This window comes from Campylobacter australis (genome assembly GCF_050586305.1).
In the GTDB taxonomy this organism is placed as follows: domain Bacteria; phylum Campylobacterota; class Campylobacteria; order Campylobacterales; family Campylobacteraceae; genus Campylobacter_A.
Genome location: NZ_JAXUAA010000003.1, coordinates 1 through 208,151 on the forward strand (window position 1 = coordinate 1; position 208,151 = coordinate 208,151).

The 208,151-nt window shown below is 37.2% G+C and carries 231 protein-coding genes, 12 tRNA genes, 2 other RNA genes and 5 pseudogenes; 121 read left to right on the top strand and 129 right to left on the bottom strand.

Going from position 1 to position 208,151, the window contains the following annotated elements:
- Positions 1-560 (top strand): glycoside hydrolase family 108 protein (locus U5B17_RS05000; protein WP_430804277.1); only part of this gene is annotated, 560 nt, incomplete at its 5' end.
- 179 nt (positions 561-739) lie between these two features.
- Here U5B17_RS05000 and U5B17_RS05005 read toward each other — a convergent pair.
- A tRNA-Met gene (locus U5B17_RS05005) sits at positions 740-816 on the bottom strand.
- A 165-nt stretch (positions 817-981) separates the two neighbouring features.
- Here U5B17_RS05005 and U5B17_RS05010 point away from each other — a divergent pair.
- Positions 982-1,881: a bile acid:sodium symporter family protein gene (locus U5B17_RS05010; protein ID WP_430804278.1), complete on the top strand. Its 900-nt coding sequence runs from the start codon at positions 982-984 to the stop codon at positions 1,879-1,881.
- On the opposite strand, the gene ruvC is transcribed toward U5B17_RS05010, so the two are convergent.
- Positions 1,878-2,351, bottom strand: a complete 474-nt coding sequence (gene ruvC, locus U5B17_RS05015) for a crossover junction endodeoxyribonuclease RuvC (protein WP_430804279.1) — start codon at positions 2,349-2,351, stop codon at positions 1,878-1,880. The two genes, U5B17_RS05010 and ruvC, sit on opposite strands and share 4 nt — an antisense overlap.
- A gap of 132 nt (positions 2,352-2,483) precedes the next feature.
- Here ruvC and dnaA point away from each other — a divergent pair, with 132 nt between their 5' ends.
- The 7 genes from dnaA to U5B17_RS05050 all read left to right on the top strand — a co-directional run bounded on the left by dnaA (position 2,484) and on the right by U5B17_RS05050 (position 10,731).
- Positions 2,484-3,791 (top strand): chromosomal replication initiator protein DnaA, encoded by a 1,308-nt coding sequence (gene dnaA / locus U5B17_RS05020; protein WP_430804280.1) that lies wholly within the window; start codon positions 2,484-2,486, stop codon positions 3,789-3,791.
- Positions 3,792-3,799: 8 nt separating this feature from the next.
- Positions 3,800-3,949: a hypothetical protein gene (locus U5B17_RS05025; RefSeq protein WP_430804281.1), complete on the top strand. Its 150-nt coding sequence runs from the start codon at positions 3,800-3,802 to the stop codon at positions 3,947-3,949.
- Positions 3,946-5,016 (top strand): DNA polymerase III subunit beta, encoded by a 1,071-nt coding sequence (dnaN, locus tag U5B17_RS05030; RefSeq protein WP_430804282.1) that lies wholly within the window; start codon positions 3,946-3,948, stop codon positions 5,014-5,016. Before U5B17_RS05025 ends, dnaN begins: the two co-directional genes overlap by 4 nt.
- 12 nt (positions 5,017-5,028) lie before the next feature.
- The gene (gene gyrB / locus U5B17_RS05035) at positions 5,029-7,350 is read left to right on the top strand and encodes a DNA topoisomerase (ATP-hydrolyzing) subunit B (RefSeq protein ID WP_430804283.1); all 2,322 of its coding nucleotides are present in this window, start codon (positions 5,029-5,031) and stop codon (positions 7,348-7,350) included.
- Positions 7,350-8,708: an EAL domain-containing protein gene (locus U5B17_RS05040; RefSeq protein ID WP_430804284.1), complete on the top strand. Its 1,359-nt coding sequence runs from the start codon at positions 7,350-7,352 to the stop codon at positions 8,706-8,708. Before gyrB ends, U5B17_RS05040 begins: the two co-directional genes overlap by 1 nt.
- A gap of 71 nt (positions 8,709-8,779) precedes the next feature.
- Complete coding sequence (gene queF / locus U5B17_RS05045) at positions 8,780-9,502, top strand: preQ(1) synthase (protein WP_430804285.1); 723 nt, start codon at positions 8,780-8,782, stop codon at positions 9,500-9,502.
- A complete protein-coding gene (locus U5B17_RS05050) occupies positions 9,499-10,731 on the top strand; it encodes an HD domain-containing protein (RefSeq protein ID WP_430804286.1) in 1,233 nt (410 codons plus the stop codon). Before queF ends, U5B17_RS05050 begins: the two co-directional genes overlap by 4 nt.
- Before the next feature lie 6 nt (positions 10,732-10,737).
- Here the strand turns inward: U5B17_RS05050 and ffs are convergent.
- Positions 10,738-10,835: signal recognition particle sRNA small type (ffs, locus tag U5B17_RS05055), an RNA gene on the bottom strand.
- A 54-nt stretch (positions 10,836-10,889) separates the two neighbouring features.
- On the opposite strand from ffs, the gene U5B17_RS05060 reads away from it, so the two are divergent.
- The 3 genes from U5B17_RS05060 to U5B17_RS05070 all read left to right on the top strand — a co-directional run bounded on the left by U5B17_RS05060 (position 10,890) and on the right by U5B17_RS05070 (position 12,261).
- Positions 10,890-11,312, top strand: a complete 423-nt coding sequence (locus U5B17_RS05060) for a hypothetical protein (protein ID WP_430804287.1) — start codon at positions 10,890-10,892, stop codon at positions 11,310-11,312.
- 14 nt (positions 11,313-11,326) lie between these two features.
- A complete protein-coding gene (locus U5B17_RS05065) occupies positions 11,327-11,746 on the top strand; it encodes a hypothetical protein (protein ID WP_430804288.1) in 420 nt (139 codons plus the stop codon).
- 71 nt (positions 11,747-11,817) lie between these two features.
- Positions 11,818-12,261 (top strand): copper resistance protein CopD, encoded by a 444-nt coding sequence (locus tag U5B17_RS05070; RefSeq protein WP_430804289.1) that lies wholly within the window; start codon positions 11,818-11,820, stop codon positions 12,259-12,261.
- Here the strand turns inward: U5B17_RS05070 and U5B17_RS05075 are convergent.
- From U5B17_RS05075 to U5B17_RS05090, 4 genes are all read right to left on the bottom strand, one after another.
- A complete protein-coding gene (locus U5B17_RS05075; protein ID WP_430804290.1) occupies positions 12,251-12,736 on the bottom strand; it encodes a low molecular weight protein-tyrosine-phosphatase in 486 nt (161 codons plus the stop codon). The two genes, U5B17_RS05070 and U5B17_RS05075, sit on opposite strands and share 11 nt — an antisense overlap.
- 22 nt (positions 12,737-12,758) lie before the next feature.
- A complete protein-coding gene (locus tag U5B17_RS05080; RefSeq protein WP_430804291.1) occupies positions 12,759-13,487 on the bottom strand; it encodes an anaerobic ribonucleoside-triphosphate reductase activating protein in 729 nt (242 codons plus the stop codon).
- Positions 13,488-13,694: 207 nt separating this feature from the next.
- The gene (gene nrdD / locus U5B17_RS05085; protein ID WP_430804292.1) at positions 13,695-13,850 is read right to left on the bottom strand and encodes an anaerobic ribonucleoside-triphosphate reductase; all 156 of its coding nucleotides are present in this window, start codon (positions 13,848-13,850) and stop codon (positions 13,695-13,697) included.
- Positions 13,843-15,945, bottom strand: coding sequence for a ribonucleoside triphosphate reductase (locus tag U5B17_RS05090; RefSeq protein WP_430804293.1), 2,103 nt, complete (start codon positions 15,943-15,945; stop codon positions 13,843-13,845). Before U5B17_RS05090 ends, nrdD begins: the two co-directional genes overlap by 8 nt.
- 426 nt (positions 15,946-16,371) lie before the next feature.
- Here U5B17_RS05090 and U5B17_RS05095 point away from each other — a divergent pair, with 426 nt between their 5' ends.
- Complete coding sequence (locus U5B17_RS05095; protein ID WP_430804294.1) at positions 16,372-17,781, top strand: carbon starvation CstA family protein; 1,410 nt, start codon at positions 16,372-16,374, stop codon at positions 17,779-17,781.
- A gap of 323 nt (positions 17,782-18,104) precedes the next feature.
- On the opposite strand, the gene purM is transcribed toward U5B17_RS05095, so the two are convergent.
- Complete coding sequence (purM, locus tag U5B17_RS05100; RefSeq protein WP_430804295.1) at positions 18,105-19,088, bottom strand: phosphoribosylformylglycinamidine cyclo-ligase; 984 nt, start codon at positions 19,086-19,088, stop codon at positions 18,105-18,107.
- A 73-nt stretch (positions 19,089-19,161) separates the two neighbouring features.
- On the opposite strand from purM, the gene coaE reads away from it, so the two are divergent.
- Entirely contained in the window at positions 19,162-19,752 is a 591-nt protein-coding gene (coaE, locus tag U5B17_RS05105) for a dephospho-CoA kinase (RefSeq protein WP_430804296.1), read from the top strand.
- Between the two features lie 30 nt (positions 19,753-19,782).
- Here the strand turns inward: coaE and rplT are convergent, their stop codons facing one another.
- Together rplT and rpmI are read right to left on the bottom strand one after the other, a co-directional pair.
- Entirely contained in the window at positions 19,783-20,139 is a 357-nt protein-coding gene (gene rplT / locus U5B17_RS05110) for a 50S ribosomal protein L20 (protein ID WP_430804297.1), read from the bottom strand.
- A gap of 97 nt (positions 20,140-20,236) precedes the next feature.
- The gene (rpmI, locus tag U5B17_RS05115; RefSeq protein WP_230056921.1) at positions 20,237-20,428 is read right to left on the bottom strand and encodes a 50S ribosomal protein L35; all 192 of its coding nucleotides are present in this window, start codon (positions 20,426-20,428) and stop codon (positions 20,237-20,239) included.
- A 133-nt stretch (positions 20,429-20,561) separates the two neighbouring features.
- On the opposite strand from rpmI, the gene rnhB reads away from it, so the two are divergent.
- The 6 genes from rnhB (at position 20,562) to U5B17_RS05145 (ending at position 24,759) form a co-directional block, all read left to right on the top strand.
- Complete coding sequence (gene rnhB, locus U5B17_RS05120) at positions 20,562-21,107, top strand: ribonuclease HII (RefSeq protein ID WP_430804298.1); 546 nt, start codon at positions 20,562-20,564, stop codon at positions 21,105-21,107.
- A 158-nt stretch (positions 21,108-21,265) separates the two neighbouring features.
- Positions 21,266-22,288, top strand: a complete 1,023-nt coding sequence (locus tag U5B17_RS05125) for a ribonucleotide-diphosphate reductase subunit beta (protein WP_430804299.1) — start codon at positions 21,266-21,268, stop codon at positions 22,286-22,288.
- Positions 22,275-22,841, top strand: a complete 567-nt coding sequence (locus U5B17_RS05130) for a gamma-glutamylcyclotransferase family protein (RefSeq protein WP_430804300.1) — start codon at positions 22,275-22,277, stop codon at positions 22,839-22,841. Before U5B17_RS05125 ends, U5B17_RS05130 begins: the two co-directional genes overlap by 14 nt.
- Positions 22,838-23,416 carry a hypothetical protein gene (locus U5B17_RS05135; RefSeq protein ID WP_430804301.1) on the top strand — a complete coding sequence of 193 codons (579 nt, stop codon included), beginning with the start codon at positions 22,838-22,840 and terminating at the stop codon, positions 23,414-23,416. Before U5B17_RS05130 ends, U5B17_RS05135 begins: the two co-directional genes overlap by 4 nt.
- Entirely contained in the window at positions 23,413-24,126 is a 714-nt protein-coding gene (locus tag U5B17_RS05140; RefSeq protein WP_430804302.1) for a carbon-nitrogen hydrolase family protein, read from the top strand. The genes U5B17_RS05135 and U5B17_RS05140 overlap by 4 nt, the downstream gene beginning before the upstream one ends.
- The gene (locus U5B17_RS05145) at positions 24,127-24,759 is read left to right on the top strand and encodes a protein-L-isoaspartate(D-aspartate) O-methyltransferase (RefSeq protein ID WP_430804303.1); all 633 of its coding nucleotides are present in this window, start codon (positions 24,127-24,129) and stop codon (positions 24,757-24,759) included. It abuts the gene before it with no gap.
- Positions 24,760-25,005: 246 nt separating this feature from the next.
- Here the strand turns inward: U5B17_RS05145 and U5B17_RS05150 are convergent, their stop codons facing one another.
- From U5B17_RS05150 to thrS, 7 genes are all read right to left on the bottom strand, one after another.
- Positions 25,006-25,167 (bottom strand): hypothetical protein, encoded by a 162-nt coding sequence (locus U5B17_RS05150; protein ID WP_430804304.1) that lies wholly within the window; start codon positions 25,165-25,167, stop codon positions 25,006-25,008.
- A gap of 61 nt (positions 25,168-25,228) precedes the next feature.
- Positions 25,229-27,691, bottom strand: coding sequence for a flagellar hook protein FlgE (flgE, locus tag U5B17_RS05155; RefSeq protein ID WP_430804305.1), 2,463 nt, complete (start codon positions 27,689-27,691; stop codon positions 25,229-25,231).
- Between the two features lie 186 nt (positions 27,692-27,877).
- Positions 27,878-29,482: a flagellar hook-basal body complex protein gene (locus tag U5B17_RS05160; protein WP_430804306.1), complete on the bottom strand. Its 1,605-nt coding sequence runs from the start codon at positions 29,480-29,482 to the stop codon at positions 27,878-27,880.
- Between the two features lie 8 nt (positions 29,483-29,490).
- Positions 29,491-30,354, bottom strand: a complete 864-nt coding sequence (locus U5B17_RS05165) for a flagellar basal body rod modification protein (protein WP_430804307.1) — start codon at positions 30,352-30,354, stop codon at positions 29,491-29,493.
- Between the two features lie 18 nt (positions 30,355-30,372).
- Positions 30,373-31,764, bottom strand: a complete 1,392-nt coding sequence (locus U5B17_RS05170) for a flagellar hook-length control protein FliK (protein WP_430804308.1) — start codon at positions 31,762-31,764, stop codon at positions 30,373-30,375.
- 205 nt (positions 31,765-31,969) lie between these two features.
- The gene (gene infC / locus U5B17_RS05175) at positions 31,970-32,488 is read right to left on the bottom strand and encodes a translation initiation factor IF-3 (protein WP_430804309.1); all 519 of its coding nucleotides are present in this window, start codon (positions 32,486-32,488) and stop codon (positions 31,970-31,972) included.
- Positions 32,489-32,665: 177 nt separating this feature from the next.
- On the bottom strand, positions 32,666-34,486 hold the full coding sequence (gene thrS / locus U5B17_RS05180; RefSeq protein WP_430804310.1) for a threonine--tRNA ligase: 1,821 nt from the start codon (positions 34,484-34,486) through the stop codon (positions 32,666-32,668).
- Between the two features lie 375 nt (positions 34,487-34,861).
- Between thrS and U5B17_RS05185 the strand changes: the two genes are divergently transcribed.
- From U5B17_RS05185 to U5B17_RS05200, 4 genes are read left to right on the top strand one after another with little or no spacing between them, the layout of a single operon-like run.
- Positions 34,862-35,533, top strand: coding sequence for a hypothetical protein (locus U5B17_RS05185; RefSeq protein ID WP_430804311.1), 672 nt, complete (start codon positions 34,862-34,864; stop codon positions 35,531-35,533).
- Positions 35,517-35,942 (top strand): hypothetical protein, encoded by a 426-nt coding sequence (locus tag U5B17_RS05190; RefSeq protein ID WP_430804312.1) that lies wholly within the window; start codon positions 35,517-35,519, stop codon positions 35,940-35,942. Before U5B17_RS05185 ends, U5B17_RS05190 begins: the two co-directional genes overlap by 17 nt.
- A gap of 24 nt (positions 35,943-35,966) precedes the next feature.
- A complete protein-coding gene (locus U5B17_RS05195; protein ID WP_430804313.1) occupies positions 35,967-37,055 on the top strand; it encodes an SPM autocatalytic domain-containing protein in 1,089 nt (362 codons plus the stop codon).
- Positions 37,049-37,192, top strand: a complete 144-nt coding sequence (locus U5B17_RS05200) for a hypothetical protein (RefSeq protein WP_430804314.1) — start codon at positions 37,049-37,051, stop codon at positions 37,190-37,192. Before U5B17_RS05195 ends, U5B17_RS05200 begins: the two co-directional genes overlap by 7 nt.
- 76 nt (positions 37,193-37,268) lie before the next feature.
- Here U5B17_RS05200 and U5B17_RS05205 read toward each other — a convergent pair whose 3' ends face one another.
- From U5B17_RS05205 to purB, 5 genes are all read right to left on the bottom strand, one after another.
- Positions 37,269-39,641, bottom strand: coding sequence for a ribonucleoside-diphosphate reductase subunit alpha (locus tag U5B17_RS05205; RefSeq protein ID WP_430804315.1), 2,373 nt, complete (start codon positions 39,639-39,641; stop codon positions 37,269-37,271).
- A 183-nt stretch (positions 39,642-39,824) separates the two neighbouring features.
- A complete protein-coding gene (locus U5B17_RS05210; protein ID WP_430804316.1) occupies positions 39,825-40,061 on the bottom strand; it encodes a DMT family protein in 237 nt (78 codons plus the stop codon).
- Between the two features lie 241 nt (positions 40,062-40,302).
- Positions 40,303-41,109 carry a hypothetical protein gene (locus U5B17_RS05215; RefSeq protein WP_430804317.1) on the bottom strand — a complete coding sequence of 269 codons (807 nt, stop codon included), beginning with the start codon at positions 41,107-41,109 and terminating at the stop codon, positions 40,303-40,305.
- A 1-nt stretch (position 41,110) separates the two neighbouring features.
- Complete coding sequence (locus U5B17_RS05220; RefSeq protein ID WP_430804318.1) at positions 41,111-41,647, bottom strand: KwaA family protein; 537 nt, start codon at positions 41,645-41,647, stop codon at positions 41,111-41,113.
- Positions 41,648-41,665: 18 nt separating this feature from the next.
- On the bottom strand, positions 41,666-42,997 hold the full coding sequence (purB, locus tag U5B17_RS05225) for an adenylosuccinate lyase (protein ID WP_430804319.1): 1,332 nt from the start codon (positions 42,995-42,997) through the stop codon (positions 41,666-41,668).
- 99 nt (positions 42,998-43,096) lie between these two features.
- On the opposite strand from purB, the gene U5B17_RS05230 reads away from it, so the two are divergent.
- Complete coding sequence (locus tag U5B17_RS05230; protein WP_430804320.1) at positions 43,097-44,224, top strand: RluA family pseudouridine synthase; 1,128 nt, start codon at positions 43,097-43,099, stop codon at positions 44,222-44,224.
- A gap of 40 nt (positions 44,225-44,264) precedes the next feature.
- Complete coding sequence (locus U5B17_RS05235) at positions 44,265-44,843, top strand: DUF6037 family protein (protein ID WP_430804321.1); 579 nt, start codon at positions 44,265-44,267, stop codon at positions 44,841-44,843.
- 236 nt (positions 44,844-45,079) lie between these two features.
- On the opposite strand, the gene U5B17_RS05240 is transcribed toward U5B17_RS05235, so the two are convergent.
- The 4 genes and pseudogenes from U5B17_RS05240 to U5B17_RS05255 all read right to left on the bottom strand — a co-directional run bounded on the left by U5B17_RS05240 (position 45,080) and on the right by U5B17_RS05255 (position 48,425).
- Positions 45,080-45,988 carry a DUF6985 domain-containing protein gene (locus U5B17_RS05240; protein ID WP_430804322.1) on the bottom strand — a complete coding sequence of 303 codons (909 nt, stop codon included), beginning with the start codon at positions 45,986-45,988 and terminating at the stop codon, positions 45,080-45,082.
- A complete protein-coding gene (locus tag U5B17_RS05245) occupies positions 45,985-46,308 on the bottom strand; it encodes a hypothetical protein (protein ID WP_430804323.1) in 324 nt (107 codons plus the stop codon). Before U5B17_RS05245 ends, U5B17_RS05240 begins: the two co-directional genes overlap by 4 nt.
- A 330-nt stretch (positions 46,309-46,638) precedes the next feature.
- A pseudogene (gene rlmN, locus U5B17_RS05250) lies at positions 46,639-47,751 on the bottom strand (dual-specificity RNA methyltransferase RlmN); the annotation flags it as partial.
- Positions 47,748-48,425: a purine-nucleoside phosphorylase gene (locus U5B17_RS05255; RefSeq protein WP_430804324.1), complete on the bottom strand. Its 678-nt coding sequence runs from the start codon at positions 48,423-48,425 to the stop codon at positions 47,748-47,750. The gene U5B17_RS05255 and the pseudogene rlmN, both read right to left, overlap by 4 nt.
- A 159-nt stretch (positions 48,426-48,584) precedes the next feature.
- On the opposite strand from U5B17_RS05255, the gene U5B17_RS05260 reads away from it, so the two are divergent.
- The gene (locus tag U5B17_RS05260) at positions 48,585-49,190 is read left to right on the top strand and encodes a tetratricopeptide repeat protein (protein WP_430804325.1); all 606 of its coding nucleotides are present in this window, start codon (positions 48,585-48,587) and stop codon (positions 49,188-49,190) included.
- A gap of 49 nt (positions 49,191-49,239) precedes the next feature.
- Here the strand turns inward: U5B17_RS05260 and U5B17_RS05265 are convergent.
- Positions 49,240-49,923: pseudogene (locus U5B17_RS05265) on the bottom strand (aspartate/glutamate racemase family protein).
- 76 nt (positions 49,924-49,999) lie between these two features.
- Positions 50,000-50,758: an imidazole glycerol phosphate synthase subunit HisF gene (hisF, locus tag U5B17_RS05270; protein WP_430804326.1), complete on the bottom strand. Its 759-nt coding sequence runs from the start codon at positions 50,756-50,758 to the stop codon at positions 50,000-50,002.
- 125 nt (positions 50,759-50,883) lie between these two features.
- Here hisF and rsmA point away from each other — a divergent pair, with 125 nt between their 5' ends.
- Genes rsmA through U5B17_RS05290 form a run of 4 tightly spaced genes read left to right on the top strand, consistent with a single transcriptional unit; the run spans position 50,884 to position 55,538 of the window.
- Complete coding sequence (gene rsmA, locus U5B17_RS05275; RefSeq protein WP_430804327.1) at positions 50,884-51,726, top strand: 16S rRNA (adenine(1518)-N(6)/adenine(1519)-N(6))-dimethyltransferase RsmA; 843 nt, start codon at positions 50,884-50,886, stop codon at positions 51,724-51,726.
- Positions 51,710-53,794 carry a ribonuclease J gene (locus tag U5B17_RS05280; RefSeq protein ID WP_430804328.1) on the top strand — a complete coding sequence of 695 codons (2,085 nt, stop codon included), beginning with the start codon at positions 51,710-51,712 and terminating at the stop codon, positions 53,792-53,794. The genes rsmA and U5B17_RS05280 overlap by 17 nt, the downstream gene beginning before the upstream one ends.
- Positions 53,795-53,802: 8 nt before the next feature.
- Positions 53,803-54,765: a KpsF/GutQ family sugar-phosphate isomerase gene (locus U5B17_RS05285; RefSeq protein WP_430804329.1), complete on the top strand. Its 963-nt coding sequence runs from the start codon at positions 53,803-53,805 to the stop codon at positions 54,763-54,765.
- Between the two features lie 8 nt (positions 54,766-54,773).
- Positions 54,774-55,538: a pseudouridine synthase gene (locus U5B17_RS05290; protein WP_430804492.1), complete on the top strand. Its 765-nt coding sequence runs from the start codon at positions 54,774-54,776 to the stop codon at positions 55,536-55,538.
- A gap of 54 nt (positions 55,539-55,592) precedes the next feature.
- On the opposite strand, the gene U5B17_RS05295 is transcribed toward U5B17_RS05290, so the two are convergent.
- A complete protein-coding gene (locus U5B17_RS05295; RefSeq protein ID WP_430804330.1) occupies positions 55,593-56,939 on the bottom strand; it encodes an FAD-dependent oxidoreductase in 1,347 nt (448 codons plus the stop codon).
- Between the two features lie 400 nt (positions 56,940-57,339).
- On the opposite strand from U5B17_RS05295, the gene metE reads away from it, so the two are divergent.
- The 3 genes from metE to U5B17_RS05310 are packed head-to-tail and all read left to right on the top strand — an operon-like array spanning position 57,340 to position 61,056.
- Complete coding sequence (gene metE, locus U5B17_RS05300) at positions 57,340-59,610, top strand: 5-methyltetrahydropteroyltriglutamate--homocysteine S-methyltransferase (RefSeq protein WP_430804331.1); 2,271 nt, start codon at positions 57,340-57,342, stop codon at positions 59,608-59,610.
- Between the two features lie 28 nt (positions 59,611-59,638).
- Positions 59,639-60,106 (top strand): hypothetical protein, encoded by a 468-nt coding sequence (locus tag U5B17_RS05305; RefSeq protein WP_430804332.1) that lies wholly within the window; start codon positions 59,639-59,641, stop codon positions 60,104-60,106.
- 56 nt (positions 60,107-60,162) lie between these two features.
- Positions 60,163-61,056 carry a methylenetetrahydrofolate reductase gene (locus U5B17_RS05310; RefSeq protein WP_430804333.1) on the top strand — a complete coding sequence of 298 codons (894 nt, stop codon included), beginning with the start codon at positions 60,163-60,165 and terminating at the stop codon, positions 61,054-61,056.
- 448 nt (positions 61,057-61,504) lie between these two features.
- On the opposite strand, the gene U5B17_RS05315 is transcribed toward U5B17_RS05310, so the two are convergent.
- Together U5B17_RS05315 and ung are read right to left on the bottom strand one after the other, a co-directional pair.
- The gene (locus U5B17_RS05315; RefSeq protein ID WP_430804334.1) at positions 61,505-61,837 is read right to left on the bottom strand and encodes a YnfA family protein; all 333 of its coding nucleotides are present in this window, start codon (positions 61,835-61,837) and stop codon (positions 61,505-61,507) included.
- Positions 61,837-62,535 (bottom strand): uracil-DNA glycosylase, encoded by a 699-nt coding sequence (gene ung, locus U5B17_RS05320; protein ID WP_430804335.1) that lies wholly within the window; start codon positions 62,533-62,535, stop codon positions 61,837-61,839. The genes U5B17_RS05315 and ung overlap by 1 nt, the downstream gene beginning before the upstream one ends.
- Before the next feature lie 204 nt (positions 62,536-62,739).
- Between ung and U5B17_RS05325 the strand changes: the two genes are divergently transcribed.
- From U5B17_RS05325 to cuyB, 3 genes are all read left to right on the top strand, one after another.
- A complete protein-coding gene (locus tag U5B17_RS05325) occupies positions 62,740-64,140 on the top strand; it encodes an aspartate ammonia-lyase (RefSeq protein WP_430804336.1) in 1,401 nt (466 codons plus the stop codon).
- Between the two features lie 84 nt (positions 64,141-64,224).
- Positions 64,225-65,568 carry an anaerobic C4-dicarboxylate transporter gene (locus tag U5B17_RS05330; RefSeq protein ID WP_430804337.1) on the top strand — a complete coding sequence of 448 codons (1,344 nt, stop codon included), beginning with the start codon at positions 64,225-64,227 and terminating at the stop codon, positions 65,566-65,568.
- Positions 65,569-65,618: 50 nt separating this feature from the next.
- Complete coding sequence (gene cuyB, locus U5B17_RS05335) at positions 65,619-66,299, top strand: cysteate racemase (RefSeq protein WP_430804338.1); 681 nt, start codon at positions 65,619-65,621, stop codon at positions 66,297-66,299.
- A gap of 41 nt (positions 66,300-66,340) precedes the next feature.
- Here the strand turns inward: cuyB and U5B17_RS05340 are convergent, their stop codons facing one another.
- Complete coding sequence (locus tag U5B17_RS05340; RefSeq protein WP_430804339.1) at positions 66,341-67,351, bottom strand: AI-2E family transporter; 1,011 nt, start codon at positions 67,349-67,351, stop codon at positions 66,341-66,343.
- 188 nt (positions 67,352-67,539) lie between these two features.
- On the opposite strand from U5B17_RS05340, the pseudogene U5B17_RS05345 reads away from it, so the two are divergent.
- Both U5B17_RS05345 and U5B17_RS05350 read left to right on the top strand, forming a co-directional pair.
- Positions 67,540-68,180, top strand: a pseudogene (locus U5B17_RS05345) (ferritin family protein).
- A 65-nt stretch (positions 68,181-68,245) separates the two neighbouring features.
- The gene (locus tag U5B17_RS05350) at positions 68,246-68,800 is read left to right on the top strand and encodes a YbaK/EbsC family protein (protein ID WP_430804340.1); all 555 of its coding nucleotides are present in this window, start codon (positions 68,246-68,248) and stop codon (positions 68,798-68,800) included.
- A gap of 81 nt (positions 68,801-68,881) precedes the next feature.
- Here the strand turns inward: U5B17_RS05350 and U5B17_RS05355 are convergent, their stop codons facing one another.
- A complete protein-coding gene (locus U5B17_RS05355) occupies positions 68,882-69,973 on the bottom strand; it encodes an ATP-binding protein (RefSeq protein WP_430804341.1) in 1,092 nt (363 codons plus the stop codon).
- A 295-nt stretch (positions 69,974-70,268) separates the two neighbouring features.
- On the opposite strand from U5B17_RS05355, the gene U5B17_RS05360 reads away from it, so the two are divergent.
- From U5B17_RS05360 to U5B17_RS05490, 27 genes are all read left to right on the top strand, one after another.
- A complete protein-coding gene (locus tag U5B17_RS05360; RefSeq protein ID WP_430804342.1) occupies positions 70,269-71,579 on the top strand; it encodes a radical SAM protein in 1,311 nt (436 codons plus the stop codon).
- Positions 71,576-73,735 carry an ATP-binding cassette domain-containing protein gene (locus U5B17_RS05365; RefSeq protein ID WP_430804343.1) on the top strand — a complete coding sequence of 720 codons (2,160 nt, stop codon included), beginning with the start codon at positions 71,576-71,578 and terminating at the stop codon, positions 73,733-73,735. The genes U5B17_RS05360 and U5B17_RS05365 overlap by 4 nt, the downstream gene beginning before the upstream one ends.
- A gap of 221 nt (positions 73,736-73,956) precedes the next feature.
- Positions 73,957-74,265, top strand: coding sequence for a 30S ribosomal protein S10 (rpsJ, locus tag U5B17_RS05370; protein WP_430804344.1), 309 nt, complete (start codon positions 73,957-73,959; stop codon positions 74,263-74,265).
- A 20-nt stretch (positions 74,266-74,285) separates the two neighbouring features.
- Positions 74,286-74,864, top strand: coding sequence for a 50S ribosomal protein L3 (gene rplC, locus U5B17_RS05375; RefSeq protein ID WP_430804345.1), 579 nt, complete (start codon positions 74,286-74,288; stop codon positions 74,862-74,864).
- On the top strand, positions 74,861-75,475 hold the full coding sequence (gene rplD / locus U5B17_RS05380) for a 50S ribosomal protein L4 (RefSeq protein WP_430804346.1): 615 nt from the start codon (positions 74,861-74,863) through the stop codon (positions 75,473-75,475). The genes rplC and rplD overlap by 4 nt, the downstream gene beginning before the upstream one ends.
- 1 nt (position 75,476) lies before the next feature.
- Positions 75,477-75,758: a 50S ribosomal protein L23 gene (locus U5B17_RS05385; RefSeq protein WP_430804347.1), complete on the top strand. Its 282-nt coding sequence runs from the start codon at positions 75,477-75,479 to the stop codon at positions 75,756-75,758.
- 1 nt (position 75,759) lies between these two features.
- On the top strand, positions 75,760-76,593 hold the full coding sequence (gene rplB / locus U5B17_RS05390) for a 50S ribosomal protein L2 (protein ID WP_430804348.1): 834 nt from the start codon (positions 75,760-75,762) through the stop codon (positions 76,591-76,593).
- 2 nt (positions 76,594-76,595) lie between these two features.
- On the top strand, positions 76,596-76,877 hold the full coding sequence (gene rpsS, locus U5B17_RS05395; protein ID WP_229932812.1) for a 30S ribosomal protein S19: 282 nt from the start codon (positions 76,596-76,598) through the stop codon (positions 76,875-76,877).
- An 11-nt stretch (positions 76,878-76,888) separates the two neighbouring features.
- Complete coding sequence (rplV, locus tag U5B17_RS05400) at positions 76,889-77,221, top strand: 50S ribosomal protein L22 (protein WP_430804349.1); 333 nt, start codon at positions 76,889-76,891, stop codon at positions 77,219-77,221.
- A gap of 1 nt (position 77,222) precedes the next feature.
- A complete protein-coding gene (gene rpsC / locus U5B17_RS05405; protein ID WP_430804350.1) occupies positions 77,223-77,924 on the top strand; it encodes a 30S ribosomal protein S3 in 702 nt (233 codons plus the stop codon).
- A gap of 2 nt (positions 77,925-77,926) precedes the next feature.
- A complete protein-coding gene (gene rplP, locus U5B17_RS05410; RefSeq protein ID WP_430804351.1) occupies positions 77,927-78,352 on the top strand; it encodes a 50S ribosomal protein L16 in 426 nt (141 codons plus the stop codon).
- Entirely contained in the window at positions 78,339-78,524 is a 186-nt protein-coding gene (rpmC, locus tag U5B17_RS05415; protein WP_430804352.1) for a 50S ribosomal protein L29, read from the top strand. The genes rplP and rpmC overlap by 14 nt, the downstream gene beginning before the upstream one ends.
- A gap of 10 nt (positions 78,525-78,534) precedes the next feature.
- On the top strand, positions 78,535-78,786 hold the full coding sequence (rpsQ, locus tag U5B17_RS05420; protein ID WP_430804353.1) for a 30S ribosomal protein S17: 252 nt from the start codon (positions 78,535-78,537) through the stop codon (positions 78,784-78,786).
- A complete protein-coding gene (gene rplN, locus U5B17_RS05425; RefSeq protein ID WP_229932806.1) occupies positions 78,786-79,154 on the top strand; it encodes a 50S ribosomal protein L14 in 369 nt (122 codons plus the stop codon). The genes rpsQ and rplN overlap by 1 nt, the downstream gene beginning before the upstream one ends.
- Complete coding sequence (rplX, locus tag U5B17_RS05430) at positions 79,154-79,390, top strand: 50S ribosomal protein L24 (protein ID WP_230056870.1); 237 nt, start codon at positions 79,154-79,156, stop codon at positions 79,388-79,390. Before rplN ends, rplX begins: the two co-directional genes overlap by 1 nt.
- A gap of 4 nt (positions 79,391-79,394) precedes the next feature.
- Positions 79,395-79,940 (top strand): 50S ribosomal protein L5, encoded by a 546-nt coding sequence (rplE, locus tag U5B17_RS05435; protein WP_430804354.1) that lies wholly within the window; start codon positions 79,395-79,397, stop codon positions 79,938-79,940.
- Position 79,941: 1 nt separating this feature from the next.
- Entirely contained in the window at positions 79,942-80,127 is a 186-nt protein-coding gene (locus U5B17_RS05440) for a type Z 30S ribosomal protein S14 (RefSeq protein ID WP_221254057.1), read from the top strand.
- 9 nt (positions 80,128-80,136) lie between these two features.
- Positions 80,137-80,532 carry a 30S ribosomal protein S8 gene (rpsH, locus tag U5B17_RS05445; protein WP_430804355.1) on the top strand — a complete coding sequence of 132 codons (396 nt, stop codon included), beginning with the start codon at positions 80,137-80,139 and terminating at the stop codon, positions 80,530-80,532.
- A gap of 130 nt (positions 80,533-80,662) precedes the next feature.
- Positions 80,663-81,199 carry a 50S ribosomal protein L6 gene (rplF, locus tag U5B17_RS05450; protein ID WP_430804356.1) on the top strand — a complete coding sequence of 179 codons (537 nt, stop codon included), beginning with the start codon at positions 80,663-80,665 and terminating at the stop codon, positions 81,197-81,199.
- Between the two features lie 9 nt (positions 81,200-81,208).
- Complete coding sequence (rplR, locus tag U5B17_RS05455) at positions 81,209-81,565, top strand: 50S ribosomal protein L18 (RefSeq protein WP_430804357.1); 357 nt, start codon at positions 81,209-81,211, stop codon at positions 81,563-81,565.
- Positions 81,566-81,580: 15 nt separating this feature from the next.
- Complete coding sequence (gene rpsE / locus U5B17_RS05460; RefSeq protein WP_430804358.1) at positions 81,581-82,024, top strand: 30S ribosomal protein S5; 444 nt, start codon at positions 81,581-81,583, stop codon at positions 82,022-82,024.
- A gap of 15 nt (positions 82,025-82,039) precedes the next feature.
- The gene (gene rplO, locus U5B17_RS05465) at positions 82,040-82,441 is read left to right on the top strand and encodes a 50S ribosomal protein L15 (protein WP_430804359.1); all 402 of its coding nucleotides are present in this window, start codon (positions 82,040-82,042) and stop codon (positions 82,439-82,441) included.
- Positions 82,441-83,703 (top strand): preprotein translocase subunit SecY, encoded by a 1,263-nt coding sequence (gene secY, locus U5B17_RS05470; RefSeq protein WP_430804360.1) that lies wholly within the window; start codon positions 82,441-82,443, stop codon positions 83,701-83,703. The genes rplO and secY overlap by 1 nt, the downstream gene beginning before the upstream one ends.
- 104 nt (positions 83,704-83,807) lie before the next feature.
- Positions 83,808-84,569 carry a type I methionyl aminopeptidase gene (gene map / locus U5B17_RS05475; RefSeq protein ID WP_430804361.1) on the top strand — a complete coding sequence of 254 codons (762 nt, stop codon included), beginning with the start codon at positions 83,808-83,810 and terminating at the stop codon, positions 84,567-84,569.
- 142 nt (positions 84,570-84,711) lie between these two features.
- Positions 84,712-85,716, top strand: coding sequence for a Fe(3+) ABC transporter substrate-binding protein (locus tag U5B17_RS05480; RefSeq protein ID WP_230056861.1), 1,005 nt, complete (start codon positions 84,712-84,714; stop codon positions 85,714-85,716).
- Positions 85,717-87,273: an ABC transporter permease gene (locus U5B17_RS05485; RefSeq protein WP_430804362.1), complete on the top strand. Its 1,557-nt coding sequence runs from the start codon at positions 85,717-85,719 to the stop codon at positions 87,271-87,273. It begins immediately after the preceding gene.
- Between the two features lies 1 nt (position 87,274).
- Positions 87,275-88,192 (top strand): ABC transporter ATP-binding protein, encoded by a 918-nt coding sequence (locus U5B17_RS05490; protein ID WP_430804493.1) that lies wholly within the window; start codon positions 87,275-87,277, stop codon positions 88,190-88,192.
- Positions 88,193-88,243: 51 nt separating this feature from the next.
- On the opposite strand, the gene ilvD is transcribed toward U5B17_RS05490, so the two are convergent.
- From ilvD to U5B17_RS05555, 13 genes and pseudogenes are all read right to left on the bottom strand, one after another.
- A complete protein-coding gene (gene ilvD / locus U5B17_RS05495) occupies positions 88,244-89,917 on the bottom strand; it encodes a dihydroxy-acid dehydratase (protein WP_430804363.1) in 1,674 nt (557 codons plus the stop codon).
- 196 nt (positions 89,918-90,113) lie between these two features.
- Positions 90,114-91,286, bottom strand: coding sequence for a hypothetical protein (locus tag U5B17_RS05500; protein WP_430804364.1), 1,173 nt, complete (start codon positions 91,284-91,286; stop codon positions 90,114-90,116).
- 8 nt (positions 91,287-91,294) lie between these two features.
- A complete protein-coding gene (locus U5B17_RS05505) occupies positions 91,295-91,564 on the bottom strand; it encodes an HP0495 family protein (protein WP_430804365.1) in 270 nt (89 codons plus the stop codon).
- Positions 91,539-92,012, bottom strand: coding sequence for a cyclic pyranopterin monophosphate synthase MoaC (moaC, locus tag U5B17_RS05510; RefSeq protein ID WP_430804366.1), 474 nt, complete (start codon positions 92,010-92,012; stop codon positions 91,539-91,541). Before moaC ends, U5B17_RS05505 begins: the two co-directional genes overlap by 26 nt.
- 288 nt (positions 92,013-92,300) lie before the next feature.
- Positions 92,301-93,593: a Na+/H+ antiporter NhaC family protein gene (locus tag U5B17_RS05515; RefSeq protein ID WP_430804367.1), complete on the bottom strand. Its 1,293-nt coding sequence runs from the start codon at positions 93,591-93,593 to the stop codon at positions 92,301-92,303.
- A gap of 163 nt (positions 93,594-93,756) precedes the next feature.
- Positions 93,757-94,182, bottom strand: a pseudogene (locus tag U5B17_RS05520) (RDD family protein); the annotation flags it as partial.
- A 296-nt stretch (positions 94,183-94,478) separates the two neighbouring features.
- Positions 94,479-95,087: an orotate phosphoribosyltransferase gene (gene pyrE / locus U5B17_RS05525; protein WP_430804368.1), complete on the bottom strand. Its 609-nt coding sequence runs from the start codon at positions 95,085-95,087 to the stop codon at positions 94,479-94,481.
- Positions 95,088-95,127: 40 nt separating this feature from the next.
- Positions 95,128-96,711: a DUF4153 domain-containing protein gene (locus tag U5B17_RS05530; protein WP_430804369.1), complete on the bottom strand. Its 1,584-nt coding sequence runs from the start codon at positions 96,709-96,711 to the stop codon at positions 95,128-95,130.
- A gap of 298 nt (positions 96,712-97,009) precedes the next feature.
- Complete coding sequence (gene frr / locus U5B17_RS05535; protein WP_430804370.1) at positions 97,010-97,567, bottom strand: ribosome recycling factor; 558 nt, start codon at positions 97,565-97,567, stop codon at positions 97,010-97,012.
- Positions 97,557-98,528 (bottom strand): polysaccharide deacetylase family protein, encoded by a 972-nt coding sequence (locus U5B17_RS05540; RefSeq protein WP_430804371.1) that lies wholly within the window; start codon positions 98,526-98,528, stop codon positions 97,557-97,559. Before U5B17_RS05540 ends, frr begins: the two co-directional genes overlap by 11 nt.
- Positions 98,525-98,854 carry a preprotein translocase subunit SecG gene (gene secG, locus U5B17_RS05545; RefSeq protein ID WP_430804372.1) on the bottom strand — a complete coding sequence of 110 codons (330 nt, stop codon included), beginning with the start codon at positions 98,852-98,854 and terminating at the stop codon, positions 98,525-98,527. Before secG ends, U5B17_RS05540 begins: the two co-directional genes overlap by 4 nt.
- A gap of 59 nt (positions 98,855-98,913) precedes the next feature.
- A complete protein-coding gene (locus U5B17_RS05550) occupies positions 98,914-99,297 on the bottom strand; it encodes a thiamine-phosphate pyrophosphorylase (RefSeq protein WP_430804373.1) in 384 nt (127 codons plus the stop codon).
- Positions 99,290-99,994, bottom strand: coding sequence for a Bax inhibitor-1/YccA family protein (locus U5B17_RS05555; RefSeq protein ID WP_430804374.1), 705 nt, complete (start codon positions 99,992-99,994; stop codon positions 99,290-99,292). The genes U5B17_RS05550 and U5B17_RS05555 overlap by 8 nt, the downstream gene beginning before the upstream one ends.
- Before the next feature lie 138 nt (positions 99,995-100,132).
- Between U5B17_RS05555 and U5B17_RS05560 the strand changes: the two genes are divergently transcribed.
- The 5 genes from U5B17_RS05560 to U5B17_RS05580 are packed head-to-tail and all read left to right on the top strand — an operon-like array spanning position 100,133 to position 104,921.
- A complete protein-coding gene (locus U5B17_RS05560) occupies positions 100,133-100,756 on the top strand; it encodes a carbonic anhydrase (protein WP_430804375.1) in 624 nt (207 codons plus the stop codon).
- Positions 100,757-100,758: 2 nt separating this feature from the next.
- Positions 100,759-102,666: a mechanosensitive ion channel family protein gene (locus U5B17_RS05565; protein ID WP_430804376.1), complete on the top strand. Its 1,908-nt coding sequence runs from the start codon at positions 100,759-100,761 to the stop codon at positions 102,664-102,666.
- A gap of 10 nt (positions 102,667-102,676) precedes the next feature.
- The gene (locus U5B17_RS05570) at positions 102,677-102,826 is read left to right on the top strand and encodes a hypothetical protein (RefSeq protein WP_230056844.1); all 150 of its coding nucleotides are present in this window, start codon (positions 102,677-102,679) and stop codon (positions 102,824-102,826) included.
- Positions 102,826-103,875 carry a GGDEF domain-containing protein gene (locus tag U5B17_RS05575; RefSeq protein ID WP_430804377.1) on the top strand — a complete coding sequence of 350 codons (1,050 nt, stop codon included), beginning with the start codon at positions 102,826-102,828 and terminating at the stop codon, positions 103,873-103,875. Before U5B17_RS05570 ends, U5B17_RS05575 begins: the two co-directional genes overlap by 1 nt.
- Positions 103,872-104,921, top strand: a complete 1,050-nt coding sequence (locus U5B17_RS05580; protein ID WP_430804378.1) for a GGDEF domain-containing protein — start codon at positions 103,872-103,874, stop codon at positions 104,919-104,921. The genes U5B17_RS05575 and U5B17_RS05580 overlap by 4 nt, the downstream gene beginning before the upstream one ends.
- A 26-nt stretch (positions 104,922-104,947) precedes the next feature.
- Here the strand turns inward: U5B17_RS05580 and sodB are convergent, their stop codons facing one another.
- Together sodB and U5B17_RS05590 are read right to left on the bottom strand one after the other, a co-directional pair.
- Positions 104,948-105,565 (bottom strand): superoxide dismutase [Fe], encoded by a 618-nt coding sequence (gene sodB, locus U5B17_RS05585; protein ID WP_430804379.1) that lies wholly within the window; start codon positions 105,563-105,565, stop codon positions 104,948-104,950.
- Positions 105,566-105,655: 90 nt separating this feature from the next.
- On the bottom strand, positions 105,656-106,699 hold the full coding sequence (locus U5B17_RS05590; protein WP_430804380.1) for an AI-2E family transporter: 1,044 nt from the start codon (positions 106,697-106,699) through the stop codon (positions 105,656-105,658).
- Between the two features lie 128 nt (positions 106,700-106,827).
- On the opposite strand from U5B17_RS05590, the gene U5B17_RS05595 reads away from it, so the two are divergent.
- From U5B17_RS05595 to U5B17_RS05605, 3 genes are all read left to right on the top strand, one after another.
- Complete coding sequence (locus U5B17_RS05595; RefSeq protein ID WP_430804381.1) at positions 106,828-107,184, top strand: hypothetical protein; 357 nt, start codon at positions 106,828-106,830, stop codon at positions 107,182-107,184.
- Between the two features lie 187 nt (positions 107,185-107,371).
- A complete protein-coding gene (locus U5B17_RS05600; RefSeq protein ID WP_430804382.1) occupies positions 107,372-107,515 on the top strand; it encodes a hypothetical protein in 144 nt (47 codons plus the stop codon).
- A gap of 156 nt (positions 107,516-107,671) precedes the next feature.
- Entirely contained in the window at positions 107,672-107,857 is a 186-nt protein-coding gene (locus U5B17_RS05605; RefSeq protein WP_430804383.1) for a hypothetical protein, read from the top strand.
- A 100-nt stretch (positions 107,858-107,957) separates the two neighbouring features.
- On the opposite strand, the gene ruvB is transcribed toward U5B17_RS05605, so the two are convergent.
- Positions 107,958-108,986: a Holliday junction branch migration DNA helicase RuvB gene (gene ruvB, locus U5B17_RS05610; RefSeq protein WP_430804384.1), complete on the bottom strand. Its 1,029-nt coding sequence runs from the start codon at positions 108,984-108,986 to the stop codon at positions 107,958-107,960.
- A 78-nt stretch (positions 108,987-109,064) separates the two neighbouring features.
- Between ruvB and U5B17_RS05615 the strand changes: the two genes are divergently transcribed.
- On the top strand, positions 109,065-109,469 hold the full coding sequence (locus U5B17_RS05615; RefSeq protein WP_430804385.1) for a phosphorelay protein: 405 nt from the start codon (positions 109,065-109,067) through the stop codon (positions 109,467-109,469).
- Between the two features lie 38 nt (positions 109,470-109,507).
- Positions 109,508-109,866: a transfer-messenger RNA gene (ssrA, locus tag U5B17_RS05620) on the top strand.
- A gap of 330 nt (positions 109,867-110,196) precedes the next feature.
- Here the strand turns inward: ssrA and U5B17_RS05625 are convergent.
- The 14 genes from U5B17_RS05625 to mraY all read right to left on the bottom strand — a co-directional run bounded on the left by U5B17_RS05625 (position 110,197) and on the right by mraY (position 122,511).
- On the bottom strand, positions 110,197-111,012 hold the full coding sequence (locus U5B17_RS05625; RefSeq protein ID WP_430804386.1) for a Cj0814-related protein: 816 nt from the start codon (positions 111,010-111,012) through the stop codon (positions 110,197-110,199).
- Positions 111,013-111,132: 120 nt separating this feature from the next.
- Positions 111,133-112,272: a Cj0814 family flagellar-dependent secreted protein gene (locus tag U5B17_RS05630; RefSeq protein WP_430804387.1), complete on the bottom strand. Its 1,140-nt coding sequence runs from the start codon at positions 112,270-112,272 to the stop codon at positions 111,133-111,135.
- A 906-nt stretch (positions 112,273-113,178) separates the two neighbouring features.
- Complete coding sequence (locus U5B17_RS05635) at positions 113,179-113,385, bottom strand: helix-turn-helix domain-containing protein (RefSeq protein WP_430804388.1); 207 nt, start codon at positions 113,383-113,385, stop codon at positions 113,179-113,181.
- A gap of 266 nt (positions 113,386-113,651) precedes the next feature.
- The gene (locus tag U5B17_RS05640; protein ID WP_430804389.1) at positions 113,652-113,846 is read right to left on the bottom strand and encodes a hypothetical protein; all 195 of its coding nucleotides are present in this window, start codon (positions 113,844-113,846) and stop codon (positions 113,652-113,654) included.
- Between the two features lie 360 nt (positions 113,847-114,206).
- The gene (locus U5B17_RS05645) at positions 114,207-114,557 is read right to left on the bottom strand and encodes a plasmid mobilization relaxosome protein MobC (RefSeq protein ID WP_430804390.1); all 351 of its coding nucleotides are present in this window, start codon (positions 114,555-114,557) and stop codon (positions 114,207-114,209) included.
- A 76-nt stretch (positions 114,558-114,633) separates the two neighbouring features.
- Complete coding sequence (locus tag U5B17_RS05650) at positions 114,634-114,840, bottom strand: BrnA antitoxin family protein (RefSeq protein ID WP_430804391.1); 207 nt, start codon at positions 114,838-114,840, stop codon at positions 114,634-114,636.
- Positions 114,824-115,120 (bottom strand): BrnT family toxin, encoded by a 297-nt coding sequence (locus U5B17_RS05655; protein ID WP_430804392.1) that lies wholly within the window; start codon positions 115,118-115,120, stop codon positions 114,824-114,826. Before U5B17_RS05655 ends, U5B17_RS05650 begins: the two co-directional genes overlap by 17 nt.
- A 341-nt stretch (positions 115,121-115,461) precedes the next feature.
- Positions 115,462-116,457, bottom strand: a complete 996-nt coding sequence (locus tag U5B17_RS05660; protein WP_430804393.1) for an AAA family ATPase — start codon at positions 116,455-116,457, stop codon at positions 115,462-115,464.
- A gap of 13 nt (positions 116,458-116,470) precedes the next feature.
- Positions 116,471-117,736, bottom strand: coding sequence for a tyrosine-type recombinase/integrase (locus U5B17_RS05665; protein WP_430804394.1), 1,266 nt, complete (start codon positions 117,734-117,736; stop codon positions 116,471-116,473).
- Positions 117,737-117,953: 217 nt separating this feature from the next.
- A tRNA-Phe gene (locus U5B17_RS05670) sits at positions 117,954-118,029 on the bottom strand.
- Between the two features lie 59 nt (positions 118,030-118,088).
- A complete protein-coding gene (locus U5B17_RS05675) occupies positions 118,089-119,618 on the bottom strand; it encodes a phosphoethanolamine transferase (RefSeq protein ID WP_430804395.1) in 1,530 nt (509 codons plus the stop codon).
- Entirely contained in the window at positions 119,615-120,832 is a 1,218-nt protein-coding gene (gene murD / locus U5B17_RS05680; protein ID WP_430804396.1) for a UDP-N-acetylmuramoyl-L-alanine--D-glutamate ligase, read from the bottom strand. Before murD ends, U5B17_RS05675 begins: the two co-directional genes overlap by 4 nt.
- 105 nt (positions 120,833-120,937) lie before the next feature.
- On the bottom strand, positions 120,938-121,447 hold the full coding sequence (locus tag U5B17_RS05685) for a hypothetical protein (RefSeq protein WP_430804397.1): 510 nt from the start codon (positions 121,445-121,447) through the stop codon (positions 120,938-120,940).
- Positions 121,444-122,511: a phospho-N-acetylmuramoyl-pentapeptide-transferase gene (mraY, locus tag U5B17_RS05690; protein WP_430804398.1), complete on the bottom strand. Its 1,068-nt coding sequence runs from the start codon at positions 122,509-122,511 to the stop codon at positions 121,444-121,446. The genes U5B17_RS05685 and mraY overlap by 4 nt, the downstream gene beginning before the upstream one ends.
- A gap of 73 nt (positions 122,512-122,584) precedes the next feature.
- On the opposite strand from mraY, the gene gpmI reads away from it, so the two are divergent.
- The 8 genes from gpmI to U5B17_RS05730 all read left to right on the top strand — a co-directional run bounded on the left by gpmI (position 122,585) and on the right by U5B17_RS05730 (position 128,781).
- Positions 122,585-124,051 carry a 2,3-bisphosphoglycerate-independent phosphoglycerate mutase gene (gene gpmI / locus U5B17_RS05695; protein ID WP_430804399.1) on the top strand — a complete coding sequence of 489 codons (1,467 nt, stop codon included), beginning with the start codon at positions 122,585-122,587 and terminating at the stop codon, positions 124,049-124,051.
- Between the two features lie 24 nt (positions 124,052-124,075).
- Positions 124,076-124,627: a cysteine hydrolase family protein gene (locus U5B17_RS05700; RefSeq protein WP_430804400.1), complete on the top strand. Its 552-nt coding sequence runs from the start codon at positions 124,076-124,078 to the stop codon at positions 124,625-124,627.
- 60 nt (positions 124,628-124,687) lie between these two features.
- Positions 124,688-125,134, top strand: coding sequence for a hypothetical protein (locus tag U5B17_RS05705; protein WP_430804401.1), 447 nt, complete (start codon positions 124,688-124,690; stop codon positions 125,132-125,134).
- Positions 125,135-125,147: 13 nt separating this feature from the next.
- Entirely contained in the window at positions 125,148-125,891 is a 744-nt protein-coding gene (gene fabG / locus U5B17_RS05710; protein ID WP_430804402.1) for a 3-oxoacyl-ACP reductase FabG, read from the top strand.
- A gap of 58 nt (positions 125,892-125,949) precedes the next feature.
- Positions 125,950-126,183 carry an acyl carrier protein gene (acpP, locus tag U5B17_RS05715; protein WP_230056826.1) on the top strand — a complete coding sequence of 78 codons (234 nt, stop codon included), beginning with the start codon at positions 125,950-125,952 and terminating at the stop codon, positions 126,181-126,183.
- Positions 126,184-126,221: 38 nt separating this feature from the next.
- Positions 126,222-127,433 (top strand): beta-ketoacyl-ACP synthase II, encoded by a 1,212-nt coding sequence (locus U5B17_RS05720; protein ID WP_430804403.1) that lies wholly within the window; start codon positions 126,222-126,224, stop codon positions 127,431-127,433.
- On the top strand, positions 127,433-128,374 hold the full coding sequence (accA, locus tag U5B17_RS05725) for an acetyl-CoA carboxylase carboxyl transferase subunit alpha (RefSeq protein WP_430804404.1): 942 nt from the start codon (positions 127,433-127,435) through the stop codon (positions 128,372-128,374). Before U5B17_RS05720 ends, accA begins: the two co-directional genes overlap by 1 nt.
- A gap of 197 nt (positions 128,375-128,571) precedes the next feature.
- Positions 128,572-128,781: a hypothetical protein gene (locus U5B17_RS05730; RefSeq protein ID WP_430804405.1), complete on the top strand. Its 210-nt coding sequence runs from the start codon at positions 128,572-128,574 to the stop codon at positions 128,779-128,781.
- 47 nt (positions 128,782-128,828) lie between these two features.
- On the opposite strand, the gene panD is transcribed toward U5B17_RS05730, so the two are convergent.
- The 13 genes from panD to infA form a co-directional block, all read right to left on the bottom strand.
- Positions 128,829-129,182 (bottom strand): aspartate 1-decarboxylase, encoded by a 354-nt coding sequence (gene panD / locus U5B17_RS05735; protein WP_430804406.1) that lies wholly within the window; start codon positions 129,180-129,182, stop codon positions 128,829-128,831.
- Positions 129,179-130,468, bottom strand: coding sequence for a UDP-N-acetylmuramoyl-L-alanyl-D-glutamate--2,6-diaminopimelate ligase (locus U5B17_RS05740; protein WP_430804407.1), 1,290 nt, complete (start codon positions 130,466-130,468; stop codon positions 129,179-129,181). Before U5B17_RS05740 ends, panD begins: the two co-directional genes overlap by 4 nt.
- Entirely contained in the window at positions 130,449-130,997 is a 549-nt protein-coding gene (locus tag U5B17_RS05745) for a histidine kinase (protein WP_430804408.1), read from the bottom strand. The genes U5B17_RS05740 and U5B17_RS05745 overlap by 20 nt, the downstream gene beginning before the upstream one ends.
- Positions 130,984-131,259 (bottom strand): NifU family protein, encoded by a 276-nt coding sequence (locus tag U5B17_RS05750; RefSeq protein WP_430804409.1) that lies wholly within the window; start codon positions 131,257-131,259, stop codon positions 130,984-130,986. Before U5B17_RS05750 ends, U5B17_RS05745 begins: the two co-directional genes overlap by 14 nt.
- Positions 131,260-131,306: 47 nt before the next feature.
- On the bottom strand, positions 131,307-132,881 hold the full coding sequence (gene recJ / locus U5B17_RS05755) for a single-stranded-DNA-specific exonuclease RecJ (protein ID WP_430804410.1): 1,575 nt from the start codon (positions 132,879-132,881) through the stop codon (positions 131,307-131,309).
- Positions 132,871-134,502 carry a CTP synthase gene (pyrG, locus tag U5B17_RS05760; RefSeq protein WP_430804411.1) on the bottom strand — a complete coding sequence of 544 codons (1,632 nt, stop codon included), beginning with the start codon at positions 134,500-134,502 and terminating at the stop codon, positions 132,871-132,873. Before pyrG ends, recJ begins: the two co-directional genes overlap by 11 nt.
- 191 nt (positions 134,503-134,693) lie before the next feature.
- The gene (gene rplQ / locus U5B17_RS05765) at positions 134,694-135,050 is read right to left on the bottom strand and encodes a 50S ribosomal protein L17 (RefSeq protein ID WP_230056816.1); all 357 of its coding nucleotides are present in this window, start codon (positions 135,048-135,050) and stop codon (positions 134,694-134,696) included.
- Between the two features lie 12 nt (positions 135,051-135,062).
- Entirely contained in the window at positions 135,063-136,073 is a 1,011-nt protein-coding gene (locus tag U5B17_RS05770; RefSeq protein ID WP_430804412.1) for a DNA-directed RNA polymerase subunit alpha, read from the bottom strand.
- A gap of 14 nt (positions 136,074-136,087) precedes the next feature.
- Positions 136,088-136,714, bottom strand: coding sequence for a 30S ribosomal protein S4 (gene rpsD / locus U5B17_RS05775; protein WP_430804413.1), 627 nt, complete (start codon positions 136,712-136,714; stop codon positions 136,088-136,090).
- 27 nt (positions 136,715-136,741) lie between these two features.
- Positions 136,742-137,134: a 30S ribosomal protein S11 gene (gene rpsK / locus U5B17_RS05780; RefSeq protein ID WP_430804414.1), complete on the bottom strand. Its 393-nt coding sequence runs from the start codon at positions 137,132-137,134 to the stop codon at positions 136,742-136,744.
- A 13-nt stretch (positions 137,135-137,147) separates the two neighbouring features.
- A complete protein-coding gene (gene rpsM / locus U5B17_RS05785) occupies positions 137,148-137,516 on the bottom strand; it encodes a 30S ribosomal protein S13 (RefSeq protein ID WP_430804415.1) in 369 nt (122 codons plus the stop codon).
- Positions 137,517-137,519: 3 nt separating this feature from the next.
- Complete coding sequence (gene rpmJ / locus U5B17_RS05790; RefSeq protein ID WP_169938237.1) at positions 137,520-137,633, bottom strand: 50S ribosomal protein L36; 114 nt, start codon at positions 137,631-137,633, stop codon at positions 137,520-137,522.
- Between the two features lie 304 nt (positions 137,634-137,937).
- Positions 137,938-138,156 carry a translation initiation factor IF-1 gene (infA, locus tag U5B17_RS05795; protein WP_009649712.1) on the bottom strand — a complete coding sequence of 73 codons (219 nt, stop codon included), beginning with the start codon at positions 138,154-138,156 and terminating at the stop codon, positions 137,938-137,940.
- Positions 138,157-138,292: 136 nt separating this feature from the next.
- Here infA and U5B17_RS05800 point away from each other — a divergent pair, with 136 nt between their 5' ends.
- The 5 genes from U5B17_RS05800 to U5B17_RS05820 all read left to right on the top strand — a co-directional run bounded on the left by U5B17_RS05800 (position 138,293) and on the right by U5B17_RS05820 (position 143,354).
- The gene (locus U5B17_RS05800) at positions 138,293-138,595 is read left to right on the top strand and encodes a YbaB/EbfC family nucleoid-associated protein (protein WP_430804416.1); all 303 of its coding nucleotides are present in this window, start codon (positions 138,293-138,295) and stop codon (positions 138,593-138,595) included.
- Positions 138,592-139,737: a DUF7488 domain-containing protein gene (locus U5B17_RS05805; RefSeq protein WP_430804417.1), complete on the top strand. Its 1,146-nt coding sequence runs from the start codon at positions 138,592-138,594 to the stop codon at positions 139,735-139,737. Before U5B17_RS05800 ends, U5B17_RS05805 begins: the two co-directional genes overlap by 4 nt.
- A complete protein-coding gene (locus U5B17_RS05810; protein ID WP_430804418.1) occupies positions 139,734-140,579 on the top strand; it encodes a polyprenyl synthetase family protein in 846 nt (281 codons plus the stop codon). Before U5B17_RS05805 ends, U5B17_RS05810 begins: the two co-directional genes overlap by 4 nt.
- 2 nt (positions 140,580-140,581) lie before the next feature.
- Positions 140,582-142,492, top strand: a complete 1,911-nt coding sequence (gene tkt / locus U5B17_RS05815; protein ID WP_430804419.1) for a transketolase — start codon at positions 140,582-140,584, stop codon at positions 142,490-142,492.
- 64 nt (positions 142,493-142,556) lie between these two features.
- Positions 142,557-143,354, top strand: coding sequence for an undecaprenyl-diphosphate phosphatase (locus tag U5B17_RS05820; protein ID WP_430804420.1), 798 nt, complete (start codon positions 142,557-142,559; stop codon positions 143,352-143,354).
- A gap of 29 nt (positions 143,355-143,383) precedes the next feature.
- Here U5B17_RS05820 and purN read toward each other — a convergent pair whose 3' ends face one another.
- The 7 genes from purN to tig are packed head-to-tail and all read right to left on the bottom strand — an operon-like array spanning position 143,384 to position 150,359.
- The gene (purN, locus tag U5B17_RS05825) at positions 143,384-143,968 is read right to left on the bottom strand and encodes a phosphoribosylglycinamide formyltransferase (protein WP_430804421.1); all 585 of its coding nucleotides are present in this window, start codon (positions 143,966-143,968) and stop codon (positions 143,384-143,386) included.
- Positions 143,950-145,350 carry an NAD(P)H-hydrate dehydratase gene (locus U5B17_RS05830; RefSeq protein WP_430804422.1) on the bottom strand — a complete coding sequence of 467 codons (1,401 nt, stop codon included), beginning with the start codon at positions 145,348-145,350 and terminating at the stop codon, positions 143,950-143,952. Before U5B17_RS05830 ends, purN begins: the two co-directional genes overlap by 19 nt.
- Positions 145,347-146,867, bottom strand: coding sequence for a YifB family Mg chelatase-like AAA ATPase (locus U5B17_RS05835; RefSeq protein ID WP_430804423.1), 1,521 nt, complete (start codon positions 146,865-146,867; stop codon positions 145,347-145,349). Before U5B17_RS05835 ends, U5B17_RS05830 begins: the two co-directional genes overlap by 4 nt.
- Positions 146,864-147,379 (bottom strand): peptide deformylase, encoded by a 516-nt coding sequence (gene def / locus U5B17_RS05840; protein WP_430804424.1) that lies wholly within the window; start codon positions 147,377-147,379, stop codon positions 146,864-146,866. Before def ends, U5B17_RS05835 begins: the two co-directional genes overlap by 4 nt.
- Positions 147,376-148,419 carry a GGDEF domain-containing protein gene (locus U5B17_RS05845; RefSeq protein WP_430804425.1) on the bottom strand — a complete coding sequence of 348 codons (1,044 nt, stop codon included), beginning with the start codon at positions 148,417-148,419 and terminating at the stop codon, positions 147,376-147,378. Before U5B17_RS05845 ends, def begins: the two co-directional genes overlap by 4 nt.
- 9 nt (positions 148,420-148,428) lie before the next feature.
- Positions 148,429-149,019 carry an ATP-dependent Clp endopeptidase proteolytic subunit ClpP gene (gene clpP, locus U5B17_RS05850; RefSeq protein ID WP_430804426.1) on the bottom strand — a complete coding sequence of 197 codons (591 nt, stop codon included), beginning with the start codon at positions 149,017-149,019 and terminating at the stop codon, positions 148,429-148,431.
- Positions 149,019-150,359 (bottom strand): trigger factor, encoded by a 1,341-nt coding sequence (tig, locus tag U5B17_RS05855; protein WP_430804427.1) that lies wholly within the window; start codon positions 150,357-150,359, stop codon positions 149,019-149,021. Before tig ends, clpP begins: the two co-directional genes overlap by 1 nt.
- 120 nt (positions 150,360-150,479) lie before the next feature.
- Between tig and folE the strand changes: the two genes are divergently transcribed.
- Complete coding sequence (gene folE, locus U5B17_RS05860) at positions 150,480-151,052, top strand: GTP cyclohydrolase I FolE (RefSeq protein ID WP_430804428.1); 573 nt, start codon at positions 150,480-150,482, stop codon at positions 151,050-151,052.
- Positions 151,049-152,359, top strand: coding sequence for a flagellar protein export ATPase FliI (gene fliI / locus U5B17_RS05865; protein ID WP_430804429.1), 1,311 nt, complete (start codon positions 151,049-151,051; stop codon positions 152,357-152,359). The genes folE and fliI overlap by 4 nt, the downstream gene beginning before the upstream one ends.
- Here fliI and U5B17_RS05870 read toward each other — a convergent pair.
- Together U5B17_RS05870 and U5B17_RS05875 are read right to left on the bottom strand one after the other, a co-directional pair.
- Entirely contained in the window at positions 152,356-152,553 is a 198-nt protein-coding gene (locus U5B17_RS05870) for a hypothetical protein (protein WP_430804430.1), read from the bottom strand. The genes fliI and U5B17_RS05870 overlap by 4 nt on opposite strands.
- Positions 152,554-152,599: 46 nt before the next feature.
- Positions 152,600-153,061 carry a redoxin domain-containing protein gene (locus tag U5B17_RS05875; RefSeq protein WP_430804431.1) on the bottom strand — a complete coding sequence of 154 codons (462 nt, stop codon included), beginning with the start codon at positions 153,059-153,061 and terminating at the stop codon, positions 152,600-152,602.
- 114 nt (positions 153,062-153,175) lie between these two features.
- Between U5B17_RS05875 and fabZ the strand changes: the two genes are divergently transcribed.
- From fabZ to U5B17_RS05915, 8 genes are all read left to right on the top strand, one after another.
- Positions 153,176-153,622 (top strand): 3-hydroxyacyl-ACP dehydratase FabZ, encoded by a 447-nt coding sequence (gene fabZ / locus U5B17_RS05880; RefSeq protein ID WP_430804432.1) that lies wholly within the window; start codon positions 153,176-153,178, stop codon positions 153,620-153,622.
- A 9-nt stretch (positions 153,623-153,631) separates the two neighbouring features.
- Positions 153,632-154,420: an acyl-ACP--UDP-N-acetylglucosamine O-acyltransferase gene (lpxA, locus tag U5B17_RS05885; RefSeq protein WP_430804433.1), complete on the top strand. Its 789-nt coding sequence runs from the start codon at positions 153,632-153,634 to the stop codon at positions 154,418-154,420.
- Positions 154,420-155,622 carry an ATP-dependent Clp protease ATP-binding subunit ClpX gene (clpX, locus tag U5B17_RS05890; RefSeq protein ID WP_430804434.1) on the top strand — a complete coding sequence of 401 codons (1,203 nt, stop codon included), beginning with the start codon at positions 154,420-154,422 and terminating at the stop codon, positions 155,620-155,622. The genes lpxA and clpX overlap by 1 nt, the downstream gene beginning before the upstream one ends.
- 19 nt (positions 155,623-155,641) lie before the next feature.
- On the top strand, positions 155,642-156,679 hold the full coding sequence (locus U5B17_RS05895; RefSeq protein ID WP_230056792.1) for a rod shape-determining protein: 1,038 nt from the start codon (positions 155,642-155,644) through the stop codon (positions 156,677-156,679).
- On the top strand, positions 156,669-157,424 hold the full coding sequence (mreC, locus tag U5B17_RS05900) for a rod shape-determining protein MreC (protein ID WP_430804435.1): 756 nt from the start codon (positions 156,669-156,671) through the stop codon (positions 157,422-157,424). The genes U5B17_RS05895 and mreC overlap by 11 nt, the downstream gene beginning before the upstream one ends.
- Positions 157,424-160,681 carry a carbamoyl-phosphate synthase large subunit gene (carB, locus tag U5B17_RS05905; protein ID WP_430804436.1) on the top strand — a complete coding sequence of 1,086 codons (3,258 nt, stop codon included), beginning with the start codon at positions 157,424-157,426 and terminating at the stop codon, positions 160,679-160,681. Before mreC ends, carB begins: the two co-directional genes overlap by 1 nt.
- 114 nt (positions 160,682-160,795) lie before the next feature.
- A complete protein-coding gene (locus U5B17_RS05910) occupies positions 160,796-160,966 on the top strand; it encodes a DpnD/PcfM family protein (protein WP_430804437.1) in 171 nt (56 codons plus the stop codon).
- 20 nt (positions 160,967-160,986) lie between these two features.
- The gene (locus U5B17_RS05915) at positions 160,987-161,181 is read left to right on the top strand and encodes a DpnII family type II restriction endonuclease (protein ID WP_430804438.1); all 195 of its coding nucleotides are present in this window, start codon (positions 160,987-160,989) and stop codon (positions 161,179-161,181) included.
- Here U5B17_RS05915 and U5B17_RS05920 read toward each other — a convergent pair.
- Positions 161,119-161,433, bottom strand: a complete 315-nt coding sequence (locus U5B17_RS05920; protein WP_430804439.1) for a DpnII family type II restriction endonuclease — start codon at positions 161,431-161,433, stop codon at positions 161,119-161,121. The two genes, U5B17_RS05915 and U5B17_RS05920, sit on opposite strands and share 63 nt — an antisense overlap.
- A 39-nt stretch (positions 161,434-161,472) precedes the next feature.
- On the opposite strand from U5B17_RS05920, the gene U5B17_RS05925 reads away from it, so the two are divergent.
- Positions 161,473-161,814 carry a DpnII family type II restriction endonuclease gene (locus tag U5B17_RS05925; RefSeq protein WP_430804494.1) on the top strand — a complete coding sequence of 114 codons (342 nt, stop codon included), beginning with the start codon at positions 161,473-161,475 and terminating at the stop codon, positions 161,812-161,814.
- On the top strand, positions 161,802-162,626 hold the full coding sequence (locus U5B17_RS05930; protein WP_430804440.1) for a DNA-methyltransferase: 825 nt from the start codon (positions 161,802-161,804) through the stop codon (positions 162,624-162,626). The genes U5B17_RS05925 and U5B17_RS05930 overlap by 13 nt, the downstream gene beginning before the upstream one ends.
- Positions 162,627-162,794: 168 nt before the next feature.
- Here U5B17_RS05930 and U5B17_RS05935 read toward each other — a convergent pair whose 3' ends face one another.
- Entirely contained in the window at positions 162,795-163,400 is a 606-nt protein-coding gene (locus U5B17_RS05935) for a GNAT family N-acetyltransferase (protein ID WP_430804441.1), read from the bottom strand.
- Between the two features lie 146 nt (positions 163,401-163,546).
- On the opposite strand from U5B17_RS05935, the pseudogene U5B17_RS05940 reads away from it, so the two are divergent.
- The 7 genes and pseudogenes from U5B17_RS05940 (at position 163,547) to U5B17_RS05970 (ending at position 169,898) form a co-directional block, all read left to right on the top strand.
- Positions 163,547-164,477, top strand: a pseudogene (locus tag U5B17_RS05940) (DMT family transporter).
- On the top strand, positions 164,437-164,562 hold the full coding sequence (locus U5B17_RS05945) for a hypothetical protein (RefSeq protein WP_430804442.1): 126 nt from the start codon (positions 164,437-164,439) through the stop codon (positions 164,560-164,562). The pseudogene U5B17_RS05940 and the gene U5B17_RS05945 overlap by 41 nt, the downstream one beginning before the upstream one ends.
- 16 nt (positions 164,563-164,578) lie before the next feature.
- Positions 164,579-165,001, top strand: a complete 423-nt coding sequence (locus U5B17_RS05950) for a Sua5 YciO YrdC YwlC family protein (protein WP_430804443.1) — start codon at positions 164,579-164,581, stop codon at positions 164,999-165,001.
- A 197-nt stretch (positions 165,002-165,198) separates the two neighbouring features.
- A complete protein-coding gene (gdhA, locus tag U5B17_RS05955) occupies positions 165,199-166,563 on the top strand; it encodes an NADP-specific glutamate dehydrogenase (protein WP_430804444.1) in 1,365 nt (454 codons plus the stop codon).
- A 279-nt stretch (positions 166,564-166,842) separates the two neighbouring features.
- Positions 166,843-168,033, top strand: a complete 1,191-nt coding sequence (locus tag U5B17_RS05960) for a NifS family cysteine desulfurase (protein WP_430804445.1) — start codon at positions 166,843-166,845, stop codon at positions 168,031-168,033.
- Between the two features lie 59 nt (positions 168,034-168,092).
- Complete coding sequence (locus U5B17_RS05965; RefSeq protein ID WP_430804446.1) at positions 168,093-169,079, top strand: iron-sulfur cluster assembly scaffold protein; 987 nt, start codon at positions 168,093-168,095, stop codon at positions 169,077-169,079.
- 96 nt (positions 169,080-169,175) lie between these two features.
- Complete coding sequence (locus U5B17_RS05970) at positions 169,176-169,898, top strand: TerC family protein (protein ID WP_430804447.1); 723 nt, start codon at positions 169,176-169,178, stop codon at positions 169,896-169,898.
- Positions 169,899-170,372: 474 nt separating this feature from the next.
- Here U5B17_RS05970 and U5B17_RS05975 read toward each other — a convergent pair whose 3' ends face one another.
- The 6 genes from U5B17_RS05975 to U5B17_RS06000 form a co-directional block, all read right to left on the bottom strand.
- Positions 170,373-170,657: a type II toxin-antitoxin system RelE/ParE family toxin gene (locus tag U5B17_RS05975; RefSeq protein WP_430804448.1), complete on the bottom strand. Its 285-nt coding sequence runs from the start codon at positions 170,655-170,657 to the stop codon at positions 170,373-170,375.
- Positions 170,641-170,877: a hypothetical protein gene (locus U5B17_RS05980; protein WP_430804449.1), complete on the bottom strand. Its 237-nt coding sequence runs from the start codon at positions 170,875-170,877 to the stop codon at positions 170,641-170,643. The genes U5B17_RS05975 and U5B17_RS05980 overlap by 17 nt, the downstream gene beginning before the upstream one ends.
- Before the next feature lie 9 nt (positions 170,878-170,886).
- Positions 170,887-171,168, bottom strand: coding sequence for a type II toxin-antitoxin system RelE/ParE family toxin (locus U5B17_RS05985; RefSeq protein ID WP_430804450.1), 282 nt, complete (start codon positions 171,166-171,168; stop codon positions 170,887-170,889).
- Entirely contained in the window at positions 171,162-171,404 is a 243-nt protein-coding gene (locus tag U5B17_RS05990) for a hypothetical protein (protein ID WP_430804451.1), read from the bottom strand. Before U5B17_RS05990 ends, U5B17_RS05985 begins: the two co-directional genes overlap by 7 nt.
- Positions 171,405-171,532: 128 nt before the next feature.
- On the bottom strand, positions 171,533-171,748 hold the full coding sequence (locus U5B17_RS05995; protein WP_430804452.1) for a hypothetical protein: 216 nt from the start codon (positions 171,746-171,748) through the stop codon (positions 171,533-171,535).
- Positions 171,749-171,823: 75 nt separating this feature from the next.
- The gene (locus tag U5B17_RS06000) at positions 171,824-172,051 is read right to left on the bottom strand and encodes a hypothetical protein (protein ID WP_430804453.1); all 228 of its coding nucleotides are present in this window, start codon (positions 172,049-172,051) and stop codon (positions 171,824-171,826) included.
- Between the two features lie 142 nt (positions 172,052-172,193).
- On the opposite strand from U5B17_RS06000, the gene U5B17_RS06005 reads away from it, so the two are divergent.
- Both U5B17_RS06005 and U5B17_RS06010 read left to right on the top strand, forming a co-directional pair.
- On the top strand, positions 172,194-172,397 hold the full coding sequence (locus U5B17_RS06005) for a helix-turn-helix domain-containing protein (RefSeq protein WP_430804454.1): 204 nt from the start codon (positions 172,194-172,196) through the stop codon (positions 172,395-172,397).
- A gap of 204 nt (positions 172,398-172,601) precedes the next feature.
- Complete coding sequence (locus U5B17_RS06010) at positions 172,602-172,850, top strand: hypothetical protein (RefSeq protein ID WP_430804455.1); 249 nt, start codon at positions 172,602-172,604, stop codon at positions 172,848-172,850.
- A 506-nt stretch (positions 172,851-173,356) separates the two neighbouring features.
- Here U5B17_RS06010 and U5B17_RS06015 read toward each other — a convergent pair.
- The 10 genes from U5B17_RS06015 to U5B17_RS06060 all read right to left on the bottom strand — a co-directional run bounded on the left by U5B17_RS06015 (position 173,357) and on the right by U5B17_RS06060 (position 179,200).
- Positions 173,357-173,569: a hypothetical protein gene (locus tag U5B17_RS06015; RefSeq protein WP_430804456.1), complete on the bottom strand. Its 213-nt coding sequence runs from the start codon at positions 173,567-173,569 to the stop codon at positions 173,357-173,359.
- A gap of 442 nt (positions 173,570-174,011) precedes the next feature.
- Positions 174,012-174,797, bottom strand: coding sequence for an aspartate carbamoyltransferase (locus tag U5B17_RS06020; RefSeq protein ID WP_430804457.1), 786 nt, complete (start codon positions 174,795-174,797; stop codon positions 174,012-174,014).
- Positions 174,798-174,875: 78 nt separating this feature from the next.
- Positions 174,876-175,109: a hypothetical protein gene (locus tag U5B17_RS06025; protein ID WP_430804458.1), complete on the bottom strand. Its 234-nt coding sequence runs from the start codon at positions 175,107-175,109 to the stop codon at positions 174,876-174,878.
- An 11-nt stretch (positions 175,110-175,120) separates the two neighbouring features.
- Entirely contained in the window at positions 175,121-175,852 is a 732-nt protein-coding gene (locus U5B17_RS06030; protein WP_430804459.1) for a Rha family transcriptional regulator, read from the bottom strand.
- Entirely contained in the window at positions 175,849-176,088 is a 240-nt protein-coding gene (locus U5B17_RS06035) for a hypothetical protein (protein WP_430804460.1), read from the bottom strand. The genes U5B17_RS06030 and U5B17_RS06035 overlap by 4 nt, the downstream gene beginning before the upstream one ends.
- A gap of 1 nt (position 176,089) precedes the next feature.
- On the bottom strand, positions 176,090-176,383 hold the full coding sequence (locus U5B17_RS06040) for a hypothetical protein (RefSeq protein WP_430804461.1): 294 nt from the start codon (positions 176,381-176,383) through the stop codon (positions 176,090-176,092).
- 2 nt (positions 176,384-176,385) lie between these two features.
- A complete protein-coding gene (locus U5B17_RS06045; RefSeq protein WP_430804462.1) occupies positions 176,386-176,577 on the bottom strand; it encodes a helix-turn-helix transcriptional regulator in 192 nt (63 codons plus the stop codon).
- Between the two features lie 221 nt (positions 176,578-176,798).
- The gene (locus U5B17_RS06050) at positions 176,799-177,491 is read right to left on the bottom strand and encodes a hypothetical protein (protein WP_430804463.1); all 693 of its coding nucleotides are present in this window, start codon (positions 177,489-177,491) and stop codon (positions 176,799-176,801) included.
- Between the two features lie 16 nt (positions 177,492-177,507).
- A complete protein-coding gene (locus tag U5B17_RS06055) occupies positions 177,508-178,740 on the bottom strand; it encodes a tyrosine-type recombinase/integrase (protein WP_430804464.1) in 1,233 nt (410 codons plus the stop codon).
- Between the two features lie 384 nt (positions 178,741-179,124).
- Positions 179,125-179,200 (bottom strand) — tRNA-Ala (locus tag U5B17_RS06060).
- Between the two features lie 117 nt (positions 179,201-179,317).
- On the opposite strand from U5B17_RS06060, the gene U5B17_RS06065 reads away from it, so the two are divergent.
- The 7 genes from U5B17_RS06065 to U5B17_RS06095 all read left to right on the top strand — a co-directional run bounded on the left by U5B17_RS06065 (position 179,318) and on the right by U5B17_RS06095 (position 182,941).
- Positions 179,318-179,392: transfer RNA gene (locus U5B17_RS06065), tRNA-Gly, on the top strand.
- 11 nt (positions 179,393-179,403) lie between these two features.
- A tRNA-Leu gene (locus U5B17_RS06070) sits at positions 179,404-179,489 on the top strand.
- Between the two features lie 10 nt (positions 179,490-179,499).
- A tRNA-Cys gene (locus tag U5B17_RS06075) sits at positions 179,500-179,573 on the top strand.
- Between the two features lie 21 nt (positions 179,574-179,594).
- Positions 179,595-179,747: a hypothetical protein gene (locus tag U5B17_RS06080; protein WP_430804465.1), complete on the top strand. Its 153-nt coding sequence runs from the start codon at positions 179,595-179,597 to the stop codon at positions 179,745-179,747.
- Positions 179,748-179,796: 49 nt separating this feature from the next.
- Positions 179,797-179,886 (top strand) — tRNA-Ser (locus tag U5B17_RS06085).
- Positions 179,887-180,446: 560 nt separating this feature from the next.
- Positions 180,447-181,817, top strand: a complete 1,371-nt coding sequence (locus U5B17_RS06090; RefSeq protein WP_430804466.1) for a GntP family permease — start codon at positions 180,447-180,449, stop codon at positions 181,815-181,817.
- The gene (locus U5B17_RS06095; RefSeq protein ID WP_430804467.1) at positions 181,814-182,941 is read left to right on the top strand and encodes a glycerate kinase; all 1,128 of its coding nucleotides are present in this window, start codon (positions 181,814-181,816) and stop codon (positions 182,939-182,941) included. Before U5B17_RS06090 ends, U5B17_RS06095 begins: the two co-directional genes overlap by 4 nt.
- A gap of 67 nt (positions 182,942-183,008) precedes the next feature.
- On the opposite strand, the gene U5B17_RS06100 is transcribed toward U5B17_RS06095, so the two are convergent.
- The 22 genes from U5B17_RS06100 to U5B17_RS06205 form a co-directional block, all read right to left on the bottom strand.
- Positions 183,009-183,131 carry a hypothetical protein gene (locus U5B17_RS06100; protein WP_430804468.1) on the bottom strand — a complete coding sequence of 41 codons (123 nt, stop codon included), beginning with the start codon at positions 183,129-183,131 and terminating at the stop codon, positions 183,009-183,011.
- A gap of 579 nt (positions 183,132-183,710) precedes the next feature.
- Positions 183,711-183,795, bottom strand: a tRNA-Leu gene (locus U5B17_RS06105).
- Between the two features lie 16 nt (positions 183,796-183,811).
- A tRNA-Arg gene (locus U5B17_RS06110) sits at positions 183,812-183,888 on the bottom strand.
- Between the two features lie 20 nt (positions 183,889-183,908).
- Positions 183,909-183,985 (bottom strand) — tRNA-Arg (locus U5B17_RS06115).
- A 6-nt stretch (positions 183,986-183,991) separates the two neighbouring features.
- Positions 183,992-184,068, bottom strand: a tRNA-His gene (locus U5B17_RS06120).
- A gap of 7 nt (positions 184,069-184,075) precedes the next feature.
- Positions 184,076-184,153, bottom strand: a tRNA-Pro gene (locus U5B17_RS06125).
- A 115-nt stretch (positions 184,154-184,268) separates the two neighbouring features.
- Positions 184,269-186,644, bottom strand: a complete 2,376-nt coding sequence (locus U5B17_RS06130; RefSeq protein WP_430804469.1) for a tetratricopeptide repeat protein — start codon at positions 186,642-186,644, stop codon at positions 184,269-184,271.
- Between the two features lie 7 nt (positions 186,645-186,651).
- Complete coding sequence (locus tag U5B17_RS06135) at positions 186,652-187,356, bottom strand: hypothetical protein (RefSeq protein WP_430804470.1); 705 nt, start codon at positions 187,354-187,356, stop codon at positions 186,652-186,654.
- Between the two features lie 58 nt (positions 187,357-187,414).
- Positions 187,415-189,055, bottom strand: coding sequence for a multidrug ABC transporter permease/ATP-binding protein (locus tag U5B17_RS06140; RefSeq protein ID WP_430804471.1), 1,641 nt, complete (start codon positions 189,053-189,055; stop codon positions 187,415-187,417).
- The gene (locus tag U5B17_RS06145) at positions 189,052-189,735 is read right to left on the bottom strand and encodes a DUF8095 domain-containing protein (protein WP_430804472.1); all 684 of its coding nucleotides are present in this window, start codon (positions 189,733-189,735) and stop codon (positions 189,052-189,054) included. Before U5B17_RS06145 ends, U5B17_RS06140 begins: the two co-directional genes overlap by 4 nt.
- Entirely contained in the window at positions 189,732-191,069 is a 1,338-nt protein-coding gene (gene purF, locus U5B17_RS06150) for an amidophosphoribosyltransferase (RefSeq protein ID WP_430804473.1), read from the bottom strand. The genes U5B17_RS06145 and purF overlap by 4 nt, the downstream gene beginning before the upstream one ends.
- A gap of 149 nt (positions 191,070-191,218) precedes the next feature.
- Complete coding sequence (gene dapB, locus U5B17_RS06155; protein WP_430804474.1) at positions 191,219-191,986, bottom strand: 4-hydroxy-tetrahydrodipicolinate reductase; 768 nt, start codon at positions 191,984-191,986, stop codon at positions 191,219-191,221.
- A 103-nt stretch (positions 191,987-192,089) separates the two neighbouring features.
- Positions 192,090-192,659: a hypothetical protein gene (locus U5B17_RS06160; RefSeq protein ID WP_430804475.1), complete on the bottom strand. Its 570-nt coding sequence runs from the start codon at positions 192,657-192,659 to the stop codon at positions 192,090-192,092.
- 3 nt (positions 192,660-192,662) lie between these two features.
- Entirely contained in the window at positions 192,663-195,194 is a 2,532-nt protein-coding gene (locus tag U5B17_RS06165) for a molybdopterin-dependent oxidoreductase (RefSeq protein ID WP_430804476.1), read from the bottom strand.
- A 104-nt stretch (positions 195,195-195,298) separates the two neighbouring features.
- Positions 195,299-195,688: a hypothetical protein gene (locus U5B17_RS06170; protein WP_430804477.1), complete on the bottom strand. Its 390-nt coding sequence runs from the start codon at positions 195,686-195,688 to the stop codon at positions 195,299-195,301.
- 1 nt (position 195,689) lies between these two features.
- Complete coding sequence (locus tag U5B17_RS06175) at positions 195,690-196,241, bottom strand: DUF2393 family protein (RefSeq protein ID WP_430804478.1); 552 nt, start codon at positions 196,239-196,241, stop codon at positions 195,690-195,692.
- Complete coding sequence (locus tag U5B17_RS06180; RefSeq protein ID WP_430804479.1) at positions 196,238-196,771, bottom strand: DUF2393 family protein; 534 nt, start codon at positions 196,769-196,771, stop codon at positions 196,238-196,240. Before U5B17_RS06180 ends, U5B17_RS06175 begins: the two co-directional genes overlap by 4 nt.
- A complete protein-coding gene (gene hisIE / locus U5B17_RS06185) occupies positions 196,772-197,626 on the bottom strand; it encodes a bifunctional phosphoribosyl-AMP cyclohydrolase/phosphoribosyl-ATP diphosphatase HisIE (RefSeq protein ID WP_430804480.1) in 855 nt (284 codons plus the stop codon).
- A gap of 94 nt (positions 197,627-197,720) precedes the next feature.
- On the bottom strand, positions 197,721-198,836 hold the full coding sequence (locus U5B17_RS06190) for a prohibitin family protein (RefSeq protein ID WP_430804481.1): 1,116 nt from the start codon (positions 198,834-198,836) through the stop codon (positions 197,721-197,723).
- Between the two features lie 13 nt (positions 198,837-198,849).
- Positions 198,850-199,764 (bottom strand): branched-chain amino acid transaminase, encoded by a 915-nt coding sequence (locus tag U5B17_RS06195; RefSeq protein ID WP_430804482.1) that lies wholly within the window; start codon positions 199,762-199,764, stop codon positions 198,850-198,852.
- A 100-nt stretch (positions 199,765-199,864) separates the two neighbouring features.
- Positions 199,865-200,362: a thioredoxin-dependent thiol peroxidase gene (gene bcp, locus U5B17_RS06200; RefSeq protein ID WP_430804483.1), complete on the bottom strand. Its 498-nt coding sequence runs from the start codon at positions 200,360-200,362 to the stop codon at positions 199,865-199,867.
- Complete coding sequence (locus U5B17_RS06205) at positions 200,359-200,562, bottom strand: tautomerase family protein (RefSeq protein ID WP_230056759.1); 204 nt, start codon at positions 200,560-200,562, stop codon at positions 200,359-200,361. The genes bcp and U5B17_RS06205 overlap by 4 nt, the downstream gene beginning before the upstream one ends.
- Before the next feature lie 86 nt (positions 200,563-200,648).
- On the opposite strand from U5B17_RS06205, the gene U5B17_RS06210 reads away from it, so the two are divergent.
- Positions 200,649-201,053: a hypothetical protein gene (locus tag U5B17_RS06210; protein ID WP_430804484.1), complete on the top strand. Its 405-nt coding sequence runs from the start codon at positions 200,649-200,651 to the stop codon at positions 201,051-201,053.
- On the opposite strand, the gene aroC is transcribed toward U5B17_RS06210, so the two are convergent.
- Genes aroC through U5B17_RS06230 form a run of 4 tightly spaced genes read right to left on the bottom strand, consistent with a single transcriptional unit; the run spans position 201,048 to position 204,226 of the window.
- Entirely contained in the window at positions 201,048-202,121 is a 1,074-nt protein-coding gene (gene aroC / locus U5B17_RS06215; RefSeq protein ID WP_430804485.1) for a chorismate synthase, read from the bottom strand. The two genes, U5B17_RS06210 and aroC, sit on opposite strands and share 6 nt — an antisense overlap.
- 8 nt (positions 202,122-202,129) lie before the next feature.
- Entirely contained in the window at positions 202,130-202,792 is a 663-nt protein-coding gene (rnc, locus tag U5B17_RS06220; protein ID WP_430804486.1) for a ribonuclease III, read from the bottom strand.
- Between the two features lie 2 nt (positions 202,793-202,794).
- Positions 202,795-203,223 carry a ribonuclease HI gene (rnhA, locus tag U5B17_RS06225; protein WP_430804487.1) on the bottom strand — a complete coding sequence of 143 codons (429 nt, stop codon included), beginning with the start codon at positions 203,221-203,223 and terminating at the stop codon, positions 202,795-202,797.
- Positions 203,201-204,226 carry a hypothetical protein gene (locus U5B17_RS06230; protein WP_430804488.1) on the bottom strand — a complete coding sequence of 342 codons (1,026 nt, stop codon included), beginning with the start codon at positions 204,224-204,226 and terminating at the stop codon, positions 203,201-203,203. Before U5B17_RS06230 ends, rnhA begins: the two co-directional genes overlap by 23 nt.
- A gap of 59 nt (positions 204,227-204,285) precedes the next feature.
- On the opposite strand from U5B17_RS06230, the gene dnaG reads away from it, so the two are divergent.
- The 3 genes from dnaG to U5B17_RS06245 all read left to right on the top strand — a co-directional run.
- Positions 204,286-205,950 (top strand): DNA primase, encoded by a 1,665-nt coding sequence (gene dnaG / locus U5B17_RS06235; protein ID WP_430804489.1) that lies wholly within the window; start codon positions 204,286-204,288, stop codon positions 205,948-205,950.
- A complete protein-coding gene (locus U5B17_RS06240; protein WP_430804490.1) occupies positions 205,947-206,945 on the top strand; it encodes an argininosuccinate synthase domain-containing protein in 999 nt (332 codons plus the stop codon). The genes dnaG and U5B17_RS06240 overlap by 4 nt, the downstream gene beginning before the upstream one ends.
- A gap of 57 nt (positions 206,946-207,002) precedes the next feature.
- Positions 207,003-208,151, top strand: a 1,149-nt coding sequence (locus U5B17_RS06245; protein WP_430804491.1) for a PDC sensor domain-containing protein, incomplete at its 3' end; no start/stop codon positions are given.

Consider the following 208,151-nt stretch of genomic DNA (forward strand, 5'->3'; position numbering starts at 1 on the left):
ATAAAATGGCAAATTTTAACAAATCATACGAACTCATGCTAGGCTTTGAGTTTAACAACCCCAAAAACGCACTGCATAAAAACCCAACTGAAAATGGTTTAACATTTATGGGAATTTATGAAAAAGCACACCCAAACTGGCAGGGCTGGGAGGTTGTGCGTGCCACACTTTACACAACCCAAGACATCGCCCAAGCTAGCACGCTACTTTACAAAGACGCGCAAACACGCGCGCTCGTGGCTAAATTTTACCGCGAGCAGTTCTGGAACGCGATGCGTGGCGATGAGATAATTAGTCAGCATTGTGCCAATGAAATCTTTTGCTTTGCGGTAAATGCTGGAGTAAAGCAAGCTATCAAAACAGCTCAAAGAGTCGTTGGAGTGGTTGATGATGGCTATTTTGGCGGTCAAACACTAAGAGCATTAAATAGCTACGATGAAGCTAAATTTAATAAAGAGTATGACAGGCTAGAGCTTGCTTACTATAACAGGCTAATAGAGAAAAATCAAAAACTAGCTGTTTATAAAAAAGGATGGGGGCGAAGAGCAACGGAGATATGATTATTTTTATAAAACAATTCTAAAATTAACTTATAAAAATAATAAAAAATTAAGTGTGCCCCAAGTGTGCCCTAAATGTTGTCAAAATGTTTAATTTTCGACAATATTTAAGCAAAAAAATTGCTAACCTTTTCTTGATAAAAACTTGTTAAAACGCTGTATTTTAGGGGGTTTTGAGATGGTGTCAAGAGAGAGACTTGAACTCTCGACCTCCGGCTTATGAGACCAGCGCTCTAACCAGCTGAGCTACCTTGACACACTGAATAAGTTCGAGATTATACCATTTCAAAACTTATTTTAACATAAATTACAAAATTTTCCAAAAATGCTTAAAAATCAAAAATTTTGTGTAAAATACGCCAAATATTTTTAGAGGAAACCTATGAAAAACTTATACAAACAACAAGTACAAAGATATTGAATGAAAACACTTATTTATCCTATTATTGCGCTTATTTTTTCAGTATTTGCACACTTTTTCCCCGAAATTTTCACACCTTTTAAAGACCATATCGTAACCTTTTTAATGATTATAATGCTTGGCATGGGTATGACACTAAATTTTACAGATATTGTAAGTATTTCTAGCAAAAAATCTGCCATAATACTTGGTGTTACTGTACAGTTTATATTTATGCCACTCATAGCACTTGGCATAAGTATAGTTTTTGAACTTAGTCAAGCCCTTACCATAGGTATGGTATTAGTAGGAACAAGTGCTGGTGGAACAGCTTCAAATGTACTAACCTATCTAGCCAAGGGTGATCTTGCACTTTCTGTTAGTATGACCCTAGCTTCTACCGTTATTTCATGTGTATTAATGCCATTTCTTACTTGTCTGTATCTTGGAAAAAGTGTAGAAGTTGCCATACAAAGCATGCTTTTTGATCTTATAAAAATTACCATTTTACCGCTTGTAATTGGTATATTTCTTAATACATTTTTTAGCAAATTCTTACACTTTTTTAAGCGTGCTATGCCACTTATCTCAATGAGCGCTATTATATTTATCGTAGCTGTGATAGTTGCTTTAAATACACAAAATTTATCTACAGTAGGCATTAATATTATAATAGCCGTAATAGTTCATAATACACTTGGTATGTTTTGTGGTTATGCTAGCGCTATAATTTTTGGTTTTGATACAAAAACTGCTAGGACACTTGCGATAGAAGTTGGGGTGCAAAACTCAGGACTTAGTGCCGCACTTGCGATGAAGTATTTTGGTGTTATATCGGCACTTCCAGCAGCACTTTTTAGCATCATTCAAAATGTTATAGGAGCACTATTTGCAAGTATTTGTAAAAAAACTGAAATTTAGCTTATACGGATAGTATTAGCATGAGTTAAAGCAACTGCGATAGCATCTGTTATATCAAGTGGTTTTATATCTTTTGTAATACCAAGTATTTTTTTTACCATAAACGCAACTTGCTCCTTTTGAGCCTTGCCATTTCCAGTGACGGCTTTTTTTACCTGAAGTGGTGTATATTCAGCAAAATCACCATGTAGTTGTAAAATTTTAAGACTTAATGCACCGCGAAACTGTGCTAGCTTTAAGACTGTTTTTGGATTAAATGCAAAAAATATATCCTCAATCGCCACATGTTCAAAACTATGATGTTTAAAAATTACATCAAGCCCCTCGCAAAGCTCGGTGATTTGATATTGAAGTCTATCTTGTTTTATTTTAATAAGTCCAGCTTCTAAAAGTGTGGTTTTTCTTGTAGTTTTTTCTATAATAGCATATCCACAGTTACGAGAACCTGGGTCAATACCTAGAATTTTCATACTATCCTTTTCATTAGTTATTCACATTTTTTTCACATAAGTGAATAACTTTTTACCATATTTAACAAATATTTTATCAAATTTTGGCTACAATATTTAGTTAGCGTATTTTAATATAAAAAAGGTTTAGTTTTGCTTGCAAATGAAATTTTAGAGATGCTTAAAGAGAAAATCTCTCCAAATGAGTATGAATTTTACATAAAACAGCTCAAATTTAACGAAAAAGCATCAAGCGATGACACTATATTTTATAATGTCCCGAACGAACTTATAGCAAAATTTATAAAAACAAAATACGCTGAGAAAATAGCATACTTTTATGAGGTAAAAACAGGCAGAAAACCCCTTATAAATATAACCACACAAAATATACGCAAAGCTAGTTTAAAAGCAAGTAAAATTGATGTGAAAAAGATAAAAAGTACAAATTTGATACAAGATTATACATTTGAAAATTTTGTTGTCGGCAAGACAAATCAAGTTGCATTTTTTCTAGCAAAAGAGGTTGCTCAAAGACCAGGTGGGCAATATAATCCACTATTTATCTACGGAGAAAGTGGGCTTGGTAAAACTCATTTACTTCATTCAATAGGAAATTTTTGTCTAAATATGGGGAAAAATGTTATTTGTGTAACAAGTGAAGTTTTTATGAATGATTTTATTTATAACCTAAAAAACAACATGATGGAAAAATTTCGTGAAAAATACCGAGAGTGCGACTATCTTTTGATAGACGATGTTCAATTTTTAGGAAAGACAACAGAGATACAAAACGAATTTTTCCACACATTTAATGAAATTCACAGTAAAAAAGGTCAGATAGTTATGACATCAGATAAGCCACCAAAAATGTTAAAAGGCTTTGAAGAACGCTTAGTTACACGCTTTGACTCAGGTGGTAGGATAGATATAAATCCACCAGATCTGATGACTAAAATAGCCATCGTGCAAAAAAAATGTGAAATAAACAATTTATCTTTATCAGCAGATATTATAAACTACATCACAACTCATATCGGAGATAATATAAGGGAAATTCAAGGGGTTATAAATAATATAAAAGCCTATCACACGATGCTAAATGAAGAGATAACACTTGAGCTTGCAAAAAATATAACAAAAGATTTACTAAAAGAAAAGCTAGAAAATGTAAGCTTAGAACGCATTATTGAAGTAGTTTGTAAAGAACAAAACATAAAAGCTAGCGATATAAAAAGTAAATCACGCGTGGCAAATATCGTAGAAACAAGAAGAATAGCAATTTATTTAATTAGAAATTTAACAACAAATTCGATGCCACAAATCGCAAACTACTTTAATATGGGCGATCACAGCAATGTTAGTAAAAATATAAAAAAGATAAATGAACTCATAGAAAATGATGAAATTTTAAAATTAAAAGTCGAAGAAATAAAAAATAAAATTCTAACAAAAGGATAAAATAAAAGATGAAATTTGTGAATAAATGTGAAAAAAATGAAAATTTTATTCACGCCTTAAATAACCAAATAAAGGGCGTAAAAGCAGATTTTCACTTTTTCAACAAGCCTACTATTACTACTAAAAGAAATTTAAAAACAAACGGAGAAAAAATATGAAAGTTACAATAAATAAAAATGTCCTTGAAAGTATTGTTACAAACACAAACCCATATCTTGAAAAAAGAGATTTAAGTGCTATAACAAGTCACATTTATATTAGTGCTAAAGATGGAGTTTTAAATATTCGTGCAACTGACCATGAAATAGGACTTGCATATAAACTTAGTAACGCAAAGATAATAGATGAAGGCTACGCAACAGCAAATGGCAAAAAACTACTTGACATAATACGAAGTTTAAAAGATGAAGATGTTATGCTTGAAAGTCTAAATAACTACCTTTATGTAAAACAAAAAAACTCAAAATACAAACTTCCTATGTATAAATTTGAAGACTTCCCATCTTTTCCAACCATCGAAGGAAAAGCTAAATTTGACATAGACGCTGTTATGCTTGGAAGAAGCCTTAAAAAGATACTTCCTAGTATAGATAGTAATAATCCAAAATTTGAACTAAATGGAGCTTTACTAGATATAAAAGAAAATTTTATAAATATCGTAGGAACTGATACAAAACGACTTAGTGTATTTAGATTTGAAACACCAACTGAGCGTGAGTTTTCTATCATTATCCCTAAAAAAGCTATAAGTGAGATACAAAAACTATTTTTTGATAAGATAGAAATTTACTATGATGAAAATATATTAATAGCTCAAAGTTCAAATTTTGAGTTCTTTACAAAGCTTATAAATGGAAAATTCCCAGATTATGAGCGTGTCGTACCAAAAGAGATAAAAAAGAGAATAGTTTTAAATCGAGATAAAATGGTAGATGGTATAAAAACTATATCAATGTTAAGCGATACTATGAAAATTACTTTTGCTCCTGAGAGTATTACATTTGAAAGTATTATTGAAGATAACTCTGAAGCAAAAACAACGATAGAATACAACACAAGTCTTGATGAACAAATTTATATTGGTATTAAAAACCGATATTTACTTGACTTTTTACAAAGTATAGAAGATAATGAATTTGAGTTAGGTTTTAATGATATAAATTTAGCTTTTGTTGTTAGTTCAAAAGAGCTTAAAACTGTCGTAATGCCAATAACAATAAAATAAGAAAGAGAAAATATGTCAGAACAAATTTATGATGCTGGAAATATCAAAGTTTTAAAAGGGCTTGAAGCTGTCCGAAAGCGTCCTGGTATGTATATTGGAGATACAAATATCGGTGGTCTCCACCATATGATCTACGAAGTAGTAGATAACTCGATAGATGAAGCAATGGCAGGGTATTGTGATACTATAGATGTTGAGATAACAAAAGAAGGTAGCTGTATAGTTACTGATAATGGTCGTGGAATTCCAGTTGATATGCACCCAACTGAAAACTTACCAGCTGCAACAGTTGTTTTAACAGTACTTCATGCAGGCGGAAAATTTGATAAAGATACATATAAAGTTTCTGGAGGTCTTCATGGTGTTGGTGTTTCTGTTGTAAACGCACTTTCTAAAAAGCTTATTTTAACTATAAAACGCCAAGGAAATACTTATAGACAAGAGTTTGCTAAAGGTATACCAACAACTGGGCTTGAAGTGATAAAAACTACAAATCGCACTGGAACTTCGGTTGAGTTTTTTGTGGATGATGAAATTTTCGAAGTAACTGAATTTGAGCGTGATACACTTGCAAAACGCTTTCGCGAACTTGCTTATCTTAATCCAAAAATAAATATAAATTTTAAAGATCAACGCGATGGATTTAGTGAAAGTTATCACTTTGAAGGTGGTCTTGAAAGCTTTGTAAGCGATATGAATAGATCAAATGCAGTTAGCAAAGCTGTTAGTTTTAGCGGTGGTGAAGAGGATATTATAGTTGATTTTGCTCTACTTTATAACGAAACATATAGTGAAAATTTACTTAGCTTTGTAAATAACATTAAAACTCCAGATGGTGGAACACATGAGGCTGGTTTTAGAGCGGGATTAACTCGTGTTATTACAAACTATATTTCATCAAATGCAGCTGCTCGTGAGAAAGATACAAAGATAACTGGCGATGATATTAGAGAAGGTCTTATAGCGGTTGTAAGTGTAAAGGTGCCTGAACCGCAGTTTGAGGGGCAAACAAAGGGAAAACTTGGTTCAAGCTATGTTAAACCTATTGTTCAAAAGATGGTTTTTGAAGTTTTAACAAAGTATTTTGAAGAAAATCCTATCGAAGCTAGAGCTATCATGAATAAAGCTCTCATGGCTGCTCGTGGTAGGGAAGCTGCTAAAAAAGCAAGAGATCTTACTCGTAAAAAAGAGAGCTTTAGTGTAGGAACTTTACCTGGAAAGTTAGCTGATTGTCAAAGTAAAGATGCAACTATTAGTGAGCTTTATTTAGTCGAGGGCGATTCTGCGGGCGGTTCAGCAAAACAGGGTCGTGATAGAGTTTTTCAAGCTATTTTACCACTTAGGGGTAAAATTTTAAATGTTGAAAAATCACGCCTAGATAAAATTTTAAAATCTGAAGAGATAAAAAATATGATAACAGCGCTTGGTTGTGGTATCGGTGATGAGTTTGATGCAGAGCGTTTGCGATATCATAAGATAATTATAATGACTGATGCTGATGTTGATGGAAGCCATATCCAAACGCTGCTTCTTACATTTTTCTTTAGATTCTTACATGAGGTTGTTGAAAAGGGTTATATCTATCTAGCTCAGCCACCACTTTATCGATATGAAAAGGGTAAAAAAGAGGTTTATTTAAAAGATGATAAAGCATTAAATGAATTTCTTATACAAACTGGTATTGAAGGTATGGAATTTGAAGGTGTTGGGACAAATGATTTGATTGACTTTTTAAAAATAGTTGTTGCTTATGATAATGTCTTAAACGAGCTTGCAAAGCGTTTTAACTTGCTTGTTGCCCTTAGATATATGATAGAAAATCCAGACATAATAGGCAAAAACTATGCTGAGATATTTGAAATTTTGAGTAAGTTTTTAAAAGAAAAGGGTTATAATATATTAAATTCCTATGTAAATAATGAGGAGATAAGAATTTATATACAAACTGAAAATGGTTTGGAAGAATTTTATATCAACGACAACCTTTTTGCTAACCCACTTTACGAAGAAGCATTACATATTTATAAAAAGCTAAAAGAGCGTGAGATAGATTTTGGCGGTAGAGATATGATAGATGTTTTACACAGTGTAACAGAAAATGCCAAAAAAGGAAATAATGTAAAAATTCAGCGATATAAAGGTCTAGGTGAAATGAATCCTGATCAGCTTTGGGAAACGACGATGAATCCTGAAAATCGTCGCTTACTTCGTATAAGTATAAAAGATGCACAAAGTGCTAGTGATACATTTAACCTGTTTATGGGCGATGAGGTTGAACCGCGCCGAAATTATATCCAAGAGCATGCAAAAGATGTAAAACATTTGGACATTTGATGTTTGCAATAAATTTAGAGAGAACTCAGCGTTTTAAAACAGCGCTGAAGATCTCATTTCCATTTATAATATTAGTTTTATTTGTTGGCTATATTTTTTTTACAAATGATAATATCCAAACTCATGAAATTTTTCTTTTTATTTTACTTGTTGTAGTTTATATTTTCTACACTTTTTACCTGATATATCAAAGTTTTAAAAACACTATTTTAGATAATACTTTAAGCTTTTTAAATCGTAAAAAAACAGAACAAATTTTTAGTGAGCTTGTTTTAAAAGCTGATAAAAATCAAAGTTTAGTTTTATTAAAGATTAAAAATCTAAGTGAAATTTCTGATATATATGGCATAAATAAGGGCGATGAAATTCTAAAAGATAGTATCTTTAAACTTAAAGATTTTCTTAAAAAAAATAGTGTAAAAAGCATAATAGGACACTATAATGCCAGTTCATTTTTGCTATATGTATATGCGCAAAGTTCGTATCTAACACATATTTTAACTATTTTTTCAAAAAATATGCAAAATGAAAATATAAGTATAGATATCGATTTTTTAGCCATTAATGCTTTGCAAAATAGTGATCTTAGCAAAAGTATAAATTTTTTAATAAATGAATTAAAATATAAAAATAAAGCTGACAAAGCCGATTTTTTACATATAGAAAAAGAGGTTTTAGAAGCCATAAAAGAACAAAAATTTATTTATAAAACTCAAAAAATATTAAGCCTTCAAAACCAAGATGAGCTAAATTTAGTAATATCTACATTACAAACAAGAAGTTTAGGAAATATCGCTCGTTCAAAGTTTATAGAGATAGCTATGCAAAATGAGATCGAGATAGTACTTGATAAAAATAATATCTTAAATTTCTTAAACCTTGTTCAAAAAGATAAAATATATATCATTGAAGTTAGTCAAAATTCTCTAAAAGATACGACTTTTTTAAATTTTATTAAAGAGCTTGTTTTGGAAAAAAAGCTAGAAGCTAAAAATATCATTTTTGATTTTAGTAGGCAAAATAGCGAAAATTTTGGAAGGTTGAATGAGTTTTTAAGTGAGTATAAAAAACTTGGATTTAGATTTTGTTTATCACAATTTTGTGGGACAAATGTCTGTTTTAACGCACTTTTTGTACTTGATGTAGAGTTTATATCTTATGATATTTCCATAAGTAAAACACTTTTAGATAAAAAAGTACAAGTATCTTTAAGAAATTTTAGTCAAATTTATAGAGAAATTGGCATAAAAAGTATAGTTAAATTTATAGAAAATACACAAAATTTTGAACTTGTAAAAAGCCTTGGTGTAAGCTTTGCTCAAGGTTATTTTATAGAAAAACCAAAGGATCTTAGATAATAAGGAGAGCCTAAAATAGGCAGAAATTGTTGGCAAAAAGCCTTGAAATTTAAAAATAAGGAAAACAAAAAATGAGTAAAGAAATTTTGATATTAGATGATGAACAAGAGCAAGATGTAAAGCCAGATTTAAAATATGGTGAACAAATTTTTAAGAATTTTAATCCAGAAACCGACCTTGAGTTTTGGGAAAACAAACATGAGCGAGAGTATATGATAAGCATAACTTTGCCTGAGTTTTGTTGTCTTTGCCCACGCTCTGGCTATCCTGACTTTGCAACGATATATGTTGATTATATACCAAACAAATTTGTGGTTGAGCTAAAAACTATAAAACTTTATATAAATAGTTTTATGAATCGTAACATAAGTCACGAAGATAGTATAAATGAAATTTATGATTTACTTTACCGTAAGCTTGAACCAAGATATATGAGGATAGTAGGTGACTTTAACCCAAGAGGAAATGTTCATACTGTGATTGAAATTTCATCTGAAAGTCTTATTAAAAAACAGGGAAAAAATAACGCAGATGATGAAAAAAGTCGTGATGATAATCGCCGTGCAGGCGCGCATCGTATCGAAGAGCGCGAGCGTGATAGAGCAAGAGATGAAAAAAGAGGTAGTAGCGGTTTAAGAGGCAGTTTTAGACGAGATAGTGATAAAGGTGGCTTAAGAGGTAAGAAATTTGAGCGTGATGGTGATGAAAAATCAAAAAGAGTAGCTCGTGATGGCTTTCGCAAGATAAGTTATGAGGGCGATCGTAAAGCAAGTGTGGTTAAGAAAAACAAATGATATCTCCAAGCCTTATCGAACATATCTTTAAAGCGGCCTCTATCTCACGCTGGAACGACTATCCAAAGATGACAAATTTAGTCGAGCTTGACAAACAAGCGCATAAATTTATCATCGCATATTTTATAGCCAATCTTGAAAAAGATGTCGATATGAGTTACATCATCGAGGCTGGGATTTTTGAGTTTTTAAGTCGTGTTGTCGTGACTGACATCCGTCCAGATGTTTTTCATTTTATACAAAAAAGTAAAAAAGAGCAAGTAAATGCGTGGGTGGCAAATGAGCTTGAAGAGCTTATAAAAGATATAGAGGATGGTAAATTTTTAGCTAGATTGCGTACATATTTGCTAGAAGATGACAAAACACACTCAAAAGAGCGCCTTATCTTAAAGGCAGCAAGCTACCTTGCAACGCGTTGGGAATTTAGCATAGTTTATCAAACAAGTCAGTTTTTAAATGATATTGATGAACTAAAGAGCAAAGTAGATGAAGAGATGGAGGATTATTACGAGCTTATAGGTGTTAGAAAAATAGCTATGAATCAAAAGCTAGCACGCCTTGTTGATCTTAGTGGGCGTCTTCGTTTTCAAAAGCGTTGGGCTCAAACTCCTAGGATACCAGAAACGGCTGTTTTAGGGCATATGCTAGTTGTTGCTATACTTAGCTACTTTTATTCGCTTAAAGTTGGAGCGTGTAAAAAAAGGCTTGAAAATAACTTCTTTTGTGCACTTTTTCATGATCTTCCAGAGAGTTTAACTCGTGATATTATAAGCCCTGTAAAATACGGCATAAAAGGACTAAATGAGATCATTAGCGAGTATGAGATGAAGCTTATTGATGAGAAAATTTTACCATTTGTCCCAGATAGTTTTAGGGAAGACTTTAGCTATATTTTAGGCATTCGTAAAAAAGATGATAAATTTATAAAAGATGAGTTTGAAAACCGCACATTTGAAAATAATATTATCCCACATGATGGAATGATGGAAAATGTCAATGAAAATCGCTTTAATGCCATCGATGGAAAAGCCTTGAAATATTGTGACAAGTTAGCCGCTTATATTGAGGCTGGGATGTCGATAAGTTATGGTGTAAAGTCAAAAGAGCTAAGCGATGGTTTTAAAAATATGCACAAGAATTTTAAAGAAAAACCAAGCATAGATGGTGTAAATTTTTATGAAATTTGCGAAAGGTTATGCGAGCACTTTGATCTAAAAAGTCAAGTTTAGTAAAACCCCCTCTCAGATGACTGCGGCACACACTGATTACAAGTGCTCTGCTGTGTTCCCACCCTGAAGCGGTGCTCATAAAAAGCATTGCACAGGTCTAAGAAGGAGCGGTTGAAATGTTACTAAAAAAATGCTTAAAACTTAGTAAAAGGATGTAAATGGATACTTTAGATATTATAAATTTTATAAAATCTGACACATATCAAAATATCTTAAAAAAATCTCAAAAGGAACTAGGCTTGGCTATTTCTATTGATATAGATATCCAAGAGTGCGAGATTTACACGCAGTATGTAAAAGATGTCGGGCTTAATACTTTTCATCTAAATCAAGGGGTAAATTCACTAAATTTTAGATCTTTTTTACATAAATTTTATGAGTTTATAAATGATGAAAATATCGCGATTTATACCCTAAAAAAGAGCGAAAATTTACAAACTTTACTCATTATGCCAGCACTCTTTGTTTACTGTTTAGAAAATGGCTTAGACGCACAACTTCGTAAGTTTTTTAATAAATACAATATCGGCTCAACTCTTTTTAATAGACTGAGTGAGATCTTTGAAAATAGCAAATTTTAAAAAGTGGTGTAAAAATGGGCTTTAAATTTCGTTTTTTATCGGCTTTTCGTGAGTTTTTAGTCTATCATCATAAGTCTTTGGAATTTCGTGCAAAAATCTTTGCAGCTATAATTGGCGCAAAACTCTCTCCAGATGATGATGACTTTGAAATTTTAACACAGATTGCTACTGAAATTTATGAAAATGACCAAAATAGAATAGATTTTCTCATACAACTTACAAAAGAATATGTTGCAAAAATAAAGAAAAATGACCATTTAACGCTTGATGCGTTGCTAAATAATATCGACAAAGAGCTAAAAGCACACAAACGCTATGTAAGCAAGATCGATTTTGACCATCTTAGACGGCTTATGGTTGGTAGTGAAGATGAGATAATTGTTCAGCAACGAGTCTATGAATTTCTTGTTAGTGAAGTGAGAATGTATCTTTGATTGATATAGCTCATTGCAAAAAAGATAAAAATAGTCTATAATGCGCCTTTTAAATTTTTAAAAGGATCAAAATGCAAGCGATATATCCATATGCAAAGCTCGTACATATCATCTGTGCGATCATTTTTTTAGGTTACATCTTTTTTGATGTTGTTATATTTTCTCGTCTTAAAAATATTTTAGGCGATGAATTCGAGCGTGTAAAAGCTGCCATAACTTCAAAAGCTATAAAGATCATGCCACTTTGCCTACTTTTACTTATACTTTCAGGTGGTATGATGATGAGTACATGGGTTGGATCAAAAGCTGGTGGATACTTTGAAACAACGCTTCAAACACTTCTTATGATAAAAGTTATTTTGGCATTGATATTGGCTTGTGGTGTTGTTTTTAATCTATCACATCGTGCATTAGGCAAGCAGCCACCGAAGTTTATGCGTGAAAATTTGCATACTGTTGCATTTATTTTTGGTTTTGCGATAGTTATTTTAGCAAAAGCAATGTTTATGGTTTAGATTTTAAAATTTGAGCTAAAAGCCCCTTGCAAGCACGACTTACATCATAAAAACATCGCTCAAAATTTCTAGTGTAATACGGATCAGCGATGATAAGATCTGCATGTTTTAGGGGCTTGTCTTTATTTTGTATAGAATACTCGAGTAAAAATTTCACTTTTTTCATATCTTTTCCAGCAAAAATTTTGCCTAAAGTTTGCATATCTTCATCGTCCATACAAAGTATAAGATCGTATCTGTCATAGTCTGCATTTTGCACCTGAGTTGCCTTGTGCTGGTAGTCTTTTAGCCCATTTTCGCGCAAAACTCGCAGTGTCTCGTAGTATGGCGGCTCGCCTATCTCATCTGTATGTGTTGCCATAGAAAATACTGAAATTTCACCATCTAAACTATTTTGCTCTAGTAAATTTCTCATCACAAACTCAGCCATTGTCGAGCGACAGATATTTCCATGACAGATAAATAAAATTTTCATCTTAGCTCCTTTACTGAGAATTTTACTGAAAATTTCTTAATTTTATCGGTATTTTTGAATTGATTTTAGTTGGATCAAAGCAGTTTTTTGACTTGCAAATGTTACCAAAATTCTTACCCGTGTCAAGGAAATTTTGCAAAAAATACTCACCTATATAGCCTTTTTGCCACAAAATTTCAGCCATTTGACTAATGTCATATTCGTTTAGCAAATCAGTATGAATAGTCGTGCGAACTTCGAAGCTTACATCGTTTGCCAGCAAAAACTCAAGCGTTTTTATAAAATTTTCATAAAAATTTAAGCCAGTTATGGCGTGAAATTTCTCTTTTGTCGCCTTAAAATCAAGCGCGATGTAATCGATTAAATTTTCACTTATGGCTTGTTTTAAAACGATCAAATTTGAGCCATTTGTATCAACTTTTAGGGCTAAATTTCGCTGTTTTACCTCACGAGCTAGTGGTAAAAATGATCGTGCAAGAGTGCATTCTCCGCCACTAAATACAACGCCATCAAGCTTACCAACTCTTTTATCAAGAAAGCGAACAAATTCATCGTCGCTAATGCCGTTTTGCTGTAAGCTTAAGATTTCTGTATTGTTTTGGACTGAAGTTTCATTAAATTTAGCAAGAACAACAGGTGTATTGTAGCAGTAGGCACAACGCATATTACACCCTGCAAACCATGCAACAGCCGCGATCTTGTCAGGGTAGTCGGTCATGGTAAAAGGGGTCAGTGAATAGATAGCATTCATAATAAATTTCTAAGTTTTAAACTTTTAAAACAAGATTTTGGCAAAATTCTTATCAAAATTTCACTACAATCAAGTGAAATTCACAAACAAATCCCACAAAATTGCACGGCTATGGGCGATAAGTTTGCAATGAACCGCATCTATCGTACATCGCAGTAAAACAAACAAAAGTACAACGACACATAGTAAAACAAAACTCACGAGCAACTAACACTTTTCGCAGAATTTCACTCTCTCTTTATGTTCGCCTTTTTTGCCTAGGTTAAAGCTCTCAACTGGGCGATGATAGCCCATTACGCGTGTATAGACCACACATTTAGTGCGCTCGCTAGCGTATTTTTCTAAAATTTTATCTTTATTCATCGTTTTCTCCTTTGTGATTTTCTAAAATTTCCGCATCGCAAAGTGGGCAAAACTCATGCTCACCAGCGATATAGCCGTGCTTATCGCAGACGCTAAATACAGGCGTGATCGTAATATATGGTAAGCTATAGTTTGTGATGATATTTTTAACCAAACTCTTACAAGCCGTCGCCGAGCTTATGCGTTCCTTCATATAAAGGTGAAATACCGTGCCGCCAGTGTAAGCGCTTTGTAGTTCATCTTGCAGATCAAGCGCCTCGTAAGCGTCGTCGGTGTAGCTAGCTGGAAGCTGAGTAGAGTTTGTATAGTATATATTCTCGCCAAAACCAGCTTGCATGATGTTAGGATAGCGTTTTTTATCCTCTTTTGCAAAGCGATATGTCGTGCCTTCGGCAGGGGTTGCTTCAAGGTTGTAAAGGTTGCCTGTTTGCTCTTGAAATGCGCGGATCTTATCGCGTAAGAAATTTATCATCTCCAAAGCAAACTCACGCCCAAACTCAGTCGCTATATCATCATTATCATTTGTGAAATTTCGTAGTAACTCGTTCATACCATTTATACCGATCGTGCTAAAATGGTTGTTAAAATGCTTTAAATATCTCGCCGTGTATGGATACAGTCCGCGCTCATACATCTCTTGGATAAATTTTCGTTTCTTTTCAAGCGTTGATTTAGCTAGTTCTAGCAGGTATTCAAGCCGTGTGTAAAGCCCTTTTTTATCATCCTTGTAAAGATAGCCAAGACGGGCTAAATTTATCGTTACCACGCCGATACTGCCAGTCATCTCTGCACTTCCAAAAAGTCCGCCACCACGCTTTAAAAGCTCACGCAAATCAAGCTGCAAACGGCAACACATAGAGCGAACATGCCCCGGCTTATAGGCGGCTTCGTTTAAAATTTTATTACCATTTTCGTCTGTTTTATACTGAGAGCCAACAAAATTTTGAAAGTAGCTTGAGCCCATTTTTGCTGTATTTTCAAACAAAACCTCAGCCACATCGCTATCCCAATCAAATTCTTCAGTGATATTTACGGTTGGTATCGGAAATGTAAATGGCTGTGAGTTTTTATCCCCAGCTGTTAGCACCTCGTAAAATGCCTTTGTTATGCGTCTCATCTCTGGCTCAAAGTCACCATAAGTCATATCGCAAAGTGCTTTTTTGCCACGCTCATTTGCTCGTTTTAAGGCATTTTCATCGTTAAAATTTTTAAATAAATGCTCATCGTTTGATGTTGGAATTTGTGGTTTTAGATCGTCTGGACAGGTAATGTCGATTGTTACATTTGTAAATGGACTTTGCCCCCAGCGTGCAGGGACATTTAGGTTAAAAACAAAGCTAGTTATCGCCTTTTTTATCTCCGCATCACTTAGATCATCTTTAAAAACATAAGGTGCAAGATATGTATCAAAGCTAGAAAATGCCTGTGCTCCAGCCCACTCGCTTTGTAAAATTCCTAAAAAATTTGCCATCTGGCTAAGCGCCTCGCGAAAGTGCTTTGGTGGACGGCTCTCGACACGCCCACGAACGCCGTTAAAGCCCTCGTTTAAAAGTGCTCTAAGTGACCAACCAGCGCAGTATCCAGTTAGGCAGTCAAGGTCATGTATGTGGTAGTCGCCGTTACGGTGTGCCGCACCTTCTTCTTTGCTATAAACGGCATCTAGCCAGTAGTTTGCGATGACTTTTCCTGCGGTGTTGTTGATAAGTCCAGCGTTTGAGTAGCTTGTGTTTGAGTTGGCTGAGATTCGCCAATCCGTGCCGTTTATGTATTCATTTATCGTCTGAGTTGAGTTGATGTAGGTGGTGTCGTCGTTTAGCCCTAGAATTTGCTCTCGTTGCATCTTGTGCGTGTGGCGGTAGAGCATAAAGCTTTTTAAAACATCAAAATATCCAGCCTTAAAAAGAGCCGCTTCTATGTAGTCTTGGATGTCTTCGACTGCTAAAATTTCCTTATCAAAAACATGTCCCATAACATCTAGAAATACTTTTTCATCGTATTTTTTGCTTTCGCTTTCAAATGCTTTTTTTATCGCATCTGCGATTTTATATGGTAGATATTCTTGTGCTGTGCCATCTCGTTTTAGGATTTGTTTCATCTTTTGTCTTTAAAATTTTGGTTTATTGAATGCAAAATTATAGGTAAAATAACCTTAAAGTTAAATAGCCTTATTTATTATTAAATAATAATACTTATCATAAAATACAAAAAAATTTCATTTTAATTTTAAGTTTATAAAATAAATTTAGCCCTTATTTTAAAGTATTTGTCAAATTTTTTACTTTAAATTATGATTTTTTAAAATTAATTTTTATATTTAAGATATTTTAGGAAAAATAATATAAAACCCCTTTTTCATATAGGGGTTTTATAGAAAGGAGGTTTGTATTTATATAATAATAGCTCTTTAGCCTAAATTTTTACACAATTTTAAATCAATAAAAGAAAAATTTTATAAAATTCTTACGAAAATTTTTAAATTATATTATATAATTAAGAAAAAATTCCATTTTGAGGAGGAAATATGCTTTGGTTCTTTTTCTGCTTGGCATTGCTTGTATTGGCATACTTTACATATGGCAAGATTGTTGAGAAAATTTTCGTCATCAATCCAAATCGAAAAACTCCAGCACACGAGCTTGCTGATGGTGTTGATTACATGAGTATGTCAAATACAAAGGTCTTTCTCATACAGCTACTTAACATCGCTGGGCTTGGTCCTGTTTTTGGTCCGATTTTAGGTGCGCTTTATGGACCAGTAGCTATGCTTTGGATAGTTATCGGCTGTATATTTGCTGGGGCCGTGCATGACTATTTTTCTGGTATGCTAAGTGTTAGATCAAATGGTGCGTCAGTTCCTAGCGTAGTTGGTGATCATCTTGGCAAATGGGCAAAACACTTTATGAATGTCTTTGCGCTTTTGCTTTTGGTACTTGTGGGCGTAGTTTTTGTAACAGGTCCTGCAAAGCTACTTTCAAATTTAACATCGCTAGATGTGATGATCTGGGTTGGCATCATTTTTGCCTATTATATCCTTGCAACGCTTATGCCTATAAGTAAGATCATCGGGAGACTATATCCATTTTTTGGGGCTTTGTTGCTGTTTATGTCATTTGGATTAACTATTGGACTTATGCTGAGTGACAAGCCGTTTTACTCGTATGGTCTTGATTTTATGACGAATTTTGATCCGAAGGGATTGCCGATTTGGCCGTTGCTTTTTGTTACTATCTCATGTGGTGCAATATCTGGCTTTCACGCTACGCAATCACCGCTAATGGCTCGTTGTATAGCTGATGAGAAGTCAGGGCGTATGATATTTTATGGTGCGATGATACTTGAGGGCGCGATAGCACTTATTTGGTGTACTCTTGGTCTTAGCTTTTATGAGTCATCTGCAGCACTTCAAGAGGTTATAAGCAAATCAACTCCAGCTGGCGTGGTGCATGAAATTTCAATAGCACTTCTTGGTGGTGTTGGCGGTATCATTGCTATTTTAGGTGTGGTCATTTTACCGATAACTTCTGGTGATACGGCATTTAGATCAGCAAGGCTTATCATCGCTGACTTTTTTAATATGCAACAAAAAGACATATCAAAACGCTTACTTATCTCCATACCGCTATTTGCCGTTGGTATCGTGCTTTCACAGGTTGATTTTCAAACTATTTGGCGATATTTTGGCTGGGCAAATCAAACAACAGCGGCCATCATGCTCTGGACAGCTTCGGCATATCTTTATAAGAGCGGTAAATTTCACTGGATCGCAACGATTCCTGCACTATTTATGACAACAGTTGTAACGACATATTTGGCATACGAAAAGATCGGTTTTAGACTTGATATGACAACCTCAACGATTATTGGCGTAATCTCGTCGATACTCGTTTTAGTACTATTTTTTAGACTACCTAAAAGTACTATAAGTGAGTAAAATTTAAATTTTAGCCCCTAATATGGGGCTTTATTTTTTAATTTAATTATTTATGCTAGCTGTTTATAAATTTTTAGTTATGTTAAAATTTTACCTAAAATAGCGTTTAATTTTTAATTTTTTAGTTTATTTTGTGTTAGTGTTTTTTCTAAAATTTCTAAGCTTTTTGGAGAAATATATTTAAAAAGTTCGATAATATTTTACATATTCCAAGCAAATTGCAACATATCAGATAGAGTGTGTTTAAATGGAGAAAGTGTTTATTTTGTAATAATTGGTTGTACTATCTATCAATTTTGTGTTAGCAGTGTAACCAAACAATGCTATACCAGCTCCACGCCTTTAGCTTTTATAACTTCACCGATAGTGTAGCCATCGCTATTTTTCAAGACAAAGTCAAGATTTTCTTTTGAAACGACTAGCACCATTCCAACGCCAGTATTAAATGTACGATAAAGTTCGCTTTCATCTACTATGCCGTTAAAAATTTCATAAATTTTTGGCATTTTGATAGCACTTTTATCTATTCTTGCGCCAAGCCCTTCAGGAAAAACCCGTGGTAGATTTTCAACCAAGCCACCACCCGTGATATGTGCCAAAGCGTTGATTTTGTCTTTTAAAGCTAAAAATTCAGACACATAAATTCTAGTCGGTTTTAAAAGTAGGTCTATAAGGCGTTCATCGCCAAGCATATCATCAAATTTTAACCTTTTTTCGCTCACGACTTTGCGTGCTAGTGAGTAGCCATTTGAGTGCAGTCCGCTTGAAGGTAAAGCTACCAAAATATCGCCTTCATTTACAAATTTTGTGCGGTCTATCTCATCTTGTTCTGCCATACCTACGGCAAATCCAGCCAGATCAAAGTCGCCCTTTTCATACATAGAAGGCATCTCGGCTGTCTCGCCGCCTATAAGGGCGCATTTTGCTTTTACGCAGCCATTTGCGATACCCTTTACTACGATCTCGGCAGACTTTATGTCAAGCTTTGCTGTGGCGTAATAATCCAAAAAAAACAGAGGCGTTGCAAAGTTGCAAATCAGGTCATTTACACACATTGCGACTAAGTCTTCACCCACAGTGTCAAGCTTGTTGGCATCTATTGCTAGGTGCAGTTTTGTTCCAACTCCATCTGTTGCAGCTAAGATTGCTGGATTTTTATATCCGCTTGGGAGTTTTATGGCACCTGAAAATGAGCCGATACCACCCAAAACTAGTGGCGTAGAAGTGGCTTTAACATGTGGTTTTATCGCATTTACAAACTCATTTCCCGCATCTATATCAACACCAGCATCTTTGTAGCTTATCATGTTTGACCTTTTTTATAAAAATTTGCCTTGATTTTAGCGAAATTTGGCTAAAATCGCAGTTAAAAAGGTAGATATGTTTAAAAATGGTTTTGTAGTTACAGGTAGTATTGGTAGTGGAAAAAGCACATTTGTGAATTTGCTTAAAAATGCTGGATTTTCTATTATAGATTCTGATTTGATCTCGCATGAAATGCTTGAAAATTCGCAAAATGAAGTCATTGAAAAATTTGGCTCTCACATTTTACAAAATGGCAAAATATCACGAAAAAAACTTGGAGCCATTGTCTTTAATGACAAGGCAAAACTAAAAGAGCTTGAAAAAATTTTACATCCAAAAATTTCTGCCAAAATCACTATGCAAAGTGAAATTTTAGAACAGCAAAAAAAGCCGTTTTTTGTCGATATTCCGCTATTTTTTGAGGGGCTTAGCGAGAAAAATTTTGATAAAGTCATCGTTGTTTATGCTCCTGAAAATTTACTTATAGAGCGAGTTATGAAGCGAAATGAGCTTGACTATGAGACAGCAAGATCTCGCATTCAGCTACAAATAGACATAGAGATAAAAAAACAAATGGCAGACTTTGTTATTGATAATAGAGGTGATTTAGAAAATTTAAAACAACAAACAAGAGAATTTTTGATAAAGATAAAAGAAAATTTATGAATAAAAAGCCCCAAAGTTTGGGACTAATATTTATTTCAAAGCGTCTTTTGCGCTCTTAGCAAGTGCTGCAAATGCGTTCGCGTCATTCATAGCTAGGTCAGCTAAAATTTTTCTATCAAGCTCTATGCCAGCCTTGTTTAGACCGTTTATAAAGCGTGAATAGCTAATGTCATTTAGTCTGCAAGCAGCGTTTATACGAACGATCCATAGGCGGCGGAAGTCGCGTTTTTTCTGGCGTCTATCGCGGTATGCATAGACTAAACTTCTTTCAAGTTGCTCTTTAGCTTTTCTAAAGTGTTTGCGTCTGCTGCTAAAAAAGCCGCGTGCAAGCTTTAGAACCTTTTTATGGCGTCTTCTTCTAACTACGCCTGTTTTTACTCTTGCCATGTTTATCCTTTATAAATTGGCGTCCGATGTCGGATCTTTCCCTGGTATAGGGGAGTTTTGAATGACTTTTTGTCAAAAACTTAGTTTTATGCTTGGCTTATACGCCTAACATTTTCTTTACTGCTGAGACATTTGTGCTATCCACATATTGTGGTTGGCGAAGGTCTCTTTTGCGTCCAGCAGACTTTTTAGTCAAGATGTGGCTTCTAAAAGCTGAACCACGCTTTATCTTGTTTTTGCCTACTTTAAAACGCTTAGCAGCACCGCGAACGGTTTTCATCTTTGGCATGCTAATCCTTTTTAGTATTTTTACGACTTGCGTAAGATGGGGATTATACCTAAAATTTCTTTTAAAGAGTTTAAAACTGCTGTTTTTTATAGAAAATTTTTGATATAATTTTGCTAAAATGTTAAGGTAAAAGATGAAAATTTGTGGTATAGATGAGGCTGGGCGAGGAGCCTTAGCTGGACCTTTAGTCGTGGCTGCATGTGTTTTAGATGATGAAATTTTAGGCTTAAACGACTCAAAAAAACTTACCGAGAAAGTTCGTGAAAAACTTTTTGAAAAGATAGTAAAAAACTCAAAATTTCTTATCGTTTATTTTTCCAATTCGCTTGTTGATGAGCTTGGGCTTAGCGAGTGCTTACGCAGAGCACTTATCTGTTTTAAGTATGAATTTCCCGACTTTAGCTTGCTTTATGATGGAAATGCAAACTATGGCACAGGCGTACAAACGATGATAAAAGCCGATGGAAAGGTTGTTGAGGTAAGTGCGGCTAGTATTTTAGCTAAGGTTAGTCGTGATAGACTAATGCGTCTTTTTGATAGGAAATTTCCAGGCTACGGATATGCTAAACATAAGGGTTATGGGACAAGTTTGCATATGAAAGCGCTTGAGCTTCTAGGGCAAAATGAGCTTACTCGCAAGAGCTTTAAGCTAAAAGCAAAAGAGAGAACATTGTTTTAAATCCCTAAACTAAACACAAAAACTTAAATTTTAAAAAATATATACTTTCAGGTTATATTTTGCTTTTTTTGAACAAAGGATTAAAACCTTAAGCCGTGTCATAAAAATTTAACCATATTTTTGCTAAAATCGCTAAAATTTATTTTAAGGCAAAAAAGATGGATAGAAAAAGAATTTACAACCCAAGCTCAAACGAAACGCTCACCGAAAGACGCGTGTTTAACGGCAATCCACACGGAATTTTAAATTTCACAAAGGCAAAGTATCAATGGGCTTTAAAGCTTTGGGATCTGATGGAGGCAAACACTTGGTTTCCAAAAGAGGTCGATACCACCGATGATGTTCGCTGTTACGCACACGAGCTAACACAGGCTGAAAAACGCATGTATGATCTAGTTTGGAGTCAGCTTATCTCTATGGATAGCTTTCAGACAAACAACCTAGCAGATAATATAAACCCTTATATTACCGCTCCTGAGATAAATGCCGTGCTAAGCCGCCAAGCTTATGAGGAGGCAAATCACTCAAAGTCTTATGCGGTAATGGTTGAGGCGATCTGTGATAATACTGATCTTATCTATGAGATGGAAAAGCACGATGATGTTTTACGCGAGAAAAACGACTACATTTCAAGCGTCTATGCCGAGCTTGCTGGCGAGGTAACAGATGAGAAGTTGCTTCTTGCTATGATTGCAAATCAAATTTTAGAAGGCGTTTATTTTTATAGCGGATTTACGGCGATTTACTCGCTTGCAAGGGCTGGGAAGATGCTTGGCTCAGCTCAGATGATACGATTTATCCAGCGCGATGAGATAACGCATTTATTGCTATTTCAAAACATGATAAACTCTGTTCGTACCGAGCGACCTGATTTATTTACGCCTGAGATGGAGGCTAAAATTTATGATATGTTTAAAAAGGCTGGAGAGCTTGAAATCAAATGGGGTAAATACATCACACAAAACCAAATCATGGGCTTTACTGATGATATAATCGAGCAATACATCCAGTATCTAATCGACCAACGCCTTGTTGCCATCGGTCTAAAACGCCTTTACAATGTTGCTCATCCTATCAAATGGGTTGATGATTTCGCTAAATTTAACGACCAAAAGAGCAACTTTTTTGAAGCAAAAGTTACGAACTACTCAAAGGGTAGCATAAGTTTTGATGACTTTTAAAATTTTCACTTACGGCTCGCTTTTAAATCTTAAAAGCCTTTCATGCGCACTTGCTAGAAATATCGACAAAAGCGAGCTTGTGCCAGTCAAACTTAAAGGATACGCTGTTTCTTGGGGTTATACTGCTTGGTTAAGTTTTGGTAAGCAAAGTTTAAATGGAATGTTTTTGACCCTAAGCCCAGACCAAGATAAAAGTGCATTGGGTACGATATTTTGCGTAAATGAAAGTGAGTTTGAAAATTTAAAAAAACGAGAAAGCGGATATGATATTTTAAAAATTTCTGCAAATAATTTCACTCCACTTGATACAAATCTAAACCTAAATCAAAACGATGAAATTTTTGCTTTTGGCACGCTTAATCCGCGTGAAATCTCAGGCGTAATCCCGCAAAAATACCTAGATATACTAAAAACAGCTATACAAAGCTTTGATGAAAATTTTAAAATACAATACATTAAAAATGTGCTTTGCGATCTGCCATTTGAGATAAAACAGGGCGAGTATAGCTTTAAAAACTCAACACAAAACGCCTACGCAAAAGGCAAATTTTGATAGCGCTTCGTACGCATAGTTTAAGCAGCTACAAATACGATGGTAATGAGGTTTTTGCCTTGCCGATCTTAAAAGATGGACTAAAATTTGAGAATCTAAATAGCGAGTTTTCAACAAGTATGCTAAAAAGTCTTGATATTTTGGCATTACAATCTCTTTTAGAGTGTCTAAAAAGGGCTGGGTGGTTTGAGGACACTTTGATAATAAACAAATATCTACCACCCATAAATCCTTGCAAATACGCACTTTTAGAGGCTATCTTGCTTGAACGGATGGGGAAATTTGATGATGCTTTAAACACGATGAAAGGTATTGAGGTTATAAAACTAAACGCATCTGATGAGGCTTTATTTTATGAGCGTTTTGCTTGGCTCGTCGTTTCTGCTAGGTTTGATTTGGAGCGAGAAAACGGACTAAAAGCACTTGAAAAACTAAAAGAAATTTTAGATAAAAACAATGAACTTGCCACGCCTTGTAGAATTTGGAACTTAAATAACATAATCACAAACTATCACGAATGGATGAACGATCTTAAAATGCGTTTTAAGAAATTTGCTAAAAAGGAGCTTTTATGAATCTAATCCCAATAACACTAAGTTCGACAACAACGCAAACCAGAAAAGCCGAGCTTTTGCAAAAAATTTCAGCCGCACCAAATGACTCGCTTATCTTAGCCAGTGAGCTTTGTGTGAGCGGATATGATTTTGATGGATTTTTTGCTGGCAAATTTGATGCGATGTTACTTGGCGATTTACAAACTGCATTAACACCTGATAAATTTTTAGCCTTTACGCATCTGACTTCGACAAATAAGGCAAAAGGTATAGCAAATGTTACGGCGAGCAAGCCAGCACTTTTTAACGAGTTTATACTTCTAAACTCAAACGAAATTTATCACACCCAAGCAAAGTCAAAGCTGTTTTTACCAAACAAAGAGCAAGAAATTTTTAGCTCAGCAGATGAGAGTGAAGTAAAAATTTTTGATTTTTTGGGTTTAAAAGTTGGAGTTTTGATTTGCTTTGAGATTAGATTTAGCGAGCTATGGGCAAGGCTAAAAGGCTGTGATATAGTACTAGTGCCTACTATGTGGGGTGGTAGTAGAGCTGATGATTTTAAGGCACTTTGCAAGGCCTTAGCTATCATAAATAACTGCTATGTTGTTACTTCAAGTTCGCTTGATTTGGAGTTTACTGGGGTATTTTTACCAGATGCGGAGTTTAAAAAAGAGACAAAGTTTGAGCTAGAAAAGATAAAAGATATAAAGAAAAAGTTAGGATTAATATAAATGACACAATCAGAGCAGATAAAATGCCAAAATTTGGCTGATGAGATAGCTGATGAAGTTCAAATTTCACAGGCTTTATATAATGCTATAGCCACAACAAAGCGTGAAATTTTTGTTCCTATAAGTGCGCACGCGTATTCGGTAAATGCCCATCCTATTGAGGGCGGACAGTGGATAAGCTCCCCTTTAAGCGTTGCAAAGATGACAAAGGCTTTGGAATGTGAAGATGTTGATAATGTCCTTGAAGTTGGTTGCGGAAGTGGATATCAAGCGGCTATATTATCAAAGCTTGCGCACCGTGTTTTTAGTGTCGAGCGCATTCAAAAGCTAGCTATGGAGGCAAAAAAACGCTTTGAGAGTTTGGGTATAAAAAATGTCCATGTTAGATTTGACGATGGAAATTTGGGCTGGGCTAAATATGCACCATATGAGCGTATTATCCTTAGTTGTGGGTGTGAAAGTGTGCCAGATAGACTTTTTTCACAGCTTAAGGTGGGCGGAATTTTGGTTGCTCCAGTAGGCAAGGCAAACCAGCAAAATATCGTAAAATTTACAAAGCTAGCAGATGGTAATATCAAAGAAGAGATCTTTGATGAGTGCCTTTTTGTGCCGCTATTAGCTGGGACTGAGTGAGCGGCTAAAGACCGCTTTTGCCCTTAATAAAATCTATAGCTATTTTTGTAAAAACCTGCCATCTTCTAAAATATATCTAAAAACTATCCTATCTACATAAGTTCTAAGCTCTGTTGCCTCTAGGTCGGTACAGATAAAATTTCTCATTAACTGCCTTTATTTGGCGTTAAATTCTGCCATCATCTCATCTGTAAATTTATGAAATGGTACCTCATCGTTTGTAAGTAGTGAGTGTGCATAAGTTAGCTATTTATTAGTATAGCTTGTGTTTGTTATCCAAGTGACTTTATCAACTTGCTGTGGGTAGTTTTTACTTGGTTCATTTAGCATATTTTGTATGTCAGGGTGTGAACAGTCATTAGCGGCTGCAAAACCTAAAAACAAACAAAGAAAGAGAAAATTTTTCATTTTAAACCTTTAAAATTTGGGCTAGCCCACATATTGCGGGCTAGAAAGAAGTAGCTAAATATTAGTTCTTTAGCTGAAGTAGAGTGTTTAGCATCTCATCACTTGTGGTGATGGTTTTTGAGTTTGCTTGATAGCCACGCTGGATAACGATAAGCTGGGTTAGTGCACGGCTTAAGTCGACATTGCTTTGCTCAAGTTTAGCAGCAGCCACACCGCCCTTACTTCCCATGCCAGCAGAGCCTACTACTGCCTCACCTGAATTTGCACTGGCTGAGAATACATTACCACCCTCAGCAACAAGACCCTCATTGTTTGTAAATGTAGCAAGGGCGACTTTAGCCAGACCAAAACTCTTACCGTTGCTAAATGCACCTATGATAGTGCCCGTTTCATCTATTTTAACATCTTGTAAGATTCCACCTTCGTAGCCATCTTGTGTTACATATTCGGTAGATGAGTCTCTGTCAAAACTTGTTAATCCACCATTTTCGCTATTAAGCCCAAAGTCAAGTCTTACGCTTTGACCTGAGGCTGAGCCGTTATTGGCAGTAAATGTAAAGCTTGCCGGGTTGTAACTAGAAAGCGCACCTTTAGAATCAAAGCGAAGCGAGCCTGTGATAACATTTGCTGGACCCTCACCTGAGAAATTTATCTCTGCTGGCTCTGGTACTTGGATAACCATATTCCACTCAGTTCCGCCATCTAAAGTAGTCCCTACTTTTGCCCATTTTACGCTTACGGTGTGTTTTGAGCCAAGAGAGTCAAAAATTTCTATTGTCGAACCATGACTTGACATAACCATCTCAGAGCTCGTTCTTATCGCACGGCTTGGACTTAGCGAACCTTCTAGTGATGCCATTATGGTAGTTAGGCGGACATTTTCATTAACTGCTTGCTCAGTTCCAGTAGCTTGGCTGGTAAGTCCTGTTATGCTTATATAAAGAGCTTGGTCGGCTACACCATCAGCTGGATTTTCTAGCTGAAACTGACCTTGCTTATTGACTGTAAAAGTTACACCATCATTTGCATCAGCCGACATAGCATTTAAGGCTTTTACACCAGCTAGATGCTGTTGAGCCTCTGTTAGTACTATACCAGCTGCTGTTGCTGCATTATTTGCTACGGTTATAGCATTAGTATAGGCTGCTTCAAGAGCTGGATCGGCAGCCGTCAAAGATGCTTTTGCTGCTGCCAATCCACCATTTGCAAAAGCATTTGTAGCATTTGATGCAGCCAGAGCTTGACTAGTTTCAAGAGAGCCATCACCATCATAATCAACATAAAATCTTGCATCTTTTTGCATGGCTGCACGCAAGTCTTCTGTGGTATTTATCTTTCTTGCTACACGATCATTTGCGTCGTGGATAGGTGTTGTCGCTGTTGAAGTATAGACATATTGATAAGCAGTTACTACATCGATACTTCCTAGTCCAGTATTATCAGCTGCATTTTTAACCAAGTGAACATTTTTTGACTGGGCGGTTGTGCCTGAGTTATTACGATTTATTAGCGTTAGCTGGTTACCAGCTGAAATTTCTGCTCTTACGCCAGTGGTGTTGTACTGTGCATTAATAAGACTTGCAACATCACTTATAGAGGTTATAGTATTGCTTTTAATAGCTACACCATTTAAAGTGATGTCAAGTACTGAACCACGTGGAAGCTTACCGATATCAGCAGCATTGCCACTACCAACTGAGTAAGGTTTTGTTGTTGCATTTGCATAGCTTACCCAAAGACCTTGACCTTCACGCAAAGCAACCGCGTTGCCATCTTTGTTAAAAATAACTGAAAGATCGACACCGCGTTCGGTTAAAATTTGTTCATTTTTGGCATTTGTATAGAATTGATTTGAGTTTTTGTCGTTTTCGTTATGGATTTCTGAAGTACCAAATATTGCACCATCAGTATTAGAGTCGCGACCTAAGTTGTATGAGTCAAGCGAATAAATAGGCGTAGAGCGTGAGCCAATAGAATTTCCTGAGTCAAGATTGGCTTTAATATTAACCATGGTTGTCGCCCTTGCTGGTGTTGTAAGTCCTTGCTTGATTACGATATTACCAATAGGTCCAGTCGAGTCTATCGCACCAGTTTCTTCATCTCTTGTCCAGCCTTGAACGATGTAGCCACTGCTGTTTACATAGTTGCCAGCTCTGTCAAATAAAAATTCTCCATTTCTTGTATAAAGATCTGTTTTGCCACCATCTGGGCTTACTATGAAAAATCCATTGCCTTGTATGGCTAGGTCTTTGTTGTTATCAGTAGTTTTTAGTGTGCCTTGTGAGAAAATTCTAGTTGTTGAGTCTATCGTAGTTCCAAGACCGATTTGTGTAGCATTTTGACCGCCTAATTCACCTTGTGGAGCTGTGGCAATACTTGGAGTTTGACTTAGCATATCGGCAAAATTTGCACGAGAGTATTTAAAGCCAGTCGTGTTGACATTGGCAATGTTATTACCTTCGACATCCATAGCTATCTGGTGGGCTTGCAAGCCAGAAACACCAGACCAAAGTGATCTCATCATAGTTTTATCCTTTTAAAATATTATTTTATCTTTGTAACAAGCAATAAGTGTTCCAAATTTTGCTTTTAAAAATGTAAAATTTTGTAGTTGTTTGAGGGGTAAATTTAAAATTTGTATATAGGTTGTATAAAGACCGATAGTAAATAAATTCCAGCCCTTTGGTTAAAGGCTGGAATTTAGACTAGCTTATTTTTTCATTTGGATAGCTGTTTGGATCATCTCATCACTTGTTGTGATACTTTTTGAACTTGCATCATAGGCTTTTTGCGTTACGATGACTTCTGTTAGTGCAGTACCTAAATCGACATTACTCATCTCAAGCATACTTGAGCGAAGTTTTACGCCATATACATACTCGCCAGCAGCATTGGTGTGAAAGTAGGGATTGCCAGAATTTACCGTTCTTGTAAATGTGTTGTCGCCTATTTTTGCTAGACCTTGATCGTTGATGAAGTGATAAATTCCAAGCTTTGCAACCTCAAAGGTGTTGCCATTACTCATTTGTGCTACGATGGTTGAGTTAGCATCCATCGCATACTCTTTCAAAATTCCCTCCAAATACCCATCTGTTTTTACATTTGTCATACCAGATGAGACCGAGCTTCTAAGACCATCATAAACACTGCCATCACCAGTTCCACCAAAGTCAAGTGCTACGCCACCCACACTTGATAGCGTGGTGGAGACTAGATGTGAGTTTTCATCAAATACCAGCGTGCCAGCTTGAGTTGCTATGACGCTACCGCTTTGATCGGTTATCGTTGCTATGGCATCCCAAGATGTTGCGTTTGATGCTTGTGGAAGTTGCTTTGTGAAATTTATATTTAGTATATTTTGTTCACCATTTGCTCCTACAAGCTCAGCTGAAATTTTTTGTTTATTTGCAACCTCTTGAGATGTTGCCAGTGTTGCAGAAGCGACCTTAACGCTTGCCATATCCATATAGTCTAAAGAGTAGTCGTTTATGCTCCAGTTGCCATTTTCATCTGGCCATGCGGTAATATCTATAAATTTGCCGTTTGCATCTTCTACCTTAACAGCTACGGCATCACCCTTTTTGAAATTTAGGACATTTGGGCTATTTTTAACATTTCCACTTATACTTATAGTCTTTTTTGTATTGTCTGTCGTAGCTGTGTAGCTTGCCAGATCAAGCGTAACGCTTAAATTCTCACTTTTTCTTTGAGAATTTAAATTTCCTTGTATGATAGCTTTTGTTGTTGGGCTTGCTGCTTGGTATAAAAAGCTTGGTAGTTTTATGTTTGTTTGCGCATCGGTACCAGCCATTTTAAGTGGGGATTGATTAGTTACGGTATAAGCTGGCGTGGTTGCGCCTGTTGAGCCGTATTGCTTCATAGCAACAGTACTTGGAGTTACAGGAGATAAAGTGTTCATGGTGCCTTGGACAAAATTTCCATAGTTATCCACCAAATTTCCAGCTGCATCTACATCAAAATTTCCAGCCCTTGTATAATAGGTGTGTCCGTGTCGATCATTAACACCAAAAAAGCCATCCCCTTGTATGGCAAAGTCAAATTTGTTTTCAGTAGCCTGAAAGCTACCTGTGTTCATATTTAACGCTGTTGTTTGTACTGTTGCACCAAGACCTACTTGGTCTGTTGTTGGGTTGTTGCCGGCCGCATAGACCGTTTGGTCAAAAACTGTTTTATATTCTGGTCTTGAGGCGCGAAAGCCTGCGTTGTTGATGTTTGATATGTTATTTGACCAAACATCCATACCAACGCTTTGGGTTTTTATACCCAAAACACCGTTATAAAATCCCCGCATCATGGCTTTTGTTATCCTCTATTTAGTAGCGAGTTATAGGCGGCTTCAGCAGCATCGGCAAGTGCATTTTCAGCATCATTAGCTAGAGTTGCTGGTGAAGGCGTTGTAGATGGTGCTGGCTGTGGCTGACTTGGAGTGCTAGAACTTGCCTTGCTTTCTATACTTGGTGCATTGTAATACTCAGCTATAGCATCCGTTGAGATGTATTCGCCTGCTATCTTAACTTGCGCCTTACCATCAACAAATTTCACAGACTCAACTGGATATGTACCGTAGTTTGCACTTTGAGCCCTACCCTCAGTGTCTGTGTATCGAATTTTTGCTCTATAACTACCAGGTGCGGCGGTGGTGCCATCATTTTTAGAAAGATTCCAGTCAAAGGTGTTTGTGCCAGCTCTTAGATCTTCTACTTTTATACTTTTTATGACATTGCCGCTTGCGCTATTGTCCATGATCTCAACTACGCCAGACTTCAGATCATTTGGTATATAAATAGGTACTTTTATGTTTGTTTCACCCTCTTTTACACTAATAGAATCACTGCCAAGTGTAGCCATCTTACCAAGTGAGCTTAGTGCGTACATACTTGAGTTAGATTTTAGCTGACTTACAAGCTCTTTCATCGTTGAGTTTGTGTTTTCTTGCATTTCTAGTGTGGCTAGCTGACTGGTTTGTGTTAGCATCTTTTCAGTATCCATAGGCGCTGTTGGGTCTTGATATTTTAACTCCGTAAGTAAAAGCGTCATAAATGCATCTTTATCAAGCTGTGCTGACGGATTTGTGCCATCTGCTTTAGCTAGCTTTTCAGCATCCTTTTTTGCTTTTAGTTTTTCAGATGTAAATTGCCCTGATATATCAGAAATGCTTGTTGACATGGTTTTCTCCTTTTATTTTTATATATATCTTGGTATGACGAGTTCTAGCGAAGCTACATTTTGCTCATCTTCGCCATCAAATTCGCTGTTGTCTAAATTTTTATAAGTTCTTTTGCCCTGCTCTTGTTGCTTTTGGTTTTGATCACTAAAGTTCATCTGTAGCTCTGTAAAGCCCATATTTACCATATTTGCTTTAAATTCTGCTTGGTGTTGCAAAAAAAGATTCATGGTCGCGGTAGTTGAGTTAAAATTTACATGTAGATTATTACCGCGATTTACCATTAATACCTCTACTTCGCCTAAATTTAGCGGATTAAGAGTGATATTTACCCTAGTAAAAGGCGATTTGTAGTTTTCTATCTGCTCGGCTAAATTTTGACTAAAGTTGCTAAGTGTTTGTGATGTTAGTCTGCCTTGTATTTGTGACTGTGCATTTTTGGCTATGTCGCGCACCATGGCATTTAACTCACTGTTATCGTTCGTTTGCTCAAAGGCTCCCTCACTGGCTTGCTCTTCTGTGCCACTTTGTCGCTCAGGAAAAAGTAGGCTTTGCAAATTTACCTTTTGCTCTTTTGCGCCCTCTTTTGGTGTAGGCTTTAAAGCTTCGTTTAGTGTGTCAGTTGTGGCTACCTTTGGGGCTTCTTTAACTAGCTCATCGCTTATTTTGGCTGTTTGAGCTTCAGATGTTGGAACTTGTGTTTTAGTGGGCTCAGCGACTTTAGTAACTTGTGTTAAAAGCTCGTTTAGCTTTGGTGCTTGTTCTGGCTTACTCTTTTGTATCGTATGCTCAACTTGCTTTTTAAGCTCGGTATTTATGGTATTTGCAGGCATAGCAGGTGTAAAAAAGTCATTTTTGCCAAGATTTTTAAACATCTCACCAAGTTTGGTTACATCCTCTTTTGTTATCTTGATATTCTCAAGTCCAAGGTCAAATTTCTTAGCCAGATCAAGAAGCTCGTTGATACTTTTAACATTGCTAAGCTCTTCAACATTTTCAGGAACACTAAGAAAGCTTGCTATCTTTGAGCTAAAGTCTGGAAATTTGCTTATCTTTTCATTACCATTTAGTATCTCTAAGACTTGTAAAAGCTGCATAAAATTTGCATTTTCATAAAGCTCTGTTTTTGTAGCATCATCAAGCTTATTTGTGATCTCTTCGCTGATTTTGCTCATAGCTTCAGCTGTTGCTTGCTCTTGCTGCTGAGTTTGCATGGCAACGGATTTGACAATCTCTTTAACATCTTTTTCACTAAGTGCTGCACCTTTGTTTGTCTTATTGGCTGCTGCATCCATAACCATCGATAAAAATTCGCCACTGCCGCCACTTTTTTTGTTGGTAGGTGAGCTTTTTTTGTTGTTGCTTGTAGCTAGCAGATCGATAGCATTTTTTGCATCACTAAAAGCTTGCATATTTATCCTTTAAATTTTTCTAAGCTTATATAAGCAATATCTGTTCCAAAAATATTAAATCTTTACTAAAGTAGTTTTTAGTGAGTAAATCTTAGCTTTTAAAGGGTTGCGTTATATTTAATTAAATTTTGACATTAATAACTTCATGCGTGCAGGTTTACTTTGGGGGAATTTTGATGAGAAAAAAGGGGCAAGGCCCCTAAATTTACACCTTTTTAGGCACAACTAGCATATTGACATATCGTCCTTCTATGATAGGCTCTTTATCACGCTCGGCATAGTCTTTTACCATCTCCCAGACCTTATTTAACATCACGACACCAGCTTCTGGCTGTGCCATCTCGCGACCTTTTAAAAATACACGAAATTTAACATGCTTACCTTCGCTTAGAAATTCAAGTGCGTGTTTGACTTTAAAATTTATATCATTTTGTGCGATTTTAACGGAGAGTTTAAGCTCTTTAACTTCGATAACTTTTTGCTTTTTCTTGGCCTCTTTTTGCTTTTTTTCTTGCTGATAGCGGAATTTGCCGTAGTCCATAATCTTACAAACTGGTGGCTTTGCGTCAGGTGCGATAAGCACCAAGTCAAGCCCCATTTTATCAGCTATCTTTAAAGCCTCATCTCTTGAAATGACACCATAAGCCGTGCCATCATCGCCAACACACCTAACCTCGCTCGCTCTAATGTCCTCGTTGAGCAACACCTCTTGTTCTTTACTCAATTAATCTTTTCCTTTAAAGTGAAATTTTGGTAATTATATCCTAATTTTGTTTGAAATTTGTTGTTATTTGTGTAAAATTTTATTTTATTATAAGTTTTTTGCGTTTGTGTGTGTAAAACTAGGCTCAGCACGAAGCCAAACCTAGTTTAAATTTTGGATTTTGTTGGTTGATTTGTATCAAAATTTAACCTCAGCCACTTTTGCTTCAAGCTCTTTTACAAACTCCATTAAGCTAAGCTCTCGCTGCTCTCTTGCGTGGCGATCCCTTAGGGCGATGCTTTCGTTTGCCACTTCGCTATCGCCAAGCACAACTATCATAGGCACTCTTTGCTTTTCAGCTGTGCGAATTCGCTTATTTAGGCTTTCGTTTTTGCTTGAAATTTCGCTATCGACATTGATCTTTCTTAGCTCACGAGCAACTTTTTTGGCATAATCAAGATGTGCCTCAGAGATCGGCACGATGACAACTTGCGTCGGAGCGATGAAAAACGGCAGCTCGCCAGCAGTGTGTTCTAGTAAAATTCCAATAAATCGCTCAAAGCTACCAAGTAGGGCGCGGTGAAGCATTACTGGGCGTTGGCGTTCGTTGTTGCTATCGATGTAACCTAGATCAAAACGCTCTGGCAGGTTAAAATCAACCTGTATAGTTCCGCACTGCCACTTGCGCTTTAAAGCGTCCGTAATCTTAATGTCGATCTTTGGTCCATAAAACGCACCACCACCTTCATCTATGCCGTATTTAAAGCCGTTTTCATCGAGTGCTTCTTTGAGTGCTTTTGTAGCCGTTTCCCAAATTTCATCATCTCCGATGGCTTTTTCTGGCTTGGTTGAAATTTCCATCTCATACTCAAAGCCAAAATTCTCCATAATCTTTCCAGCAAAGCTTAAAATTTCAAGGATATTTTCCTTGATCTGATGTGGCATACAAAAGATATGTGAGTCATCTTGTGCAAATTCTCTTACACGAAAAAGCCCGTGTAAGGCACCGCTTTTTTCATGACGATGAACAACACCATACTCAAAAAATTTAAGTGGCAAATCACGATAACTACGAATATCTGTTTGATAAACCTTAATATGCCCTACGCAGTTCATAGGCTTGATGCCATACTCGGTCTCATCTATCGTTGTAAAATACATATTTTCTTTGTAGTTTGCATAGTGTCCTGATTTTTTCCATACATCAGCCTTTAAAAGCTCAGGTCCTCGCACTGGCTCATAGCCTCTATCTCTATGCGCCTTGTAAAGAAGTTGTTCTAGTTTTGAGCGAAGTCGTCCGCCATTTGGCAGCCAAAATGCAAGACCTCCTCCGACCTCTTCATCAAAACTAAATAGCTTCATCTCTACACCAAGCTTTCGGTGGTCGCGCTTTTTAGCCTCTTCAATGATACGCATATGCTCTTTTAGGCTCTCTTTGTCCGCATAGGCTGTGCCGTAAATTCTATTTAACATCTCACGGCTCTCATCCCCGCCAAGATACGCACCAGCCACACGAGTTAGCTTAAAAAATCGTAAAAATTTTGTATTTGGAAGGTGTGGGCCTCTACAAAGGTCTTCAAAATCCCCTTGACTATAGCTCGAAACTTCGCCATCTGGTATGCGTTTTAACACCTCTTGTTTTAAGTCGTCATTTTTAAATTTCTCTACCATAGTGGCTTTTGTTGAGCAGGTTTTAACAAGGTCATTTTTAAGCTCAGCCAGCTCTTTCATCTTTTTTTCTATCGTTTCAAGATCGCTCTCGCCAAGCTTTGTACCATCTTCATCAACACGAAAATCATAATAAAATCCATCTTCGACATTTGGTCCGACAAAAAATTTTGCTTTTGGATATAGGCTCAAAATCGCCTGCGCCATAAGATGCGCACAGGAGTGACGGATGACATGAAGTGCTTCTTTTGAGTTGTCAAAATATATAGGCTCTGCCATACTTTCTCGACCCGCGATACTTTGAGTATCGATGATCTCACCGTTTAGTTTATACGCGATAATCTCGCTCATGTGTTTTCCTTTTTACTGAATTATCTTTCATACTCCGAAAGAATAAGCTAAGATTTTATCCAAATCGTCTTTAAGCGATACTTAATAATCATTTGATATGTTGAAATTTCACTAAATTATATTTTTATATTTAAAATATAATAATAACTTTTTTAGGTTACTTTATTTATATAATTAATTATATTTTAAGTCAAATCAGGTTAGAATTTCATTACAAAATGAATTTCGTCTTTGCATTACATCGGATTCATTTTCTCCCGACAATCAGTGCGAGGAAGTGGTTAGCCTCGCACATTCTACTATATCTTTAATATAGCCTAAAAAAATTTTCAAATTTACCGATATAGCTTCGGAAGTATTATAAAAGGATGCAGTATGATAATAAATAGTTTAAATGTAAATTTACACACAAATAATGCCAAAATGGACTATACTGAGGTAAATACAAGCGAACAGCTCATGCTTAATCCAAGTGAAAATGTTCTAACAAACGAAACCAAAACAAACTCAATGTTTGAGGCTCAAGATGAGGGCTCAAAGCTTACTCAAGCTGATACACAGGCTATAGCAAAGCTTGTGTACAAGGGATTAAGCTCGATGAAAGACTTGCGAGATGATACGCTCATTAGCGCTGCTCAGAGTCAAAATTTCACACAAAATTTATCTCAAAATGTAGATATAAATAATGAGGCGTTATTTTTAATAAATGAAGCCCGCGCAAACCATGAAAATTTACTCCAAACTCCACCCACTCAAAGTGTGCATACGCTTACAACACAGGGTATTTTAAAAAATGAAACAGATGAGCTTAGTGTGCAGCTAAGTTTTAATCTTTCAAAAAGCTTTACTGATGCCACTGGTATTGGGCGTGATGCTCAGCTTCCAAAAAGTATAGAAGTGCGTTTAAACGGAGAAATACCAGCAATCTCAAAAGATAAATTTAATTTTTTTGTAGATGCAGATGGCGAGAGCGATCAAGTCTCACGACTTGATAAGGGCGAGGAAATTTTGCGTGTTAGTAAAGAGAAGGTTGCCAAAAAAAAATGAGATTAAAGATGAGCTAAAAAAAGAGGCTTTAAAAGAGCTTGCGGCAGAGAAAAAAGCGCAGCAACTTGATGAAAATGATGAAATTTTTAACCGTCTGAGAGTTTGGGAGGGAGATGTGAATGAGCGCCGTCTCATAGGACTTGGTGAAGTTGGTGAGGGAGCTGTATTTTTAGCAGGTCCAAATGGAAATTTTGATGGGTTAAATAGCTATCAAGGCGGTGCAAATTTTGGCTTTAATATGCCTACTCATAGCACATCGGCGGCTATACTAAACGACACTAGAGGCACTTTTGATAGGCTAAAACAAAATCTTGACCGTATAAATACCCAGCTTCAAACAGCCAGCGAAATAGAAGCAAAAGAGATCTATGTCCAGATAAGCAATATAGAGGCAAAAATCTACCAATAAACAAAATTCGCAAGGAGGCAAGCGATGAGGATACAAGAGTATAGTATCGGCATGCAGGCAAATAGCTTTGCATTTAAGGAAAATTTTCTAGGAACACAAGCTTCACTAAGCACGAGCGAAAATACTTTTACAAACTCAAAAGCAACTGCTATTATAATGCCAAAAAAGATAGGAGCGCAAAAAGCACAGACAGATCCTGTCGTAGTAGGCAAGATAGCCGATGAGGCACTAAAGCTGATAGCCAAAATCCGTGAAAATAAAAGCGTAGATGCAAGTGAGCTTTTGGTAAATTCACAAAATCTTACAGCGCTTTTTAATGATGTAAATGAGAGGGTAAATTTTGTTATAAACTCTGCTCGCACACAGCTTTCAAATTTTGTGCAAGTAGAGCGAGAACATGAGGCGCTCAGTTTTAGCACTCAGGGCATTGTAAAAGCAGATGGTAAAGAGATAAAACTCGATCTAAATTTCAACCTTTCTCGAAGCTTTACACAAGTTGTTCGCATGAGCCATGAAGTGACATTTTTTGACCCGTTAGTCATAAGTTTTGATGGTAAGATGCCTACTATTAGCGATAGTTCGTTTAGTTTTGATATAGATGCTGATGGTGAAGTAGATCAAATTTCACGACTTGGTGCTGGTTCTGGTTTTTTGGCGCTGGATAAAAATGGAAATGGCAAGATAGATGATGGAAGCGAGCTTTTTGGGACAAAAAGTGGAGATGGTTTTGCTGATCTAGCTAAATACGACGATGATAAAAATGGCTGGATAGATGAAAATGATCAAATTTTCAAAAAGCTTAGAATTTGGCAAAATTTTAATGATGGGCAGCGACTCGTTGGACTTGGAGAGGTTGGCATAGGAGCGATATTTTTAGGTAGCGCAAAGGGTGAGTTTAGTTTTAATACCCTTGAGACAAATGAGTCGCTTGCTAAGCTAAAAAGCAGTGGCTTTTTCTTATATGAAAATGGCAAAAGCGGTTTTATAGCTCAGATAGATATGGCAAAGCGGACTATAATAAGTGAGCAAAATACATCAATTAAACTGCCTAACATCACGTCATCGCCAAGTTTCGAAAATGGGTCTGTTAAGATTAAAGAAAAAATTTGTTAGATAAGCTTAGAAAACGCCTGTCTGCACTCATCTCAAAGCTCGCTAGTGCTGATAAAAAGCAAGCAAGGACGATACAAATGCAGATAAATCAGATAAGTATGCAAATTTTTTCTTTGATGACGACAAAAATATATTAAAAAAGCTAAAAGAGGAAAATACTCTGCAAATTTTAGTTTTGCAGAGTATGAAATTTGGGCTTTTAGTACCTTAAATTTACTGACATCCCTCGCACTCTATCGAGCGATCGGCGACATTATTGACTTTTTCGCTATCTGGGCTTTCGCTTCTTAGGTAGTAGGTTGATTTAAGTCCAAGTTGCCAAGCAAGCGTGTAAATTTCGCTTAGATAGCCGCCACTTGCCTTATCAAGGCTCATAAATATATTTAGGCTCTGACCTTGATCTATCCATTTTTGGCGGATCGCACCAGCTTTTATTAGCACACGCTGATCTAGCTCGTATGCTGGGGTGTAGTACTGCCAAGTATCGGTGCTTAAATTTGGCACGACATTTGGGATCATGCCGCTTAAGTTGTGCTCAAACCACTTGCGTTTATACACAGGCTCGATAGTTTGAGTTGTACCCACAAGGATCGAGATCGAGCTAGTTGGCGCGATAGCCATAAGATAGCCGTTTCTCATGCCATCCTCTTTGACTTTGGCTCTTAGTTTATCCCAGTCACAGCTGTCCTCGTCAAATAGACCGCCACGAGTTACAAGTGCTTTTGCGTTTTCGTTTGCACTATCTATCGGGAAAATTCCCTTGCTCCATTTTGAGCCTTCATAAGTCGGATAAATGCCCTTTTCAACGGCTAAATTTGAACTTGCATAGATAGCTTGATAGCTTATGTTTTCCATTATGCTATCGATGAGTGATAGGTGATCGTAACTTCCCCATTTGACTTGCTTTGTAGCTAGCATCTCAGCTTCGCCCATTACGCCAAGCCCGATAGCACGGGTGTCTAGGTTTGTATCTTTTACCTTTTTGTGCGGGTAGAAATTTAGATCTATCACATTATCTAGCATACGCACAGCTATTGGCACGACACGAGCTATGTCGGCTTTGGTGTTGATTTTGCTTAAATTTATACTCGCTAGGTTGCATACTGCTGTTTTGCCAGCTTCGGCCTCTTTTTCTACTATGAAAATTTCAACCCCATCAATACTATCAAGTGCGGATAGTTTTTTTGCTTTTTTTACAATACCGCTATTGACTTTAACATCATCTTCTTCGTGATATAGACGCACTTGTCCATTTGCGAGCGTGATCTTGATCTTGTAATAGTTCGGATCGGTATTTTGAAAAATTTCCGTGCAGAGATTTGAGCTACGGATAATGCCTGTGTGATCGTTTGGATTTGCCCTGTTGGCGTTATCTTTAAAGCCCAAAAATGGCATACCTGTTTCAAAGTAGCTTGTTAAAATTTTCTTCCAAAGCTCCTTTGCCATGACGACATTTTTTTGGATATTTTCATCGTTTTCATACTCGACATAGCGTTTTTCAAACTCTTCACCGTATAGATCGCACAGATCAGCGGTCTGTGCTGGGTCAAATAGCGTCCATTTCTCATTTGCGCCCACACGCTTCATAAACAAGTCATTTATCCAAAGCGCAGGGAAAAGCTCGTGCGCACGGCGACGCTCTTCACCTGAGTTCTTTCGAAGATCGATAAAGTCGCCCACATCCATATGCCACGGCTCGATATACACGGCTATCGCACCTTTTCTAGTGCCTAGCTGATCGACGGCAACGGCTATGTCGTTGGTTACTTTTAAAAATGGTATGATGCCACCAGCTGCGTTTTTGTGTCCGTCGATGCTACCGCCCATCGCACGCACTTTACTCCAATCCCAGCCGATCCCTCCGCCAAATTTTGACAGCAACGCCATCTCTTTGTAGCTATCAAAAATGCCTTCGATGTTATCAGGTGTTGAGCCGATGTAGCACGAGCTTAGCTGGTGGCGTGGGGTTCTTGCGTTTGAAAGTGTTGGAGTGGCTAGCATGACCTCAAATTTGCTGATAAGATCATAAAATTTCTTCGCCCAGCCTTGCGAATCAAGCTCGTTTTGCGCCAAAAACATAGCAATAGCCATAAACATCTGCTGTGGAAGCTCGATCGGCGCTCCCTTTTGATCTTTGATGAGGTAGCGATCGTAAAGCGTTTTAATGCCAAGGTAGGCAAACTGCAAGTCACGCTCAGGGCGGATATAGGCGTTTAGGTCGTCAAGGTCGTACTTTTCTTTTAGTCCTGGCACGATACGACCCGCTTTTTCGCCCTTTTCTAGGTATTCGCGAAGATGGTTGTAGCCGCTATAACCAGTTACTTTATGATATAAATCATAAAGGAAAAGTCGTGCCGCAACAAATGTCCAGTTTGGGCGATCGATGTCGATCTTTTCGACTGCCGTTTTTATGAGAGTTTGCTGGATCTCTTCGGTCGTGATCATATCGCGAAACTGGATCTTCGCATCAACTTCAAGTTCGCTCAGACTTACATTATCAAGCCCAGCCACGGCCTCTGTTGTGTATTTTTTGATCTTGCTTATATCAAGTTCTTCTGTTCTTCCGTTGCGTTTTAGTACTTTCACTTTTTTCCTTCTATCTTTAAAAACATCATCAAATTTTAGCCATTTGGTAAAACTTTGTGATATTTTTGGATTGAGAATTTTGTTATTGAATTAGAGATTTTAGCAAAAACTTACTTAAAATCTTTGAAATATTTAGAGCTAAAAATTTCAATAACTTCCCCTAAATTTATTAAAAGTAGACTACTAAATATTATCTTTGAATTTTAACTGCCAAAGATCGAAGCTCCCGCCGTTTGCGGTGTAGCCTATACGATTGACTGGAGCTTGAAAGCAATACCAAAACACCACACACCAGCTGATAAGTATGGTGTAAAACAGTCCAAAATTGCTTGTGCTAAATTTAAAATGCCCATACCGCGTAAGTGTCATAAATATATTTGAACCTACGAGTAGGGCGATGGTATAGGTGGCGTTTAGCAAGTGATGTCCTTAGAATGTTGTCTTTTGTGGCGAAAAATTTAGCAAAATTTGGCTTATGAAATAATTTTTAGCTCAATTTTTAATTATCTTGAAGAATATCAAGCACAATGAGCTATGCTCTTAACATTACAAGTGGCATAAACAAAGGTTGTCAAATATTTGGCAAAACTCAAGTAACACTTGTTTAAGAGAATAGTTATGGCTTCTAAAATTTTGGGCCCAAAGCTCAAATAGTCAAAAACTAAAGTTTCTTAAATGAATTAGCCACCCTTTTTTCAGTATTAATGATAGTTTGGAAATATTTTTGAAATATAATATTATGTAAACTATCAATATCTTGTTTGGTTACAATTTTAATTTTATTATCATCAAAAATTTCAACATATTTATCGGCATATTGCTTATAAATTTTAAAATTTTCATTTAATATTTGTAGATTATCAATAATTTGTGCGATTTTTTGAAGTGATGTCTTTGGTAGTTTTTCTAAAATTAAAACTGGATTAATATTTATTATTTTATTTGCTTTAAATATCTGCAAATCTTCTTTGTTTGCCTCTCTATAATAGTGTGATAAATTTTTAAAAACCGCTGTTAAGTCACTAAATTTAAAAAAGTAAATTTTACCATTCATAAAAGCAATATCGGTTCTATCCTGCAATACAAGCACAGTATCTTTTGTATGAAGTGTTGCGGTATTTGAAAAAAGCCAAAATGGCTTGTCTATCAGATTGGTTTTAAAAATTCTTTGAAAAAAGATACTGTTTTGTTTGATAACAAAAACATATTCTAAATCCAAAAGATACTTTTTGCTAATATCATTAGCACTTGTTGTGTTTAATAGATTGCTTACAGAAAGACTTTCATCTTTATTTAGCTCAATAAAAAATATCTCATCTTCTTCTAGTTTATAACTTCCTTTTTCTTGCATAAAGTCAATCTTTTTTAGATTGTCTATTTTGTTATAGTTCCAAATATTTTTTATGTTAGCAGTTGCAACCTTATAAAATTTCTTTTTGCCTGAACCAAATATTGAAATTTCACTCATTTTAATCCTTTTGTAAAAATGTAAAATCATTTAGTTTTATTAAATTAGTTAATTGCCTATCACTTGTTTTTATTTTCTGTTTTGACATTAAAAATAATCTATAATTAGAATACTCTTTTTTTGGATTATCTGGGATATTTCCACCTTTGATACTAACTTCATAAAAGTTAAAACCAAAAAGAACAAATGGATTAAAAAAACTAAATTTGCATCTTTGAATTAAAATAAAAACCCCAGTAAAAATTATCATAAACAATCCCACTTCCGTGTTATCTATGCTTAAAGCTATAACAAAATATGCAACATATATAGGCACAAATTTTGGCTCTGCGATCTCAATAAAATCGCACATGGTGCTTTCCTGTCCATGCTCTTTTAGGCGTAGTATTAAAAATAAATTTGAATAAATAAAAGAGAAAACAAAAAGACCAAGAGCATAGTAAGATAAATGATTTTTCAGCAAAAAAACGATAATAATCGGGGAAACTGCTGAAAAAATATAAACCTGAGTACCAAATTTTATAACAAAATGTTTCATTTTTTTATTCTTTGGTTATTACTCCCCAAACACCCTAGCAAAAATTCTATCTACATTTTTTGTGTAGTATTCGTACTCAAAACACTCTTTTATCTCGTCTTCGCTAAGGCTTTTTTTAAGCTCCTCATCAGCTAGTAAATTTTGTAAAAATAAACTTTCGCCGTTTGCATTGAGTGCCGCTTTGCCAGCTTGCAAGTCCGCCCAGACCTTCATCGCGTTTCTTTGCACGATTTTATAAGCGTCTTCCCTTGATATACCACGCATCGGAAGCTGTAAAAGAACGCGTTGAGAAAAGACCAAACCGCCCGTGAGATTAAGGTTTTTCATCATATTTTCAGGATAAACGACAAGATTTTTTATGAGATTGCTAAGGCGTGCGAGCATAAAATCCGCAGTTATAAAGGCATCTGGTAGGATAAATCTCTCAACCGAGCTGTGGCTGATGTCGCGTTCGTGCCAAAGTGCGACATTCTCCATCGCTGGAGTGGCGTATGAGCGTAGCATTCTGCAAAGCCCTGTGATATTTTCGCTAAGCACTGGATTTCGCTTGTGTGGCATGGCACTTGAGCCTTTTTGCCCCGGGCTAAAATACTCCTCCGCCTCATAAACTTCGGTTCGCTGATAGTGTCGCATGGCAACGGCGATCTTTTCGCAACTTGACGCAAGTATGGCGATGGCGTTTAGTACTTGTGCGTAGCGGTCGCGCTGGATGACTTGATTTGACGCTGGAGCGACGCCAAGTCCCAGCTCTTCGCATGTAAGCTCTTCAAGCTCGAGCGGTGCATGAGCGAAATTTCCCATCGCTCCGCTTATCATGCCGACCGAGATGACCTTTTTAGCATGCAAGATGAGCTCTTTTGCACGTTTGATCTCATCGTGCCATATCGCCACAACTAGACCAAATGTGATCGGTTCGCCGTGAATTCCGTGGCTGCGACCGACCATAAGCGTGTTTTTATGCTCCGTGGCACGCAGTTTTAGTGCGTCAAGTAGCTCGTCGATATCAGCTTCGATAAGCTCGATACTATCACGGATCTGAAGGGCTACAGCGGTGTCGATACAATCGCTTGAAGTCATACCGTAATGTACAAATCTACTCTCTTCGCCAAGGCTTTCGCTCACACTTGTTAAAAATGCGATGACATCGTGCTTTGTAACCTTTTCTATCTCATCGATTCTACTCACATCAAAACTAGCATTTTTGCAAATTTTATCACAATCATCATCGCTGATAAAGCCTAGTTTATTCCACGCTTTTACAGCTGCCTTTTCGACTTTTAGCCATGCGTCGTATTTGGCCTGTATGCTCCATTTGTCGCTCATAATCTTTCGTGAATATCGCTCTACCATAATATGCCCTTTATTTGAAATTTTGTATAATTTTTAAGTTTTGATTATATAAAAATGGCTCTGAAAAGCTGGTTAAAATCTAAAAATAAAAGGAAAAATTTGCCCTATATAAATAAAAAAATAGCTCACTCAAATGGCAAAAAGGCGTATGAAATTTTGCTAGATTTGGGATATGATATGCGCTCGGCACAGCGTCTAATAGATCGTGCTAGACTTGCGTGTAGTGGTGAGATCGTGCGTGAGAAAAACGCTATCTTGCATGGTGATGTAACACTGATAGAATACGAGTGTAAGCCACGCGGGTTAAAGCCTATTTTTGAAACGGCGGTATTTGCGGTATTTGACAAGCCAAGTGAAGTGCTAAGTCATCCAAATGGCAGACACTGCGAATATTCGCTAAATGATGAAATTTACTCACTTTTTGGGCGTGAGGCGGCTGTGGCTCATCGGCTAGATAAAGAAACTAGCGGACTTATCGTCGTGGCAAAAAACAAGGCTTCACAAGTGGAGTTAAAAGGGCTGTTTGAGAGTAGGGCGGTGAGTAAGAGCTATCTAGCGATGGTACGAGGCAAGGTGTGTGTGAGCGAGCTTGTAGGGCGTGGTTTGGCGATGGAATTTAAGGCTTTAAGTGATGAGAAATTTTACACCGATGAGCTTGAGTGTATGAAAAGTGGTGATGAATTTGCTTTAAAGCAAGGTGAAAAATCGGTAAAAAAGTTTGGCGAAAATTTGGGGCTAAAATTTTTAGAGGGTGGTTTTGGCTCGTTGATACGCGATAGGATAAATTTTAACAATGAAATTTTTGTCGTAAATGCAAGTATGGGACTTGCGAAAAACTACGATGATGTAAAAACTAGAATGCAGATTTGCAGCAAGGCTCAGGGCGGCAAGAATGCCGTGACAGTCTTTGAAATGCTGTACTATGATGAAAGGGCGGATGCGAGTTTACTTCGATGCTATCCGCTAACGGGACGGCAACATCAGATAAGGTTGCATTTGTTTCACGTGCAACATAAAATTTTAGGTGAACCACTTTACGGGCTAAACCGTGATGATGTGATAAAAATTTTGGACGGCGAGATGGGCGAAAGCGAAAGAGTGGCAAAAACTGGTGCAAGTCGTCTAATGCTTCATGCAGATGAAATCGCCTTTGAGTTCGGAGGTGAGAAGTTTTATATAAAAAGTGCGGTTGATATTATGACAGAGTTTGAAAATGTTGTTTCATAAAATATTGGTATAATTATTGTAAAATATTAAAGGATATAAAATGTTTAAATTTACTGCATTACAAAATCTACATCGTGATATGAAAGTACAAAATGAAACTAGGACTATTTTTCCTTTTGAGTTTAATAAAAGACCATTTAGTTGTATATTTCTAACCGATATTGTTCCATATGAGTTATATTTGACATCTCTTGGAGATAGTCCATTTGTTATTAAGTTAGAAATTAAAAATGGGTATGTGGTTGAAAATTTTATAGATAACTATAAAGATTTAGTTCGATATTTAGGTATAAAATTTGATCCAAATTACACATTTAAACCTGTCGATTTTTTTAAAGCTTTAAATAATAATATCCCAAGAGTTTTTATGGGGCGACCAGACTACAAAGATATTTTAAGGACTGTATCCGCTAAAAAAGATATTGAAGATGTTAATAAAATTTATTTTTGCGGTTGGAAACAAAACAACATCAGGTATGTGACAAAACAAAACATTGAAAAGACAAGAGCTGTCTTTGGGGATCAGCAGGCAGAATTATGCAAAAGCAGAAATATAAGTTCTTGCTGGACAGACAAAGCAAAAGATGAGGATTTAAGTAAGATAAATAAAAAATTATAAACAAATACTATTTTACAAAATCCTTCAAAATCTATAAACACGGACATTCTATCATTTCTTTTAAACATCTCAGCAGTTCGTCTAAAAATGGCTTTTGGATTGGTGTGGTGTAAATTCCATATCCCGATAGATTTTAACACACCAATAAATCCCTTGAATTATTTCAGTTGAATAACCCTAGCTCAAAGCATGTTTTGTCAAAATTTGCATCAAAGCAACTTGTCCTAGCTTTAAATTTAGATACAAAATGCCCTTTCGGCTCCGCCTATATCTAGCACTTCGCTGCCTAGTGTCATCACGCCAAGTCCGTGTTCTGTGTCCCACGAGCAGTTAAATGAAAAGCCGATTTGCACCTTGCCTTGCTCGTTTGTTAGTAAGAAAATTTCTGTTAGTGTTAGTAGATTAGCAAAGCCAGAGATATCCGAAATATCAGGCATAAAATCAGCCTTTTTGCTCTCGTCATAGGCGTAAATTTCTTGCATTTTTGGATATTCGGTTAGCAGTTTTGTTAGTAAATTTGTTAGAATTTTTTGCTCATTTTGTTGCAAAAACTCAACTGCATTTTGCGTATTTTCATCTAAATTTTCCAGCTCTTCACCATACTCATCTATTGGTATTAAAGCGAAAACACCTGACTCTTCGCCAAAAAACTTCGCCCATATCGGTAAAGAAATTTTAAGCCGAACCCTAGTCGGTTCGTTGATTTTGACTAACTCACGTGGCGTTTCTAAGTGCTTGTTGAAAAATTCCATACACTGCCTAGATCTAGTAAAAATATACTCTGGTTCAGCGTCATAACATCGCCAAAAATGCTCCAACGCCTTGCTCTCGTTGCCACATCTAAGCCAGCATGCACCCTTGTAATACTCAGTAACATACGTAGCATTTCGTCCCGCAGATATGTGCCGATCACTCTCATCCATCCAGCGTTGCAGATTTCGCTCATCTTGCCTTGCAATAGACTCATTTATCATGCGACCTATCACGATATGGGCGAAGTGGTTTTTGTATTTTTCATCGTCTGCTTCTGCCCACTTTTGCTCGATAAATTTTACCACATCATCGCTTGTGATCTTGCTGGTTTTTAGCATCGATCGATCTAGAAAATCACTAATCTCATCCATCACATAGTCGGCATTTCTCACTGATTTTCCTTTATAAATTTTGTTATTATCTCACGCATATCTTGAAAATAGTCGGTAAATTTCTTATCTATTTTTTCGTAGTTTTTGATCTTATAAACATCATTTTTATCCCTATGACAAGCTATCAAAAATGTTGTAAAATGCATAATGTCAGCCACTTTTGCCTTTAAATTCGTATCTTTTATCTCATATTTTTGGCAAATTTTAATGATCTTTTTTAGCTGTTTTTCATCAAAAAACGCATCGTGATAGAGCAGATTGAAAAACGACTGATTGTTATCTCGGTCTATTTGTGAGCGCAAAAACTCATCATTTTTCATTTTCTTGCCTGTTTTTATCATCTCGCACGACCTTTATTATAAAGCTAACTCCTACTAACGCCACAACTGCTAAAAACGCAACCTGTGCTATATCTAAAACGCTCACGCCTTACTCCTTTTGCTTATGCTTTTGTTAGTGTTAGTTTTGTTTGAGATTTTATCTTTTGCTGTTTTTAAACTACTATCGTTAGTTATCTCGTTAGACTTTTTGTTAGCGGTAATGTTTGGCGTTGATTTGGCTGTCTTGGTTGAGTTTTTATTAACGGCGTTAGCTCTTTGTGAGTTTTGTTTTTGGCTTGTTTTGTTAGCGGTTTTTTGTGATGAAATTTCACTCACATTTTTACTAATGTTAGCTTGATTTGCACTAACAGCGTTTGGGTTTATCTGCTCCTTGCTTCGCTCTTTTAGCTGACCGCAAGCCGCCGATATATCAAGCCCTTTGCTCTGGCGGATCGTGCAACTAACGCCGTGAGCGGACATATAGTCTTGAAATTTTATCATCGTTTGGGTATCTGGACGAGCGTATGGACTGCCTTCATGTGGGTTAAAGTAGATGAGATTTACCTTAGCTTTGATACCGTGCAGTAGCTTCACAAGCGTTTTGGCGTCTCTTGTGCTGTCATTTAGTCCCTTTATGACTAGATACTCAAACAGCACTCGCTTACGCATATCCACTGGAAACTCACGCACAGCTTGCATCACGGCTTCGATGCTATACGCCTTATTTACAGGCATTAGTTTTGTGCGTAGTTCATCGGTTGTGGCATGTAGTGAGATGGCAAGTAGCACGCCTAGGTTTAGCTCTCCAAGTTTTTTTATCTGCGTGGCTAGACCGCTTGTAGAGATAGTTTGGCGACGTGCGGCGATAGCAAGTCCGTCATTTTCTTTTAAAATTTTAATCGCTGTTGCGACATTTGCTAAGTTGTCAAGTGGCTCACCCATACCCATATAGACGATGTTTATACGGCGTTCGTATGGTATGTTGTTTGCTTTTTTTATCCATAAAATTTGACCCACTATCTCGCCTGGAGTTAGATTTCGCGTAAGTCCGCCCTTTGCCGTCAGACAAAAGCTACAGCCCATGCGACAGCCAACCTGCGAGCTAACGCATATAGTGTAACGAGCGTGGCGTTTGATACCGCCGTCTTCGTGTGTTAGCTCCTCTTTCATCGGTAGCAATACGCTTTCTATGCGTGAGCCGTCAGTCGCTTCGAAAAGATATTTTACACTTTTATCTAGGCTTGTTTCACTTTGCACATATTTTAACGGCTCGAAGTGGAAATTTTCTTTTAAATTTTCACGCAACTCTTTTGGTAAATTTGTCATCTCATCAAAGCTATCGGCGTATTTTTTATATATCCACTCATAAATTTGCTTTGCACGAAATTTAGGCGTTACAAGCGTTTCTAACTCGTTTAAAGTAAGGTCAAGTATATTTTTCATATAAAGCCCTTCTCTTCAAGATAGTTATGTAGCATATCTTTTGCAAGGGCGTGATTTTTCACAAATTCGGTATGCGCGTTTGTGTCACAGAAATTTGTCGCGACAAAAATCCCTTTTGCGTCTATACCAAATTTCTGTGCAGTGGCAAGAACAGCGAAAAACTCCATATTTTCCGCATATGCACCAAGTTCAAAAAGCTTTTTGGCACTCTCTTTGTTTTTGGTTATGAAATTTGACGAGTTTATGAATGTTTCTTGTGAAACATCATTAAAAATATCTTGCGGAACAGGCACATAAGATTTATCGTCAAGTAGCGAAATTTCAATATTTGCAGCATTTTTACTTTCAAAAATTTCAAACAACTCGCCCTTTTGATACAGCCCAGCAGAACCAATAAAAATAATCTCACTAGGCAAGAAATTTCGCTCACTTTTTGTGTTTTTAGGGGTAAAATCAGCTAAAATTTTAGCCATATTTGTATCAGCTTCGCACTCTCTTTGTATTATTTTTGCTAAGTTTTCATCGCTATTTTCAAGGCTTTTTAACTCGTCAAAAAGGGCGAGTTTAGTTAAAATTTCACTCAGATTTATGCCACTTTGCACTAGCCCTATGCCGATTGGCGCAGCAAAATCAAAACTCTCACTCTCTCCAGCGCATACTATTAATCTAATCATTTTTGCCCTCATTTTAAATAGTTAAAATAATAGCAAAATAGTGATAAATTTTAGCTATTACTTGGTAAAATAGGTACAAAATATGCTAAATTTTAAACAATTTCACATTTAAAAAATGAAGTTTAGTAAAAATTTTATGGCATTTTAAAGGGGATAATTATGAGAAAATTGCTGTTGGTGGCGATTTTAAGTGCGATGTTTGGCGAGAATGTAACGCAAGAACAGCTAGATAAAGGAAACAAAAAGTGCCTTGCAGGCGAGTTTAGGACTTGCGGGACACTTGGTGAGCTGTATCAGTATGGTATATTTGGCGTGGCACAAGACTTTGCAAAGGCGGTTAAGTTTTACGAGATGGCGTGTGATGGAGGGTATTTTTCATCATGTACGAATCTTGGTTTTATGTATTACGAGGCACAAGGGGTTAAGGCTGATTATAAGAGAGCAAAAGAGCTGTTTAGCAAGGCGTGTGATAATGCGAACGCCCTAGGCTGTGTAAATCTTGGTGCGATGTATGAGCATGGCAGAGGTGTGCCACAAGATATGGCAAAGGCGGCGGCTTACTATCGTTTGACATGCGAGGCTGGGGTGCGTTTGGGATGTCATAATTTTGCAATTTATAGTTTTAATCAAAATGACAAACAGAGTGCAAAAGAGTACTTTAAAAAGGCGTGTGACCTTGGCAAGGACGATCCAGCAACACAAAATACACCAGATAATAAAGCTCGCTGGCAAAAGGCTTGTGATATGCATGAGGTGCTAAGGTAACATTTTTAGTTATATGTGTGATAGCTTTTGACATCTTAGCACTATTAAATTATAAAGCCAAATTTACAGCTTGTTCTATGTGAATTTGTGTAGTATGAAAAAGCAAAATATCACTGTCTTTTTACTATATCAAAAGTCCGATTTCAGTGCAGCCAAAAATCACTCCGCCAATCTCATTTGAGTGAGATTTTATAATTTGCAAAAAGCGATTTTTAGCACTTTGCGAGATCTCGCCTTTGCAAAGCTCATTAAAAATCGTATCATTTATAAATTTCATATCATTTTCATTTGGCACTACCACATTTACACCGCCATTTACAAGTGCCTCTTTGTAAAAATTTTCACGCATAGTATAGCTTGTACCAAGTAGCAAAACGCTTTTTACTTTGGCATTTTGCAGGGCTGTTAATGTAGTTGCGGCGATATGTAAGATGGGGATTTTTATGCTATTTTGCACTATATCATAGACTTTATGCATCGTGTTGGTGCATATAAGAATAAAATCCGCTCCGCCAAGTTCTAAAATTTTCGCGTGACCTGCCAAAATTTCACCTGCTTTTTGCCACTCGTTCTGCCTTTGGGTTTTTTCTATGGGTTCAAAATTCACGCTACTTAGTAAGATCTCAGCACTATTTAAACCGCCTAAACGCTCGTTTATAAGCCTGTTTATGCCGATGTAATAACTCACGCTTGATTCATAGCTCATTCCAGCGATAAGTCCGATTTTTTTCATATTTTTCCTTGTTGAAGTTTTGCCTAGGCGTTTAGCGTCTGAAATTTAAGTTTCAAATGCGAAAACTAGCCCAAAGCTAAATCCTAACACTCACACCATTTTCGCTCAAATACCGCTTCAAAGCCAAAATTTCAATCTCTTTAAAGTGAAATATACTTGCCGCAAGAGCTGCGTCAGCTCCAGCTAGAAATGCGTCTTTAAAATGCTCCATACTCCCAGCGCCACCACTTGCGATGACTGGGATATTTAGCTCACGACTCATTTGTCCTGTAAGCTCTAGCTCAAACCCAGCCTTCGTACCGTCTGCATCCATGGAAGTTAGCAAGATCTCTCCAGCCCCTCGCTCTTGCACCTCTTTTGCCCACGCAAAGGCATCCAGTCCGGTATCTACACGACCGCCGTTTATGAAGACATGATAACCTTGCTCCGTTTTTTTTGCGTCAATCGCTACGACCACACACTGAGAGCCAAATTTTTTCGCGGCTTCATCGATTAGTTTTGGATTGTGAATAGCGGCTGAGTTTAGGCTTACTTTATCGCAGCCCACATTTAGCAAAGCCGAGATATCATCGACCGAGCGTATGCCGCCACCGACCGTTAGCGGGATAAACAGCTCCTTTGCGACACGAGCGACGACATTGACAATGGTTTTGTTTCCAAGGTGTGTGGCGGTAATGTCAAGAAAGCACAGCTCATCTGCACCCTCGGCGTTGTAGCGTTTGGCAACTTCGACTGGAACACCAGCATCGACGAGTCCTACAAAATTTACACCCTTTACGACACGTCCGTCTTTGACATCAAGGCAGGGGATTATGCGTTTTGCAAAGTGGTTCATTTTGTATCCTTTTTTGGATATTGTAGCAAAAATAGGCTTATTTTGTTTGTAAAAACTTTATATTTTTAACTAATTTACTTTTAATAAAACTTTTGTAAGTATTTTTTGGATACAATCGGCAAATTATGTTAAAAGCAAAGAAAAAATTTGGTCAAAATTTCTTAAAAGATGAGAGTATTTTAGCAAAGATCATCCAAGCGATACCCAAGCAAACGACGCCTGATTTTGGTGGGCTAGTTGTGGAGATTGGGCCTGGCTTAGGTGATTTAACTTCTTGGCTATTAAAGAGCGGATATAGCGTGAATAGCTACGAGATAGATGACGATCTCGTGCCATATTTAGAGCAAAAATTCGCAAATTTTGCCAAAGATGGACGATTTAAACTGATACATAAAGATGCAAATTTAGCATGGGACGAGCAGGGTAGCTTGCTTGATATACCTTATATAATGGTTGCAAATTTACCTTATTATGTCGCAACAAAAATGGTACTAAACGCACTTAAAGATGACTTTTGTGTTGGCGTGATAGCCATGGTGCAAAAAGAGGTCGCGATAAAATTTGTCTGTAAGGGCGGAGAGAGCGAGTTTAGCTCGCTTGGTGTTTTAGCACATATTAACGGCAGGGCGGAGCTACTTTTTGATGTGACTCCTGAGTGCTTTGATCCAGTTCCAAAGGTAATGTCGTCAGTTTTTCAAATAAGCAAAGAACAAAAGCTAATCGCACCAGATGGGGTGTTTGAAAGCTTGAGTGAGTATGAGAAATTTCAGAGCTTTTTAAAGAGCTCTTTTAGCTCGCCAAGAAAGACTTTGCTTAAAAATTTAAGCCAAATTTGCGATAAAGCTTTTATAAATGAAGCATTTGCGAGTTTAGAGCTTAGTCAAAACATTCGTCCGCATGAGTTAAATGCCTTATTATATTTAAAAATTTACAACATAATAAAGGCAAAAAATGAGCGAAAACAATAACGAGGTAACTGGAACGAGCAAGGCAAATAAAAAACGCCGCTTTCGTCCAAAAAATAAAAACAAACAAGCTAACGCGACTAACACAAGTACAGCGTTAGTTAGTACACAAATACAAAGTGTTGTGGATAACTTCTTTGCAGCACCTTTTGATGATAGCAAAAAGTCTGAAAAAACAACTCAAGATAATACTAACAAACAAAATAACAAAAGGCATAATACTAACCAAAAAGAGCAAAATCCTAACAAGCCAGAACAAAAACAAAACGAAAAAAAGAAAAAAATTCGTAAAAATTTACCAGCTAAACTAAATGGCAATGAGCCTTGGCAGCAAGATATAGCTTCAGCTATGCAGGCAAATGAGGCTGCTCATCAGTTAATACTTGAACCATTAAAATACCTAAATTCAAGTGATCATAGGATTCGTGTGATACCGCTTGGAGGTCTTGGTGAGATAGGCGGCAATATGACTATCTTTGAGACCGATACAAGCGCAATAATAGTCGATATAGGCATGAGTTTTCCAAGTGAGAGCATGCACGGAGTTGATATACTTATACCTGACTTTGATTATGTAAGAAAGATAAAGGATAAGATAGCGGCTATCATCATAACTCACGCACATGAAGATCATATCGGTGCAGTGCCTTATTTCTTTAAAGAATTTAAATTCCCTATCTATGCTACGCCACTTCCGCTTGGTATGATAAATAACAAATTTGAAGAGCATGGACTTAAGGGTGAACGCTCGCTATTTCGCTCAGTAGAAAAACGCAAGCCTTATCTTATCGGTGATTTTGAAGTTGAGTGGATACATATAACTCACTCTATCATCGATGCCTCAGCACTAGCTATAACAACAAAAGCGGGCACGATAATCCACACTGGAGACTTTAAAATAGACCATACTCCAATAGATGGTTATCCAACCGATCTTGGCAGGCTTGCTTACTATAGTGAGCGTGGGGTGCTATGCCTTATGAGTGATAGTACAAATAGCTACCGAGAGGGCTTTACAAAGAGCGAAAGTAGTGTTGGTAAAACCTTTGATGCGATATTTTCAAAATCAAAAGGTCGCGTAATAATGAGCACATTTAGCTCAAACATTCACCGTGTTTATCAGGCTATAGAGTGGGGACTTAAATACAACCGCAAAGTCTGTGTTATTGGTAGAAGTATGGAGCGAAATTTATTTACAGCTATGGAGCTTGGATATATAAAGCTAGATAAAAAAATCTTTATCGATGCAAATGAGGTTAGCAAATTTAAAGATAATGAAGTGCTTATCGTGACAACTGGCTCTCAGGGAGAAACTATGTCAGCACTTTATCGCATGGCAACTGATGAGCATAAGTATATAAAGATAAAACCAACCGATCAGATTATCATAAGCTCAAAAGCTATACCTGGTAATGAAAATAGCGTCTCAACTGTATTAAACTTTTTAATAAAATCAGGCGCAAAGGTTGCATATCAAGATTTTAGTGAAATCCATGTTAGCGGACATGCTGCACAAGAGGAGCAAAAACTTATGGTAAGACTTGTAAAACCTAAGTTTTTCTTGCCAGTTCATGGAGAGTATAATCACATCGCAAAACACAAAGAGACGGCTGTAAGCTGTGGTGTTGATGAGAGAAATGTGTATTTAATGAGTGATGGTGATGTTGTTGAGATATGTCAAAAATATATGAAGCGTATTCGCACTGTAAAAACAGGCAAGGTATTTATAGATAATCAAATCAACAAACAAATCGCCGATGATGTTGTTATCGATAGGCAAAACTTAGCCGAAGCTGGCGTTGTGATGATTATCGCACAAATCTCAAGCCATGAACAAAAGCTCATCGGAAAGCCGCGTGTTATTAGTTACGGGCTTGTTGCAAATAAGCAAGATGCTGAATTTAGTCGCGAGATGCAAGAAATTTTGGTTCAATTTTTAAGTAATGTCAAAGAGGAGCTTTTAAAAGACAATAGAATGCTTGAAAGCCAGATCAGGCAAGTTATACGCAAACACATTTTTAGAAAAGTGAAAAAGTATCCAACTATCGTTCCGATAATATATGTGATGTAGGGATAATAATGAACGAGCTTATAAAAACTGCACAAGAAGTTTTGAAGCTAGAGGCTAGCGAACTAACAAGAGCAGCGCAAAATTTAGACATTGGATTTGCACAGGCGGTAGAGCTACTTTATGCCTCAAAAGGCAAAGTAGTAGTAACTGGAGTGGGCAAGAGTGGGCATATAGGCGCAAAGATAGCCGCAACACTGGCAAGCACTGGAACGCCAAGCTTTTTCTTGCATCCAACAGAGGCCATGCACGGTGACCTTGGCATGATAGGCAAAGATGATATCGTACTTGCTATCAGTTTTAGCGGAGAGAGTGATGAGTTGGTTAAAATTTTGCCACACATTAAGCGCTTTGGTGTTAGTATAGTTGGCATGGCAAAAAGTCACCAAAGCTCGCTTGGTAAATTTTGTGATGCATTTGTTAGCATAGATGTTAGTAAAGAAGCTTGCCCTTTAAATGCTGCACCTACAACATCTACAACATTAACACTAGCGTTAGGAGATGCGCTAGCTATTTGTTTAATGCAAAAACGGAATTTTAAGGCGGAGGATTTTGCAAATTTCCACCCGGGCGGAAGCCTTGGCAAGCGACTTTTTGTAAAGGTAAAAGATATAATGCTAACACAAAATTTACCTATCGTTAGTGATAATGTTAGTTTAAAACTTGCTATAGATGCGATGACTCACGGCAAAATGGGCAATGTTTTGCTAACTAACGAAGATGGCTTGTTAGTTGCAGTTTTAAGTGATGGCGATCTTAGGCGAGCTTTGATGAGTGAAAATTTTAATATAAATGAAAAAGCCATAAACTATGCCACTAAAAATCCAAAAGTATTAGATGATGAAAATATGCTTGCTATTGATGCGCTTGCCTTGATAGAAAGGTTTAAAATTCAGCTTCTTGTCATCGCTAGTGAGGGCAAAGTAAAAGGCGTGCTTCATATTCATGATTTAACAAGTTTAGGATTAAAATAATGCAAAAAATGCGAATAAATAAATTTATCTCTCATAACACAAACTACTCACGCCGTGAGGCTGATGAACTCCTAAAACAGGGTAAAGTAACGCTAAATAATAGAGTTGTTAGTGATATAGGCATTAGCGTTAGTGAAGATGACAGGATTAAGATAAATGGGCGATTGATAAAGTTTAAAAAAGAATTTACCATGCTCGTTTATCACAAACAAAAGGGCGAACTAGTAACCAAAAGCGACGATCGCGGTCGAAAGACGATATATGATAACTTGCCTCGCGGCTTTTCAAAATTTGTTAGTATCGGACGGCTTGACTATGCTAGTGAAGGGCTTTTGCTGCTCACTGATGCACCTGCTATCGCAACTGCTTTGATGGCTAGCGACATCGAGCGAGAATACTATCTAAAAGTAAAAGGCGAGATCACAGAAGAGGTCAAAACTGCGATGAGAGAAGGGTTTTTTGCAGCTGATGCAACTAAAGGCGCACATGCCAAAACTACCATAAAATCAATGGAATTTAAGCCATTTGTGGCATTTGACATCTTTGGTAGTAGTGGTGGCTATACCAAACTTCGAGTTATGATAAATGAGGGTAAAAACCGTGAGCTAAGGCGATTTTTTGGCTATTTTGATCTTGAGGTTGTAGAGCTAAAGCGTGTTGCGTTTGGCAGGGTTGATCTTGGGACTTTAAAAGAGGGTAAGTGGCGATATTTTAATAACAGCGAATATGATGATTTGCGGGATTTTCTAAAAGTAAATAAAATTTACTACTAACAGAAAAACTAACTAACACTTATAAACTTAGTGTTAGTTAGTGTGCTTAAAGATTTAGCTTAAAAGCTCTTCGTTAAATTTTTGCTCATCAAAATTTTTATCAAGATATTTACAAATTTCTAAAAGGTCACGGCGTGCTGTGTCAAAACAGCTAGTAGCTCCTGGGCTTGGCGTCATATTAAAGACTATACCATCGTTTGTACTAATGCGCCCTTCGCCAAGCTCAAGCTGCTTTGTGTGCCTGTTTATGACCTGTGGTCTTACTCCGCCAAACCCACTAGCATAGTATATATCCTCCTCTTTTAGGCTAGGCACTATCTTTCTAGCATCTTTTATAAATTCCTTTTTATTTACTAGTGGAATTTCAAATAAGAAATTTCTTAAAACATATCTCCTGATGTCAGCATCTTTTATCAAATTTATAAAGACTTCAAGTACATTTTTATCAAATTTTAAAGAGCTTAAAAACTCTAAAAAGCTAGAGTTTCCGTGATAGCGCTCAAGTTTTGGCATGACAAGCGCTGTTGGACCAAAGCGAGTGTTGCCACTGGCTAATATATCTGGGTCACCATGAAGTGCTGCAAATGGTAATTTATTATTTTGCACCATATAAACTTTGCCATTTAAAAGGCGTTTTTTTGTTAGATAAAAGCTACCAGCCACAGGCAGCGTACTAAGGTCTAGCCCATAACCCATTTTGTGCGCTAGATAAAGAGAGTGACAGCCAGCATCTACGACTACATAGCTAGCGCTTATGGCTTGCTTATCGCTCGTTTTTAGGTAAAATGTATCGCCTATTTTTTTAATCTCTTCAACATTGCAATTTAGCTCAAGTTTAAAGCCTTCTCCACCTAAAATTTGGGCATTTTTTACAAGCGAGTTACACATCGCACCAAAGTCCATTGTGGTATAAGCACCATTGTGAGTACCCATGGCTACGATATTCTCTTTACGCTCCGAGCCATCTAGCTCAAAGACTACGCTAGGTTCTATCTGTTTTAGATCCTCTTTTTCATAAAGCTCAAGATATGGGTAAATTTCTTTAAATTTTTCATATCTAGCTCTAATATTTGAGACCTCTTTATCTCCAACGGCTAAGACCATTTTTTGATGTGCAAACATAAATTTCCCATCATAGCCGTGCTTTAGGGCGTAATTTACTGGCATTTTAGCTATTTGTGCGACACTCTTAGCCTTTTCAAAGCTATAATTTGTCTCTATATCTCCGCAGTGTATTGTCTGTGAGTTACATCTACCATTTGAGTTTAGCGTCGCAACCCCCTCATATTTTTCCAAAAGTGCAACATTTTTTATATCTGTAAAAGCTGCTAGCTCATAAAATAGTGCGGTTCCGCTTGTGCCAGCTCCTATGATAACTACATCAAAATGCCTATTTTGCATATTTGCCCCCAAGTTTTATTGTGGGCAAATTGTAGTCATAAAAAGCTTTAAAATAGCCTAAGTTTTTGTTTTAATTTTAAAACTTTTTTGAAAAAATTTCGCAAAATTTTAAAATTTACTTTACAAAAAAGGCAAAAAATATTATAATTACGCAAAACTTACATAACGAGGAAAAACTATGCGTCGTCCCATGTCAAAACAGAGTAAAGAGAGCTAAATTTCGCGCAAATTCATACTTTTGTAAGGTTAAAAATTTACTCAAGCTCACTGCTCATCTAATCGGAAAAGAATACTATAAATTCCACTTCTCACTACGAAAATCTGGCTGTCATCCACCTTTTAATTCAATTTTTTAACACTTTAAAAGATATTAAAAAATATAAAATTAAAAGGAACAAAAATGATAAAATCTTATGTTACAGGTTTTCCAAGAATAGGCGAAAAAAGAGAGCTTAAACGCGCACTTGAAGGGCTTTGGAGTAAAAAAGAGGGCTTTGATGAAGCAAAGCTTGAAGAGACAGCAAAGACACTAAAAGCACGCCACTGGGGCTATCAAAAAGAGGTTGGCATAGATCTCATCTCAAGCAACGACTTCTCGCTTTACGATCTTATCCTTGATACGATTTACGCGCTTGGGTGCATTCCATTTAGATTTCGCGGGCTTAGCGGGCGCGAGCTATACTTTGCGATGGCAAGAGGCGAAAAGTCGGCCGTGGCTATGGAGATGACAAAGTGGTTTAACACAAACTACCACTACATCGTGCCAGAGCTAAACAAAGAGACTAAATTTAGCCTAAATAGCGAAAAAATCATCGCTGAATACAACGAAGCAAAGCAAAACGGCATAAACACAAAGATAAACCTAATCGGCCCTATCACATTTTTAGCACTATCAAAGACTACAGATGATAGCTGTGCGTTTTGCCATTTAGACGCTGTAGTAGGCGAGTATGCAAAGCTTTTAGAGCAAATTTCAAAGCTTGATGATGAGGTGTTTGTACAGTTTGATGAGCCGATATTTGTAACGGATAAGGGCGACGCACTAAGCGATAAGATCGCACCCGTTTATGAGAAATTAACAAGCGTTTCAAGTAACATTAAAATCATATTCATGACATACTTCGAGCACGCGCTAAGTGCGGTAAATGAGGTACTAAAGACTAAAATTTACGGTCTTGGACTTGACTTTATACATGGCGCAAAAAACATACAAGCTTTGCCAGCTCTTGCAAACTCAGATGTAAAGCTATTTGCTGGCGTTGTAGATGGTAGAAATGTTTGGAAGGCAAACATTGATGAGAAGGTAAAATTTGTAAAAGAGCTTGAGAGTAAGCTTGGTGGCAAGGACTTTTATATCGGCTCATCTTGCTCACTGCTTCACGTGCCATTTACCCTAAAATACGAAGAAAAACTAAACGATGAAGTAAAAAGCTGGCTAAGTTTTGCGGTTGAAAAACTAAGTGAAATTTCTATCATCACAAGCCTAGCAAACAACAAAGAGCTATGCGAAGTCGCAAGCAAAATTTACACTCAAAACAAAGCGAGTGCAAACTCTCGCGCAAGCTCAGCTTTGATACACGATAAAGCAGTCAAAGATCGCGTGGCAAATTTAAGCAAATTTGAGCGTGATATGAGCTTTGATGAGCGTATTAAGATACAGCAAAAAGCCCTAAACTACGGCGTTTTACCTACGACTACGATAGGAAGTTTCCCACAAACCGTTGAACTTCGTGTGTTGCGTCAAAATTTCAAAAAGGGCGAGATCAACGAGGCTGCTTATAACGATGGTATCAAAGCCTACATTGATCACTGCGTGAAATTCCAAGAGGACTGCGGACTAGATGTTTTGGTACATGGTGAGCCTGAGAGAAACGACATGGTGGAGTACTTTGGCGAGCAGATAAAGGGCTATGCGTTTAGCGAAAATGGCTGGGTGCAAAGCTACGGCAGTCGTTGCGTGAAGCCACCGCTTTTGTTTGGCGATGTGAGCCGCCTAGAGCCAATGACTGTGGAGTGGATACGCTACGCGCAAAGCAAGACAAACAAGATAATGAAAGGTATGCTAACAGGCCCTGTGACTATGCTAAACTGGTCTTTCGTGCGCGATGATATAAGCCGTGCCGAGGTGGCAAAACAGCTCGCACTTTGTATATATGATGAGATAGCAGACCTTCAAGATGCAGGCATTAAAGTTATTCAAGTAGATGAGGCGGCGTTTAAAGAGGGCTATCCGCTAAGGGCTGAAAATATCGGTGCGTATGAGAAATTTTCAGTAGATTGCTTTAAGCTCTCAGTCGCTTCTGCACGCCCTGAAACACAGATCCATACGCATATGTGCTACTCTGAGTTTAATGATATTATAAAAACTATAGAAGCTATGGACGCTGATGTCATCTCGATAGAAACGGCACGCTCAGGTAATGAACTGCTTAAAATTTTTAAAGCAGTAGGCTATAAGCAAGAGGTAGGTCCTGGTATTTACGATATCCACAGCCCAAGAATCCCAAGCGTAGATGAGATGGTCACACAGATAAAAGCACTGCTTGAAGTGCTTCCAAAAGAGCAACTTTGGATAAATCCAGACTGTGGACTAAAAACTAGAAAATGGGAAGAGGTCGAACCAAGCCTTAAAAATATGGTCGAAGCGGTTAAGATCGCTAGAGTGCTTTAAAAATTTATTTTTACCTGAAAGGATTGTTATGAAAAAATTTATTGTTTTTTGCATTTTTGGATTAGTGTTGGTTGGATGTGGTGCTGGACGTAGCTCAATACCTCTAAACAAAGGTGCATTTACCCAAAAAAATGAGTATAGTATAACCGAGTTTTTAAATTCAGAATATGCCAAGAAAAATATTAAAAACTTAGATAAAGTAGGACTTGAGTTTGGCTCAAATGAGCAAAATAAAACCATAATAAGAGCGGATGTAAAAGTACAAAAATATGTAACAGCATATGGCACAGAGAATATTAAGGAAGCTTGCGCTGAAGCGCTTGTTGCTATTATAGATCGGTATGTAAGAGAGGCTGTAAAGAGAAATGGCGATGTGGTAAATATTTCTAGTAATTGGCGTGGTGTCGTAGAGCCATTAAATGACGATAAGTATATATGCATGTCATCAAAAAGCAGTGTTGGCATTATGATAAAAGCCGATATTGCACAAAAATAAGAGTATATAAGTGAGTCAAGAATTATAAAACGGCTCACTTAAAATTGTAGAAAATTATGCTAGAAAAAAAAATTTTAAACAAAGAAAAAGGGCTAGTTTTATACGCTCTAACCCCTCCAAAGGCTGAGTTTGAGGAGGCGAAACTTCGTGAAATTTCAAATCGCTGGACGGATCGCATAAATGACATAAACGCCGATGGGCTGGTGCTTTACGAGGTGCAAGATGAGAGTGAGAGAAATGAGAGTGAGAGAACATTTGAGTTTAGTGGGACGTTAAGTCCACAAAGATATTACTCAAACTACTTAAATGTCAGCACAAAGCCAGTGTTTTATAGGGTCGCTGGGGCGTATGATGAGAGCAGTTTTCGCAAATCTTTAAAACAACAAAGCGCAAATTTGAATGTCTTGGTTGGCGCCACGCACTCGCACCAAAGTGTGAGCTTAAGCCTACAAAGGGCGTATGAGATAGCGTGTGAGTTTGATGAGCTTGTGGTTGGTGGGGTTTGCATAAGTGAGCGCCACGCCAAAAAGGGCGATGAGGTGAAGAGAATGCGTCAAAAGCTAGAAATGGGGGTAAAATTTTTCATCTCACAGGCGATATTTGATATTGAACTTACGCATAAATTTTTAGCCAGTTGTGCTACGGCAAAGATTGATGTGCCTATATTTCTCACATTTTCAACTGCTGGCAACCCAAAAACACTTGAATTTATCAAGTGGCTTGGCGTTAGCGTACCAACAAGCATTGAAAATAGGCTAAATAAATCAAGTGATTATCTAAATGAAAGCGTGCAAATTATCAAAGAAATTTATAGTGAGCTTAGAGAATTTGGCGATAAAAATGGGCTAAATTTAGGCTTAAATATAGAAAGTGTAATGGCAAAACGAGCCGAGATAGAGGCTAGTTTAGCACTTTGTAAGCAGTTAAAAAATACAAGGAGACTAATATGAAAAAGTTATCATTAATTATGTTGCTTTTGGAGAAATTATAGCTGGAGTTCCTGATAATGATTGTCCCAGTATATTATTAGGCTGTAACCCTAGTAATGAATATAAAATGCCATGTGGCAAAGGTAGTCTTGATAGAATATTGGGTAGAGACCCTAAAACTGGTAAAGTAGAGCCATTTGGAGATGTAAGTTATGATGAGAGAATGCTAAAAAGAGCTAGAGATAGTAACTCAAAGTAAAAACACTCAAAAAATAGAAAATGCAAAAGAAAATTTACAAGATAAAGAAAGAGATGTGGAACTTTACAAGGCTAAAGTAGCTGATTTAGAAGCCAGAAAAAGCAACATAGAAAAAGGAAGAGTAAGAAAACAATAAAATTTCTTATACTCAGATAGCTGTGCTATAAAGTTTTGGCGTAGGCAATAAGCTAGGATATAAGTCCTAGCTTATTAAGTTTTTAGTAAATTTGGATAGATGATGATTATAGCGCCTATGAGTGCGACGAGTGAGCCAAGTAGGTCATATCTTGTAAAGGCTTGTTTTTCAACAAAATTTAGCCACAAAAGCGAGCAGATGATATAAATTCCGCCATAAGCTGCATAAGCACGCCCAGCAAACTCGCTCTCAACACGAGTAAGAACAGAGGCAAAAAGTATAAGCGATATTATGCCAACTCCTAGATACCAAGTGGGTTTGTCGTTTTTAAAATACTCCCAAAACATAAAGCAGCCCAAAATTTCAAAAAAACCAGCTGCTATGTAAAATAAAATCTCACCCAACATCATATATCCTTTACATTATTTAAGTCCCAGTTTATAGGTGTTATGCTGTGATTTCGTAAGTAGGTGTTAGTCTTTGAAAAATGCCTACACCCAAAAAATGCCCCGCGCGCCAGTGGACTAGGATGAGCAGCAGTAAGGACTAGATGGCGGTCTTGATCTATCAAATTTACCTTTGCTTTTGCGTAGTTGCCCCAGAGTAAAAAGACTAGGTTGTCCCGCTTCTGACTTAAAATTTTTATCACCGCATCGCTGAAATTTTGCCAACCAAAACCGCTATGAGAATTTGCCACCCCAGCTGAAACGCTAAGAGTTGCATTTAAAAGCAAAACACCTTGCCTTGCCCACGCTGTCAGATCGCCGTGATTTGGTGCTTTAACGCCCAAATCAGCTTCGATCTCTTTATAGATATTTACAAGGCTAGGTGGCACGCGCACACCTTTTGGTACAGAAAAGCTAAGCCCCATCGCCTGTCCTGCTCCGTGATATGGGTCTTGACCTAAGATGACAACTTTAACAGCATTAAAGGGAGTAAGGTTAAAGGCATTAAAGATAAGTTTACTTGGTGGATAGACTGTACCGTTTGCTTTGGCAGTGAGTAAATTTTGCTTGATTTTGACAAAATAAGGGCTTAAAAATTCATCTTTTAACATCTCTTTCCAGCTAGGCTCTATCTTTACATCGTCTAAATTTATCTGCATTTTGTACCTTTTGTTTAGAATTTTGAAATTATATCAAAAATAAAACACGAATAAAAAATTTCTTTAAATGTTCACAAAAAGCCAAAAATAGGTATTTTAGTAATAATAAAAAATGACTTAAAATTTAAAATTATTTATTTAATTTAAAATTAAACTTTATCGTCATATAATTTCATTAACCAATTTATTAGAAGGAGAGCTAAAATGGCAACAAGAAAAGAACACGACTTTATCGGAGAACTTGAGATAGACGACAGCGTGTATTATGGTGTGCAAACATTTAGAGCACTTGAAAATTTCCAAATGACTGGCAGAAGATTAAAAGATTATCCTTTCTTTGTTAAGGCGTTTGCTCAGATAAAAAAAGCAGCCGCACTTGCTAATAAAGAGGTTGGCGTGCTTGAGCCAAAGATCGCTGATGCATTGGCTAAGGCTTGCGACAAAGTCATGGCTGGTGAATACGCCGATCAGTTTGTGGTCGATATGATACAAGGTGGCGCTGGAACATCTACAAATATGAATCTAAACGAAGTTCTTACAAATGTCGCACTTGAAAGCATCGGTCACAAAAAGGGCGATTACAGCGCGATCCATCCAAATGATCATACAAATTTAGGTCAAAGCACGAACGACACATATCCAAGCTCTATTAAGGTCGCCACTTATGCAAAACTAACCGATCTTTTAAAGGCAATGGAGGACTTAAAAGCCGAGCTTGAGAAAAAGGGCGAGTTGTGGAAAGATGTTATCAAAATGGGTCGCACAGAGCTTGAAGATGCTGTTCCTACAACACTTGGTAACACATTTAACGCATTTGCAAGCTACATTAAAAGCGACATCGCAAAGATCACAGCTGCACGCGACGCGATGACATACCTAAATATGGGCGCAACAGCGATAGGAACGGGTATAAACTGCCATCCAGACTACAAAGTTGCGGTGCATAAAATTTTGAGCGACATCACTGGCGTAAATTTCAAGCCAGCCGATGACTTTATCGCAGCTACGCAAGATACGGCGGATTTCGTGCATGTAAGTGGCGCGCTAAAAACTGCAGCCGTTCGCCTAAGCAAGATAGCAAATGATCTTCGTCTTATGAACTCAGGTCCAAGATGCGGTCTTGGTGAGATAAATTTACCACAAATGCAGCCAGGTAGCTCTATCATGCCAGGTAAGGTGAACCCAGTAATCTGCGAAGTAGTCGGCGAGGCTTGCTATGAAGTTATCGGCAACGATGTCACTATCATGCTTTGCTCTGAGCGTGGAGAATTTGAGCTAAATGCGTTTGAGCCAGGCATTGCATACGCGCTATTTAACGCTATCGTTATCCTTGAAAATGCGATGAAAACGCTAAGTGAGAAAGCTATTAAAAACTTGACTGCAAACCCAGAAGCTTGCTTGAAGTCAGTTCTTGGCTCAGTTGGTATCGTAACAGCATTTAACCCGCATATCGGTTATGAAAAATCAGCTTCAATAGCAAAAGAGGCACTTCAAACAGGTAAAGCGGTTGGAGATATTTGCTTAGAGCGTGGATATCTAAGCAAAGAGGAGATCGATAAAATTCTAGAACCTAAAAATATGCTTAACCCAAGTATGGTAAAGTAAATTTTTAGTGAATTTAAAGAAAACATAATGATAAAAGTATTATCATTATGTTTGTATTAATTATTTTAAAACAAGGAGCTTGAAATGGATCTAATGTTGATACTACAACTTATAGTTCTGTTTGGTGGCATCTATCTTGGCGTTCGCCTTGGTGGTATGGGGGTTGGTTACGCTGGTGGTCTTGGCGTTATCGTTTTGGCAATGCTTGGTATGAAGGTAGATATGAAGGATATCCCGATGGATGTTATTCTTATCATCGCTTCTGTTATCTCTGCTATTACAGCGTTACAAGTGGCTGGGGGGCTTGATTATCTAGTGCAGGTTGCGTCTAAAATTTTACGCAAAAATCCAAAACAGATAAACATCCTAGCACCAGTCGTAACATATATGCTTACAATACTTGCTGGTACCGGACACACTGCGTTTTCTATGCTTCCGGTTATCACAGAGGTTGCAAAGGGTCAAAACATTAAGCCATCTGCGCCGCTAGCACTTTCTGTCGTATCAAGCCAAGTGGCTATCACAGCTAGCCCTATCTCAGCGGCTTTCGTTGCGATGACTGGTGTTTGTGAAAAGCTAGGTGTTAGTTATCCGATGTTGCTATTTATATGCATTTCTACGACATTTGTAGCTATGATACTAACTTCACTTTTTGTGAATAAATTTTACGATCTTGACCTTTCAAAAGATCCTATCTATCGAGAAAGATTGGCAAAGGGTCTTGTTGCAGAAGTTAAAGAAGCTGAATATACTGAGCTAAAACCTTATGCTAAAAAATCAGTTGCTATCTTTGCTATCGGCGTTTTTGTGGTAGTTTGCTATGCTCTTGCTATCTCAAAAAGTATCGGTTTGATTGAAAAGCCTATCCTTTCACGCGACCTAGCTATTATCAGCTTTATGCTAACTATCGGCTTTTTGATAACAGTTTTATGTAAGGTAGATACTGGCAAGTTGCTTTCAACTAGTACTTTCCAAAGTGGTATGCAAGCGTGCATCTGTGTCCTTGGTATCGCATGGTTAGGAACTACATTTGTTAATGGTCACCTTGATGGCATTAAAGAGGTTGCAAAAGATGTGGTTACTCAGTATCCGTTTGTTCTGGCAATCGCACTTTACTTCCTAAGTTGCTTACTATACTCACAAGCAGCCACAACTCGTGTTATGATGCCAGCAGTTGCAGCGGCACTTGGTATGACTGGTCCTGAAAATGCACAAGATGTTTGGATATTAGTTGCTTCATTTGCAGCTGTTTCTGGACTTTTCGTGCTTCCTACATACCCAACTACACTTGGTGCTATCGCTATGGATGATACTGGAACAACTAAGGTTGGTAAATTTATCATCAACCACTCATTCTTTATCCCTGGCACCATTATGGTTACTATTTCAGTTGTTTTAGGCTTTATAATCGCACCAGTTCTTTTATAAAATTTATAGCCAAGAGATTTTTCTCTTGGCTCTTTTTTAAGGAGTAAAATTTGAAAAGAATAGGTATTTTAGGTGGTATGGGACCGCTTGCTACTATCGATATTTATTCAAAAATGGTAGATCTTACAAATGCTAAAAAAGATCAGGATAATATACCTATCATTATCGACAACTATCCGCAAATTCCAGATCGCACTGCTTATATTTTACATGGTGGGGCTGATCCATATCCATTCATGAAAGAAGCGGCATTAAGGCTTAAAAACGCTGGTTGTGAGGCTATTTGCATAGCTTGCAATACTGCTCACTATTTTGCAGATAGATTAGTTAGTGAGTGTGGTGTTAATGTTTTACATATTGCAGATATTGCTGTTGCTGCTATAAGGAAAAATTTCCCAAATGCTAAAAAAATCGCCGTTATAGCGACAACTGGCACAACTCAGGCTGGAATTTACTCAAAGCGTCTTGAAGCTCAAGGGTTTGAGATAGCAGATATTAGTAAAAATCAGTTAGATGACATAATGGACTGCATTTATAAGGGCGTTAAGGCAAACAATACCGCTGAATACACTAAACTTTTTAACAAAACTATAAATGATATCCAAGCAGATGTGTATATAGCTGCTTGCACGGAAATTCCTATCCTTATGCCATTTGCCGATAAAAAGGATAAATTTATCGACGCTACACTTGAGCTTGCAAAAGCTGGTGTTGAATTTAGTTTAAAATAACCAATCTTTATGTAATTTTAAGCCCCTGATTTGGGGGCTTGTTAGCTTTGTGCCTTATCACTTAATAAGACAGATATAAATTTTGTGTTTGGATTTGTATCAAATGCTATTTTAAGACTCATAGTAAGTGGTATGGCAAGAAACATGCCTCCTATGCCAAATAAAAATCCCCAAAAAAGCAAACTAAGCAACACGACTAATGTACTAATGCCAAGCCCACGACCAAGAAATTTTGGCTCTATTAAATTGCCTATTATTATATTTGTTCCAAGATAAAGCAAGATAACCCAAAATACAGTTGCAAAATCATTTAAAAGCATCGTAACTAAAATAGCTGGCAAAGCCGCAACTATCGAGCCGATAGTTGGTATAAAGTTAAGCACAAATGCTACGACACCCCAAAGCGGCGCATAAGCAACCCCGAGCATATTTAGACCTATCCAAATGATAACCCCAGTAGCAAATGAAGCTAGAAATTTTATTGCAAGGTATCGTTTTAAGTTTGATATAAAGGTATCGACTATATGTTGTGCGCTTGTATTTTTGCTTGCAAAATACTTTACTTTTTGAACAAAAATATGCTTTTCAAACAGCATAAATGTAATGAGTAAAAATATAAAAAAACTCTTTGTAAGAAACTCGGTGCTACTTCGTAAAAGCTGAGTTAGTGTGTTAAAAATTTTATTTGGGTCAAAGTCATTTTGTAAGATGTTGCTTATTTCAAGTCCGTATTTTGAGGCAAATAGTGCCATACTTTGGCTAAATGCATTAAATTTTATTTGCAGTTCTGGCAAGTGTCCAACAAGCCCATTTATCGTCTTTATCACAACATTGCCTATAAAACCAAGTGCTGAGAATATAACGGCTACAACAATCACAAATGCAACTATGCGAGGTAGTTGAAATTTCATCAAAAAATCAATCGCAGGCGATATGACAATAGCTATAAATACAGCCATTAAAAATGGCAAAACAACAACATTGGCTGCTTTTAATCCAGCTGCAACAACAACAAAACTTGCGATATATACTATAATGGGGTTATTTCTCAACTTTTTCCTTTAAATTTTGATGTGATTGTATCAAAAAATTTTTAATTTTTTGAGAAGTTAATAAAATTTAAGCATCAAACCAACTATAGTTTGTGACGAAAATGAATATATTTTTATTCTCAAATTTTATGCTATTTTGATAAGTATTGGACTAAAATAAGTTAAATTCTTAAAAGAAGCAGGCATGAATACAGTATGAGGCATATAAGTGTTAAAAATGTGCGAACGAAGTAGAGGTACAAAAATTGGTGGTAGCAAGCTTGTTTGTTGCGATGAAGAGATGATTTGTGTGACAAAAGATCTAACAGCCCTAAATTTTATAAAAGCCTTTTCTGGCAAATCACAAGCTAGAAACAAGTATGAGCTTTATGGTGACATTGTGCTAGAATCTGGTTATCATGCCACGGCAAAGCATTTTTACGAGGCTGCCGAAAATGAAAAATGGCACGCAAGAGCCGAGTTTAAAGCCTATCATGAGCTTATAGATGATCCTATTGACAAGCTTGATAAAAATTTACTTGACGCTGCGGCTGGGGAAAATTATGAGCATACAACAATGTATCCAGACTTTGCAAAGATAGCAGCTGAAGAAGATAAAAAAGCCATAGCAAGGCTATTTACAGCTATAGGCAAAGTTGAGGTTGAGCATGAAAGAGAGTATTTAGAGCTTAAAAAGATGCTTGATGAAGAGGGATTTTTTGCTAGTGATGAAGAGGAGACTTGGGTTTGTGAAGTGTGCGGACATGTTCATCGTGGTAAAAAAGCACCTGGAGCCTGTCCATTATGTAAAGCTGAGAGAGAATACTTTAAGCGAGAATTTCTGGGCTAAAAGCACTCACTCAAAAGCAAAATTTAGCCTAGAAATGTTATGATACTAGGCTAAAAAGGATAAATATGAGTGAGAAAATTTTTAAAAATTTACAGACTTTTTTAACGCAAAGCAGTGCAAAATTTAGAGTGCTAGAGCATGAAAATGCTGGGACTAGTGAGCTTGTGGCAAAGACCAGGGGAACTCACTTGGGACAAGGCGCAAAAGCTTTGGTGTGCTGTGTTAAAGGTGTGAATGAGATAGACACACCTTGTGTGTTGCCTCAAAATTTACGCCTTGATGCTACGCAGCCTAGCGGACGAAACGGTAGAGTTTATGTTTTGGCTGTTTTGCCCGCTGATCATAAGGCGGATTTAGACGCTTTGGCAACTGAGCTTGGTGGTAAAAAGGCATCTTTGGCAAGCACTCAAGAGATAGCAAGCTTAACTGACTGTGTCATTGGCTCGATACCGCCATTTAGCTTTCATGAAAAGCTAATGCTTGTTGTCGATGAAAATTTATTCAAAAGATTTAATGAGATAGCTTTTAACGCGGGTTTGCTTGATAGGTCTATTGTGCTTGATGTAAAAGATTATGCAAGAATTTGCGGTGCCAAAGTTATAAAATTTGCAAACTTATAGGTGTTAAAATAGGCTTTGTTTTTTTGTTGATGATATGATTTTGCTTAGCTGTTGTGCTTTTTGTCTCTATTTTTGAAAATCTTAAAAATCTATACTCAAAGCCCACTGACTAAATGGTACAATCTCGCATTTTATCCCTTCGATCGCCATATCGCCTTGATTTGCGATGCTAATGATTTGCAGTTTTTTGACACCTAAATTTTTTAAAGTACCATGAAGTTTTTTAAATTTTAATATAAGTAAGTCGTGCTCGCTAAAGGGATTGCAGATAATAGCAAGCTTCCTTTTTGAAAGGAAAAAATCAAGCTCTTTTGTGTAAAAAATTTCCTCATCAAATTTATCTAATTCACAAAAAACGACATTTAAGAAATTTTTATTAAAATCTTTTTTAAAACTTAGGGCATTTCTCATCGCAAAGTCACTGAAAAATAGCCGTTTTGTCGCATTAGGCTCATTAAATTTTTCAATCAAATTTATTATGCCAATATTTTGAAGCTCTGTAAATGACGCATATACGCTATCTTTTGAGACTTTTGTTCTTTCTTTTAACCCTTTAAAAATTTCATACACGCTTACATTTTCACTTGTGTGTTTGGCACACTCTCTTAAGACATTTAAAGTGTTTTTGTCAAGTCCTTTTTGGATTAAATTTTGTAGATTTTCACTTACTTCGGTTGCGTCAGTAAATGCATTTTTGGGTATTCTACCATGTGCCAGATAGTGACTAAAAAGCATGTCAGCATCTAGGTTTTTGCGAAAAAAAGCTATAAATTCTTCGTAGTCAAGATATGGCAAATTTAGTTTTGTAAAATTTGGAAGCCGAGCTGTTTTATCGACTGTTGTTATGAGTAAAATTTCGGTGTTTAGAGTAGCTAAGATGTTAAAGTCAGCTATGCTTGCATTATCTATACAAACAGCTTTGATATTAGGCTTTTGTGACAAAAACTCAGATAAATTTAAAAGGATTTCATCGCCTTTAGCTCGTAAATCAGCTAAATTTATGTAAAGTCTCTCATCTTGTTTAAAATTTGCTATATATTCACAAACAAGTGTTGTTTTACCACTGCCAAAACCGCCGATTATTAGCGTTTTTGGTGAAGTTATTTGCATTTTTCGGTTTATAAATTTCACACTTCTTAAGGGCTGATTATAAAAATATTCTAAAATTTTCATTTTTATCCTTTTAAAAAGGAAATTATAACAAATTTTAGGTCAAAAATGTATTTTAAATTAAATTTAATTTTTATTGATTTTTAAGTGGGGTGGGGGTAGAATGTATAAAAATTTACGAAAGGAGGGCAAGAATGAAAGAAAAAACAATAGTTGTAAAACTGCAGACAAAAGCTGATAATAAACCAACTGAAGTGGTAAAACAAAGATCTCAATGCAGAACTACGCACAAGAGACAAGATTGCTAATACCAAACCCCTCTTTTTGGAGGGGCTAACTAATTTTAAGGTTTATTTTTATGATTTTTACTGACAATGATGCTCGTATTTTAGAAAGTGAAAAAATAGAGCTTCCTACCAAATACACAATTTATAAGATTTTATCACAATATCTAATTATAGCACCAGAGTATCCAACGTGGATAGTGTTAGATAGTGATGAATATAATATGTTTTTATTGCTAGAAATTGCAAATTTAAGTGATAGTATAAGATTTTATAATGACAAATTTAATAAAAATGCTACAGTAATATTAGAAAAAGTACTTGAGAAAATTTTTAATCATAACTTTTATAAAGATGGATATAAAAATACTCAAAATGAAGAAAACATACAGACCATGCAAAAAAATATACACATCAATTTAACAAACGATTGCAATATGCGATGCAAACATTGTTTTGTCAATGCTGGAAGAATAGATAAAAAATATATAGATACAAATAAAATTATTCAAAAAGTGAATGAAATAACAAAACTAAACGGATATACCTCAGTGGTTATTTCAGGTGGTGAACCTCTCTTGCATAAAGACATATTTATACTTATTAATTCTTTAAAAGGACATAAAATAACGCTTTTTACGAATGGTATTTTAATAAACGAAAAAAATATAAATAAAATTGCTAGTGCAGTCAGTGAAATACAAATAAGTTTGGAAGGAATCTCAAAGGAAGCATATGAGACAAATAGAGGAAAGGGTAATTATGAAAAAATTTTAAATGCCATAAAATTAATAAAATCACAAAATATAAAACTCATACTTGCGATTACGGTGTTGCCTGATACCCTAGATGATATATGTAACAATTTAATTAATTTTATAAAAAAAATAAATTATCAAAATTTAGAAATTCGTATAAATAACGATATAGAGATGATAGGTGCGGCTGTAAAGGAGCTAAATTTTAAAAATTATGATATAGAGCATTCAGATAAAGCTATTTTTGAATTAATGAAAAAAATAATAAAACTAGGAATTCCAAGCAAAACAACAAAGCAACAAAATATAAAATTTAAAAACTGTGGCATTGGCACAAGCATTGTCATTGATGTAGATGGTAAAATTTACCCTTGTTCTAAATTTGGCTCGTATAGTTTAGATATAGATAAAAACGCCGATGAAATACTAAATGAATTTGATAGAATAAACCGTGATACATCAATAGATGCTATTAGAAAATGTGAAAAATGTGACCTTAAATATATCTGTTCTGGCGGTTGTAGGATTGATAATTTAAAATTAAAAAATAATATGATAAATACCATTTGCGACGAAAAATATAAGAAAAAAATAATGCAAAGACTAGTATGTGAGTGGAATTTATGAGACAAATTACTTATAGGGGAATAAAAACCAATAACTTAAAAAATTTAAATATAAATATAATCCCAAATTCTTTAACTTGTATTTGTGGTTGTAGCGGATCTGGAAAATCAAGTTTAGCTTTTGATACGATACATGCCATAAGTAAAAGTGAGATAAATTCTTTAGTAAATGATGATTATGAAAATTTTAATTATGTTGTTGATTTTTATGACAATATTTTATTTTCAGTGGCTTTGAAACAATTAAACTTTAATATTAATCCAAAATCAAGTATATTAAGCTATTTTCATCTGTCAAATGAATTAAATTTGCTAGTGTCAAGTTTGTCTAAGCAATATACAAAAAATGCAATTTCGCTAAGTCCTAAAAATATATGTCCTAGATGCCTAGGAAATGGCTTTACAAAAGAAATTGATATAAATAAAATTATTGATACAAACATTAAACTAAAAGACAATCCATTTATTCCATGGCTAAATTCATACAAAGACTTTTATACGCAGATTTTAAATTCATATATTAATGATATAGGCATAAATGCAAACTTAAAATTTCATGAATTAAGTAAAACAGCACAATATGATCTTTTATATAAAACATCTATTAATAAATATAAAATTATCTATAAAATAGGCACAAAAACTAGGGTAAAAACTGACTTTTACAAAGGCATAATGCTTTGTAATGCAATAGATATTTCAGAGCAGTATATCAAACACGTTGTATGCGAAAAATGCAAAGGCACTAGGTTAAATCAAAGTATAAATGATATTAAAATCTTTAATTATTCTTTGCAGGATATTTTACTATCTAGTTTTAATGATTTATCAAAAATTTTTAAATCTTTTAGTATAAAAAATACTAACTATACACTTAAAAAACTAGATGCATTTGTTACCGAATGTATAAAATTAGGATTAGGACATTTAAATTTTAGCAGATCAATACCAACTTTATCTGGTGGAGAATTGCAAAGATTAAGAATAGCTAAAATTTTTATTGCAAATATAAATAATATCATGATAGTTTTAGACGAACCAACAAGTTCTTTGCATCCTGATGAGATACAAAATTTAGTAAAAGAAATACAAAAATTAAAACACAACAATACTATTGTTGCAGTTGAACACAATAAGGAGTTGATAAGTAAGTCTGATTATGCTTTTTATATTGGACTAAAAAGTGGGAAAGAGGGTGGCAGTTTAATAAGCAAAAAAGAATATGATTTAAGTCAATATTTTGAGCTTAAAAAGGTAAATTTTAAAGTCAGTGATAGCCAAAATATAAAATTACAAAATTTAAGTTTTTTAAATTTTAAAGGTGAGCTTGTAATTAATCACAATAGATTGATAGGCATTAGTTCTAAATCGGGTGTAGGCAAAACATCTTTACTAAGAAACATACTGCCAATGCATCTAAATTCATATCAATACATATCCCAAAAACCAATCAAAGCAAATATTAATTCTACCATTGGCACTTATAGCGGAATTTTTGATGATATAAAAAAGTTATTTGCTTTAACATCTTGCGATAAAGATTATTTTTGTAAAAACAAAAATATTATTTGTAAAAATTGCAATGGCAACGGTAAAGTTTTAGTTTTAGAAAAATATAAAAATAAATTTTATGATATATGCAGTTATTGCAATGGTAGTGGTTTTGATAAAAAATTTTTAAAATTTAAAGTTTTTGGTATGAATATTAATGAAATAGTGAATTTAAATATTGAAGAATTAAAATATTTTAATTTTTCTGAAAAAATTAATAAAAAAATATTATTATTAGATGAGCTTGGCTTGTCTCATCTTTGCCTAAATAGAAGTATATTAAATATATCAGGCGGAGAGCAACAACGACTTAAATTATTTAAGTCATTATCTGATAATAATAGTAAAATTTTTGGTTTAGATGAACCAACAAAGGGACTAGGAGATAAAGATATTTTAAAAATTATTTCTTTACTTTATAAGTCTATAAAAAATGAAAACAAAACATTTATAGTTGCTGAACACAATCCTTTATTTTTAAGCTATTGCAACGATATTATAGAAATGAAAAGAGATGGCAATGTCGTAAAAATTATTTTTAATTCATCAATAGAAAAAATAAAAAATTGCAAAGAAAGTGAAATTTCAAAATTTATTTTGATATAATTTATTTCCTTTTAATAAGGAAATAAATTCATAAAATTTCATACAAAAACATACTAATTCTTGATTTCTTAAGTAAATTTTAGTATAATCGCGTTCTCTTTACGAAAGATTTCGCATCTGTTTGCATGATTTCAAGCCCTAAAAAGCCAAAATAATCCTCTGTAAATTCATCTATGTAAAGAGGTCGCGAGTTGCGACAAGTTCTTTTTAAAGGAAAAATCATGGAAAGAATCAGGCTTAAGCTAAAAGCTTATGACCACAGAGTTCTAGACCGTACAGTTGCAGCCATTGTAGAAGCTGTCAAAAGAACTGGTGCTGATGTCCGCGGACCAGTGCCTATGCCTACGAAAATCAAACGCTACACAGTCTTGCGTTCTCCACATGTAAATAAAGACTCAAGAGAGCAGTTTGAGATGAGAATTCATGCGCGTGTGCTTGACATCGTCGCAGCTACTCCAGAAACCGTAGATAGCCTAACAAAACTCGACCTAGCTCCAGAAGTTAATGTCGAAGTTCGCGCTATGAAGTAAGCGGATAAAAGGAAAATAGTATGGAATATATCGTAGAAAAAATCGGCATGAGTAGAACAGTCTCTGCTCAAAGCACACCAGTTACACTACTAAAACTTGTTGAAGCTAAGGTATGTGAAGTTGATGCAAACAAGCGCGCTATCGTTGCTTATGCAGATACAAAAGCAAGCAACAAAGCCATAGCTGGTCAGCAAAAAAAATACAACCTAACTGCTGAATTTAATAAATTTGCAACTCTAACAGTGGCAAACACAGAAGCAGGCGCACTAGATGTTACTCCACTAAGCGAAGCTAAAGTTTTAAAAGTTAGCTTTAACTCAAAAGGTAGAGGCTTTCAGGGTGTTGTAAAAAGACACGGATTTGCTGGCGGTCCAAAGAGCCACGGTTCGCGTTTCCACAGACGCCACGGCTCGATCGGTAACTGCGAATGGCCAGGTCGCGTTCAGCCAGGCATGAAGATGGCAGGACATATGGGCAACGAAAAAGTAACTGTCAAAAATGAGCTAATTAGCTTTGATGCAGAAAATGGCATAGTTGTTGTCAAGGGTTGTGTGCCAGGACATAATGGTGCAATGGGTAGAATAAGGATTGTAAAATGAGTAAAGTTTTAGTATTGAATGAAAAATTTGAAAAATCAGGCGAGCTTGCGCTTCCTGCAGACTTTGCAGAAGTAAATCCGCACAATCTTTATCTTTATGTTAAGTCTTACCTAGCTAGCATGAGAGCAAATACAGCTCATACTAAAACACGCGCTTTTGTAAGTGGCGGTGGTAAGAAGCCTTGGAGACAAAAAGGTCGCGGCGGCGCTAGAGCTGGTTCAACAAGAACAAATGTATGGGTTGGCGGTGCAGTAGCTTTTGGTCCATCAAATAATAGAAACTACTTCCAAAAGGTAAATAAAAAGCAAAAAAGACTTGCTCTTGAGTTTGCAATTAACGAGAAGGCTACAGCTGGTAAGCTATTTGCTGTTGATAGCATCGCAGTTGAGAGCGGCAAGACAAAAGACGCAGCTAAGATCATCAAGGCTCTAAATTTAAGAGATGCGCTAATCATAAAAGATTTGCTTGATGACAAGACGCTTTTAGCATTTAGAAACCTAGCAAACTGCTATGTTGTAGATGCAAGCGAAGTAAATGCCTATTTGGTAGCAACATATAGTGCCGTTATCGCTGAGAAAGCAGCACTACAAACTATAACAAAAGAGAGCTAAAATGGCAGATATAACTGATATCAAAACAATTATTTATACAGAAAAAACTCTTGGCCTTCAAGAACAAGGCGTTGTAGTTATCCAAACTTCACCAAAAGTTACTAAAAACGGCTTAAAAGAGGTGCTAAAAGAGTATTTTGGTGTAACGCCACTTCGCATAAATTCTCTTAGAATGGACGGCAAAGTTAAGCGTTTTAGAGGCAGAGCTGGCGTAAGAGATGACTTTAAGAAATTTTATGTCAAGCTACCAGAGGGCGTAACCCTAGAAAATACGGAGGCATAAGATGGCAATAAAATCATATAAACCATATACCCCAAGCCGTAGATATATCACTGGACTAAGTTCAGAAGATATCACAGCTAAGCCAAGTGTTAGAAGCCTTCTTGTAAAACTTCCAGCAACTGGCGGTAGAAATAACAACGGTCGTATCACTTCAAGACATAAAGAAGCGGGCGCAAAGAAGCTTTATCGTATTATCGACTTTAAACGCCGCAAATTTGGCATTGAAGGTAAAGTTGAAGCAATCGAGTATGATCCAAACAGAAACTGCCGTATCGCACTTATCGCTTATAAAGACGGTGAGAAGCGTTACATCATCAGACCAAATGGTCTAAATGTTGGCGATGTTATCGGTTCGATAGATGAGGGCGCGCTTGACATTAAACCAGGCAACGCGATGAAACTACGCTTTATCCCGGTGGGTACTATCCTTCACAACATCGAGCTTAAGCCGGGTAAAGGCGCTCAGATGGCTCGCTCGGCTGGTGGATATGCACAGCTTATGGGTAAAGAAGAGAAGTATGTTATCTTGCGCTTACCAAGTGGCGAGATGAGACAAGTACTAGCCGAGTGTATGGCAACTGTTGGTGTTGTTGGTAACGAAGATTGGGCAAATGTAACTATCGGTAAAGCTGGTCGTAACCGCCACCGTGGTATCCGTCCACAAACTCGTGGCTCAGCGATGAACCCAGTTGATCACCCACACGGCGGTGGTGAAGGCAAGAAAAACTCTGGTCGTCATCCAGTTACACCATGGGGCAAACCAACTAAGGGTGCTAAGACTCGCCGCAAAAAAGCAAGCGATAAGCTTATAATTTCAAGAAGGAAAGGAAAATAGAGATGGCTAGATCACTCAAAAAAGGTCCTTTCGTAGATGATCATGTAATGAAAAAAGTTGATGCCGCTAAAAAGGCAAACGACAACAAACCTATCAAAACTTGGTCAAGACGAAGCACAATCGTGCCTGAGATGATAGGACTAACATTTAATGTTCATAACGGCAAGAGCTTTATACCTGTTTATGTTACAGAAAATCACATAGGTTATAAGCTTGGCGAATTTGCTCCAACGCGCACATTTAAGGGTCACAAAGGCTCAGTGCAGAAGAAAATCGGTAAGTAAGGGGCTGCAAGATGAGTAAATCAACAATCAAATTTGTAAGACTTTCTCCTACAAAAACTAGACTTATCGCTCGTGAAGTTCAGGGTATGAACGCTGAGCTTGCACTTGCAAGTTTGCAGTTTATGCCAAATCGTGGTGCAAAATTTATCGCTAATGCTATCAGCACAGCTGTTGCAAACGGCGGATTTGAGCCAGAAGAGGTTATCGTAACAAGTTGCCGCGTGGATGCTGGCCCTGTATTAAAGAGATTTCGCCCAAGAGCAAGAGGAACAGCGAGCAGAATTCGCAAACCAACTTCTCACATCATGGTAGAAGTATCTAAACCTGAAAAGAAGGAAGCGTAATATGGGACAAAAAGTAAATCCAATAGGTCTTAGACTAGGCATTAACCGCAACTGGGAATCACGCTGGTTTCCTTCTAAACAAAATTTAGCAGAGAATATCGGTGAAGATTATAAAATTCGTGCATTTTTAAAGAAAAAACTTTATTACGCAGGAGTTAGCCAGATTCTTATCGAAAGAACAGCAAAAAAACTACGCGTAACGGTAGTTGCTGCTCGCCCTGGTATTATTATAGGCAAAAAAGGTAGCGATGTTGAGGTTTTAAAAAATGAAGTTTCAAAGCTCGTTGGCAAAGATGTAAATATCAACATCAAAGAAGAGAGAAAGGCACAAGCTTCAGCTCAGCTAGCCGCTGAAAATGTTGCTATGCAGCTTGAGCGCCGTGTTGCTTTCCGCCGTGCGATGAAAAAGGTCATCCAAGGCGCACAAAAATCAGGCGCAAAGGGTATTAAAATTTCAGTTGCTGGTCGTTTGGGCGGTGCTGAGATGGCAAGAACTGAGTGGTATTTGGAGGGTCGCGTGCCGCTTCATACACTTAGAGCAAAAATCGATTATGGTTTTGCGGAAGCACATACAACTTATGGAAACATAGGTATTAAAGTATGGATATTTAAAGGCGAAGTTCTTCAAAAGGGCGTTCAGCCAGAGCGCAATGAAGAGGAAAAAGCCGATAGAAAACCACGCAGAGCAAGAAGGGGTAAATAATTATGTTGTTACCAAAAAGAACGAAATATCGTAAGCAAATGAAAGGTCGCAATCGCGGCTATGCAACTCGTGGCACCAATTTATCAACAGGCGAATTTGCGCTTAAAGCAACTGAGGCAGGTCGTGTAAATTCACGCCAGATCGAAGCTGCTCGTCAGGCACTTACTCGTCATGTAAAAAGACAGGCTAAAATTTGGATCAGAGTTTTCCCTGATAAACCACTAACCAAAAAGCCACTTCAAACTCGTATGGGTAAAGGTAAAGCAGGTGTTGAAGAGTGGGTAATGAATATTAAGCCAGGTCGCATCATTTATGAATTAGCTGGCGTTAGCGAGGAATTAGCTCGTGAAGCACTAACTTTGGCGATGCATAAACTGCCGTTTAAAACAAAATTTGTAACGCGAGAGAGTGAAAATGAAATATACTGAGATTAAAGACAAGAGCGTTGCAGAATTAAACGCAATGTTAAAAGAGAAAAAGGTGCTTTTATTTACACTAAAGCAAAAGTTAAAAACTATGCAGTTAAGTAACCCTAACGAGATCCGTGTGGTCAAAAAAGAGATCGCACAGATCAATACTGCAATTAGTGCTACAAAGTAAGGGGCTAAAGATGGCATTAAAAAGAGAAATTCAAGGCGTAGTTTTGCAAAAAGCTGGTGATAAAACAGCTACGATTTTGGTAGAAAGACGCGTTATGCACCCAAGATACCACAAATTTGTAAAACGATTTAAGAAGTATATGGTTCATGATGAGAAAAACGAGCTAAATGCAGGCGATACTATCGTAGCTATTGAGTGCAGACCACTTTCTGCTCGTAAAAATTTCCGCCTAAAAGCTGTTCTTGCAAAGGGAGTTGAGTAATGATTCAAAGTTTTACAAGACTTGCAGTTGCTGATAACAGTGGCGCAAAAGAGCTAATGTGTATTAAGGTTTTAGGTGGTAGCAAGAGAAGATACGCAACACTTGGCGATATCATTGTTTGCTCTGTAAAAAAAGCTTTACCAAATGGCAAGATCAAAAAGGGTCAAGTTGTTAAAGCGGTTGTTGTTAGAACTAAAAAAGAAGTTCAAAGAGAAAACGGCTCACTTATTAGATTTGATGAGAATGCAGCTGTTATCTTAGACAATAAAAGAGAGCCAGTAGGGACTCGTATCTTTGGACCAGTTGGTCGTGAAGTTAGATATGCTAACTTTATGAAGATCGTTTCACTTGCTCCGGAGGTGTTATGATGGCAAATGTAAAATTTAAAATCAAAAAAGGTGATAATGTAAAAATTATTGCTGGAGATGACAAAGGCAAAACCGGCAAAGTTCTTGCGGTTTTGGCTAAAAAAGGTCAAGTTCTAGTTGAGGGCTGCAAGTTGGCTAAAAAAGCTATCAAGCCAAGTGACAAGACTCCAAACGGTGGTCACATCAACAAAGAAATGCCAATAGACATCTCAAATGTTGCAAAAGTTGAGGAGTAAGAGGATGAGTAGATTAAGAGATAAATTTAACGAGAGCATTAAGCCTGCACTTGTTAAAGAATTTGATATTAAAAACCATATGCTTATCCCAGCTCTTGAGAAGATCGTTATTAGCGTTGGTGCAAATGAGTCTGCAAAAGATCAAAAAGTGCTTCAAAATATGGCTGACACGATCTCGCTTATCGCTGGTCAAAAAGCAGTTATAACAAATGCTAAAAAATCAGTAGCGGGCTTTAAAGTTCGTGAGAATTTCCCAGTTGGCATCAAGGTAACGCTAAGAAAAGAAAATATGTTTGCATTTTTAGATAAGCTTATAAGCGTTGCGCTTCCTCGTGTTAAAGACTTCCGTGGCTTGCCAAAAAACGGCTTTGACGGCAGAGGCAACTATAACTTTGGTCTAAGCGAGCAGCTAATGTTCCCAGAGGTTGAGTATGATAAAATTTTACGCACTCACGGCATGAACATTACTATCGCTACAACAGCTAAAAACGATAAAGAGGCATTCAAATTGCTAGAGCTATTTGGCTTGCCGTTTGCAAAAGGAAAGTAATATGGCTAAAAAATCAATGATAGCAAAAGCCGCTCGTAAGCCTAAATTTAAGGTGCGTGGCTATACAAGATGCCAAATTTGCGGACGACCGCACTCTGTTTATCAAGATTTCGGAATTTGCCGTGTTTGCCTAAGAAAAATGGCTAACGAGGGTCTAATCCCAGGTCTTAAAAAAGCAAGCTGGTAAGGAGCGAAAATGTTAAATGATCTAATTTCAGACGGACTAACCCGCATCAGAAACGCTTCTATGAGAAAGCTAGATACGACACAACTTCTTTATTCAAAAGTTGTTGAGGCGACTCTTGCGATCCTAGCTGCAAAGGGCTACATCGAGAGCTTTAATGTCGTAGAAGATAACAACAAGAAATTTATTAATGTTGTTTTAAAATATGACGATCGTGGCAGAAGCGTAATCAACGAACTAAAAAGAGTTTCAAAACCAGGGCGCCGCGTTTATCAGGGTAAAGATGATATCAAGCGCTTTAAAAACGGCTACGGAACGATCATTGTTAGCACAAGCAAAGGCGTTTTAAGCAATGAAGACGCTCATAAAGCTGGTGTTGGTGGCGAAATTCTCTGCACAGTTTGGTAAGAAATTTGGCGTGAGTGCGCCAAATTTTAGTTTTTACATTGCCTGATTTTTGGGCGATGTATTTTATTTTACGGCATTGTGGTGTTGATTCAAAATCGTAGAAACACCCTAGACAAGTAAAAGGAAAAAAATGTCACGTATAGGAAAACAGCCAATAGCTATTCCAGCTGGAGTAGATGTTAGCGTAGATAATGGTGTCCTGAAATTTAAAAAGGGCAACCTAACAAAAGAACTAGATACAAAAAATAATGTTGATGTTAAGGTAGAAAATGGTACTTTGACTTTTGCTGCTAAGGGCGAAGATCGTCAAAGCCGTGCATTTTGGGGAACATACCGCGCACTTGCAAACAACATCGTAGTTGGACTAACAGCAGGCTTTACTCGCCAGCTTGAGATCAACGGCGTTGGTTACAAAGCAGCAGTTAAGGGTAAAATTCTTGAGCTAACTCTTGGTTTTTCACACCTTATCAACTATGAACTTCCAGAAGGCATCGAAGCAAGCGTTGAGAAAAACATCATCACGCTAAAAGGTAGTGATAAGCAAGTTATAGGTCAAGTAGCAGCTCAAGTTAGAGGCTTCCGCCCACCAGAGCCATACAAAGGTAAGGGCGTTAAGTATGTAGAAGAGCGCATCATCCGCAAAGCGGGTAAAACATCTAAGAAGTAAGGATAGGCGATGACAGCAAAAGTATTAAAAAGAAAACTTGCTCTTAGACTCAAGAGAAAAGCAAGAGTAAGAGGTAAAATTTCAGGTATAGCTGCTTGCCCAAGAGTGTCTATTTTTAAATCAAATAGAACAATCTATGTCCAAGCTATTGATGATGTTACTGCTACAACGCTGGTTGCTAGCGATGGTAGAAAGCTTGGTATAAAGGCAAATAAAGACGGTGCTGTAGTTCTTGCAAAAGATTTTGCTAAGAAGCTAAAAGACAAGAGTATAAGCGAAGCGAAATTTGATAGAAATGGCTATCTATATCACGGCGTAATAGCAGCATTTGCTGATGCTCTAAGAGAAAACGGCATCAAGCTATAACCCAAAGGAAGATCAATGCAAAAGTATAATAGAGAAGAATTTGAAGAAGTAATGGTCGATATCGGCAGGGTTACAAAGGTTGTTAAAGGTGGTCGTAGATTTAGATTTACAGCTCTTGTTGTAGTCGGTAATAGAAATGGTCTTGTCGGCTTTGGCTATGGCAAGGCAAAGGAAGTTCCAGATGCTATGAGAAAAGCGGTAGATGATGCATTTAAAAACATCATCGAAGTCAAGCTAAAAGGCTCAACCATCCCTCACGATGTAGAGGTTAAATATAACGCAAGTCGCATTCTGCTTCGTCCAGCTAGCGAAGGTACAGGCGTTATCGCTGGTGGTGGCGCACGCCCTATTTTAGAGCTTGCGGGCATAAAAGACATCCTTACAAAATCGCTTGGCTCAAATAACTCAGCAAATGTTGTGCGTGCTACTATCAAAGCGCTTAGCATGCTAAAAAGCTAAGAGAAAGGAACGAAAATGGCATTAGAAAATTTAACCCCAGCTCTTGGCTCGACACGCGAAACTAAGAGATTGGGCCGTGGTCAAGGTAGCGGTCAAGGTAAAACGGCTGGTAAAGGTCACAAGGGTCAAAGAGCAAGAAAAGGCTACAACGAGAAGCGTGGTTTTGAGGGTGGTCAGCAGCCACTTCAAAGACGCCTTCCAAAAGTTGGCTTTACTTCAAAATTTGAAAAACCTTATGTTATCAATGTAGAAAAGATAACAGCTGTAAAAGAGCTTGCTGAGATTACGATCGCAAGCATCGCTAGCGTCCATAAAATCGCAAAGAGTGTTACAAAGATCAAGCTTATCGGTGCAAGCGCAAAATCACTTGCTCCAAAGGTAAAAGATAGCAACATTAGTGTTACCGGACAAAAATAATGGATAAAAATTTGCTCAACAAAATTCTCATTACGTTGGCATTTTTATTCGCATACAGGATACTGGCGTATGTGCCAGTTCCGGGCGTTAATGTTGATGTGATTAAAGAATTTTTCAACTCAAACAGCAACAACGCTTTAGGTTTGTTTAATATGTTCAGTGGCAATGCTGCTGAGCGTTTAAGTATCATCTCGCTTGGTATTATGCCTTACATTACATCGTCGATCATTATGGAGCTTTTAGCTGCTACCTTCCCAAATTTGGGTAAGATGAAAAAAGAGCGTGACGGCATGCAAAAATATATGCAAATCATCCGCTACTTAACTATAGTGATTACGGTAGTCCAGGCTATCGGTGTTAGCATAGGACTGCAAAGTCTTGGTGGTAGAGGCGGCGAGCAGGCGATTATGATTGATCTGAATTTATTCATTGCTATTGCTGCAGTTTCGATGCTTGCAGGTACGATGCTGCTTATGTGGATCGGTGAGCAGATTACTCAGCGCGGTATTGGCAACGGCATTAGTCTTATCATCTTTGCGGGTATCGTATCTGGCATACCAAGTGCGATCGGTGGTACGATAAATCTTGTCAATACAAGTGAGCTAAATTTCTTGGTTGTTATTGGTATCCTAATTGTTATCTTAGCAACTATCGGTGCGATTATATTTGTTGAGATGGGTGAGCGTCGCATACCGATCTCATACTCTCGTAAAGTCGTTATGCAAAATCAAAATAAGCGTATCATGAACTATATCCCTATCAAAGTAAATTTAAGCGGTGTCATACCGCCGATCTTTGCTAGTGCGATACTGATGTTTCCTAGCACGATTTTTCAAGCAAGCACAAATAAATACATCCAAGCTGTCTATGATTTTTTAAATCCAAATGGTTATATGTTTAACTTTTTGACATTTATTTTTATCATTTTCTTTGCATATTTTTACGCTTCGATAGTCTTTAATACAAAAGATATAAGTGAAAATTTAAAAAGACAGGGTGGGTTTATCCCGGGCGTTAGACCAGGTGAGAGCACGGCAGCGTATCTAAATGAGGTCGCGAGTCGCTTGACGCTTGGCGGAGCTATCTATCTGGGACTTATTTCTACACTTCCTTGGGTACTTGTAAAAACGATGGGTGTTCCATTTTATTTTGGCGGAACATCGGTTTTGATCGTAGTTTCAGTTGCGCTTGACACGATGCGTCGTATCGAAGCCCAAATGTATATGAATAAATATCAAACCCTAAGCGCGGTAGGTTTATAACCGCAAATTTGACTGGCAAGCAGTGCTTGTCGGTCAAATTCTAACTTTTATCATTTTCAAATTTCATTTTTGATATAATCTCGCAAAAATTTATAGGAAAATTTATGGCGATCTCTCTTAAACAACCATCTGAAATTCAAAAAATGCGTGCCGCAAACAAGATAGTCGCAAGAACACTAGATCATGTTGCTACTATTATAAAGCCGGGAATTTCGCTTTTAGATATTGATAAAATTTGTGAAGATATGATAAGGGCGCAGGGCGCAAAGCCAGCCTTTAAGGGGCTTTATGGCTTTCCAAATGCTGCTTGCATCAGCGTTAATGAAGTAGTTATACATGGGATACCTAGCGAGTATAAGCTAAAAGAGGGCGATATTGTTAGCGTTGATATAGGTTCAAATTTAGATGGTTATTTTGGTGATAGCGCGCGAACTTTTGGAGTTGGTAAAATTTCTGCACAAGATGAAGCTCTCATCGCATGCGCTAAAGACGCTCTTTATTTTGCAATCGATTTTATTGAAGCTGGTATGCACTTTAAACAGGTTTGTCATGAGCTTGAAAAATTTATTACCGCGCGCGGCTATGTTCCGCTTCGTGGATTTTGTGGGCATGGCATCGGTAGGCGTCCGCACGAAGAGCCAGAGGTGCCAAATTATCTTGAGGGTAACAACCCAAAGGCTGGACCAAAGATTAAAAACGGCATGACATTTTGCATAGAGCCCATGATATGCCAAAAAGACGGCACTCCTGTCATAGGCACTGATAAGTGGGCGGTTACTAGCAAAGATGGATTACGCACTAGCCATTATGAGCACTGCATCGCCATAGTAAATAATAGAGCTGAAATTTTAAGTTTAGCAGATTAAAAACTCAAAAATATAGTAAATTTAAAAATTTTACTATATTTTTCAGAGAGTAAAATTCAAATTTTTACTAAAACTGATAATTAATATTAATATAAGCAAAAATCGCTAAAATGCCAAAACCATTTTTAATCAAAGGATATAAATGAAAAAGACACTTTTGGCACTTTCTGCGATTGCGACTTTTGCTCTAGCAAGTGGAGAGGTAAATATCTACTCTGCTCGCCATTATGACGCTGACACAAAGCTTTATAAGCTTTTTGAGGAAAAAACCGGTATTAAGGTAAATGCGACTCAAGCAAGGGGTGGCGAGCTGATAAAAAAGCTAGAAACTGAAGGCGATAGCTCACAAGCAGATATTTTTATTACTGCTGATGCTGGAAATTTCCATACGGCTAAAACAAAAGGTGTTTTGCAGTCTGTAAAGTCAGAAACACTAGATAAAATCGTTCCAGAAAACTACCGAGATGATGAGGGATTTTGGTATGCTATCTCAAAAAGAGCTAGGATAATCGTCTATGATAAGCGCGACTTTGATGCAAGCAAGATTAAAAACTATGAGGATTTAGCAAATCCAGAGCTAAAAGGAAAGCTACTTATTAGAAGCGCAACTGCTCCATACAGCAAGTCGCTTTTAGCTGCTTTGTTTGAGGCTAACGGCAAAGATGAGGCGATAAAATGGGCAAAAGGAACACTGCAAAATTTAGCTCGCGAACCAAAAGGTGGCGATAGAGATCAGGCGAAGGCTATTTTGGCTGGAGAGGGCGATGTTGCTGTTATGAATACCTACTATATTGGGCTTTTATTAACATCTCCAAAGGCTGATGATGTTGAGGCGGCAAAGGTTTTAGGTATAATCTTCCCAAATCAAGACAACCGTGGAACACATGTAAATATCAGTGGTATCGGTATGACAAAAGCTGCTAAAAATAAAGAAAACGCTCTAAAATTTATGGAGTTTATGGTTAGTCCTGAAGCACAAAAGATCTTGGCTGGCATAAACTATGAGTATCCTATAAACAAAGAAGTTGAGCCGCACGAGATAGTTAAAAATTTTGGCTCATTTAAAGAAGATACTACACCACTTTACAAAAGTGTAAAAAATACCAATGAAGCGGTTAAAATTTATGACATGGTTGGCTGGAAGTAAGTGTCTGCATTGAAATTTGGGGCGATCTTACTCGCCCTTATTGTTTTAGTCCCTATTTTAAGTATATTTTTTGAGATTGCACTTGGGGACTATTCGCTACTTTCACACTTTTTTGAGTATCTATTTTTAAACTATCTTAAAGACACGCTAATTGTTTCTATCGGTGTTTTATGTCTTAGCCTTTTTATCGCGACGATTTCGGCTTGGATAGTGGCAAACTACCGCTTTGCATTTTCAAAATTCTTTGAATATGCCCTTATGCTACCTTTGGCGATTCCAGCGTATATTTTTAGCTTTTGCTATGTTGGCATAATGGAGCATAATGGCTATTTTCATCAAATTTTTGGTGTTAGGCTTGATTTTATGAACGCTTATGGAGCGATTTTTGTCCTATCGCTTTCTTTGTATCCATACATTTATATGTTTGCCAAAACATCGTTTAAAACGCAGTCACAAACGATTTTTGACACCTGTAGAATCTTTAAAATTTCATCATTTGCTATGTTTTATAAAGTCGGCATTTTTGTCGCTCGTCCAGCCATCATCGGCGGTGCGATGCTTGTTTTGATGGAGACTTTAAGCGATTATGGCACGGCGGCATATTATGGAGTGCGGACATTTTCTGCTGGGATTTTTAAGCTTTGGTTTGATCTGGGAGATAGCTATTCGGCTGCATTTTTGGCTGGTATGCTTATGGTTTTTGTGTTTATTTTAATGATTTTAGAGCACATAAATAAAAATAAAAAGTCATACAGCTTTAATACGCACAATATATCAAAATTCTCTAAACCCATTAAACTGCGTGGCATAGCTTCAATGGCTGCGTTTTTGTGGTGTTTTGTGATTTTTGCTCTTGCTTTTTTGTTTCCATTTATGTGGTTACTTTATTGGTCGGTGGCTACTATTGGCGATTTTTCGTCAGAATTTACGCAAATGGCACTAAATTCGCTTCTTTTAGCTGTTATCTCTTCAGTTTTAATTACGGCGATTAGCTTTTTTTTGGTCTTTGCGACAAGAGTTATAAAAAACAGGACTTTAAATACATTTTTGCTTAAATCAACATCGCTTGGATATGCTTTGCCTGGCGCTAGTTTGGGGCTTTGCGTGATGATTGTCTTTGGGTATTTTGATAGAAATTACGCTACGACATTTCTGTCTAGCGGACTTTTTGTGCTGATTTTTGGATATATCGTTCGATTTTTGGCTACCTCTGTTTATGCTGTTGAAAGTGGATATGCTAAGATACCAGCAACCATAGATGATGCGACGATAATGATTGACAAGCGCCCTTCAAGGCTATTTTTTGGTATTCATTTTCCACTCTTGCGACACTTTTTCTCACTCTCGCTTATTGTAGTTTTTATCGATATAATTAAAGAGCTACCGCTTACTCTTATCTTGCGCCCGCTTGGTTTTGAGACACTTAGTATTAGAGCATTTTTTTATGCATCTGATGAGAGACTTTATGCTGCTGCGATGCCATCTTTTATCATTGTTTCATTATCGCTTGTAGCTATTGTTTGGCTTGAGATAATTTCTAGGAAAAAGTATGAATGAAATTTTAAAAATCAAAAATTTAAGCAAAAATTTTGGCAAAAAACAGGTGCTAAATGGCATAGATCTGCAGCTAAAAAATAGTGAAATTTTAACTATTTTAGGCGAAAGTGGGTGTGGCAAAAGCACACTTTTGCGTATCATAGCTGGGCTTGAAAGTAAAGATAGTGGCGAAATTTCACTTCTACAAAACTATGGTGTCGCGATGATGTTTCAAAACTACGCTCTTTTTCCGCATCTAAATGTGCGTGAAAATATCGAGTTTGCTCTACATAAAATGGGCAAAAATGAGCGCAAGGCTCGTGTTGATGAGCTTTTAGAAAAGTTTAAAATAGCTGAAATTTCAAAAAACTCATGTGATAAAATTTCAGGCGGACAGGCTCAAAGAGTAGCGTTTGCAAGAGCAGTGGCAAACAAAGAGCGATTACTTTTGCTTGATGAGCCATTTGCAAATTTAGACCACAACTTACGATCAGCACTTCGAGCTGAGCTTAAACAGATGATAAAAGAGAGCGAAATCTCAGCCATTATGGTAACACACGATAAAGAAGATGCCTTCGTGCTTAGTGATAGCATCGCGCTTATAAAGGGCGGTAAAATTTTGTGTGTTGATACGCCAAAAAATTTGTATTTAAAACCAAGCTGTGTTGAAATCGGGCGGTTTTTGGGCGAGCTAAATTTCGTCGGTGATGCCGATCTTAGCTGGCTTGACGATGAGTTTTTGGCGTGGCTTAGAAGTAAAAATTTTATGTTTCGCCCAGAGCAAATTTTAGCTGGTGGCAGGTATAAAGCACAGGTTTTGAACTCAACATTTTTTGGTTCATTTTATGAGCTTGATTTAAAATTTCATAAACTAAGCTTTAAAGCCAAAGTTAGTTCAAATATAAAAATTTATGATATTTTTGAGTTTGATTTAGCTTAATTTAGCTATCATTTGCAAAGAAATTTGAGCTAAAGCTAGCTCAAATTTCATCTATGCTTCTAAGATAGCTCCATTGCTAGCATTTGTAACTAGCTTTTGATACTGGCGTAGCCATTTTGAGCTTAAGTTCTTATCTATCGGCTTAAACTGAGCCTTTCTGGTGGCTATTTCGCTCTCATCCAAAAGTACATTTATGGAGTATTCATCGACATCTATTTCGATTATGTCGCCATCACGCAACAACCCTATCATGCCGCCCTCAGCAGCTTCTGGACTTACATGACCGATACTAAGTCCGCGTGTCGCACCACTAAAACGCCCATCTGTGATAAGCGCCACATCAGCACCCAAGCCTCTTCCCATTATGAGTGAAGTAGGACTTAACATCTCTTGCATGCCAGGGCCTCCGCGTGGACCTTCATAGCGGATGACTACAACATCGCCTTTGCCGACCTTCCCGCTTGAAATTCCAGCTATGGCTTCATCTTGGCTATTAAAACAAACTGCCTTGCCCCTAAATTTACGCTCACCAACGATACCAGCAGTCTTTATAACGCAACCTTGTTCGGCTAAGTTGCCAAACAGTATGGCAAGCCCGCCGACTTTTGAGTAGGCGTTTTCTATCTTGTGGATAACTTGTTCATCTTTTATATCGCTTGCTCCCACGCGCTCGCCCAGACTTTCGCCGCTAACGGTTAGGTTATCAAGTGCTAGCATTCCATTATCTGTGCGTGAAATCTCTTTTATCACGGCATTCATACCGCCAGCCCTGCCGATATCTTCCATGTGGATATTTGGTAAAGATGGGCTTATTTTAGCTATGTGAGCTATGTTTTGGCTGATTTTATTAAGCTCTGAAATTTGCAAGTTTACTCCAGCCTCTCTTGCAATAGCAAGCATATGAAGCACGGTATTTGAGCTTCCACCCATCGCCATATCGACAACAAGCGCGTTGCGAATAGCTTTTTCGTTTAGGATATTTTTAATTTTAAATCGCTCATCAAGTGCTATCTCACAAATTCTTCTTCCTGCGCGGCGTACAAGTTCTTCACGCTCAGGTGTTAGTGCTAGTATCGTGCCATTGCCACTTAGTGCTATACCCATGGCTTCACATAGTGTATTCATCGAGTTTGCAGTAAACATACCAGAGCAAGAACCGCCACTTGGACAGGCATTACACTCTATATCCTTTAGCTCTTCAGCTGTAATCTCATTTGTTTCAAATTTACCCACAGCCTCAAACGCAGTAGCCAAATCTATCGGCTCGCCCTTTTTCGTATAGCCCTTTTTCATCGGACCACCACTAACAAAAACTGTCGGCACATTTACTCTAAGTGCACCCATTACCATGCCCGGCACTATCTTGTCGCAGTTTGGCATACATACTAGCGCATCAAGCTGGTGTGCGTTCATTACGGTTTCTATCGAATTTGCGATGATCTCGCGGCTTGGCAAAGAGTAAAGCATACCACTATGACCCATCGCGATACCATCATCTACGCCAATACAGTTAAACTCAAATGGCACACAGCCATTTTTTCGTATCTCATCTTTTAAAATTTCAGAATATTTATTTAAGAAAAAATGCCCCGGTATTATCTCTATAAAGCTATTTGCCACGCCGATAAATGGCTTGTTAAAATCATCATCTTTTAGCCCCGTTGCTCGAAGTAGTGAGCGGTGTGGAGCACGAGTGTAGCCATTTTTTATTAGATCACTTCTCATAGTTGTTTCCTTGTTAAATTTTGTGTATTTTAGCGAAGTTTTGTGAGAATTTGAAACAACAAAATAAATATTTTTAAATTTTTATACAAAATTTGTTTCAAATAGTAGCCAATAATACAAAATCGAGGCTTTGCTCAAAATATAAAAATCAAAAAATATTTATTTTTGTTACTATTTTTCACAAAGCCAGTTTTTGTTAAGCGTTTTTATTATCCTCGTTATTTTGATCATTTTTTCGAATTTTATTTAAAAAATCTCTTGCTACGCTGTAAGCTCTGTCACCTATCTTCTTGGCTTCTTGCTTAATGTCAAGTTGCTTCATCTCATCAAGCTTTTCACTAGCCTTTTTCTCAAAACCTTCTATCTTTTCATCTAAATTTATATTTTTTGCTCGCTCATTTAGCTCATTTTTTAGCTTCTCAAATTTTTCGCTAGTGCTACTTAAAAATTCATTCACAGTTGCGTTTTCCTTAATATCTTCAAGCTTTTGAGCTAGCTCTTCGGCTGCTTGTTCGCTTATGCGTCTTAGTTTGGCAATATTTGAGTCTAAACTCTCATCTAGTAAGTGCTCGATAGCGCTTCTGCTAGGGTCATTTGTCTGCGCACCAACATCTTTTATCATCTGTATAAATTTATCTTCAATATCCCTAAGATCCCTAACGATCTTAGCAAGACCTGCCTCGGTTGGGGTAAATTTTGCATTACTTTTAAGATTTTCAAGTGTACGCAAAATGCCCTCTCTTGTACCCTCGATAGCACCACAAACTAGCTCTTTTGCAAAAATTTTACTCTCATTTGCAACTTCAATCGCACCAGATACGATAGCTTTTGCTATCTCGATTATACGCTCACTGCTTAGCTCTCCTTCATTTATTGCGTTATAGCTTATATTTTTTGCGATTTGCATAGCCGTCTCTTTTATGTCGCCACCGCTTTCTATAGTGGTTAAAAAAGCACTTTGCACGCTTTCATTAAGTATCCCAAACATCCTTGTTTCTCGCATTATCGCGCTATTTAGTAAAAGTAAAATTTCATCTTTTCGCTCAATGTCGTTTGCATTTACCAACTCTTCTGCTGCCTCAAATGAAGCTTTTAGAGTCTGCTTTATCTCTGTGCGTTTGTTAGTAATCTTTTTTAACATCTCATCAGCTTGTGCGATAAGTGAAAAAAGTTCACGCTCTTTTTGACTGATAAGCTTTGCGTTTATCTCACTCATTGCATCTTGCAAATCTTGCATTTTGTCCAAATTTTCTGCTTTAAGCTCGGCAAAAAGTTCTAGCATCTTTGCATTTATGGCAGATTTTAACTCATCATCTTTTAATGTTTCAAGCCTACCAAAAAGTTCGTTTACGCGTTTTTTAAGTTCCATTTTTTACCTCACAATACAAATTTTGCACTCTTTTTTAATGCCAAAAACAGCTCCAATCTTTCACGCTCATCAAATACATGTACGACAACGCTATGGCTTGCGTATTTTTTGTCTTTACTAAAATTTGAAAACTCGATTTTGTGCTGCCTGCCGTCATCTATTAGCCCACGAACTAACGCATTTACATCTACATGTGCTTCGACTATAACTTTGTATTCCCACATTGTAGGGTAGTTGATGTGTGCTTTTTGGTTATTTAGATCGCAGATACTCGCCACTTTTGCCTCCACTTTTTGTTTCTAAGACAATGTTTGAAATTTCCATGCTTTTATCTATCGCTTTTATCATGTCATAAATCGTCAAAAGTCCCACACTAACGCCAGTAAGCGCTTCCATTTCAACGCCAGTTTTGCCTTTTATTTTCACACTTACAAAAAGCTTAAAGGCAAAATTTTCTGGCTGCTCTTGGATGTCGCAGTCAACGCCTAATATGTTCAAAGGATGACACATTGGTATTAGCTCGCTCGTCTTTTTTGCTCCCATAATGGCAGCCACTACGGCAGTTTGCAGGACTGGACCTTTTTTGCCAGTGCTATTTTTTACCGCCTCAAATGCCTCTTTGCTCATTGTAATAACGCCGCTTGCGGTTGCTATTCGTAAGGTGTCATCTTTTGGGCTTACATCAACCATTTTTGGACGATTTTTTTCATCTATGTGTGTTAGCATTTTTTACCTTAATCAAATTTTTTAAGATTATAACAAAATAAGTTAAATTTTTCTTGTCGGCAAAAATTAATATTATTTTAAATTATTAAATGAGAGAGATTTGTAAAAATTTTTTCTAAGCCGATAAAATCGACCCAAAATACAAAAATAGGATAATTTTTGTATGTTATTATTTATTAAAACAAAATTTACTGCAAGATTGTATAATTTCAGTGTCCAACAAGAAAAACCTCCTTTTTGTAATAAGCCTCTTTCCCCCAAGAGGCTTACTTTATTTCATATATTTTTTTAAAGTATCATAGCTCCTATAGTAGCACCAATCATCAGCGGAATGTTAAAAAACACAAATGTCGGCACGCAAGTATCATAAATGTGACTGTGATTGCCATCAGCATTTAGCCCAGATGTAGGACCAAGTGTGCTGTCACTCGCTGGACTTCCAGCGTCTCCAAGTGCCGCCGCTACGCCTATAAGCAGTATGATCGCAGGCGTGCTAAGTCCAAGAGCTAGGCTAAATGGCACATAGATAGAGGCGATGACTGGTATCGTGCCAAAGCTAGAGCCGATACCCATCGTGATGAGTAGTCCGATGAGTAGCATGAGTAAAATTCCGCCCAGTTTGCCACCGCTTACAGCACTTGCAAAACTTACTAGCTCATCTATTCCACCGCTCTCTCTTAGCACTGCGCCAAAACCAGCCGCCACAAGCATGATAAACGCGATAAACGCCATCATTGCAAGCCCTGAGCTCATGATCTTATCTACTTTGTTGTATTCAATGCCTTTAAAGACTATCATTGTAACAAGTCCACAAAGCGCGCCAAGTGGCATAGATGAGGTATAAATTTGAACACCAAAAGCCACCACTGCGCCAGCTAGCACAGCCCACTCTTTCGCGCTCATGCTAGCATTGAGGCTATCGCTTACTATCTCACTATCACTACCAATATACTCGCGCTTTTTGCTGTAAAAGATGATAGCTAGCATAAGACCAGCAAGCATAGACGCACCACCTATCCACATCACGCTTGCCACATCACTTACGCTTACCGTGACACCATTGTTTCCAAGCTCGCGCATCAAAATCGTATGAAAGATAAGACCAAAGCCCACGCCAAGCGAGACATAAGGCGCTTTAAGTCCAAATGTCAGCGCGCACGCTACTGCTCGGCGGTCGAGCTTTAGCTTGTTAAACAGTGGCAAAAGTGGCGGGATGAGAACGGGGATAAAGGCGATGTGAACGGGGATTAAATTTTGTGATAAGCACGCTATGGCAGCGATACTTAGCACTAGATAGGTCGCCTTTTTGCTCATGACATTGCTTATGGCGCGGATCAAAATAGCGGTCAAATTTGTCCTTGCGATTGCCGAGGCTAGCGCACCTAGTAAGATGTAGCTAAGGGCGGTTTCGAGGTTGCCTTTCATGCCGGTTATGAGGGTGTTTGTCGTGTCTATCATACTCGCGCCACTCACTAGCCCAGCGGTGAGCGCTGAGATGAGGATGGCAAGGAGAATGTTAAAACGAAGCAAACAAAGCACGGTCATAACTAGGATGCTGATTACAACGGGGTTTGTTAGCATTGATTATCCTTTTGGGTTTTTTGAGATTATACACAAAAAAGCTTTGATAAAGTTTGTTTTATAAATATTTTTTAAATTAAGTGTAGCAAGTGTTGCGTTTTGAAATGTTTAGCTTTTGCGCTTGGGTAAAATTTGCGAGATGTTTTAAGTCGTAGCTTGCGTTTTTTTTACAAACCGCGGAGGTGCTGGTTAAAATGTCGTGCAAATTTAGTCTGTCTTTACGAAAAAAGCAAATTAGCAACCCTACCACACTAAAGCCTGCCAAAACAAAGCAGATATAGCGAAAAATGGCATGAATGAGTGAAATTTTGCGTCCATTTTTTAGATTTATAAGATAAATTTGTTGTGCTTTGTAGCCCGGCGTTTGAGCTTTAAAGGCAAAAAATAACGCACAAATCACGCCAAAAAGCCCTTGACAAAGCCCAATGGTAAGCTGTGAGTGCAAAAACTCGTCCTTACCATCAAGCACGACATAGGTCGCGATGTATAAAATCGGCATCAAAATGATAAACATATCTATCACAAACGCCTTTATACGGCTTGTTATAGGGGCGATAACTGCCTTTTGTTTTTGTGGTTTTTCACTCATTTTTTGCCTTTTTTATAAATTTAATCGTGCCAAATTTGCCATGCTTTTTCTAGTTTTATCATAAAATTTAGCCAAAAATATGCTTTAAAAATCTCTTTTTTACCTTTTAAAATTTTAGCTCAAATTTTTTATCAAGTTAAAATTTGGCTTAAATTTACCATCCAGCTTATCTTGCCAATAACATACTTTTTACGGATATAAATTTTATGCCAAATTTGCTGTGCGTTTAAAAGCAGACTACTTTTTTATACAAGCTAAAATTTCAGCCTTTCTCACCAAAATACTAAAAGATAAATTTAGTTTCCGCGACTGCCCGGCTTTACCGCCACGCTTCCGTCTTTGCAAAGCGGACAGCTATTAGCATCATAGATCTCAAACTCAAAATTTCCTAATGCAAAAAGTGGCTTGTCAAACGGCAATTTACACTCGGCTTTTCTGGAACTAGGCATATTTGAAAGTGAGCAAAAGCCACGATTCGCAAGAGCTGCAAAACCCACGACCACCCCGCCAAGCTCCTCAATGATCTTTGCACTCTCAAGTGCTGAGCCACCAGTTGTGATGATATCCTCGCAGATGATAAAACGCTCATTCTCTCTTACTTCAAAACCACGCCTAAGGCTCATCACTTTCTCAACTCGCTCAGTAAAAATGAAGCGTTTTTTGGCTGCACGCGCTAGTTCATACCCAGCCAAAATTCCTCCCAAGGCGGGCGAGCAAACGCTATCATATTCCACGCCACTACTAGCTATCACACTGGCTAGTTCATCAGCCAAACGCCCCGCAAGCTCTGGGTTTTCTAAAACCTTTGCACTTTGTAAATAAAACTGCGAATGCTTACCACTTGAAAGCAAAAAATGCCCCTGCAAATACGCTCCAGCATCCCTGTAGATCTGCTCTATATTCATTTTTACCCCTTAAATTTGTACTATTTTACCGAATTTGGGCTTAATCAGTGGTTATTACCATTAAAGTAGTTGCTTGGATATTTGTGATGATATTACCGCTAAAATACAGATCCAAACTATCCAAAATCAGTGAGTTTTTATCGGACTCTATGACCAAAATTTCATTTTCTATATCACTTTGTTTTTGCTCGCTAAGCGTTGCATTGCGGTCAAATTCATACTTTTTTAAGACATTTTGGATATGCATTTTTAGGTTAAACTCAATCCTTTTATCATCTATCGCAACCGTCAACAGACAATCATCATCTATACCGCACCCATGAGGGCTACGATCGATGAAAATTTTAGAAATTTTATCTGCACTTATCTTGCTGTTATTAAGCTTAAAATAAAGGTTATTTATATAATCCCCTGTCTGATCCATAACTTTTAAAAGCTGTGGTATGGGCTTAAACTCGCTATCGTATCTGCGAATGGTGTAGATGATGTCTTGTATCTCATCTTTTTGCTTGCTGCTTAAATTTTTTACCGCTTGTTCAGATGTTAAATTTAGCCTTTGTACAAGCTCGTTAAGCCGCTTTGTTTGCGAGTTTATCGTGATTTGTGCGGTATCTATCACAAAAAATATCAAACACAAAAAAATCATACAAACGGCCGAAATCAGGCGGTAAGAAAAGAGAAATTTTGTGATTTTAAATGCATAAATCACACTTAAAAGCATGCTAACACTGAGCAGATGTATGCGTTCTGTCGTTAGACCATAGGTGCTGACACGCTCTATCACACCAAACCACAAAAGCACTATGGGAGCAAGTGAAAATAGCCAAAAATAGCAGTAAAATTTCTCCCATTTTTTCTCACTTGAAATTTCAAATATCGCACACAAAACCAGTCCAGCCGTAAGATACGAGATCATGATGTAGGCGACTTCTCCATGTGGCAGACCACTTATAAGCACGATTTTAACGATATAGATGTGAATAATAAAAGTGTAAATAACAAGAGTTGGAGTTAGTAAAAAGTTAAAAATTTTCTCAAATAGCAACGAGCTAAGGCTAAAATCCGCATCCTCAAAAACCATAAAAAACCAGCAAGTAGTGGCTAAAAACAGCGTGAAACCAAAGCCGTTGCTACTAGTGTAAAGGTCAAAAAGGGAGAAAATTCCACCGATTATCAAAAAATATAAGATAGAAACGACGATGCCCATAGTAAGTGCAAGAGCTAAATTTGATAGCTTTTTTAGGGCATTGTGCGTGAAAATTTCGTTCTGTTTTGCAAATTTATCACTAAGTAGCAAAATAAATGCAATGGCAGTAAAAACGACAAAATGATAATCATAAAGCCCAAATTTCACAACTGCCAAAATCGCCATAAACGCCCCAGCAAACGCTGCCCAGTAAGCCTGCCTAAACCTACGCAGCGAATAAATCACAACCAACAATAGTGGCAAATACGCATAGACCATCAAAGTGCCTGCGCGACCTTTGGCTGCCCACTCCAAGTCGTAGTAATATGACGGCGCAACCATATACGCAACGCTTAAAAGTACTATTAAAATGCTCTCTGCTTTGTGGTTGTAAAATGTGTTGAAAAATGAAATTTTAAGCTCTTTAAACAGGTTCAAATCTATCCTTTTATAAATTTATGCCATTATAGCATTTTGGCGGTGAAATTATAAAATTTCTAGCAAAATAGGCGGCAATTTAGGTGTGGGAATGCCAGGCCTGGTATCGGATAGCTTGGGATTTGTAAAGTGATTTTGGCTACTGTGTGGTGGCTTTGATTGGTTGATAAATATTAAAATTTACAAAATTCCAAGTACTAAGCTTTGGCAAATAGTGTGCCTAATCGCAATATATGCGGTCTATAAACTAAAATCACAGAAATTTGGCGAGATCTTAGGCACGCCAAATTTGGCAAAATTATACCTTTAAAAGCTCTGCTTCTTTGTCTTTTACGGCTTGATCGATCTTTGCAGTGTAGCTATCGGTGATCTTTTGGACTTCATCTTGTCCCTTTTTGCTCTCGTCCTCACTAATGGCTTTGTCTTTTTCTAGCTTTTTGATCTCGTCATTTGCGTCTTTGCGGATGTTGCGGATACTTACTTTCGCCTTTTCACCAAATGCCTTTGCGTGTTTAGCATTTTCTTGGCGTTGCTCGATCGTCATCGGTGGGAAAAATAGCTTTACAGCTTCACCATCTGAATTTGGATTAACCCCGATATTTGCCGCTTGGATAGCTGAGCTGATGGTCTTTATCATCGGCTTTTCCCATGGCGTGATCGTGATAGTTGAAGCGTCTGTTGCAATGACGGTAGCGACTTGGTTTAGCGGAGTTGGTGATCCGTAGTAATCAACATAGACATTGTCTAATATGTTGATATTTACCTTGCCTGTGCGAAGTGTCGTAAAGTCGCGTTTTAGCCCTTCGATGCACTTGTCGCTATGCTCTTTTTGTTTTTTATAAATTTCATTCAACATTATTTATATCCTTTACGAGAATTTTTGTGGTTACTTTTTTACCTACTTTTAGTGAAATTCTAACTTTGTACTTATCCAGTGGTTTTTTAAATTTATAATAAAATGTGTTGTCTTTTATAGTTACAGGCATGTAACTTTTCATGCCAGAAACAAAGAAATTTCCTTTGGTTGTGTTTATATCATCGTGAATTTGTATACTTAACTCGTCAATGACATTGTTCTTAGGGTAGCCTTTTGGGAAAAACCATGTCGCATCAAGATACTCATCAGCAAAAGCCACGCGCATGTCTGTATCATCTTTTAAAGGTGTTCTGTTTAGGTCAAATACACTGCTTTTAGTAGAAACCGCACCCGTATTTTGATTTAGCAGCGCTTCAAAGCCAAATTTCTTAGCTGTGGCGATAACCCTATCATCGTATTCACCGTAGGGATATGCTAGATATTTTGGCTTTCTGCCCATATATTTTTCAAAAATTTTTACACCATCAGCAAAGTCTTGAGTAAGTTTTTCTACATTTAAGCCAACCATATGCGGATGAGCGTATGAGTGATACTCAACTTCACCGCCAAGACTTTCGACCTCTTTTATCTGATCAAAAGTCATATAGTCACCGTATTTTCTAGCGCTTGCTTCAACATATACAAAAAGTGTAAAGTCAAAACCATACTCTCTAAACACTTCTAAGCCATCTGTATAAAAGCTTTTAAAACCATCATCTATAACTAAAACTACCCAGTTTTCTGGCACAGTTTCTTTATTTTGTAGAGTTTTTACTAGTTTAGATAGTGCAACAACCTCATATCCGTTCTCTTTTATGTAGTCAAACTGCTTGCGTAAAATTTCGGTAGAAATATTTGCACTCGCGTGATTTGGCTCGTTAAAACGGTGATACACAAAGATGTGTGCATCACCAAACAAATATGTAAAACCCAGAAAAAATAGTGCTAAAAGTCGTTTCATTTGCTCTGAGGAGCTGCTGGCGCTGTTGGTGCCGAAGGAGTTTGCGCACCTTGTGGAACTATGCTTTCTATATTTATGCTATCAACTAGCGACTTTTTCATATCTTTATTGTAGAAATATCCGAGTGCAACGGTATTTAGGATAAATAAAACTCCTACAAAAAATGTAAATTTTGCTAAAAAACCAGCTGGACCTTTTGCACCAAAGAGGCTTTCGTTGCTCCCGCTGTATGCTCCAAGACCAATGCTTGAGCTTTTTTGAAGCAAGACTGCGATAGTGATGATTATAGCTAGTACAAACTGCAAAATTAAAAATAATAAACTCACGAAAATTCCTTTAAAATTTTAATCGGTCGTGATTATACAAAAAAAGTGCTAAAATTTGGTTAAATTTGCTTTTCTATCTCATAAAGTTCGTAGCGAATTTCTTTAAAAAGTGCTGAGAATTCAGTATTTATAAGCTTAAAACACTCTTCTAAAACTCTAGCACTTTCTTGTGATCTTTTAAAATTTGCTGTTAAAATTTCACTTAAATTCTGACGCCTCATCTCGCTTTGCGTGCTTTGTTTTAGCACATCTTCGCTAGCGTTGCGAAATTTTATAAACTCATCTTGCGATATCTTTGCTTTGTGGCGTAAATTTTTTATTTTTATGGCAAGGGCTTTGTCATCAAAGCCATATCTTTTAATGTCTTCAACGACCCTAAGCCCCTCTTTTAAGCGGTTTAAGTTCGCGTCTATCACTCTATAGACGCGTTCATTTTCACTCATCTCTACCAAAAATGCCTAAAATTTGAAGCAGTGAAGTGAAAAGATTTACAAAGTCAAGGTATAAAGCTATTGCACCCTCAACTGGTGTTTCGTAGTTGCCACGGATAATATTTTGTGTATCATACAGGATATATGCACTAAAAAGTATCGCTGCTACGCTTGAGATAGCAAGCTGCATAATTGGACTGTGCATAAAGATATTTATAATGCTAGCCACGATAACAACGATAAGAGCGATAAAAAGCATTTTACCCATTGTAGTAAAGTCGCGTTTTGTATTCATAGCAAAAATGCTAAGTCCGCCAAATGCCACTGCTGTTAGCGTAAATGCCTGAGCTACAATGCTTGCACCACTTGGCATAGATAAGATCGCAGAAAGAAGTGGAGTTAGCGTTAGACCGCTTACAAATGTAAATGCAAACAAAAGCACCAAATTTAATGCAGCCTTGCGCTTTGCAGCCATAAGACCAAAAAGTAGTGCAAGCTCGACGATCACAAGACCCCAAAACATAAATTTATTTTGTGCAAAGAAGCCAGATAGTGAGTAAATCCCTATATACGCACCTGCGCTCGCAGCAACTAATGAAGCTGCAAAAAGCTGGTAAGTCTGCTTTATAAATGCACTAAGAGAACTTTGCTGATAGCTTTGTTCAACGCTTTCTTGTTGTGAGCTATAATTTCTATTATATAAACTCATTTTTTCTCCTTTTTAATTTTCTTGCAAATTTAACGAAAAAAAGGTAAATGTGAGATGAAAATTTGCTTAAAAAGACCAAAACTATTCTTAATAAATAAATTTTTGTTATAATATTATAATTTTAAATTTGGAGGGTAGATGAGTTTATTTTTTCATGGTGCTATAGATTTTATGGAAAATGGCTTTTTAGAACATAAAGAGCTTTTTGAAAGCTTAGAAAATAATCAAGAGCCAAGCGTGCTTTTTATATCGTGCGCAGACTCTCGTGTGGTACCAAATTTGATCACAAATACTTTGCCTGGCGAACTTTTTACAGTAAGAAATATCGCAAATATTGTTCCACCTTACAGGGTTAGTGATGAGTTTTTAGCAACAACCTCAGCTATCGAATATGCGTTAAATGTGATTGGTGTAAAAACAGTTATTGTTTGTGGGCACAGTAATTGTGGTGGATGTGCAGCACTTTATGCAGATGAAAAAAAGCTAAAAAATGCACCAAATGTTAGGCGATGGGTAAAGCTAATGGAGCCTATAAAAAATGAGGTTTTAAAATTTTCTAAAGATCCAGCCAAAGTTGCATGGCTCACAGAACGCCTAAATGTGATAAACTCACTAGAAAATTTGCTAACCTATCCAGATGTTAAAGAGCGTATGGAGCGCGGCGAGATAGAGCTTTATGGCTGGCATTATATCATACAAACGGGTGAGATTTTCAGCTATGATCTAAAAACTGAGAGCTTTAAGCTTTTGGGTTCGGAGTGAATATGAGAAAAATTTTTACTACATTTTTAGTTTTTTTCATAGCTTTAAATTTATATGCAAATACTCAAAATGAGCCATCAGATGAAGGGTATAAAAGCAAAGAACCAGAGATCTTAAATATTATAGATGCTATACAAACTCTAAATTCGCAGCTAAAAATTCTATCCACTCAAGATGATGCAAACAGCACAAAAGCGAGTGAAAACATAGCACTTTTAAATACTCAAAAACAAAAACTACTTGAGGTTATACCAGCTGCTATAACAAAGATAAAGATAAAAGATGGAGATAGACAGAAATTTTATAAGCAAAAAGAGCAGCTTCAAAAATCAGTTACTCGCTATGAAAAATCAGGAAACAAGCACGCTTACGCTGACTCTGCTATCGCTTTAGAGAAAATTTTAATTAATGAGACATTTGTTAGCGCTATACTTAAGGTTCAAGATGGCTTTAAAAGTGGTATAAGTGCAAAAGATGTAAAGTTTGCCATATCCGAGGCTCTTATAGAGCTTAGTGCTGGATCTTATGCTCGTATAAGGACTTTAAAAGATGGTGTAGAGGTTGAGAAATTTGATGAGAAGCTCAGCGAGCTTGATATGCTGCGCCAGACATATGAGGAAATTTTAAACTATTTAAAAGATAATGCAGAGCTTTTATCCTCAAGCAAGCTACTTTCCGGGCTAAATTTGCAAGTTGCTATTGACTACATTGATGAAAAGACCGAGTTTAGCTTATTTGGCGTGAGTGCGGGAAAGCTTGCTATCATCATTTTTGTGCTCATATTTTTTGTCTCTTTGACTAGAATTTTAGCACTTTTAACCTACAAACTAGCGCTTTCGCTCTTTTCTAAAAATGTCCATGCTGAAGACATGAAAGATCAGATAGTAAATATCATCAAAAGACCTATCTCATCGCTACTTATAGCTTATGCGCTAAATGTCTGTGCTAGCATTATCTATCATCCAGCCCCAATCCCTATAAACATAACAAATATATTTATAATCATCTACACGCTGCTTTTTGCGTGGCTGGTTTTAACTATCCTAAATGGATATGGGCTTTTGCTAATTAGCGAGCTTACGAAAAAAACGGGACGCAAAGAGGTTGTAAATTTAATATTAAAGATCATTTATTTTATTGTGATCGTTATAGCGATCCTTGCAATACTTTCTCGCATGGGTTTTGATATCTCAGCCATTATAGCTTCGCTTGGTATAGGTGGTTTGGCTGTTGCATTTGCGGCAAAGGATATTATCGCAAATTTTTTTGCTTCAGTTATGTTGCTTTTTGATAACTCTTTTTCGCAAGGAGACTGGATAGTATGTGGCAAAATAGAAGGAACGATAGTTGAGATAGGACTTAGAAATACATCTATAAGAAGCTTTGATAACTCGCTTATATTTGTTCCAAACTCAAAGTTGGCAAGCGAAGCGATAGTAAACTGGTCAAGGCGTAGGGTAGGTAGACAGATAAAAATGATAGTTGGAGTGACATATAACTCAACACCAGAGCAAATCGTAAAGTGTATAAACGATATCCAAACCATGCTTTTAGAACATCCTGGCATATCAAAGCCAGAAAATGGAGGTAGCTTTAGAAGTGAAAACGCAAGATATAAATTTAGACAAAGCATTGTAAGTATAGACGATCTTGCTGGCTATAAGAGCAACCTTTTTGTCAAGCTTGACAAGTTAAATGATAGTTCAATTGATATTTTGATATACTGCTTTTCAAAGACAACGGTTTGGGGAGAATTTTTAGATGTAAAGCAAGATGTTATATTAAAAATAATGCATATAATCAAAGCAAATAATCTAAATTTCGCGTTTCCTAGCCAAAGTCTTTATGTTGAAAGCGGCGATGAGAGCAAAATGTTACCAGAAGCAAAAAAAGAAAAAGATCTAATTTAAGGAGAAAAATATGAGTGGTTATGATGATGACTTTGAACTTGATGAAGAGTTTATAGATGATGAGGACGATAGGTCTAACGGCTATAACTATAACTATGACGAAAACGACTATGAGTACGATGATGGTGATAGTGATGAAGATAGCTATGATGGGTATTAATGACTAAATTTCAAATGGAAATCACTGATGAAAACATAAAGTCTCTTACTAATCTTTATGGCTTTGTCCTGGGAGTTCTTTTTGTTTTTCATGCAGTGAGCTTGTTGCTTTTTGTTGTCGCTAAGACTTATGCTTGTGCTGGGGTAGTTATGGCACTGTTTGCAGGGACTGCTTATGTTAAAAATAATGTAAAAAATCAAGATCTCATCTCGCTTTGGATGCATATTAGCATTACTAGTGTAAGCGTCATGGCGACTTTTATGCTAGGCTTTTATAGCGGTTTTTATATGCTTGTTATGGCACTTATTTTCATTAGTTGTACTATTGGCAATAAACTGATATCTTATATTTTGATACTTATTGAGATTGCCATAGTTTTAGTGTTGTATTTTTTCTTTCAAGAGGGTACTTTACCGCGAGACAACTGGCTTATTAAGCTTTCTCATGGAATTTGCTATGCCACTGCATTTTTTATGGTATTTCGTGTAATTTTGTTTGTAAATTCTTTAATTCAAGATAGGTTTAAAAAGATACAAGATGAAAAAGATGAGTTCGTAAAAAGTTCAATGTATGACCATCTTACTGGACTTTTAAATAGGCGAAGCATAGAGGAAATTTTTGAAAAAAAACTAAAACATACAAAAAATACAAACTCAGTAGTCTTGCTCGGTGATATTGATAACTTCAAGATGATAAACGATATTTACGGGCATATATGGGGCGATAAGATTCTTAAAAATGTAGCCGATACCCTTAAAGGTACTTTTAGAAAAGATGACATAGTTTGTCGCTGGGGCGGAGAAGAATTTTTGATTATTTTGCCAGAAGTTAAGGTGGATTTTATAGGTGCGTTATCAGAAAGGTTATTAAAAAATATAAACTCCATTATGCTTCCAAGTGGTGTCCCAGCGACTATGACCTTTGGTATGGCTATTTATCTTAGAGGCATAACCGATGAGTTTAATATAGTGATCCAAAGGGTGGACGCATTGCTTTATAACGGTAAAAAGGCTGGCAAAGACCGCGTAGAGATGGAAATAGTAAAATGATAAAATATCTTTACATGAAATTTGCTGGCAATATGCATATGACACTAAAACTTTTGGTTGTGGCTGCGCTTTTTATGCATATTGGGTATCTGATTATATTTGCATTAATGGGAGCTGAAAAGCTCGTGGTGACAAATATCTTTTCGGTTATCACTTATATTTTGCTTGTTGTGATAGTCTTTGAAGATAGTCAGAATTTAAAGATAGCTATGGCTATTTTTCAGTTTGAAGTCTTGTTTCACGCAGTTATTTGCATGTTAGTTCTTGGGTATGGCTTTGGTTTTGAGCTGTTATTTTTTGCGATGCTTGTAAATTTACTGCTTATAGCAAATAGTCACAGCAAGCTTACATACTTTATGCTTATGGCTACTGTGTCGATGTTTATTGTGCTTTTCTGGCTACTTTTTGATAATCGCGTAGATACTGGCTTTTGGTCGCATTTTTTATTTACTTATAGCTTTGTTTTGGTTGCAGTTGTCTTTGTTTTAATGACTGATTTGCTTGAGGTTTCAAACTCATTTGAGCTACTAAATGTAAAAAAACAAAGAAGTATCTTAAAAGACATGGCAAATAAAGACCCACTAACAGGGCTTTTAAATCGCAAATCGCTTGATATATTTGTTCAAGATTATTTACATAATGATGTAAATTTTGCCGTGATTATAGGTGATATCGATAACTTTAAGATGATAAATGATACTTATGGACACAATGCTGGAGATGATGCTTTGGTGCGGATAGCAAGTGTGTTTAAGAGTGTTTTTCGTCACAATGACTTTGTTTGTCGCTGGGGTGGGGAAGAATTTCTTATCATTATCTATGATGTTGAGCCAAACATTGCATTTGAAATTATGAACAGAGCTAAAAGCTTGATTACGCAAACTCCACTAAATTTTGAAAACAAAAAGATAGAGCTTACGCTTACTTACGGCATGGTAACGCACATTAAAGGAAGTGATATTAATATAGAACAGATGATAAAAAAGGCAGACGATCTACTTTATAAAGGTAAAAAGAGCGGTAAAAACCGTATAGTTACATCGTAATTTAGGGCTTGCGCCCCAAATTTTGTTTATTTGTGAAGTTCGTTTATATAAAACTCAACTGATCCCATACCCTCTTTTTTTGCCCACTCATAAGCTTGTGAGACAAATTCCCAGTTTATGTTCTCGTAGAAAGTTTCAAGGTATTTTGGGCGTGCATTAAAGTTATCTATATAATAAGCATGCTCCCAAACATCAACTACAAGAAGCGGAACAAGGTTTTCATTTACTGGAGTTACGGCATTTGAAGTTTGAACGATACGAAGCTTTTTGCTAGCAGTATCAAAAACTAGCCATGCCCAGCCAGAGCCAAATAGCGTAGTTGCAGCTTTGATAAACTCATCTTTAAAGTCAGCAAAATTTTCAGCTAATGCAGCTTTTAGCTCAGCGCTCGGCTCGCTTTTTTTAGCGATACAATCCCAGTAAAAGTCATGGTTGTACACTTGTGCCGCGTTATTGTAAAGCCCACCACTTGACTTTAGTAAAATTTCATACAAGCTCTTACCTGCAAACTCGCCCTCTTTTGTGAGGTTATTTAGGTTATTTACATAAGTTGCATGGTGTTTTCCGTGGTGGTACTCACAGGTTTGTGCACTTACTACAGCGTTTGTATTTGGGTCAAATGGAAGTTCTCTTAGTTTAAACATCTTATCTCCTTTAAAATTATGTGTTTATCATTATATAACAAATTTGTAACTAAATAGTTAATTAGATGATATTTTTTATTAGTTAGAATTTTAAACTACATGTCTTTTTCGTAAGATAATGTAAAGTTTTATCGTCGATACAAAAAATGTCACGATAGCAGGACCGAGGATTATCCCCCAAAAGCCAAATGTCGCAATACCAGCTATCATTGCAAAAAAGATCAACATTTCGTTTATATTTGTAGCTTGCTTAACAAGCTTTGAGTTAATAAATTTTATAACAAGCGGTTTTACAAAATTATCCGCTAAAAACGATATAACAACACATGTGTAGATACAAATGACTATCGCAGCTGTTGTGTTGCCTTGAGCAAATTCATAAAGGCTTATAGGCGCCCAAGCTAAAAGCCCACCAACAACAGGTATCAGCGAACAAAAGGCAAATAAAATCCCCATCAAAAACCCATCATATCCATATATCATCGTAACAAGAGCAAAGAGCATACCTTGTATGATCATATTTGCTATAGTCGAGTAAAAGACCACACTCATGACATTTGCAACCTCTGAAAGGATAAATCCGCTATCTTTGTTGTCCATCGGCAGAGCGGTTTTTAAGAAATTTATAAGTTCTGGTCCATATAGTAGAACAAAGAAGAAAAATATCAAGATGATAACTATATCAGTTAAAAATTTTGCGCTCATTTTGCCTAAATTTGCAAGGTTTTGCGCTATGTTTTTAGCGATGTTGCCGATGTCTATTTGTGAAAGTAGGCTTTTGATATTTGGCGCTAAAAAATCAAGTGAACTTGGTAGCGTAAAGTCATAGTTTTTTATGTAGTCAATAGTTGCTGTGACATTTTGTATATTAAAATTTGCAGCGTGGCTTGCGATGCTTATAACTGCGTATAAGAATGGAGCGATAAAAAGCGTAAAAAGTGCAAATGTCGTGATGGCAGCTGAGATAGTGCGGTTTTTGTGTGTTAGTTCAAAAATTTTTATGTGTATGTTTGAAGTTGCCACTGCCAAAAGAGCAGCGATAAAGATATTTAGCAAAAATGGCTGAAATAGATAGACTACCAAAGCTAAAGCAAAAAAAACAAAGCCACCGATAAAGATTTTTGAGTTATTCATATTTTTCCTTTTTGGGTGTGATTATAGCAAAAATTTGTGACATTTTATTTTAAAAATATATATAAATTTTATCTATTTTTAAGCAAATTTTTATGGGGGAGTTAGAATATGGTTACTATTTTATTTAAATGAGATTATATAAAAAATTAGTTCAGGCATCTGTGCTTGGTGGGGATATTTTGCTTTTTAGTGGCTGTGCGAGTATTATGAACAATAGCCCTGAAAGCTTTAACTTAGTATCTGAGCCAAGCAGTGCAAAGGTAGTGGTAAAAGATGTCAAAACCGATACAGTTGTGCTACAAAATCATACTCCGTTTAACATAACACTTGAGAAAAAGCATGGATTTTTTAGTGGTAAAGAGTATCAGGTAAATGTCAGCAAGGCTGGATTTAAGGATGTTAGCTTTGCCATTAAACCAACGGTTAAGTGGCTGGTATATAGGCGAAATTTGATATTTGGCGGACATTGGCTACTTAATAGTTGATCCAGCTACTGGTGCGATGTGGAATTTTAACTCCCGAAAAACACGAACAGGTTAGCACCGACAAGTAAATCATCACTGTCAAGCTTTTAAGCGATTTAAGTCAATATGAGCAAGAAAAACTAAAAACAACTACACCAGTCTAAAATAAGGAGAAAATAAAATTTTAACTGCTATTTTAGCTACCTCTTTGGTAGCATCGGTCGTTTTGGCAGATGGCGGATTTGTAGGCGTTAGTGGCGGATACAACTTTGTGAATAAGGCAAATTTGACTACAACGATATCCAAGACGCCAAAGGCAAAAAGCCAAATTTGGTATCAAGGCTGGATATGACTTTGGCTCATACAGGACATATGGTGAGTATGTTTATAACTTGCAAAACAGCGATACTTCGACATCGCAGGCAAACGCCGTGAGTATAAGTGGAGTTTTCATGATTTTGCTGTTGGAGCTGACTTTACGCCCGAGATAGCCGATGGATTTAAAGCTGTGCTTGGCGTATATATCGGTGCGAGTTATGCAAAAGCACATGCAGATGATACTGAAATTTATACCACAAATAATGCTGGGGGATTTTTATTTGGGCTTCGTTCGGGTGTGCTTTACGAGATCGATAGCCACAGCCAGATTGAGCTTGGATTTAAAAGCTCAAAGAACAATGATAAGCGATGTTGATTTGGACATTTACGGTGGCTATGTAGGCTATAACTTTAAATTTTAACTACTTAAGATAAAAGCCAAATTTATGATCTGTTTTGGAATTTGGCTTTGAATTTTACTCATCAAACAAATTTTTCTCACCCACTTTTAGATCGCTTGGGGGCGAAATTTTAAATACCCCATATGCCTTTGCTGAGGCGATCCTGCCACGAGCCGTTCGCTCGATGTAGCCATTTGCCAGTAAATACGGCTCAAGCACATCTTCAATCGTGCCTTCATCCTCGCTCATCGCAGCCGCTATCGTGCCAAGCCCTAGTGGGCGGCGTTTGGCTTCGAGTAAAATTTCAAGGTATTTTATATCCATCTCATCAAAGCCGAGAGAATTTACCCCAAGTGCGTCTAGGGCTTCTTTGCTTCGTTCGTGCGAGATGAAATTTTCATCATTTATCTCGGCAAAATCTCGAATTCGCTTAAGTAGTCTCAAAGCAATACGCGGCGTGCCACGAGAGCGTTTAGCCACTTCAAGAGCGGCGTTTTTATCGCACTCTTTGCCAAGTTTTGCCGAAGCGATGGTAACTATCTTTGAAAGCTCTGATGGCGTGTAAAACTGAAGTCTAAAGTCCATACCAAAGCGATCGCGAAGCGGTGCTGAGATCATGCCAGCACGAGTCGTCGCACCGATGAGGGTAAATTTTGGCAGGTCGATTTTAATAGTTTGTGCAGCAGGTCCTGAGCCTATGATAATATCAAGGCGAAAGTCCTCCATCGCAGGATACAGCACCTCTTCGATGGCTGGGCTTAGGCGGTGAATTTCATCGATAAAAAGCACATCGCCCTCTTGTAAATTTGTAAGTATCGCTGCTAAATCGCCACTTTTTTCGATCATCGGAGCGGCGGTCATCTTTATAGCTACGCCCATTTCGTTTGAGATGATGTGAGCAAGTGTAGTTTTGCCAAGCCCCGGAGGCCCGTAAAATAGCACATGATCTAAGCACTCGCCACGCTTTTTGGCAGCTTTTATAAATACATTTAAGTTTTGCTTTATCTTTTCTTGACCGATGTAATCGTCAAAATTTGCTGGACGCAACGATGTTTCATAATCGCTCTCAAAACTAACTTTTTCTATCTCGACTATTCTATCCATTTGCCTACTTTTGAAATTTTCTTTTAATTTTACCAAATTTTTGCTACAATACAAGCCATTATTTTAAGGAAAGCAATTATGGGTATATTTAAAAATTTGGAAGTCGAGTATTCTTATGATATCGCAGAGGAGTTTTTATCACATTTTTCGCTGATGTGCGATGTGATGGAGCCGCTCATAATTGACTTAAGGCGCCCTGATAAATACGACACAAACATCAAAGAGCTTTTTAGGATTTTTCACAATATTAAGTCTGCTTCGGGCTTTATGCACACTGATCCGATACTAAAGCTCACTACGCTTGCGGAGGAGGTTTGTGAAGAAGCAAGAACGCTTAAAGGTCCTGCTAATGAGAAATTTGTTGATTGGTTGCTTTTGGTAAGTGATCAGTTTAACAAATATAGGGATGATCTTGACCAAGACGCTGAGTTTTTTAGTATCCTTGAGCCGTTGATTATTAACATCCCGACAAAACTTGACTAAAATTTAAAAACGCTGTAAAATACGCTTTCTTAATTTATGGGGACGACTTGGCTTCGACAGGAGCAGAGTGGTCGTGGCGGCATGTCGCTTTGGACAAAGCGTAAAAAGTCTAAATTAAATTTAAACGCAAACAACGTTAAATTCGCTCCTGCTTACGCTAAAGCTGCGTAAGTTCAGTTGAGCCTTCTCGCCTTTGATGCTATCTAAAGGGCTTAAGAAGTAATCTAGATAGTGTAGTTTTAGGGTTTGACGAGCCTTAAGGCGAAGCCTAGTCTTAGTCTAGCTTTTCGTTTTGGAAAGTGAGCGTTGCTAGATGAAATTTTCACTTTTGCTAAACATGTAGAGGCTGCGGTTGTTTTGTTTTTGGACAGGGGTTCGATCCCCCTCGTCTCCACCATTTAAGCTATTACTAAGTTATTTTCAATTCCTTTTATTTCTTATAAATGTCTATATATCGTACTTTACCATTACTATTGCTTCTTTTATAGCATAGTTATTTCCGATCAATTAGGATACTTTAAGATGTGCGATATAATCATATAAATTCTTTTAATAACTTTATTAATGCCTGTAGTACCATGCTAGAAAGTTAGGGTAGTAGCTTACAAGAGTATTTTTGTGATGTTTTAGCAGCTTTTAAATTAATTATTAATCATAAAAGTGCTATAGTCGGCTTTTAAAGCCAGAAGTTATACTAATATTGGTTATTATTTTTGTATTAGATAATTTATACCTTAACATCTATCCTATTTTTAGCAACAAATTCTAGTATATCAAATGTATTTTTACCACTATCAAACTCTCTCTTTACGAGCTCATAAAATTTTTGAAGCTCGTTTATGGCTTCATCTTTGTAGGTTTGACTTCCTCTTATAACTTCAAGTGGCTTAAATTTCTCATTTTGCTCTGCTTTATTCGTATCTTTTAGCTCTTGCTCGCTTTGAAGTTCGTTTAGTATGTCAATAGCTTTGCTGGCATCATCATCTTTTAGTGTTAAACCAAAGCGTTCTTGTAGGACATATTGTGACCATTTTACTTTGAACTCATCAATGCTTAAATTGCTATCAAGCAAGCTTACTGTTTGTGAGCTTTCTAAAAATGGTAAATGTTGCATTGAAGTTGCAAATTCTTTTATAAACTCATCTAGATTGTATGATCTATCCCTTAAAAGTTGAGGCTTATTATTGGAATTAACATGTAAATTTTGTATGTGTTCTACAAATAGTCCCTTGCTATAATTAATAAATTGTTTTAAATCGGCGATTTGCTCTTTTGTAAAATCAGGATCATAGCCTTTGAGTTTGCCTATTATGCTAACTTTTGTCTCATCTCCTCTTGTGTATCCAGTAAGTGGATATGTTTTTCTGAGACCAAGTTTGGCTTGTTCCTGCTCGTTTAAGCTTAAAAATTCTTTTGAACTCATACCAAAAATTTCTTGGGTGCGATCTTTTTCATCGCCTTTAAATCCCATTTTACTAGCTATCGTTGCTTTGCTTAATTCTGATGGATATTGAAATGGTTGAGTGGTTGCTGATATAAGCATATTGCCGACCTTTCACTGCAAAGTTTAGATTTTATATACTCCACATCGGTATATTTTCATAAAAATTTATATTATGAAAAACAGTATAAAAACAAAGAGTAATGAACAATCCTTTTAGTATTACACCACACTACTAGCTAGTGCATTTATCTTTTGCATAAATTTTTCTTGCTCTTCTTTGTCGCCAACTTTATCAAATATCTGTTTTGCTATACTATCATTTTTTGCCAAGCGCGGTTTTAGTAGCTCTTGAACAATAATTTCATCTTGTGCAATTATAGCAGCTTCAAGTTGCGAAATTCTTGCTTTTGGATTTATTTGAAAATTTGTGCCATCAAGTATTGAAAATGCCGAATGTGCGGTCGCATTTGTGCTTAGTTTTGTTTCTCCGCCATCATTTGCTATTGGTCGCACGCTTTTTAGAAAACTCATAAAGACACCAGCTTTACTCCAGCCCTCATCTCTTCTATACACTGACATGTTAGGAGTAAAAATCACGCCATGCTTACCATTTTGAGCAATACCTTCCATAGTAAAGTTAAGCTCTCTAATATTAAATCCCTCAACGTCATTTTTTTCAAAGCTATCTTTTAACTCTTTTGCCTCTTTTAAAGACATGCTATCTTTGTATATATGTGTAATCTTACTGCTATCTATACTTGGTAAAAAATTTAATCCTTGTTTTACATCAGTTTTCATTTCGTGGCTAAAACCTTTTGGCAATGTGGCTAACTCTTTTTGTGTATAAACAGCTACATCGTTATCGCCGATAAGTTGTTTAAATTGATTGTAATAGCTTTTTATTGTATCAGCCATATCAATATTATCAAAAGCTTTGGCATTTTTATCTTTAAATAGATAATTTCTCTCGTTAAAATTTAAAATTTCATCAAGACTACTTTTATGAATTTTCATATTTTCAGGCAATCCTGCTGCCTTATTAAAATCCTCGCCCATAAATCCAAGACTATCTATACTATAACCATAAGCTTGATCGCTAAATTTTATAGCATTTATGCTAGATTGTAATGAGTTTGTATTATCTATTGGTAAAGCTATGTCATTAATAGCTGATACGCTTTTGGTGGTAAGTTCTGCTATTTGACTAGCTTGTTGGCTCATTGCTATATCAGAATTTTGAGCTAACATAGCTGCACCAAATGTTACTCCGCCAGCCTCTTTTAAAGCTTTTTGTCTTTTGCTTTCTTGTATTATAGAGTTTTGTTCGTGTATTTTATTAGAATTGGTTTGTAGGTTCATAGTTATACCTCCTTTGATTTTTAAAGGAGGTAAGCAAAATGTATTCCAAAATCTTATAATTTACTTAATACTTTATTTTCAAAGTCTCTTATAATATCATGATATCTTGAATGTGTAAAATTATCTTTTCGTTGAGAACAGTAATATTAAATCGTTATCACTTACAGCCCAACTAGCATTTTTTGATGATAGCTTGCTAGCAATTAGCACCATAAACTAACAAAGCATTTGCTAGAGCGAATTTAACTAAATGATTTCTTTTTATAAAATTTATCATTGTATTAAAACTTTTGCTAAATGCTTATTCTAAAGATGCTATCAGGAGTCGTGCTTGATTTTCCAAGATTTGCAGAAAATATGATCGATGTGTTATCCATAATACCAAAAGGGCGCAAAAGTAAAATCCGCAAAACATTAGCCTTGCGCAGATTTCTTATATTAATACTACTATCAAGTAGGCGTTTTGGCACACCTATATTTCCGCATTTTTCATAGATAGTGTTTAGAATCTTTATTTGACTACTTGCAAATCTATCTAAATTGCAGTATTTTTGATAAAAATAAAAATAAAATCTCTTTTAGTATCTAACCAAAATTAAACATTTCAAACATCAATAAAATGGAGATTTTAAAGAGAATGGTGGTTAGAGGCTAACCAGATACAAGCTAATAAAATGCCTATATATCGGCATTTTGTGATTTAAGCTTTCAATACTATTTTGAATACTGCCTTATTTACTTTTCTTGGCAAATTTACTAAAATATAGCAAACTTACCAAATAAAAACACTCTCCCTAAATACTACGCTTTAAAAATGCCATTTAATGGGCTTTTAAAGCTTTTGTATTTGTTTGAAAAGACTTGAACTGCGATTATATCAAAAAACACCATAAAAACAAGCCTATATCAGCAATTTACAGCAAATTTTTGTAGCCACTCGTTTATGGCTTTTCTGCTATAAATGATTGTTTTGCCGTATTTGTAAAAGGGGATGGAGTTGTTTTTGCCTTGATTTACTTTCATCCTTGCTTTTGCTTGTGCGTTTTTAGATATTCCAAATTCTTGCTCTAACTGCTCGATATTCATCAAATCATCGCTTTGAATTCTTTTCATTCTTGTTCCTTTTGTTTGTATTGTTTTGGTTTCGCAACATTACTCAAAGCAAACCCAAACACAGCTTAGAAAAGTGATATATAAAACTATTAACCCTAGTAAATGCCAAGTTTTAAGTGCTTGTATTATTTGCTATGCCATTAAAAAATAATAAAACATTAAAAAATAGCAATATGGATTATTTAAATTTGGCAAAATTAAAAATAAGAAAAAAGATATTTTTTTGATAAAAATATAGGAGTAAATTGCAAAATAATTACTATTTTTTACAATTTTACACCAAGATTAGCTAGCCGTTTTTCCATATATTGCTTAAACTCTGTTTCGCTTATATATTCTAACTCGCCACGCTCTCTTTGTGCTAATATTTCTCGCATATCTTTCTTATCTGCTTGAGTAATTTCATATTCTTTGTAATTCTGTTCGCGCCCATCAATATTTTTTATTTCATTTGACTGCATTGCTTGTTCCTTGTTTTTTATAGAATTATAGCATTTTTTAATTTGTTTGATTTTCGCAATAATAATTTAAAATTTTTTTGACAATTACTAAAATTTTAAAAAATAAAATGAAATTTTATTTTTTTATTTTTCATTATTTGCAAAAATAATGAAAATCGCCATTAAATGCCGATAAAATCGGTATTTTGGCTAAAAATACAGCCATAAAAATGGTTATCCTGCCTTGCTTCTTTTATCTTATATTTTCTTTTGCTAGTTTCAAAATTTGTAAAAAAGCTTATGTGAAAGTTTTAAAAATATTTTTGAATTTTAGATTGCTTCAATTTGTTGGCAATGATAAAAAGGGGGATAGAAAAATTTTTAACTACGATAAATAATTTTGTATGTGCTACGAATTTGCTTTTGCGTTTCGTCACAAATTTTTTTGATTTGGGTTAGGTGTTCAGCTATTTTATTTTCCAAATTGTTTTCAAAAATATTTATATTTAGACGATATGCGATTTGATTTATATTTGTCCCTATATGGGAAAGTTCTAGTAAAAATTCAGCTATGATTTCATTTTTTATTTCTATTTGCTCAAGTGCTTTTGTATATTTTTCATCACGCAAAAGCTTTCTGATGATATTTGATTTGCTCACACCATATTTTGTTGATAGTTTTTGAAGTGCTTTGTAGTCTTGCTCGGTTAGGTTTATGTGTAGGTCTTGCATTTTCTCCCCTTTTTTATTTTTTGTGAAAGCATATTTATCTCTTTGACGTGAGCTTGTTTTTGCTTTGCTCACGTGTTTATGATATGTGTAAGTCAAGCTTCTTGTTAGCACAATCGCTTAAAAATAGATTGATTAGCGTTTGGTATCCTATGCCTTTTTCGTTTGCTATTTTTTTGAAATATTCTAGTGTGTCTGCGTTGATATTGATTGAAATTTGTTTTTTTGCTGTTTTATCCACATATGGATTTTTTATGGCATTTGAAAAATCATATTCCTTTTTCATCTGTTTTCCTTTCGTTGTATTGTCTAGTTTCGTTTTTAGTGGCTTTTCTAGCAGAAATAAGCCTTATGATGTCATCTTGCTTATAACAATGCACTACAAGCAAGATTCGTTCTTTGTAGCTTTTGCCAAGCAATAAAAACCTATCTTCGCCATCAGAATGCTCATCATCAAACATAAAAAGGGCATTTTCATCAGCAAAGACACTAACTGCTTCACTAAATTCAACGCCGTGCTTTATTTTATTTGTTACCGCTTTTATTTCATTCCACTCATAATTCATAATGATATTATAATTATAAAATAATTATTTATAGCTTAATTGCACTATGTCAGTTTGTTAAACCGTGTTAAAGCACTTAACACGGTGCAAACGCCGTTGTTATCGGTGTTTGGTCTGCGACCGTGTTAATGTGTTGATTATGTAAGAGAAATTTGGCTTTTGTTCTATATTTTTTAACATATTAACACGATGTCTCTCAAATATCGTTGTTATCGGCTCTAGCACTGTGTTAAGTGCTTTAATACGGTTTAACATATTAACATATCAAAATTAGCTGGTATTGATAAAGTAGTTCTTAAAAAGCCCTAAAATACGAGATTTTAAGACTTTTTAAGGTTAAATTAAAGGGGATAAAATATTAGGGCGTGGCGGTCGTTTCCGTGTGTAATTCTAAAAAATTTACCATCGAATTCTAGTAAAAATTTTCTAAGTGAGTTTGAGCCTATGACTTCAACTTCATCATATTTTGCTCTTTTTTTAATCTCATTTATTAGATTGGTTCTGCTTATCCCACTCGGATTTTCTTTGATTATATCCTTTGCGTATTCTAGTGCATTAACCTGCTTGTCGTTCATCGCATAAAGCATATAATCATCAAATTTAAGGCTTAAATTTGCTGTGTCAATTATTACGGCTTGTGATTTTGTGTCATCTCGCTGTTTCATTGGTTCAAGAGTTACGATTAGTTGGTTTTCATTCCTTTCCCTTTTTTTGACAAAGTAGGCTTCATCACAACTATCAAAAAACGCAGTCGCTCCCTTATAGGCTTTATTGTTTTCGCCAGTGAAGTCTTGCTTGTTTTGGTGGTTTAAAAACCAAACTCCAGCGTAATAATCACGCATATGTTGCATAGCATCAAGCGTTGGCATCACGACTTCATCATAGCTCATGCTTCCACTTATGAAGTTGCGAATGCTATCAAAGATGATAAGCGTATCCTTGCAACTCTCATCTGCGATAGCTGATAGGCTAAATATAAGCGTTTTTGGGTCAAAATCTCTTTGGACTTTTTTAGCCGAGCTTATGTATTTTAAACTATCCGCATACTTGATTAAAATTTGCTCTATACCGCGACTTTTAAGTGTGCCTAATCCATTATCCATATCGACATAGATTACTTTTTTAATCGCTTTTATTTCAAGCATATGCGTGGCTAAATAAAGCGCCGTTAAACTCTTTCCGCTTCCTGGCATCGCATATAGGCTTATTAATTTGTTGCTCTCAGCAAAGCCATTTATAAGCCATTTTGGGTTAAAATCAGCAATATCGTTTGGTTGAAGCAATAAATTTGAGCGTTCTATATCTATTGCTTCATTCCCCTTTTTGAAATTTTTCATAGGTTCTCCTTTGTTAAAATAATGGTTCTAAATCGTTTAGATAGTCGCCATACCATTGCATTAGTTTTTCTAACTGCTCTTTTGTGCTTCTGCTCCTTTCGTATGCAAATTTGACCGCATCGCTCTGTTTGTGTGCGAGTGCTGTTTCTATCACTTCATCACTTATTCCCATTTGTAAAAGCTGGGCTTTGTTTTCAGAGCATATCGTGCGAAATGTCGCCCTAAATCCGTGTGCGGTGGATACGCCTTTATATTTGCCGCCATTTAAATTTATGATTGCTTTGTTTAGGCTGTCTTTGTGTAGATGGTTTTGCTTATTAAAGGCTGGAAATACAAAGCCGTTATCAATGATGCAGAAATTTCTTTGTTCTTTTAGAATTTTGATTGCATAAGAATTTAGGGCGATTTGATGAGCGTAGCCCATTTTCATTTCATCAGCTGGGATAGTCCAAGTTTTATCATCAAAACTTATATGCTCCCACTTTACACTAGTTGTGTTTATTGGGCGATTGACGCAGAGAATTTGTAGATAAATGGCTCTTTTTGTCTGTAAGTCCATCTTGCCATCGCATTTCAAATCGTGTAAAAACTCGACTAATCTCGCGTTATCAGTTATTGCTGAAAGTCTGCTATCTATGCCAAGCTTGTGCTTATATGTGCGTGAAGTTGGGAATTCTTTATGTAAATTTGGTATTAGGTTTTTAGCTATATGCCCGTCTCTTTCGGCGATAGTAAAGACTTCATTTATATTATCAATTAGGCGATGTATCGTTTCAAGTCGGCTTTTGTTTGGGTCGTTTGGATTAAAAATTGCGCTTAAAACTTCTTTTATGTCGCTGTATTTGATATCTTTTATATCCATTTTGCCAAAGGCTGGCAAGAAATACTTTTGATGTCTGATTATGACCTTTGATAGATAGCTCTCCTTTTTGCCACTCTTTCGCTTGTGTTCTATGATCTTATCAAAGAGATTTTCGTAAATGTATTTACCTGCTTTTTTGCCCCTTAAAGCGTCTATGTCTTGCTTTCCGCTGTTTAGCTCTCTTAATATTTGCGTGGCTTTTACTCGTGCCATATTTGCGGTAAATATACTCTCTCGCCACTCACCGATTTTGATAAATTTGCTATTAAATTTAAGTGTAAAGGTCTTTGTGCCTTTTGGATTTACTTGTATGTAAAGCTCTTTTGGGTTGCCGACTACTTTTCTGTATTGTTTTGGTTGTAAAGTGAGATTTTTTATATCTCGGTCTTGAAGTGTGGTTGTAGCTATATTGCCCATTTTTTCCCTTTTTATTGATGAAATTTTGAGCAATACTGACTTAATTATTTTTAAGTGCTTAATCAATACCTTTAATTCACTAGAATTAAAAGAAATTTGAAAGCATAGAAAAGCAAATAAAAGTAATCAAATATTGCTCCCTGCTTCGCAAACAAGGGAAATTAAAGTAAATTAAGGGGATTGTTTAGAATTGAAAGAAACTTAAAACTAACTTAAATGGTGGTTAGAGGCAGAATCGAACTGCCGACACGCAGATTTTCAGTCTGCTGCTCTACCGACTGAGCTATCCAACCACCTAATAAAAGAAATGTGATTATACCTTTTTAAAGATAATTTTTTGCTTAAATTCAAATTATTTAAATAAATCCAATTTTTCATCATATACGCTTGTTTGAATCTCAAAATACCCTAATATGGAAGAAAAAATATTATCATGACTTAGCTTGACATTTTTTTTGTATTGTAATCTTTCTAAAATTTCTTTTTTATTTGAATATATCATCATTGGCACATGCTTTTGTTCAATAGGCGCTATATCATACGGCGCACTGTGCATGTTAAAGCCGTTTTCTCTTAAGCTTTGTCCATGGTCTGAAATAAAAAACACAATCACATCTTTTGTTAAATTTTGAGTTATTTTGATGATTTCTGTCAGTAGATAGTCTGAGTATAAAATAGAATTATCATAGGCATTTATCAAGCTAGCTTGATCGCAATTATCTAAGTTTTTAGAATAACAGTCTGGTAAAAATTTAGAAAATTCTTTGGGGTATCTTTCGTTATATGGGTAGTGTGAGCCTCGAGTATGCAAAACGATGATTTGATTTGTCTTATGATCATCTATAATATTTTTTTGCAATGGTTCAAGTAATACACCATCAAATTCTGGAAAAAAGAATTTTTTCTTGTTATGTTGTATTTCATCACAAACACCTTCGCATCTGCCTTGGGTATTGTTCGTGCTAAGCCAAGTTATATCTACGCCTACTTTTGCTAGTATGTGAAAAATATTATCTTGATTTTCATTTAGACTATATTGCTCTCTTGTTGAGGCTGAAAACATACAAGGAATAGAGTATGTTGTGTATGTTCCGCATGATATTACATTAGAAAAATATACTAAGTTTGACTGTTGCTTAGTATAAAAGTTCGTGTCATTAAGCTTGTACCCCCCCCCTATTGAGTAGTTAGCAGCTCTTGCACTTTCTCCAGCTATAAAAATAAGTAGCTTTCCATCTTGATTTAAATTAATGCTTGCATCTAATCCTATGTGTGTTCTAGGTGGTTTTTTTAGTTCTAATTTTACGAATTTGTATCCTTGATATATTGTATAAAATGGAAGAGTCAAAAATTTAATTTGAACATTATCATTGTAAAAGCTTTGAATAGTATGCTTAAAAGGCAAAACACATATACAAATACCCAACAAGCCAATCAAAAGTAGCCTAAGTTTAATGTAAAAATGGTTTTTGCAGTCAATCTTGCATAATAATATCAAAATACTAGGTATGATGAGTGCAAAGATTAGATATAACATTAAATTTATATCAATAAAACTTTTTGCCTCTGCTACATTTGTTCTAAAAACATTACCAATCACACTATAGTCTAGAAAAATACTGTATTTATATATAAAGTAGCTTCCAATGCATGTTACACTGATACATAGTATGCTTATGAGTTTTGTTAAGCCTTTTATAAAAAGCATTGAAAATATAATTAGACTTGATAAAAAATAAGCAATTATGATGCTTGTAGTTATAATAAAGTTGCTTTGTTCTATGTTGTCATAAATATATTTAAAAAAATTGTAATTAAGTGCCGTTATATAAAATGCAGTAATTATCGTAAAGCTAAACCAAGAAATTTTAATTTTATTCATATTTTTACCTCTAAAAGATTAACAAATTCCTTAAACCTATCCCCTCGTTCGGCATAGCTTTTAAACTGATCCAAACTCGCACAAGCTGGGCTTAAAAGCGCGATCTCGCCTACTTTTAATACCTTTGAAATCTCACCAACCGCAACTTCTAAAAAATCGCATTTTACACACCTTATGCCAAATTTTTTGCTTAAAATAGTTAGCTTTTGACTATTTGATCCGATCGTATAAATTTGCACATTTTTAGCACTCAAAGCCTTAAAAACTGGACTTAAATCCACACCTTTATTGTCGCCACCCAAGATTAAATGCAAAAATTTACCATCATATCGTTTTATTGCCTGTATCGTTGCGTCGATGTTTGTAGCCTTCGTGTCATTTACCCAAACACGCCCAAATTTATCGCTAAACTCTTCAAGTTTATTTGGCTCAATGACAAATTTATTTAATCTGCCTACATCACACTTATCAAGTAAAATTTTCTCTACCGCAAGGGCTAAGAGTGCATCCATTAAAAACGGCGTTTTAAAGGCTATCTCGCTCTCATCTACACCGCAAAATTTAGCCAAATCCGTCTCGTTTTCATAGCTTATAACACAGGCTTTTGTGGGGGTGTCGGCGTAAATTTTAGGCACGATCGCAACCGAGTTTTCGCCCATATATGAAAGTGGTTTTAGTTTTGTCTTCTCATACTCGCTAAAATCGCCGTGCCATGACAAATGATCAGGTGTGATCGGCAAAAGCACATATATACCGGGCTTTGCGCGAAATGTGTAGTGCATCGTAAATGAGCTAGTTTCTAGTATCCAAATTTTGGCATTTGGGTCTAGTTTGGCTAGCGGCGTACCGACGTTTCCGCCCATAACCGAGCCGTAAATTTCAAGCAGATGTTGCATCATCTTTGTCGTCGTAGTCTTGCCATTTGTGCCACTGATCCAAACGCAAAATGGCAAATTTATGCCGTATTTATCGGCAAAATAGTCATACTCGCTAGTTAAATTTCTAGCCTTTTTAATAAACTCATGACTTGGTGGTATGCCCGGGCTTGTAATCTCAATCTCGCTATTTTCGGGGCAAAACTCACTCACTGGCAACAAGCGGTTGCCAAACTCATCTGATGAAATTTCGCTAAATTTATCATCGTAAATATCCCAACCACCGCTCTTTGCGATCGCTTTTGTCGTGCCACCATATCCGAATAAACTTTTTTTCATATTTTACCCTTTTAAGGCTTTTGATATTTGCAGATCGCTTAGTTTGCCGAAATTGCCACGCAAACTAAAATCATCAAAACAACTCGCCTTTATTTTAATTTCGCGTCAATTTCTATCAGCCCATAAAATTTCAACTATCTCATCAGCCGAAAGCTCGACCATCTCGCCATTTATTTTCTGTCTTGTAAATAGTTTATGGCTATAACTATCTTTAAAATTTAACTCTAAAAAGTCGTGAAAATAGCTTCCATACACCGCCCTGCCATAAAATGCATCTAAAAACTCATCATCAAATTCTCTCTCGCAAAAGCTACACATACGCTCAATGATCTCGGCAAGCTCGGTCTTTGTGATGTCTGGCACGAGATTTGGCTCTGGCAAAGCGATGTCAAATGCGATATTTTCGGCTCCATCAGCCTCCCACCACTCCACGACATCAAACTCATCGGCATTTTTGCCACTTATAGCTTTGATATTTTGCTTTAAAACTTCATACCTTTTGCCATCTTCATCGCCGTTTTCATCGCAGTAATCGGTATATGATAAAATTTCAGCCAAAATTTTATCATATCGCTCTTTTGCAATCTTAAAATTTGGCTCTATTACCGCTCTCATCGAAGTTTTAGAGCGATAAGCGCAACTAAGTTTGCCATCAAAGCGATGATCCAAAATCTAATTATGATCTTATTCTCCGCCCAGCCCTTCATCTCGAAGTGATGATGAATAGGTGCCATTAAAAATATCCGCTTTTTGTTGCGGTATTTGTAGCTTGTAGTTTGCAAGATCACGCTTAGCGTTTCGATCACGAAGACAAATCCAACTAAAATCAGCAAAATTTCATTCTTACTCATCACACCCATAAGTCCGATAAATCCGCCAAGGCTTAAACTTCCGCTATCGCCCATAAACACCTGTGCTGGATAGCAGTTATACCATAAAAAACCGAGCAATCCGCCAATGAGTGCCGATGCGACGATGATGACTTCGCCTAAATTTATAATCTTTGGCAAGAAAAGATACGAGCTAAACACGGCGTGTCCGCTAAGATAGGCAAAGATACCAAGTGTGATCAGTGAAAATATACTAGGCACGGTCGCAAGTCCATCTAGTCCGTCGGTTAAATTTACAGAATTTGAAGTGGCAATGATGACAAGCATCCAAAACGCAATGCTAAATACGCCAAGATCAAAGAGTGGGAATTTATAAAACGGCATCCAAAACGCCCCGCCAAGCTCCGTGCAAAAATACAAAAGCGAACAGACAACGAGCGAAAGCGTCGTAAGAAGCAGCATTTTAGCCTTTGGCGTTAGTCCTGCGTGGTTGGCTTTGCCTACAATCTTTGAGTAATCATCAAAAAATCCAATCCCAGCAAATCCCACCAAAGATAGTAGCGAGATCAGCACATAGGCGTTGCTTAGCCTAGCACAAAGCAGACTAGCCGCAATCGCTGAAAATACAAAAATAAGTCCGCCCATAGTCGGCGTTTTACCCTTTTCTTGATGGGTTTTGGGAGCTAGTTCGTAGATGGGTTGGTTGGCGTTTTTAGCCTTCGCCCAGCGTATAAATTTAGGCATAAGCCAAACAGTAAGCACAAATGCCACGAAAAATGAAAGTCCAGCACGAACCGTAAGATACTGAAAAAAGTTTAAATTTATAATCCCATTAAGATAGTAAAACAAAATATTGCCTTTATTTTTAAAAAGGCTAATTTTAGTATAATGCCACTAAAAAAATGATAAATTCGGAGCAAAAATGGCACAAAAAACCATACTTGTAATAACTGATGGTATAGGACATAACGAGAGTGAAAATTTTAACGCATTTGCCGCGGCTAAAAAGCCAACATATGAGTGGCTATTTAAAAACACGCCAAATACTTTAATAAAGACTTCCGGTCTTGCTGTTGGCTTACCTGAAGGACAAATGGGCAACTCAGAAGTTGGACATATGACGATAGGGAGCGGACGGATTTTATATCAAAATTTGGTAAAAATTGATCTAGCTTTTAAAAATGGTGATTTTAAAACCAATGAAAATTTATGCAAAATGTTTAAAACTTGCAAAAATATTCATATCATCGGACTTTACTCAGACGGCGGAGTGCATTCGCACCTTAATCACTTTCATGCCATGTATGATTTGGCATTGCAAAATGGCTGCAACGCACACGCTCACATCATCACAGATGGTCGCGATGTATCGCCAAAATCAGCATTTGAGCTTGTAAAATCAGCCGAGCAAAAGATGAAAATTTCAACCATTTGCGGTCGCTTTTACGCCATGGATAGAGACAATCGCTTTGAGCGTATAAAACAGGCTTATGATGCGTACTTTGGGGCTTTAACGCCACTTAGTATTACGCCAAGCGAGTATATTTCGCAAAGCTATGCTAAAAATGAGCTTGATGAGTTTATAACACCTACTACTTTTAATGATTTTAAAGGCATTAGCGAAAATGATGGCGTGATTTTTATAAATTTTAGAAATGATAGAATGCGTGAGCTAGTAAGTGCATTTGGAGGCGAGAGCTTTAGCGAGTTTGAGCGAAAATTTATCGTGCGAAATTTAATCACGATGACCGAATACGACGCGAAATTCACCTATCCAGTTTTAATCCCAAAAGAAAATTTACAAAACACTCTTGCAAATGTCATCGCAAAAGCTGGTAAAACGCAGTTTCACACCGCAGAAACGGAAAAATACGCCCATGTAACTTTCTTTTTTAACGGCGGAGTAGAAGATGCTGAGATAAACGAAACTCGCGTTCTTGTGCCTAGCCCAAAGGTAAAAACATACGACGAAAAGCCACAGATGAGTGCTTATGAAGTATGCGATGCGGTTTTAAAGGCGATTGATGCGGAGTTTGACTTCATCGTGGTAAATTTTGCAAATGGCGATATGGTCGGGCATACGGGCGATTTTAACGCGGCTGTAAAGGCGGTTGAGGCAGTTGATGAGTGCTTGGGCAAAATTTTAGCCAAAGCAAAGGCAAAAAACTACGCCTATATCCAAACTAGCGATCACGGCAACTGCGAAGCTATGCGTGATGAGAGTGGAGAGATGCTAACTAATCACACGACTCTTGATGTGTATTGCTTTGTGACGGCTGATGGTGTGAGTGAGTTAAAAAGCGGCATGGGGCTTAGCAACATCGCAGCAAGTGTTCTAAAATGCATGGGGCTTGAAAAACCAAGCGAGATGAACGAAGCGCTATTTTAAAATTAAACTAACAAAGGAGAAAAGATGAAAGATACAGCACTTGTCATAATCGACATACAAAATGACTATTTTCAAGGTGGCAAATCCGAGCTTTACGAGCCGATAAAAGCGGCACAAAATGCAAAAGCGTTGCTTGAAAAATTTAGACAGCTAAATGCACCGATTTTTCATGTTCAGCATATTTTTGAGAGCGAAAATGCACCATTTTTCGCACCAAATACAAACGGTGCGCAAATTCATGAGTTATTAACGCCAAAAGATGGTGAATTTGTCGTTGTAAAGCATTTTACAGACGCATTTTTAAACACTAAACTAGGACATGAGCTAGAACGCTTAAATATTAAAAATCTCATAATTTGCGGCATGATGAGTCACATGTGTATAGATACTAGTGTGCGTTCAGCCGTTGCAAAGGGCTTTAGTGTGAGTTTGGCTCATGATGCTTGTGCTACAAAAGAGCTTGAGTTTAACGGCACAAAGATAGACGCAAATATCGCTCATATATCATTTATGGCTGCAATGAATGGAATTTTTGCGGATGTAAAAACAACAGACGAAATTTTAAAAAAATTGTAAAATTTATCTAAGATTTGTTAAATTTCTGTGTTTCAAAAAAATAAAATACAAAGGAAAAAGATGAAAAGGTATTTAAAATTTAGCTTAGCTGTTGCGCTGGCTGGAGTTTTTGCTGGTTGCGCTGAAGTTTCAAGTGCGCTAAATAGCATAAACAAAATTACAAGCGGTGCGACACTTGCAACCGAGATCAATCCAAGCACTATATGCAATGAGTGGAAAGAAAACGAAGCAAGAGCAATACAAAATTACAACAACAAAATGATAAAATTTAAAGGCGAACTCACTCACATATCATCTAGCTCCTTGTTAGGAAATACCGCTTCGTTTAAAGCAGGTAGTGCGGATCTTACCTATGTGCCAGAAAATTCAAAAGCTGATAATATTGCAACTCTAAGCAAAGGTAAAAGCTACATAGTTGCTGGCAAAATCACAAGTATATCATACAGCCTTGATCCAAAATCAAAATGCGACATTGGACTAAGAGGCGTTTCAATAGAGAAAAATTAATAAAAGGATAAAAATGAAATTTTCAGGAAAAAATGTTTTAGTTACTGGTGCAAGTCGTGGTATTGGCGCAGAGATCGCTAAAATTTTAGCAAATTTTGGGCTAAAAGTATGGATAAATTACCGCTCAAAACCAGAGATAGCAGACACTTTGATGAGCGAGATCATAGCCGCTGGCGGACAGGCTGCGGTTGTGAAATTTGATGTAACAGATGAAGATGAGTTTATAAAGGCTATAAATTTGATAGTTGAATGCGATGGCGAGCTTAGCTATCTTGTAAATAACGCTGGCATTACTAATGATAAACTAGCACTTCGAATGAAAACAGATGAATTCACAGGTGTGATAGATGCAAATCTTACAAGTGCGTTCATCGGCTGCCGTGAAGGGCTAAAAGTGATGAGTAAAAAACGCTTCGGTTCAGTTGTAAATATCGCCTCAATCGTTGGCGAAATGGGCAACGCTGGGCAGGTGAATTACTCAGCTAGCAAGGGTGGTATGATAGCGATGACAAAGAGCTTTGCCAAAGAGGGAGCTGGTAGAAATGTGCGTTTTAATGCTATAACTCCGGGCTTTATCGAAACTGAAATGACAGCTGTTTTAAGTGATGAAGTGCGTGCAAACTATGAGCAAAATATACCATTAAAACGCATGGGAAGTGCTGCGGAAGTGGCTTACGGCGTGGCATTTTTGCTAAGTGATTACGCCAATTACACGACTGGTGAAGTGCTTAAAATAAACGGCGGACTTTATATGTAGGGCTAATTTAAGCTTAAATATTATAAAATAGTGGCGATTTTTTATAAGGAGAACAAAAATGGCAATATTTGATGATGTAAGAGATGTGGTTGTAGAGCAACTTAGCGTTGAACCAGATGCTGTAAAGCTTGAATCAAAAATCATAGAAGACTTGGGTGCTGATAGTCTTGATGTAGTTGAGCTTGTTATGGCACTTGAGGAAAAATTTGGCATAGAGATCCCAGATGGTGAGGCTGAAAAACTTATAAGTATCTCTGATGTAGTAACTTATGTAGAAAAAATAGGCAAGTAACCTCAATTTACTTACTTTACTTAAACTAAGGAGAAGCATTGAAACGAGTTGTAGTAACTGGTATCGGCATGATCAACGCGCTTGGGCTTGATAAAGAGAGCTCATTTAAGGCTATTTGCGAGGGGAAAAGTGGCGTAAAACGCATAATATCATTTGATGTAACAGACTTTCCTGTTCAAATAGCAGCCGAGATAACAGACTTTGATCCAAACACGATTATGGATGGTAAAGAGGTTAAAAAGGTTGATCGATTTATACAACTTGGTATCAAAGCTTCAAAAGAGGCGATGGAAGATGCAAATCTGGATGAATTTGATGCCGAAAATTTTGGTGTAAGCTCCGCTGCTGGTATCGGCGGCTTACCAAATATAGAAAAAAATTCGCAAATACTAATGGAAAAAGGCGTTAAGAGAATTTCGCCATTTTTCATTCCATCTGCGCTTGTTAATATGCTTGGCGGTATAGTTTCGATAAACCACGGACTTAAGGGTCCAAATTTATCAAGTGTAACAGCCTGTGCAGCAGGAACTCACGCCATATCACAAGGTGCTAAATGTATAATGCTAGGACAAGCTGAGAAAATGCTTGTTGTTGGTGCTGAAGCTACGATATGCGGTGTTGGCGTCGGTGGTTTTGCTGCGATGAAGGCACTTTCTACAAGAAATGACGATCCGCAGCATGCTTCAAGACCATTTGATGGCGAAAGAGATGGTTTTGTGATGGGGGAGGGAGCAGGCGCACTTGTTCTTGAAGAGTATGAGAGCGCAAAAGCTAGAGGGGCAAAAATTTACGCTGAAGTGGTCGGATTTGGTGAAAGTGGTGATGCTCATCATATAACGGCGCCTACTCTTGAAGGTCCAGTAAGTGCAATGAGGCAGGCTCTTAAAATGGCTGGAGATATCAAGATAGACTATGTAAATGCGCACGGTACTTCAACTCCGACAAATGATAAGAATGAAACTGCTGCATTAAAAGAAATTTTTGGCAGCAACATCCCACCGGTAAGCTCAACCAAGGGTCAAACAGGACACTGCCTGGGTGCAGCTGGCGCGATAGAGGCAGTTGTCTCGCTGATGGCTATGCGTGATAGTATTATACCCCCTACTATAAATCAGTTTGCAGCTGACCCTGAGTGTGATCTTGACTATGTGCCAAATGTGGCCAGAAATTCTAAACTCAATGCCGTAATGAGTAATTCATTTGGTTTTGGTGGCACAAACGGATCAGTGATATTTAAAAAGGTTAATTAATGTCAAGTTATTTAGACTTTGAAAAGAGTATCAAGCAGATTGATGACGACATCGCTAATGCCAAGATCAAAGGCGACGAGCATGCGGTTGAAATTCTAAACAAAAACCTTGAAAAAGAGGTTGTAAAAGTCTATAAAAACTTAAACGAATACCAGCGCTTGCAGCTGGCTCGTCATCCAGATCGTCCCTATTCGATCGACTATATCAAGCTTTTACTAAGCGACTACTACGAAATTCATGGCGATAGAGCATATCGTGACGATCCTGCCATAGTTTGTTTTATCGGATATTTGGCTGGCAAGAAAGTTGTTGTTATTGGCGAGCAAAAGGGCAGGGGAACAAAAAATAAATTAAAACGCAACTTTGGTATGCCACATCCAGAAGGTTACCGCAAGGCTTTACGCGTAGCGAAAATGGCTGAGAAATTTAACTTGCCTATATTATTTTTAATAGACACTCCAGGTGCATACCCTGGCGTTGGCGCCGAGGAACGCGGACAAAGTGAAGCAATCGCACGAAATTTATTTGAGTTTGCAAATCTTAAAACCCCAACCATCGCAGTCGTCATCGGCGAAGGTGGAAGTGGCGGTGCTTTGGCTATAGGTGTGGCTGATCGCTTGGCGATGATGAAAAACTCGGTATTTTCAGTCATCTCACCAGAGGGCTGTGCTGCAATACTTTGGAATGACCCAAGTAAGCAAGAGCAAGCCACGAAGGTTATGAAGATCACGGCCGATGACCTTAAGTCTTTAAATCTTATAGATGATGTCATAGCTGAGCCTGTAAATGGAGCTCACCGTGATAAAAATAGCGCAGCAAAGGCACTTGGTGAGTATTTTGTAAATGAGCTTGAAAAGCTTGAGCGGCTTGAGATAGACGAGCTTGTATCAACTAGGTTGGATAAAATTTTAAGTATTGGAGTTTATGAAGAGAGCAAATAAAAAGCGTTTTTTTAAAATTTATCCAATTAATTGGTATTTTATTAATTATAAAATACTTAAGATAGCATTATGTGTTTAATTAAAATATTCTAAAATTGCTACAAAAAGCCAAAAGGCTTAAAAATTTTATCTTTCATAAGTTTATATATTTACAAAATTTAAGTTATAATATTATCACATTTTTATAAGGAGCTAACATGGCAAAAGACGCAGAGCTAGTGAATTTCTCAGAAGATCATGAGTTAAACAATATCCTTAAAAAGCATGGCAAGTCTCAAAGTGCTGACAATCGCAAGGTTTTAGTAGAACTTGGAAAAGAAGCAAAGGCTACTCTTGGAGGCAAGCGTGTTTTAACACAAGATGAGTTTAGCGAGTTTTTAAAGGATAAGTTAGGCAAACTAGCTTAAATACACAGCTCTTGGTAGTTTTGCCAAGAGCTTATGACAGATTTTAATTAAATTTTTGCCTTTACTATCTCATTTTTCTCATTTACCATTACTACTTTTGGTCTGTGCCTTTTAGCTTTTTTCTCACTCATAGTTGCGTATGCAACGATTATCACGATATCGCCAGCGCAAACTTTACGAGCAGCTGCACCATTTAGACAGATCTGTCCTTTTGAGCCTTTTATGACATAAGTACTAAAGCGCTCCCCATTATTTACATTTAAAATTTCAACCTTTTGCCACTCACAAAGCCCAGCAGCTTCTATCAGTTTTTCATCAATGCTAATAGAGCCCACATAGTTAAGGTTTGCGTCTGTTACTGTTGCGCGGTGGATTTTACCAGCTAGCACTTCTATTTTCATTTTTTATCCTTTAAAATTTCATTTACAACTTCAGCATCACTAAAATGGTGTTTTACGCCTTTAATCTCTTGATAGTCCTCATCGCCTTTGCCAAGTATCACTAGAGCCTCGTCTCCTTGTAGATTTTCAAGCCCTATCTTTATAGCTTTTGTTCTGTCGGCTTCACGCAAAACTGAGCCATTTAGCTTCATACCAGCGCAAATTTCATCTATAATAGCCTCTGGCTCTTCACTGCGTGGATTATCGCTTGTTACAATGGCTAAGCGAGCGTAACGCTGCGCGATAGTACCCATTTTTGGGCGTTTTGTTCGGTCTCTATCGCCACCAGCACCAAAGACAACAACCAGTTTTTTATGGCGTAAAGCTTGTAAAATTTTCTCCATACCATCAGGGGTATGAGCAAAATCCACAATAACAAGTGGACTGTTTGAGACAACCTGCATGCGACCTTCTACGCCATTAAATGTTTTAAGAGCGTTAGCTATTTTATCATCGCTTGCTATATTTAATCTCCAAAGTGCGGCAAATGCGGCCAGTAAATTTTGTAAGTTAAACTCGCCTTGAAGGCTCGAATGCAAATTTACAGCTATGCCATTTGGTGTTTTTATGTCAGCCATTATGCCACTATCTAAGTTAAAGCTATTTGGCGAAAAGTCAGCGCTGTGAAGCGAGTATGTAGTAGCATTTATGGGGTTAAATTTTACAAATTTATCATCTATGTTAATTATCTTTACACTCTCATCAGTTAAAAAGCTGTTTTTAACACGAGCGTATTCATCCATTGTGCCATGATAATCTAAATGATCCTGGCTGAGATTTGTAAAAATTTTTAGTGCAAAGTCTAGTCCATCAATACGATTTTGTGCAATAGCATGCGAACTTACTTCCATTACCAAAAACTCACATTTAGCTTTTGTAGCCGACACTAAATATCCAAGCGTACCAAGAATGGGAGCAGTTGTGAGCGACTTTGCATCTATGCGTTCATTACTGATAAATGCCCCACGAGTACCAGCCAAAGCTGTTTTATGACTAAGTGCATTTAGGGCGTGGGCTATGAGTGCTGCGGTTGTCGTTTTGCCATTTGTACCAGTTATGCCTATGATGCGCAAATTTTGATCTATGCCTAGCAAGACTTTGGCTTGTTGTGCGTTAATAACCTCTGCCCCTTTGCGTTTTGCGTCACCTACAAAGCGCTCATTTGCATTAGTTTTTAAAAAGCAACAACCGCTTTCGCACTCTGTGGAGTTGTCTGTTATAAAATTTTTATCTATGTAAATTTTCATCGTTTTTTCTCTTTTTTACTTCAGCAAAAAGTTCATCTATACGCTCATCGCCGCCAAACATCACGGCCGCGCTTTCTAGGTAGTTTATGCCCATTTCCAAAAAGTCATTTTTTATAAGATCTCGAACGAATTCCAAAAAGTCATCTTTATTTGAGATCATGACACGAGTAGAAAACATGATGTTTTCAAATGTTTTTTTAAAACCATTTTGATTGCTTAAACGCTTAAAGTCATCATACATTATGGCGTCTTGCTCTTCAAGTTCATCATCTGGTTCAATACTTTTGCTTTCAAGCACTTCAAGTATCTCGTTTAGGCTGTTATCTTCATTGCGAGCGTCTTTGCTAAATGAGTACTCAAATAGCATTCTTGCCTCGTCTGGACTCTCTTTGGCAAGGCTACAAAGCATGATGAAAAAGAGTAAATTTTCACTTTTTTCTTGCTCATAAGCAAGCGAAAAATATGTTGCAGCTTCATCAAATTTAGCTCGTTTAAAGCTTTTAAGCCCTAATTTTTTATAATTTGTCAATGTCAAAGTCCTCACCCAGTGGTATATTTACAACTTCAAGCTCAGGATGTATATCTATGCGAAGCTGTCGCTCTATTCCGTACTTTAGTGTCGTGCCACTAGCAGTGCAACCATGACAGTGCCCAACTAGCCTAACATAAATTTTGCCATTTTTTATACCCAAAAGCTCCATATCTCCACCATCATTTTGTAGCATAGGACGAACCTTATTAAGCGTTATCTGTACGGGCTTTAGTAGTTCTTTATCACTAAATGGTATCATTTTTCTCTCCAATTTTTACATTTATTATACAACTAAAATTTAAATTTTCACTCAACTAGCTCACGGATTAACAGTTGTGGCGTTACAAGTCCGCGAAATGAGTTTTTTGAGATTGAAAATGTTATATCGATATTTTCTCCCACTCGAACATGGCGTGTGAAGTTAAAAAATAGCGCTTCAAGCGTCTTGCCGTCTTTTTCCAAAACTAGCTTTAGATGGTTTTGTTCTTTGCCTATAACTCTTTCATTTTTGACTGTTGCTTGGCTTAGTTGAAATATTGGTCTAGGATTTTTTTGCCCATAAGGTTCAAAAAACTCCAAAATTTCAAGCAGCTCAAAATCAATCTCATTAGCACTTATATTGCCCAAAAGTTCATCGGAGCGGCAAAATTTATGCATATCCATCAAAAAGCATGAGCCATTTATAGCCTCTTTAAATTTTTGTAAATTCTCAGGCTCACAAACAAGCCCTGCTGCACCCTTGTGACCGCCGTAGCTACTTAAAAGTGATGAGTGTTGGGCTATAAGTGAAAGTATGTCAAGCTTTCCAACGCTTCTTGCACTGCCTTTTGCGCGCCCTTTATCGATACTAAAGACGATCGCTGGCTTTTTAAAGTGTTTTGCTAGGCGACTTGCAACTATGCCTATAACGCCTTCGTGCCAGTTTTCGCCCCATGTAACGATAATGTTTTCATCATTTTCTACATCTTTTAATGAGCTCTCAAAAAGTGCTCGCTCTTCTTCCTTGCGCGAGTTATTAAAATCTACAATCATATCAAGATAATCATTTGCCTCTTTTAAATTTTTGGTGTGTAAAAAGTTAAAAGAATTAATCGCATCATCCATCCTGCCAGCCGAGTTTATAAGAGGAGCGATGAGAAAACTAATGTCATCACACTCAAATTTATCCTTGCCGTAATACTCTTTTATAGCCCTAAAAGCTACACGCTTTGAGCTGTTTATACGCGAAATTCCAAGCCTTACAAGAATACGGTTCATATCGCGAAGTTCCATCATATCAGCGATAATAGCAATGGCAAGCAAATCTAAAAAATTTGCCATATCATACTCAATGCCAAGCACCTCTTTAAGTGCGCCAACAACATACCATGCCACCTGCGCACCGCAAATTTCGATATTTGGAAACTCGCAATCATCTTGTTTTGGATTGATAATAGCGTAGGCTTTTGGAAGCTCTGGTGGTGGCATGTGATGATCTGTGATAATCAGATCTATCCCGCGCTCAGCGCAAATTTGTGCCGCTTCATGTGCGCTAATACCATTATCAACGGTTATTATCAAGCTTATATTGCCAAGCTCATCAATGATCTCAGGGTTTAGCCCGTAGCCATCTTTGAAGCGGTTTGGTATGCGAACTTGATAGTTTTTCACCCCTATATCATCAAAAAATTCAGCCATTATCGCACTCGAGACAACGCCATCCACATCATAATCCCCAACTATACCGATGTGTTCGTTATTTTTTATTGCCTCTTTTATACGATTTGCACCCTTATATATGTCTTTTAGGGCGCTTGGTTTAGGAATTTCTGAAAGCTTTTTATGAATATCTTTTTCAAATCTAAGCTCAAGTAAATTCCTAATATTTTCCTTACTTAGCATTGTCCAAGCTTGCACCGACAAAACCGAGTATAGTTGGGTTTGGTCTTGTTAGGCGGCTTGTAAATTCAGGATGAAATTGCACTCCGATAAAAAATTTATGCTCTTTTAGTTCGGCAACTTCGATCAGTCCATTGCTTGTGCCACTTATTTGCAGTCCTGCCTTTTCAAATGCTGTTTTATACTGAGGATTTGCTTCAAAGCGGTGGCGATGACGCTCGATGATATGCTTTTGATTGCCATAAATTTTAGCTAAAAGCGAACCAGCCTTGACATCACATGAGTATGAGCCAAGCCTCATAGTCCCACCAAGCGGGCTTTTATGCGTTCGTATCTGCTCTTTTCCGTGAGCATCAATAAAGCTATCAATTAGATAGATTATGCTATTTTTACACTCTTTGTTAAATTCAACAGAATTTGCGTCCTCCAGTTTTAAAACATTGCGAGCAAATTCTATGAGCGCAAGTTGCATACCAAGACAGATTCCAAGATACGGGACATTGTTTTCGCGGGCAAATTTGATTGCTAAAATTTTGCCATTTACCCCACGCTCACCAAAGCCACCAGCAACTAAAACACCATCAACATCTTTAAGTAGTTCATTGACATTTTCATCTTCTATTTTTTCACTATCTATCCACTTTAAATTTACCTTTGCATCAAGAGTGGCTCCAGCGTGTATAATACTTTCGGTAAGGCTTTTATAACTCTCTTTTAGATCCACATATTTGCCGACAAAGGCTATAGTAGTTTCGTTTGTTGGGGCTATGATGCGTTTTACTAGGCTATCCCAGTTTTTCATGTTTGGTTTTAGTTCCCCAAGCCCTAAAAATTCTGAAATAGGCGTCAAAATATCTTGTTTTAAAAATGAAAGCGGTATTTGATATATGCTTTGACAGTCTTGACTTTCAATAACACAGTTTCGTTCAACTCCGCAACTAAAAGCAATCTTATCTTTTAACTCGCGGCTTAGCGCCATCTCTGCACGACAAACGATCATATCTGGCGTTATGCCTATGCGGCGCAATTCACCAACACTGTGTTGTGTTGGCTTGGTTTTTAGCTCACCAGCTACCTTTATATATGGGACTAGGGTTAGGTGGATATTCATCGCATTTTTGCGACCGACTTCGCTTTTTAGCGCGCGTATAGCCTCCAAAAAGGGCAAGCCCTCGATGTCACCCACTGTGCCACCTATCTCGACAATCAAAATTTCCTTGCCCTCTCCAGCCTTTTTAATGCGTTCAACTATCTCGCCCACGATATGAGGTATAACTTGTATCGTTTTGCCTAGATAGTCACCTCTACGCTCTTTTTCTATAACAGAGCTATAAACTCTGCCTGTTGTAAAGTTGTTATCTTGGCTTAAATTTTCATCCAAGAAACGCTCGTAATGTCCTAGGTCAAGATCGGTTTCTGCTCCATCATCAGTAACAAAAACTTCACCATGCTCTAATGGGCTCATCGTGCCTGGGTCGACATTTATGTATGGGTCAGCTTTTAAGATACTTACTTTTAAGCCAGAGTGCTTTAAAAGTGTTGCTATAGAGGCTGCTGCGATACCCTTGCCAAGAGAGCTTAAAACACCACCTGTTACAAATATGTATTTTGTCTGTTTGCTCATATCTTTCCTTTTTTATTTTTTTAATGCTTTATTATATCTTTTTTAAATTTAGTATGGGATTAAAAGGTGAAATATAGGGGACAAAATCAATTTTTACAAGTAAAATTTAAAGCTGAGAATTTGTATGTAAAAAGTGAAATATCAAAAAAATGTAATATTCTAGAGAGCATACGCTCTCTAGAGTGTATAAATTATTCGCTAACTAGCTCTATATAAGCCATTTCGGCAGCATCGCCACGGCGAATTCTAGTTTTAGTGATACGAGTGTATCCGCCATTTCTTGTAGCATATTTCGGTGCTACTTCTGTAACTAGTTTGTTTGTGCTCTCTTTATCTTGAAGACTTGCAAAAACTGCTCTATGAGCGTTAAAGTCGCCTTTTCTAGCTCTTGTGATAAGTTTTTCAACATAGCTTCTAAGCTCTTTTGCCTTTGGTAGAGTTGTCTCGATCTTGCCGCTTTTTATGATCGCAATTGCTAAATTTTTAAGCAATGCAGAGCGATGAGATGAGGTGCGACCAAGTTTTCTATATCCGTGTTTATGTCTCATTACCTGTCCTTATTATTCTTTCATTTGTGACTTTAGCTCAGCTATTTTCTTTTTGAGCTGTTCTTTGCTATCTTTTAACAAATCTGTGCCAACGGGATAGCCGATCTCTTCCATAACGGCTTTAATCTCATCAAGAGATTTTTTGCCTAAATTTTTAAGATCTTTTAGTTCGTTTTCATCCATTAAAGCGAGCTCGCCTATAAAGCGAATCTCAGCTTTGTCGATACAGTTAAAGCTTCTTGCGCTTAAATTTAGCTCCTCAACCCTAGAGAAAAGCTTTGCATGCTCACCACTTAAATTTGAACTTGGAAGCGGAGCATTAACATCTATATCAAGCACGCCTTTAAAGACTGACATTTGCTGATACATTGCTTCAAGGCTATTTTTAAATGCTTCTATAGGACCAACTTGTCCGTCTGTTGTTATAGTAAAGACTATCTTTTCAAAGTCTGGATTATCTTCAACCAAGACATTTTCTATCTCATAAACAGCCTTTTTAACAGGTGTAAAGAAGGCGTCAAGAGCGATATAGTCGTCTTCTATACTACCCCTTAAATCTTCACTTGAAACATATCCAATACCTTTTTGTATAATAAGGCTAAACTCAAGCTCAGCATCTTCGTTTATCGTCGCAAGATATGCATCAGGATTAACAATCTCTACGATATCATTGCAAAGATCAGCACCAGTAATCTCTTTTGATCCTTTGAAACTATACTCTATAACTTCACGCTCGTTATCATTTTTTAACTTAAAGCGTAAATTTTTTAAGTTAATAATAAAAAGCGCTACATCTTCAAGCATGCCACGCATACTATCAAACTCGTGACTCACGCCCTTAATCTTAACACCAGTCGGCGCAAAGCCAACTGTGCTAGAGTATAACAAACGGCGAAGCGGATGCGCAAGTGTGACAGCATAGCCAGTCTCAAATGGATAAGCTGTTATCTTGGCAACATTCTCGCTAACACTCTCAACTTTAATCTCAGTAGGCATATAAGCTGATGTAGTAATCTTTCTCATCATTATATCCTTTATTATTTTGAGTAAAGCTCTACTATAAATCTTTCCTCTATTGGAATGATAACCTCTTCTCTTTCAGGGTTTCTTGTGAAAATTCCATATTTTTTCTCTTTTTCAACATCAACCCAGCTAACTATACCAGTTTGTGCCGTTAAATCAACTGCACGAATGATTTGTGGATTTGATTTTGATTTTTCAGCAACTTCAATCTTTTGTCCCGGCTCAACTCTGTAAGATGGGATATCTACTCTCTTGCCATTAACAAGAATGTGTCCGTGAGTTACAAGCTGGCGAGCAAAACGACGAGTCGTTGCAAAGCCCATTCTATAAACTACATTATCAAGTCTTTGCTCAAGTAGCTGAACTAAAAGAGCACCTGTGTTGCCCTCTCTGCGAGCTGCTTCTTGGAACAGGCGGCGGAACTGCTTCTCGCTTACACCATACATAAATTTTGCTTTTTGCTTTTCACGAAGTTGTAGTCCGTATTCGCTAATTTTTGCTCTTCTTTGTCCATGTTGTCCTGGAGCGTATGGGCGCTTATCTAGCGCACTTTTACCCGCAAGTCTTCTCTCACCTTTAAGCGCAAGAGAAACACCAAGACGTCTTTCTAATTTTTCAACAGGTCCTGTGTATCTAGCCATAATAATTCTCCTATTTATTCTCTATTATTAGACGCGGCGGCGTTTTGGTGGTCTACAACCATTGTGTGCAAGTGGAGTTACATCTTTAAGGAAAGTTACCTTAATGCCCTCAACTGCTCCTACGCTCTTAACCGCAGTTTCACGACCGCTTCCTGGACCTTGAACCTTGATACCGACCTCTTTTATGCCATGCTCTTTTGCTTTATTTAGTGCATCTTCAACTGCTTGCTGTGCTGCATATGGAGTTGATTTTTTACTACCTTTAAAGCCCAGACCGCCAGCTGAACTCCATGCGATAGCATTACCCATCTCATCAGTTACAGTGATCATTGTGTTGTTAAATGTAGCGCTAATATGAACGATACCTTTTGCTATACTTTTTCTTACGACTTTTTTCTTAACGATTTTTCTTTTTGCCATTGTCTATCCTTAATTACTTAGTCGCTGCGCCGACAGTTTTACGCTTACCCTTGCGAGTTCTAGCGTTTGTCTTAGTCTTTTGACCACGAACAGGCAAGCCTTTTCTGTGGCGAAGACCACGGTAGCTACCAAGATCCATAAGTGCTTTTATGTCCATAGCGATTTGCTTTCTAAGATCACCCTCAACCATATGGTTTTCTTGGATCTCTTTACGGATAGCCGCAGCCTCATCTTCACTTAGCTCATGAACGCGCTTGTCATAAGAAATTTTAACTGCGTCAAGAATTTGACGAGATTTGTAAAGACCTATACCATAGATGTATGTAAGGCCATACTCTATTCTCTTTTTGTTTGGTAAATCTACACCTGCTATACGTGCCATTGCTTATCCTTGTCTTTGCTTATGTTTTGGATTTTCGCAGATAACGCGTACGATACCGCTTCGTTTGACAATTTTGCACTTGTCACACATCTTCTTTACAGAAGGACGAACTTTCATTGTGTCTCCTAAAAAATTTATTCCACTTTTTTAGCAAACTGCACACAGGTTTGTGAAATTTTAGGATTTACAAACCAACTATTTTCAAAACAAGTGGTGGCTTTGAAAACAATTCTTCATACAGCTTTGTTGCAAAGCGTGGATTATACCGAAATTTTTATTATGTATAGCTTAAAGAATTTTTGTAGCGAAATATTAGATAATAAAATTTGCTAAGCATTGCTGAATTTAGACTAGACATGAAGTCTGTCGAGTTTAAATTTTAAAATTCAACACCACATAAAACAGTAAGGCAATCAAAAGACTATTTGTAGCGATAAGTTATGCGACCCTTATCTAGGCTATAAGGCGTGAGTTCAACCTTTACACGATCTCCGGGCATTATTTTTATATAGTGCATTCTCATTTTACCAGCGATATGACAGAGTATCACATGCTTGTTGTCTAGTTCGACCTTAAAAGTTGCGTTAGGAAGGGCTTCGACCACATTCCCGTCAATCTCTATAACATCATCTTTTGCCATAAATTCCTCTAAATTCTAAAAATTTTTAAACTTTGGATTATACATAAAATAGCTTTAAGCAAAGTTTAAATTTTAATTTCATATAAAATTTTAATCTTTTTTTGTTATAATTTGGCAAAATTTAAAGGTTTTTATAATGTTTAAAGATTTTGATTTTTCAAAAATGGGTGAAATGCTTGCCCAAGCTCAGCAAAAAGCACAGGAGCTAGAAGCTCAAAGCGAAGCAAAAGAATACGGTGCAAAAAGCGGCGGAGGTCTTGTTAGTGTTCGCGCAAATGGCAAGGGGGAAATTTTAGACATTAGTATAGATGATAGCCTGCTTGATGATAAAGAGAGTATGCAAATTTTGCTAATTAGCGCTATCAATGACGCTCTAAAAGCAGTAAATGACGATAAAAAAGCGATGGCATCGCGCATGCTTGGTGGGCTAAAACTATGAGAAAAATTTTGCTTTTTACACTATTTTGTGGTATTTTGCTTGCTGCTCCACGACCTACGCAAGATGACTTTCATGCATGCTATGTAAAAAACAAAAGCTCGATAGTAACAGTTAATGGCAACTATGGTGTTGCCATAGCGCCAAATTTAATAGCCATTATAAAAACCTCTAAGACAAATTTAAATGATTATGTAAAATTTGACCCGTACTTAGGGCTTTATTTGGTTCGTTCAGCGGTAACACTAGAAGTGCCTACTTTAGCCGATGAGACTAATGAAGCGCAGATAAACAAAAGCACTTGGGTGGGAATTTTGAGTGATAATAACAACACCCTAATAGGGCATATCAAGTCCCTGGGCGTAAATCTAGGCGACTTTGACACCCTTAGTTTTGATAGCAATGTAACTGGCGAGCTAAACTCGGCTTGTTGCAAGATGGTTGGTATCGCGATCGGTAGCGATAAATTTATCCCAAATCGCTATTTAAAGCATTTTTCTGCTTATGATGATGTTTATTATGGGGATATAGGTGTGGTTTTTACACAAAATGAAAAGGGCTTTTTTGTAGTTTCGTCTGATCCAATAGGCAGGGGCAAAGCTTTGATGGTTGGAGATAAAATTTTAAGCATAAACGGCATTGAGCCGTCTAGTTTGCGTGCATTAAATGAGATGATACTTTTTGCTCCCAAAGGCGCTGTGCTAAATATAAAAGTCTGGCGAGATGGTGAGGAAGTTTCATTAATGGTGCCTGTATCTGGAGAGATAAGTGGTGCGAAATCTTTAGTCATACAAGAGAGTGAAAACAACGCTACTCCAGCCGTTAATTTAGCGCTTGCTGAACTTTTTAAAGATAGTGAGCCAGTGGTTGAGATAGAAGAAAACTATGATGATCCGTCGGCTGGAGCGCAAATTTTAAAACGATATGGTATCTTAATAGATAGAAATTTAATCGTTAAAAAAGTCATAGAAGATAGCCAAGCTGCTGCATTTGGTGTAGCTGTCGGAGATAAAATTTTACAGCTTGATTTAAAGGAGTATAAAACTCGTAAGGAGCTTTTTGACGCAGTGCCGTTTGAAAAGAGCTTCTTGCTTTTATTTATGCGAAATGACTTTAACTTTTTCTCCAGAGTCAACCAAAGATGAATGAGAAATTTAGTAAGTTTTTAAAACAAAATTTACCATCTGCAAGTAGTTTTCATCCTCACTACAATGACGCTCTTTCTTGTATGTTGCTTGCTGGAGGTAAGCACTTTCGGGCATCGCTTTTACTTGGTGTGGTAGACGCTCTTTCTGCAGAACTTACTGACGATGCTATGAGGGTGGCGCTAGCCGTGGAGCTTATGCATACTTATTCGCTTATACACGATGATTTGCCAGCTATGGATGATTCTGCTTTAAGGCGTGGTGAGCCTACCATACATAAAAGATATGATGAGGTTACTGCTATACTTGTTGGAGATGCTTTAAATACACATGCTTTTTATGAAATTTCACGCTCAAATTTTAGTGCTGAAATTCGTATACAGTGCGTTGAAATTTTAAGCCAAAATGCTGGAGTGAGCGGCATGGTACTTGGGCAGGCTATTGATTGTTTTTTTGAAAATAAAAAACTTGAGCTTGATGAGTTAAAATTTTTACACATTCACAAAACTGCAAAACTAATCGCCGCAAGCTTAAAAATAGGCGCATTGATAGCTGGTTGCGATAGCCAAAAATGCGATAAAATTTATGAACTAGGCATAAAGCTTGGGCTTGCATTTCAGATACATGACGACTTACTAGACGCTACGGCGACAAGTGATGAGGCTGGTAAGCCTACTAAAAATGATGAGAGTAAAAACTCATTTACAAATTTGCTTGGTATTGATGGCACGAGGGGTGAGCGAGATATCTTGATAAAAGATATACAAAATGAGTGTAAAAGCCTAAATTCTGGCATTTCACAAGTTATAAATGAGCTAATAAATAAACATTTAAAGGGTTAAATATGCTAAAAAAACAAGCCGATACGATAAGATTTCTCTGTGCTGATATGGTTCAGCAAGCAAACAGCGGACATCCTGGCGCGCCGATGGGGCTAGCTGATATCATAGTTGCTCTAAGCCAAAAACTAAAGCACAATCCAAAAGATCCAAAGTGGCTAAACCGCGATAGGCTAGTATTTTCAGGCGGTCATGCAAGCTCGCTTGTGTATAGCTTTTTACACTTGACAGGTTATGACTTAAGTCTTGATGAGCTTAAAAAATTTCGCCAACTTGGCTCAAACACACCAGGTCATCCTGAGATACACACAGCTGGTGTAGAAGTAGCCACTGGACCGCTAGGACAGGGTGTGGCAAACGCTGTTGGCTTTGCTATGGCTGCAAAATATGCCGCAAATTTACTAAACACTGAAGAAAATAAAATAATAGACCATAAAATTTACTGCCTTTGCGGAGATGGCGACTTGCAAGAGGGCATAAGCTACGAGGCTTGCTCACTGGCTGGACATCATGCTCTTGATAATTTAGTGCTGATTTATGATTCAAACAACATCACGATAGAGGGCGATACGGGCGTGGCATGGAGCGAGAACATCAAGGCTCGCTTTGAGGCGCAGGGCTGGGATGTTGCGCGCATAAATGGACATGATTTTGACGAGATTGAGTTTGCATTAAACGAGGCGCAAAATAAAGAAAAACCATATCTAATCATAGCAAATACGACGATTGCAAAAGGAGCTTTAAAACTTGAAGGAAGCCACCACAGCCATGGTGCGCCGCTTGGTGAAGAGCTTATCAAAGAGGCAAAGGTGGCAGCTGGCTTTGACCCTGAACAAAAATTTGCTATTGATGAGGATGTATTGCTTCGCTTCCGCGCAGCCATCGAGCTTGGTGACTTGGCGCAAGCTGAATGGAACAAACAGCTTCAAACGCTTGATAGCGAGAAAAAATCACTTTTAGACAGCCTTTTAAATCCTGATTTTTCTAAAATTTCATATCCAGATTTTACTGGTAAAAAGGTGGCAACTAGAGATAGCAACGGAGCGATCTTAAACGCCATAGCGCAGGCAGTCCCAGGTCTAGTTGGCGGCTCAGCAGATCTTGGTCCGTCAAACAAAAGCGAGCTAAAAGACGCAGGCGACTTCCCATACGGTAAAAACCTTCACTACGGCATCAGAGAGCATGCGATGGCAGCGATAAACAACGCGTTTGCGCGCTATGGCTTGTTTTTGCCGTATTCGGCGACATTTTTTATATTTAGCGACTATTTAAAACCAAGCGCGCGTATCGCAGCACTTATGGGCGTGAAGCACTTTTTTATACTTACACACGATAGCATCGGTGTCGGCGAAGATGGTCCGACACATCAACCTATCGAGCAACTAGCGCAGTTTAGATCGATGCCAAATTTTTATACATTTCGCCCAGCCGACGGAAATGAAAATGTTGAATGCTGGAAAGCAGCACTTAAGCTAGATGCCCCGTCAGCCTTTGTCTGCTCTCGTCAGGGATTGGAGCCGCTTGGTGAGAAAAATTTTGGCAGCGTAGCAAATGGAGCTTACTTGCTAAAACGCTCAGATGCGCCGAAATTTACGCTCGTTGCCAGCGGTAGCGAAGTAAGCCTTGCGGTAAAAACGGCTGAAATTTTAAAAGCTAGCGGTATTGGCGCAAATGTCGTATCTGCGCCTTGTTTTGATCTGCTTTGCGAGCAGTCAAAAGAGTATATAGCGCAAATTTTTGATCCAGCAACAAAAGTCGTAGCCATCGAGGCGGCAAGTGCATTTGAGTGGTATAAATTTGCTGATGAAATTTATGGCATGAAGAGTTTTGGCGAAAGTGGCAAGGCAGAAGCACTGTTTGATCATTTTGGTTTTGAGCCACAAAAACTAGCAAATTTCATTAAAAATTTAGGCTAATCTCACTTTTGGGCGTAAAATTTAATGTCCAAAAGGCTAAAATTTTTAAAACTAAAAGGCACTTATGGATACTTTACAGATTATAGTTCTTGCCCTGATTCAGGGTATTAGCGAGTTTTTACCGATCTCAAGCTCAGCACATCTTGTGCTTGTGCCTGAGCTTTTAGGCTGGAGTGATCAAGGGCTTGCGTTTGATGTTGCTGTGCATGTAGGTACTTTGCTTGCTATATTATTTTACTTTAAAGATAGTTTGTTAAAGCTACTTTTAGACTTCTTTGCTTCTATAAAAGAGCGTAAAAGGGTTGGCGACAGTAATGTAGTTTGGGCAGTTATATTTGGTACGATACCAGCTGGGATTTTTGGACTAGTTTTTCATAATTTTATAGTAGCCTATGCTAGAGATCCGCTGGTTATTGCTACTACGACTATAGTTTTTGGACTTGTTTTGTATTTTGCAGATAATAAGGCCGGATCAAAAAACGAATATAACATAACTATCACTATAGCTCTTATTATCGGACTTGCTCAAGCATTAGCTTTAATCCCAGGCGTTTCGCGCTCTGGTGTAACTATGAGTGCGGCACTTTTGCTTGGTTTTTCTCGTGTTGCAAGTGCAAATTTTTCATTTTTATTATCCATACCTATCATAGTTCTTGCAGGTGGGCTTGAGACGCTAAAGCTTGTAAAAAGTAACGAGTCAGTAGCATTTAATGAGCTTGGACTCGGTGTTATCATCAGCGCCATAAGTGCTTATGTATGCGTTAAGCTCTTTATAACCCTTATATCTCGTGCCAGCATGACGCCGTTTGTGATATATAGAATTTTACTTGGATTATTTTTGTTTTGGGTTTTTGACTTTTAGTGTCAAAATTTAAGCAGTTTTAGTAAAAACTAAAACTGCTGTTCGCATAAAATTTTAACTATGCTTTGTGGTAAAATTTCATGCTCTATGGCGTGAATTTTATCCTTCCAAGCCTCTTTGCTCATATCTTTTTCACGCTCAAATGCGCGTTGAGCGATAAGTTTGCCACCATCAAGCTCTTCGCTAACCCAGTGTACGCTCACACCACCTATTTGCATGTCACTATGAAAGCTTTCATCTATGGCATGTGCGCCTTTAAAAAGTGGAAGTATAGATGGGTGCAAGTTTATGGCTTTTATCTGTGTTGTAAAAACAGGTGTTAAAATTCTCATAAAACCAGCAAGAACTACTAGGTCAATGTTATTAAGTTTTATTTGCTCAACTAAAACTTTATCAAACTCCTCTCTTGAACTAAAGTTTTTGTTTTCTATTATTATCGTTTTGATGCCAAAATTCTTTGCTCTTGTGATACCGTAGGCGTCTGGCTTGTTACATATAGTTAGCGCAACCTCTATATGTATTTGATTAAAAACTTTGTTATGAATCTGCTCTAATATCGCTTGTAAATTTGATCCATTGCCGCTAAAAAGTACGGCTATGCGTTTTTTAACCATTTTATCCCCTTTATGATGTCGTTTGGTGTGAGTGCGTAGCTATTTGCTTTAAAATTTCTTGCTGCTTGTGCGTGGGCTAAAGTTGCTGTGATAGCGGCTCTTAGTGGGCTAAAACCTTGAGCTAAAAGTCCAGCTATAAGCCCTGAAAGTACATCGCCACTACCACCTTTAGCAAGCGAGCTATTGCCTTTAGCCATGATAAAAAGACGCCCATTTTTAGCTATGATAGTATTTGCGCCTTTTAAAACCAGCACACACTTAAATTTCTTGCTCCATATTTTTGCATATTTAAAACGCTCATTTTGTAGCTGTTTTATGCTTAAATTCGCAATGTTGGCCATACTCAAAAGAGAGCAAAACTCAGCAGGGTGCGGTGTTAAAACACACTCTTTGTTTAAAATATCAAAAATTTTATCACTTCTACAAAGTGAAGCATCAAGGACTAGTTTTTTATTTTTTAGGCTTTTAAAGTCTATGTTGTTTATATTATTTTCGCAAAGCCCCATGCCAAGGGCTACGACATTCATTTTAGAAGTTATCTTGGTGGTTTGCATGATAGACGCATCAAGAGCTAAAGATCTTTGAGAGATAACGCTTACAAGTCCTGCACCAATACCACTTGCAGCAAGCGCGGCTAGCTCGCAAGCTCCGTTAAATGTGCCATTTATAAAGGCTGCGTGACCAAAGTCGCCTTTGTTTGTATTTTTTCGTGTTCGAAATGGTAGTTTAAGCTCTTTTTTAGTTAGCAAATACCCATCTGCCGTACCTTCAAAATTTGCCCTACTTATGCCAAGATCGGCAACTTTTATATGTCCTACAAAATCCTTTGCGAGATCAGAATAAAGCCCCAGCTTTGGTGCTCCCATTGTGATAGTAGCATCAGCTTTAAAGCACGCACCTAAAATTTGCCCACTTTCATTTAGTCCGCTTGGAATGTCGCAGGCGATTTTATAGGACTTGAAGTGGTTTAGTCTATTTATAATCTCAGCTTCTTTTTGATTTAAGCTTTTGTTAAGTCCAGAACCAAAAAGTCCGTCTATAATACACTTTGCATCTTTTATAGCGGTGCTTAAATCTTTTGAAATTTTTACACCAAAATTTTGTGCTGCATTTAGCTGGAATTTTGACATATCATTTAGTTCATCAAAGTGCAAATATACTTCGCACTTATATTTTTTGGCTAAGATTCTAAGCGTGGCTATAGCGTCTGCAGCGTTATTTCCTTTGCCGGCAATAGCCAAAATTTTACTGCCTTTTTTGATACGCTTGCAAATGTGCTTGGCTAAAGCATTTGCAGCATTTTCTATTAAAATTTCATCACTAAGCCCTAAATTTATGGCTCTTTCATCAAGTTTTTTTGTGTTTAAAAAAAGTTTTTTCATATACTATCTCGCTTAGTTCTAAAGCTTAGGGCTTCGATGATATGCGTTTTTTCAATGAGCTGGCTTTGCTCTAAGTCAGCTATCGTGCGAGCTACTTTTAGTATTTTTTTAATGCCTCGTTGAGAGAGCGCAAAACGCTTAATCCCAAGCTCTAGCATCTCTTTTGCTTCGTCTTGAAGTAGGCAAAATTTAGTCACATCTGCATCGTTTAGTTTTCCGTTGCTCTCAGCTTGTCCTCGTTTTTTACAAAATTTAAAAGCTTTTAAAACTTGCTCATGAAGCTCTTTAGAGCTTACATCAGCACGGTCGTTTGAAGCTACTTCATCCATTTGTACATAAAGGTCGATACGATCAAGTATGGGCTCTGAAAGGCGCGACTTGTAGCGATTTATCTCGCTTTGTGTGCAAGTGCAAGTTAGCTCTTTTGAGAAAAGTTTGCCACATGGGCATGGATTTAGTGCGGCAGCAAAGAGAAATTTTGTCTCGTAAGTAACTTTAGAATTTACTCTTGAGATGTGAATTTTATGATCTTCTAATGGCTCACGCAGACTTTCGATGAGCTGTTTTGGAAAATGTACAAATTCATCAAAAAAGAGCACACCCCCATTTGCAAGAGCTATCTCGCCTATTTTTGCAATATTTGATCCACCGCCAAATATTGAGCTTTTAGTGCTTGTGTGGTGTGGCGCACGAAAGGCTCTAATGGAGCTAAATTCGCTATCTTGTAGGTTTAGTGAGCGGTATGCCGCAGCGCTTAAAACCTCTTTTAGGCTTTGTGGCGGCATGATATATACAAGTCGCTTAGCGCACATGCTTTTTCCGCACCCAGGACTACCTTCAAAGATGATGTTGTGCATGCCAGCAGCAGCTATCAAGCAGGCTCTTTTGGCTCTAGTTTGTCCTAAAATATCTGCAAAATCAAGTGTAAAATTTTGATTTGGCAGATATTTTTCACCTTCAATCTCAATAGTATTTTTAAAAATTTCATGTGAGTTTTCATGCTTACAAGTTTCAGCAAAGTTGTGATCTTTTAAAAAATTTATAGCATCATTTAGCGAGCTAACCCCATAAATTTCAAGATTTGGTATAGCTGAGGCTTTGTGTGCGATAGAGCTTGGCACAAGTACTTTTGCACTTTGTACCTTTGTGCTTAAAAATAGCAAAAGTGAAAACAAATTTGCTGTTGATTTTATGCTGCCATCAAGCCCAAGCTCGCCAAAGACAAATATCTTTTCTAAGCTTTCTTTACGCTCTAGTGCTATAAGCAGCGCAATAGCAAGGTCAAAATGCGATCCGTTTTTTGGTATATCTGATGGTGAGAGGTTTATTGTGATTTTTTGTGCTGGAAAACTAAAATTTAGAGCCAAAAGAGCAGACTTTACACGCTCACTACTCTCTTTTATGCTACTTCCAGCAAGTCCTACTATGCTAAAACCTGGCAAACCACGAGAAAAAGTTGACTCAACATCTACGATGTGTAGTCCGTCTAGGTATGTGGCGCATTTTAGGGACTTCATTTATCTTTTTGCTTGTTTTTTTTGTACTCTTTATCAAATTTTTTACGCTTGTTAAAACCGATACGCTCGATAAAAAGGTGTCCATCCAAATGGTCATTTTCGTGTTGTAGTGCGATAGCCAAAAGCCCATCTGCTTCTATGACTTTCTCGTTTGCAAATCTATCTTGATACCTCACTCTTACAAACTCTGCGCGTTTGACATCTTCATAATAGCCAGGCACACTTAAGCAGCCCTCTTGAAAGGTAGTCTCTCCTTGTTTTAGCTCAAAAACTGGGTTTATAATCTCAATTAAGTCAGCTTTGTTTTGCTCGCCATCTTCATTTACTAAATTTATAATGAGAATTCGTTTTGCTATACCTACTTGTATCGCTGCAAGACCTATGCCTTGGCTATTTAGCATCGTTTCATACATATCATCAAGTAGCTTATGTAGCTCGCTATTAAACTCCGTTACCTCTTGAGAACGAGTAAAGAGCTTTTTGTTTGGATAGGTTAAAATTTCAAGGATCATTCGGATTCCATTATTATTGGTTCGGTAGCGGTTGGGTTGTTTTCAAGCATATCGATAGCTTCTGAGAGTGCCTCTTCCCTGCTTTTTTGTTTTGTTAAAGAGTTAGCTACCATTTGTACTTCTAACGAAATTTCTTGGTCATTTTGCTTGACATTTATGTTTGATAGCAGTTTTAGAATTCTATTGCTTGCTAGCTTTGCGCCAGAGATGTCAGTGTGCTTCATTATAATAGCAAATACACCATCTCCATAGTGCGCTATGATATCGCTTTGTCTTGATGTTTTTTGTAGTGTGTTGGCTAGAGTTTTTAGCATTGTGCTTTTTTCAGATAAATTTTGCATACCAGAAAAGCTCATAACACTAGGGCGCAGCAACATAAAAGATGACTTATATCCGTAGCGTTTAACAGAGTCTATTTCGGTTTGCATGGCGCCTAGTAAAAAGCGTTTATTATAAACATCAAAGACCGAGTCATAAACGGCTTGCTCTTCGATATTTTTAAATATTCTACCTATCTCTTCGTAGTTTATTTTAATAACATCAACATGTTTATCCATTAGAACAGATAGTTTTAGTAAATCTTCATTAAAAGTGCTTATGACATTTTGTGTGGCAAGGATATCCGTGTTGCTTTGAAGTGTGCTAAGATGTTTTTTGGCAATACCTTTCATAAGTGCTAAATTTTTATATATAAGAGCCACGGCTTGAAGCATACTTTTTATCTGACCAAAGCTATGTTTTATCTCTTTTTCAATATAAATTTGTCCATCATGTTGCATTGAGGCACTATCTTCTGCATAAAAGTCTAGCGCGCTGCCAAGCTTTTGCTTAAATTCATCTCCACGCTCATCAAGCAACTTGTCAAAGTAGATAGAGTAGTTGCTTGGTATAGATGGTATATTGTTTTGATTTAGCTCATTTAGGACACTTTGAGAAAATTCAAAGATATTATTTTCTTGCTCTTTTTGTGGTCCTATATGCAGACTATCGCCTGTTATGCGTACATTTTCACGCCTTTTGCTACTATCTATCTTTACCACGATATTGCCTTATTTAAAACTCTTTTCTAAAATTTTATCTATTAGACCATAGTCTTTGGCTTCGGCTGCACTCATAAAGTTATCGCGCTCGGTGTCTTTTACAATTTTTGCTAGTTTTTGACCAGTATTTTTAGCCAATGTAGCATTTAAAACATCTTTTAAGCGCAAAATTTCACGAGCATGGATCTCTATATCAGTTGCCTGACCTCTAGCACCACCTAATGGTTGATGTATCATAATGCGTGAATTTGTGAGTGCATAGCGCTTTCCTTTTGCGCCAGAGCTTAGAAGAAATGCACCCATGCTAGCCGCCTGACCAATGCAAATCGTGCATACATCAGGCTTTATGTAGTTCATAGTGTCGTATATGCTAAAGCCACTTGTTACTACGCCGCCAGGACTATTTATGTATAGATATATGTCTTTATCTGGATCTTCTGCCTCTAAAAAAAGTAGCTGGGCGACGATGGCAGAGGCCATGCCGTCCTCGATCTCGCCACTTAGCATGATGATGCGATCCTTTAAAAGGCGCGAGTAGATGTCGTAGCTTCGCTCGCCTTTGCTTGTACGCTCAACTACAACAGGAACGTAATAGCTCATTACTCAGCCTTCTCATCGGCTTTTTCAGCTTTTTTGTTTGACTTTTTTTCCTCTTTATTAAACATCTCGTTAAATAACTTCTCTTCGATCATCGACATCTTAATCGCTGGTAGCATGCCCTGCTGGCGATACATATCAAGGTGTTGCTTTGGATCACGACCGCTTCTGTAAGCTTCAAAATACACCGCTTGAATAACCTCTTGATCGCTTACTTTTACATCTCTTACGCGTGCTAGCTCATCGATGATAAATGTTAGACGAACGCTATTTTCTGCATCTTTGCGAAACTCTTCACGCTTTTTCATAAGCGCATCGCGGTCATCTCTAAATTTATTCATCTCATCTTCGCTAAAGCCAGCCCAAGCGTTTCTAAATTGCATATCAATCTCTTGCTCGACGATATTTTTTGGAATATCAAATTTATACTTCTCAACCGCAGCTTCAGCAAATTTTGGCTTTAGATCTTCGTTGATTAGAGTTGCCATTTTTTCACTTCTAATTTGCTCTTTTATACGCTCTTCTAGTAGCTCTTCTGTTGGTTTTTCTTCATTTGGTATAATAGCTTTTAATGTATTTTCATCGATAGTTTCAGGGATTTTTCGCTCTTGAATTTCATGTAGTTTTACTTTAAAAATAGCTGGCTTGCCTGCTAAATTTTGTGCTCCATACTCAGCCGGGAAAGTAACTTCTACATCTTTTTCTTCGCCTGGTTTTAGCCCTATCATACCATCTTCAAAGCCCGGAATAAACTGACCTGAACCAATCTCCAGCACATAGTTTTCAGCCTTGCCACCATCAAATGCAACACCATCTACAAAGCCCTCAAAGTCAAATTTTGCAAAGTCGCCATTTTTAAGTGCGCGTTTTTTCTCGACAGTTTCAAGGGGAGCCATCATTTTTAAAATTTCATTTTTCTTCTCATCAATATCTTTTTTAAGTACTCTTGGCGTTGAAAATTCAGGGATAATAGCCTCATATCCAGTAATATCAACAACTGGTTTAAATGATATGGTCATTGTCACATCTGCGCCGTTGTCATTGCGCTCAAATTTATCTACTGTCGGCTCGCCTATAACATCAGTGTTTGTTTTATTAAGTTCTTTTAGAGCACTTGTTAAAATGTCTTTAAATATCTCTTGTTCTGCGTCTTTTTCAAGCTCTGCTCCATATCGTTTCATAACGACTGCTGCTGGCACATGACCCTTTCTAAAGCCGTCTATTTTCATATTTTTGCTAGCTTGCTTTGCTAGCTTTTCAAGCGCTACTTTTAGTTCTTGTGCGCTTACTTTTGCGACAACTTCGCTATTTACGCTGTCGATTGCTTTGGTTGTGATTTGCATTTACTTCCTTTTTTATAAAAAATTTAAGTAAAAATATAGCAAAATTTTCCTTAATTTTGAAATTTATAGTTTCAAAAGGCGTTTTTTATTAGAATAAGCAGATAAAAATATGGAGAAAAAATGCAAGAAAGTTTTGAAAATTCAGTCAAAAATATGTTAACAATAATAGGTGAGGATGTTAATCGCGAAGGACTTATAAAAACTCCAGAGCGCGTGTTTAAGGCATTTAAGTTTTTAACAAGCGGTTATGAGCAAGATCCAAATGAGATTTTAGGCGATGCGCTTTTTGAAAGTAGCAACAACGAGATGGTTGTGATACGAGATATAGAATTTTACAGCCTTTGTGAGCATCATTTGTTGCCTATTATAGGGAGGGTTCATGTGGCTTATATACCAAATGGCAAGGTTGTTGGGCTAAGCAAAATACCACGCATGGTAAATGTATTTGCAAGGAGATTGCAGATACAAGAGCAAATGACAGAGCAAATAGCCACTGCGCTTGAGGAGGTCATACGCCCAAAAGGTGTTGCTGTAGTTGTTGAGGCTAGGCATATGTGTGTTGAAATGAGGGGAGTGCAAAAGATAAACTCAACTACGACTACATCTGCATTGCGCGGAGCATTTATGAAAAATGGCGAGACAAGAAAAGAGTTTTTCTCGCTTATAAACTCACCAAAGGAACATCGCTTTTGAGCTTAGCGCGCCTAAATTATAAGTTACAAAACGAGCATATACCGCTCTCAAATATCTTTGGTACTATCGTTAAGATAAGTGCTACTACGATAGAGATCACGGGACTTCGCCCAAGTATAGGCGACATAGTAAATATTGTCGCTAAAGATAAGAGTAAAGATGGTCTTGGTATGGTTACGCAAGTTAGCGATACTATAAGCTATGTAAGCCCATTTGGCTTTGTTGAGGGTTTTAAGATAGGCGACTTTGTCTATGCGAGCGATCAGGGTATGAATATCCCAGTTGGAGAGGCTTTGCTGGGACGAGTTGTAGATCCTTTTATGCGTCCAGTGGATGGTAAAGGCTTAATAGATACGACAGAGTTTATGCCTATAATGCGCGCACCCATAGATGCCATGAAGCGTGGGCTTATAAATGAGCCTTTTAGCGTTGGGATAAAGGCTATAGATGGGCTTCTTACTTGTGGTAAAGGTCAAAAGCTTGGAATTTTTGCTGGCTCTGGCGTTGGTAAATCAACACTTATGGGCATGATAGTAAAAAATACGCTAGCTCCTATAAAAGTTGTCGCGCTCATTGGCGAAAGAGGGCGCGAGGTGCCTGAGTTTATAGAGAAAAATTTAGGTGGCGACCTAGCTGGAACAGTTGTCATCGTAGCCACTAGTGATGATAGCTCATTAATGCGTAAATACGGTGCATTTTGTGCGATGAGCGTTGCTGAGTACTTTAAAGAGCAGGGGCTTGATGTACTTTTTATCATGGATAGTGTGACAAGATTTGCCATGGCGCAGCGCGAGATAGGGCTTGCACTCGGCGAGCCACCTACTTCAAAAGGCTATCCACCAAGCTCGCTTACGCTTTTGCCACAGCTTATGGAGCGTGCTGGTAAGGAAGAGGGCAAGGGCTCGATAACAGCGTTTTTTACGGTACTAGTCGAGGGTGATGATATGAGTGATCCAATCGCTGATCAAAGTCGCTCTATCTTAGATGGGCACATAGTACTAAGTCGTGAATTAACAGACTTTGGAATTTATCCCCCAATTAATATACAAAATTCCGCATCTCGTGTTATGGGTGACGTTATAAATAAGGCTCACAAGGCTGATGCTATGAAATTTAAGCGCCTTTATTCGCTTTTAAAAGAAAATGAAATTTTGCTTCGTATCGGGGCATACCAGCGTGGCAATGACAAAGAGCTTGATAATGCTATCTCAAAAAAAGACTATATGTATGACTTTTTGCGTCAAAACTCAGAGGACAAATTTAGCCTTGAAGAGATACAAGGTCTTTTGGCTCAAGTAAATTCTTAGCTTGATTTTATCACGCTATCTTTTGCCCAAAACTCACCTTTGTTTTGTTTTTCTTTGATTAAGATCATATTTGCCTTATACTCGTGCTCTCTTTCGTTTCTGCTGTGATTTAGGTGAAATAGGTTTGCGAAGTATTTGCAAGAGTGCATTTTTATACCGAATATGCTCCAGTCGCCACTGCAAGTCAGTATCATCTCTTATCAGGCGCAAATGGCAACGCTTCATCTATGTCATTTACTTTTAGGATATCATATTTAAAACACTATTAGCATCTTCATTTGGCTTGGCTATAAATTCTAGTCGTTTTGCCAGCTTACCATTTTTAAAAATAAGCGTTTGGCGGTGGTAAAATTTCTTGCCGTCGCCACTTTTAAGCGTTTTTAGGGCTAGTAAATTTTCAAGCTCAAACTCAGCATCCGAGTAAAACTCAAAATCAACCCCAATTGACGCCTTAAACTCCGCCATAGCCATAACATCAAGTGAGCTAATGGCGTAAATTTCATAGCCTTTTTGGCAAAAATTTGCAAGCTCACTCTGATATGCCATACACTGATTAGAACAGCCTGTAAGTCCAGCAAAATTTTCATACTCAGCCGGAAGAAATTTCGCACTTGCGCCGATCTTTGGTAGCAGTAAAACAATTGAGTTTTTGCCTGCTATTAATGCGTTAAAATCGACTTTTTTACCTTGTAAATCTCTCATACAAATCCTTTAAAAATTTTACAAATAATAATACGAGAACCTTTAAAATAATCTTTTTCTTAGCAAATTTTAGCTACAATCTAGCAAAATTTCAAACATTACAAAGGCACAAAAGTGATAGATGTTGTTCAGATACAAAAAATTCTCCCGCATAGATTTCCGTTTTTACTCATCGATCGCGTTACTGCGATCACACCCGCCCAAGATATCGTAGCGTATAAAAATGTAACTATTGGAGAGCCGATATTTCAGGGGCACTTCCCAGATCATCCGATATATCCGGGCGTGATGATCATAGAGGGCATGGCGCAAGCTGGCGGAGTGCTTGCGTTTAAGTCTATGAGCGATGAGCATCAAGCAGGCATTGAAAACAAGGTCGTGTATTTTATGAGTATCGATGGAGCAAAATTTCGCCATCCAGTACGCCCAGGCGACAGATTAGAGTACCGCTTAAGCGTATTAAAACATAAAGGCAATATTTGGGTGCTTGAGGGCAAAGCCTATGTTGATGATGTGCTTTGCGCTGAGGCAGAGCTAAAAGCAATGATCGTTGATAAATAAGGCAAAGTTATGAAAAATATACATCCAACAGCTGTCGTTGAAGACGGCGCGATAATCGGCGATGGCGCAAACATCGAAGCCTACGCTTATGTAAGCCGCGATGCGGTACTTGGCGAAAATGTCACGATAAAGCAAGGTGCGAGAATTTTAGGAAAAACTAGCATTGGTGATGGCGGTAAAATTTATAGCTACGCGATCGTGGGCGATATTCCGCAAGATATTAGCTATCGCGACGAGGAAAATACAGGAGTTATTATCGGCAAAAATGCAACTATTCGCGAGTTTTGCACGATAAACTCAGGCACACACAAGGGTGATGGTATCACTCGTATCGGTGATAATGCCTTTATCATGGCGTATTGCCACATCGCACACGACTGCATAATCGGAAATAATGTTATCCTAGCAAATAACGCCACTCTAGCAGGACATGTGCAGATGGGTGATTATGCCGTTGTAGGCGGTTTAACGCCAGTGCATCAGTTTGTTAAAATCGGTGAAAGCTGCATGATAGCTGGCGCCAGTGCGCTTAGCCAAGATGTTGTGCCGTTTTGTCTGGCTGAGGGCAACCGCGCCTACATTAGAAGCTTAAACTTGGTAGGAATTCGTAGAAGATTTGATAAGGCTGAAGTTGAAGAGCTAGTAAGTGCGTATAAATTTTTATTTAATCACGGAATAGCCATAAAAGAGCAAGCCAATGAGCTTATCGCAAAAACAAGTAGCCTGAATGTACGCAAAATGTGCGAGTTTATACTCCACACCGCTCGAGGTATCCCACTTGCAAAAGGACGAGAATAATGGTAAATAGATGTAGCTTTTGTGGGAAATTTGAGACAAATGAAGAAAAACTTTTACACAATGAAGATGATAGTGCATTTATATGCGAAGAGTGTGCAAGTGCAGCGTATAACCTTTTTAGGGGCGAAGGCGATGATGAGCCTGTAAGAGCTGACTTTCAAAACATTACACCAAAGGATTTAAAGGCTGTTTTAGATAGTTATGTTATCGGACAAGAGCATGCTAAAAAGGTCTTTAGCGTCGGTGTTTATAACCATTATAAGAGAATTTTTAAACAAACAGATATAAAGGATGATACAGAAATTTCAAAGTCAAATATACTCCTTGTCGGTCCAACTGGTAGTGGAAAAACACTGATGGCTCAGACTTTGGCTAAATTTTTAGATGTTCCTATAGCTATTTGCGACGCTACAAGTCTAACAGAGGCGGGATATGTTGGCGAAGATGTTGAAAATATCTTGACTCGCTTACTTCAGGCAGCAGATGGCGATGTAAAAAGAGCTGAGCAGGGGATAGTTTTTGTCGATGAGATAGATAAGATAGCTAGAATGAGTGAAAACCGCTCGATAACTCGCGATGTATCAGGGGAGGGTGTTCAGCAAGCACTTCTAAAAATAATCGAAGGAAGTCTTGTAAATATCCCTCCAAAGGGCGGCAGAAAGCATCCTAATCAAGAATTTATCCAGATAAATACGCAAAATATTTTATTTGTTTGTGGTGGTGCATTTGATGGGCTTAAGGAGATTATTGAGCGTAGAGTTGGTAAAAATGTGCTTGGCTTTACTCAAGATAAACGCTCAAAGCAAGAAAAAGATGAGCTTTTAAGTCTGCTAGAAAGCACTGACTTAGTTCATTTTGGTATTATCCCTGAGCTTATTGGCAGACTTCATGTTGTGGCTACTTTAAGAGAGCTTGACAAAGATGATATGATAAAAATTCTTACCGAGCCTAAAAATGCCATTGTAAAACAGTATCAAAAACTATTTGCTATTGATAATGCAAGTTTAAAATTTGATATACAGGCACTTGAGGCGATAGCTGAGCAGGCTATAGAGCGCAAAACTGGAGCAAGAGGTCTTAGGTCTATCATTGAAAATGTCATGCTAGAGACTATGTATGAGCTTCCAGAGCTTAGTGGATATGAGGTTGTCATAAATGATGATGTTGTTAAAAGGGGCGCAAAGCCAGTTTATGTAAAGTAGTAAAATTTAAAGGAAAAAGATGTTATTTGATCAACTTATTGGTTTTTTCTCAAGCGATATGGGTATCGACTTAGGCACGGCAAATACGCTTGTGCTGGTAAAAGATAAGGGTATTATTATAAACGAACCAAGCGTTGTTGCTGTTCAGCGTGAAAAATATGGTAAACAAAAAATTCTAGCCGTAGGACAGGCTGCAAAAGAGATGGTCGGTAAAACCCCGGGTGATATAGAGGCTATCCGACCTATGCGCGACGGCGTTATAGCTGACTTTGATATGACTGAAAAGATGATACGCTACTTTATCGAAAAAACTCACCGCAGAAAGAGCTTTTTACGCCCTCGTATAATCATCTCAGTGCCTTATGGTCTTACGCAAGTTGAGCGAAAGGCGGTTAGAGAGAGTGCTTTAAGCGCTGGTGCCAGAGAGGTTTTTCTTATAGAAGAGCCAATGGCAGCAGCAATAGGAGCTGACTTACCAGTGCGTGAGCCACAAGGAAGCCTTGTTGTGGATATTGGTGGCGGAACAACAGAGATAGGTGTTATCTCTCTTGGTGGTCTTGTTATTAGTAAGTCTATCCGCACAGCAGGCGATAAGATAGATGCTAGCATAGTAAATTATATAAAAGAGAAGTATAATCTGCTAGTTGGAGAGCGAACAGGTGAAGAGATAAAAATTTCAGTTGGATCTGCTGTTCCGCTTGAAAAAGAGCTAAATATCGTAGTTAAAGGGCGTGATCAAATGACAGGTCTTTTAAGTCGTATTGAGCTAACTAGCGAAGATGTAAGAGAGGCAATGAGAGAGCCATTAAAAGAGATGGCGGACGCTTTAAAGACTGTTCTTGAGATGATGCCGCCTGATCTTGCTGGAGACATCGTTGAAAATGGTGTTGTGCTAACTGGTGGTGGCGCGCTTATAAGAGGACTAGACAAATATCTTTCAGATATTGTAAAACTTCCAGTAAGTGTGGCTGATGAGCCACTTTTGGCTGTTGCAAGAGGCACTGGAAAGGCATTAGAAGAGATAGGACTGCTTCAACAACTAAGCAATGAAGACTAAAATTTTATTTTTTATCTTCGTTGTAGGGCTAATAGCTCTATCTATCTATAAAGGCTCTGAAATTTCAAGAGTTACGACTGATCTTAGCAACTCAGTCGTTAGCCTCTATCTAAATTTCGCCCAGTCTGTAAAAGATAGCATTGGTAAGCACTTTTCACAGGCTTCCCAGATAGAAAAGCTAAAACAGCAAAATGCAGAGCTTGAGCGTTCAGCGACGCTTCTAGCGACATTTGCAAATGAGTTAAATACCGTCTTAAAAGACAAAAACGCTACCAAGTATGACCCTCGTGTTAAGCTTGTGCGTGCGTTAAGTTATGCGAATATGGGCGATTATAGTAAATTTTATGTTGGTGGATTTAGCGACTTTAATGAGAGTAAAATTTATGGACTGATATATCAAGGAAACAGTGCGGGCGTGCTTGTTCAAAAAGATGGCAAGCCGCTTGCACTTTTACAAAATGATCCAAAAAGTATATTTGCTGTGTTTATAGGAGATAAGCAAATCCCAGGTATGGCGCACGGCACAAAAAATGGTGTTGTTATAAAATTTATACCACAATGGCTTAGTGTAAATATTGGTGATGAGGTTTTTACAAGTGGTCTTGATGGTATATTTTTTAGCGGTGTGCCAGTAGGAAAGGTAACGGAAGTGATTGAGGAGAGCTCGTATTACAGTGCTATAGTGGAGCCATATATGAAGGCTATGACGCCAAATTTTTTATATGTAGTGATAAAGGATAAATAATGCCAAAAAGAACGGATATCAAAACTATTTTGCTAATCGGCTCAGGACCGATAGTTATCGGTCAGGCATGCGAATTTGACTACTCTGGAACGCAAGCAACAAAGACGCTAAAAGAGCTCGGATACCGCGTTGTACTTATAAACTCAAACCCAGCGACGATCATGACCGATCCAGACTTTGCCGATGCGACTTACATCGAGCCAATCAGTAAAGAGAGCATTAAACGAATAATCAAAAAGGAAAATGTAGATGCTATCTTGCCTACCATGGGCGGACAGGTTGCACTCAATGTCGCTATGCAGCTTTATGAAGATGGAGTGCTTGGTGATGTAAAATTTTTAGGCGCAAATCCAGAGGCGATAAAAAAGGGCGAAGATAGGCAAATTTTTAAAGAGCTTATGAAAAAGATCGGTATGGACTTGCCAAAGTCTGCATACGCTCACAGCTTTGATGAGGCGATGAAAGCAGCGGTAGAGATTGGCTTTCCGCTGATGATTAGAGCTAGTTTTACTCTTGGCGGTGCAGGTAGTGGTGTGGCTTATAATATAGATGAGTTTAAGGAGCTTGCTGAGCTTGGATTAAGTGCTAGCCCGATAAATGAAATTCTCATCGAAGAGAGCTTGCTTGGCTGGAAAGAGTATGAGATGGAGGTCATACGAGATAAAAATGACAACTGTATAATCGTTTGTTCTATCGAAAATTTCGATCCTATGGGCGTGCATACGGGCGATAGTATCACGGTAGCTCCAGCCCTAACGCTAACAGATAAAGAGTATCAAGTCATGCGAGATGCAAGCTTTGCGATACTTCGTGAGATCGGCGTTGATACGGGCGGAAGCAATGTCCAGTTTGCTATCCACCCAAAAACTGGTCGCATGATAGTTATCGAGATGAATCCAAGAGTCTCTCGCTCATCTGCCCTAGCGAGCAAAGCCACAGGCTATCCTATAGCAAAGGTAGCTACACTTCTTGCTGTTGGATTTAGCCTTGATGAGATCAAAAACGACATCACGGGCACGGCGGCTAGTTTTGAGCCAGTGATTGATTATATAGTTACTAAAATCCCACGCTTTACCTTTGAAAAATTCCCTGGCTCAAGTCCATATCTAGGCACCGCGATGAAGTCTGTGGGTGAGGTTATGGCGATAGGCAGGACATTTAAAGAGAGCGTTCAAAAGGCACTTTGTAGCTTGGAGCGTGATTTAGCTGGATTTAACAGGCTAAAATTAAGTAAAGATGACCTTATTTTTGGGCTTAGAAATGCAAATGAGCGTAGAATTCTCATGGTCGCTGAGGCGTTTAGAGCTGGACTAAGCGTAAGTGAGATACATGAATTTTCTAAAATCGATCCGTGGTTTTTACACCAAATTTCTGAGATAGTTGAGTTTGAAAACCGCATTGATATGGATATTTTAAACGATGAAAATTTACTCCGCACTGCAAAAACTATGGGCTTTTCGGATAAGATGATTGCACTTTTGATAAATGAAAAAGACAACCTAGAGCTTAGCCAAAATGACATTTACTACGCTAGAACTAAGCTTGGTATCACGCTAGAATACAACGAAGTAGATACTTGTGGTGGCGAGTTTAAGGCACTTACGCCATATCTTTACTCCACGACTAATATCACAAAACTTCCACCACAAACCACACCTAATGATAGCGCCAAAAAAGTTATGATCATTGGTGGCGGACCAAACCGCATAGGACAGGGCATTGAGTTTGATTATTGCTGTGTGCATGCAAGCTTTGCACTGCGTGATCTTGGTGTAAAAACGATAATGTATAACTGCAATCCAGAAACGGTTAGCACTGATTATGACACGAGCGATGTGCTTTACTTTGAACCGATCGATTTTGAGCATCTAAAAAGCGTGATCGAGCGAGAGAACCCAGATGGAGTGATCGTGCATTTTGGCGGTCAGAAACCGCTAAAATTTGCCAAACGCCTAAGTATCTGGGGTGCAAAAATCATAGGAACTACCGCTAGGACGATCGATATCGCCGAAGACCGCAAGAAATTTAGTGAGTTTATCGATAAGATCGGTGTTTTGCAGTCTAAAAACGACACTGCTACAAGCGAAGAAGAAGCGATAAAAAAAGCAGCGGCTATCGGCTACCCAGTACTTGTGCGTCCTAGTTATGTTCTTGGCGGTCGTGCAATGAGACGCGTGCATAGTGAGTCTGAACTGCGTGAGTATATGAGTGAAGCGGTAAATGTCAGCAACAACTCACCAGTACTTTTGGATAAATTTTTACAAGACGCCACCGAGCTTGATGTCGATGCGGTAAGCGACGGCAAAGAGGTTTATGTGGCTGGCATTATGGAGCATATCGAAGAAGCTGGCATCCACTCAGGGGACAGCGCTTGTATGTTACCGCCGATGAGTTTAAATGATGAGATGATAGCAAAAGTAAGAGCCCAAACTCGTGATATAGCCTTAAATTTAGGCGTTGTGGGACTTATGAATATCCAGTTTGCGATTTATGAGAACGAGCTTTATATGATCGAGGTAAATCCGCGAGCAAGCCGCACCGTGCCATTTGTAAGTAAAGCCACAGGTATGCCAATCGCCAAGGTCGCCACTCGAGTGATGTGGCAGGGTAATTTGCGTGAGGCACTGAAATTTTACGATAAATACGGCGTCCTAGATGAAGTAGATGGCGTTTTGATCGCCAAAAAGCAGCCGCATTACTGCGTAAAAGAGGCGGTATTTCCATTTAATAAACTAAGCGGTGCTGACCTTATCCTAGGACCTGAAATGAAAAGCACAGGTGAGGTTATGGGCGTGAGTGCAAATTTTGATAGTGCATTTGCTAAATCTCAACTTGCCGCATCAAATATCTTGCCAACCAGCGGAAATGTCTTTTTGACCTTAGCGGATGCTGATAAGCCTTATGCGGCGACTCTTGCCAAGGATCTTATCGCACTTGGATTTAAGATCATCGCTACTGGCGGAACGCATAAAATTTTAAACGAAAACGGCGTAACGGCGGAGTTTGTCTATAAGATCAGCGAGAGTCGCCCAAATATCGAAGATAAGCTTAAAAACGGCGATATAGCGATGGTTATAAATACAAGCGATAGTAAGTCAAACTATGAAGACGGTAAGAAAATTCGCCAAAATATCATGCGGTTTAAGTTACCATATTTTACGACAATCCGTGCAGCACTTGTCGCCGCAAATTCGATCAGATCGCTTCAAAGTGGCAGAGCCTATGATGTCAAGAGCTTGCAGGAGTATTTGGTTTGATAAGTGGGCAAAGGTATTTTGAAGCTAATGACACAAATCAAATGTTAAATTTGTCGATTATGAAAGTATTTAAGACCATATAAACAAAGAAAGTCAGGCGCTATGCGGCACGATATGAGAGAATTTGAGATACAAATCAGTGAAATTTTGGTAAAAACTATAAAAATTAAAGCCAAAGATCAGCAAGAGGCGTGTATGATCGCAAAAAAGGCTTATGATGATTCTGAGATAGTGCTTGATGCGGGGGATTTTTTGAGTGTTGAGTTTAAAATTTTGAAAGAATGATTTAGAATTTAGGATATTTTATGGGTTTGAATTTGACAAATTTTGATGATTTTTTAAGACAACTTCGCAAGACAAATGCAAGGTTGAGCTATTTTACAGACTTTAACAAATGTGATGAAAATTTACAAAAAATCTCAATCAAGCTTAATACTCTAAATTTTTTGCTTGGCAAAAGTGATTTGAAAACAAATATTTTCACAATTAAAAATTTCTGAAATCATATTTGCAAACATCTTTCCAGCACGATTTTTGCGTCCATTGCTATCAAGCCCAACCTCAATGCCAAAAACATAATCATCTAAATTTTTGATTTTAGCGTTTGTAAAAATTTCCTCCAAGCCAGTTTCGCAAAAAAATTCATAAACCTTTTTGCTACTTTCAAAATAGCTTTCAAGTGTTGTGATTTTATTACTTGCATTTAATACACTTGTATTTTTGTCACGAACAGCAATTAGCAGATTTAACACATCAAAACATCTTTTATCGTAGTCAAATAGCTTGGAAATATTTGTTTTCAAACAGAGGTTAGTAGCAACGAGCTTGGTTTAAATTTGGGCAGCGATCAAAAAGTATTTGATTTTGTTGTAAAAACTGCAAACAAAACATATTTAATTGAGACAAATTTTTATAGTGTAGGTGGCTCAAAGCTAAATGAAGTAGCAAGATCTTATATTGAGATAAGCGAGAAAATATCTTGCATAAATGGCTTTGAGTTTATCTGGATAACGGACGGACAAGGCTGGCTTAGCTCAAAAAACAAACTAGAACAAGCTTATAAAAGTGTAAGAATTTATAATCTTGCAACACTGCATAGCTTTATATCAGGGCTAAAAAAATGTCTAAAATAGATGAGAATTTCACTCTTTTTCACGGCGATACATTTGAGATTTTGCCAAAATTTAGCCAAGAGTTTGATCTTATTTTTGCTGATCCACCTTATTTTTTATCAAATAATGGATTAAGTATTCAAAGCGGCGAAATTGTAAGTGTAAATAAGGGCGAATGGGATAAAAGTTATGGCATTGACGAGATAGATGAGTTTAATATAAAATGGCTAAAATTTGCTAAAAATTCACTTACGAACAACGGCTCTATTATGATAAGCGGCACTTATCATAACATCTTTTCTATCGGTAGGGCATTGCAAAAACTTGACTTTAAAATTTTAAACATCGTCACTTGGCAAAAGACAAATCCACCGCCAAATTTTAGCTGTCGTTATCTTACGCATAGCACAGAGCAGATTATTTGGGCTAGAAAAAGCGATAAACATAAGCATATTTTTAATTATGATCTGATGAGAAAAATCAATGGCGATAAACAGATGAAAGATGTATGGAGCTTTCCAGCGATAGCACCTTGGGAGAAGTCGTGTGGTAAGCATCCTACACAAAAACCACTTGCACTTTTGGTTCGGCTTATTTTGATGGCAAGTAGTGAAAATAGCATCGTTTGTGATCCATTCGCTGGCTCATCTACTACAGGCATTGCTGCAAATTTGCTTGGTAGAAAATTTGTTGGGATCGAAAGAGAGCGCGAATTTTATGAGATTTCGCTAAAACGCAAGAGCGAGCTTGAGTCTAACCGAGAAAATTTTAAAAAACGGCTTAACGATTTGCGATTTTTGGAGCCTAGTTTGCTTGATATCTCATTAAGATAAACTAGTGATATATTATTAAAGTTATGATTTACAAGGCAAATTTAGCCGATACAGCGAGTATGATTTGGTATCAAAGCCCTATCAACGCTTTCGTGCAGATAAAGCGACAAATCGCAATCATAAGGCGGACTTTACGCTTGAATATCTGCATATTTTAAGGAAAAAATTTTAGTTTTGTAAAATGTTTAAAATTTCGCCTAAATTTTCTTCGCTAAGCTCACTAAATCTTCGCACTTTGGCTGGCGTGCTTGTATGCTCGCCGATCATCTTTTGCATCCAGATCATATTATACCAACGCCCAAATTTAAACCCACACTTCCTAAACTCGCCTACCATTTCGTATCCTAGACGCTCGTGAAAGCGCACGCTAGCATCGTTTAGATACTCGTCATTTGGACGAGCTACGCCGATGCAGGCATTTAAATTTAATACGCCCATTACTTTTAAGATGGTTTCAAGTTTTGCATAAAGTGCCTTTCCTACACCACTACCACGCTCATTTTGTACGATATAAATCGAGACCTCGACAGCCCAGTCATACGCCGCACGCTCCTTAAACGCGCTCGCATAAGCATATCCGATAAGCTTGTTATCGCGTTTAGCGACTATAAAAGGATAGCGAGTCAAAATTTTCTCGATCCGTCCTGCAAACTCGGCAACACTAGGTACTTCATACTCAAAGGTTATCGCCGTATGTGTTACATAAGGTGAGTAAATTGCTAAAAGCTCGCTAGCATCGCTAGCGCTTGCCACTTGAATGGTTAAATCTGCCATCTTTGCCCCTCTTAAATTTTTGTAATTATAACGAAAATTACTTCATTACTAGCACAAATAATAATTTGCCTAGTCATTGCGCAAAAGCCATTTTGTCAAATTTCACACATTTTTGTGTATAATCAAGAAAATTTTCAAAGGCAAAGATGAAAGATAGCGAGTTTTTTGGGATATGTATCACGCTTTTAGGCGGTATTTTGTGGGGATTTAGCAGTGCATGCGGTCAATATCTTTTTATGAAAAAGGGCGTTGTTGCCGACTGGCTTGTGCCGTATAGGCTGTTTTTGGCTGGGGTATTTTTGGTCGGATTTTACGCGATAAAAAGCCCCAGAAATTTCACAAAGCCTATCCTTGACCTGCCACTTTTACCGCAACTTTTCATCTACGGCATTTTTGGTATGATGATGACACAGTATGGCTACTTTGCAAGCATCGAACTATCAAACGCAGCCGTGGCTACCGCGATACAATACTCCGCCCCAGCGATGATCTTGCTTATAGTCTGCATAACTGAGCGAAAATTTCCAAAGCCAGTTGAACTGATTGCGTTGATTTTGGCTACTTTGGGCGTTATTTTATTGGCGACACACGGCGATCTTGGCTCGCTTGTCATAAGTCAAAAAGCCCTATTTTACTGCCTTTTGAGTGCGATTGGGGTTTGCATTTATACCTTGGTGCCAACAAAACTAAACCAAAAATACCCAGTCGGACTAAATCTAGGCTGGGGGGCTAATCATTGGCTCGTTAGCTCTAGCTCCTTATACCAAGGTCTGGCAGCTAGACGGCGTAAGCGATACGCAGGGCTTTTTGGCACTTTTTGGGGTTGTGGTTTTTGGCACGATTTTGGCATTTAGCTTTTTTATGACCGGCGTAAAAATGATAGGCGCTAGCAAGGCAAGTCTAATCGCTTGTATTGAACCAGTGAGCGCGGCGTTTTTTGCCTATTTTTGGCTTAAAACCGAGCTTATTTTTATTGATTTTGTTGGATTTGTTTTGATAATATCTTGCATATTTTTACTTTCCAAAAGGAGAAAATTTGAAAACACTCATCATAAAGCCTCATCCATTTTTAAATGATGAAAATTCTTATACAAACCAGCTTGCAAAGGCTTTTGTGAGAAGTTTTTGCGTTAAAACTAGGCTTGTTAGGCTATTTGTTTAATTTTGGTTGGTAAAAGATGATTTATCTAGCACAAACTGACACAACGGCTGGGTTTTTAAGCAAGGACTTAAGCGAGATAAACGCTATAAAATCTCGCCCACTAGATAAGCCTTGCCTTATAACAACGGCAAAATTTAGTGAGTTAAACAAGCTTGTTCGTGTGCCAAATCGTTATAAAAATTTTATCCGTCGTACTAAGAAAACTACATTTTTATACCCAAACAAAACCGCTGTGCGAGTGGTAAAAAACTGCAACCACGAGAAATTTCTCTCAAATTTTGATTGGTTTTACTCCACTTCTGCAAACCTTCATGGCTTAAAATTTGATGAAAATTGGGCTAAAAGTGTAGCAGATGTCGTGATAGATAGTGAGTTTTTTGAGGGTAAATCATCAAAAATGTATAAAATTTCACACCGCAAACTACTTAAAATAAGATAACTTTAACCATCTAGTATCACTAAAATAGGAGATTATACAAAAGTATAGAAAAATTTTATAAAATTTTAAGTAAAATTTTACATATGTTACGACTTGAAACATAAAGAGCCTAAAAATAAAATATAAAACTAACTTTAAATATAAAAAAATTAATAGCATGATAAAATCCTTATATATTTTAGAAAAAGGAGTAAAAGGTGAGCCAAACTCAATATGTAAATACAATACTTGAAAATTTAAAGTTTGCAAACCCAGGTCAAGATATATTTATACAAGCGGTAACAGAGGTGCTTTATAGTCTTGAGCCATTAATTGCAAGAGAGCCAAAGTATAAAAAGCATGCTATTTTAGAACGCGTGACTATACCTGAGCGAGCCTTTCACTTCCGTATAACACACATCGATGATGAGGGCAATCCACGAGTACATAATGGCTGGAGAATTCAGTTTAACTCTGCGATCGGACCATATAAAGGCGGCATAAGATTTCATCCTAGTGTAAATGTGGGTGTGCTTAAATTTTTGGGATTTGAGCAAATTTTCAAAAACTCGCTCACTGGCGTTGCGATGGGCGGAGCAAAAGGTGGCGCTGATTTTGACCCAAAAGGCAAAAGTGATAATGAGATAATGCGCTTTTGCCAGTCTTTCATGAGCGAGCTTTTCCGCCATATCGCACACACTACAGATGTCCCGGCTGGCGATATAGGAGTTGGAGCAAGAGAGATAGGCTATATGTTTGGGCAATACAAAAAGCTTACAAACCGCTTTGATGGTGTTATAACTGGCAAAGGACTTGGCTGGGGCGGAAGTCTTGTAAGGACTGAAGCTACTGGATATGGTCTTGTTTATTTCACACAAAATATGCTAAAAAAGGCTGGAAATTCTTTGGAGGGCAAAAAGTGTTCCGTTAGCGGTAGTGGCAATGTTGCAATTTATACTATCAAAAAACTATATGAATTTGGCGCTTTGCCTATAACTGCATCTGATTCAAGTGGGTATATATACGATGAGCAGGGTATTGATGTTAAAATTTTAAAAGAGCTAAAAGAGGTTAAACGCGCTAGAATCAGTGAGTATGTAAAACTAAAGCCAAGTGCAAAATTTGTAAGCATAAACGAATATGCACCAGGCAGAAATGGCGTTTGGGATGTCCCTTGCGATGGAGCGTTTCCTTGTGCTACGCAAAATGAAGTTCATCTTGCAGATATAAAAGTACTTTATGCAAATGGATGTCGCTTTTTAGCGGAGGGTGCGAATATGCCAAGTACCCTTGATACCATAAATTTTATGCTATCACAAAAAGACTTTTATTTTGCTCCAGCAAAGGCTGCAAACGCTGGTGGTGTGGCAACTTCTGGTCTTGAGATGATGCAAAATGCGGCGATGTCTAAATGGAGTTTTGAAGAGGTTGATGTGCAACTTCATGGCATAATGAACCATATTTTTGAGACATCTTATGAGACAAGTAAAGAATTTGGCGATACTGGTAATTTAGTACTTGGCTCAAATATAGCTGGCTTTAGGAAAGTGGCTGATGCGATGATAGATCAAGGATATGTGTAAAATTTCTAGTCCTAATTAAGGACTAGAAAAAGCTTTAAAGTTTTATAATCTTAAAAAAATTGATTAATTATTAAGACTTATTTTCTCTTTAATGCCTAAATTTAGGCAATGTTCGATATATTCGATAAATTGATAAAGAATTTCAATATATAATAGTATCAAAATTTATTCAATATTGAAAAAATTATACAAAAATTTTAAACATAAATTTATGAATTTTGCTATAATATTGCAAAAAAGATAAAAAGGATAATTTATATCCTAATTAAAGGTAAAATTTTGAGAGTATATTTAGATAATAATGCTACTACGATGGTTGATCCAGATGTTTTTGAAGCTATGAAGCCGTTTTACTGTGAAAAATACGGTAATCCAAACTCATTGCATAAATTTGGTTCAGAAACTCATCCAGCACTCCGTAAGGCACTTGACCAACTTTATGCTGGAATAAACGCAAAAGATAATGATGATATTATAGTAACTTCTTGTGCGACGGAAAGTAATAACTGGGTCATTAAAGGTGTTTATTTTGACAAGATAGCTAGCGGAGAGAAAAAGCGTATCATAACGACAGCTGTTGAACATCCAGCCATACGCGCGACTTGTGAATTTTTAAAAGATTTTGGAGTCGAGCTAACTGTACTTGATGTTAATGAACAAGGACTAGTTACTCTAGAGCAACTAAAAGAGGCTATGAGTGATGATGTGGCATTAGTTTCTATAATGTTTGCAAACAATGAAACAGGCATGATATTTCCTATCAAAGAGCTTGCAAGCATAGCTCACGAATACGGAGCACTTTTTCACACCGACGCAGTTCAGGCGGTTGGCAAAATTCCTGTAAATGTAAGAGATCTTGATATTGATTTTATGAGTTTTTCGGCGCATAAATTTCACGGACCAAAAGGTGTTGGCGGACTTTACATAAAAGATAGTCAAAAGCTAAGTAGCTTACTTCATGGTGGCGAACATATGGGTGGAAGAAGAAGCGGTACGCTTGATGTTGCTGGTATTGTTGGCATGGGTCAATCACTTGAGCTTGCAACAAAATTTATAACATTTGAGAATTGCCATGTTAGAAGGTTGCGCGACAAACTAGAGGACGCACTTTTAGAACTTCCTGATATTAGCGTAGTTGGCGATAGGCAAAACAGGGTTCCAAATACGATATTAGTTTCAGTAAAAGGGGTTGAAGGGGAAGCAATGCTTTGGGATCTAAATCAAGCTGGTGTAGCTGCTTCAACTGGTTCGGCATGTGCTTCTGAAGCACTTGAGAGCAATCCTATAATGCAAGCAATTGGTGCCGATAGCGATCTTGCACACACTGCACTTCGTTTATCGCTATCTCGTTTTAATACAGAAGATGAGATAGACTATGCGATAGAAGTTATAAAAAAGGCAGTTCTTAGACTGCGGTCTATATCAAGTACCTTTGCTTATACGCCAAAAGGGCATGTAAGCGGTCTGTAGTATTATTAAGTATTGGCAAATTTAAATTTTGAATAAAAGCACGATGAAAAGAGGGAAAAATGGCAAAAAATAGTTTAATCGGAGGTTCTATCTGGGACGAATACTCTCAAACTGTCCAAGATAGGATGAATAACCCAAAATATATGGGAGAGATAACAGAAGATGAAGCAAAAGAGCGCGGTGCAAAGCTTATAGTGGCTGACTTTGGGGCTGAAAGTTGCGGCGATGCTGTTAGGCTTTACTGGCTTGTTGATGAAAAAACAGATACGATAATCGACGCAAAATTTAAGAGCTTTGGTTGTGGTACAGCCATAGCAAGCTCTGATACTATGGCTATGCTTTGTATAGGAAAAACAGTTGATGAGGCAGTTAAGATAACAAATATAGATGTTGAAAAGGCCATGCGAGATACACCTGAAACACCTGCTGTGCCACCACAAAAAATGCACTGTTCGGTTATGGCATACGATGTTATAAAAGCTGCAGCTGCAAGTTATAAAGGTGTGGATCCTGATCATTTTGAAGATGAGATAATAGTTTGCGAGTGTGCGCGCGTAAGTCTTGGAACGATAAAAGAAGTTATAAGACTAAATGATCTTCATACCGTTGAAGAGATAACTCAATTCACAAAAGCCGGTGCATTTTGTAAGTCTTGCGTAAAACCTGGTGGACATGAGGATAGAGAGTATTATTTGGTTGATATATTGGCTGAAACCAGATCTGAAATGGAGCAAGAGCGCCTTAAAAAGCAGGCAAATGCAAAAGCTCTTGGCGATGAGATAAAATTTGAAGAGCTAAGTATTGTTGGACAGCTAAAAGCTGTTGAAAGTACGCTTGATGCTGAAATTCGCCCTATGCTGATGATGGATGGAGGTGATATGGAGGTTATTGACATACAAAAAGCTAGTGATGAAAATATAGATATATACATCCGCTATCTTGGTGCTTGCTCTGGCTGTGCAAGTGGAGCTGGTGGAACACTTTATGCGATAGAAAATGTTTTACAAGAAAAGCTTAGCCAAAAAATTCGTGTAATGCCTATTTAAAACCTTACAAAAGAGCCTTTGGGCTCTTTTAAATTTTTATAACTCAAAAATTTAAAATTTCTGCTATACTTACTAAAATTTTTAAAAAGGAAAATGATGGAATTCCTAGCTTGGATGAGTTCGCCAGAGGCTTGGCTGTCGCTTGTTACTTTGACTGCGCTTGAGATAGTGCTTGGTATTGACAATATAATCTTTATAGCTATTTTAGTAGCCAAACTACCTGAACATCAACGCGATAAGGGTAGAATTTTAGGTCTTGGATTTGCGATGGCCACAAGGGTGTTGTTGTTACTTTCACTCTTTTGGATCATGAAGCTTACAACGCCTTTATTTAGTGTGTTTGGTTTTGAGATAACTGGGCGTGATCTAGTTTTGATACTTGGCGGATTGTTCTTAATAGCCAAATCAACAACCGAAATTCATTCTAGCGTTAGCGGCGAAGAGCGTGAGCATAAAGATGGAAAAACATATGCTAACTTTGCTATGGTGATCACTCAAATCGCTATTCTTGACATTGTATTTTCGCTTGATAGTGTTATTACCGCAGTTGGTATGGCAGATCATATAGAAATCATGATACTTGCTGTTATCATTGCAGTTGGCGTTATGATGGTAGCTTCAAAATCCATCTCACACTTTGTTGATAATAACCCAACCATTAAAATTTTGGCTCTTGCGTTTTTGATACTTATCGGCTTCTCACTGGTTGGTGAAGGCTTAGGGCTTCATGTACCAAAAGGCTATATCTACTTTGCTATGGCATTTTCGCTAATTGTTGAAATTATTAACATTTACGCGAGAAAAAAGGCAAAACATTAAAACAAAGCGTGCTGAACACGCTTTGTTGTTTTATATAGCGTTTATTTTAGGGTTTGATGTATGGTCAGCTTATTGTAAACAAGAAAATACACCGACCATTTTCTGTTGTTCTTTTTGATAAATTAGGCTAATTGTTTGTTGTGAAAAAGAAGTGAAATAAATTTTAGAAAAGATAAAATGGTGGAGTTAAGCGGGCGAAAGTTTTACTTAAAAGCATTGGAAATACGATATTTAAAAGATTATTTTTAAAAACATATTCGCGAACATATTCGGAATTTTTTTAAGTTTTTAAGATGTAAAAAAACGCTTATGAAAAGTTCACTTTTCAATACTAAATTAATATAAGTGTCTATTTTAGGGCTTTTGTGTTTAGTAAAGTTTTGTTTTTTAAGTTTATTTAGCTTAAAATCAAAAAACCGCTTAATAATTGAAATGTTTCACGGCTTTTTTACTTCGAAACTTAAAATTTTTGGCTTAAGGTTTCTCGCTCCATTCATTAGCCTTGTAAATGCCTAAGATGATGATTTTATCGTCTGCGATTAAAAAGGGTATAACATAGCCTTTATAAATTAAGTCCCTTGCGTTTGCTTTGTCTAGTGCCTTACTTGGTCTGTGAGCCATTGGTGCGTTTGCTACACCTAAGCATTTATTAAATACTTCATCTACAAAATTATCAGCCCTTAATGTGCTATCCTTTGCAATAAATGTGTGTATCGTATCTAGCTCACTAATAAACTGCTCTTTAAATTCTACTTGCATATGTGCCATCTTTTATCTGCTCTATGGCTTGCTTTGCTTGGTCTTGGTTTAATAACCCTATGCCTTGTAAAGCTTCATTGGCTCGCTGTTCGTAGTCGGCTTTTAACATGTCTATGCTGTGCGCTTCTATCGGCTCATTTTGTGCGTTTGCTAGTGCCTTGCTTATGGCTAGGATTTGATTTAATAGGCTTGGACTTGCCTTTATGGTTAATGTCTGCATTTTAGCCCCTTATTCTTTTAGTTCCCATTTGTTGGCATTGTAAATACCAAAGATTATAATATCATCGCTACTGATTAAAAAGGGTATAACATAACCTTTAAAAATTAGCTCTCTTATGCTCTCATCGCTAAAATGTTGCGATTTTCTGCAAATAAAAGGCATATTACTGATAAAGTCTATTTTGTTTAATAGCTCATCACGAAATTTAACCGCTCTTTGGTGGCTATCTTTTGCTATGAAGTCAAATATAACTTTTAGCTCCGATAAAAACTGCTTACGATAAATTACCATTTTGCTATCTCTGCTTTAACTTGCTCGTGCGTAAGGGTTTCTAGCTTACCTTGTTTGTAAAGCTCAATATCGGTGTTTATCTGCTCTACTATCTCGGTTATGCTTTTATTGTCTGCATAGGTTGGATAATCATCAAAATCAACCTTTACACGCTCGCTTATGGCTAGTGTTGATATTAAATCCCTTGCTTTTGCTAAAAAGTCGCTGTTATCTGTGGTTATTGTTAGTGTCTGCATTGTATAACCCTTTTTGCTTTTTTTGAGTATTGTAGCTTTTAAGTGTAAAAAGTATGCTTAATGATGAGGTCATTACTAATGACCCCATCGTAAAAAGCGTATGAATTAGAATCATATCCTTTATTGTATTAAGCGCCTTTTATGTGCCAAGTATAAACGCCTTTTTGCTTTGTAGGTGTGGTATTTTGTTGCTCTTTTAATTCATGCTCTAAAAATTCCACTTCTTGTTTATAATATTTTAATTCTTGCCATAACCTCAACGCAAATTTTAATAAGTCATCATTATTAGGCGTAATCTTACCCGTGTATTCGGTAAGCTCTTTTAAAAAGTCGTGTTTTGTCATTTTAAATCCTTTGTTGGTTATTTTCTAATTGTAGCCTTAGCCACTCGCCATTAACTGCCATCTTATGCAAACTCTCTACATTACTGTAATATCATATAAAAAGTCGCTACACATTATCGCTAAGCTGTCTAACTGCTCTTTTGATGGTTGGTTATTTTTTAGCGTGTAATTAAATGTTGCACTTAACATATCTGCAAATGTTTCGATTTTGCGTGACAGAAATTCGGTTTCAAAAGTATCGATACTAGGTTGGTCTTTGTCAAACTGCGCTATCACTTCACTTAAATTATTTGCCTTTTTCATTTTTTGCTCCTTTAAAAGTATTTATATAAGTTTATTTTTAGTGTATTATATACTTAAATAAATATTTTGTCAAGCACAATAATACTTTTTTAAATATGTTTTGATATAATATGCTAATCAAATAAGTATAAAAGGTTAAAAAATGGATAAAAAAGAATTTAATGAGCTTCTTAAAAGTGCTGGACTTACTAAAAAAGAATTTGCCGAAATAATGGGTGTTTTGCCTAGCTCGATTAATAATTGGGGTGGCTCTCAAAATGTGCCTTACTGGGTTAAAAGCTGGATAGAAAATTATAAATTTAAGTCTAGATTTAATGAAATAAAAGAAATCGTAAATAAACATTAAGTTATCGATTTTCTCAAAAGTTAATGTTTGCATTGGTTGCTCCTTTGTATTGGTTTTTTCATCTTTGATTATATTTTTTATATAATATTATCATCTTTGATTTAAAATGTCAAGTGTTATTATAATTATTAGTGAAATAAATAGTAATTATTTTACATTTTTAATTAAATATGCTACAATTGTAAAAAATACAAAAGGCTTTTAATGTTAAAAAGTGATTTTTTAAAAAAAATAGATGATTTGGGGTTATCCGTTGCAAGCTTTGCTGAAAAAACGGGCTTAAGTTCTGGTAGTGTGTATAATTGGAATGATGATAAAAAACCCGTTCCATCTTGGGTAAAATCTTGGTTAGAGAATTACGACAAATCAAACCGCTATGAAAAAATCAAAGAAATTATAAACGATACCGAAAATTTAGACACTGATAGCTCGGATAACAATACACTAAATTAAATATTTTTATTGTTTCTTATGTGTTGCATTTTGTTACATGTAGCGTTACACTTGTTACAAAAGCTGGGGGAATTAAATACCGGTAGCTCTAAATGTTAAAAAAGCTAGGTATTTTTAACATATGTAGCTTAAATCATCAAATAAAGCCCGTAAATCAATTTTAACCTTTTAGGGCTATGATGATATTATTTTATGTGAGTTTGTTTCTTGTAGGCTCTTATTTGGATTGTATGGGCTATTTTTGTTTTTTGTTTTAGGTGCATTTCCTTTTCTACTAAGAAAAATATTGTGTTTTTTTAAAAATAAAGCGTTTTAAGCGATTTTAGCTTTTTGTTGGTATTTGGGTATTAGTTAGGGTTTGTTTGTTGATTGTAGGGCTTGTATGATAGGCTTATGAATGGTTAAAAAAACAGAAAAGGAAATGAACTTTTTTGATAAAGAATTTTCGACTTTGTGCGGTCCCCCCCTGTACATACAAAAAAGCCCTAGGAAGGACCCGTAAAATTTTAATTAAGGCTCTCTAACTCTTTTATGTAGGCTTTATCATCATCACTGATTAAATCGCACTCATTAAAAAACCTAGCTATTATTTCATCTGCTGTGTGGCTTAAATATTCTTTGCGTGTATCTGCTAAAATGCGTAGCTTTATGGCATTAATTACTTTTATTCTTAGGCTTTGCCTGGCTCTATTGCCGTAAATAGCTTTTTTATACTTCACTGCTTTTCCTTTGTTTTTGGCTATTTTAACACAATTTAAGGTTTAATGTTTGGTAGTATCAAATAAGGGGTTATGTTGATAATGAGAAAGTAAATGAGTAGTGGGTACATTAAGAGATTTGAAAACTTAAATTATAAAAAAGCGTGCATAATAGTTTTTATTAAGTGCGTAAGCGTAAGCTTTGGCGGTTATTTTTGGGTGTTAAAAATTTGGTTTTGTGGGTTAATTGAAATGAAGCAAGATGAATTAATTAGCAATACACTTTTTTTTAAAGCTGAAAGTAAATGTATAAGTCATTTTTAAGCTTAAGGTTTGGGCAAAAATGGCTGTTCTGATCTGACCTTGATTTTTTACTTTTTTAGTAAAATTTGAAAAAAGTTTTTATGATTTTCTCACTTGACTTTTAAAAAAAGATTTGTTGATTTTATTATGTGTAGCAGTTTTATGCTCTTAGCTCTCGTTTGTTATGTTTTGCTTTGTAGGGTTTGTTTGCTACTGGGTATGTGGTAGCTAAGCTTATAATATGCGATAGCTCTTTTATACTCTCGTTTAGCTGTAATGTTAGTCGCTCTTTTTGAGTGATTAAAAAATTATTGCTCGTGCTGTAATCATAAATATTGGCTGTTGCTTCTACTCTGTATAATGGCGTGCCTAGTATATCTTTTTTGCCTTTATCGTAAAAATAGCACCTTTGAAGCGTTTGTAATTCTGCTTGATTGATGTAATATGTCTTTGCATAGTTTCCGTATTCTGTAACGCTGTAAAGCTCTTTAATGGCATTAATATTAAAGGGTGTTTGGCTATCAAAACATAAATCTACGCTTGTAATGTTATTTACTGCCTGCAACAGCTCATTTATTAGCCCTTTGGGCGGTGGCTCTTTGTCGTACTGAGATAAGCCGTAAAACTCTATCATCGCTTTTTGTTTATCGTTATTGTCTGCTTTGGTGGTAGCATAAAAGATACTTGAGTCGCTTAATGCATAAATGTTTATAATCTCTAAATTTTTAAATTCGTGCCTATTGCTTATCTTTAGTGCTTTTTTGCTCTCTTTGTCTAGCTTTTGCCATCTTTTGCCGTGTTTTTTGGCTATCTTATTTAGCACGCTTAATTTTGTTTTGGTCTTGTGGGTAATGGTGTTTTTATAAAATGTTGCTCTGATAGTGTCTATTTTGAGCGGTAGGGCTTGGCTATTGACTAAGTCTGTGATTTGTGATAATATTGTCAATGTATAAACCTTTTTGGGGGCTGTGTCTTAGCCCCCTTTTTTATTTAGACCTTTAGCGTTGAGGTTTTTGTCTGCACCTCAACGATTTAAATATTTTTCCGCTCTTTTAAAGTCTGTTATCCGCCATAGTTTAAATCTTACATTTGGTCTGCTCTCATCTTTGCACCATCTAAATTTAACTATTTTTTCGCGGTAAAGCTCATTAAGGTATTGATTGGCGTTTGATATGCCATAAACTCGCCCTGCGGTTACTTCAGAGCCATCTTGCATAAGCTCGATAAGTCTTTTTTTGTGTGTCTGTGTTAGGTTCATTTTGTATCCTTTTATTTCTCAAATGCTTGGCAAATTTTAGCACTTAACGCCATTTGCCCCTTAGCTGTAATTTTTGGTGTAAATACTTCCATTGTTCCGCCTGGGATAATAATAACATCGGGTGTTAATTCAAAATAGCCGTTATCGATGTATTTTTGATGTGGTATGTTAAATTTACCACGCTTAAATAGATATTTTTCATCTCTTAGCCATTGAAATACTTTATTAGGGTTTAGCTTCAAGGTTTTTACAAAAATGCTTATCGATACGCTTGTGCCACTTGCTTGCACCCTATCAGCAAAAAACACCTTAGGCTCATTGGCTTTTATTTGATTTTCTAGCTCGGTAATTTTGTCTTGCTGATGTAGGGCTAACAATAAAGCTTCACGCATATTTGTAGGTGCTTGATTTTTTAATGTTTGCTCCATTAGGTTAAAAGCTTCGATAAATTTTACTTTCCAGTGATAGGCTTTTTCTCCAGTAAAACCCATAACTAAAAGCGTGAAGCCATTACGGGTTATTTTATAGCATTTGGTATCTTTGTCAAAAACCCCATTTTTACGCACTTCGCTCGACGGCTGAAAGTTAAGCCGATGAAATTCATTGTTTGGTAAATTCTCAATTGCTTGTAAAACATTCTTATGCTGTTTCTCAAAAACTTCCGCTATTTGGGTTGAGCTGATAAAAACCTTATTGTCTATTGTTTCAAAGCTCACAGGCTTATTATTAATTACTAAGTTCATTGTATAACCTTTTCTTTTTTAGGCTTTCTTATACCTGCCTTTATTTCTAAATCGACTATGCTTTTGCGTTGGGTTTGCACCATATGAAATAAATCAAAAGCACAGTCAAAAAACGCTTGATTTTCGCATTGGTCCGCTTTGGTTTTGTAAGTCCATAAGTGCTTATTAAAGGCGCTAGTTAATGCCTTAATATCATCGCTATACTTAACGGCTATGCTGTTACTGCTTGGCTTCATCTTAGCCCCTTATCCAGTCATCAAATAGCTCATCGATGTATTGCCGTGCTTGCTCGCTAGTCTTTAAAAGCCTTTTTATGCCTTTTTTAGTGAAGCAAGTAGTTGGCTTATAGGCTCTTACACCTTTATCGTCGATGATGGCTTGGTTTACTACTCGGTAATCACGCTTATTTTTAAAGTCATCAATAAAAGAGATTTTAAAAAGCTTGGTGGCTGTGCTTGGCTCAAATATTGCTCCCTTTTTTGCTTCGGTTTCTAAAGCTTGGATTATTTTATACTTTTGATAATAAGTCATCTTTACGCCCCTAGCTGATTTTTAATGTAGTCGTCAAGCTCTGATTTTACATATAAAATCGTTCTGCTTGTAAGCTGTCTTGGTTTTGGAAAATCAGGACGCTCATTTTTAAAGTGCCATAGGGTAGTATAAGAGATGTTTAAATACTCCGCCGTTTCTTTTGGTGTTAGGTATTCTTTACTTTGCTTTTGCATTGTTTTATCCTTTGCGTTTAATTCATTTTAATTTTGTCGACTTTTGTTAAAATGTTGGGTGAATTATTGCAATTTTTGGAATTGTTGGGAAGTGAAAAAATTTCTTTTTATTTTTATAATTTTATAATTTTTTGTGCGTAAGGGGGTAAAAAATATTCTAGTAAAAAGAGATAAAAGCCCTAAATTATGGGCTTTTTAATATTACAGGAAAAAATTTCTTTTTACTCTGTTTTTGTGTCTTTTATGCCATAAAATTCAACTATTTTACCGCCTAAAATTTTATCCCTAAACTCTGCCCCTTTTAATGGGATTTGATATACTTGGGCTAAATTTTCTATTTTTTCGTAAAAATCAGCTTTAAAAGCTGATATTTTTTTGCTTTGCTCGTATCTTTTTATAACTTCATTATGCTCTTTAAAAAGCGAATTGGTATAATATTGAAAATCACATAAAGCATTCATCGCTAAATCTGCGCTAGTAAGTGGAATTAGTTTGTTATTAAAATCGGTATAAGGCTTTCTTTTTTCTATTTTTATCTCATCTAGAGCGGTAAGTGCATATTCTAAACTACTTTTAAAAGCGTTATATCTAATTACTTCAATCGGCATAACTTCATAAGTTCTATGAATGCAATCTGATAAAAAACTTAAAAAGATATTAACAAAACGCGTTTTTGTTGTTTCGTGAAATAAAAAAGGGTGGTAAGGTGCAAAAAGTTCAATATCAAAACCGATTTGTAATTCATTATTTTTTACACTATCAAAAAAATTTGCTTGTGCTCGGTCTAAATCTGTAATAATATTGTTGTAATTTTCAAAAGGTCCGCTTAATGCGTATATAACTTTTTTAGCTTCTCGTAATACTTTTTGCTTAGCCGCCTCTTTTTGCGTGCTGTTTGTTCTTGGCTCTGCCATCGTGTATCCTTTATTTTTAATATCTACTCTCTAACTCATCTAAATAATCACTCCACCACTGCCAAAGCTTACCCCTATCATTTAAGCGTTGTGAGCGGTCATAAGTAGCCTTTATCTTGTTACGCTCTTTATGGTCTAAACAAAGCTCAATAAGCTCACTATCAAAGCCGTGAGCGTTCATCATCTCATTAAGTAGGGTGCTTGCTGTTGCTCTTATGCCGTGAAATACCATATCATCGTTAAAGCCCAACCGCTTTATTGCATAGTTTAGAGTATTTTCACTTAGTGGCTTTTGCTTACTTATATCACTTGGGAATACATAAGCCCCGTTTGCGTATTGCTGTTGCTCTCTTAATAGCCTGCTTACTTGCTTACTCATCATTAATACAAAATCGCTTTTTAATTTCATTGTTTCGGCTGGGAATACTATGCGATTATTGTCAAAATCTACAAAATCCCATTTTAGCCCCCTGATGTTAGCTGAGCGTAAAAAAGTATGTAAGCCAAAAATTAAAGCTTGTTTTGTATGGTGTGAGCCTTGATAATTATTAAAAGCCTTTATTAGCTCGCTTAGCTTTTTTGGCTCTGTTATTGCTCGGTAGTTGGTAGTTTTTGAAGTCTTAAAAGCGTCGACAAAAATTATCTCTCTTGTGTAGTTTCTATCTACATAATCAAGCATTAAAGCATAATCCATTATTTTACGAAGTAGCCAAAACACTCTTTTTGATGTATCGTGTGTTATGCCTTTTTTACTCTCTGCTTCCTGGATTTTCTCTATCGTATAAATAAAATCGATTCGCTTAAGCTCTCTTATGTCTTTATCTTGCAAGTATGGCATTAAATATTGTTCTATGCGTTTAACACTGCGGTTAAAGTCTGATAAGCCTTTGCTTCGCTCTTTTTCTATCCACTTATTAGCTACTGCTTCAAAGGTTACTTTGTCTGGGCGTTGTGATAATACCTTGATATTATTGCCACGCTCTTTTTGAGTGGTTAGCTCGTTTGCCTTGGCTCTTGCTTCGGCTAATGTTATAAACGGATACTTGCCTATCGTGATTTGGTTTATCTTGCGTTTTGGGTCGCCTTTGATGGTGTATCGGTAGTAAAATGTTTTGGTGGTAGTGCCATTTTGATTAAGAGCAACAAAGACATATAAAAAAGGTGTCGACTGGTCTTTTAACCAAACTCTTTTTTTATCCTTTGGGATTTTAAAATTTTTTAATTCTATCTCTTTAAAAAAAGTTGCCATTGTATAAAACCTTTTAAAATTTCTGCCCGTTTTTTGTGTAAAAATGTATATTCTTTATCTGCCCTTTTGGGAAATCATACAACCCCCACAAAGTCCGATTTTATCGTGCTTATCTTGTATGGCCAAAATTTGCGTTATACTCAAAAACATACTCAAAGCACTTTTTCGATTTTTAAAAAACCCCTAAATTTGGGTATTTTTAAATTGTTTCTGAATATGTAAATTTTTCAACATACTCAAACATATTCAAACACACACTTAAAACATCAAAATTGAGCTAAATCGCATTTTATCGTATGAAAGCTTACTGAATTATAAAAGCCCGTATTTTAGGGGCTAAAGTGAAGTATTTTGAAGCTTTTGAAAGCTTAAGAAATGCTTATCTGGTGGAGTTAAGCGGGATCGAACCGCCGACCTCTTGAATGCCATTCAAGCGCTCTCCCAGCTGAGCTATAACCCCAAAAAATGAAATTACATTTTACATCAAAAAGGCTTATAAAAATTTGAAATTTTATTAAAATTTATCAAAATAAAATAAAATTTTAAGCAAATTTTGGTTAGAATTGCAATTTTTGATGCGGGAATAGCTCAGGGGTAGAGCACAACCTTGCCAAGGTTGGGGTCGCGAGTTCGAATCTCGTTTCCCGCTCCAGTTTATGCAAAGCCCAGGTGGTGGAATGGTAGACACAAGGGACTTAAAATCCCTCGGATTTTTTTCCGTACCGGTTCAAGTCCGGTCCTGGGCACCACTTTGTAATTGGCGACATGGCCAAGTGGTAAGGCAGAAGCCTGCAAAGCTTTTACCCCCGGTTCGAATCCGGGTGTCGCCTCCAAATTTACAACAGGAGTGAGCTATGAAGTTTTTATCTTTGTTGGTTGCAGCTATGTTTTTTGTCGGTTGCTCAAACACTTGGCATGGCGTTAAAGAAGATGCTCATAATGCTAAAGAGTGGACAAAAGATAAAGTTAATGACGGTGCTACTTATGTAAAGGAAAAAACTGAGTAGTTATAGCAAATTTTAAGCTAAATTTGCTATAATTCACAAGTTCTTTTTGCGGGAGATGGCTGAGCGGTCGAAAGCGGCGGTCTTGAAAACCGTTGAGGTGTGAAAGCCTCCTGGGGTTCGAATCCCTATCTCCCGGCCACTTACTTTAAAAATTTCATTCTAATTTATTACTTTTTGTAACAAAGTTTTGAAAAATGTTTTTTCACTGCTTTACTACAATATTGTTTATTTAAAATATAAAAATATTATACTACTTTAGTAGATCAAACGATCTTATAATGTTTAAGATAAAACAAAAATATCAAAATTTTTATTAGTATACTATTTTAAATTTCATCATCTAAGTATTTTATTTTAAAAAATAAAGTATCAAAACCTTATCTAAGAATAAAAACTCTAAAAACCCGTATATATATCTTAAAGATAAAATATAGAAGTAAAACATCAAAAAACTGGTAAATTTCAAGTCGTTTTATGCTAAAAATTTTAAACTATATTTGATATATTTTTTAAAACCCTAACTTTTGAGATAAACTCTATCATTTTTTAAAATTTAAAATTCTTAAAACCATAATCATTTTACTCCTTAAATTCTAAAAATTTTCATAACATAAAAATAAAATAATAAAACTAAAAATTTTTATAGATTTTATATAAAAAATACGCTACTATTGATAAAATTTTTATAAAGGAGAATTCATGACGGGTATCGGACTTATTGTAATATTTGTTATAGCTATTGCTTTGATGATTTGGATGATATCAAAGCTAAATGTTCATCCATTTTTGGCATTGATGCTTACATCGCTCGCACTTGCGCTAGTGGCTGGAGTAAATGTTAGCAAAATTCCAGCTATCATAGGCGATGGCTTTAGTGGTATATTTAAAAGTATCGGCATCGTTATCATTTTTGGCGCACTCATAGGAATGGTACTTGAAAAGACTGGTGCTGCTTTAAAGTTGGCTGACATGGTTGTAAATGTTGTAGGCTCAAAGCGTCCAGAACTTGCAATGTTGATAATGGGTTGGATCGTAGGTATCCCAGTTTTTTGCGATAGTGGCTTTGTCGTGCTTGATCCTATCCGCCGTGCACTTCGTAAAAAGATCGGAGCAAGCCCAGTGGGTATGGCTGTTGCGCTAAGTGCTGGCTTGTATGCCTCGCATGTTTTTATCCCTCCAACTCCTGGTCCGATAGCTGCGGCTGGAGCGATTGGGGTTGATTCAAATTTATTACTTGTGATTATTGTGGGTGCGGTAGTTTCTATCCCAGTGCTTACAGCCGCTTATATGTATGCAAAATTTATCGGTCCAAAGATAGACCTTGTTGAAAATGATACTGAACTTTCTAAGGGCTATGAGGAGCTTATTAAGGAATATGGAAAGCTTCCAAGTGGCTTTTTAAGCATTGCGCCGATACTAATGCCTATCATTTTCATGGCACTTGGTTCTATAGCTAAAGTTGCTGGAGTTAGTGGCACGGCTGGCACACTACTTGCCTTTTTGGGTAATCCTATAATCGCGCTTGCCATTGGCGTTGTATTTGCTATTATTTTGCTTCTTGATACAAATAAAATTTCGATTTTTAATACTTTAACAAACGATACGCTAAAAGTTGTAGGTCCTATACTTTTTATCACTGCAGCTGGTGGTGTGCTTGGTAAAGTTATCACTGAGGCTGGATTTGTTGCTTACATCAAAGAAAATGCACAAGTTATTAGCGCGGCTGGAATTTTCTTTCCATTTATCATCTCAGCTATCCTAAAAACCGCACAAGGTAGCTCAACTGTAGCCATCGTCACTACTGCATCTATCATGGGTATGTTTAGCGCTGGAGACTCACTGATGAGCGCGCTTGGTTTTACGACTGAGATAGCTGGTGTGCTTGTTGTTATGGCTATTGCAGCTGGTGCCATGTGTGTCTCTCATGCAAATGACAGCTATTACTGGGTTGTTACAAATTTCAGTGGCATGAACCCACAGCAAGGCTATAAGACGCAGACTACTTTAACCCTTATAATGGGTATAGTAGGTATGCTTAGCGTATTTGTTTGCTTTTTGGTTCTTTTATGAGAATTTTGGTTGCAATAGACTCATTTAAGGGCTCACTAAGCTCGCTTGAGGCTGGCAATGCCGTTAAGAGTGGTATCAAATCCTTTTGTGATGAGGTTATAGTAAAACCTGTGGCAGACGGTGGCGAGGGCACTGTAGAGGCCCTCGCTGATGCACTTGGCGGTAAATATATCGATGTCATAACGCAAAATCCACTAGGTGTGAAAATTTTAGCTCGCTATGCGATGGTTGGCGAGTTGGCTATTATGGAGATGGCATCTGCTTCTGGTCTAACTTTGCTTGAAAAAAATGAGCGTAACCTGCTAAAAACAAGCACTTATGGATTTGGATTGATGATAAAAGATGCCATCAAAAAAGGTGCTAGAAAATTTATCATCGGTATAGGTGGAAGTGCTACAAATGACGCTGGTACAGGTATGCTTAGTGCTTTGGGTTTTGTTTTTTACGATAAAAGTGGAAATTTTCTTGAAGGAAACGGCGCGAACCTTTCTAAAATCGCTAAAATTTCAACTCTAAACACAATAAAAGAGCTAAAAGAGTGTGAGTTTTTGGTTGCCTGTGATGTGGATAATCCGCTTTTTGGAAAAAACGGTGCAGCCTATGTTTATGGACCGCAAAAAGGTGCTGATGAAGCCATGGTAAAAGAACTTGACTCCGGACTTGTTAGCTTTGCTAGTGTCGTAGATAAAGAGATAGTAGCTCAGACTTGGAAACTTCGCGGTTCTGGTGCCGCTGGTGGGCTAGGGTATGGTTTTGTAAGTTTTTTAAATGCAAAACTAAAGCCTGGAGTGCAGATTATAACTGAGGAAATTTCGCTTGAAGATGAGATTAGGATGGCTGATCTGGTCATAACTGGCGAGGGTCGTATGGATTTTCAAAGCTCTATGGGCAAGACACCAACTGGCGTGGCAAAGCTTGCTAAAAAGTATGACAAGCCTGTTATTGCTCTTGCAGGGAGTGTTTCAAAATGTGCTAATGAGTGTAATAAAAATGGCATAGATGCCTTTTTTAGCATACAAAATGAGCCTATTAGTCTTGATGAGGCAATGAAAAAAAGTGTTGCTAGTGAGAATTTAAAACGAGTTAGTGAGCAAGCAGTAAGGCTATTTTTGCTTAGAAGATAAATTTCAAGGGGCGTGTTTTGCCACCCCCCCCCACTCTTTTTTTAGCTATATTTGTCAAATTTGCTTTTTATATATTGCTTTGTTTTTTCTTATTTGGATCTTTAAAAATTTGCTCTATTTCTCCACACTCAACCAAATCACCCATATGAAAAAAGCCAGTATAGTCTGAAATTCTAGCCACTTGTTGCATATTATGAGCTTGTTAAACTCATACCCAAGCTCTATACTCCTCTACAGCTCCTAATGAACTATCGTCGCACTATATGGATAGATAAATTTTCTACACTCAAAAAAGTGTTATGATAACGGCAGATGAGACGCTGATGTGGCAAGTCATTGTAAATTTGGTTGAAAAGCGCTTAAATACTCTTTAGATGAGGTAGTTATAGGCTTAGTGAGAGAGGGTGGCATCAAGGTAAAAGATAAAGCTAATAACCAAAAAATACTTTAAAACTAGTGACAATAATAATACAAATTCATTTGAGCTAAGGCTTGACATTGTAAAACAAATACTAAAAATTCATAATTTTGAGCTAGCTACAAACTCATAAAAGGATGAGAGCTTAGAATTTGGATTTAAATTTTTATAATATTAAATTTTACATTTTTCTTTTTAGTATAAAATCATTAAATCAAAATTATATTTTTAATTATTTTAGTTTGTATTTTGAGTAAAATTTTGTTTAGTAAGAGATATTAAAAGGTAAAATTCATTATTTTTGCAGACTAGCTTTTGTAAAAAAACTATAGAAAATATAATATCAAAGTATGGTGCGGATGAGAGGACTTGAACCTCCATGCCGTGAAGCGCCAGATCCTAAGTCTGGTGTGTCTGCCAATTTCACCACATCCGCACAAAACAAAACAAAGTGGTACGCCCAAGAGGATTCGAACCTCTGGCCTACGGCTTAGAAGGCCGTTGCTCTATCCAGCTGAGCTATGAGCGCATGTTGGATAATCCAAAAAGTGGCGCGCCCGATAGGAGTCGAACCCATAACCTACAGATCCGAAGTCTGTCGCTCTATCCAATTGAGCTACGAGCGCCCAAAATGGGGTGAGTGATGGGAATCGAACCCACGACCCTCAGGACCACAATCTGATGCTCTAACCGACTGAGCTACACTCACCATGTCATGGTCGGGGTGAAAGGATTCGAACCTTCGGCCCTCTGGTCCCAAACCAGATGCGCTAACCAGACTGCGCTACACCCCGTAGTGTGAGTAATGTGCCACTACGTCATTAAAAAAGCGTATTTTAACTAAAAAAAGTTTTATTGTCAATTAAAATTTGCTTAATTTCATAAAAATTTAAAATTTTCAATAAACGCTTATTTTAGCAGTTCTAAAGACGCTTTGCAAAGTGAGACGAATTCATTATCGATGTTGCTATTTATGCATTCATTTAAGTATTTTCTTGCTTCGTTTGGCTCTTTTTGTGCTATATATATATCAGCCATTAAATTTAGTGCACGACTGCGTTCGAGCGGTTTTAGTTTTAGGTTTAAGATGTATTTCGCCTCATCAAGTGCATCAGCTAAATTCCCCATTTTTAATGAAGCGTGCGAGTATAAGAAATTTAGATCCGGCGTAAAAACATTTATACGCACTGAATTTGCTAACTCTAACGCCTTTTTTGCGTATGTGGTTGTATTTGCGTAATCACTCTTGCTAAAGGCAAATTTTGCTAGTGCGTCAAAGCTTTCTATTATCTTAAAGTCTTGCCCCCGAAGCTCTTCGATGGCGCTCATCGTCCTTATGGCGTCATTTAATCGGTTTAGTTTAATAAGCGAATAAAAGCGGTCATAAAGTGCCGGTGTAGGGTCAGCATAAGGTACGCTAGCACCTAAAGAGAGTGCGTCATTTGCGGCATTTACACTATCTTCATACATTTTTAATTGTCTTAAATCAGCAGCAAGCTTAACTAGCCACTCGACTCTATCCTCAAGATTTTTATCTTGTATGTGAGACTTGGCTAAATTTAGGGCTTTTTCGTGGCGAGCTGTGCGTTTTAAGCAGTCATGCAACTTAAATTGCGGAAGCTCTAGCGTGTTTATATCATATGCTTCGAGTAAGTTTATCACTATCTGGCAGTCATTATCTCTAATGCCTTGTTGGGCTAGTGCCAGAGCTGAGCGGTTTATGATATCCATTGAAGCAGTTAGGTTAAGATCCTTTGCTTGTTGTGTAAATTCAAGTGCTTGCTTATAGCGTTTTTCATTAAAATTTAGCTCAATTGCACTAGCAAGCGCCTTTATGCCTATATCACTTTTGTCGTACTTTTGCATTAAAAGGTCGTAGTATTCGTAAAGCTTAGTGGAATTTGTCTCTCCAAGATCAAAAAATAGCCTATCTATAGTTCTTTGAACCTCTGCCAGATAATCTCCGTCCTTAAATTCTTTCTCGTAGCGTTTTAGATAGTCGTATGCCTTTTGTGTTTGGTTATCATCAGCAAGCGCAATACCTAAATTTTTAAGCGCAACTTCGTAAAATTCGCTTTTTGTACTATCATCATTTGCTATTATCTCATAAATTTTAGAGGCTATATCGTGCATATTTCGTTCATCAAAAATTTTTGCAAGATCCATGGCTTTTGGCTGGTTGGCTAGGAAAAATTTCTGATTTGCATTTAGTATTTTTATAATGTAGTTTTTAGCCTCTTCAATGCGGTCTTTTTCGATGTTTGCACTTGCTAAGCTAAGCGCGGCTCTACTTGCGATATCGATATCGTCGGTATTATAAAGGACATATTCGTATAGCCCTGTCGCCTCTTTTTGACCAGAGTTTTTATAAATTTCATCAGCATAATCAAGCATCGCAAGCTTGCTAAATTTAGACTTCGTATGCTCTGTTTTTAGTAGATCTACTGTGTATTTTGCATCGCTGTTTAAATTTTGCTTGATATATGCGCGAGTTACTAGGTAAAGTACTTCTGGATAGTTCTCATCAGAGGCAAATTTACGCATCCAAGCCTTGCCCTCTTCAACGATATTTGTATGATCAAAGTCTATATCTATGGCGTCTTCTTCATTTTCTAAAGCTTTTCCCATAGCCCTTAGTCGATAAAGTAAAAATTCACTTGAAAATATACTATTTGGATGGCGAGTTATCGCACTTTTTGTCTCTGATAAAACTCGGTTAAAGTTGCTAGCTTCGTAGGCTTGTTTAATGTTTATGTAAAGATCTATATCGTTGCTATCCATAGCCTCCATCGGTGCTTTGCTAAAGTCAAGCGCTCCGATACTTGGCAATAAAAGCTCATCAAATTTGGGTGCAAAATTTATACCATTTTGGGCATTTTTGTCAAATTCGCTAAGTTTTGGGTCTATTACTATGCTAAAACGCTTGGAAATTCTGGAGTTATTTTTAAAAATTTCGCTATTTTCATGAAGTTTATTTTCTAAGTTTAAAAGCCTAGAATTTGCCTTTGGAAGCACTATGATAAAGAGCTTGCCATCTTGTTTTTTATAGCGTATATCCATTAAAGCAAGATCGACATCATCGATATTTACCATGCCATCATCATCTATCATGCACGCAAAGCGTTTTGTGTTATAAGCAAGGATCTGCTCTACACACTCAAATTCATTTTCATCGCTAAGCGTTATAACGCTATATGGCTTGCCATCATCTGTGCCACTGTTTATACTAAGTGTTAGGCTAAGAGCTAACACGGGCAAAAGTAAGATGGCTAAAAATTTTTTCATCTATATTTTAAACCTTGGTAAGCTTTACAAGCTCAAAGCAGTAGCCTTTTAAATTTGGCGCATATAGTAATGCAACAACGCCCTTTATATCGTCATTTTGTTCAAATTTTATCTCATCATCAAGTAGGCATATTTTTACTTTATCGCCATTTTTTATCTTGCTAACAAGGGAAAAATTTAACCCTCCAACAAGCCTTAACTCTTGTGAGTTTATCTTATAAACAACACTTCCATCAAAATTTTCCAACTCTTTTAGCTCACATAACTTACCAGTGGTTTGATATTCATCTTGTTTTGTGTCTGCTAAGATGATGTTTTTATCTAAAATTTCTAAAAACTCAAATAGCATTTGTGCATCAGGATGAGTAAAAAATGAGCTGTCTATGATGATATTTTCAGCGTCTTTTAGCCATTCACAAAGGGTTTCAAATTCCTCTTCGCCGACATTGCACTCACCACTTAAAAAGCCATCATCAAGCTCATCAAAGTAACTTTGTGTAGCACCAGAGTACTTGCAAAGTAGGGCTAAAACATAGCTTATAGAGCCTATTTCACAGCGTATGTGAGCGTCTTTGTTAAGCGCAGGATCTTGAAAATATGATATATACCTATACTCGCAGAGCGATAACTCGCTAGCTAGTTTTTCATTTGTTAAGCTTAGTAAATTTGCTAGGCTTAATGTTTTTTGGTGGTTGAAATTTACAAACTTCATCTGCCGCCTTTAAGATTTTTAAATATTTTATACAAAAACCTTTTAAAAAAGGGTAAATTTAACTCTCTTCTAACTTGCTTGTAGCATCTTTGCTTGCACTTTCGCGCTCAGCACCCACTAACTCTCTTATCGTGCCATCTTTTGCTAGGAAAATTCTTTCTGCTACATCAAAATACCCATCATCGTGGCTGATAGCCAGTATGCTAACCCCACGCTCTTTTAAAAGCGGTAAAATTTCTCTATAAAATACTCGTTTAAATATCGGATCTTGATCTGCCGCCCACTCATCAAGTACCAAAAGTCCTGGGTTTTGAAGTAGTGCTATAAATAGGCTCAAACGCTTTCGCTGACCCTGTGAGAGGGATGTCGTGCTAAGTTTTGCTTGTACAACCTTAACCTTATCATCTATCTCAAGCAAAGACAAAAGCCCATCGACTTGATCTTTGCTGGCTTCATTTGCATTTTCATCAATGACTTGAGAAAATAAGTAAAAGTCGCTAAATATCGCACTTATATTTGTTTGATACTCTCTTAAATTTTCTTCAGTAACTGGGTTTGAGTCGATTAGAATTTCTCCACTATTTGGACGCAAAAGTCCGCACAAGACATTTACAAATGTACTTTTGCCGCTGCCATTTTTACCTATTAAAAATACAATCTCACCGCGCTTTATGCAAAAGTTTATATTTTTAAGTCCAAAACCTTGAGCGTATGAAAAATCTACATTTTTTAGGCAAATTTCTTGCCAGTTTTTAAACAAATTTTCACGCTTTTTAAAATCAGCTTTAAAATTTACAAACTCTAGTTTTGAAATTTTATCTAGGCTAACTTTTGCACTAAGTGTAGTTGGTATAGCGCCCATCATTGATAAAATAGAGCCACGCAAAAATAGTATCGCAAGGCTCATCGTAACAGCTGTTTCAAGGCTAGCGAGCTCATAAGCAAGACATAAAAATATACAAAGCCCAACAAGACCTAGAAGCATTATATTGCTAAAGTTGTTGCCGATAGAGTGGTAGATGTCAGTTTTTATCATACTTGCCATCTTTTCATTTGCTACCACATCAAGCTCGCCATAAGTTAAAAACGCTCGCTCTGGGCTTAGGCTAAGCTCTCTGTGACCCTCTACTATGTCGTTGTAGCTCGCTTGCAGCTCATCATCTTTGGTTCGTGAGATTTTAAAATTTTTATGTACATGCTTCATCAAATAGGCGTTTATCAAAAGTATCACGCTCATCCAAACAGCAACAAAGATGAAAAGCTTGGGCGAGATGTAAAATAGATATGCACAAACAGCAAATAAAAAAACAGAGCCTTGAAGCAAGCTTGGCGCACTCATGAAGGCAAAGGATATGGTCTTTATGTCGCTATTTAGACTTGCGATGATTTTTGCTTTGCCGATCATATTTATCTGGGCGTTTGGTGTGTCTAAAATTTGCTTTACTAAGCGTTTTCTTATAGTATAAACAAGCTTATGCCCGAAATTTGAAAGAGTGATATTTGCATAAACTGAGAGCACAAAAAAGGCAAGCAAAAGCCCAAGAAATTTTGCTAAAATCAACCCGTCAAAGCTTTTAATGTTTAAAAGCTCATCATTTATAAACGCTAAAGTTGCTACGCCAAGCCAGCTATATACAAGTGTTAAAATAGTTATGAGCAGGAGTTTGGCGATGTTTGCCTTTAAAATTTCTCGTATCATTTTATCTCGCAGATAAAGTCTAGCACCCTAGCTTGCTTGATAATGTCATCTGTAAGGGAGTTTTTAAACTCATCTTGTTTGGTAAGCTCATCTATGTAGTTTGCTTTTTCGTCACTAAAAAGCGTATCTATAATGGCAAAATCGCCCACAAGCGCGCCTTTATTTTTTTGTAAGATGAGTTCTATCTTGCTTGCAAATGGTGTGCGTAAATTTTGATTTAAAAATGGATAGTAGTTACTTACAGTCCTTGCAAAAAGGGGATTTTCTTTGCTCCAAGTGGTACAAATCCCATTACTTGCGACAAAGACCATGCTTTGTATAAAGCCTGGTTTTACTTCATAAATTTTTATGCCTTTTGCATTGTAAAGCTTGACTTTTTGGTCTAAATTTATGGTTTGATTTGTATCTAAATTTAGTAGCACTAAGCCGATTTCGCTTAACTTTTGTATAATAAAATTTTCTTTACCGGTTAAAGTTTTAAGATGAGTAATATTTGCTATATCGCTTACATTTTTATCGTTAAATTTTGCATAAAACCCCATCTTTTGAAGGCTTAAGTCATTTTCATAATACTCATACAAAATAGCTTTTGTAATTGTGGTGCTAGTCTCTTTTTTTGCGGCACAGCTAGCAAAAAGTACTGTAAAAGCCGCAAGAAAAACTAGCCTAAAAAACTTCATTTTATAAAATAGTCCCCATCAAAACTTACTAGCGAGTATTTTCGCTCATTACCAAGACTGCTTTTTAACTCATCAATATCTAAAAACTCAAGACTATCAGCACCGATATACTCGCGCACTTGCTCAACGCTTTTGTTTGCACTTATAAGCTCTTCAAAGCTTGGCGTATCAATGCCGTATCGCTCAGGGAATTTTAACTCAGGGCAAGCCACCCTAAAGTGTATCTCGCGCACTCCAGCATGACGAAGTAGCTCGACTATCTTTTTTGATGTCGTCCCACGAACTATGCTGTCGTCTATAACTACGACGCTTTTATCTTTTAATACTGAGCTCATTGGATTTAGTTTTAGCTTAACTTTTAAATTTCTAATCTCTTGTGTTGGCTCGATAAATGTCCTGCCAACATAGTGGTTACGCACGATAGCTAGCTCAAATGGTATGCCACTTGCATTTGCATACCCAAGTGCCGCAGGAACACCGCTATCTGGTACAGGTATAACAAAGTCAGCCTTTACCTCACTTTTTTTAGCAAGCGTTTCGCCCATTTTTTTGCGAGCTTCATAGACTGATTTACCTTCTATAACGCTATCTGGACGAGCGAAATAGATGTACTCAAACGCGCAAATTCTAGGCTCTGGCTTAAAGAGCTCTATACTTTCAAACTCACTCTTTCCGTGCTCAAATATTATCATCTCGCCAGGTTTTACATCTCTAATAAACTCAGCCTCGACAAGATCAAATGCGCAAGTTTCACTAGCTATGATATATCCACCATCTTTTAAACGCCCTAAAGATAGAGGTCTAACTCCGTAGCGATCCCTAACGGCAAAGACTTTGTGTCTGGATTGAAAGAGCAGGCAATATGCTCCTTTTATCTTTTCTAGGGCTGAGATGATGCGCTCTTTTAAATGTAGGCTGTGGTTTTTTGCGATGAGATGTACGATATTTTCTGTATCCATATTTGTTTGAAATATCGCTCCATCATGGATTAGATCATTTCTAACTTCATCTTTATTTACTAAATTTCCGTTATGAACGACTGAAATTTGTCCTAGTGAGTAGTTTGCAGCTATTGGCTGAGCATCGCCACTAGAGCTTTTGCCAGCGGTTGCGTAGCGATTATGTCCGATAGCCATATCGCCTTTTAACTCATTTATGATTTTTGCTGAAAAGACATCGGTGACAAGCCCATTTCCTTTAAATGTTGTTATCTCTGCGTTGTCACAAACACTTATGCCACTTGCCTCTTGCCCCCTATGCTGCATAGCAAATAACGCATAATACACAGTCTTTGCGGCACTTGGCGAGTTTATAACGCCCACTATTGCACACATTTTTACCCCTTTTTAGTTTTTTAAATTTCTAAAACATTAAATACTTTAGGCTCTGCATTATCACCTAAATTTGCTACTCTTTTTTGTATAAAATTATGAACGCTTGATAGCATTTTAAGTCCATAATTTTATAAAATTTATTAATTTCGTCAAAGCCCCAAGCAGTCGTTTATGCTGTATCTTGCGTTTGGTTGATTTACTAGCCAAATCGCTGCTTTTATAGCCCCTTTTGCAAAGGTTGCACGACTTGTTGCAGTGTGATTTAGCTCGATAAACTCACCGTCATTATAAAAGCCAACGGTGTGCCTGCCAACGATGTCGCCACCACGAAGTGCCATAACTGCAATACTATCTTTTTCACGCTCTCCACTTATGCCCTCTCTGCCAGTTATCATAACATTTTTTAGCTCTAGTTCTCTTGCGTTTGCTGCTGAATTTGCAAGGGTTAGGGCGGTGCCACTTGGTGCGTCTTTTTTATGTTTATGGTGCATCTCAACTATCTCTATGTCAAATTCACGAAGTGCTTTGGATGCGGTAAAAACTAGGTGGTTTAGTATAGCAACTCCAAGACTCATATTTGAAGCCCAAAGTATTGGCATGGCGTTACTTGCTGTATTTATAAGTGCGTCACCTTCTTCGCCAAGTCCAGTTGTTCCGATAACTAGTGGTTTTGGATTGGTGCGGGCATAGTTTATCAAATTTATTGCACCTTGTTTTATCGTAAAGTCAATCACAACATCGCTATTTGCAAAAAGCTCATCAAGGTCATTTGCTATAAGTATGCTTTTATCAAGATAATGAGTGATCTCATCGACTGAATAAACCACATTTAGTTTCGCTTTTTCATTGCCATTTAGGCACCTTGCTATCTCTTGTCCCATCTTGCCACTAGCGCCGTGAATGCCGATTCTTATCATAGGTTGCTCCATAAATTTTATGCTTTGATTATATTAAAAAAGGGATAAAAAGTAAGTTAAACTTTAGTTTTAAAACAAAGGCAAGGGGCTTTAAGCCCCTATTTTACTCAGTAGGCGCCTTGCTTTGTAGGAAACGGTTTAGAGTCTGCACCTCTTCGCCCGTAAGAGCTGAGTTGCCTATCATGGATTCAACCACGCTTGGCCAGACATTTGCGCTAAACTCATCATACCCATGCAACGCATGACAGCCACCACATCGCTCTTTAAACAAATTTTCACCAGCCTTGTGAATGATGCCTATATCGCCTACTAACGCATCTTTTTTCACAAAGCCTTTTAGCGTGACCTCATCCCACTCATTATCATAGTCATCTTTGTGTTTTTTGATGAGTTTGAATGATTTTGGATTTGTCGCTGTGATGTCATGCTCTAAAACTCCCACTTTTGCGTAAGCGTTTGGTGTCTCTCCTGGTACAAAGCCAGTATATGTCACCTCAACATAGCCGTTTTGTTCGGCTCCTGTTTTGACTTTTGCTCCGATAAAAAGCTCTGCTATGCTCTTGCCACCGACCTTATCTAAGATCGGTGCAGGAGTATTTACAAACATATCAGCTGCAAACAAACTACCAGCTAGTAACGCACCCATAGTGCTAATAGCTAAAATTTTATTCATCCATTAACCCTTCTTGCTAAATTTTGGTTGCGAAAAGACTTTAAGCTCCGGAAGCTCATCGTCAAATTTTTCAATCTGCACAAGTGCGGTTGCTTGGTTGCCCATGGCTAGGCTTGAAGTTGGCTCATTTGGGATTAAGACATTGACATTGCCGTGTTTGCAAAGTCCGTTTTTATCTGGATCCCACCAGCCACCTTCTTGCATTCTAACAACACCTCGCTTGACATTTTCAGTCACTATTACACCGCCTAGTATCTCACCTCTGTCGTTATAAATTTTAACTACATCGCCAGTTTTTAGATCTCTGGCTTTGGCGTCATCTGGATGTATCCATATCGGCTCTCTGCCTTTAATCTCTTCAAGGTTTCTTAGCCAAGTGTTATTTAGCTGGCTGTGAAGGCGGTATTTAGGGTGTGGCGATACTAAATTTAGCGGATACTTTTTAGTCTTATTGCTTCCTAGCCACTCCATCGGTTCCATCCATGTTGGGTGTGCTGGGCAGTCGGCATAGCCTGCTTTTTCTATCTTTTTAGATACGATCTCTATCTTGCCAGATGGTGTGCCTAGGCGGTTTATGATAGGATTTTTTCTAAAATCTGCCATTTTGACATACTCTTTTGCACTTTGTGGGACTTCAAATTTTACAAAGCCCTTCTCCCAAAATTCCTCAAAGCTTGGCATAGGGATGTTGCTTGCATCTGCCTTTTTCTTTGATGCATTGTAGAAGTGCTTGATCCAGTCCATCTCGCTCTTGCCTTCAGTAAAGGCGTTAAACTCTTTTTCGCCAATTTGCTTTAAGATGCCGCTGTAAATTTCATAGTCATTTTTAGCTTCGCAGTATGGCTCGGCGATTTTATGCATAGCTATGATAAATTTATTTGTGTGTGATTTTGTGATATCATCACGCTCTTGCTCGGTTGTGGCAGGAAGCACGATGTCCGCCATCCTAGCAGATGCCGTCCAAAAGCAGTCTTGCACGATAAATGTGTCTAGCTTTTCAAATGTCTTTGCCATCATTTTTGTATCAGGATGGTGGTGATATGGATTTCCGCCTGCCCAGTAGGCAAGTTTTAACTCTGGGTATGTGAGCTTTTTGCAGTTAAAATCAACCTCTTTGCCAGGATTGTTTATACAATCAAGAATTCTAGAGACCGGTATAGCGATATTATCACGATTTTTCCATTCACCATCAATGCTTGGCACTATACTCATTGAGCCAAGTCCAGGAAATGCCGCAGATGTAGATGTCGTAGCACCTTGCGAGCCATTTAAATTTTCGCTTAATGCGTTGCCAGTAGGGGCTGCTGGACTAGGGCAACCGCCGTCTGAATAGTGATAGCCAAAGCCATATCCGCCGCCCTCAGTACCGATCTGTCCAATAAATACCGCTAGCACTGTCATCATCCAGTGAAACTGCTCGCCATGATGCGCTCTTTGCGGACCCCAGCCGCCCATTAGCATAGTCGTTTTGCTGCCAAAAATTTTGGCTAGTGTTTTTATGTCTTGCTCATTTACACTGCAAATTTTAGCCGCCCAAGCCGCATCTTTTACTACCTTATCTTCGCCTTCGCCTTTTAAATACGCCTTAAACTGCTCTGCACCGCTTGTATATTTTTTCAAGAAATTTTCATTTGCGACGCCAGCCGCCATCATCTCGTAGCAGATTGCCATCATTAGCGGTATGTCTGTTGTAGGATTTACAAATATATGCTCGCTGTCTAGATATTTGGCTGTGTTGTTATAGACTGGATCGATCGTGATGACCTTTACGTCACGCTTTTTCATCTGCTCTTTTAGCTTTTTAAAGTAGATGTAGCTCTCGTGATCTGGCACACCCCATGCGATTTGGTTTGTGTTTATAGGATCTGCTCCCCAGATGACTACGACTTCAGTATGCTTTAGTATCATAGGCCATGCTGTTTGAAGGGCATTACTCTCATCAGTGCCCGTGATGTAAGGCATGATGGCGCGAATGGCATGCGTTGAGTATGTAAGCGTTCTTGTAGTGTAGCCACCAAGGATATTTAGCATTCTGCCAAGTAGAGCTTGCGGGTTATTTACGCTACCGACGCTATACCAGCCGTAGCTACCACCATATATCGCACTTGCGCCGTGTTCTTTATAGACGCGTTTTAGCTCATCGGCTACTAGCTTATACGCCTCATCCCAGCTTATCTCGACCCACTCATCTTTGCCGCGCTTGCTCTTGTCGCTTTTGTAGCCTTTTTCAAGGTAGCCCTTTCTAACGCTTGGCTTTGCGATACGGGTTTGATCGTATGTCCTAGCTAAAACGCCTTCTGTTAGCGTAACAGGAAAGAAGTCTATCTCTGTCGCGTCCATCATACCTTCAAATTTGCCGTTTTTGCTTAAGCCTTTTATCGCACCAAAATGGCTCGCACTCATCTTTGCTGGCATGTCGTTCATTAAGTTATCACTAATGAAGCTTGAGGCATTTACACCACTAGCACCAGCCGCTACTGCAGCAGCACCTTTTAAAAAATTTCGTCTTTGCATTTTTTCTCCTTTGGTTAGCAAGATTAGGAGTAGTGTAACGCAAAATTTGTTAAGGATTGCTTATATTATTAAGAAAAAATATTACTTTTTGTAATTTAAGTTTTATTTTGATATCGGTATTGGTTTTAGAAAAAATATAGCAAATTTTTAGATATTATCCTGTCTTTTGTGCGTTCGTGTTTGCTGGCTCTCCAAGCCATAGCACATAGCTGATGGGTATCGTTTATGTCAAATTTTATCTTTGTTAGGTCTATGTATTCTACTCTTAAGCAAACTTGCTTATCAAGTATGACTGGAGCTATAGTTAGGTTTAAATCACCAATAGTGCTCAATCTTGCACGAGCAGAGCGATAAACATCTATCTCATCAAGGATGGTGTTTATTTTTGTGGCTGCGTATTTGACATCTATATTTTGAGATTCTTTTATAAAAAGAGGGATAGATAAAGATGATATTATGGCTACGAAAACACCTATGACAACGATGTCTGTAAGAGAAAAATTTTTGATATCCATCTTAGTAGCAGCTTATTTTAGTTATATGCATAGTTTTGCTAAAATATGGTGGAAACGGCATGCTTACAGTAAATGGCACACTTTTTTTAGCAGGAAGGTTTTTTACGACGCTAAATTTGTACTCAACGGTATTTGGTTTGTCATTTTGGTTATCGTTAAAAAGCCATGAAAACATGCTAAGTCCGCTTGGTTTGAATAAATTTTCGCCTTTTAGAGTATCTTTGTTTAGTGGTTGATTTACAAGTTTTACTGTAAAGTTACAGTTGCTTATTGTAAAACGACCGATGTTTGTAACCGTGCCTTTAAAAACAATACTTTCGTTCATTAATACTCGATAGCTTGTTACATTATCTAGTCTGCCTTTTTTTGTATATTTGTCAATAACCAACATCAAAAAGACAATAAGTGCAGTTGTAACTAAAAAATTTGTAAAAATAAGTGGTATCAAAAGCTTTCTATCTGCCCTTGTTGAAAGTATTAAAAAAAGGACAGACAAAAGAGTTAAAATACCGATAATAGCATAATGTACGATAGTAAAATAGCTAGCGCTCATTCAAAACACTCCGTTTTTACTGTTGTATTATAATCAATAAAAGCAAAATTTTCTACAACAGTTGTAAGCTCTTTAGTCACACCTGGATGCAGTGGCTCACCTATATATATCGACTTTACGCGAAAAGGATTTATAGCATTTACAAAATTTTTAAACTCTTGGTCTGAATTTGCATAAAAACTGATGTTTATTTTGCAAATTTGAAATGTATTTTTAGATAAATTTGTAATGTTTAGATCTATGACAAGATTATCAGAGTATTTTAACTGTTTTAGATAAAGGGGTGAAATTTCAGTTGGTCTAAGCCTTTTTGAAAGCTCTAAATTTGCGTAATACCCTCCTACAAAAAGTGCTATAACATCAAGTAAGATGATTAAAAAACCGATTTGCCACCACCACTTTATGGTGCAGTAAAAACCAATTAGCATTAAAAAAATAAAGCATAAAACAACCCATCCATACGCCATGTAGTCAATCAAATTTGCATTTGCAAGGATAAATAACAGGTCTTGGCGCAGTGTTGTTAGCATTTAGCTTTGCCTTGAGTTTTTCTCATCAATCCCACTTAGCCCAAATCTACGAGCAAGTTCGGTTTTGATACGCTCTGGATGGATATTGTGCATTGCAAGAGCTACAATCGTGTGAAAGCAAAGATCAGCTGCTTCATACACCATATCTTCTTTATTTTTTTGTAAAATTTTATTAAGATTTACAATCTCATCTGTAAGCATAGCTATATCTAAGATGCTTAGCTCGTCTTTTACTTCGGTAGTTGTTTGGCTTAAAATTTTGTTTATTTTTTGATTTGCAGTATCTAGGCGTTCGTTTGCGCTGGCGATATTTTGTGAAATTCTGGTAACATCCTTGCCAGCCATAACAAATTCAGTCGCCTCTTCGCCTACTTTTTTTAAGATGGCATTTTCTCCTTTTGAAAATAGCTTTGCAACATACGAACTTTCAGGGTTTGCATTTAGCTTGCGCTCAAGCACAACATGATAAAGCTCGTCGATGATGTCATAGCTTGGCTGTGAGCTAGGCGATGGTTTTTTGGTTTCTATATTTAAATTTTGCAAATTTATTTGGTTAAAAAAGCAAGACTTTGCGCCAGTATGACAGGCTGTACCGCCATTTTGTATGACTTTTAGTAGCAGTGTGTCATTATCACAATCAAGGCTAGCAGATACGATTTTTTGTGTGTTACCACTCTCTTCGCCCTTTTTCCAGATACGATTTTTAGTGCGTGAAAAGTAGTGAGTATAGCCTGTTTTTAGGCTTAGATCTAGCGCTTCTTCGTTCATATATGCAAGCATTAAAATCTCATTTGAGCTATCTTCTTGAACTATAACAGGTAGTAATCCGCTAACTTTTTGCCAGTCTATATTCATCATTTTTCATTCCAAATTTGTATCAAATTTAAACGCTTTTATAAGAGCTTAAATTTAGACAAATAGTGGCAAGGTCAAGCCTTGCCAGTTTTATTTATTTTTCTATCGCGCTTTGTTTTGCTTTGTCTTTTGTGTCAACCCAGATATTTGGCACTGCACCACCCGGTGTTAGGAAAATTTTTGCGTCACTATTTTCACGAAGCGCTTCGTTAAATTTGCCTTGAGTTTCAATCTGTTTTAGGTGTAATAGATTGATATCTAAGCTTTTTGCAACCTCTTTGTTTGCATATGCTTGCGCGTCAGCTTCTATTTTTACAGCATCTGCCTTACCTTGTGCCTCTATGATAACTGCCTTTGCTGTACCCTCAGCAAGAGCTGCCTTTTTTAAAGCCTCTTGGTTTGCACGCTCAACTTCATACTTCGTTCGCTCAGCCTCTTGTTTTGCTATTTGAACGCGCTCGATCTGCTCTTTTACTTTCTCAGGCAAGATTATCTCACGAAGCTGAACTGTGAGTAGCTCGACTGGCTTATTTGGCTGAGCGTCGATGTCTTTGCGGATACCATCATCTATTGCGGTTGCTATCTCGTTACGCTTTGTCGGAAGCTCTTCTGCTGTGTATTTGCCAGCTATGCTTCGCACCACATCACGCACGACAGGATCTACTATCTTGCTCTCCCAGCTAAAGCCCCATGCAGCGATGGTTTGTGGTGCATTTTCTGGATTTAGGCGGTACTGAACTGTGATGTCTATACTAACTGGTAAGTTTCTGGCGTCTAAGACCGAGATAGAGTTTTTGCGGATTATGCCCGCTGTGTTTATGCTTTTTATCGCTCCTTCACCCATATCTTCGCCTGATGTGTAGTTTATAAGTCTTACACGAGTATCAACGATAGCCACTTTTTGGATAAATGGTATGAAAAAGTGAAAGCCTGGCTGAAGTGGACTTGGCTCGTATTTACCCGCGGTTGATTTGATACCGACTTCACCTGAGTTTATGATGACAAATGGCTGAGTTATAGCTATGATGGCAACTATAGCTATGATAACATACGCTACAGCACCAATTTTACCAAAGCCATCAGGCATTTTTGGCTTTTTAAAATTCATTTTTGGTGGCTCATTTGAGTCACCTCCGCCACCATTTGACCCACCGCTTGAGTTGGTATTTTTGTTCTTTTTGTTAAAATAGTCATTTAAATCTGCTGGCATTTCTTTCCTTAAATTAAATATATGTTAAAAACGATGAGTATTTTTCATTTCGTCCGTAAACTACATCAAAATACGCATCTTGTAAGCGTTTTGTAACCTCTCCACACTCGCCACTACCAATCACACGGTTGTCGATATTGCTTATCGGGGTTACCTCGGCTGCTGTGCCTGTAAAAAACGCCTCATCGGCTGTGTAGGCTCTATCTCTTGTGATACGCTCACGACGAATTTCTATGCCTAAATCTTTTGCTATCATTAAAACCGTATCTTGCGTTATACTAGCTAGGCTGTTATCATTTGGCGGGGTTATTAAAACACCGTTTTCAACTATAAAAAAGCACTCGCCTGGACCTTCTGAAATGTATCCTTCGCTATCTAGCAACAACGCCTCGTCATATCCAGCGTCTTTTGCTTCATAGTTTGCCATTTGCGAGCTTAGATAGTTTGAGCTAGCTTTTGCACGGCTCATTTGTCCTGCGACATTTAGCTTTGTAAAGCTTGAAATTTTTACTTTTATACCCTTTTTAAGCCCCTCTTCACCAAGATACGCTCCCCACTCCCATGCGGCAATAGCTGTATTTACAGGGGCTTTTGTGTGAGCAAGCCCCATTATGCCATACCCTAGATAAACTAGTGGGCGGATATAGACATTGCCTTTAAATTTATTTGCTCGAAGTAGCTCTACTTGCGCCTCTTCTAGCTCTTTTTGGCTAAATTTTATATCCAAAACGGTCATTTTAGCCGACTTAAAAAGCCTTTTTGTATGCTCATCAAGGCGAAATATAGCCAATCCCTTATCCGTCATATAAGCTCGCGTACCTTCAAATACGGCATTTCCATAGTGTAATGAGTGTGTTAAAATATGCACATTTGCTTCATCCCATTTTACAAGTTTTCCATCCATCCATATAAACTCAGATGCGTTCATTTTATGCCTTTCAGATTAAATTTGCCCCAATTCTAGCAAAAAATGTTTAACATTTCCCATAGGTGTGTTAAATTTGCAGTTTTAAGGCTTATTTTCTAGGTTATTTTACGAGATCAGCCAAGACTTTTGCGGCATGATCTTTTGCTTTTACACTTTTATAAACCTTTAAAATTTTACCATCTTTGCCGATAACAAAAGTTGTGCGAACTATGCCAAGATACTCTTTGCCGTAGTTTTTTCGTACTTGCCACACACCATAAAGCTTAGCTACCTCTTTGTCTGGATCGCTTAGCAAGATGTGTTTTAGATTTTGCTTTGTGCTAAATCCAGCATGACTTTTCACACTATCAGGACTAACCCCAACTATAATGCTATCTGCACTAATAAAATCATCATAAAGTGCACTAAATTCGCATGCTTGCGTTGTGCAACCTGGTGTGTTGTCTTTTGGATAGAAGTAAAGAATAACATTTTTACCCACAAAATCTTTTAAATTAACACTTACCCCATCGCTATTTTCTAGGCTAAAATTTGGAGCCATATCCCCATCTTTTAGTGTCACTTTGCGCTCTGTATCCTCTTTGCTAAATTCATTCATTTGCTTTCCTTTAATACATTTTCAAGACTCATACCGCCAGTACCTATCGAGCTTGCATCAAATGTTTCGATATAAATTTGCACCCTTTCACGCTTTTTACCAAGCACGCTCACCATAGTTTGCGTTATCTGAGATATAAGCTCTTGTTTTTGTTCTTTTGTGGGTTCTGGTCCAGCCATTTTTATGTTTATAAAAGGCATATCTTCTCCTTTGTTTTTGTGTAATTTTAAAATTTAAAAGATAAATAAAGCTTTAAAATTTTAAAATAACGAAAAAAGGATGGAAAATGGATTACAATAAATCAAACCGTGGTGTCGTCTGCTTTTTTTATAATCTTATGCAAAAGCCTATTTTTTTTATAGCTCTTGCACTCTTTGCTGCACTCTTTGCTGCATTTTTAAAATTTACATCCTTTGATGAGGTGCAGCTTGGTATGCAAAATGTTGCATTTTATGCACTTTGTGTGCTGTTTGCTGGACTTTTGTTTATCTCGCTTAATCCAAAAAGCTTTATAATAAAACTTGCTGGCTTTTTAATTTCTTTGCTAGCAACTTTTGTTGCATTGCATAATACAAGTGAGCTTGACTCGCCTCTGTTTTATGTTCTTTTGGCGTTTGGTGCGCTTTTACTTTATTTGGTTTTAAGCTGGTTTGTTTATAACGCAAGAAGTAGCGAGATAAACGATTTATAGTCCATAGGCTTTTTTTAAATTTGCTAAATTTGACGAGGCATTTAAAAGTAGCATATCGGCTAAAACAAGCCTTATCATCGCTGTTGTCACAACGCTTCCACGCACACCAATACATGGATCGTGCCTGCCACGAAGCTCAAAGCTAGTATCTTTGCCTTCTAAATTTATGCTATGTTGGGATTTAAATATCGATGGCGTAGGCTTAAAATGGCTTTTTATGACTATTTGCTCGCCATTACTCATACCGCCAAGTATGCCACCAGCATGGTTTGTAAGAAATTTTTCCTTTTGGCTCATTTGGTCATTATTTTGCGAGCCTTTTAGGCGGCTTGCATTTACCCCTTCGCCTATTTCTACTGCTTTTACTCCGTTTATACCCATTAAAGCAGCCGCTAAAGCAGCATCAAGCTTATTATAAAGCCCCTCTCCAAGACCAGCTGGCACACCACTAGCTATGCTTAATACGCTAGCTCCGATACTATCGTGACTTTCGCGAGCTTGCATGATAAGCTCTTTCATCTCGTTTTCATTACCAAGAGAAAAAATTTCAGAGTTTTGCGCTAATTGCCAATCTATAGGATCAGCTGTCACATTGCCTACGCTTAAAACTCCACTTTTTGTGCTAACCCCAAATTCATCTAAGAGCATTTGCGCAAAAGCTCCACCAGCTACACGCACAGCAGTCTCTCTGGCTGAGCTTCGTCCACCACCACGGTGATCTCTTATGCCATATTTTGCAAAGTAGCTAAAGTCAGCATGCCCAGGACGAAAAATTTCACGCAAGTTTTCATAGTCGTTTGACTTTTGATTTGAGTTAAATATCGCAAAACCTATCGGCGTACCAGTACTTAAACCATCAAAAATTCCGCTAAATATTTCAACCTTATCAGCTTCATTTCTGGCTGTAGCAAATTTATTTCGTCCTGGTCGTCTTTTGTTAAGCTCACTTTGTAAAAAATCAAGATCGATTTTAATACCCACAGGAAAGCCGTCTATAACGCCACCTATGGCTACACCATGGCTTTCTCCAAATGTTGTAAGTCTTAGTTTTTCTCCAAAAGTATTCATCTAATGCCTTAGTTTTTCATCTTTTCAAGTGCTATTTTTGCTGCAAGTTGTTGAGCCTCTTTTTTTGAGCCACCGATCGCGCGTGAAATTTCTTTACCATTTAAAATGAGTGCTATCTCAAATTCTTTCTTGTGATCGGGGCCAAAACTGCCTACTAGCTCGTAAGATGGAGTGATGCCAACAGTTGCTTGAGTTAGCTCTTGTAGAGCAGTTTTGTAGTCTTTTACAAGGCTTGTTATGTCTATTTGTGGAAAGCAAATTTCTAGCAAATTTATAGCTACTTTGCGTGCAGTTTCAAGCCCAGCTTCAAGATATATGGCGCCTATTATGGCTTCGTAAGCGTCGCTTAAGATACTGGGTTTCATGCGACCACCGTTATTTTCTTCGGCTTGTGAAATATTTATAAAATCGCCTAAGTTTAGGTGATTTGCCATCACGGCAAAGCTCTTTTCATTAACCAGTGCAGCGCGTAGTTTGCTCATATCTCCTTCCGCAATGCGTTCAAATTTGCGAAATAAATACTCTCCAACTATAAGATCCATAACAGCATCGCCCAAAAACTCAAGGCGTTCGTTGTTATAGTGTAGTTTGGTGCTTTTGTGAGTTAGTGCTTCGTTTAAAAGTTTGATATTTTCAAATGTATATCCTAGGTTCTTTTGTAAATTTTTCACGATTAACCTTTCATCTGGATCTTTGTTGCTTCTTGTCTCGCAAGTTCGTCGCAACGCTCATTTTGCGGGTGCCCGTTATGTGCTTTAAGCCAGTTTGCCCTTACTTTGTGTGGTTTTGAGATTTGTATATACTCTTGCCAAAGATCAACATTTTTGACATTTTTAAAATTTTTTTTGACCCAGCCATCAAGCCAGTCGTTTATAGAATTTGCCACATATGAGCTATCGGTGTAAAGCTTGACATTGCACGGCTCTTTAAGTGCTTTTAGTCCCTCTATGACGGCGCGAAGCTCCATTTGGTTATTTGTAGTTTGGCTCTCGCCCCCACTTAGCTCTTTTTTTACACCATTAAACTCTAAGATACAGGCCCAACCGCCAGGACCAGGGTTATTTAAGCATGAGCCATCACTAAAAAGGCATACGGTTTTCATTTGCAACTTCTGTGATATGCGGTAAAATTTTTACACTACCAAGCTCATGGCACATTGGACAGCGATAAAAGTGCATAGGAAATGAGTTTTTGCAGTGTTTGCACACATAGTTAAAGCTAAGTCCAGCCCCCTTAAAGCCAGCATCATTTAAGCTTTTAAGAACATTTAACTCAAAACCATTAATATCGCAAGGTTCATTTATTACGCCTTTTGCTTTAAATAGCGCTTTGTAGTTCTCATCTTTTAAATTTATGGCGTTTTCTTGAGCATAAACAAGGTCTATAACATCTTCAAGATTAGCAAATTCGTTAAGGTTATTTAGGCTTATGCCTTGTCTTATGTAAAGTTGCATACACATGCGTTTTAAAAGCCTAAACCCATCTTTCATCTCTAAAATTTGCTCTACTTTTTCTTGTGGGCTTAACACTTTATCGTCTAAAATTTTAAGAGCCTTGATATAGGCTTCGTTTGCACTGACATCAATGCCAAGCTCGCTTAGTGCAACCAAAGTATCAAGTGCATCGTCATAGCGTTTTAGCTTTTCATCTATCATAGTAAGATGACGCAAAGCAATGGCATTTCGCGGGCTTAGCTCTACTGATTTTAAAAATACTTCCATAGAGTTTTGCAAAAAGCCAGCCTTAAAATACGCTTGCCCAAGTTCTGTTAAAACAAGCTCTTTTTCGTGCTTGTTTTGCACCTTTTCAAGCGCTATGACATAAACTGCGATAGCCTTTTCAAAGTCGCCATTTTTAGCAAATGTGCTACCTAGCATACAAAGACTTTGGGCATCAACATCAAGCTTGCTTAGCATATCTTTATGCTCTTTGCTAAGGGCATTTGAGGCTTCAAATTTCTGTATAAATTTCTCCAGTCTTCGCTTTTCGTCTTTACCTCTAAACACACCCCAAACATAGTTTAAGATAGCCACCATTAAAATGATTGCAAAAAGCACAACAAGTCCAAAAATAGGGTCACGATGCTCAATAAAAAATATATCCATGCTCATACTTTATAAATTTTTTAAGCCCATTATAGCCAAATGATTGTATAATCTCGCTTATGATAGAACAAAATAGTATAGAAAAATTACTAGATGTAACCGATATTGTCGATGTTGTAAGCCACTACATACCTGTAAAAAAAGTGGGGGCAAATTTTAAGTGTGTCTGCCCATTTCATGATGATAAAAATCCAAGCATGAGTATAAGCCCATCAAAACAAATTTACCACTGCTTTTCGTGTAAGGCTGGCGGAAATGCGATAAAATTTGTAATGGATTACGAAAAACTAAGCTATCCAGAGGCGATCGAAAAGCTTGCTAGTATGTCAAATTTTACCCTTTCTTATACAAAAGATACGCCAAAGATAAAGGACGATAAGCGTATTTTAGAGGGTGTAAATGCGATGTATCGTGCCGATCTTTATAAAAATGAAGAGGCTTTACGCTATCTTTACTCGCGAGGTATAAATGATGCGATGATAGCTAAATTTGAGCTTGGTTGGGCGAGTGATGGTCAAAAGACGATACGCTTTTTGCAAAACGAGCAGATAGAGCCAAAAGAGGCTCTTGATGTGGGTATCGTAAAACAAAACGAGCAGGGAATTTATGCTAGTTTTAGCCATCGTATCACATTTCCCATTTATAGTCATAACTCAAAGCTAGTTGGCTTTGGGGGACGCACTATATCAAATCATCCAGCCAAATATATAAACAGCCCGCAGTCTGAAATTTTTGACAAATCGCGGCTATTTTATGGGCTAAATTTAGCAAGGACAAATATTGCTAAAAAACATCAGATTATCATTTGCGAAGGGTATCTTGATGTTATCATGTTGCATTACGCAGGTTTTGATAACGCTGTTGCGGTGCTAGGAACCGCACTTACAGAAAAGCATTTGCCATTTTTAAAGCGCGATGAAGATTTAAGTGTAGTTCTTTGTTTTGATGGCGATGATGCAGGCATACACGCAGCCGTTCGCTCAGCTCATCTTTTAAGCTTAAATCAAATAGACGGTTCAGTCGTTATCATCGAAGGTGGTGCAGATCCAGCTGATATGGTTGTAGATGGAAAGATAGAGTATTTACAGCGTCTTTTTGACTCTGGAGTGGAGCTTGGCGAATTTTATATAAGGAATATCATAAAGGGCTATGACCTTAATAAACCAGTACAAAAACAGCGTTGCTTGGATGAAATTTTAGCCTATACAAAGTCGCTAAAGGCTATCATCGCACAAAGTTATACTCCGCTTGTGGCTAGCCTTTTAGGTATAGATGTTGGCTCTTTAAACCTTGGTGGTATAAGAAGTAGTACAAATTTTAGCCACCAAACTTATACAAAGCCACAGCCAAAAGCAGCTAGCGAGCGAAAAAAGGATATTTTAGAATTTGCTATCTTAAAGGCTATCTTGGCTGATAAAAATTTAAAGCAAAATTTACTTGACATGGGTATAAATCACGAATTTTTCTTTCATCATGCTCAGACATTTAAAGCCATTATCTCGCCAAATAGCGATGATAGCGACAAATACATCCGTGAGCTTGAGCTTGATGATAGCGCTTTGGCTATCGACAGCAAGGAGAAATTTGATAAAGCCATAGCAAACTTAAAACTAAAACATTTCCAAAGAAAGCAAGCCGATATTAAAAACTCAAACGATGAAGATAAATTTGAAAAGCTTGCTGTCTTAGGAAAAATAATCTTAAATTTACAAAGGCAAATATGAAAGCATTAGCGTTATTTAGTGGCGGTCTTGATAGTATGATTGCTATTAAACTTCTAACAGATCAAGGTATTAAAGTTACCGCACTTCACATTGATACTGGTTTTGGAGCGGAGGCAGAAAAATTTGCTACGCTTGAAAAAAGGGCAAATTTAGCAGGAGCTGACTTTAAGGTTGTAGATATTCGTAGTGCATATCTTCAAGATGTACTTTTTAGCCCAAAATACGGCTACGGAAAGCAGTTTAACCCATGTGTTGATTGTCATGGATATATGTTTAAAGTAGCTTTAAATATGCTTAAGAGCGAAGGTGCTAGCTTTATAGTTACAGGTGAGGTTTTGGGTCAGCGACCTATGAGCCAGCGTAGGGAGGCTATGAAGCAGGTTAGAAATTTGGCTGATGATGAAGATGAGCTTATACTAAGACCTATGTGTGCTAAGCTTTTTGAGCCAACAAAACCAGAGCGTGAAGGCTGGGTCGATCGCCAAAAGTTGCTTGATATAAGCGGAAGAGATAGAAAGCCACAACTTGCTTTGGCAGCGAAATTTGGCTGGGGAGAGAATGACTTTGCAACACCTGGTGGCGGATGTTTGCTTACTATTGAGAGTTTTGCTGTAAAGATAAAGGAGTATTTAAAATTTGATGATAATATGCGCGATATAGATGTTACTTGGCTAAAGCTTGGTAGACACCTGCGGTTAAAAAATGGTGCAAAACTTATCATTGGGCGAGATGAGAGTGATAACAACGCACTTTTAGCAAATCCAAACGATAAATTTCACGCTATAAATTTTGATCCTAAAGATGATATAGTGGGAGCAAAGAGTTTTTTAAGTGTTGGTGCAGATGATGAAGATACAAATTTTGCTGCTCGTCTTGCCCTTGCTTACACAAGAGCTAAAAAAGATATGGAATTTAGCGTGAGTATAGGAGATAAAAATTTAATCGTTAAACCATTTGATGATAAAATCATCGCTCAAGGCTTTTTCGTTAAATAATTATTTGCCATAAAAGTTGTAGAATACGAAAATTTTATACAACACAAGGAGAAGTGTATGCTAAATAAAGTAGCAAACAAGATAGCACTTATTATTTTTGTGCTATTAACAGTTGTTTTTACTATATTTTCTGTTTTGGGTTATAATACCTCAAGAGAAAATATCGTAGATGTAGTAAAAGATTCTAAGCGCTCACTAGCCGTTTCTTTGAATACCTTTGTCGATGGGCTTATTGGCACTAGATTTATAGCTATGCAAGGCTTTGAAAACTATGTTAAAAATCATCCAGAAATGCTTTATGACAGAGAAATTTTCAAAAGAGAGTTATATAAACTATCATCAGCTCTTGATGTAGATGAAATTTTCGTTGGTTTTGCTGATGGTGGCGATATGATATATGCTGAAGTTGCCCCTGGTAAAAGTCCAAATGTTCTTTATACACCACTTTCAGATAAATTTGATGCTAGAAAACGCAGCTGGTATATAAAAGCACTTGAAAAGCCTGATGAGATAGTCTTTTCTGACCCTTATAGATCTGTTTCAGGGACTATGTCTATTAGTATTGCAAAAGCACTAAAAGTAGATGGAAAGATAGTTGCTGTTTTAGGTATTGATATATATTTAGATAGCGTTGCCCAGAAAGTATCCGTGATAAAAGATACTCCAAATAGTTATGTTGTAGTAGCTGACTTAAAAAAGAATGTATTTATCGCCCATCCAAATAAAGACTATCTATTGTCTGATAGTAAAGAACTAAAAGATGTTATAAGCCTATTTAAAAATAATTACACAAAAACAGGCAATGCTGGCTTTGAATATGAATTTAAAGGCTCATCGAGGATCGGTGCTTGCGAAATTCATGAAAGCTCTGGATGGCTTGCTTGCTCTTTAAGTCCGATTAGCGACTTTGATGAGATGTTAAATGCTGTGCTGACCAATCAAATCATAACATCAGCTATATTTATTGTTGTGATAGTTGTGCTTTTGGTATTGTTTATTTCTCGTTTCCTACGCCCACTTGGTAGTATATCTGATGGTCTAAATTCATTCTTTAAATTTTTAAATTATGAGATAAAAGAGCCAGTCTCTATACCAGTAAGTAGCAAAGATGAATTCGGTGTTATGGCAACTCTTGTAAATGATAATATAGCCAAAATTCAAGATGGCAAACGCCTTGAAAACGAATTTATCTCTCAAGCAAACAAC

What these genes read in the sequence shown, in the direction of transcription:
- U5B17_RS06190 (WP_430804481.1), bottom strand. Translation starts at nt 198,836, where the DNA reads ATGCCAGCAGATTTAAATGACTATTTTAACAAAAAGAACAAAAATACC.
- hisIE (WP_430804480.1), bottom strand. Translation starts at nt 197,626, where the DNA reads ATGAATATAGACTGGCAAAAAGTTAGCGGATTACTACCTGTTATAGTT.
- U5B17_RS05615 (WP_430804385.1), top strand. Translation starts at nt 109,065, where the DNA reads ATGGGTATATTTAAAAATTTGGAAGTCGAGTATTCTTATGATATCGCA.
- U5B17_RS05515 (WP_430804367.1), bottom strand. Translation starts at nt 93,593, where the DNA reads ATGCTAACAAACCCCGTTGTAATCAGCATCCTAGTTATGACCGTGCTT.
- U5B17_RS05870 (WP_430804430.1), bottom strand. Translation starts at nt 152,553, where the DNA reads ATGATACTGACTTGCAGTGGCGACTGGAGCATATTCGGTATAAAAATG.
- U5B17_RS06140 (WP_430804471.1), bottom strand. Translation starts at nt 189,055, where the DNA reads ATGATACGAGAAATTTTAAAGGCAAACATCGCCAAACTCCTGCTCATA.
- U5B17_RS05185 (WP_430804311.1), top strand. Translation starts at nt 34,862, where the DNA reads ATGATAATAAATAGTTTAAATGTAAATTTACACACAAATAATGCCAAA.
- U5B17_RS05285 (WP_430804329.1), top strand. Translation starts at nt 53,803, where the DNA reads ATGAACGAGCTTATAAAAACTGCACAAGAAGTTTTGAAGCTAGAGGCT.
- frr (WP_430804370.1), bottom strand. Translation starts at nt 97,567, where the DNA reads ATGTTGAATGAAATTTATAAAAAACAAAAAGAGCATAGCGACAAGTGC.
- U5B17_RS05070 (WP_430804289.1), top strand. Translation starts at nt 11,818, where the DNA reads ATGCAAGCGATATATCCATATGCAAAGCTCGTACATATCATCTGTGCG.
- hisF (WP_430804326.1), bottom strand. Translation starts at nt 50,758, where the DNA reads ATGAACCACTTTGCAAAACGCATAATCCCCTGCCTTGATGTCAAAGAC.
- dapB (WP_430804474.1), bottom strand. Translation starts at nt 191,986, where the DNA reads ATGATAAGAATCGGCATTCACGGCGCTAGTGGCAAGATGGGACAAGAG.
- U5B17_RS05635 (WP_430804388.1), bottom strand. Translation starts at nt 113,385, where the DNA reads ATGAAAAGAATTCAAAGCGATGATTTGATGAATATCGAGCAGTTAGAG.
- U5B17_RS05560 (WP_430804375.1), top strand. Translation starts at nt 100,133, where the DNA reads ATGAGTTTATTTTTTCATGGTGCTATAGATTTTATGGAAAATGGCTTT.
- purM (WP_430804295.1), bottom strand. Translation starts at nt 19,088, where the DNA reads ATGATAAGCTACAAAGATGCTGGTGTTGATATAGATGCGGGAAATGAG.
- U5B17_RS05965 (WP_430804446.1), top strand. Translation starts at nt 168,093, where the DNA reads ATGGCAAAAAATAGTTTAATCGGAGGTTCTATCTGGGACGAATACTCT.
- U5B17_RS05095 (WP_430804294.1), top strand. Translation starts at nt 16,372, where the DNA reads ATGCTTTGGTTCTTTTTCTGCTTGGCATTGCTTGTATTGGCATACTTT.
- U5B17_RS05160 (WP_430804306.1), bottom strand. Translation starts at nt 29,482, where the DNA reads ATGATGCGGGGATTTTATAACGGTGTTTTGGGTATAAAAACCCAAAGC.
- rnhA (WP_430804487.1), bottom strand. Translation starts at nt 203,223, where the DNA reads ATGAAAACCGTATGCCTTTTTAGTGATGGCTCATGCTTAAATAACCCT.
- U5B17_RS05355 (WP_430804341.1), bottom strand. Translation starts at nt 69,973, where the DNA reads ATGAAAATTTTAGAATATTTTTATAATCAGCCCTTAAGAAGTGTGAAA.
- U5B17_RS05975 (WP_430804448.1), bottom strand. Translation starts at nt 170,657, where the DNA reads ATGCAAGTAGAATTTAAAGAGCAGTTTATTAGTGAGCTAGATACGATA.
- U5B17_RS05935 (WP_430804441.1), bottom strand. Translation starts at nt 163,400, where the DNA reads ATGGCAGATTTAACCATTCAAGTGGCAAGCGCTAGCGATGCTAGCGAG.
- U5B17_RS05325 (WP_430804336.1), top strand. Translation starts at nt 62,740, where the DNA reads ATGGCAACAAGAAAAGAACACGACTTTATCGGAGAACTTGAGATAGAC.
- U5B17_RS05800 (WP_430804416.1), top strand. Translation starts at nt 138,293, where the DNA reads ATGTTTAAAGATTTTGATTTTTCAAAAATGGGTGAAATGCTTGCCCAA.
- rplC (WP_430804345.1), top strand. Translation starts at nt 74,286, where the DNA reads ATGGAATATATCGTAGAAAAAATCGGCATGAGTAGAACAGTCTCTGCT.
- U5B17_RS05330 (WP_430804337.1), top strand. Translation starts at nt 64,225, where the DNA reads ATGGATCTAATGTTGATACTACAACTTATAGTTCTGTTTGGTGGCATC.
- rpmI (WP_230056921.1), bottom strand. Translation starts at nt 20,428, where the DNA reads ATGCCAAAGATGAAAACCGTTCGCGGTGCTGCTAAGCGTTTTAAAGTA.
- U5B17_RS05050 (WP_430804286.1), top strand. Translation starts at nt 9,499, where the DNA reads ATGATATCTCCAAGCCTTATCGAACATATCTTTAAAGCGGCCTCTATC.
- U5B17_RS06130 (WP_430804469.1), bottom strand. Translation starts at nt 186,644, where the DNA reads ATGAAAAAATTTTTAGCCATCTTACTTTTGCCCGTGTTAGCTCTTAGC.
- U5B17_RS05950 (WP_430804443.1), top strand. Translation starts at nt 164,579, where the DNA reads ATGATTTATCTAGCACAAACTGACACAACGGCTGGGTTTTTAAGCAAG.
- rplQ (WP_230056816.1), bottom strand. Translation starts at nt 135,050, where the DNA reads ATGAGACATAAACACGGATATAGAAAACTTGGTCGCACCTCATCTCAT.
- rplE (WP_430804354.1), top strand. Translation starts at nt 79,395, where the DNA reads ATGAGTAGATTAAGAGATAAATTTAACGAGAGCATTAAGCCTGCACTT.
- U5B17_RS05740 (WP_430804407.1), bottom strand. Translation starts at nt 130,468, where the DNA reads ATGAAAATTTACATAGATAAAAATTTTATAACAGACAACTCCACAGAG.
- U5B17_RS05985 (WP_430804450.1), bottom strand. Translation starts at nt 171,168, where the DNA reads ATGGTAATTTATCGTAAGCAGTTTTTATCGGAGCTAAAAGTTATATTT.
- purB (WP_430804319.1), bottom strand. Translation starts at nt 42,997, where the DNA reads ATGGTAGAGCGATATTCACGAAAGATTATGAGCGACAAATGGAGCATA.
- U5B17_RS05575 (WP_430804377.1), top strand. Translation starts at nt 102,826, where the DNA reads ATGACTAAATTTCAAATGGAAATCACTGATGAAAACATAAAGTCTCTT.
- tkt (WP_430804419.1), top strand. Translation starts at nt 140,582, where the DNA reads ATGCTAAAAAAACAAGCCGATACGATAAGATTTCTCTGTGCTGATATG.
- nrdD (WP_430804292.1), bottom strand. Translation starts at nt 13,850, where the DNA reads ATGAATAAAGATAAAATTTTAGAAAAATACGCTAGCGAGCGCACTAAA.
- panD (WP_430804406.1), bottom strand. Translation starts at nt 129,182, where the DNA reads ATGAAAATAGAAGTGCTAGCTGGTAAAATCCACCGCGCAACAGTAACA.
- U5B17_RS06160 (WP_430804475.1), bottom strand. Translation starts at nt 192,659, where the DNA reads ATGAATAAAATTTTAGCTATTAGCACTATGGGTGCGTTACTAGCTGGT.
- rplD (WP_430804346.1), top strand. Translation starts at nt 74,861, where the DNA reads ATGAGTAAAGTTTTAGTATTGAATGAAAAATTTGAAAAATCAGGCGAG.
- purN (WP_430804421.1), bottom strand. Translation starts at nt 143,968, where the DNA reads ATGGTTAAAAAACGCATAGCCGTACTTTTTAGCGGCAATGGATCAAAT.
- U5B17_RS06230 (WP_430804488.1), bottom strand. Translation starts at nt 204,226, where the DNA reads ATGGATATATTTTTTATTGAGCATCGTGACCCTATTTTTGGACTTGTT.
- queF (WP_430804285.1), top strand. Translation starts at nt 8,780, where the DNA reads ATGAGTAAAGAAATTTTGATATTAGATGATGAACAAGAGCAAGATGTA.
- U5B17_RS06175 (WP_430804478.1), bottom strand. Translation starts at nt 196,241, where the DNA reads ATGAGCGCTAGCTATTTTACTATCGTACATTATGCTATTATCGGTATT.
- U5B17_RS05060 (WP_430804287.1), top strand. Translation starts at nt 10,890, where the DNA reads ATGGATACTTTAGATATTATAAATTTTATAAAATCTGACACATATCAA.
- gpmI (WP_430804399.1), top strand. Translation starts at nt 122,585, where the DNA reads ATGGCACAAAAAACCATACTTGTAATAACTGATGGTATAGGACATAAC.
- rpmJ (WP_169938237.1), bottom strand. Translation starts at nt 137,633, where the DNA reads ATGAAAGTTCGTCCTTCTGTAAAGAAGATGTGTGACAAGTGCAAAATT.
- secY (WP_430804360.1), top strand. Translation starts at nt 82,441, where the DNA reads ATGGATAAAAATTTGCTCAACAAAATTCTCATTACGTTGGCATTTTTA.
- acpP (WP_230056826.1), top strand. Translation starts at nt 125,950, where the DNA reads ATGGCAATATTTGATGATGTAAGAGATGTGGTTGTAGAGCAACTTAGC.
- ilvD (WP_430804363.1), bottom strand. Translation starts at nt 89,917, where the DNA reads ATGAGAAGTGATCTAATAAAAAATGGCTACACTCGTGCTCCACACCGC.
- U5B17_RS05645 (WP_430804390.1), bottom strand. Translation starts at nt 114,557, where the DNA reads ATGCAAGACCTACACATAAACCTAACCGAGCAAGACTACAAAGCACTT.
- U5B17_RS05220 (WP_430804318.1), bottom strand. Translation starts at nt 41,647, where the DNA reads ATGAAACATTTTGTTATAAAATTTGGTACTCAGGTTTATATTTTTTCA.
- U5B17_RS05360 (WP_430804342.1), top strand. Translation starts at nt 70,269, where the DNA reads ATGATTTTTACTGACAATGATGCTCGTATTTTAGAAAGTGAAAAAATA.
- U5B17_RS05245 (WP_430804323.1), bottom strand. Translation starts at nt 46,308, where the DNA reads ATGAAAAATGATGAGTTTTTGCGCTCACAAATAGACCGAGATAACAAT.
- rpsQ (WP_430804353.1), top strand. Translation starts at nt 78,535, where the DNA reads ATGGCATTAAAAAGAGAAATTCAAGGCGTAGTTTTGCAAAAAGCTGGT.
- U5B17_RS05590 (WP_430804380.1), bottom strand. Translation starts at nt 106,699, where the DNA reads ATGAATAACTCAAAAATCTTTATCGGTGGCTTTGTTTTTTTTGCTTTA.
- U5B17_RS06030 (WP_430804459.1), bottom strand. Translation starts at nt 175,852, where the DNA reads ATGAACTTAGTAATTAATAATAAGCCTGTGAGCTTTGAAACAATAGAC.
- aroC (WP_430804485.1), bottom strand. Translation starts at nt 202,121, where the DNA reads ATGAATACTTTTGGAGAAAAACTAAGACTTACAACATTTGGAGAAAGC.
- rpsD (WP_430804413.1), bottom strand. Translation starts at nt 136,714, where the DNA reads ATGGCTAGATACACAGGACCTGTTGAAAAATTAGAAAGACGTCTTGGT.
- U5B17_RS06035 (WP_430804460.1), bottom strand. Translation starts at nt 176,088, where the DNA reads ATGAAGCCAAGCAGTAACAGCATAGCCGTTAAGTATAGCGATGATATT.
- U5B17_RS06010 (WP_430804455.1), top strand. Translation starts at nt 172,602, where the DNA reads ATGTTAAAAAGTGATTTTTTAAAAAAAATAGATGATTTGGGGTTATCC.
- mreC (WP_430804435.1), top strand. Translation starts at nt 156,669, where the DNA reads ATGAAGACTAAAATTTTATTTTTTATCTTCGTTGTAGGGCTAATAGCT.
- U5B17_RS05165 (WP_430804307.1), bottom strand. Translation starts at nt 30,354, where the DNA reads ATGTCAACAAGCATTTCTGATATATCAGGGCAATTTACATCTGAAAAA.
- map (WP_430804361.1), top strand. Translation starts at nt 83,808, where the DNA reads ATGGCGATCTCTCTTAAACAACCATCTGAAATTCAAAAAATGCGTGCC.
- clpP (WP_430804426.1), bottom strand. Translation starts at nt 149,019, where the DNA reads ATGAGCTATTACGTTCCTGTTGTAGTTGAGCGTACAAGCAAAGGCGAG.
- ruvC (WP_430804279.1), bottom strand. Translation starts at nt 2,351, where the DNA reads ATGAAAATTCTAGGTATTGACCCAGGTTCTCGTAACTGTGGATATGCT.
- U5B17_RS05125 (WP_430804299.1), top strand. Translation starts at nt 21,266, where the DNA reads ATGGATAGAAAAAGAATTTACAACCCAAGCTCAAACGAAACGCTCACC.
- U5B17_RS06210 (WP_430804484.1), top strand. Translation starts at nt 200,649, where the DNA reads ATGGATTACAATAAATCAAACCGTGGTGTCGTCTGCTTTTTTTATAAT.
- moaC (WP_430804366.1), bottom strand. Translation starts at nt 92,012, where the DNA reads ATGCTAACACACATAGATGAAAAAAATCGTCCAAAAATGGTTGATGTA.
- U5B17_RS05385 (WP_430804347.1), top strand. Translation starts at nt 75,477, where the DNA reads ATGGCAGATATAACTGATATCAAAACAATTATTTATACAGAAAAAACT.
- rplR (WP_430804357.1), top strand. Translation starts at nt 81,209, where the DNA reads ATGACAGCAAAAGTATTAAAAAGAAAACTTGCTCTTAGACTCAAGAGA.
- rpmC (WP_430804352.1), top strand. Translation starts at nt 78,339, where the DNA reads ATGAAATATACTGAGATTAAAGACAAGAGCGTTGCAGAATTAAACGCA.
- U5B17_RS05675 (WP_430804395.1), bottom strand. Translation starts at nt 119,618, where the DNA reads ATGAATAAAATTAAAATTTCTTGGTTTAGCTTTACGATAATTACTGCA.
- accA (WP_430804404.1), top strand. Translation starts at nt 127,433, where the DNA reads ATGTCAAGTTATTTAGACTTTGAAAAGAGTATCAAGCAGATTGATGAC.
- tig (WP_430804427.1), bottom strand. Translation starts at nt 150,359, where the DNA reads ATGCAAATCACAACCAAAGCAATCGACAGCGTAAATAGCGAAGTTGTC.
- U5B17_RS05980 (WP_430804449.1), bottom strand. Translation starts at nt 170,877, where the DNA reads ATGCAGACATTAACCATAAAGGCAAGTCCAAGCCTATTAAATCAAATC.
- U5B17_RS05025 (WP_430804281.1), top strand. Translation starts at nt 3,800, where the DNA reads ATGAAATTTGTGAATAAATGTGAAAAAAATGAAAATTTTATTCACGCC.
- rpsM (WP_430804415.1), bottom strand. Translation starts at nt 137,516, where the DNA reads ATGGCACGTATAGCAGGTGTAGATTTACCAAACAAAAAGAGAATAGAG.
- U5B17_RS05350 (WP_430804340.1), top strand. Translation starts at nt 68,246, where the DNA reads ATGAGTGAGAAAATTTTTAAAAATTTACAGACTTTTTTAACGCAAAGC.
- U5B17_RS05820 (WP_430804420.1), top strand. Translation starts at nt 142,557, where the DNA reads ATGGATACTTTACAGATTATAGTTCTTGCCCTGATTCAGGGTATTAGC.
- folE (WP_430804428.1), top strand. Translation starts at nt 150,480, where the DNA reads ATGCAAGAAAGTTTTGAAAATTCAGTCAAAAATATGTTAACAATAATA.
- U5B17_RS05640 (WP_430804389.1), bottom strand. Translation starts at nt 113,846, where the DNA reads ATGCAGTCAAATGAAATAAAAAATATTGATGGGCGCGAACAGAATTAC.
- U5B17_RS05540 (WP_430804371.1), bottom strand. Translation starts at nt 98,528, where the DNA reads ATGAAACGACTTTTAGCACTATTTTTTCTGGGTTTTACATATTTGTTT.
- U5B17_RS05595 (WP_430804381.1), top strand. Translation starts at nt 106,828, where the DNA reads ATGAGATTATATAAAAAATTAGTTCAGGCATCTGTGCTTGGTGGGGAT.
- U5B17_RS05630 (WP_430804387.1), bottom strand. Translation starts at nt 112,272, where the DNA reads ATGAACCTACAAACCAATTCTAATAAAATACACGAACAAAACTCTATA.
- U5B17_RS06100 (WP_430804468.1), bottom strand. Translation starts at nt 183,131, where the DNA reads ATGCAACAAGTGGCTAGAATTTCAGACTATACTGGCTTTTTTCATATG.
- U5B17_RS05235 (WP_430804321.1), top strand. Translation starts at nt 44,265, where the DNA reads ATGTTTAAATTTACTGCATTACAAAATCTACATCGTGATATGAAAGTA.
- U5B17_RS05665 (WP_430804394.1), bottom strand. Translation starts at nt 117,736, where the DNA reads ATGGGCAATATAGCTACAACCACACTTCAAGACCGAGATATAAAAAAT.
- U5B17_RS06240 (WP_430804490.1), top strand. Translation starts at nt 205,947, where the DNA reads ATGAAAGCATTAGCGTTATTTAGTGGCGGTCTTGATAGTATGATTGCT.
- U5B17_RS05145 (WP_430804303.1), top strand. Translation starts at nt 24,127, where the DNA reads ATGACACAATCAGAGCAGATAAAATGCCAAAATTTGGCTGATGAGATA.
- U5B17_RS06040 (WP_430804461.1), bottom strand. Translation starts at nt 176,383, where the DNA reads ATGACTTATTATCAAAAGTATAAAATAATCCAAGCTTTAGAAACCGAA.
- U5B17_RS05565 (WP_430804376.1), top strand. Translation starts at nt 100,759, where the DNA reads ATGAGAAAAATTTTTACTACATTTTTAGTTTTTTTCATAGCTTTAAAT.
- U5B17_RS05660 (WP_430804393.1), bottom strand. Translation starts at nt 116,457, where the DNA reads ATGAAAAATTTCAAAAAGGGGAATGAAGCAATAGATATAGAACGCTCA.
- U5B17_RS05305 (WP_430804332.1), top strand. Translation starts at nt 59,639, where the DNA reads ATGAAAAAATTTATTGTTTTTTGCATTTTTGGATTAGTGTTGGTTGGA.
- rpsK (WP_430804414.1), bottom strand. Translation starts at nt 137,134, where the DNA reads ATGGCAAAAAGAAAAATCGTTAAGAAAAAAGTCGTAAGAAAAAGTATA.
- U5B17_RS05930 (WP_430804440.1), top strand. Translation starts at nt 161,802, where the DNA reads ATGTCTAAAATAGATGAGAATTTCACTCTTTTTCACGGCGATACATTT.
- U5B17_RS06045 (WP_430804462.1), bottom strand. Translation starts at nt 176,577, where the DNA reads ATGCAAAAGCAAAGTAAAGAATACCTAACACCAAAAGAAACGGCGGAG.
- U5B17_RS05310 (WP_430804333.1), top strand. Translation starts at nt 60,163, where the DNA reads ATGCTAGAAAAAAAAATTTTAAACAAAGAAAAAGGGCTAGTTTTATAC.
- U5B17_RS06055 (WP_430804464.1), bottom strand. Translation starts at nt 178,740, where the DNA reads ATGGCAACTTTTTTTAAAGAGATAGAATTAAAAAATTTTAAAATCCCA.
- U5B17_RS06025 (WP_430804458.1), bottom strand. Translation starts at nt 175,109, where the DNA reads ATGAACCTAACACAGACACACAAAAAAAGACTTATCGAGCTTATGCAA.
- U5B17_RS05260 (WP_430804325.1), top strand. Translation starts at nt 48,585, where the DNA reads ATGAGAAAATTGCTGTTGGTGGCGATTTTAAGTGCGATGTTTGGCGAG.
- U5B17_RS05970 (WP_430804447.1), top strand. Translation starts at nt 169,176, where the DNA reads ATGGAATTCCTAGCTTGGATGAGTTCGCCAGAGGCTTGGCTGTCGCTT.
- U5B17_RS05280 (WP_430804328.1), top strand. Translation starts at nt 51,710, where the DNA reads ATGAGCGAAAACAATAACGAGGTAACTGGAACGAGCAAGGCAAATAAA.
- rplB (WP_430804348.1), top strand. Translation starts at nt 75,760, where the DNA reads ATGGCAATAAAATCATATAAACCATATACCCCAAGCCGTAGATATATC.
- U5B17_RS05255 (WP_430804324.1), bottom strand. Translation starts at nt 48,425, where the DNA reads ATGATTAGATTAATAGTATGCGCTGGAGAGAGTGAGAGTTTTGATTTT.
- U5B17_RS06050 (WP_430804463.1), bottom strand. Translation starts at nt 177,491, where the DNA reads ATGGCAGAGCCAAGAACAAACAGCACGCAAAAAGAGGCGGCTAAGCAA.
- U5B17_RS05570 (WP_230056844.1), top strand. Translation starts at nt 102,677, where the DNA reads ATGAGTGGTTATGATGATGACTTTGAACTTGATGAAGAGTTTATAGAT.
- U5B17_RS05995 (WP_430804452.1), bottom strand. Translation starts at nt 171,748, where the DNA reads ATGACAAAACACGACTTTTTAAAAGAGCTTACCGAATACACGGGTAAG.
- U5B17_RS05150 (WP_430804304.1), bottom strand. Translation starts at nt 25,167, where the DNA reads ATGAAAAATTTTCTCTTTCTTTGTTTGTTTTTAGGTTTTGCAGCCGCT.
- rpsH (WP_430804355.1), top strand. Translation starts at nt 80,137, where the DNA reads ATGTTAAATGATCTAATTTCAGACGGACTAACCCGCATCAGAAACGCT.
- coaE (WP_430804296.1), top strand. Translation starts at nt 19,162, where the DNA reads ATGTTTAAAAATGGTTTTGTAGTTACAGGTAGTATTGGTAGTGGAAAA.
- U5B17_RS05195 (WP_430804313.1), top strand. Translation starts at nt 35,967, where the DNA reads ATGAGGATACAAGAGTATAGTATCGGCATGCAGGCAAATAGCTTTGCA.
- rsmA (WP_430804327.1), top strand. Translation starts at nt 50,884, where the DNA reads ATGTTAAAAGCAAAGAAAAAATTTGGTCAAAATTTCTTAAAAGATGAG.
- U5B17_RS05655 (WP_430804392.1), bottom strand. Translation starts at nt 115,120, where the DNA reads ATGAATTATGAGTGGAATGAAATAAAAGCGGTAACAAATAAAATAAAG.
- U5B17_RS06080 (WP_430804465.1), top strand. Translation starts at nt 179,595, where the DNA reads ATGAAGTTTTTATCTTTGTTGGTTGCAGCTATGTTTTTTGTCGGTTGC.
- ung (WP_430804335.1), bottom strand. Translation starts at nt 62,535, where the DNA reads ATGCAGATAAATTTAGACGATGTAAAGATAGAGCCTAGCTGGAAAGAG.
- rpsS (WP_229932812.1), top strand. Translation starts at nt 76,596, where the DNA reads ATGGCTAGATCACTCAAAAAAGGTCCTTTCGTAGATGATCATGTAATG.
- pyrE (WP_430804368.1), bottom strand. Translation starts at nt 95,087, where the DNA reads ATGAATATAGAGCAGATCTACAGGGATGCTGGAGCGTATTTGCAGGGG.
- ruvB (WP_430804384.1), bottom strand. Translation starts at nt 108,986, where the DNA reads ATGGATAGAATAGTCGAGATAGAAAAAGTTAGTTTTGAGAGCGATTAT.
- U5B17_RS05770 (WP_430804412.1), bottom strand. Translation starts at nt 136,073, where the DNA reads ATGAGAAAGATTACTACATCAGCTTATATGCCTACTGAGATTAAAGTT.
- U5B17_RS05805 (WP_430804417.1), top strand. Translation starts at nt 138,592, where the DNA reads ATGAGAAAAATTTTGCTTTTTACACTATTTTGTGGTATTTTGCTTGCT.
- U5B17_RS05290 (WP_430804492.1), top strand. Translation starts at nt 54,774, where the DNA reads ATGCGAATAAATAAATTTATCTCTCATAACACAAACTACTCACGCCGT.
- U5B17_RS05915 (WP_430804438.1), top strand. Translation starts at nt 160,987, where the DNA reads ATGGGTTTGAATTTGACAAATTTTGATGATTTTTTAAGACAACTTCGC.
- rpsE (WP_430804358.1), top strand. Translation starts at nt 81,581, where the DNA reads ATGCAAAAGTATAATAGAGAAGAATTTGAAGAAGTAATGGTCGATATC.
- U5B17_RS05065 (WP_430804288.1), top strand. Translation starts at nt 11,327, where the DNA reads ATGGGCTTTAAATTTCGTTTTTTATCGGCTTTTCGTGAGTTTTTAGTC.
- clpX (WP_430804434.1), top strand. Translation starts at nt 154,420, where the DNA reads ATGGTAAATAGATGTAGCTTTTGTGGGAAATTTGAGACAAATGAAGAA.
- U5B17_RS05730 (WP_430804405.1), top strand. Translation starts at nt 128,572, where the DNA reads ATGGCAAAAGACGCAGAGCTAGTGAATTTCTCAGAAGATCATGAGTTA.
- U5B17_RS05140 (WP_430804302.1), top strand. Translation starts at nt 23,413, where the DNA reads ATGAATCTAATCCCAATAACACTAAGTTCGACAACAACGCAAACCAGA.
- U5B17_RS05010 (WP_430804278.1), top strand. Translation starts at nt 982, where the DNA reads ATGAAAACACTTATTTATCCTATTATTGCGCTTATTTTTTCAGTATTT.
- dnaN (WP_430804282.1), top strand. Translation starts at nt 3,946, where the DNA reads ATGAAAGTTACAATAAATAAAAATGTCCTTGAAAGTATTGTTACAAAC.
- purF (WP_430804473.1), bottom strand. Translation starts at nt 191,069, where the DNA reads ATGTGTGCAATAGTGGGCGTTATAAACTCGCCAAGTGCCGCAAAGACT.
- recJ (WP_430804410.1), bottom strand. Translation starts at nt 132,881, where the DNA reads ATGCTAAGTAAGGAAAATATTAGGAATTTACTTGAGCTTAGATTTGAA.
- U5B17_RS05075 (WP_430804290.1), bottom strand. Translation starts at nt 12,736, where the DNA reads ATGAAAATTTTATTTATCTGTCATGGAAATATCTGTCGCTCGACAATG.
- pyrG (WP_430804411.1), bottom strand. Translation starts at nt 134,502, where the DNA reads ATGAGCAAACAGACAAAATACATATTTGTAACAGGTGGTGTTTTAAGC.
- U5B17_RS05705 (WP_430804401.1), top strand. Translation starts at nt 124,688, where the DNA reads ATGAAAAGGTATTTAAAATTTAGCTTAGCTGTTGCGCTGGCTGGAGTT.
- U5B17_RS05170 (WP_430804308.1), bottom strand. Translation starts at nt 31,764, where the DNA reads ATGCAAGCTTTTAGTGATGCAAAAAATGCTATCGATCTGCTAGCTACA.
- U5B17_RS05685 (WP_430804397.1), bottom strand. Translation starts at nt 121,447, where the DNA reads ATGAGAGCGGTAATAGAGCCAAATTTTAAGATTGCAAAAGAGCGATAT.
- thrS (WP_430804310.1), bottom strand. Translation starts at nt 34,486, where the DNA reads ATGAGCGAGATTATCGCGTATAAACTAAACGGTGAGATCATCGATACT.
- U5B17_RS05810 (WP_430804418.1), top strand. Translation starts at nt 139,734, where the DNA reads ATGAATGAGAAATTTAGTAAGTTTTTAAAACAAAATTTACCATCTGCA.
- U5B17_RS05555 (WP_430804374.1), bottom strand. Translation starts at nt 99,994, where the DNA reads ATGAGTTTATATAATAGAAATTATAGCTCACAACAAGAAAGCGTTGAA.
- rplO (WP_430804359.1), top strand. Translation starts at nt 82,040, where the DNA reads ATGGCATTAGAAAATTTAACCCCAGCTCTTGGCTCGACACGCGAAACT.
- sodB (WP_430804379.1), bottom strand. Translation starts at nt 105,565, where the DNA reads ATGTTTAAACTAAGAGAACTTCCATTTGACCCAAATACAAACGCTGTA.
- U5B17_RS05440 (WP_221254057.1), top strand. Translation starts at nt 79,942, where the DNA reads ATGGCTAAAAAATCAATGATAGCAAAAGCCGCTCGTAAGCCTAAATTT.
- U5B17_RS05550 (WP_430804373.1), bottom strand. Translation starts at nt 99,297, where the DNA reads ATGAGTGAAAATGAACGCGTCTATAGAGTGATAGACGCGAACTTAAAC.
- rplX (WP_230056870.1), top strand. Translation starts at nt 79,154, where the DNA reads ATGGCAAATGTAAAATTTAAAATCAAAAAAGGTGATAATGTAAAAATT.
- U5B17_RS05990 (WP_430804451.1), bottom strand. Translation starts at nt 171,404, where the DNA reads ATGCAGACACTAACAATAACCACAGATAACAGCGACTTTTTAGCAAAA.
- gyrB (WP_430804283.1), top strand. Translation starts at nt 5,029, where the DNA reads ATGTCAGAACAAATTTATGATGCTGGAAATATCAAAGTTTTAAAAGGG.
- U5B17_RS05090 (WP_430804293.1), bottom strand. Translation starts at nt 15,945, where the DNA reads ATGAAACAAATCCTAAAACGAGATGGCACAGCACAAGAATATCTACCA.
- rplV (WP_430804349.1), top strand. Translation starts at nt 76,889, where the DNA reads ATGAGTAAATCAACAATCAAATTTGTAAGACTTTCTCCTACAAAAACT.
- bcp (WP_430804483.1), bottom strand. Translation starts at nt 200,362, where the DNA reads ATGAATGAATTTAGCAAAGAGGATACAGAGCGCAAAGTGACACTAAAA.
- murD (WP_430804396.1), bottom strand. Translation starts at nt 120,832, where the DNA reads ATGAAAAAAAGTTTATTCGGATATGGTGGCACGACAAAAGCGATCGCA.
- infA (WP_009649712.1), bottom strand. Translation starts at nt 138,156, where the DNA reads ATGGCAAAAGATGATGTTATAGAGATTGACGGGAATGTGGTCGAAGCC.
- U5B17_RS06135 (WP_430804470.1), bottom strand. Translation starts at nt 187,356, where the DNA reads ATGAAGTTTGTAAATTTCAACCACCAAAAAACATTAAGCCTAGCAAAT.
- U5B17_RS06090 (WP_430804466.1), top strand. Translation starts at nt 180,447, where the DNA reads ATGACGGGTATCGGACTTATTGTAATATTTGTTATAGCTATTGCTTTG.
- U5B17_RS06095 (WP_430804467.1), top strand. Translation starts at nt 181,814, where the DNA reads ATGAGAATTTTGGTTGCAATAGACTCATTTAAGGGCTCACTAAGCTCG.
- U5B17_RS05080 (WP_430804291.1), bottom strand. Translation starts at nt 13,487, where the DNA reads ATGAATGCTATCTATTCACTGACCCCTTTTACCATGACCGACTACCCT.
- U5B17_RS05215 (WP_430804317.1), bottom strand. Translation starts at nt 41,109, where the DNA reads ATGAGTGAAATTTCAATATTTGGTTCAGGCAAAAAGAAATTTTATAAG.
- rplN (WP_229932806.1), top strand. Translation starts at nt 78,786, where the DNA reads ATGATTCAAAGTTTTACAAGACTTGCAGTTGCTGATAACAGTGGCGCA.
- U5B17_RS05625 (WP_430804386.1), bottom strand. Translation starts at nt 111,012, where the DNA reads ATGCTTATATCAGCAACCACTCAACCATTTCAATATCCATCAGAATTA.
- U5B17_RS05750 (WP_430804409.1), bottom strand. Translation starts at nt 131,259, where the DNA reads ATGATACCATTTAGTGATAAAGAACTACTAAAGCCCGTACAGATAACG.
- U5B17_RS05835 (WP_430804423.1), bottom strand. Translation starts at nt 146,867, where the DNA reads ATGAAGTCCCTAAAATGCGCCACATACCTAGACGGACTACACATCGTA.
- def (WP_430804424.1), bottom strand. Translation starts at nt 147,379, where the DNA reads ATGATCCTTGAAATTTTAACCTATCCAAACAAAAAGCTCTTTACTCGT.
- U5B17_RS05500 (WP_430804364.1), bottom strand. Translation starts at nt 91,286, where the DNA reads ATGGAACTTAAAAAACGCGTAAACGAACTTTTTGGTAGGCTTGAAACA.
- U5B17_RS06005 (WP_430804454.1), top strand. Translation starts at nt 172,194, where the DNA reads ATGGATAAAAAAGAATTTAATGAGCTTCTTAAAAGTGCTGGACTTACT.
- U5B17_RS05700 (WP_430804400.1), top strand. Translation starts at nt 124,076, where the DNA reads ATGAAAGATACAGCACTTGTCATAATCGACATACAAAATGACTATTTT.
- U5B17_RS06205 (WP_230056759.1), bottom strand. Translation starts at nt 200,562, where the DNA reads ATGCCTTTTATAAACATAAAAATGGCTGGACCAGAACCCACAAAAGAA.
- rpsC (WP_430804350.1), top strand. Translation starts at nt 77,223, where the DNA reads ATGGGACAAAAAGTAAATCCAATAGGTCTTAGACTAGGCATTAACCGC.
- rplF (WP_430804356.1), top strand. Translation starts at nt 80,663, where the DNA reads ATGTCACGTATAGGAAAACAGCCAATAGCTATTCCAGCTGGAGTAGAT.
- U5B17_RS05365 (WP_430804343.1), top strand. Translation starts at nt 71,576, where the DNA reads ATGAGACAAATTACTTATAGGGGAATAAAAACCAATAACTTAAAAAAT.
- dnaG (WP_430804489.1), top strand. Translation starts at nt 204,286, where the DNA reads ATGATAGAACAAAATAGTATAGAAAAATTACTAGATGTAACCGATATT.
- U5B17_RS05875 (WP_430804431.1), bottom strand. Translation starts at nt 153,061, where the DNA reads ATGAGAGATTTACAAGGTAAAAAAGTCGATTTTAACGCATTAATAGCA.
- U5B17_RS05295 (WP_430804330.1), bottom strand. Translation starts at nt 56,939, where the DNA reads ATGCAAAATAGGCATTTTGATGTAGTTATCATAGGAGCTGGCACAAGC.
- U5B17_RS05830 (WP_430804422.1), bottom strand. Translation starts at nt 145,350, where the DNA reads ATGAAAAAACTTTTTTTAAACACAAAAAAACTTGATGAAAGAGCCATA.
- U5B17_RS06180 (WP_430804479.1), bottom strand. Translation starts at nt 196,771, where the DNA reads ATGCTAACAACACTGCGCCAAGACCTGTTATTTATCCTTGCAAATGCA.
- U5B17_RS05480 (WP_230056861.1), top strand. Translation starts at nt 84,712, where the DNA reads ATGAAAAAGACACTTTTGGCACTTTCTGCGATTGCGACTTTTGCTCTA.
- U5B17_RS05040 (WP_430804284.1), top strand. Translation starts at nt 7,350, where the DNA reads ATGTTTGCAATAAATTTAGAGAGAACTCAGCGTTTTAAAACAGCGCTG.
- U5B17_RS05315 (WP_430804334.1), bottom strand. Translation starts at nt 61,837, where the DNA reads ATGTTGGGTGAGATTTTATTTTACATAGCAGCTGGTTTTTTTGAAATT.
- U5B17_RS06170 (WP_430804477.1), bottom strand. Translation starts at nt 195,688, where the DNA reads ATGGATATCAAAAATTTTTCTCTTACAGACATCGTTGTCATAGGTGTT.
- U5B17_RS05650 (WP_430804391.1), bottom strand. Translation starts at nt 114,840, where the DNA reads ATGAAAAAGGAATATGATTTTTCAAATGCCATAAAAAATCCATATGTG.
- U5B17_RS06000 (WP_430804453.1), bottom strand. Translation starts at nt 172,051, where the DNA reads ATGAAAAAGGCAAATAATTTAAGTGAAGTGATAGCGCAGTTTGACAAA.
- rnhB (WP_430804298.1), top strand. Translation starts at nt 20,562, where the DNA reads ATGAAAATTTGTGGTATAGATGAGGCTGGGCGAGGAGCCTTAGCTGGA.
- rplP (WP_430804351.1), top strand. Translation starts at nt 77,927, where the DNA reads ATGTTGTTACCAAAAAGAACGAAATATCGTAAGCAAATGAAAGGTCGC.
- U5B17_RS05910 (WP_430804437.1), top strand. Translation starts at nt 160,796, where the DNA reads ATGAGAGAATTTGAGATACAAATCAGTGAAATTTTGGTAAAAACTATA.
- lpxA (WP_430804433.1), top strand. Translation starts at nt 153,632, where the DNA reads ATGAAAAATATACATCCAACAGCTGTCGTTGAAGACGGCGCGATAATC.
- U5B17_RS06145 (WP_430804472.1), bottom strand. Translation starts at nt 189,735, where the DNA reads ATGAAGTTTTTTAGGCTAGTTTTTCTTGCGGCTTTTACAGTACTTTTT.
- U5B17_RS05895 (WP_230056792.1), top strand. Translation starts at nt 155,642, where the DNA reads ATGTTATTTGATCAACTTATTGGTTTTTTCTCAAGCGATATGGGTATC.
- rpsJ (WP_430804344.1), top strand. Translation starts at nt 73,957, where the DNA reads ATGGAAAGAATCAGGCTTAAGCTAAAAGCTTATGACCACAGAGTTCTA.
- flgE (WP_430804305.1), bottom strand. Translation starts at nt 27,691, where the DNA reads ATGATGAGATCACTTTGGTCTGGTGTTTCTGGCTTGCAAGCCCACCAG.
- carB (WP_430804436.1), top strand. Translation starts at nt 157,424, where the DNA reads ATGCCAAAAAGAACGGATATCAAAACTATTTTGCTAATCGGCTCAGGA.
- fabG (WP_430804402.1), top strand. Translation starts at nt 125,148, where the DNA reads ATGAAATTTTCAGGAAAAAATGTTTTAGTTACTGGTGCAAGTCGTGGT.
- metE (WP_430804331.1), top strand. Translation starts at nt 57,340, where the DNA reads ATGATAAAATCTTATGTTACAGGTTTTCCAAGAATAGGCGAAAAAAGA.
- U5B17_RS05580 (WP_430804378.1), top strand. Translation starts at nt 103,872, where the DNA reads ATGATAAAATATCTTTACATGAAATTTGCTGGCAATATGCATATGACA.
- U5B17_RS06195 (WP_430804482.1), bottom strand. Translation starts at nt 199,764, where the DNA reads ATGAACGCATCTGAGTTTATATGGATGGATGGAAAACTTGTAAAATGG.
- rplT (WP_430804297.1), bottom strand. Translation starts at nt 20,139, where the DNA reads ATGGCAAGAGTAAAAACAGGCGTAGTTAGAAGAAGACGCCATAAAAAG.